The sequence below is a fragment of the Pedobacter suwonensis genome (genome assembly GCF_007833675.1).
In the GTDB taxonomy this organism is placed as follows: domain Bacteria; phylum Bacteroidota; class Bacteroidia; order Sphingobacteriales; family Sphingobacteriaceae; genus Pedobacter; species Pedobacter suwonensis.
Genome location: NZ_CP031708.1, coordinates 2,306,625 through 2,537,310 on the forward strand (window position 1 = coordinate 2,306,625; position 230,686 = coordinate 2,537,310).

Annotated in this window: 201 protein-coding genes and 2 tRNA genes (2 of these 203 only partly in view); 80 read left to right on the top strand and 123 right to left on the bottom strand. The window is 39.1% G+C overall.

Annotation, left to right across the window (positions count from 1 at the left end; translation table 11 throughout):
- The 29 genes from rpmJ to DV942_RS09390 form a co-directional block, all read right to left on the bottom strand.
- Positions 1 to 53, bottom strand: partial view of a 50S ribosomal protein L36 gene (rpmJ, locus tag DV942_RS09250; RefSeq protein ID WP_010599887.1) — the 5' portion only. 64 nt of this gene lie to the left of the window's left edge; the window shows 53 of its 117 coding nt (coding positions 1-53); its start codon is at positions 51 to 53; the stop codon falls past the left edge of the window.
- A gap of 1 nt (position 54) precedes the next feature.
- Positions 55 to 273: a translation initiation factor IF-1 gene (gene infA, locus DV942_RS09255; RefSeq protein WP_010599888.1), complete on the bottom strand. Its 219-nt coding sequence runs from the start codon at positions 271 to 273 to the stop codon at positions 55 to 57.
- Between the two features lie 71 nt (positions 274 to 344).
- Positions 345 to 1,130, bottom strand: a complete 786-nt coding sequence (map, locus tag DV942_RS09260; RefSeq protein ID WP_145857021.1) for a type I methionyl aminopeptidase — start codon at positions 1,128 to 1,130, stop codon at positions 345 to 347.
- An 8-nt stretch (positions 1,131 to 1,138) separates the two neighbouring features.
- Positions 1,139 to 2,479, bottom strand: a complete 1,341-nt coding sequence (gene secY, locus DV942_RS09265; protein WP_090501111.1) for a preprotein translocase subunit SecY — start codon at positions 2,477 to 2,479, stop codon at positions 1,139 to 1,141.
- A gap of 7 nt (positions 2,480 to 2,486) precedes the next feature.
- Complete coding sequence (gene rplO / locus DV942_RS09270) at positions 2,487 to 2,933, bottom strand: 50S ribosomal protein L15 (protein WP_025145210.1); 447 nt, start codon at positions 2,931 to 2,933, stop codon at positions 2,487 to 2,489.
- Between the two features lie 104 nt (positions 2,934 to 3,037).
- Positions 3,038 to 3,217, bottom strand: a complete 180-nt coding sequence (gene rpmD, locus DV942_RS09275) for a 50S ribosomal protein L30 (RefSeq protein ID WP_090984037.1) — start codon at positions 3,215 to 3,217, stop codon at positions 3,038 to 3,040.
- A gap of 4 nt (positions 3,218 to 3,221) precedes the next feature.
- On the bottom strand, positions 3,222 to 3,740 hold the full coding sequence (gene rpsE / locus DV942_RS09280; RefSeq protein ID WP_010599893.1) for a 30S ribosomal protein S5: 519 nt from the start codon (positions 3,738 to 3,740) through the stop codon (positions 3,222 to 3,224).
- A 17-nt stretch (positions 3,741 to 3,757) separates the two neighbouring features.
- Positions 3,758 to 4,111, bottom strand: coding sequence for a 50S ribosomal protein L18 (gene rplR / locus DV942_RS09285; protein ID WP_090501109.1), 354 nt, complete (start codon positions 4,109 to 4,111; stop codon positions 3,758 to 3,760).
- Positions 4,112 to 4,116: 5 nt separating this feature from the next.
- Complete coding sequence (rplF, locus tag DV942_RS09290) at positions 4,117 to 4,674, bottom strand: 50S ribosomal protein L6 (RefSeq protein ID WP_145857023.1); 558 nt, start codon at positions 4,672 to 4,674, stop codon at positions 4,117 to 4,119.
- Positions 4,675 to 4,693: 19 nt separating this feature from the next.
- Positions 4,694 to 5,092, bottom strand: a complete 399-nt coding sequence (gene rpsH, locus DV942_RS09295; protein ID WP_039475190.1) for a 30S ribosomal protein S8 — start codon at positions 5,090 to 5,092, stop codon at positions 4,694 to 4,696.
- A gap of 156 nt (positions 5,093 to 5,248) precedes the next feature.
- Positions 5,249 to 5,518: a 30S ribosomal protein S14 gene (gene rpsN, locus DV942_RS09300; protein ID WP_039475193.1), complete on the bottom strand. Its 270-nt coding sequence runs from the start codon at positions 5,516 to 5,518 to the stop codon at positions 5,249 to 5,251.
- Positions 5,518 to 6,084, bottom strand: a complete 567-nt coding sequence (rplE, locus tag DV942_RS09305; RefSeq protein WP_090984040.1) for a 50S ribosomal protein L5 — start codon at positions 6,082 to 6,084, stop codon at positions 5,518 to 5,520. The genes rpsN and rplE overlap by 1 nt, the downstream gene beginning before the upstream one ends.
- Complete coding sequence (gene rplX, locus DV942_RS09310) at positions 6,081 to 6,419, bottom strand: 50S ribosomal protein L24 (RefSeq protein WP_090984042.1); 339 nt, start codon at positions 6,417 to 6,419, stop codon at positions 6,081 to 6,083. The genes rplE and rplX overlap by 4 nt, the downstream gene beginning before the upstream one ends.
- A gap of 1 nt (position 6,420) precedes the next feature.
- The gene (rplN, locus tag DV942_RS09315) at positions 6,421 to 6,789 is read right to left on the bottom strand and encodes a 50S ribosomal protein L14 (protein WP_090886529.1); all 369 of its coding nucleotides are present in this window, start codon (positions 6,787 to 6,789) and stop codon (positions 6,421 to 6,423) included.
- 1 nt (position 6,790) lies between these two features.
- Positions 6,791 to 7,045, bottom strand: coding sequence for a 30S ribosomal protein S17 (gene rpsQ, locus DV942_RS09320; RefSeq protein ID WP_010599901.1), 255 nt, complete (start codon positions 7,043 to 7,045; stop codon positions 6,791 to 6,793).
- A 13-nt stretch (positions 7,046 to 7,058) separates the two neighbouring features.
- Positions 7,059 to 7,271, bottom strand: coding sequence for a 50S ribosomal protein L29 (gene rpmC, locus DV942_RS09325; RefSeq protein WP_090984044.1), 213 nt, complete (start codon positions 7,269 to 7,271; stop codon positions 7,059 to 7,061).
- Positions 7,272 to 7,344: 73 nt separating this feature from the next.
- Entirely contained in the window at positions 7,345 to 7,767 is a 423-nt protein-coding gene (rplP, locus tag DV942_RS09330) for a 50S ribosomal protein L16 (protein WP_010599903.1), read from the bottom strand.
- Between the two features lie 40 nt (positions 7,768 to 7,807).
- Positions 7,808 to 8,653, bottom strand: coding sequence for a 30S ribosomal protein S3 (rpsC, locus tag DV942_RS09335; RefSeq protein ID WP_090501104.1), 846 nt, complete (start codon positions 8,651 to 8,653; stop codon positions 7,808 to 7,810).
- A 7-nt stretch (positions 8,654 to 8,660) separates the two neighbouring features.
- Entirely contained in the window at positions 8,661 to 9,023 is a 363-nt protein-coding gene (rplV, locus tag DV942_RS09340; RefSeq protein WP_090984046.1) for a 50S ribosomal protein L22, read from the bottom strand.
- 7 nt (positions 9,024 to 9,030) lie between these two features.
- Positions 9,031 to 9,297: a 30S ribosomal protein S19 gene (gene rpsS, locus DV942_RS09345; protein WP_010599906.1), complete on the bottom strand. Its 267-nt coding sequence runs from the start codon at positions 9,295 to 9,297 to the stop codon at positions 9,031 to 9,033.
- Positions 9,297 to 10,121 (bottom strand): 50S ribosomal protein L2, encoded by an 825-nt coding sequence (gene rplB, locus DV942_RS09350; protein WP_090984048.1) that lies wholly within the window; start codon positions 10,119 to 10,121, stop codon positions 9,297 to 9,299. Before rplB ends, rpsS begins: the two co-directional genes overlap by 1 nt.
- Positions 10,122 to 10,141: 20 nt before the next feature.
- Positions 10,142 to 10,432: a 50S ribosomal protein L23 gene (rplW, locus tag DV942_RS09355; protein ID WP_090501098.1), complete on the bottom strand. Its 291-nt coding sequence runs from the start codon at positions 10,430 to 10,432 to the stop codon at positions 10,142 to 10,144.
- 1 nt (position 10,433) lies between these two features.
- The gene (gene rplD, locus DV942_RS09360; RefSeq protein ID WP_090501096.1) at positions 10,434 to 11,063 is read right to left on the bottom strand and encodes a 50S ribosomal protein L4; all 630 of its coding nucleotides are present in this window, start codon (positions 11,061 to 11,063) and stop codon (positions 10,434 to 10,436) included.
- Positions 11,064 to 11,067: 4 nt separating this feature from the next.
- Positions 11,068 to 11,685 (bottom strand): 50S ribosomal protein L3, encoded by a 618-nt coding sequence (gene rplC / locus DV942_RS09365; RefSeq protein ID WP_090984227.1) that lies wholly within the window; start codon positions 11,683 to 11,685, stop codon positions 11,068 to 11,070.
- A 279-nt stretch (positions 11,686 to 11,964) separates the two neighbouring features.
- Positions 11,965 to 13,227 (bottom strand): tetratricopeptide repeat protein, encoded by a 1,263-nt coding sequence (locus DV942_RS09370; RefSeq protein ID WP_145857025.1) that lies wholly within the window; start codon positions 13,225 to 13,227, stop codon positions 11,965 to 11,967.
- A gap of 65 nt (positions 13,228 to 13,292) precedes the next feature.
- Positions 13,293 to 13,688, bottom strand: coding sequence for a DUF1634 domain-containing protein (locus DV942_RS09375; RefSeq protein WP_145857027.1), 396 nt, complete (start codon positions 13,686 to 13,688; stop codon positions 13,293 to 13,295).
- Complete coding sequence (locus DV942_RS09380) at positions 13,688 to 14,521, bottom strand: sulfite exporter TauE/SafE family protein (RefSeq protein ID WP_145857029.1); 834 nt, start codon at positions 14,519 to 14,521, stop codon at positions 13,688 to 13,690. The genes DV942_RS09375 and DV942_RS09380 overlap by 1 nt, the downstream gene beginning before the upstream one ends.
- A gap of 111 nt (positions 14,522 to 14,632) precedes the next feature.
- Positions 14,633 to 14,980, bottom strand: coding sequence for a hypothetical protein (locus tag DV942_RS09385; protein WP_145857034.1), 348 nt, complete (start codon positions 14,978 to 14,980; stop codon positions 14,633 to 14,635).
- A gap of 54 nt (positions 14,981 to 15,034) precedes the next feature.
- Positions 15,035 to 16,291: a prephenate dehydrogenase gene (locus tag DV942_RS09390; protein WP_090984055.1), complete on the bottom strand. Its 1,257-nt coding sequence runs from the start codon at positions 16,289 to 16,291 to the stop codon at positions 15,035 to 15,037.
- Positions 16,292 to 16,460: 169 nt separating this feature from the next.
- On the opposite strand from DV942_RS09390, the gene DV942_RS09395 reads away from it, so the two are divergent.
- Entirely contained in the window at positions 16,461 to 17,072 is a 612-nt protein-coding gene (locus DV942_RS09395; RefSeq protein ID WP_145857037.1) for a hypothetical protein, read from the top strand.
- Between the two features lie 140 nt (positions 17,073 to 17,212).
- On the opposite strand, the gene DV942_RS09400 is transcribed toward DV942_RS09395, so the two are convergent.
- The gene (locus DV942_RS09400; RefSeq protein ID WP_145857039.1) at positions 17,213 to 18,556 is read right to left on the bottom strand and encodes a deoxyguanosinetriphosphate triphosphohydrolase; all 1,344 of its coding nucleotides are present in this window, start codon (positions 18,554 to 18,556) and stop codon (positions 17,213 to 17,215) included.
- A 159-nt stretch (positions 18,557 to 18,715) separates the two neighbouring features.
- On the opposite strand from DV942_RS09400, the gene DV942_RS09405 reads away from it, so the two are divergent.
- Complete coding sequence (locus DV942_RS09405) at positions 18,716 to 19,078, top strand: hypothetical protein (protein ID WP_145857042.1); 363 nt, start codon at positions 18,716 to 18,718, stop codon at positions 19,076 to 19,078.
- A gap of 368 nt (positions 19,079 to 19,446) precedes the next feature.
- Here DV942_RS09405 and DV942_RS09410 read toward each other — a convergent pair whose 3' ends face one another.
- The 6 genes from DV942_RS09410 to rpsL all read right to left on the bottom strand — a co-directional run bounded on the left by DV942_RS09410 (position 19,447) and on the right by rpsL (position 23,772).
- Positions 19,447 to 19,719, bottom strand: a complete 273-nt coding sequence (locus DV942_RS09410) for a hypothetical protein (RefSeq protein ID WP_145857043.1) — start codon at positions 19,717 to 19,719, stop codon at positions 19,447 to 19,449.
- Between the two features lie 119 nt (positions 19,720 to 19,838).
- The gene (locus DV942_RS09415) at positions 19,839 to 20,084 is read right to left on the bottom strand and encodes a hypothetical protein (RefSeq protein WP_134204181.1); all 246 of its coding nucleotides are present in this window, start codon (positions 20,082 to 20,084) and stop codon (positions 19,839 to 19,841) included.
- A 100-nt stretch (positions 20,085 to 20,184) separates the two neighbouring features.
- The gene (gene rpsJ, locus DV942_RS09420; protein ID WP_008244591.1) at positions 20,185 to 20,490 is read right to left on the bottom strand and encodes a 30S ribosomal protein S10; all 306 of its coding nucleotides are present in this window, start codon (positions 20,488 to 20,490) and stop codon (positions 20,185 to 20,187) included.
- 140 nt (positions 20,491 to 20,630) lie between these two features.
- On the bottom strand, positions 20,631 to 22,745 hold the full coding sequence (gene fusA / locus DV942_RS09425) for an elongation factor G (RefSeq protein ID WP_145857045.1): 2,115 nt from the start codon (positions 22,743 to 22,745) through the stop codon (positions 20,631 to 20,633).
- A gap of 128 nt (positions 22,746 to 22,873) precedes the next feature.
- The gene (gene rpsG, locus DV942_RS09430; RefSeq protein ID WP_025145241.1) at positions 22,874 to 23,341 is read right to left on the bottom strand and encodes a 30S ribosomal protein S7; all 468 of its coding nucleotides are present in this window, start codon (positions 23,339 to 23,341) and stop codon (positions 22,874 to 22,876) included.
- 17 nt (positions 23,342 to 23,358) lie between these two features.
- Positions 23,359 to 23,772, bottom strand: a complete 414-nt coding sequence (gene rpsL, locus DV942_RS09435; protein WP_010599925.1) for a 30S ribosomal protein S12 — start codon at positions 23,770 to 23,772, stop codon at positions 23,359 to 23,361.
- A gap of 297 nt (positions 23,773 to 24,069) precedes the next feature.
- Between rpsL and DV942_RS09440 the strand changes: the two genes are divergently transcribed.
- Positions 24,070 to 24,618: a rhodanese-like domain-containing protein gene (locus DV942_RS09440; RefSeq protein ID WP_145857047.1), complete on the top strand. Its 549-nt coding sequence runs from the start codon at positions 24,070 to 24,072 to the stop codon at positions 24,616 to 24,618.
- 107 nt (positions 24,619 to 24,725) lie between these two features.
- Here DV942_RS09440 and DV942_RS23460 read toward each other — a convergent pair whose 3' ends face one another.
- The 8 genes from DV942_RS23460 to DV942_RS09475 form a co-directional block, all read right to left on the bottom strand.
- Complete coding sequence (locus tag DV942_RS23460; RefSeq protein ID WP_186462458.1) at positions 24,726 to 24,896, bottom strand: hypothetical protein; 171 nt, start codon at positions 24,894 to 24,896, stop codon at positions 24,726 to 24,728.
- A gap of 79 nt (positions 24,897 to 24,975) precedes the next feature.
- A complete protein-coding gene (locus DV942_RS09445) occupies positions 24,976 to 25,374 on the bottom strand; it encodes a hypothetical protein (RefSeq protein ID WP_145857049.1) in 399 nt (132 codons plus the stop codon).
- A 118-nt stretch (positions 25,375 to 25,492) separates the two neighbouring features.
- Positions 25,493 to 25,714: a VF530 family protein gene (locus tag DV942_RS09450; RefSeq protein WP_145857051.1), complete on the bottom strand. Its 222-nt coding sequence runs from the start codon at positions 25,712 to 25,714 to the stop codon at positions 25,493 to 25,495.
- A gap of 20 nt (positions 25,715 to 25,734) precedes the next feature.
- A complete protein-coding gene (locus DV942_RS09455) occupies positions 25,735 to 26,346 on the bottom strand; it encodes a class I SAM-dependent methyltransferase (RefSeq protein WP_145857053.1) in 612 nt (203 codons plus the stop codon).
- A gap of 1,016 nt (positions 26,347 to 27,362) precedes the next feature.
- Positions 27,363 to 27,770 (bottom strand): RidA family protein, encoded by a 408-nt coding sequence (locus tag DV942_RS09460; RefSeq protein ID WP_145857055.1) that lies wholly within the window; start codon positions 27,768 to 27,770, stop codon positions 27,363 to 27,365.
- A gap of 266 nt (positions 27,771 to 28,036) precedes the next feature.
- A complete protein-coding gene (locus tag DV942_RS09465) occupies positions 28,037 to 30,022 on the bottom strand; it encodes a M1 family metallopeptidase (protein ID WP_145857057.1) in 1,986 nt (661 codons plus the stop codon).
- Between the two features lie 92 nt (positions 30,023 to 30,114).
- Positions 30,115 to 30,855, bottom strand: coding sequence for a carboxypeptidase-like regulatory domain-containing protein (locus DV942_RS09470; protein WP_090984079.1), 741 nt, complete (start codon positions 30,853 to 30,855; stop codon positions 30,115 to 30,117).
- A gap of 68 nt (positions 30,856 to 30,923) precedes the next feature.
- On the bottom strand, positions 30,924 to 31,271 hold the full coding sequence (locus tag DV942_RS09475; RefSeq protein ID WP_145857060.1) for a Spx/MgsR family RNA polymerase-binding regulatory protein: 348 nt from the start codon (positions 31,269 to 31,271) through the stop codon (positions 30,924 to 30,926).
- A gap of 280 nt (positions 31,272 to 31,551) precedes the next feature.
- On the opposite strand from DV942_RS09475, the gene DV942_RS09480 reads away from it, so the two are divergent.
- Positions 31,552 to 33,090: a sensor histidine kinase gene (locus tag DV942_RS09480; protein ID WP_222431180.1), complete on the top strand. Its 1,539-nt coding sequence runs from the start codon at positions 31,552 to 31,554 to the stop codon at positions 33,088 to 33,090.
- 155 nt (positions 33,091 to 33,245) lie between these two features.
- Here the strand turns inward: DV942_RS09480 and DV942_RS09485 are convergent, their stop codons facing one another.
- Positions 33,246 to 34,550 carry an IS110 family RNA-guided transposase gene (locus DV942_RS09485; protein ID WP_145854574.1) on the bottom strand — a complete coding sequence of 435 codons (1,305 nt, stop codon included), beginning with the start codon at positions 34,548 to 34,550 and terminating at the stop codon, positions 33,246 to 33,248.
- Positions 34,551 to 35,010: 460 nt separating this feature from the next.
- On the opposite strand from DV942_RS09485, the gene DV942_RS09490 reads away from it, so the two are divergent.
- Positions 35,011 to 35,370, top strand: a complete 360-nt coding sequence (locus DV942_RS09490) for a GIY-YIG nuclease family protein (protein ID WP_145857064.1) — start codon at positions 35,011 to 35,013, stop codon at positions 35,368 to 35,370.
- Positions 35,367 to 36,041, top strand: a complete 675-nt coding sequence (locus DV942_RS09495) for a LytR/AlgR family response regulator transcription factor (RefSeq protein ID WP_145857066.1) — start codon at positions 35,367 to 35,369, stop codon at positions 36,039 to 36,041. The genes DV942_RS09490 and DV942_RS09495 overlap by 4 nt, the downstream gene beginning before the upstream one ends.
- Before the next feature lie 310 nt (positions 36,042 to 36,351).
- On the opposite strand, the gene DV942_RS09500 is transcribed toward DV942_RS09495, so the two are convergent.
- The gene (locus tag DV942_RS09500; RefSeq protein WP_145857068.1) at positions 36,352 to 42,744 is read right to left on the bottom strand and encodes an alpha-2-macroglobulin family protein; all 6,393 of its coding nucleotides are present in this window, start codon (positions 42,742 to 42,744) and stop codon (positions 36,352 to 36,354) included.
- A 165-nt stretch (positions 42,745 to 42,909) separates the two neighbouring features.
- Between DV942_RS09500 and ribH the strand changes: the two genes are divergently transcribed.
- The 3 genes from ribH to ytxJ all read left to right on the top strand — a co-directional run bounded on the left by ribH (position 42,910) and on the right by ytxJ (position 44,058).
- The gene (ribH, locus tag DV942_RS09505; protein WP_145857071.1) at positions 42,910 to 43,401 is read left to right on the top strand and encodes a 6,7-dimethyl-8-ribityllumazine synthase; all 492 of its coding nucleotides are present in this window, start codon (positions 42,910 to 42,912) and stop codon (positions 43,399 to 43,401) included.
- A gap of 113 nt (positions 43,402 to 43,514) precedes the next feature.
- The gene (locus DV942_RS24010; protein WP_262503181.1) at positions 43,515 to 43,637 is read left to right on the top strand and encodes a hypothetical protein; all 123 of its coding nucleotides are present in this window, start codon (positions 43,515 to 43,517) and stop codon (positions 43,635 to 43,637) included.
- 88 nt (positions 43,638 to 43,725) lie between these two features.
- Positions 43,726 to 44,058 carry a bacillithiol system redox-active protein YtxJ gene (ytxJ, locus tag DV942_RS09510; protein WP_090984233.1) on the top strand — a complete coding sequence of 111 codons (333 nt, stop codon included), beginning with the start codon at positions 43,726 to 43,728 and terminating at the stop codon, positions 44,056 to 44,058.
- A gap of 414 nt (positions 44,059 to 44,472) precedes the next feature.
- On the opposite strand, the gene DV942_RS09515 is transcribed toward ytxJ, so the two are convergent.
- The 3 genes from DV942_RS09515 to msrA all read right to left on the bottom strand — a co-directional run bounded on the left by DV942_RS09515 (position 44,473) and on the right by msrA (position 47,288).
- On the bottom strand, positions 44,473 to 45,990 hold the full coding sequence (locus DV942_RS09515) for a malate:quinone oxidoreductase (protein ID WP_145857073.1): 1,518 nt from the start codon (positions 45,988 to 45,990) through the stop codon (positions 44,473 to 44,475).
- Between the two features lie 221 nt (positions 45,991 to 46,211).
- Positions 46,212 to 46,568: a VOC family protein gene (locus tag DV942_RS09520; RefSeq protein WP_222431181.1), complete on the bottom strand. Its 357-nt coding sequence runs from the start codon at positions 46,566 to 46,568 to the stop codon at positions 46,212 to 46,214.
- A gap of 120 nt (positions 46,569 to 46,688) precedes the next feature.
- The gene (gene msrA / locus DV942_RS09525) at positions 46,689 to 47,288 is read right to left on the bottom strand and encodes a peptide-methionine (S)-S-oxide reductase MsrA (RefSeq protein WP_145857076.1); all 600 of its coding nucleotides are present in this window, start codon (positions 47,286 to 47,288) and stop codon (positions 46,689 to 46,691) included.
- A gap of 223 nt (positions 47,289 to 47,511) precedes the next feature.
- Between msrA and DV942_RS09530 the strand changes: the two genes are divergently transcribed.
- The 3 genes from DV942_RS09530 to DV942_RS09540 all read left to right on the top strand — a co-directional run bounded on the left by DV942_RS09530 (position 47,512) and on the right by DV942_RS09540 (position 50,034).
- Positions 47,512 to 48,474: an isopenicillin N synthase family dioxygenase gene (locus DV942_RS09530; protein ID WP_145857078.1), complete on the top strand. Its 963-nt coding sequence runs from the start codon at positions 47,512 to 47,514 to the stop codon at positions 48,472 to 48,474.
- A gap of 179 nt (positions 48,475 to 48,653) precedes the next feature.
- Complete coding sequence (locus DV942_RS09535) at positions 48,654 to 49,241, top strand: Crp/Fnr family transcriptional regulator (protein WP_145857080.1); 588 nt, start codon at positions 48,654 to 48,656, stop codon at positions 49,239 to 49,241.
- A 73-nt stretch (positions 49,242 to 49,314) separates the two neighbouring features.
- Positions 49,315 to 50,034, top strand: a complete 720-nt coding sequence (locus tag DV942_RS09540; RefSeq protein WP_145857082.1) for a sterol desaturase family protein — start codon at positions 49,315 to 49,317, stop codon at positions 50,032 to 50,034.
- A 235-nt stretch (positions 50,035 to 50,269) separates the two neighbouring features.
- On the opposite strand, the gene DV942_RS09545 is transcribed toward DV942_RS09540, so the two are convergent.
- Both DV942_RS09545 and DV942_RS09550 read right to left on the bottom strand, forming a co-directional pair.
- The gene (locus DV942_RS09545) at positions 50,270 to 52,063 is read right to left on the bottom strand and encodes a serine hydrolase domain-containing protein (RefSeq protein ID WP_244950868.1); all 1,794 of its coding nucleotides are present in this window, start codon (positions 52,061 to 52,063) and stop codon (positions 50,270 to 50,272) included.
- A 10-nt stretch (positions 52,064 to 52,073) separates the two neighbouring features.
- A complete protein-coding gene (locus tag DV942_RS09550) occupies positions 52,074 to 53,708 on the bottom strand; it encodes an amidohydrolase (protein ID WP_145857086.1) in 1,635 nt (544 codons plus the stop codon).
- An 897-nt stretch (positions 53,709 to 54,605) separates the two neighbouring features.
- Here DV942_RS09550 and mutL point away from each other — a divergent pair.
- From mutL to DV942_RS09580, 7 genes are all read left to right on the top strand, one after another.
- Positions 54,606 to 56,444, top strand: coding sequence for a DNA mismatch repair endonuclease MutL (gene mutL, locus DV942_RS09555; RefSeq protein WP_145857088.1), 1,839 nt, complete (start codon positions 54,606 to 54,608; stop codon positions 56,442 to 56,444).
- Positions 56,445 to 56,572: 128 nt separating this feature from the next.
- On the top strand, positions 56,573 to 56,725 hold the full coding sequence (locus DV942_RS23465) for a hypothetical protein (protein WP_186462459.1): 153 nt from the start codon (positions 56,573 to 56,575) through the stop codon (positions 56,723 to 56,725).
- A 39-nt stretch (positions 56,726 to 56,764) separates the two neighbouring features.
- Positions 56,765 to 57,496, top strand: coding sequence for a rhomboid family intramembrane serine protease (locus DV942_RS09560; protein WP_090984114.1), 732 nt, complete (start codon positions 56,765 to 56,767; stop codon positions 57,494 to 57,496).
- Entirely contained in the window at positions 57,489 to 58,343 is an 855-nt protein-coding gene (locus DV942_RS09565) for a rhomboid family protein (protein WP_145857090.1), read from the top strand. Before DV942_RS09560 ends, DV942_RS09565 begins: the two co-directional genes overlap by 8 nt.
- Positions 58,343 to 59,455 (top strand): endonuclease/exonuclease/phosphatase family protein, encoded by a 1,113-nt coding sequence (locus DV942_RS09570; RefSeq protein WP_145857092.1) that lies wholly within the window; start codon positions 58,343 to 58,345, stop codon positions 59,453 to 59,455. The genes DV942_RS09565 and DV942_RS09570 overlap by 1 nt, the downstream gene beginning before the upstream one ends.
- Positions 59,456 to 60,329: 874 nt before the next feature.
- Positions 60,330 to 60,962, top strand: a complete 633-nt coding sequence (locus DV942_RS09575) for an NAD(P)H-dependent oxidoreductase (protein ID WP_145857094.1) — start codon at positions 60,330 to 60,332, stop codon at positions 60,960 to 60,962.
- 456 nt (positions 60,963 to 61,418) lie between these two features.
- Entirely contained in the window at positions 61,419 to 64,145 is a 2,727-nt protein-coding gene (locus DV942_RS09580; RefSeq protein WP_244950869.1) for an alpha-2-macroglobulin family protein, read from the top strand.
- 159 nt (positions 64,146 to 64,304) lie between these two features.
- Here the strand turns inward: DV942_RS09580 and DV942_RS09585 are convergent, their stop codons facing one another.
- The 11 genes from DV942_RS09585 to DV942_RS09635 all read right to left on the bottom strand — a co-directional run bounded on the left by DV942_RS09585 (position 64,305) and on the right by DV942_RS09635 (position 85,094).
- A complete protein-coding gene (locus DV942_RS09585) occupies positions 64,305 to 65,264 on the bottom strand; it encodes a 2-hydroxyacid dehydrogenase (RefSeq protein WP_145857096.1) in 960 nt (319 codons plus the stop codon).
- Positions 65,265 to 65,306: 42 nt separating this feature from the next.
- A complete protein-coding gene (locus DV942_RS09590; protein ID WP_145857098.1) occupies positions 65,307 to 66,113 on the bottom strand; it encodes a DUF4249 domain-containing protein in 807 nt (268 codons plus the stop codon).
- A gap of 4 nt (positions 66,114 to 66,117) precedes the next feature.
- A complete protein-coding gene (locus DV942_RS09595; RefSeq protein ID WP_145857100.1) occupies positions 66,118 to 68,442 on the bottom strand; it encodes a TonB-dependent receptor in 2,325 nt (774 codons plus the stop codon).
- A gap of 108 nt (positions 68,443 to 68,550) precedes the next feature.
- Positions 68,551 to 69,738, bottom strand: coding sequence for a multiheme c-type cytochrome (locus DV942_RS09600; protein ID WP_145857101.1), 1,188 nt, complete (start codon positions 69,736 to 69,738; stop codon positions 68,551 to 68,553).
- 15 nt (positions 69,739 to 69,753) lie between these two features.
- Positions 69,754 to 71,505: a cellulase family glycosylhydrolase gene (locus tag DV942_RS09605; RefSeq protein ID WP_090984131.1), complete on the bottom strand. Its 1,752-nt coding sequence runs from the start codon at positions 71,503 to 71,505 to the stop codon at positions 69,754 to 69,756.
- Positions 71,506 to 71,522: 17 nt separating this feature from the next.
- Positions 71,523 to 72,920, bottom strand: a complete 1,398-nt coding sequence (locus DV942_RS09610) for a glycoside hydrolase family 30 protein (RefSeq protein WP_145857103.1) — start codon at positions 72,918 to 72,920, stop codon at positions 71,523 to 71,525.
- Between the two features lie 87 nt (positions 72,921 to 73,007).
- The gene (locus DV942_RS09615) at positions 73,008 to 74,537 is read right to left on the bottom strand and encodes a RagB/SusD family nutrient uptake outer membrane protein (protein ID WP_145857105.1); all 1,530 of its coding nucleotides are present in this window, start codon (positions 74,535 to 74,537) and stop codon (positions 73,008 to 73,010) included.
- Between the two features lie 10 nt (positions 74,538 to 74,547).
- Positions 74,548 to 77,667 carry a SusC/RagA family TonB-linked outer membrane protein gene (locus DV942_RS09620; RefSeq protein ID WP_145857107.1) on the bottom strand — a complete coding sequence of 1,040 codons (3,120 nt, stop codon included), beginning with the start codon at positions 77,665 to 77,667 and terminating at the stop codon, positions 74,548 to 74,550.
- A gap of 260 nt (positions 77,668 to 77,927) precedes the next feature.
- Positions 77,928 to 80,846, bottom strand: a complete 2,919-nt coding sequence (locus DV942_RS09625) for a triple tyrosine motif-containing protein (protein WP_145857109.1) — start codon at positions 80,844 to 80,846, stop codon at positions 77,928 to 77,930.
- 504 nt (positions 80,847 to 81,350) lie between these two features.
- Positions 81,351 to 82,010 (bottom strand): GDSL-type esterase/lipase family protein, encoded by a 660-nt coding sequence (locus DV942_RS09630; RefSeq protein WP_145857111.1) that lies wholly within the window; start codon positions 82,008 to 82,010, stop codon positions 81,351 to 81,353.
- Positions 82,011 to 82,970: 960 nt separating this feature from the next.
- Positions 82,971 to 85,094 carry an FUSC family protein gene (locus tag DV942_RS09635; protein WP_186462460.1) on the bottom strand — a complete coding sequence of 708 codons (2,124 nt, stop codon included), beginning with the start codon at positions 85,092 to 85,094 and terminating at the stop codon, positions 82,971 to 82,973.
- 351 nt (positions 85,095 to 85,445) lie between these two features.
- Here DV942_RS09635 and DV942_RS09640 point away from each other — a divergent pair, with 351 nt between their 5' ends.
- Positions 85,446 to 87,422 carry an ATP-dependent nuclease gene (locus DV942_RS09640; RefSeq protein WP_145857116.1) on the top strand — a complete coding sequence of 659 codons (1,977 nt, stop codon included), beginning with the start codon at positions 85,446 to 85,448 and terminating at the stop codon, positions 87,420 to 87,422.
- Between the two features lie 232 nt (positions 87,423 to 87,654).
- On the opposite strand, the gene DV942_RS09645 is transcribed toward DV942_RS09640, so the two are convergent.
- Positions 87,655 to 88,101, bottom strand: coding sequence for a hypothetical protein (locus DV942_RS09645; protein ID WP_145857127.1), 447 nt, complete (start codon positions 88,099 to 88,101; stop codon positions 87,655 to 87,657).
- 1,780 nt (positions 88,102 to 89,881) lie between these two features.
- On the opposite strand from DV942_RS09645, the gene DV942_RS09650 reads away from it, so the two are divergent.
- The 4 genes from DV942_RS09650 to DV942_RS09665 all read left to right on the top strand — a co-directional run bounded on the left by DV942_RS09650 (position 89,882) and on the right by DV942_RS09665 (position 92,736).
- Positions 89,882 to 90,616: a DUF6261 family protein gene (locus DV942_RS09650; protein ID WP_145857129.1), complete on the top strand. Its 735-nt coding sequence runs from the start codon at positions 89,882 to 89,884 to the stop codon at positions 90,614 to 90,616.
- 490 nt (positions 90,617 to 91,106) lie between these two features.
- The gene (locus tag DV942_RS09655; RefSeq protein WP_145857131.1) at positions 91,107 to 91,607 is read left to right on the top strand and encodes a hypothetical protein; all 501 of its coding nucleotides are present in this window, start codon (positions 91,107 to 91,109) and stop codon (positions 91,605 to 91,607) included.
- Between the two features lie 120 nt (positions 91,608 to 91,727).
- On the top strand, positions 91,728 to 92,105 hold the full coding sequence (locus tag DV942_RS09660; RefSeq protein WP_090984158.1) for a nuclear transport factor 2 family protein: 378 nt from the start codon (positions 91,728 to 91,730) through the stop codon (positions 92,103 to 92,105).
- A gap of 439 nt (positions 92,106 to 92,544) precedes the next feature.
- Positions 92,545 to 92,736: a hypothetical protein gene (locus DV942_RS09665; protein WP_145857132.1), complete on the top strand. Its 192-nt coding sequence runs from the start codon at positions 92,545 to 92,547 to the stop codon at positions 92,734 to 92,736.
- 340 nt (positions 92,737 to 93,076) lie between these two features.
- Here the strand turns inward: DV942_RS09665 and DV942_RS09670 are convergent, their stop codons facing one another.
- The 6 genes from DV942_RS09670 to DV942_RS09695 all read right to left on the bottom strand — a co-directional run bounded on the left by DV942_RS09670 (position 93,077) and on the right by DV942_RS09695 (position 101,592).
- Positions 93,077 to 93,688 carry a hypothetical protein gene (locus tag DV942_RS09670; protein WP_145857134.1) on the bottom strand — a complete coding sequence of 204 codons (612 nt, stop codon included), beginning with the start codon at positions 93,686 to 93,688 and terminating at the stop codon, positions 93,077 to 93,079.
- Between the two features lie 4 nt (positions 93,689 to 93,692).
- A complete protein-coding gene (locus DV942_RS09675; RefSeq protein WP_145857136.1) occupies positions 93,693 to 95,525 on the bottom strand; it encodes a hypothetical protein in 1,833 nt (610 codons plus the stop codon).
- Positions 95,526 to 96,429: 904 nt separating this feature from the next.
- Positions 96,430 to 96,792, bottom strand: a complete 363-nt coding sequence (locus tag DV942_RS09680) for a hypothetical protein (RefSeq protein WP_145857138.1) — start codon at positions 96,790 to 96,792, stop codon at positions 96,430 to 96,432.
- 117 nt (positions 96,793 to 96,909) lie between these two features.
- The gene (locus DV942_RS09685) at positions 96,910 to 99,357 is read right to left on the bottom strand and encodes an outer membrane beta-barrel family protein (RefSeq protein ID WP_145857140.1); all 2,448 of its coding nucleotides are present in this window, start codon (positions 99,355 to 99,357) and stop codon (positions 96,910 to 96,912) included.
- 142 nt (positions 99,358 to 99,499) lie between these two features.
- The gene (locus DV942_RS09690; protein ID WP_145857141.1) at positions 99,500 to 101,242 is read right to left on the bottom strand and encodes a PspC domain-containing protein; all 1,743 of its coding nucleotides are present in this window, start codon (positions 101,240 to 101,242) and stop codon (positions 99,500 to 99,502) included.
- Between the two features lie 14 nt (positions 101,243 to 101,256).
- Positions 101,257 to 101,592, bottom strand: a complete 336-nt coding sequence (locus DV942_RS09695) for a PadR family transcriptional regulator (protein WP_025145298.1) — start codon at positions 101,590 to 101,592, stop codon at positions 101,257 to 101,259.
- 893 nt (positions 101,593 to 102,485) lie between these two features.
- Here DV942_RS09695 and DV942_RS09700 point away from each other — a divergent pair.
- Both DV942_RS09700 and DV942_RS23470 read left to right on the top strand, forming a co-directional pair.
- The gene (locus tag DV942_RS09700) at positions 102,486 to 103,940 is read left to right on the top strand and encodes an amino acid permease (protein WP_145857143.1); all 1,455 of its coding nucleotides are present in this window, start codon (positions 102,486 to 102,488) and stop codon (positions 103,938 to 103,940) included.
- A 207-nt stretch (positions 103,941 to 104,147) separates the two neighbouring features.
- Positions 104,148 to 104,312, top strand: a complete 165-nt coding sequence (locus DV942_RS23470) for a hypothetical protein (protein ID WP_186462461.1) — start codon at positions 104,148 to 104,150, stop codon at positions 104,310 to 104,312.
- Between the two features lie 14 nt (positions 104,313 to 104,326).
- On the opposite strand, the gene DV942_RS09705 is transcribed toward DV942_RS23470, so the two are convergent.
- The 3 genes from DV942_RS09705 to DV942_RS09715 form a co-directional block, all read right to left on the bottom strand.
- Positions 104,327 to 105,223, bottom strand: coding sequence for an NAD(P)/FAD-dependent oxidoreductase (locus DV942_RS09705; RefSeq protein WP_145857145.1), 897 nt, complete (start codon positions 105,221 to 105,223; stop codon positions 104,327 to 104,329).
- Between the two features lie 73 nt (positions 105,224 to 105,296).
- Positions 105,297 to 105,923 carry a class I SAM-dependent methyltransferase gene (locus DV942_RS09710; protein ID WP_145857148.1) on the bottom strand — a complete coding sequence of 209 codons (627 nt, stop codon included), beginning with the start codon at positions 105,921 to 105,923 and terminating at the stop codon, positions 105,297 to 105,299.
- A 135-nt stretch (positions 105,924 to 106,058) separates the two neighbouring features.
- Complete coding sequence (locus DV942_RS09715; protein WP_145857150.1) at positions 106,059 to 106,970, bottom strand: UbiA prenyltransferase family protein; 912 nt, start codon at positions 106,968 to 106,970, stop codon at positions 106,059 to 106,061.
- Between the two features lie 115 nt (positions 106,971 to 107,085).
- Between DV942_RS09715 and DV942_RS09720 the strand changes: the two genes are divergently transcribed.
- On the top strand, positions 107,086 to 107,502 hold the full coding sequence (locus tag DV942_RS09720; protein WP_145857152.1) for a VOC family protein: 417 nt from the start codon (positions 107,086 to 107,088) through the stop codon (positions 107,500 to 107,502).
- Positions 107,503 to 107,793: 291 nt separating this feature from the next.
- On the opposite strand, the gene DV942_RS09725 is transcribed toward DV942_RS09720, so the two are convergent.
- The 3 genes from DV942_RS09725 to recO form a co-directional block, all read right to left on the bottom strand.
- Positions 107,794 to 107,871 (bottom strand) — tRNA-Val (locus DV942_RS09725).
- A gap of 53 nt (positions 107,872 to 107,924) precedes the next feature.
- Positions 107,925 to 108,002, bottom strand: a tRNA-Val gene (locus DV942_RS09730).
- Positions 108,003 to 108,096: 94 nt separating this feature from the next.
- Positions 108,097 to 108,822, bottom strand: a complete 726-nt coding sequence (gene recO, locus DV942_RS09735; protein WP_145857154.1) for a DNA repair protein RecO — start codon at positions 108,820 to 108,822, stop codon at positions 108,097 to 108,099.
- Between the two features lie 120 nt (positions 108,823 to 108,942).
- Between recO and DV942_RS09740 the strand changes: the two genes are divergently transcribed.
- Together DV942_RS09740 and DV942_RS09745 are read left to right on the top strand one after the other, a co-directional pair.
- Entirely contained in the window at positions 108,943 to 111,294 is a 2,352-nt protein-coding gene (locus DV942_RS09740) for an efflux RND transporter permease subunit (RefSeq protein WP_244950870.1), read from the top strand.
- 67 nt (positions 111,295 to 111,361) lie between these two features.
- Entirely contained in the window at positions 111,362 to 111,955 is a 594-nt protein-coding gene (locus tag DV942_RS09745; RefSeq protein WP_145857156.1) for a hypothetical protein, read from the top strand.
- 33 nt (positions 111,956 to 111,988) lie between these two features.
- Here DV942_RS09745 and DV942_RS09750 read toward each other — a convergent pair whose 3' ends face one another.
- Both DV942_RS09750 and DV942_RS09755 read right to left on the bottom strand, forming a co-directional pair.
- Complete coding sequence (locus DV942_RS09750) at positions 111,989 to 112,261, bottom strand: isoleucyl-tRNA synthetase (protein ID WP_186462462.1); 273 nt, start codon at positions 112,259 to 112,261, stop codon at positions 111,989 to 111,991.
- Complete coding sequence (locus tag DV942_RS09755; RefSeq protein ID WP_090984193.1) at positions 112,258 to 112,446, bottom strand: hypothetical protein; 189 nt, start codon at positions 112,444 to 112,446, stop codon at positions 112,258 to 112,260. Before DV942_RS09755 ends, DV942_RS09750 begins: the two co-directional genes overlap by 4 nt.
- An 84-nt stretch (positions 112,447 to 112,530) precedes the next feature.
- On the opposite strand from DV942_RS09755, the gene ileS reads away from it, so the two are divergent.
- The 4 genes from ileS (at position 112,531) to DV942_RS09775 (ending at position 117,780) form a co-directional block, all read left to right on the top strand.
- Positions 112,531 to 115,932, top strand: a complete 3,402-nt coding sequence (gene ileS / locus DV942_RS09760) for an isoleucine--tRNA ligase (protein ID WP_145857158.1) — start codon at positions 112,531 to 112,533, stop codon at positions 115,930 to 115,932.
- Positions 115,933 to 115,961: 29 nt separating this feature from the next.
- Positions 115,962 to 116,345 carry a TraR/DksA family transcriptional regulator gene (locus DV942_RS09765; protein ID WP_090984197.1) on the top strand — a complete coding sequence of 128 codons (384 nt, stop codon included), beginning with the start codon at positions 115,962 to 115,964 and terminating at the stop codon, positions 116,343 to 116,345.
- On the top strand, positions 116,345 to 116,947 hold the full coding sequence (locus DV942_RS09770) for a lipoprotein signal peptidase (protein WP_090984198.1): 603 nt from the start codon (positions 116,345 to 116,347) through the stop codon (positions 116,945 to 116,947). The genes DV942_RS09765 and DV942_RS09770 overlap by 1 nt, the downstream gene beginning before the upstream one ends.
- Positions 116,948 to 117,240: 293 nt before the next feature.
- Positions 117,241 to 117,780 carry a DUF4269 domain-containing protein gene (locus tag DV942_RS09775; RefSeq protein ID WP_145857160.1) on the top strand — a complete coding sequence of 180 codons (540 nt, stop codon included), beginning with the start codon at positions 117,241 to 117,243 and terminating at the stop codon, positions 117,778 to 117,780.
- Positions 117,781 to 117,907: 127 nt separating this feature from the next.
- Here DV942_RS09775 and DV942_RS09780 read toward each other — a convergent pair whose 3' ends face one another.
- The 6 genes from DV942_RS09780 to DV942_RS09805 form a co-directional block, all read right to left on the bottom strand.
- Entirely contained in the window at positions 117,908 to 119,320 is a 1,413-nt protein-coding gene (locus tag DV942_RS09780) for an MBL fold metallo-hydrolase (RefSeq protein WP_145857162.1), read from the bottom strand.
- A gap of 638 nt (positions 119,321 to 119,958) precedes the next feature.
- On the bottom strand, positions 119,959 to 120,978 hold the full coding sequence (locus DV942_RS09785; RefSeq protein ID WP_145857164.1) for an asparaginase: 1,020 nt from the start codon (positions 120,976 to 120,978) through the stop codon (positions 119,959 to 119,961).
- A 501-nt stretch (positions 120,979 to 121,479) separates the two neighbouring features.
- Entirely contained in the window at positions 121,480 to 122,247 is a 768-nt protein-coding gene (locus DV942_RS09790; RefSeq protein WP_145857166.1) for a TatD family hydrolase, read from the bottom strand.
- A 76-nt stretch (positions 122,248 to 122,323) separates the two neighbouring features.
- Entirely contained in the window at positions 122,324 to 125,239 is a 2,916-nt protein-coding gene (gene uvrA, locus DV942_RS09795; RefSeq protein WP_145857168.1) for an excinuclease ABC subunit UvrA, read from the bottom strand.
- A 379-nt stretch (positions 125,240 to 125,618) separates the two neighbouring features.
- Complete coding sequence (locus DV942_RS09800) at positions 125,619 to 126,719, bottom strand: ferredoxin--NADP reductase (protein ID WP_342354908.1); 1,101 nt, start codon at positions 126,717 to 126,719, stop codon at positions 125,619 to 125,621.
- Between the two features lie 418 nt (positions 126,720 to 127,137).
- A complete protein-coding gene (locus DV942_RS09805) occupies positions 127,138 to 127,920 on the bottom strand; it encodes a lytic transglycosylase domain-containing protein (RefSeq protein WP_145857170.1) in 783 nt (260 codons plus the stop codon).
- Between the two features lie 262 nt (positions 127,921 to 128,182).
- On the opposite strand from DV942_RS09805, the gene DV942_RS09810 reads away from it, so the two are divergent.
- The 4 genes from DV942_RS09810 (at position 128,183) to DV942_RS24140 (ending at position 132,001) form a co-directional block, all read left to right on the top strand.
- Positions 128,183 to 129,634, top strand: coding sequence for a pseudouridine synthase (locus tag DV942_RS09810; RefSeq protein WP_090984210.1), 1,452 nt, complete (start codon positions 128,183 to 128,185; stop codon positions 129,632 to 129,634).
- A 423-nt stretch (positions 129,635 to 130,057) separates the two neighbouring features.
- The gene (locus DV942_RS09815) at positions 130,058 to 131,167 is read left to right on the top strand and encodes a lactonase family protein (protein ID WP_145857172.1); all 1,110 of its coding nucleotides are present in this window, start codon (positions 130,058 to 130,060) and stop codon (positions 131,165 to 131,167) included.
- A 118-nt stretch (positions 131,168 to 131,285) separates the two neighbouring features.
- A complete protein-coding gene (locus DV942_RS23690) occupies positions 131,286 to 131,609 on the top strand; it encodes a hypothetical protein (protein ID WP_222431182.1) in 324 nt (107 codons plus the stop codon).
- Positions 131,582 to 132,001 (top strand): phytanoyl-CoA dioxygenase family protein, encoded by a 420-nt coding sequence (locus DV942_RS24140; protein WP_222431183.1) that lies wholly within the window; start codon positions 131,582 to 131,584, stop codon positions 131,999 to 132,001. The genes DV942_RS23690 and DV942_RS24140 overlap by 28 nt, the downstream gene beginning before the upstream one ends.
- Positions 132,002 to 132,384: 383 nt before the next feature.
- On the opposite strand, the gene DV942_RS09825 is transcribed toward DV942_RS24140, so the two are convergent.
- From DV942_RS09825 to tilS, 4 genes are all read right to left on the bottom strand, one after another.
- Positions 132,385 to 132,831 carry a KTSC domain-containing protein gene (locus DV942_RS09825; protein ID WP_090988377.1) on the bottom strand — a complete coding sequence of 149 codons (447 nt, stop codon included), beginning with the start codon at positions 132,829 to 132,831 and terminating at the stop codon, positions 132,385 to 132,387.
- A gap of 266 nt (positions 132,832 to 133,097) precedes the next feature.
- A complete protein-coding gene (bshA, locus tag DV942_RS09830) occupies positions 133,098 to 134,240 on the bottom strand; it encodes an N-acetyl-alpha-D-glucosaminyl L-malate synthase BshA (RefSeq protein ID WP_145857173.1) in 1,143 nt (380 codons plus the stop codon).
- Between the two features lie 489 nt (positions 134,241 to 134,729).
- Entirely contained in the window at positions 134,730 to 135,218 is a 489-nt protein-coding gene (locus tag DV942_RS09835; RefSeq protein WP_090988355.1) for a hypothetical protein, read from the bottom strand.
- The gene (gene tilS / locus DV942_RS09840) at positions 135,219 to 136,550 is read right to left on the bottom strand and encodes a tRNA lysidine(34) synthetase TilS (RefSeq protein WP_145857175.1); all 1,332 of its coding nucleotides are present in this window, start codon (positions 136,548 to 136,550) and stop codon (positions 135,219 to 135,221) included.
- 65 nt (positions 136,551 to 136,615) lie between these two features.
- Here tilS and DV942_RS09845 point away from each other — a divergent pair, with 65 nt between their 5' ends.
- Positions 136,616 to 138,961, top strand: coding sequence for an OstA-like protein (locus tag DV942_RS09845; RefSeq protein ID WP_145857177.1), 2,346 nt, complete (start codon positions 136,616 to 136,618; stop codon positions 138,959 to 138,961).
- 86 nt (positions 138,962 to 139,047) lie between these two features.
- On the opposite strand, the gene DV942_RS09850 is transcribed toward DV942_RS09845, so the two are convergent.
- Together DV942_RS09850 and DV942_RS09855 are read right to left on the bottom strand one after the other, a co-directional pair.
- Entirely contained in the window at positions 139,048 to 139,623 is a 576-nt protein-coding gene (locus DV942_RS09850; RefSeq protein WP_145857179.1) for a non-canonical purine NTP diphosphatase, read from the bottom strand.
- Positions 139,624 to 139,747: 124 nt separating this feature from the next.
- Positions 139,748 to 140,401 carry a hypothetical protein gene (locus tag DV942_RS09855; protein ID WP_145857181.1) on the bottom strand — a complete coding sequence of 218 codons (654 nt, stop codon included), beginning with the start codon at positions 140,399 to 140,401 and terminating at the stop codon, positions 139,748 to 139,750.
- 140 nt (positions 140,402 to 140,541) lie between these two features.
- Between DV942_RS09855 and DV942_RS09860 the strand changes: the two genes are divergently transcribed.
- The 5 genes from DV942_RS09860 to DV942_RS09880 all read left to right on the top strand — a co-directional run bounded on the left by DV942_RS09860 (position 140,542) and on the right by DV942_RS09880 (position 144,696).
- Positions 140,542 to 141,093, top strand: a complete 552-nt coding sequence (locus DV942_RS09860) for a hypothetical protein (RefSeq protein ID WP_244278904.1) — start codon at positions 140,542 to 140,544, stop codon at positions 141,091 to 141,093.
- A gap of 54 nt (positions 141,094 to 141,147) precedes the next feature.
- Entirely contained in the window at positions 141,148 to 142,509 is a 1,362-nt protein-coding gene (locus DV942_RS09865; protein ID WP_145857183.1) for a peptidylprolyl isomerase, read from the top strand.
- 5 nt (positions 142,510 to 142,514) lie between these two features.
- Positions 142,515 to 143,477, top strand: coding sequence for an AAA family ATPase (locus DV942_RS09870; RefSeq protein ID WP_145857185.1), 963 nt, complete (start codon positions 142,515 to 142,517; stop codon positions 143,475 to 143,477).
- Between the two features lie 368 nt (positions 143,478 to 143,845).
- On the top strand, positions 143,846 to 144,367 hold the full coding sequence (locus DV942_RS09875; protein WP_145857188.1) for a hypothetical protein: 522 nt from the start codon (positions 143,846 to 143,848) through the stop codon (positions 144,365 to 144,367).
- 137 nt (positions 144,368 to 144,504) lie between these two features.
- Positions 144,505 to 144,696 (top strand): hypothetical protein, encoded by a 192-nt coding sequence (locus tag DV942_RS09880; protein ID WP_090988373.1) that lies wholly within the window; start codon positions 144,505 to 144,507, stop codon positions 144,694 to 144,696.
- A 305-nt stretch (positions 144,697 to 145,001) separates the two neighbouring features.
- Here DV942_RS09880 and DV942_RS09885 read toward each other — a convergent pair whose 3' ends face one another.
- The 3 genes from DV942_RS09885 to cysS form a co-directional block, all read right to left on the bottom strand.
- Positions 145,002 to 145,889, bottom strand: a complete 888-nt coding sequence (locus tag DV942_RS09885) for a glycerophosphodiester phosphodiesterase family protein (protein ID WP_145857190.1) — start codon at positions 145,887 to 145,889, stop codon at positions 145,002 to 145,004.
- Between the two features lie 247 nt (positions 145,890 to 146,136).
- Positions 146,137 to 146,994, bottom strand: a complete 858-nt coding sequence (locus tag DV942_RS09890; protein ID WP_145857192.1) for a nuclear transport factor 2 family protein — start codon at positions 146,992 to 146,994, stop codon at positions 146,137 to 146,139.
- A 187-nt stretch (positions 146,995 to 147,181) separates the two neighbouring features.
- Positions 147,182 to 148,642, bottom strand: a complete 1,461-nt coding sequence (gene cysS / locus DV942_RS09895; RefSeq protein WP_145857194.1) for a cysteine--tRNA ligase — start codon at positions 148,640 to 148,642, stop codon at positions 147,182 to 147,184.
- Positions 148,643 to 149,029: 387 nt separating this feature from the next.
- On the opposite strand from cysS, the gene lipA reads away from it, so the two are divergent.
- The 3 genes from lipA (at position 149,030) to DV942_RS09910 (ending at position 151,446) form a co-directional block, all read left to right on the top strand.
- The gene (gene lipA / locus DV942_RS09900) at positions 149,030 to 149,923 is read left to right on the top strand and encodes a lipoyl synthase (RefSeq protein ID WP_090988144.1); all 894 of its coding nucleotides are present in this window, start codon (positions 149,030 to 149,032) and stop codon (positions 149,921 to 149,923) included.
- A 111-nt stretch (positions 149,924 to 150,034) separates the two neighbouring features.
- Positions 150,035 to 150,586 (top strand): RNA polymerase sigma factor, encoded by a 552-nt coding sequence (locus DV942_RS09905; RefSeq protein ID WP_134204195.1) that lies wholly within the window; start codon positions 150,035 to 150,037, stop codon positions 150,584 to 150,586.
- A gap of 2 nt (positions 150,587 to 150,588) precedes the next feature.
- Entirely contained in the window at positions 150,589 to 151,446 is an 858-nt protein-coding gene (locus tag DV942_RS09910; RefSeq protein WP_145857196.1) for an anti-sigma factor, read from the top strand.
- Positions 151,447 to 151,632: 186 nt separating this feature from the next.
- On the opposite strand, the gene DV942_RS09915 is transcribed toward DV942_RS09910, so the two are convergent.
- The gene (locus DV942_RS09915) at positions 151,633 to 152,334 is read right to left on the bottom strand and encodes an AIM24 family protein (protein WP_134204197.1); all 702 of its coding nucleotides are present in this window, start codon (positions 152,332 to 152,334) and stop codon (positions 151,633 to 151,635) included.
- Between the two features lie 150 nt (positions 152,335 to 152,484).
- Between DV942_RS09915 and DV942_RS09920 the strand changes: the two genes are divergently transcribed.
- On the top strand, positions 152,485 to 153,819 hold the full coding sequence (locus tag DV942_RS09920) for an IS5 family transposase (protein WP_222431112.1): 1,335 nt from the start codon (positions 152,485 to 152,487) through the stop codon (positions 153,817 to 153,819).
- 104 nt (positions 153,820 to 153,923) lie between these two features.
- On the opposite strand, the gene DV942_RS09925 is transcribed toward DV942_RS09920, so the two are convergent.
- Complete coding sequence (locus DV942_RS09925) at positions 153,924 to 155,420, bottom strand: NAD(P)H-hydrate dehydratase (protein WP_244950872.1); 1,497 nt, start codon at positions 155,418 to 155,420, stop codon at positions 153,924 to 153,926.
- Positions 155,421 to 155,585: 165 nt separating this feature from the next.
- On the opposite strand from DV942_RS09925, the gene yiaA reads away from it, so the two are divergent.
- Entirely contained in the window at positions 155,586 to 155,996 is a 411-nt protein-coding gene (gene yiaA, locus DV942_RS09930; RefSeq protein ID WP_090988150.1) for an inner membrane protein YiaA, read from the top strand.
- 76 nt (positions 155,997 to 156,072) lie between these two features.
- Here the strand turns inward: yiaA and DV942_RS09935 are convergent, their stop codons facing one another.
- Positions 156,073 to 158,169 (bottom strand): M48 family metalloprotease, encoded by a 2,097-nt coding sequence (locus tag DV942_RS09935; protein ID WP_145857197.1) that lies wholly within the window; start codon positions 158,167 to 158,169, stop codon positions 156,073 to 156,075.
- A 210-nt stretch (positions 158,170 to 158,379) separates the two neighbouring features.
- Here DV942_RS09935 and DV942_RS09940 point away from each other — a divergent pair, with 210 nt between their 5' ends.
- From DV942_RS09940 to DV942_RS09950, 3 genes are all read left to right on the top strand, one after another.
- On the top strand, positions 158,380 to 159,099 hold the full coding sequence (locus DV942_RS09940) for a gamma-glutamyl-gamma-aminobutyrate hydrolase family protein (protein WP_145857199.1): 720 nt from the start codon (positions 158,380 to 158,382) through the stop codon (positions 159,097 to 159,099).
- A 355-nt stretch (positions 159,100 to 159,454) separates the two neighbouring features.
- Positions 159,455 to 161,404 carry a beta-N-acetylhexosaminidase gene (locus DV942_RS09945; protein WP_145857201.1) on the top strand — a complete coding sequence of 650 codons (1,950 nt, stop codon included), beginning with the start codon at positions 159,455 to 159,457 and terminating at the stop codon, positions 161,402 to 161,404.
- Position 161,405: 1 nt separating this feature from the next.
- Positions 161,406 to 161,876 (top strand): CYTH domain-containing protein, encoded by a 471-nt coding sequence (locus DV942_RS09950; RefSeq protein ID WP_145857203.1) that lies wholly within the window; start codon positions 161,406 to 161,408, stop codon positions 161,874 to 161,876.
- A gap of 47 nt (positions 161,877 to 161,923) precedes the next feature.
- Here the strand turns inward: DV942_RS09950 and DV942_RS09955 are convergent, their stop codons facing one another.
- The 3 genes from DV942_RS09955 to DV942_RS09965 form a co-directional block, all read right to left on the bottom strand.
- Positions 161,924 to 162,892: an FKBP-type peptidyl-prolyl cis-trans isomerase gene (locus DV942_RS09955; protein ID WP_090988162.1), complete on the bottom strand. Its 969-nt coding sequence runs from the start codon at positions 162,890 to 162,892 to the stop codon at positions 161,924 to 161,926.
- A gap of 195 nt (positions 162,893 to 163,087) precedes the next feature.
- Positions 163,088 to 164,083: an FKBP-type peptidyl-prolyl cis-trans isomerase gene (locus DV942_RS09960; RefSeq protein ID WP_145857205.1), complete on the bottom strand. Its 996-nt coding sequence runs from the start codon at positions 164,081 to 164,083 to the stop codon at positions 163,088 to 163,090.
- Positions 164,084 to 164,131: 48 nt separating this feature from the next.
- Complete coding sequence (locus DV942_RS09965; protein WP_145857207.1) at positions 164,132 to 165,142, bottom strand: DHH family phosphoesterase; 1,011 nt, start codon at positions 165,140 to 165,142, stop codon at positions 164,132 to 164,134.
- A 240-nt stretch (positions 165,143 to 165,382) separates the two neighbouring features.
- Between DV942_RS09965 and DV942_RS09970 the strand changes: the two genes are divergently transcribed.
- The 3 genes from DV942_RS09970 to DV942_RS09980 all read left to right on the top strand — a co-directional run bounded on the left by DV942_RS09970 (position 165,383) and on the right by DV942_RS09980 (position 167,319).
- Positions 165,383 to 165,802 carry a nucleoside-diphosphate kinase gene (locus tag DV942_RS09970; RefSeq protein ID WP_090988166.1) on the top strand — a complete coding sequence of 140 codons (420 nt, stop codon included), beginning with the start codon at positions 165,383 to 165,385 and terminating at the stop codon, positions 165,800 to 165,802.
- Between the two features lie 134 nt (positions 165,803 to 165,936).
- Positions 165,937 to 166,710 (top strand): FKBP-type peptidyl-prolyl cis-trans isomerase, encoded by a 774-nt coding sequence (locus DV942_RS09975; protein WP_145857209.1) that lies wholly within the window; start codon positions 165,937 to 165,939, stop codon positions 166,708 to 166,710.
- A 432-nt stretch (positions 166,711 to 167,142) separates the two neighbouring features.
- Complete coding sequence (locus DV942_RS09980; RefSeq protein WP_244278902.1) at positions 167,143 to 167,319, top strand: hypothetical protein; 177 nt, start codon at positions 167,143 to 167,145, stop codon at positions 167,317 to 167,319.
- Positions 167,320 to 167,418: 99 nt separating this feature from the next.
- Here DV942_RS09980 and DV942_RS09985 read toward each other — a convergent pair whose 3' ends face one another.
- Together DV942_RS09985 and recF are read right to left on the bottom strand one after the other, a co-directional pair.
- Positions 167,419 to 167,709: a DUF721 domain-containing protein gene (locus tag DV942_RS09985; RefSeq protein ID WP_090988170.1), complete on the bottom strand. Its 291-nt coding sequence runs from the start codon at positions 167,707 to 167,709 to the stop codon at positions 167,419 to 167,421.
- The gene (gene recF / locus DV942_RS09990) at positions 167,702 to 168,805 is read right to left on the bottom strand and encodes a DNA replication/repair protein RecF (RefSeq protein WP_145857211.1); all 1,104 of its coding nucleotides are present in this window, start codon (positions 168,803 to 168,805) and stop codon (positions 167,702 to 167,704) included. Before recF ends, DV942_RS09985 begins: the two co-directional genes overlap by 8 nt.
- A 105-nt stretch (positions 168,806 to 168,910) precedes the next feature.
- Here recF and DV942_RS09995 point away from each other — a divergent pair, with 105 nt between their 5' ends.
- The gene (locus DV942_RS09995; RefSeq protein WP_145857213.1) at positions 168,911 to 169,318 is read left to right on the top strand and encodes a hypothetical protein; all 408 of its coding nucleotides are present in this window, start codon (positions 168,911 to 168,913) and stop codon (positions 169,316 to 169,318) included.
- A 123-nt stretch (positions 169,319 to 169,441) separates the two neighbouring features.
- Positions 169,442 to 170,107: a tetratricopeptide repeat protein gene (locus DV942_RS10000; protein ID WP_090988260.1), complete on the top strand. Its 666-nt coding sequence runs from the start codon at positions 169,442 to 169,444 to the stop codon at positions 170,105 to 170,107.
- Positions 170,108 to 171,131: 1,024 nt separating this feature from the next.
- On the opposite strand, the gene pth is transcribed toward DV942_RS10000, so the two are convergent.
- The 3 genes from pth to DV942_RS10015 all read right to left on the bottom strand — a co-directional run bounded on the left by pth (position 171,132) and on the right by DV942_RS10015 (position 173,505).
- Complete coding sequence (gene pth, locus DV942_RS10005; protein WP_090986512.1) at positions 171,132 to 171,692, bottom strand: aminoacyl-tRNA hydrolase; 561 nt, start codon at positions 171,690 to 171,692, stop codon at positions 171,132 to 171,134.
- Positions 171,693 to 171,892: 200 nt separating this feature from the next.
- The gene (locus DV942_RS10010; protein ID WP_090986510.1) at positions 171,893 to 172,477 is read right to left on the bottom strand and encodes a 50S ribosomal protein L25/general stress protein Ctc; all 585 of its coding nucleotides are present in this window, start codon (positions 172,475 to 172,477) and stop codon (positions 171,893 to 171,895) included.
- Positions 172,478 to 172,563: 86 nt separating this feature from the next.
- Entirely contained in the window at positions 172,564 to 173,505 is a 942-nt protein-coding gene (locus DV942_RS10015) for a ribose-phosphate pyrophosphokinase (protein ID WP_145857215.1), read from the bottom strand.
- A 368-nt stretch (positions 173,506 to 173,873) separates the two neighbouring features.
- Between DV942_RS10015 and DV942_RS10025 the strand changes: the two genes are divergently transcribed.
- The 3 genes from DV942_RS10025 (at position 173,874) to DV942_RS10035 (ending at position 180,937) form a co-directional block, all read left to right on the top strand.
- Complete coding sequence (locus DV942_RS10025; RefSeq protein ID WP_145857217.1) at positions 173,874 to 176,900, top strand: glycosyltransferase family 117 protein; 3,027 nt, start codon at positions 173,874 to 173,876, stop codon at positions 176,898 to 176,900.
- 214 nt (positions 176,901 to 177,114) lie between these two features.
- Positions 177,115 to 180,156: a glycosyltransferase family 117 protein gene (locus DV942_RS10030; RefSeq protein WP_145857219.1), complete on the top strand. Its 3,042-nt coding sequence runs from the start codon at positions 177,115 to 177,117 to the stop codon at positions 180,154 to 180,156.
- A 226-nt stretch (positions 180,157 to 180,382) separates the two neighbouring features.
- Complete coding sequence (locus tag DV942_RS10035; RefSeq protein WP_145857221.1) at positions 180,383 to 180,937, top strand: REP-associated tyrosine transposase; 555 nt, start codon at positions 180,383 to 180,385, stop codon at positions 180,935 to 180,937.
- Positions 180,938 to 181,135: 198 nt separating this feature from the next.
- On the opposite strand, the gene DV942_RS10040 is transcribed toward DV942_RS10035, so the two are convergent.
- The 15 genes from DV942_RS10040 to DV942_RS10100 form a co-directional block, all read right to left on the bottom strand.
- Complete coding sequence (locus DV942_RS10040; RefSeq protein ID WP_090986499.1) at positions 181,136 to 182,098, bottom strand: acetyl-CoA carboxylase carboxyltransferase subunit alpha; 963 nt, start codon at positions 182,096 to 182,098, stop codon at positions 181,136 to 181,138.
- A gap of 454 nt (positions 182,099 to 182,552) precedes the next feature.
- Entirely contained in the window at positions 182,553 to 184,112 is a 1,560-nt protein-coding gene (locus tag DV942_RS10045) for a S10 family peptidase (RefSeq protein ID WP_145857223.1), read from the bottom strand.
- 337 nt (positions 184,113 to 184,449) lie between these two features.
- Positions 184,450 to 186,330 carry an alpha-amylase family glycosyl hydrolase gene (locus DV942_RS10050; RefSeq protein WP_145857225.1) on the bottom strand — a complete coding sequence of 627 codons (1,881 nt, stop codon included), beginning with the start codon at positions 186,328 to 186,330 and terminating at the stop codon, positions 184,450 to 184,452.
- Between the two features lie 37 nt (positions 186,331 to 186,367).
- Positions 186,368 to 187,708: an MFS transporter gene (locus DV942_RS10055; protein ID WP_145857226.1), complete on the bottom strand. Its 1,341-nt coding sequence runs from the start codon at positions 187,706 to 187,708 to the stop codon at positions 186,368 to 186,370.
- 10 nt (positions 187,709 to 187,718) lie between these two features.
- The gene (locus tag DV942_RS23795) at positions 187,719 to 188,867 is read right to left on the bottom strand and encodes an alpha-amylase family glycosyl hydrolase (protein ID WP_244950873.1); all 1,149 of its coding nucleotides are present in this window, start codon (positions 188,865 to 188,867) and stop codon (positions 187,719 to 187,721) included.
- Between the two features lie 80 nt (positions 188,868 to 188,947).
- Complete coding sequence (locus DV942_RS23800; protein ID WP_244950874.1) at positions 188,948 to 189,397, bottom strand: alpha-amylase family glycosyl hydrolase; 450 nt, start codon at positions 189,395 to 189,397, stop codon at positions 188,948 to 188,950.
- Positions 189,398 to 189,579: 182 nt separating this feature from the next.
- Positions 189,580 to 191,898 carry a glycoside hydrolase family 65 protein gene (locus tag DV942_RS10065; protein ID WP_145857228.1) on the bottom strand — a complete coding sequence of 773 codons (2,319 nt, stop codon included), beginning with the start codon at positions 191,896 to 191,898 and terminating at the stop codon, positions 189,580 to 189,582.
- Positions 191,899 to 191,969: 71 nt separating this feature from the next.
- Positions 191,970 to 192,656, bottom strand: a complete 687-nt coding sequence (gene pgmB / locus DV942_RS10070) for a beta-phosphoglucomutase (protein WP_145857230.1) — start codon at positions 192,654 to 192,656, stop codon at positions 191,970 to 191,972.
- A gap of 100 nt (positions 192,657 to 192,756) precedes the next feature.
- A complete protein-coding gene (locus tag DV942_RS10075; protein WP_244950875.1) occupies positions 192,757 to 194,214 on the bottom strand; it encodes an alpha-amylase family glycosyl hydrolase in 1,458 nt (485 codons plus the stop codon).
- A 26-nt stretch (positions 194,215 to 194,240) separates the two neighbouring features.
- Positions 194,241 to 194,669 carry a cyclomaltodextrinase N-terminal domain-containing protein gene (locus tag DV942_RS23805; protein WP_244950876.1) on the bottom strand — a complete coding sequence of 143 codons (429 nt, stop codon included), beginning with the start codon at positions 194,667 to 194,669 and terminating at the stop codon, positions 194,241 to 194,243.
- A gap of 58 nt (positions 194,670 to 194,727) precedes the next feature.
- Complete coding sequence (locus DV942_RS10080) at positions 194,728 to 195,744, bottom strand: SusE domain-containing protein (RefSeq protein WP_145857232.1); 1,017 nt, start codon at positions 195,742 to 195,744, stop codon at positions 194,728 to 194,730.
- Between the two features lie 18 nt (positions 195,745 to 195,762).
- Positions 195,763 to 197,352, bottom strand: a complete 1,590-nt coding sequence (locus DV942_RS10085) for a RagB/SusD family nutrient uptake outer membrane protein (RefSeq protein ID WP_145857234.1) — start codon at positions 197,350 to 197,352, stop codon at positions 195,763 to 195,765.
- 22 nt (positions 197,353 to 197,374) lie between these two features.
- Positions 197,375 to 200,341, bottom strand: a complete 2,967-nt coding sequence (locus DV942_RS10090; protein WP_145857236.1) for a SusC/RagA family TonB-linked outer membrane protein — start codon at positions 200,339 to 200,341, stop codon at positions 197,375 to 197,377.
- A gap of 436 nt (positions 200,342 to 200,777) precedes the next feature.
- Entirely contained in the window at positions 200,778 to 201,788 is a 1,011-nt protein-coding gene (locus DV942_RS10095; RefSeq protein ID WP_145857238.1) for a LacI family DNA-binding transcriptional regulator, read from the bottom strand.
- A gap of 198 nt (positions 201,789 to 201,986) precedes the next feature.
- Positions 201,987 to 204,032 carry a sensor histidine kinase gene (locus DV942_RS10100; protein ID WP_145857240.1) on the bottom strand — a complete coding sequence of 682 codons (2,046 nt, stop codon included), beginning with the start codon at positions 204,030 to 204,032 and terminating at the stop codon, positions 201,987 to 201,989.
- Between the two features lie 147 nt (positions 204,033 to 204,179).
- Here DV942_RS10100 and DV942_RS10105 point away from each other — a divergent pair, with 147 nt between their 5' ends.
- Complete coding sequence (locus DV942_RS10105; protein WP_186462463.1) at positions 204,180 to 204,593, top strand: LytR/AlgR family response regulator transcription factor; 414 nt, start codon at positions 204,180 to 204,182, stop codon at positions 204,591 to 204,593.
- A 355-nt stretch (positions 204,594 to 204,948) separates the two neighbouring features.
- Entirely contained in the window at positions 204,949 to 205,308 is a 360-nt protein-coding gene (locus tag DV942_RS10110; protein ID WP_090986470.1) for a response regulator, read from the top strand.
- An 88-nt stretch (positions 205,309 to 205,396) separates the two neighbouring features.
- Here DV942_RS10110 and DV942_RS10115 read toward each other — a convergent pair whose 3' ends face one another.
- Positions 205,397 to 205,750: a DUF6717 family protein gene (locus tag DV942_RS10115; protein WP_145857244.1), complete on the bottom strand. Its 354-nt coding sequence runs from the start codon at positions 205,748 to 205,750 to the stop codon at positions 205,397 to 205,399.
- A gap of 113 nt (positions 205,751 to 205,863) precedes the next feature.
- Here DV942_RS10115 and dinB point away from each other — a divergent pair, with 113 nt between their 5' ends.
- The gene (gene dinB, locus DV942_RS10120) at positions 205,864 to 206,916 is read left to right on the top strand and encodes a DNA polymerase IV (RefSeq protein ID WP_244950877.1); all 1,053 of its coding nucleotides are present in this window, start codon (positions 205,864 to 205,866) and stop codon (positions 206,914 to 206,916) included.
- A gap of 256 nt (positions 206,917 to 207,172) precedes the next feature.
- Here dinB and rsmA read toward each other — a convergent pair whose 3' ends face one another.
- Positions 207,173 to 207,958: a 16S rRNA (adenine(1518)-N(6)/adenine(1519)-N(6))-dimethyltransferase RsmA gene (gene rsmA / locus DV942_RS10125; RefSeq protein WP_145857247.1), complete on the bottom strand. Its 786-nt coding sequence runs from the start codon at positions 207,956 to 207,958 to the stop codon at positions 207,173 to 207,175.
- 155 nt (positions 207,959 to 208,113) lie between these two features.
- Here rsmA and pdxA point away from each other — a divergent pair, with 155 nt between their 5' ends.
- The 17 genes from pdxA to ade all read left to right on the top strand — a co-directional run bounded on the left by pdxA (position 208,114) and on the right by ade (position 225,860).
- The gene (gene pdxA / locus DV942_RS10130; RefSeq protein WP_145857249.1) at positions 208,114 to 209,193 is read left to right on the top strand and encodes a 4-hydroxythreonine-4-phosphate dehydrogenase PdxA; all 1,080 of its coding nucleotides are present in this window, start codon (positions 208,114 to 208,116) and stop codon (positions 209,191 to 209,193) included.
- A gap of 206 nt (positions 209,194 to 209,399) precedes the next feature.
- Positions 209,400 to 210,239, top strand: coding sequence for a sulfurtransferase (locus DV942_RS10135; RefSeq protein WP_145857251.1), 840 nt, complete (start codon positions 209,400 to 209,402; stop codon positions 210,237 to 210,239).
- 129 nt (positions 210,240 to 210,368) lie between these two features.
- The gene (locus DV942_RS10140) at positions 210,369 to 210,899 is read left to right on the top strand and encodes a YceD family protein (protein ID WP_145857253.1); all 531 of its coding nucleotides are present in this window, start codon (positions 210,369 to 210,371) and stop codon (positions 210,897 to 210,899) included.
- Positions 210,900 to 210,914: 15 nt separating this feature from the next.
- Positions 210,915 to 211,106, top strand: coding sequence for a 50S ribosomal protein L32 (gene rpmF, locus DV942_RS10145; protein ID WP_025143959.1), 192 nt, complete (start codon positions 210,915 to 210,917; stop codon positions 211,104 to 211,106).
- Positions 211,107 to 211,207: 101 nt separating this feature from the next.
- A complete protein-coding gene (gene plsX, locus DV942_RS10150) occupies positions 211,208 to 212,146 on the top strand; it encodes a phosphate acyltransferase PlsX (RefSeq protein WP_145857256.1) in 939 nt (312 codons plus the stop codon).
- Between the two features lie 18 nt (positions 212,147 to 212,164).
- Positions 212,165 to 213,163, top strand: coding sequence for a beta-ketoacyl-ACP synthase III (locus DV942_RS10155; protein ID WP_090986451.1), 999 nt, complete (start codon positions 212,165 to 212,167; stop codon positions 213,161 to 213,163).
- Positions 213,164 to 213,282: 119 nt separating this feature from the next.
- Positions 213,283 to 213,762: an acetyl-CoA carboxylase biotin carboxyl carrier protein gene (gene accB / locus DV942_RS10160; protein ID WP_090986449.1), complete on the top strand. Its 480-nt coding sequence runs from the start codon at positions 213,283 to 213,285 to the stop codon at positions 213,760 to 213,762.
- A gap of 116 nt (positions 213,763 to 213,878) precedes the next feature.
- Positions 213,879 to 215,219, top strand: coding sequence for an acetyl-CoA carboxylase biotin carboxylase subunit (gene accC, locus DV942_RS10165; RefSeq protein WP_090986447.1), 1,341 nt, complete (start codon positions 213,879 to 213,881; stop codon positions 215,217 to 215,219).
- A 95-nt stretch (positions 215,220 to 215,314) separates the two neighbouring features.
- Positions 215,315 to 215,512 carry a DUF2683 family protein gene (locus DV942_RS10170; protein WP_145857258.1) on the top strand — a complete coding sequence of 66 codons (198 nt, stop codon included), beginning with the start codon at positions 215,315 to 215,317 and terminating at the stop codon, positions 215,510 to 215,512.
- 133 nt (positions 215,513 to 215,645) lie between these two features.
- Entirely contained in the window at positions 215,646 to 215,768 is a 123-nt protein-coding gene (locus tag DV942_RS23810; protein ID WP_244278866.1) for a type II toxin-antitoxin system YoeB family toxin, read from the top strand.
- A 470-nt stretch (positions 215,769 to 216,238) separates the two neighbouring features.
- Entirely contained in the window at positions 216,239 to 217,435 is a 1,197-nt protein-coding gene (locus DV942_RS10180) for an LVIVD repeat-containing protein (RefSeq protein WP_145857260.1), read from the top strand.
- A 121-nt stretch (positions 217,436 to 217,556) separates the two neighbouring features.
- Entirely contained in the window at positions 217,557 to 218,438 is an 882-nt protein-coding gene (gene tatC / locus DV942_RS10185; protein WP_090986442.1) for a twin-arginine translocase subunit TatC, read from the top strand.
- A 45-nt stretch (positions 218,439 to 218,483) separates the two neighbouring features.
- Positions 218,484 to 218,921, top strand: coding sequence for a ribose 5-phosphate isomerase B (gene rpiB, locus DV942_RS10190; RefSeq protein WP_145857262.1), 438 nt, complete (start codon positions 218,484 to 218,486; stop codon positions 218,919 to 218,921).
- 25 nt (positions 218,922 to 218,946) lie between these two features.
- A complete protein-coding gene (locus DV942_RS10195) occupies positions 218,947 to 220,581 on the top strand; it encodes a M28 family peptidase (protein WP_145857264.1) in 1,635 nt (544 codons plus the stop codon).
- Between the two features lie 148 nt (positions 220,582 to 220,729).
- Positions 220,730 to 222,118, top strand: coding sequence for a LutB/LldF family L-lactate oxidation iron-sulfur protein (locus tag DV942_RS10200; protein ID WP_186462464.1), 1,389 nt, complete (start codon positions 220,730 to 220,732; stop codon positions 222,116 to 222,118).
- A gap of 30 nt (positions 222,119 to 222,148) precedes the next feature.
- The gene (locus tag DV942_RS10205; protein WP_145857268.1) at positions 222,149 to 224,125 is read left to right on the top strand and encodes an alpha-ketoacid dehydrogenase subunit alpha/beta; all 1,977 of its coding nucleotides are present in this window, start codon (positions 222,149 to 222,151) and stop codon (positions 224,123 to 224,125) included.
- Between the two features lie 97 nt (positions 224,126 to 224,222).
- Positions 224,223 to 225,860 carry an adenine deaminase gene (ade, locus tag DV942_RS10210; protein ID WP_145857270.1) on the top strand — a complete coding sequence of 546 codons (1,638 nt, stop codon included), beginning with the start codon at positions 224,223 to 224,225 and terminating at the stop codon, positions 225,858 to 225,860.
- 88 nt (positions 225,861 to 225,948) lie between these two features.
- Here the strand turns inward: ade and DV942_RS10215 are convergent, their stop codons facing one another.
- The 3 genes from DV942_RS10215 to DV942_RS10225 form a co-directional block, all read right to left on the bottom strand.
- The gene (locus DV942_RS10215) at positions 225,949 to 226,557 is read right to left on the bottom strand and encodes a SprT-like domain-containing protein (RefSeq protein WP_090986426.1); all 609 of its coding nucleotides are present in this window, start codon (positions 226,555 to 226,557) and stop codon (positions 225,949 to 225,951) included.
- Positions 226,558 to 226,602: 45 nt separating this feature from the next.
- A complete protein-coding gene (locus DV942_RS10220) occupies positions 226,603 to 226,980 on the bottom strand; it encodes a GxxExxY protein (protein ID WP_145857272.1) in 378 nt (125 codons plus the stop codon).
- Positions 226,981 to 227,045: 65 nt separating this feature from the next.
- Entirely contained in the window at positions 227,046 to 229,316 is a 2,271-nt protein-coding gene (locus tag DV942_RS10225; protein WP_145857274.1) for a helix-turn-helix domain-containing protein, read from the bottom strand.
- Positions 229,317 to 229,764: 448 nt separating this feature from the next.
- Here DV942_RS10225 and DV942_RS10230 point away from each other — a divergent pair, with 448 nt between their 5' ends.
- Positions 229,765 to 230,686, top strand: the 5' portion of a protein-coding gene (locus DV942_RS10230) for a peptide chain release factor 3 (RefSeq protein WP_090986418.1). Its footprint extends 662 nt past the window's final position; only the first 922 of its 1,584 coding nucleotides appear in the window; it begins with the start codon at positions 229,765 to 229,767; its stop codon lies off the right edge, out of view.

Sequence of the window (230,686 nt, forward strand, 5' to 3'; positions counted from 1 at the left end):
CGAATAATCTTGCAATCAGCGCTACGTTTTTTAATTGATGATCTAACTTTCATTTTATTTGTATCTATAAGTAATGCGTCCTTTTGTTAAATCATAAGGAGACATTTCCAATTTAACTTTATCCCCAGGAAGAATTTTGATGTAGTGCATCCGCATCTTTCCTGAAATGTGCGCAATAATCTCATGCCCGTTCTCGAGTTCTACCCGGAACATTGCATTAGATAATGCTTCTCTTATTACTCCGTCTTGTTCAATTGAGGCTTGTTTAGCCATATTTTATTGATTGTTACTTAATTAGCTGCTTCTAAACAGGGTTGCAAAATTAAATAAAAAATTTTAATAATTTATTTTTTTTGTTGTAAAACTTCTTCTATAATAGAAAACGTCGATAAAACATCTGCTTTGCCCTTTTTGATGGCTACTGTGTGTTCAAAATGTGCCGATGGTTTATTGTCTTTACTGGTTACCGTCCATCCATCGTTATGGAATTTAACACCGGCTACGCCTGCATTGATCATGGGTTCTATTGCAATAACCATCCCTTCTTCCAGTTTTGGTCCTGCACCACGTTTCCCATAATTCGGAACCTCTGGTTTCTCATGAAGTTTTACACCAACACCATGCCCTACAAGTTCTCTTACTACACCAAATCCATTGGCTTCTGCGTATTGCTGAACAGCAAAACCGATATCACCGGTACGCATTCCAACAACAGCTTTTTCTATACCCAGTTCAAGGCAGCGTTGAGTAACGGTAAGCAACTTCTGTTTTTCGGCGTCTATCTCCCCTATCGGAAAAGTATAAGCCGAATCACCAAAATAATTGTTTTTAATCACTCCACAATCAACCGAAATAAGATCACCTTCTTGAATTACATATTCGCCCGGGAAACCATGAACAACTTGTTCATTTGGCGAAATACACAATGAGTAAGGAAAACCATTATAGTTTAAAAATGCAGGAATCGCTCCGTGGTCACTAATAAACTCATAGGCTAACTTATCTAACTGGATAGTAGTCATGCCTGCTTTTATTACCTTGGCCACCTCGGCCAGCGTTTTAGAAACAAGCATGGAACTTTCTCTTATTAACTCGATCTCCTCAAGAGACTTGTAATAAATTTTAGACATCCTTTACACTACAGTGCTGCGTTGCTACTTGCAGCAGGAACACCTGTTCTGCCGGTAACTCTACCTGTTTTCATCAGACCATCATAATGGCGCATCAATAAATAACTTTCGATCTGTTGCAATGTATCCAATACAACACCAACTAAAATCAATAAAGAAGTACCACCAAAGAAGTGTGCAAATTCTTGTTTAATACCAAACTTAACCGCAATTGAAGGCAGGATAGCAATAATCGCTAAAAATACCGCACCTGGGAAAGTGATTTTTGATATCACATCATCAATAAAAGTTGATGTTGCAAAGCCAGGTTTAATACCTGGAATAAAACCACCATTTTTCTTCATATCATCGCTCATTTGGGTTGGATTAACCGTAATGGCAGTATAGAAGAAAGTAAATGCGATAATTAAAAATGCGAATGTTAAGCTATAAGCCAACGAAGTGGTATTGCTGAACTGGATTAACCATGAACCTTGTAACGAAGGAACAAACTGCATTAAAGCACCTGGAATAAACATTAACGCCTGGGCAAAAATGATTGGCATAACACCAGCAGCATTAACCTTTAAAGGAATGTACTGACGAACACCACCGAACTGGCGGTTACCAACAATTTTTTTAGCGTATTGTACAGGTACTTTACGTACACCTTGAACAATTAAAATGGTAAACATCACCACTGCAAATAAGGCAACGATCTCTAAAACCAATGCAACTGGACCTCCACCTTCACTGGCCGAACCCACACGTGCACTAAACTCTTGAGAAATTGCTACCGGTAAACGGGCTATAATACCAACCATAATGATTAGTGATGTACCGTTACCAATACCTTTATCTGTAATTTTTTCACCTAACCACATTACGAATAACGTACCTGCCGTTAATACAAACGTAGATAACACTAAAAATAAAGTATTTGGTAATAAAATAGCTTCTGCAGGAACTTGCGTTTTAACGTAACCAACAGACTGAACGATTGTGATCGCTACCGTTAGGTAACGGGTAATCTGGTTCATTTTCTTTCTACCACTTTCGCCCTCTTTCTGCATTTTTTGGAAAGAAGGAACAGCAATACCCAATAGCTGCACCACAATCGATGCAGAAATGTAAGGCATTACCCCCAACGCCAAAATAGACACACGAGAGAAAGAACCGCCGGCAAACATATCCAGTAAGCCTAAAATTCCAGATTTTTCGTTGTTGCCTAAAGCAGTTGGATCTACACCTGGTAAAACCACGTGAGATACGAAACGGTATACCAAAAGAATTAAGAGCGTAAACAATATACGCTCTTTTAATTCCTGAATTTTCCAGATATTACTTAAAGTAGTAAATAGCTTCTTCATTTAATAATTACAATTTTACAATAGAACCACCTGCAGCTTCAATAGCTTTTTGTGCGGTTGCAGAGAACGCATGTGCTGTAATTTCTAGCTTTGCTTTAACTTCACCACGACCTAAAATTTTAACCAAGTCGTTTTTTGAAGCTAAACCATGTGCTTGTAAAGCAGCAAAATCGATAGTTGTTAAACTATGTTTTTCAGCTAATGCTTGTAAAACGTCTAAGTTTACGCCAACATACTCAGTACGGTTGATTGGTTTGAAACCAACTTTAGGCACACGACGTTGTAAAGGCATTTGACCACCTTCGAAACCGATTTTGGTTTTGTGACCTGAACGGGAACCCGCACCTTTGTGACCACGGGTTGAAGTACCGCCACGACCAGAACCTGTACCACGACCAATTCTCTTACTGTTTTTTGTAGAACCTACTGCAGGTTTTAAATTACTTAAATTCATTTTTTTGAATTTGTGTTGCCCTTCGCTTTCACTAAACAGGTACAACGATTAAACATATATAAAGGTAGTACCGGATTTTTCCAATACTACCTTTAAAACTTTTACTAGATTGCTTCGATTGCTACCAAATGGTTCACTTTACGAACCATACCGATAATCTGTGGAGTAGCTTCAACCTCTACACTTTGGTTCAATTTAGATAAACCCAAAGCCTGAACGGTTCTTTTTTGGCGCTCGCTTCTGTCGATAACGCTTTTTACTTGTGTTATTTTGATCTTAGCCATGATATTATCCGTTAAATACTTTGTTTAAATCAATACCACGGGTTTGAGCTACTGTATAAGCATCACGCATTTTAGTTAATGCATCAACAGTTGCTTTTACCACGTTGTGTGGGTTAGATGAACCTTTAGATTTTGCCAATACGTTATGTACACCGGCACTCTCTAATACAGCACGCATCGCACCACCGGCAATTACTCCTGTACCTACCGCAGCTGGTTTGATTAAAACAAAACCACCTGAGAATTTACCAATTTGCTCATGAGGAACAGTACCGTTTAAAATCGGAACTTTTACCAGATTCTTTTTGGCATCATCCACACCTTTAGCAATTGCTTCAGTTACCTCTTTCGCTTTACCTAAACCGAAACCAACAACACCGTTCTCATCGCCTACAACAACAATTGCTGAGAAGCTGAAAGTACGGCCACCTTTGGTTACTTTGGCAACACGTTGTATACTAACCAAACGATCCTTTAATTCGATATCGGTGGTTTTTACTCTTTTTATATTAATAGTTGACATCTTACTTTTTCTTCAGATTAAAATACTAAACCAGCTTCGCGGGCACCCTCTGCCAACGATTTTACGCGACCGTGGTATAAATAGCCATTTCTATCGAAAACAACTTCTTTAACACCTGCAGCAATTGCTTTTTCGGCTACTAACTTGCCTACTGCAACTGACTGATCGCTTTTGTTTCCAGTACCAGTAAAATCTTTCGATAATGATGATGCTGACGCTATTGTTGTACCGGTTACATCGTTAATTACCTGCGCATAAATCCCTTTATTGCTTCTATATACAGATAACCTTGGACGTTCTTCCGAACCGGTAAGTCTTTTTCTGATCCCTTTTTTAATACGATCTCTTCTTGATAATTTTTTACCTGCCATGATTACTATTTTTTAGATGCTGATTTACCTGCTTTTCTTCTTAACACTTCACCTACAAACTTGATACCTTTACCTTTATATGGTTCCGGTGCACGTAACGAACGGATTTTCGCTGCTACCTGGCCAATCAATTGTTTGTCAATACTCTCTAAAATAATTTTAGGAGTCTGACCTTTTTCTGATTGTGTAGTTACTTTAATCTCTGCTGGCAACTGGAATACATAGTGGTGAGAATAACCCAAAACAAGGTCTAATGTGTTGCCTTGATTTGTAGCACGGTAACCAACACCTACCAACTCTTGAGTTAATGTATAACCTTCTGTAACACCAACAACCATGTTGTTAAGCAAAGAGCGGTATAAACCGTGTAATGCTTTGTGTTTCTTTTGATCTGATGGACGTTGAACTGTTAAAATTCCATCTTCCTGACTTACAGTGATATCTTTATCAACTGTTTGTGATAATTCACCTTTAGGGCCTTTTACAGTTACCACGTTATCGTTAGATACGGTAATGGTTACACCTGAAGGGATTGTAATTGGGGCTTTTCCTATTCTTGACATTGTGTAGTTCTCCTAAATATTAATAAACGTGACACAATACCTCACCACCAATGTTTAATTTGGCTGCTTCTTTATCGGTCATTACACCTTTAGAAGTAGATAAGATTGCGATACCTAAACCGTTTAATACTCTTGGCATATTTTCAACGCCTGCATACTGTCTCAAACCTGGTTTACTTACTCGCACTAATGTACGAATAGCAGGAACTTTAGTAATCGGATTGTATTTCAAAGCAATTTTAATAGTGCCTTGAACTGTAGTATCTTCAAACTTATAGTTCGCGATGTAACCTTTATCAAAAAGTACTTTAGTGATTTCCTTTTTAAGGTTTGATGCAGGAATTTCTACAACTCTGTGGTTGGCCTTAATGGCATTCCTTACTCTTGTTAAATAATCTGCTATTGGATCTGTATTCATTATTTATTGTTTTTGATAGTGGTTTCCTTTCCCGATTTCACATCGGAGTGGGACCTGCTATCGGTTAAAATTCTTTTTCTGGTAAATAGACATAAGTATCAAGTATCAAGAAACCAAATGATCTCGATACTTGACACTCAGTACTAGCTACTTATATTACCAAGATGCTTTTTTAACACCTGGTATTTTACCGTCTAGTGCCATTTCGCGGAATGTTACCCTTGAAATGCCAAAGGTACGCATATATCCACGAGGACGACCAGTTAATTTACAACGGTTGTGTAAACGTACCGGAGATGAGTTTTTAGGTAATTTATCTAAACCCTCGAAATCTCCCGCAGCTTTTAATGCTGCACGTTTTTCAGCGTATCTAGCTACCAATTTTTGGCGCTTAACTTCGCGTGCTTTTACACCTTCTTTTGCCATTATTCTGCTGTTTTTTGATTTTTAAATGGTAATCCGAATTGTTTCAATAACTCAAGTGCTTCAACGTCAGATTTTGCCGAAGTTACGAAAGTTATATCCATCCCTAAAATTTTATTGATTTTATCTATATTAATCTCTGGGAAGATGATTTGCTCAGTAACACCTAATGTGTAGTTACCTTTTCCATCAAAACCTTTATCGTTAATACCTTTGAAATCACGGATACGTGGTAAAGCTACTGAAATCAAACGATCCAAGAACTCATACATGTTGTTATCACGTAATGTTACACGCACACCTACCGGCATACCTTTACGTAATTTAAAGTTAGAGATATCTTTTTTAGATTGTGCTGCAACCGCCTGCTGACCAGTAATGGTAGTCAATTCTACGATTGTAGTATCCATAATCTTTTTATCAGTAACAGAAAAACGACCTACACCCTGATTGATGCAGATTTTTTCCAATTTAGGAACCTGCATTACAGTTTTATACTGAAATTTTTCTTTTAATGCATTTACAACTTCTTCTTTGTATTTGCTTTTTAATCTAGGTGTAGCCATTATTTAATTTCCTCCCCTGAAATTTTAGCAACTCTAACGATTTTACCATCTGCGTTTACTTTACGGCCAACGCGGGTAGCTTTACCAGATTTTGGATCAACCAACATCAGGTTAGAAACGTGAAGAGCAGCTTCTTTTTTAATAATACCACCGTTCGGATTTGCAGCATTTGGCTTAGTATGTTTAGATACTAAATTGATGCCTTCTACAATGGCTCTGTTTTTATCTTTTTGTACTGAAAGTACTTTTCCTTGTTGACCTTTTGAATCGCCAGCAATTACTTTAACTAAATCTCCTGTACGGATTTTAAGTTTTGGTGTATTTACTTTGTTTCCCATTTTATAATACCTCCGGTGCTAATGATACGATTTTCATGAATTGTTTTTCACGTAGTTCTCTCGCAACCGGGCCAAAGATACGTGTACCTCTTGGCTCATCCTGTGCGTTCAATAATACAGCAGCATTATCGTCAAAACGGATATAAGAACCATCTTTACGACGGATTTCTTTTTTAGTTCTTACAACAACTGCTTTTGAAACTGTACCTTTTTTAACATTACCTGATGGTAATGCGCTTTTAACGGTAACAACTACCTTATCACCAATTGAAGCATATCGTTTGCCGGTTCCACCTAACACACGAATTACCAATACTTCTTTTGCGCCGCTGTTATCAGCAACGTTTAATCTCGATTCCTGTTGTACCATCTTATTTAGCTCTTTCTAAAATTTGTACCAATCTCCAGTTCTTGTTTTTACTCAAAGGACGAGTTTCCATAATTAATACAGTATCACCGATACCGCACTCATTTTTCTCGTCGTGAGCCATAAATTTGGTAGTTTTCTTTACGAACTTACCATAAATCGGGTGTTTTACTTTACGCTCCACGCTCACTACAACAGATTTATCCATCTTGTTGCTTACCACTAACCCGGTTCTTGTTTTTCTTAATTGTCTTTCCATGTCGACTCTCAAATTATTTAGTTTCAGTAGCTGACTCCGTGTTTTTCACTTTAGTCAACTGAGTGTTTAAACGGGCTATGTCTTTCCTTACTTTTGCAATACGCGAAGGATTTTCGATAGCTGAAATAGTGTGAGCGAACTTTAATTTTGATAAGTTCTCTTTTTCTTCCGCAATCTTAGCTACTAATTCTTCTTTTGAAAGCCCTGTGATTTCTGAATTTTTCATTTTTCTTTTTCTTTTACGTTGAGTGTAGCGGTTATAATAAACAAGTATTTACAACATTCATCTCAACACTTTACTATGCTTCTACGTAATCTCTACGTACTACGAATTTGGTTTGGATCGGTAATTTCTGAGCGGCTAAACGCAATGCTTCTTTAGCAACTTCCAAAGGCACACCTTCAGCTTCGAAAATTACACGTCCAGGTCTTACAACTGCTACCCAATACTCAGGAGCACCTTTACCTTTACCCATACGTACCTCAGCAGGTTTTTTAGTTACCGGTTTGTCCGGGAAAATTCTGATCCATACTTGGCCTTCACGTTTCATGAAACGGGTTACGGCGATACGGGCAGCCTCTATCTGGCGACTTGTGATCCAAGTAGCTTCTAAAGATTTGATACCGAAAGATCCGAATGCTAATTCAGCTCCACGTGAAGCTAAACCTTTCATTCTGCCTTTTTGCATCTTCCTGAACTTCGTTCTTTTTGGCTGTAACATTTTATTTTGTTCTAATCGTTAAACGATGTTAATAAATCAATTATTTACGAGGACCTCTGTTAGCGCCTGCGCCACCACCTCTGTTTGCACCACCCTGGCCTGGACCACGACCACCGCCTTGGTTTCCACCACGTCTGTCGTTACCACCGCCACGGTTATCTCTTCCACCACCACGGTTATCTCTTCCACCGAAAGCTGGTTTATCCGAAGCGCCTTTTGGACCGTTGTTTGTTGCACCAATGTTTGGAGACAAATCACGTTTTCCATAAACCTCACCTTTACAGATCCAAACTTTAACACCTATTTTACCATAAGTAGTTAAGGCTTCAGCTAAAGCGTAGTCGATATCAGCACGGAATGTATGCAAAGGCACTCTTCCTTCTTTGTACTGCTCAGTACGTGCCATCTCAGCACCACCTAAACGACCAGAAGTCATTATTTTGATACCTTCAGCACCCATACGCATGGTTGATGCGATAGAAGATTTCATTGCTCTACGGAATGAGATCCTTGCTTCTAATTGTTTTGCAACACCTTCTGCAACTAATTGTGCATCAAGTTCCGGTCGTTTAATTTCAAAGATGTTAATTTGAATTTCCTTTTTAGTCAATTTCTTTAACTCTTCTTTGATTTTATCAACCTCAGCACCTGCTTTACCGATTACGATACCTGGACGAGCTGTGTGGATAGTTACCGTGATACGTTTTAACGTACGCTCGATTACTACTTTTGCAACACCGCCTTTAGCGATACGGGCAGAAAGATATTTTCTTATTTTCTCATCTTCAACTAATTTATCGGAGTAGTTGTTGCCACCGAACCAGTTAGAATCCCATCCTTTGATAATTCCTAACCTGGCACCTATTGGATTTGCTTTTTGTCCCATTTCCTAATTAGTTTTGAGTTGTTTCTGTGTTTTTACTATCTACAATCAGCGTTACGTGGTTAGAACGTTTACGAATTCTATATCCACGGCCTTGAGGAGCTGGACGTAAGCGTTTTAACTGACGGCCACCATCAACCATTACTGTTTTAACAAAAAGTTGGTTTTCTTCAGGGCGGGCACCTTCATTTTTAGTTTCCCAGTTTTTGATAGCAGATAATAATAATTTCTCAACTTTTATTGCTGCTTCTTTATTGGTAAACTTTAAAATGCTTAATGCTTTTTCTACACGTTCACCTCTGATAAGATCTACAACCAAACGCATCTTACGCGGTGAGGTTGGACAATTGTTTAATTTTGCTACTGCTTCCATTGTCTAATTATTTTTTCTTTTCAGCGTGTCCTCTGAATGTTCTGGTTGGAGCAAATTCTCCCAACTTGTGACCAACCATGTTTTCTGTAACGTACACAGGGATGAATTTATTTCCATTGTGTACAGCAAATGTATGATTCACGAAGTCTGGTGATATCATTGATCTGCGAGACCAAGTTTTGATTACAGACTTTTTGCCTGAATCATTCATAGAGTTTACTTTTTTCTCTACGTTATGGTCAATATAAGGTCCTTTTTTTATCGAACGAGCCATTATTTCTTCCTTCTCTCTATGATGTAACGATTAGAATATTTTTTAAGTTCTCTGGTTTTGTAGCCTTTAGCTAAAACACCTTTTCTTGAACGTGGGTGACCACCTGATGATCTACCTTCACCACCACCCATTGGGTGATCTACCGGGTTCATCGCTACCGGTCTGGTTCTCGGACGACGGCCCAACCAACGTTTACGACCTGCTTTACCCAATACTTCGTTTGCGTGATCTGAGTTAGATACTGCACCGATAGTAGCCAGACAAGTAGTCAAAATTAAACGGGTTTCGCCTGAAGGCATTTTTAAAGTAGCATATTTACCATCGCGGGCAGCTAATTGCGCATAAGCACCTGCACTACGAGCCAATTGTGCTCCTTTTCCAGGGTGGATCTCCACGTTGTGGATGATAGAACCTAATGGAATGTTCGATAATTTTAAAGTGTTACCTACTTCTGGTGCTGCTTTATCGCCCGATAATAATACCGAACCAACTTGCAATCCTTCAGGAGCAATGATATAACGCTTCTCGCCATCTGCATAATGTAATAATGCGATGCGGGCAGTACGGTTTGGATCGTATTCAACAGTAGCTACCGTTGCAGGAATATCGAATTTATCGCGTTTGAAGTCGATTAAACGATACGATTTTTTATGACCACCACCCATGTAGCGCATAGTCATTTTACCTGTATTGTTACGTCCACCAGACTTTTTTGATGATACAACCAATGATTTTTCGGGCTTGGTTGCTGTAATCTCCGTAAAACTAGCACCAACTCTGAAGCGGGTACCTGGAGTAACTGGTTTAAATTTTCTTAAGCCCATAGTTATAATGAATGATTAAATTAAAGGGTTGCGTAATAATCTATTGTTTCGCCGTCTTTTAACGTTACGATTGCTTTTTTGTATTTCGGGCTACGGCCTGATACAAAACCTGCTTTAGTGTAACGAGATTTAGCTTTTCCATCAACAACCATTGTGTTAACTGCAACGATGGTTACACCGTACAATTTCTCAATAGCAGCTTTGATTTGGATTTTGTTAGCCTTGTGGTTAACACTGAACGTGAAACGGTTAGATTTCTCAGATAAAGCTGAAGCTTTTTCGGTTAATATTGGTTTTTTTAAAATTTCCATATTACTTGGCAAACGCCTCCTCCAAAGTTTTAACAGAATCAGCAGTTAACACAAGTACACCAGCGTTCAACACATCATAAGTGTTTAAATCTGCTGCAGAGATTACTTTTGTTTTCTGAACGTTTCTGCTTGATAAATAGATATTATTATTTTGTGCAGGTAAAACCAACAAAGTTTTTTGATCATCCACTTTTAAAGCAGCTAATAAACTTGTGTAGTTTTTAGTTTTAATCGTATCGAAGTTGAAATCTTCTAAAACTACCACGTTGTTGTCTTTTGCTTTATAAGCTAAAGCCGATTTACGTGCTAATGATTTTAATTTCTTGTTCAATTTAAAACTGTAATCACGCGGCTGAGGACCGAAAACACGACCACCACCGTTAAATAACGGAGATTTAATGCTACCGGCACGGGCACCACCTGTACCTTTTTGTTTGTATAGTTTACGGGTTGAACCAGCAATCTCGTTACGTTGTTTAGATTTGTGAGTACCTTGACGTTGGTTAGCCAAATACTGCTTAACATCTAAATAAATCGCGTGGTCGTTAGGCTCGATACCAAATACCGATTCAGGAAGTTGCACCTTGGCACCTGTTTCTTTACCTGAAATGTTTAATACTTTAACTTCCATCTGATTATTTGTCTAAGATTACGTAAGAACCTTTAGCTCCTGGAATGGAACCACTAACTACTAATAAGTTTTGCTCAGCATAAACTTTCAAAACCTGTAAGTTTTGAATTTTCACCCTGTCTCCACCTGTTCTTCCTGCCATGCGCATTCCTTTGAATACACGTGAAGGAAATGATGATGCTCCCAATGAACCCGGGGCACGTAAACGGTTATGCTGACCGTGAGTCTGCATACCAACACCGGCAAATCCGTGGCGTTTTACAACACCCTGAAAACCTTTACCTTTTGAGGTACCTACAACATCAACAAAATCGCCTTCTGCAAATGCATCTACAGTTACCACATCACCTAAATTAAGTTCAGTTGTAAATGAGTTGAATTCTACCAGCTTGCGTTTTGGAGTTGTGTTTGCTTTCGCGAAATGGCCTTTTAACGGCTGAGATGTGTTTTTCTCTTTTTTCTCATCGTACCCTAGCTGAACAGCAGAATACCCGTCTTTTTCTTCGGTCTTTACTTGTGTAACTACACAAGGCCCAGCTTCGATTACAGTACAAGGAATGTTTCTTCCTTCTGCATCGAAAATACTGGTCATTCCTACTTTTTTTCCAATAATTCCTGACATTTTATCTTTTCTTTTTAACACCCATCGAAGCAGTAGGGCTTCGTTCAAGGTGGTTGTACATCCCCCGAAAGGGACGGCAAAGATAGGCAAGAATTATTAATTTTCAAATAGTTAGCTAAATATTTTTTCAAATAAATTGCTGATATGATGGGATTTAGCCTTAAAAGGCTTAGTAAAGTCATATAAAGACTTAAAATACCTATCTACTTACTTGATATTTAACCTATTAATTTCTTAATACACTAAGAAACAGCATTTAATAATTGAAAAGAGTCGTCTTTAATTACGCCCTTCTATTCTATTTTTAACAGCCTCCATTACGCTAAGTACCGCATTTTCATTACATTCGTACTTATATATGTTATTTACTAATACTGCACTACAAACAATTGCATCTTCAAGATTATCTTTTCCTAAAAAGTACTGACATAATGCAGCGTAAAAAAACATAAACTCTCCCTCCGAAAAAGAGGTGCGTTGTGGGAAAGCCTGATTTAGATAATACTGGCTATTTAATAGCTCAAATCCTTTTTCTAGCTCCTGATCGATGATAGCTGCATGCGCAACAAAAATTCTGAGGTATAAAAAATCGGGGAAAAGGGTTAATCCTTTTTGAGCTATTTCATTGGCCTTATAGTTGAGATTAGCCAGCTTATATTGCAGAAACAATTCAATATAAAAATAAGGATTATCTGGGTTCTTAACCAAAAGCTTTTGTATCTGGCTTAAACTCTCATTACTTTGTTCTTCAAATATATGTTGATTTAAATCTATACATTCTACTATTTCATTATCCAAATCCTCATTAGCGCTGTAAAAAGTGGTGTCAACCATATTATTAAGAACTTCAACAATCAGGTCATTGTCTAAATTAGTTGCGTTATTAAACCTTACATCGTTGTAATAGTCATTTATCAAATCAAAATATATCTGCTTAAAATCAGATATATCCTCATTGCCAAATCCATTTAATTCTCCCTCTTCAAACTCATCATTTTCATAAAATAGGTAATTACCCGCTCCAACATTTTTATCCAGAGTAGCCAAGATCTGCTTTATTTTAGCAGGATTATCATTTGGTCCAATGTAATATGCAGGCACACCCGCTTCTCCAAATTCGATATCAATTAACGGGATGTGATCATCATCTTCTTCCAATATATATTGGGCAACCGACCAATCTTTATGCGGTTTAAAGCCACAATCATTAGCAAAAGCTTCTGCACCGTAAATGATGTTATGCGCATGATCGTATTCAATTTCTTCCCCGTTAATATAATCTACCAGGTCGAACATTTCATCTTCAGACACACTAAACTTAAAAAAGGCATCCTTAATCCCCAAGCATTTCAAATCCACAAGGTAAAAACCGAGGGTAACATTCCCATTAGTATGCTTCCGACTCACCAATATATTAGCCATACCCGCCCCAATCCAATCGCGACTAATGAAGCAACTACCTAGTTGCAATCCCCTAGCCCGGGTTTTAATAAAATTTTCTGGTTTTTGGAATAATTGAACAGTTTTACCTGATTTAGCCATTGGATTGTGGTCTTTATAAGACTTTAAAAAACAATTTTAGTTGTTTACTTTTAATATCTGAAAAATTAATGTGCTATCCCGCCGTTTAGGCTAATGGTTATAATAGCCAAAATAATAAATCCTATCAGCACATATAAGTAATCTCGCTCAATCAAAAAGCTAAAAATTGCGAATACGATTCGTGCAATTGGCGTAAAAATAAGCATCAGTATGCCAAACTGTACAATAGCATCGCCCTGGCAACTGGCTACTCCCCTAAATATGCCTGTAATGGAAGAAAACTTGCTGAGTTCTGGCGTAAAAACTTTATAATTGGTAATGGCTCCTTTGTTGTGGATGAGGAAAATAGCACCGCCGATTAATACAATTGACATCGAAATGATTACGCCTGCACGTAAAAGTGTTCCAAGAATTAACTGAATATCCTTATCGTTCAGATTTTCTTTTTTTCCTGTATCCATTATAACCCACTTATTCCTTTATAAATCATCTGCAATGCCAAAAAAGCAACTACAATGGCAAACACAATTTTAAGTTTATCGGTTTTGGCCTTTACCAATACTTTCGAACCCACGGTTGCCCCTGTTAAAACACCAATGCAAACGGGCATGGCAATACCAGGATCAATCTGGCCACGGTGCAGATAAACTACAGCACTGGCTGCTGCTGTAACACCCATCATAAAATTACTGGTTGTTGTTGATACCTTAAAGGGCAAACGCATAATATTATCCATTGCAATTACCTTTAAGGCTCCGCTCCCAATACCCAGCAAACCAGATAAGGTTCCGGCAAAAAGCATCATTAAAAAACCTCCCGGTACATTTTTCACTGCGTATGGCTGGTTTATACCTTTATCAGGGTATGAGCCGTTGAGTTTAAAAAACCTGGCCCATTTATCTGTATTTTCCGAAATAGTATGATCTACTTTTTTCTTTAAAGTCATAATTGCCGAAAAGATTAAAATACAACCAAATAGGATAGCAATATAATTTGCATTGAGGTAAACGGCTACAATTGCACCGCAAATGGCACCTATGGTGGTGGCAATTTCTAAAAACATCCCGATACGGATATTCGTGATGCCCTCTTTTACATAAGCAGCAGCCGAACCTGAAGAAGTAGCGATAACTGAAACAATGGATGCACCAATAGCATAATGGATATCAACACCTAAAGCCAGTGTAAGCAACGGAATAATAATTACTCCTCCACCTAAACCAGTTAACGAGCCCAATAATCCAGCTAAAAAAGCGCCTAATAAAACGATAATGGTAAACAGCAATACCGACATGCAGGCAAATATAAAACACTTGTTTTGGCGAAACGAAGGTTTTAGGGAATAAAATAAAGTCTATATGTTATATGGAATAGGTAAAATGGATGAGGGAAAAATGGATATACATCACAGCTCATCATATGCACTTTCGAGTTCTGTTAAAATAAATTGAGGTTTAGTAACAGCATATTTGATTTTTATGTAATCGCCTACCTGTAAACCCTTCGGATTTATATCCCAGCTTCCATCAAATGAATAATCAACATGATTTACCTGATATTTTACTTTAATGGAATGCCCTTTATAATGTTTAATCCTTACAATCAATCCCTTTCCATAATCATATCCGCCCTTAACAAAATTAATACGCTCTTGATGATCTTTCTTTGAAGATCTGTTTATCATCAATAAACCTAAAAGTACCAGGATTGCTATAACAGCGAGCGTTGTGGCTGCTTTAAGCTTATCACTCATCTGTTTTGCTCATAAACTTTAAACCATCATCCATTTTACATTACACATCTTACATCATTTCCCAAGCCTTTTAATCATTTCCGCACTTAAATCCCTGCCATCATTCAGCCGGTTGGCAAAAAATGATTTGGCTGCTTCAAAATGTTCTTTATACCCCTTTAAATCTCCATAACCGATAATGGATGCCCATTCATGCACCGCAGTATGGAATTCCAGATCATCCCCACGGATTGATTTATCATATAATGCCGTGTTGATCGACTCTTCCAACATGACTTCGTTTTTAAAAAGGTATTCGGCAATACCCAGCCTCAATTTAAAGGGAGGTGTTTGGCAGATCAGGTTATCGTAAGGATTTACCCCCATTTTATACCAGGCGTATACCATACTCAATAAACTAAGGTGCGAATTGGGTTTCTGTTTATGGTCCGCATCAGATAGGCTAAACTCTTTCATGATGTTATCATCCAGCAATAAAAGTGAGCGGCTCTCATGAAAAACGAAATCGCGGGCCGCGTAAATTTTCTCCCTGAATTCCGTTTCATTTTCACAGATCATCAGCTTAAACAGTTCAGACTCTGCCTGGGCATAATATTTAACCTGTTTTTGCGCATAGGGATTTAGGATAGCCAGACCTGCGTAGATGTGTGATTTATAACTAAAAATCCTTAGCGTGGTCAAAATCTTTACATTATCGATTCCACCTGCATAAGCAGGATTATCCCAGGGGAAAAAACCGGCATTTTTCCAGGCAGAACCCATGCTCTCAAAACCCATGTGCGTAACCGCTTGCGTATCGGCCACAATGCGGTCGTGCTCGCGGTAATCGTCCATTTCGATAATGTTCGATTTTAAAGATTGGTAAACTTCCAATGCCTGTGCATAAACCTCGTCGGTAGCCCGGTGACGAACCACTACAAGCGTTTGCCCTTCAGGACTAAAAGCCGGACCATGCAAAGAATGGCAGGTTACAATCTGGGTATCTATCGGAAGGTGTTTTTCAAAAGCAGCAATTTCAGGATGTTTTACCGAGGTTTGGCCTGAAACAATTGCTCCATATTTGGTTGAGCGTGCAAACGTAGCCACCACTTCATCAATTTTCTCGGCTTCAACGCAGTAAATAATAAAATCAGATTTACGCGCCACTTCATGGCCATCAGTTAAAACCTCTACTCCTTTAGATTCAAGCTCATTTTTTAACTCCGTAAAACGTAAAGGCATATCTGCCCCACATACCTTATAACCTGCATTTACAAACGACAAAGCGTACAATTTGCCCATATCGCCCATCCCAATAATTCCTATTTGCATGAAACAAATTTAACCTATCGTAAACAATTTTATAATAAAACTTAAATAAAATTGTTATTTAGAATGTTAAACCAAAATAATTTTATCGATTTGCCAAAACCCGAAACAATTTTATTAAACACAAATTAGATAAAATGCAGTTTTACGCACTAATACCTATATTTAAACTATGCAGAAAATTAAACTAACTTTATTATTTTTAAGCGCGATGCTATTTTTAAACGTTGCATTTGCCCAAACCGCTCCTGATACCACTAAAAACACTGATCCATCTTTAAACGGTCAGTATCAGTTTATGCTGAAAAAATCTAAAAGTTTGTATGGTGCCAGACTGATCAATCCAAGCCGATTATCCGCTTTATGGAAAAGCGTTAACGACACATTAAAAAAGGAACGCAAACAATTGCAGGAAGCCAGGCAGGAAATTAAGTCACAAGCCGACAATATTTCGAGTTTAAAAGGAGAGGTTACCGGAAAAGAAAGTTCGCTTGCTACTGCCAATGCATCTGTTAACGAAATTAAATTTTTAGGAATTTCCTTTAATAAGGGCACTTATAATACCATCGTTTGGACGATTATTATTGTGCTGGGCATTGGTTTGGCTTTTGTTATTTTCCAATCTGGCAAATTAAGGCATGAGGCTAAATACAGGACTGAACTTTACCGGGAAGTGGCCGATGAATTTCAGGCACATAAGGTAAAGGCAAAAGATAAAGAAATGAAACTTGCGCGCGAATTGCAGGATGAGCGTAATAAATGGGATGAAGGCAGGGGAAGATAAACGCTAGCCACAAATCAATCCGGATTTTTTTATTTTCGGAACCATACTAAGAAGATTTAAATTAGTGTCAGATGGTAACATCTGACACCACAGATATTTCAACCGGCAAATTTTAAACGGTTTATTTTTACCTAAAAGCTTTAGGTTTCTGAAGGAAAAGATATACCCTTGATATTCCTGTATAAATCTACCGCATACAAGTCTGTCATGCCAGAAACAAAGTCCAGCACACTCTGTATTATAGAATAAATATCGGTCAGATCGGTGTGATACTGCTTTGGAATGAGTTTAACCAGTTTTTTATAATAATGTGTATTGTTATGAATAAGCGCAGGAACAAACTCTTCTAATAAACCAGCCATAATTTTATAACCTGCCACCTCTTTCTGTATAACAGATGAGAAATTGTATATACGCTCCACAGAAATCTTTTCAACAGCTTTCCAGGCAGAGATATACGGCTCAGGAAGTAAATCGGTTAAGCTATGGTTAAGCTCACCCTTTAATAGTTTTTCCTGCTCTCTAAAAAATATGGCCGCGCATTGGTTTGTTAAAGTATTAATGGCTTTAGCGCGAAGCAGACCAATTTTCGCATCATCATCTTCATAATCGTTTTTTAAGCGTTCTTCAATTGTTGTTGAATTGGCAAAAGGCAGTAGGTAAGCCTTCACCTCTTCGTAAGAAAGTATCTTAAGGCGGTGCGCATCTTCCAGATCGATAATGCTGTAACAGATATCATCTGCAGCTTCTACCAGGTAAACCAAAGGATGGCGTTTGTAGATAAGGTACTCATTATCTTCTTGTGCCAGGTGAAGTTCGGCAGCAATCTTTCTAAAACTTTCCTCTTCTGATTGGAAGAAACCGTATTTTTTGCGGTGCAGCAAGCCTTTCTGTTTACCTGCAATGGAAGCACACGGATATTTGGCTATAGAAGCCAAAGTAGAATAGGTGAGCGCATAAGCATCATTTCCCTTTCCCTTTAGTGGATGGGTGAGTATACGAATGGCATTGGCATTTCCTTCGAAATTAATTAAATCGTGCCATTGCGATTCGCTCATTTCTTTCTGGTAAACTTTACCATCGCCATCGGTAAAATAACGCGAAATAGCTGCTTCGCCCGAATGTCCAAATGCCGGGTTGCCCAAATCATGTGCCAACGCGGCGGCGGCAACAATATTGCCAACCTCATTAATTAAAGGAACTTCTTTAATAAGTTGTGACTGGTGTTCTTCTACACTTTTTAAGAATATATTGGCCATGGAACGGGCTACACTTGCCACTTCTAAACTATGTGTTAAACGATTGTGCACAAAAACACTTCCCGGCAATGGAAAAACCTGAGTTTTATTCTGAAGCCTTCTAAATGGAGACGAAAAAATCAACCGGTCGTAGTCACGCTGAAAATCTGAACGTGCCCGATCTGTGCTGGCACCATATTGCTCTTGTCCGTATCTTTTATTCGAAAGTAAATATTTCCACTCCATTTATCCCGTTGGCCTTTAAATTTGGCGCAAGTTAAACAAAACGAGAAAATGGTAAAGCATAAAGCTTGAGGTAAAATTTATCAACAAACTTACTGTTCTTGATTTATCCTGATTCAAACTATTTGAATTCCTACCTGTTTATTGATAAAACGATACAACATGAAAACAAGCATATATAACAAAAAAGAACATATTGAGGGCTATGTAGGATCAGGTGATGAGGGATCAGAAAAATCAGATGTGCAAAAAGCTTTTGAAGATGGTAATAATACTGATGTAGTAACCAGTTATGGAAAGGAACCCGACGAGTTGATTAAAGGAAATCCTTTAGCAAAAGACGGCAGAGATAACTCTGGCACACAGGGTAAAGATTCACTTAGTGACGATACATTCAACAGCACGGATAAAAATCCTACGTTAAAAAGTGCAGAAAGTCATACCGGAAGTTCTTCTGAAGATTTTAAATCGAATGCTGATATTAATGAAAAAGATGAAAACCGTGCATTAAATACGGGTATCTAAGGAAATATTAGGTTTGCCAATCTCCACAAAATGCGCCTTTATGATATAAATAACAATTATAGGCCAAACCTGTAACGGCACACGATCATATCAACGAATACGTTATTCAAAGCACAACTGAGCAAAAAATTGACATATATCAATGTATTAAAACCATAATTTTTGTGAATTGATTTTTAGTTTTCGAGATTTGCATTGTTGTAGGATTCGCGACAAAAATTAAACAAAATCATTGACTAAATATTTAAGGGCATTCGCTGCTTAATTAGCGTATTACAGTTGTCGAATCCTAAATAATTTGCATCTACCGGAAAATGCATAAGCATTATAAAGGGATTATTCTGTGGGGATAATCTCTTTATAATAAATCATAAGTCCTCACCTCTCAACCCCTTATCATCATTCTTATTCCTGCTTCCTATATCTTCACCCTGGCTTAAATTTGAATTATTCAAACTTTCATTAATATTTTGGGAATTATCATTTACAGTTGATGGCAAACGGGAAGCCTCCGGTTCATCCTTACGTTTAAAATCAGCTCTCTTATGTCCGTACGTAGCTTCTCCGTTATCCCAATCTATCTGATCATCACGATTAATGTCTTCGTTAGAATCGCTATTTTTATTATCATTATTTTCCATGGTGATTTATTTTGGTAGATACTCCCTATAAGAACAACAGATTAAAGAAAAAAGTTTAACCTCGAAGTAATTATGTATGATCAGACGTTTCGCCAGATGCTATCTTGTTAACTGACCAATTAATTTACGCCTTTACTTTGGTCTATCTTTGTGCTACTATCCACGTCATCTTTAGTTGAACCATTCTCATCACGATGTTGTGGTGGATTTTCCATCCTGCTTTCTTCCAGGTCAGAGAAATCACTGCCTTGTTGATTAGCTACTTCGCCATGTGAGGAAGGTTTATCTTTCCCTTCTTCTTTAGGATCAGCAAAATCCTGCCCTTCAACAGATGCTGCCTTTTGTTCTTTATCATTACTTATCATATCAATATAACCAGTCGGCTCAGGTTTTGTTTTTGAAACTGAGCTATACAAAAAAAGGCCCCGATTTGCATCGGGACCTTTTTTGTTCTTTTAAAATCAGTTAAACTTTGATTTCAACTTCAACACCACTAGGCAATTCAAGTTTCATTAAAGCATCAACTGTTTTAGAGTTAGAGCTATAAATATCCAACAAACGTTTGTAAGCGCATAACTGGAATTGCTCTCTAGCTTTTTTGTTTACGTGTGGAGAACGCAAAACAGTAAAGATTTTTTTCTCTGTAGGAAGTGGAATCGGACCACTTACCACTGCACCCGTAGGTTTAACAGTTTTTACGATTTTCTCAGCAGATTTATCTACCAAGTTGTAATCGTAAGATTTTAATTTAATTCTGATTCTTTGGCTCATCTTATTTTAATTATGGCTTCCTGTTAGAGCTATTAACAACAGAAACCGGATTTATCTTTTTAGTATCAAGATCGGAGTATTAAGTATCAAGATGGATAATCCAATCTTGATACTCGATACTAAATACTTGCTACTGATTATTAGTCTTCAGATTTAATTCTTCCTTTAGATTTAGCTACTACTTCATCCTGAACGTTTTTAGGCGCTGGCTCATAGTGGTCAAATTCCATTGTAGAAGTAGCACGGCCTGAAGTGATGGTACGTAACTGTGTTACATAACCGAACATTTCTGAAAGTGGTACCAATGCTTTAATTACCTGAGATCCGTTACGGGTATCCATACCTTGTAACTGACCACGACGACGGTTCATATCACCGATCACATCACCCATGTTTTCTTCAGGGGTTAAGATTTCGATTTTCATGATTGGTTCCATCAAAGCAGGTTTACATTTAGGTAAAGCCTCACGGTATGCCATACGGGCAGCAAGCTCGAATGATAAAGCATCTGAATCGACTGCGTGGAATGAACCATCAATCAAACGTACTTTCATATCAGGAAGCGGGTAACCAGCTAATACACCATTTGACATTGCAGATGCAAATCCTTTCTCAACTGAAGGGATAAATTCACGAGGAATTGAACCACCTACAATTTCGTTTACGAATTGCAAACCACCTTTTTCAAAATCGGCATCTATTGGAGAGATCACCACTTTAATATCGGCGAATTTACCACGACCACCTGATTGTTTTTTGTAAACCTCACGGTGTTCAGTTGTACCGAAAATAGCCTCTTTATAAGCTACTTGCGGCGCACCCTGGTTAACCTCTACTTTAAATTCACGTTTTAAACGGTCAATTAAGATATCTAAGTGTAACTCACCCATACCAGAAATTACAGTCTGACCAGTTTCCTGATCTGTCTGAACTCTGAACGTAGGATCTTCTTCAGCTAATTTAGATAAACCCATACCTAATCTGTCAACGTCAGCTTGAGTTTTAGGCTCAATAGCTAAACCGATAACCGGCTCAGGGAATACCATTGATTCCAGAATGATCGGGTGTTTCTCATCACAAAGCGTATCACCGGTTTTAATATCTTTAAATCCAACAACCGCAGCAATATCACCGGCCCCTACGTTAGGGATTGGATTTTGCTTGTTAGCATGCATTTGGAAGATACGCGAAATACGCTCTTTATTATTTGAACGGGTATTATATACATATGAACCCGCTTCTAAGTTACCTGAATAAACGCGGATAAAGCATAAACGGCCTACAAAAGGATCGGTTGCAATTTTAAAAGCTAATGCTGCAAACGGCTCTTGTTCAGATGGTTTTAATAAAACTTCCTGATCTGTATTTGGGTTAGTACCTACAACACCTTCAGAATCTAAAGGTGAAGGCAATAATTCCATCACATAATCCAACATGGTCTGTACACCTTTGTTTTTGAAAGATGAACCACAAACCATAGGAACAATTTTAGCATCTAATACAGCTGCACGTAAAGCGTCTAAAATTTCGCGTTCAGTGATTGAGTTTGGATCTTCGAAGAATTTCTCCATCAAAGTCTCATCATAATCAGCAACTGATTCTAACAATTTTTCTCTCCACTCTGCAACTTCATCTAACATATCGTCAGGGATTGGCACTTCAGTAAAGGTCATACCTTTATCGTGCTCATTCCAAACAATACCACGGTTGTTGATCAAATCAACCACACCTTTGAAAGCATCTTCAGAACCGATAGGTAATTGCAAAGGAACTGCATTGCTACCTAACATATCTTTCACTTGCTTAACAACTTTTAAGAAGTCAGCACCAGAACGGTCCATTTTGTTAACGAAACCGATACGGGCAACATTGTAATTGTTAGCTAAGCGCCAGTTAGTTTCTGATTGTGGCTCAACACCATCAACTGCAGAAAACAAGAATACCAAACCATCTAATACACGTAATGAACGATTTACCTCTACGGTAAAATCCACGTGTCCCGGTGTATCGATAATGTTGATGTGGTATTTGCTACCACGGTAGTTCCAGTTTACTGTTGTAGCAGCAGAGGTAATGGTAATACCACGCTCTTGCTCTTGTGCCATCCAGTCCATTGTTGCAGCACCTTCGTGCACTTCACCAATTTTATGACTAACACCAGCATAATAAAGGATACGCTCGGTAGTGGTAGTTTTACCAGCATCAATGTGAGCTGCAATTCCAATATTTCTTGTAAATTTTAAATCTCTTGCCATGTTATGTTTTTGATTTATCTGATTTTAAATGATTGCACCGATTATGTGAAACAAATCGGTGCAAATTATCTAATCAGTATAATCTTCTAATTAAATCTGTGTAATCTTACTGACCTGTTAATCCTAAATTAGAATCTGAAGTGAGAGAACGCTTTGTTAGCCTCAGCCATTTTGTGCGTATCTTCTTTCTTTTTAACAGCAGCACCTTCGCCTTTAGCAGCAGCTACGATTTCACCAGCTAATTTCTCTTTCATCGTTTTTTCACCACGACGACGAGCATATAAAATTAACCATTTCATACCTAAAGCTGTTTTACGCTCTGGTCTAACCTCAGTTGGAACCTGGAAGTTAGCACCACCAACACGACGAGATTTAACCTCTACAGCCGGCATAATATTAGTTAATGCACGTTTGAACACCTCTAAGCCGTTTTCACCTGCTTTTTTCTCAGCAATTTCAACAGCATCGTAAAAAATTGAGTAAGCGATAGATTTTTTTCCATCGTACATCATGTTGTTTACAAAACGGGTTACCTGAACATCATTGAATTTTGGATCAGGAAGAATAATTCTCTTTTTTGGTTTTGACTTTCTCATTTCTTATTTCCTCCCGATTATTTTTTCTTTCCTTTTGCAGGTGCAGCAGCTGCCTGACCTGGTTTAGGACGTTTAGTACCATATTTAGAACGACGTTGGTTACGACCAGCAACGCCTGATGTATCTAGCGCACCACGGATGATGTGGTAACGTACACCTGGTAAATCTTTAACACGACCACCACGGATCAATACGATGGAGTGCTCCTGTAAGTTGTGACCTTCTCCAGGGATGTAAGCATTCACCTCTTTACCGTTCGTTAAACGAACACGGGCTACTTTACGCATTGCTGAGTTTGGTTTTTTAGGGGTAGTGGTGTACACACGTGTACATACACCTCTTCGCTGTGGACAGCTGTCCAACGCTGGAGACTTACTCTTGAACTCCAGTGCTACTCTACCTTTTCTAACTAATTGTTGAATGGTTGGCATTGTGCTTTTTTATGTTTTTTATTTAAAAAATTTACCGCTCCCCCGGCATCTTTGCAGATAGCCCATAAAACGGACTGCAAAAGTAGAACAATTCTTTTTAAAAATCAAGGGGTTAGCGCAAAAAGTTTTCAGTTGGCAATTGTTGGTTTTCAGTTGAGGGTTAAGGTTTTGCCGTCAAGTCTGCGGTTAAGACTTTTTATTCAACAGCTCACGCTTCAAGTCCTCTATGACAAATACTTAATTGTTTTATATGCCGTTATGTAAAACTCATTATCTTTATTAAAACCAATCTAAAAAATGAAACTAAGCGTCATCACAATCATGCTTTGCAACCTTGCAATTCCATGTAATGCACAAACCACACCTCCTAAAAGAAAGGCTAACGTAGATTTTGAGGCTTATGAAAAACTTATACCAAAGGTTAAAGCACACCGTAAAAATAAGTTAGTTGATCTACCAACATTTCTAAAAATGGCGGAAGAGAAAGGCACAGTTATTTTAGATACCCGTTCAGATAGCCTTTTTAAAAGAAAGCATATAAAAGGGGCGATACATTTAAATTTTGCTGATTTCACACAGCAAAACCTGTTAAAGGTTATTCCCCATGCAGATGCCAGAATACTAATCTACTGCAATAATAATTTTATTGATGATCAGGTAAATTTCGCCAGCAAAGAAGTTGTGCCTGATTTGATAAAGAAAAAAATAGCACCCATTTCATTGGCATTAAATATCCCTACATATATTAATCTATATGGTTATGGCTATAGAAATGTATACGAGCTTTCTGAATCGGTAAGCACAAATGATAAAAGAGTAACCTTTGAAGGAACGAATAGCCGATAGTGGTCAATACTTGTTAAAAGAGACTGAAACACATAACCTAGGTCAATTGATTATTGTCCAGACGATATAAAAAAAGTCTTCCAGTTTTACCTGAAAGACTTTCCTTATTAAACTTTGGCTACTTTGTGTGTGTGTTTATGATGATGATGTTTTTGATGATTTTTTTTAGTCTGTGATTTTTCTGTCGTTGGTTTTACAGGTGCTACAGTTTTTGCATTAACGGTTGCGAAGGCAAACATGGCTAACAAAGCGATGCTTAAAACTTTAATTGCTTTCATTTTCAAGTGATTTAATAATGAATAAACCTTGTTATTTTGTTGATTTAAATCTCGAAAATCAAAATGAAGATTTTATGAACTAGGGTAAGTCGAATTCAACCGTATAATTGAGCCTTTTTCCTCTCAAAACATATTCAGAAACAACTTTCCCATCCACCAGGATTTTATATTCGCCTTTAGCTTCTTTTTTGGCAATAGCCAGTGTTTTAAGCTGAACATGAGTACCCGACTTTAATGTCACGGTCTTATCCCATGCCCCATTTACTTCTTTTAATTCTGTCGGTTTGCCACGTTCATTAGTGTAAGCTACATCAGCTGTTAAATGCTCATCAAAACCTGCCCGGTAAACTACAGTGTAAGTTTCTTTCTGAGGGATATCCAGTTTACCCTTCGACATGGAATAATTTGTTGTGATAACGCCGAGCGCACAGCTGCTTAACGCAACTATTAGTAAAAAACAGCAGACAATATTTTTCATTTGATAAGGTTTAGATCAAGATGACGACGGCTTTAATGAAAAGGTTGCAAAGGAGTGAGAAATGCTTGAATGAGAGAATGACAGAAGAACCTGAATCATTCTAAACTCACTGATCCCATCATTTATTAAAAGTATCAAGATATAAATCTTCTACCTTTTTTCTTGCCCAGGGCATTCTTCTTAAAAACTTCAGGCTCGATTTGATCGACTGGTTATTATTAAAACAATCGATCCTGATCAATGAACCCAGTTTTTCCCAGCCATAATGTGCGTGAAGATTAGTTACTATCTTTTCTAAGGTGATACCGTGTAAGGGATTGTTTTTTTGCTGTTCGGCCATGAAGCAAAGTTAAGTCAAAATTATCGGGGTTTGTACTGCGCCATCCAAACATTTGCGCCGCCGCAGTCAGGATCATTTGTTTTATGCCTGAGTACCTTAAATTCATTTTTCAGAAGTAGTGTTTGATATTCCGCAGTAGCTAAAGAAGCGTGAAAAAGATTTTCGCCCCCGTTCATGCTCCATACCTCTCCCCGCTCTGTTCCTGATGTGAATAACAAAATACCATCGGGTTTTAAGTGACGCTTAAAAATGGCAAACATGTCAGGCTGGTCACCAGCCGGAAGATGAAAAAAGCTATGCCAGGCAATAATTGCATCAAATTCCTCCTCCAGATCCAGCTCCCGCATATCCTTTAACAAAAACCCTGTAGTTGGGAAGTTGGCCTTAGCCAATTCGATCATTTGCGTACTGGCATCAACGCCTAAAACATTTATGCCATGCTTAATGAAATATTCTAATATCGGTTTCCCGTCACCGCAACCCAGGTCTAAAACCTTTGCACCTGGCGGAAGGTGTTCGAGGATATCATTTAAGTAAGCCTTTTCTACCAAATCGGCAGCACGATTTTCGGCAAACCAACTCCCTATTTTATTGTAAACCTTATAAACGTTTTTGCGCTCTCCTTTTTCCACCCTTAAATTTCTATTGTTATTAATGTTATTTTAGAGATTTAAAATATCTGGTAAATCTAATGACGATTTAGCAAGCCAAATTAATCATATTTTCCTTTTTTGGAAACCAGAAAACCGTTAAAAGAAGGGGACTGCTCATTTCCTTACCCTAAGTATAAATGTTTTTAATTTGGAAACGGACGTGCAGTAATTCATGGCATTTGCAGCCCTGCCATCCGCTTTATTTCGTTGCACTTCATGCCCGCTACTGTCACGTTTATGATGGATGGCCTGCTCCCCATATGTAGCCAAAAGAACTTAACCACTGTACATAAACCCGATCAGAGCGGGATGCGACCGATTTTTCATCGGGTGCAGAAACGCGAGCGGGACTGAAGACCGCCAAAAGAGTCGGACTGCTCATTTCCTTGCCCTAAGCGTTAATGTTTTTAATTTGGAAACGGACGTGCAGTAATTCATGGCATTTGCAGCCCTACCATCCGCTTTACGCCCTTGCACTACGTGTTCGCTACTGTCAGGTTTATGATGAATGGCCTGCTCCCCACATATAGCCAAAAGAACTTAACCACTGTACATAAACCCGATCAGAGCGGGATGCGACCGGTTTTTCATCGGGTGCAGAAGCGGGAGCGGGACTGAAGACCGCCAAAAGAGCCGGACTGCTCATTTCCTTACCCTAAATACAAATGTTTTTAATTTGGAAATGAACGCGCGATAATTCATGGCAGTTGCAGCCCTTCCACCGCTTTACGCCCTTGCACTACGTGTTCGCTACTGTCAGGTTTATAATGAATGACCTGCTCCCGGCATGTAGCCAAAAGAACCTAACCACTGTACATAAACCCGATCAGAGCGAGATGCGACCGATTTTTCATCGGGTGCAGAAGCGGGAGCGGGACTGAAGACCGCCAAAAGCATCTGACCATTCATTTCCTAAGCCTAAACATTATTTTTGAAAACAAACAGCTGCTGGTGCTTGGCTATTATAGCCCACATCCGCTTTACTAATTTAGAAGTTAACCAATAGCCGTAGCATCAATTTCGATCAGCATGCCATCCAGGGCCAATCTCGGTACAGGAATAAGCGTATTTACCGGGAATTTTTGGTCAGGCCAGATCTTATTCGATTCTTCAATCAAGATCTGATGTTTATCCTCATCGTAATCGACCACTAAAGTGGTTAATTTGGCAATATTTTCCATTTTTAACCCTTTGCTGGCTAAAGCAATGGCAATGTTTTCAAATACGATGGCTACCTGGGTTCTAAAATCGCTACTTAAAACACCATCGGTTTTGCTCCCTCCCTGACCGGCAACAAACACCAGCTGACTCCAGGCCGGAACGGCAGCAACATGCGAATAGCCGTGCATGCGGGGATCGTAAATTCCTTCAGGATTGCTTATTTCTATTAAAGAAGTGCTCATATTGTATAATTTTATCGCTAAACTAATTGATATCCGAAATTAAATCGTCGGTGCTTTGCAATAAAAAACCTCCTGATCTTTAAAATCAGGAGGTCCAAAATTATTTAAGGCAAGTTTAGTTACCTAATGCCGTTAATTAAAGGATAAATCTCAAAAGATGTCACCCTGAGCGTAGTCGAAGGGCATTTATTTGCGATTATCAATCTAAAGAAGTCTTCGACTACGCTCAGACTGACAACCGCAGCGCTTAACTTGATAACATAAGCTTAGTTGCCCGCAGCAGTCCACGTGTCATTATCCGGGTTTGAATCTGGCAATACTTTATCCGGATCTAAAGTAACTGATTCAATTTCTTCAGTTGATGGGAAACGAACCAACCAACTGGTATTTTTCATCCAAACGTCAACCGGAACTTTTAAGGTCTCCGTTTTTCCGCTTTTGGTTTTGATCTGAAGGATGATCGGCATTGGCATTTTCTCCAGGTTTACAATTCTGATGTTGTATCCTGCCAGTTTATCGCCCTGTTTAACAGCTTCAACACCAGCAATACCCTGATCCATTTTCCAGCTATTTAACCACCAGCTTCTCCAGAACCAGGCTAAATCTTCTCCTGCCCCATTCTCCATCGAACGGAAAAAATCAAATGGTGTTGGATGTTTGAATGCCCAGTTTTTGATGTATTGGCGGAAAGCATAATCAAAACGGTCTTCACCTAAAATCTGGTTTCTTAAAATATCAAGGCCCCACCCCGGTTTGCTGTATAGGTTAACGCCGATGTTTCTTTCAGCCATACCATCAGGCATCTGCATAATATTTTCGTAAATCGGATTACCGATCACACTTTTACCGATCTTGTGAAAATCAGCAGGAGGACCCGCATATTCGCCATTATTAAAGTTTTTCTTAGAAATGCCATTAATAAAAGTGTTAAAACCTTCGTCCATCCAACCATATTTACGCTCATTAGAACCTACAATCATCGGAAACCAGGTGTGACCAAATTCATGATCGATTACCCCCCAGGCACTGGCTTTTTTTGCTTTCCAACCACAGAAAACAATACCTGGATATTCCATACCACCAATATTTGTAGCTACGTTAACCGCCATTGGATATGGATATTCGAACCATTTTGATGAATAATGCTCAATGGTCGATTTTACATATTCTACACCACGTCCATAAGAATCAACACCGTTGCTTTCTACCGGTTGTGCAGAAACGGCCAACCCCGTTTTACCGCTTGGCAGTTTATACCTTGCAGCATCCAATACGAATGCTTTTGACGAAGCCCAGGCCGCATCGCGCGCATTAACAATTTTAAACTTCCAGGTTAATTTATCTTTGGCCGGGCGCGATTTTGGATCAGTCACTTCCGCCTCGCTACGAATGTGTACAGTAGCATCGCTCAGTTTAGCTGCGTTCCATCTTTTTAATTGCTCCGGTGTAAAAACTTCTGCAGGGTTTAATAACTCGCCTGAGCCCATTACAATATGGCTGGCCGGCGCAGTAATGGCAAAGTTAATATCACCGTATTCGCAATAAAACTCCCCACCGCCCCAATAAGGTAAAGTATTCCAGCCAATTACATCATCATACACACACATGCGTGGAAACCACTGGGCAATGGCAAAAATCTCACCGTTTTTGGTCGTTAAATGTCCGGTTCTATCCGATCCTTCTTTAGGCACGATATAAGAATAATCCATTTTGATGGTTATTAAATCTCCGTTTGGAGCCAGAGGCTGATCTAAACGGATCTGCATCCGGGTATCTTCAACTATAGAAGTGAATTTTACGGCACCTGCTTTTTGAGCTACAGTGATGTTTTGGATTTTATATCCCCCATCAAACTTTTCACCCTGTGCACCATAACGGCTACGCGACGGCGTGATGGCATAACCGCGAGAAGTCTCTTTAAATGTATTTTGATCTAATTGTAACCATAGATAGGGCAATTTATCCGGACTGTTATTTTTATAGGTAATGGTAACTGTTCCGTTAACCATGTTTTTGTTTTCATCCAGATTGGCAGTAATGTTATAATCCACACGATTTTGCCAGTACTTAGGCCCCGGGGCACCGTTGGCAGAACGGAACTCATTCCCGTTTTGTGTATAAAAAAGTGGTCCAAAGGCTTCAGCAGGATTATAGTTCGTTGCTGGCGCAGGGGTTGTGGCCTGTTGAGCAGATGCTGAAAAAGCAAAAACACAACAAACCAAACCAAAGTTAATCAGTTTAGTCAATTTCATGATCATAATAAGGTTGTAATATGCGGTAAATATAAAAAATAACCACATATCGATTGATATGTGGTTATAATGTTACTAATAGTAGTTTTATATTAATTCGCTTTTAACTTTGGCAGATCCTGCAATTTTCTTTCCTGCGGTGTTAATTTGTTCCACGCTGCAAAGGCACGTGAGATGTAAAAAGCATAACGGAATGGTCGTTCGCCCTTAACGGCCTCAATTGAAGGCCGATAAATGATCATAAAGTTTTTAAGCTCTTCGCCTTCCAGCTTTGTCAGTTCAGTAATGGCCCTCGGGGTAAAATTTTCATCAATTTCATCCTGATACATTTCCTTTTCTTCTAAATCTGCCTCCTTGCGCTGTTGTCTTTTATATTTACCATAGCCCAGATTCAAGCTCAAACCGCCAACTTTATCGGTCATGCGTTTACGGTTAAGGTTTCCACCCGTACTTAATAGTGTATACTTTTCGGCCAATGGATCTTTAGCGTCTGTAATCTGACTATTCATCCTCACCGCTTTAATATCTACATCTTTTAAACTATTTGTTTTAACGGGTAGGTATATGGTTCTGTTCAAAAGATTGGTTAAGTACAACGTATCGGTATGATACCCCACAGCAGAAAACTCTAAAAGGTCGCCAATATTGGCACTAATGGTATACTTTCCATCTTTATTGGTACTGGTTGATTTTTTACTGTTCAGGTTTCTGATGCTAACACCAGGAAGGGATAGGTTTTTTTTCGAAAAATCGAAAACTGTACCCGTAGTTACGGTTTGGGCAAAAACACCTATTGGCAAAGCCAGTAATAGCAAAATGATCAGTTTGTACATACTCAAAAGTAACTTAGTTGAACCATTAAAAGCTGCATTTAACAATCTTTAACATTAGAACAACTGAACTAGCCTAGTGTTTTTAAATAATTATCCTCATCAAATCCAATTAATACAGCCTTGCTATTTTGCTCAATAACCGGACGTTTTATTGCACTGGTGTTTTCTTTTAGATAAGCAACTGCTAAATCCTGGTTATCAATTTTGGCCTGTTCTTCTTTAGTTAGTTTTTTCCAGGTTAAACCCTTACGGTTCAATACCGTTTCCCAGCCGAAAATGTTACACCACTCGTTCAGTTTTTCAGCGGTAATGCCTTTTTTCTTAAAATCATGAAATTCATACTCAACCTGATGTGCTTTTAACCAATCGAGTGCCTTTTTAACTGTATTGCAATTTGGAATTCCGTAAACGATCATATTGGATAATGTAAGTATGGAAAATGTTATATGGATGATGGAGATACGAATCCAGCTATCCGTTTCAAAGATAACAAATTTGTTTATCCGGAGTGTTGGATTTTGCTATCCGGTGCAAAGAGGAGATTCGAGAGTTGTCAACTTTCTAACTCGCCCGCTGGAAAGTTGACAACTCTATTCCGAAATCGTATTCATTCGTCACATTTTTAGTGCCTTCCATCACATTTTACTTATCGGTATAAATTCTCTTTGTAAAATTGTACCATAAATTTAAAATTCAATGGAAATTATTTCGGGTCGTCCAGCTGCTATCAAATCCAAAAACATCAACCAACTAGAGTTTTGGATTTCTACAACTTTATATATCCTCTCCCTGATCAGTATTTGTACAAAAATCAATTACGGACCCGGCCGCTCATACTATTACCCAGATAATGGTGTAAGTTATAATGTTCTTCAAAATTATTTCATTCCTGAGCTATTTAAAGTCAGCATGCTCTACTTCAGTTTTCTGCTGTTCAATTTTGTGTCAATGCCTCAACTGGCAAGGAAGCAAAATATCATCATGAACCTGATTATAACGGTTGCGGTTACTGCTTTTTCTATTGTTGCCTGGATGGTTGCCAATACATATACCCAGGCATACAGATTGATAGAATATGACGATATAGACCAGGCTTACGGTATATTTTTTGGCGAAGCATTCAGTTATATATTTTTCCTTTACCTGCTCATCAATGCTTACTCATATTTTAATGAACGTGGATTAACTCTAATCAAAAGAATTCCATTTTTGAACCATTATAATAACAACATCATTCCGGAAATTTTCACTGTTACTAAAATCTGGTTGATTTTACTCATGGTGTTTGCTGCTGTACTTTCGTTCAGGATCGATTACGAATTATTGATTATCTGGCTACTGGTACCACCTGTAAATATCTTCTTTGCCTTTCTTGCTATCTATTACATCATTCCGAATCTTCGAAAAAATTTTAAAGGTTTTGGCCGTTATTTCTGGGGGAATGCAGGTTTAACTATACTCATCTCGATCCTCCTGCTTATTATCCTTATTCCTTTTATGCGCAATGGCGAAATTATACCGATTACCTTAATTTTAAATGCGATATGTTTAATATGTGTTACCACGCCATCTGCCTGGTACATTTACAAACATAAATTTGAAAAACTCAGCGAAATACAGATGCTAAAAACTGAGTTGGGCAAATCGGATGCAAACCTGAATTTTTTAAAATCGCAGATCAATCCACACTTTTTATTCAATGCGTTAAATACCCTATATGGAACGGCCTTACAGGAAAATGCAGAAAGAACCGGCGAAGGGATCCAGAAGTTGGGCGATATGATGCGCTTTATGCTGCATGAGAATACCCAGGATAAAATTTCGCTTACCCGCGAGGTAGAATACCTGAATAATTATATCGATTTACAAAAACTCCGCATCTCACGTGCTGCAGATATCAAAATTGATGCGCGGATTGAAGAACAGTTGAACAACCTTCAGATTACACCAATGTTATTGATCCCATTTATCGAAAACGCATTTAAACATGGAATTAGTTTACAACAACCTTCGTACATAAAAATTACCCTTCAAACTAAAGAAAGTACCTTATATTTTGATGTAAGCAACAGCATATATGTTAAAGCTGATAATGATCCTGAAAAGCTAAAAAGCGGCATTGGGCTTGAAAATGTTAAACAACGTTTATCGTTACTTTATTATGGAAAACATGAACTGATTATCCGCGAGACAGCCAATGAGTTTTTTGTGCATTTGACTTTGCAGCTGGATTAGTCTTTCGAATACACTCAGATAACGATCACTGCATAAATTTGGGGCAAGGTTGATAGGTGTCACGCTGAGCGGAGTATAAGCGCCAAACAGATAGATTATAGTATTAATCCAAATATCCTTCGACTCCGCTACCATTGACGTATTTGTATAATGGTTTAATTTTCAACAACTTGCAAATTAAGTTCACCTGCTTTTTTTTGGAGGAAAATTATCTGTTGTTCTTTTAACTTTTCTTGATATCTCTTTACTCCCTGTTCAACATAATTCATCCCTTTATCAAATATTCTATAATAAAGTTCTGCTAATTTTCTTGCCGTAGCTTTTATAGCTATGCCAGAACCTTTTTTTGCTTTAAGTCTTCTGGCAAATGCTCCCAGCCCTGGCTGTTTGCTTAACAATATAGATTGGGCTGCCTGTTTAAATATTTGTCCCGCTCTGGTTGCAGGTTTTTTCTTACTTCTTTTATTCATCTTTCCTGACTGATGCTTACCTGGAGCCAGTCCCAACCAGGAAACAAAGTTTTTTATTGAAGGCCACTGTTTAATATTGTTACCAAGTTCAGCCGTAAGCCTCATTAAACTGTAATCTGTTAAACCTGGTAAGGTGGTCGGGTTTGCTCCATGAATTCCTAATAATAATTGGTGTAGCTGATCAATATTTGGCTTGTTATGGCGGATTGGTTTGACTGGATGCCTGTCTTTGTAATCTTTATTGGAAGAATTATTATAATCCTGAAGAACTTTTCCTGTTTCTATATCACATTTGGAAACCTGATCAATATAAAACATATATCCATCGAAGGCCTGCTGAAGTTCGAAAAGGTATTCTTCTTTGTAGTTGCCTTCAAGAGCGAGCAAAATATCTGTTCCCTTGTTCTTGATTAAGGATGGGGTACAGCATGCCAAAAGTTTTTCAGGTTTCCGTTCTCCTGCAAGGATAGCCTGTATCATTGCCATTCCACTGGCACCATGGGTTTGTGAAAGCACTTCTGGCAACCTTATATTCATCAGGGTTAGGGCTTTCTGCATATGCTGAACGTGGGAAGAGGCCATCTGTAGCTTATCTTCCCGCATCCGGGTATAAACCCTCAGTTTTCTTACAATGTCTTCAGGAACAAAGCTTTTGCGCAGTAGCCCGTAGCTAAAGAGCTGTTGAATCCACTGACAGTCTTGAACATCGGTCTTTCTGCCCGGAAGGTTCTTGCTGTCAGCAGGGTTTACCAGCGTAACCTCAAAACCATCAGACTCTAAAACATCATAAAGGGTAATCCAATAAACTCCCGTAGCTTCCATAGCAACATGGGTTATTGAACATTCTTTTAGATAGGCACTCAATTCCCTATAACAAGAAGTAAAAGTGCGGAAATTCCTTACTGTCTGGTTTTCTACAGAAACATAAACCTTTTCACTCCCAATATCAATGCCTGCACTATTGGGATAAATTTTGTTTAAAACACTCATTTCAAATAACAGAGCTTTTTAAATAAGAAGATAAGCTTAACGTATTTCAGATAAGGATATTACTACCATGCGGGATATCAAATGACTCACCAATATTGATTACTATTATACGCTAAAACAAAGCTCAGGAACAGGCTAATGCACTATTAAGGCGACTGTTATGCTGCTTATCTCCCTTAAACTCTACATAAAGTTAACGTCATTTATATTGATTTTTATATCATAAATTATCCCTCAGGATGACATTACTACTTAGTAAGCTAAGGACGACCAATTTCTACTTAGTCTGGACAAATCTCAAAAGATATGTCACGCTGAGCGGAGTCGAAGCGCAATTGACAAATTTATTACAATTTGATATTTTAATGATCTTTATATATTTATTAGATTTAAATATCCTTCTACTTCGATCAGAATGAATTACACACTATAAATAGTGGCTTCAAAGAGGAATAATTAAATGGAAACATACACCGTCTATATTTTAAAATGTGCAGATAATTCCTATTACACTGGGGTTACCAACGATATAGATAGAAGATTTTATGAACACCAAAATGCTGTAAACCCAACTTGTTATACCGCCAGAAAAAGACCTTTAATCTTACTATTTTGCGAACACTTTGAAGACATTAACGAAGCAATAAGTTTTGAAAAACAAATTAAAGGCTGGACAAGAAAAAAGAAAGAGGCCATTATAAATGATAACTGGAACAAACTTAAAGAATTAGCCGTTTGTAAAAACACTACTAGCCATACGAATTTTACAAAAAAACTGACTTCGCTCAGCCTAACATCCCAAAAAACAAACCAAAAATGACTGCCATTGCTATAGATGATGAACCGATTGCATTAGACATTATAAAATCGCATGCCTCAAAAGTTCCGTTTATTACTTTGCAGGAAACCTTTACAGATGCCTTTGCGGCCATCACCTATCTTCAACACAACAAAGTTGACCTGATTTTTCTCGACATTAAAATGCCCGATATCAGCGGAATTGATTTTTTAAAGAGCCTGAGCAAACCGCCCATGGTTATTTTTACCACGGCCTATACCGAACATGCAGTACAAAGTTTTGAACTTGATGCGATTGATTACCTGCTCAAACCCTTTTCGCTTTCGCGATTTTTAAAAGCCTGTAATAAAGCACTCGAACTGCTCAACCTGCGAAGCGGAAAACAAGCGATAAAAGCCAGTCACATCTTTTTAAAAGATGGCTATGAGCAGGTAAAGGTGGCCCTTGATGAAATTCTTTACATCGAGGCTTCGGGTAATTACACCCAGATACAGCTTAAAAGCAAGCTACTCAGCTCACGCATTACCATTAACGACCTGGCTGATTTATTACCAAAAACAGACTTTATCCGCTGCCACCGGGCTTTTATCGTAGCCAAAAATAAAATATCCAAATTCGACCGCAGCCAAATTTGGATTGGAGAAAAAATTGTTCCTATTGGGGCTACTTATGGCGGAATACAACTCACCTGATACAATTTAAACTTCGCAGGTTCTCGAAACTGATAAGTATTGACCTGCGATATAAAATACAGAACTCCTGTTAAATAAACCTGATAGCAGCGGAAAACCCGCAGGTGAGGCACGAACCAAGGCTTTGGAGCGGATAGCAGGACTTGTATCACCTAAGTGCGCCGAACCCTGCTTTTCCAAAACATCTGCCATTTAAACCATTGATACATCTAATGAGTATATTAGGTTAAACTTCCCATTTTCAAAAACCTGTCGGACTTGTACTTCATAAGTTAGACCCTGAAATAAATTCAGGGTGACGGTCAAAATGTTAAGGTTTTACACTTACCCTGATCCCGGCCGAATGGGTAGTAAACTCTGGCGAATACATGCTTTGTAAACTGGTAACCCCATTCGAAAAATTGCCGGCGTGGGTAACCCTCAACGGATATTCGAACACGTAGGTCCCTTTTGGCATGTAACTGATAAAGAAATTGGTTGATGCATCTTTTGTACTTTCATAATAACCCAGACCGTCCTGATATTTATATCTGGAAATTACATTAACAGGTTCAAAGCCCGAAGAACGCATATCTTTCAGATGGATGTATTCCATATCGCGATCACAATAAATTTCTATGCGCACCTTTAATAAATCGCCAGGCATTAAAACATTTGTGGTAGCTAAGGGTGTCAGGATATCGCCTTTGGCACTGGCTTTTTGAATGAACAATTGTTTTTTGATTTTAACGCCTGTGCTGGCAGATGTGATTTTATCCAGTTGCTCAAAATATTGCCAGTATAATGCACCCCAGGCAATGGTCTGGTTATTGTTTTTAACTGTAACACGGCCCATTTCCGGTTGAACATCCGCACCTGCAATGCTTATTTTCTGATAACCGGTCCCGGCCTCCTTTGTGGCATTGGCTTGTTGCAGCGATGCTAATTTCCGGCCACCAATGGTAATTTCTGGTTCATTATTTTCAGCCAATAAATCGGCACCTCTCATTAACAGCGCATAACAGGCTGCAGCAGTGGCTTTAGTCGTTTTCCAATCGTTGGTTTGTTTGTTTTTGAGCAGCCAAATCTTCATTTCCGCTACAGCCTTTGTATCGTTGGCAACTTCATCGAAAGCTTCAATCAATAAAGCCTGCGTTTCAACCGGACTTTGGTACCACCACCAACCTGCTTTATTGGTAGCCCAGTACATCCCCATTTCATCATTTTGTTGTGCGGTTTGCCTTAACAGCGTAATTATTTTTTTTGCTTCTATACTATGGCCGTTTCTGTTGAGCACCAATGCTGCTTGCGCCAATTGATAGGTATCGAAAGTTTTCCAGTTGGATGCCAGTTTTTTGAGGTAAAAATCTTTGGCCTTTAAAAAATCGGCACCGGTATTTTTCCGACCGGTATAACTTCTGGCAAACAGGTAGTGCAGCGGCAGGTAGGCAAATTGTTTTCCCTTCAGTTCCTCTTTATAATCCTTAACAAGTGCCGCATCCAAATAAATAATGGCTTTGTTGAGCATGGCATTAAATTTTGGATAAGCCTTTTCATCAACCATTTTCAGTTTTTTTAACTGCCCCATGCCCAAAACAATATGCTGTGTAATATAACGATCTTCTCGCATACCACTAAACCATGGGAAAGCCCCATTGCTGAACTGCATTTTTTCCAGCTTCTCAAAATTGGTTTTTAACTCTTGAGTCATTCTATTTAAATCGAAAAGCACTGCTAAACGCTTCTTACGTTCCGTTTCGTTATCAGCATTGCGCACCCAAGGCGTTTCTTCCAATAAAATTGATTTCAATTCCTGGTTTTTCTCCAGGCTGGACAACAATGCTTCACCATTATTGGTACTTTTCCATTGCTCAAAAACCGTTTTAATTTTTGGCGACGAATTGATGATGCCCGTTGCGAAACTATTGGCATAAAAGCGGCTAAAAGTTTGCTCGGCACATTCGTAAGGATATTCCATCAGGTAAGGCAGGGCCTGCACCGCATACCAAACCGGGTTTGAAGTAAACTCAAAAGTTAGGCCTTGGTTACGCATGGTTTTCGAACTGTCCGATTTTTCGAGTTTTTCAAAATCAAATGTTCTGGTGGTATTACCACGTACATTTATGGGCATACTTTCAGTAACCAGCATGGCATTTGCCAAAACCGGAATGGTATTTTCTTCACCATCACTGAACTTGCCACTTTGGGCCAAAACTTTATAGGTAATGGCATTAATGCCCGATGGGATAATTAAGGTCCACTTTACAACGGTATTGCCCTCGTTATCTACTTCAAAAGTTTTATCAGATTGTTCATTTGCTTCAAAAATTTGGATCTGTTTTCCTGTCAAAGCATCTGTAAGTGCTAAACTGGCATTGCCCGCAAGTTTTTTACCGGCTAAGTTATTCAGTTTGGCACTTAATATAATGGTATCACCTTCCCTAAAAAAGCGTGGTGCGTTTACAGTTATGGCCAATTGTTTTTGTGTAACCAGTTCATTGGTAATGGAGGCTGTTTTTAAATCTTTGGTGTGTGCAAAACCCATCATTTTATAGCGGGTTAAACTTTGCGGTATGGTAAATTCAATCTTGATTTCACCTTTGGCATCAGTCAACAACTGAGGATAAAAAAATGCAAGTTCGTTGAAGTTGGTTCGGGCGGCAATATTTGTTTTTTTGATAACAGGCTTGCCATCTACGATTTCTAAACCTGTTTTAGGGTCGTAATGGTTAATACTTGCGAAATCGTATGTACCAGTATCATCTACTGCAACTGCTTTCCCCTTTAATTTTTCAACGGTTGGTGGTTCAACACTTAGTCCAGCTAACTTCCCCTGTAAGGTCGACACTCCCCGAATCTGAACGGCTGCTGCCGTCATACTCTCCTTTCTTTGCGCCGCATAACCCACAACCACTACCTCATTCAAAGCCTGTCCATCCTGCTTCAAATTTACATCAATCCGTTTTTTATTGCCTATTTTTATAACGTAACGCTTAAAGCCGATAAAAGAGAAGTTCAGTGTCTCTCCAGCTTTGGCATCGATCGTATAAATACCAAAAACATTGGTTGTGGTTACTTTTTTACCTATACTAACCTGCACGCCCGGCAGTATTTCACCCTGGCTATCGAACACCACCCCATAAATTAATTTACCGTTTTCTAATTCCGCCAGCTTTTTTACCGCTTCGGGAGACAAGCCTTTTCGTTTAGTGCTTTGTAAATTACTGATGTAGTTTCGGTAGCCATAATTGTATCCGCCATAATAGTTATACCCAAACAAGTTAAGATTTTCATAGCCCCGGGTAATTAAGCTATATTTTTTTTCCTGCCTTAAAAACCATAGGTAGCTTGGGTTAGCCACATTGTTTACATTGAAATTCCAGCTATAAAAACCATAATTAAAGCCGGTTTGCAGATTCGTGTTCCAGTCCATTTGCTTAAGGTCGTCTAAACTTGCATCGTAAAGTGTGGCTACCATTTCGGCCATTTGTTTTTCTCCCTTGTTATTACTGATCTGCAGTTTCCAGCTTTCCTTTTCGCCTGGCTGTAATTTATTTCGAAAGGTCAAAAAACGGACGTTCAGTTCTTTCTTTGGATCAACAATTTGAACCAGCTGCATGGAGTTATAAAGGGTCCCATGATGTACCATCGTAAACTGTACGGCAAAACCATCTTCAGCATTAACTTTTGGTTGTATTTTAACAATGGTCTGTTTTGGCGATAAATTAATCCACACTTTTTCGGCTATGCTATCGCGATAATAAACTTCGTAATAAGCCTTGCTGTTTTCTGTTAAACCGGCCAAACGGAAAATGGCACTTTCATTGGGTTTGATCACCGTAACCTCCGGTGTAACCCATTCGATGTTTGATTGTATTACAGCTGGCATATCATGATAAACGACAAGATATCTATCAAGTTTAACCGTATCATTTTGTCCGTTTACTGCCGTTAAACTTATTTTATAATAACCTGGCTTCAGGTCTTTCTGGCTGAAACTCAAATTTCCGGTTCCATTTTTGGCACTCAGGTATTGTGTAAATTCTACTGATTTTACCGGCCATTTGGTTACTTCAAGTTCATTATTATAATCATCATCAGGGAAGTTTTTAATAAAATTTTCCTTGCTCATGGCATAGTTTTCGGCATAAAACGGACTTTTGTTCATCAACCTGGATGGTGCCTGAAGTAAGCTCCATTCTGCTTTCACATCAGCTTTAATGGCCTGATGATTTAAATTGGTAACCGAGAAAGAGAGGCTATTTGCTTTGTTGCTCAAATACACCACTTGTGCTGTACTGATGTTAAGCATAATGTCTTTCTTCCCTACAGTTAGGTTGATCGTCTTTGAACGGGTTTCCCCATTTAAATCGGTTATATCAGCTACGATTTCGTAGACATAATTTTTACTGGTATCCGTAGCATTTGCAAAAAAGGCAATCTCAAATTTACCGTCCGCTTTCGTATTTGTTTTACCAATGGCTACCTGTTTTCTTGCAACATTTATCCCCGAACCATAAACTGTACTCGGTTGCCCATAGCTAAGTCTGTAATCATACATCAGGTTTCTAAAAACTTTATAAGCCACCTTCGCGTTGCTTACCGAATAGCCCGAAAATGAACTGGCTTTACCCTCAACTCTGATGCTATCGTTCAATTTATAATGTTTGTTGGGTTTATCAAATACTACTTCAAAAGTAGGACGCTTATACTCTTCAACCTGTACAGCGATGCGGCCATAATCGGTTTCAATTTCCATACTCCCGTTTAATATGCCCATTGGGATGGTAAAAGAGCCCTGGAATGTGCCATAATTATTACTCATCAGTTTCGTCGTGGTTATCTCTTTTCCATTGGCATCATTAAAAGAAACATCAACATCTTTATTTATTTGGATTTTATTTTCTCCGTTCAGGATTTTTAAACACAATCCTTTATAATAAACGGTTTGCCCGGGGCGGTAAATAGGCCTATCGGTGAAAAGAATCACCCGTTCATCATCTTCATCATCCCGGTAGCCGTTATGGTTGTTGATGTATAATTTCAATTCATCTTTTCCGAGCGTAACTACCGCGTAAGCCATATTTCTGTCGGTTTCATATGTACTGGCATAACCTTTATCATTGGTTGTAATTAAGGCGCCATCAATAAACTTCCGGGTATTATAATCATATCTCCGTTGCTGAATCTTTACGTTTTTTAACGGTGTACCATTGTTCAGCTGACTGACAAAAAATTCGTGTTTTTCGATATTACGCCTATTAATCACTGCCATAGCCGTAACCTTGAAATTGATGTTGCTATAAACGGTATCGTTCTGGTTGCGGTTAATGGTTTGTGCAATTAAAGTATAACTGCCAAAAGGCAATCCCTCCATTTTATCTACTAAACTGTGGGTTTGATAATCGTTGGTCCTGGGAACAGCTATTATCCAATGCCTCAAAGCTTTATTATTTTTCAAAAAAGCTAAGAAACCGGCTTTATTGTTAAACTGTTCATATTCATTTTTAAATTCGGGCGAATGGTATAGCCTCAGTTGTACACTATCTGTGTTTTTATATGATAAATATAATTGGCTTGGCCGATCGGGCTGTATAAATTCTTTTACCTGAACCGATAAACTACTGCTTTTAATATCTTCAATTAAATTTCTGGCGTTCTCAGCCCCAATGCTCTTTGGAAAGGTATTTACCGCTTTTTCGGCCAAAGCAACCGCCGTAATCAGGTTCTGCTTATTGGTATCAATAGGTAACTGTGCATTTTTATGTAAAACGGCCTTTTCAAACAAAATATCAGCAAAAACCTCGCTTTTAATACTTTGCTCAGCCAACCGGCTTAAGGCATTATTATATAATTCCTGACCGTCGCCAACAAAATGCTGGTATACAAATTTTAACCGTTTCAAATCCACATCTGCCAGTGCTGAAAAATTATTACTTTTCTGATGAAATGCGATCAGATTTTTAAACAGCTGCAAAGCCTGCGTTTTAAAAGAGGTACTATCGATAGGTATTTCAGTAGTTAAGAATACCTGTCTGCTTCCCAGCCAATAAACATTACTCATGTCAATTGGTTCATCATCATGTTGGGTGAGGCCTATTTGAGTGTTACTGAAAACATCAATGGCACGGTGGGCCAGCAGATCGTATACTGTAGGCCTGAAGCTTCTGTATGTTTTATCGCCAGCCAAAACGGCATCTAAAGTATCTACTTTTGTCTGTTGTAAAATCTGGCTGTCTTTTAAAGATAAAAGGTAATATTTTACGGTTTCATCATTCAGTTTTTTGATGTCCCAGGTTTTAATATCCTCTCCAATATTACCCTGTACCCGCGTACGCTCATTAATCTGCCAACGGTTTTGTTTAAGATAGTTCCAATAGGTTTCTGCTAAAAGTGATTGTAAAATGCTTTTAGCAGGCTGTTTGGCATTGCCAATATCTTTACGCAAATCCATCAAAATTTTATCAAAGGCGTTTTCTTCCAGGTAACTTTGAAACATCATCCGATAAATAACTGATTTAATAAGCAAAGGCATATTGTCCGTTTGGCTGGCCTGCTTATATATCTTGTCAATCAATGCAAGCGCATCTTTAGGTTTCGCCTGGTTCGCAATGGAATCTACCCTGTAAAAATCAATCAGAGTAAATTTATGCTGTGCAGAAACATTAAAGGAAAACAAAAGGATAAAAAGAAATAATGTGGAGACACGTAATAATATTTTCATAAGTATGGATTGCGTTTTTAATATTGATGGAATGAAGGCTTAAATTCCATAAGCAATTTAGATTTTATCTGATTTTTATAAGAATCTAAGTGTTGATGAACCAAATGTTACAAGCCACAAACATTAAGGTTTTTAACATTCAATGCATAACATTATCTTTGCTTGATGTCAACACAATTAAAAAATCTATCTGATTTCTCTCACACTACGGTTCCTAGTGGTGAAAATTATAAATTCGGAATTATTGTAGCCGAGTGGAATGCCGAAATTACGGGTGCATTATACAACGGCGCATTGAAAACCCTGCTGGCAAATGGCGTTGCTGAAGAAAATATAATTTCTTTACCCGTACCGGGCAGTTTTGAATTAACGGGCGGCGCAGAAATTTTATTGAGCAAAAGAAGCGATATAGATGCCGTAATCTGCCTGGGTTGCGTCATCCAGGGAGACACGAAACATTTCGATTTTATTTGCGATGCGGTAGCACAAGGAATAACCAACGTTGGCATTAAATATAGTAAACCGGTTATTTTTGGCGTTTTAACGACTAACAACCTGGAGCAGGCTCAAGACCGTGCAGGCGGCAAATATGGTAACAAAGGCGATGAAGCTGCAATTACCGCTATTAAAATGGCTGATTTTTCTGCGCAAATTTAAACTTGTCTTTTAATAATTATTTGTAACTTAGGCGTTTAAAATTTATCAGATCAGATGATGCCATCAGGACCAGTTCTTGATCGCTTCATTACCATTGAAACAAAATTAAACAGATGAAAAAAGTAGCCATCTTATTATTGGCGGTGTTCTGCACCATTACCATTTTAGAATCTTGTTCTTCTAAACTTTGCCCGGCCTATGGATCTTATCCTGAAGGAAGACGCAGAAGAAACTAACCCAACTATTTCTAATCTTCATATTCAGGTCATTTGCAGAACTTTATTAAGCTGCAATTGTTATTCTGTAAATCATATCATAAATATCATGACTTGGGTTAACTTAACTTCAATGGAGCAGCTTGACGAGATCAAGAATGCAAGCGGTTTTAGTCTTATTTTTAAACACAGCACACGTTGTTCAATTAGTTTAATGGCTAAAAAGAATTTCGAATTTGACTGGGATGTTATTCCGTCGGAAACAAAACTTTATTTTTTAGATTTAATCAGCTATCGCGATATTTCTAACCAGATTGCAGAAGTATTTCAGGTAGCACATCAATCACCGCAGATTTTATTGATTAAAAATGGTGATTGTGTATTAGAAGCATCGCATAGCGATATTTCTGCTGATGAAGTTGCAGAAGTGATTGCGGCATAACGATAGAAAAATTCAGACAAAGGGTATTCAAGCAATTGGATACCTTTTTTTTGCGGTTGTTTTTTAAAAAAGCAACGTTCAGCGTCTGACAGGTTATCGAAGACTTATTATCCTTTCACCAAACGTTCCTACGGAACGAAAAAGCTACTTCTTTTTAGGTTACCCATAACACGTCAGTACGGGACGCACGTAACTCTCCCAGGTCTCCGGAATGTTCTGAAACGATATGGATGAATAACGAAAGAGAATCTCAGCTGCGCCTATTATTGAGTTTGAAACTCAATCTTATCACTAAATCCGTAGAGACGCTACGCTTAACTCTACGAACAGATATGTGCTCGCAGACCAGGGTACTTTCAAAAAAAGGTCCCGATTTTTATACCGAGACCTAAATAATATTTGATTTATTATAGCTTAAGCTACTACCGTGTTTTCTATTTTCAACACCCTTGATGTTCTTGTTCTGGTTTCTCTGCACAATTCAGGATCCTGAGCAAGTGGTTTTCCATAAGTAGGAATCATCTCTTTGATTTTTGCCTGCCATTCATCAGTGGCCAAATCATCGGCAAAACAACGATTTAACAAGTCGAGCATAATAGAAACCGCTGTTGATGCTCCCGGAGACGCACCCAACAAGGCCGCGATAGAACCATCGGCAGCACTAACCACCTCTGTACCAAACTCTAAAATCCCACCTTTTTTCTCATCCTTTTTAATCACCTGAACGCGCTGACCAGCATATTCCAATTCCCAATCTTTCAGCTCAGCCGTTGGTAGATACTCTTTTAATGCTTCCAATCTATCTTCTGGCGACTGCCTAACCTGTTCGATTAAATATTTTGTTAAATCGAGGTTATGTAAACCGGCCGAAATCATTGGTCGGATATTGTTAAATTTTATTGATTTTGGTAAGTCTAAAAACGATCCGTTTTTGAGAAATTTAGTCGAGAAACCTGCATATGGCCCAAACAACAATGCCTGCTTGCCATTAATCATGCGCGTATCCAGGTGAGGTACCGACATGGGCGGAGCTCCAACCGCAGCCTTACCGTAAACTTTAGCGTGATGTTTTTTGATAATTTCTTCGTTGGTGCATTTTAACCATTGTCCGCTAACAGGGAAACCGCCAAATCCTTTTCCTTCCGGGATATCAGATTTTTCCAACAATGGCAATGACCCGCCACCGGCACCGATAAATACAAATTTGGCTACTCTTTTGCGTTTGTCGCCACTTTCCAGATCTTTAACCTTTACAATCCAGTTCCCATCCTTATTCTTCTTTAAATCGCGGATTTCGTGATTGAAATACAGGTTAACGTTGCTTTCTTCCTTTAAGTGGTTAAACATATCGCGGGTTAATGTACCGAAGTTGACATCAGTACCCAAATCCATTTTGGTAGCCGCAATTTTCTCACCTTTTTTACGACCATCCATAATCAATGGTGCCCAGCTTTTTACAAGCTCAGCATCTTCTGTATATTGCATGTCGCTAAACAGATCGCATTGAGTTAAGGCATCATAGCGCTTTTTAAGATATTCGACATTCTTTTTACCCCAAACAAAACTCATGTGTGGAATATTGCGGATAAAATTGCAAGGATCAGATACCAGTCTCTTGCTCACCAGATATGACCAAAATTGCTTGGAAACCTCAAAATGCTCTGCAATTTGAACCGCTTTTTTTGTTTCGATAGAACCATCCTTCTTTTCGGGGGTGTAGTTTAATTCGCAAAAAGCCGAATGTCCTGTACCAGCATTATTCCAGGCATCAGAACTTTCTGCTGCCGCAATATCTAAACGTTCGTAAATTTCTATGCTTAAATTCGGCTCTAATTGTTTTAATAAAACACCAAGGGTTGCACTCATGATGCCAGCCCCTATCAAAATTACATCAGCGTCAGTTTTGCCAACTGTCTTTTTCTTTTTTGTCATCTTAGCTTAAAGGAGTTACAAATTTAGAATGATTTTAAACATACCACGAATTTTGGAGAGATTAAATCTTAAAAAATTGCTCAAAAATTAGAAATATTTCTATTTTTTTAACAATTAATAATCAAATTTTAATCCAAAAACAGTTTGATCAATTAAAAACAAAAAAAGCAAGTTGAAGTTTATTAAAAGCTGGCTACTAAAACTGCTAATCGCATTGATAATTAAACGGTAACATGGCTTAGAATATTAACCAACTTACCAAATGGATCTCTGGTGTAAAACCGCCTTACACCCCATGGTTCGTTAACCGGTCCGTATTCTACAGGAAGCTCGGCAGCTTTCACCTTTTCAAATACATCATCAACATTGTCTACCTCAATGGATAAATCTGGCGTTGGTGTACCTGATCCGCCTTCAGAAGCGAAACTGATCTGTACATCCATCTTTTCACCTATCGCACCGTAAGTTGCAATCCAGCCATGGTCCATGATTAGATCAAGTCCCAAAATGTTTTTATAGAAACTGGCCGCAGCTAAAATTTCCGGCGTATCAATATTAAGTACAATTCTTTTTACCATAAGGAAAAAGGTTAAATGGTATTTCATCATGAGCCTGTCGCATTACTACCTAAATAGGGTAATCGTTTCGACAGGCTCAAAGAGACATAAATTCAATATTGAGGGGAACTGTATTTCCAATTAGTTTTTAAGCTTCGCTTTAAATACTTTTTCCAGTTTCTGTATTTTTGGAAGGATGACTAACCTGCAATACGGCTCACTCCCGTTTTTGTTAAAATAATTCTGGTGATAATTTTCAGCGACATAAAAAGGCTTTGCGGCCTCTATTGCCGTCACTACTTTCTTGCCATAAGCATTGGTTTTGTTTAATTCGGCCTTGTACTTTTCTGCCAATGCTTTTTGCTCTGCTGAATGATAAAAAATTACCGAACGGTATTGTGTACCGCTATCTGCGCCCTGGCGATTTAGTGTAGTTGGATCGTGGCTTTTCCAAAAAACTTCCAATAGCTCATCGTAAGAAATCACCATTGGGTTATAGGTAATCTCCAAAACCTCGGCATGCCCGGTAGCCCCTGTACAAACCTCTTCGTAAGTTGGGTTGCTCAACGTACCGCCTTCATAACCTGATTTTACAGAGATTACACCTTTTAATCTTTGAAATATCGCTTCGGTACACCAAAAACAGCCCATACCAAAAGTCGCCTTTTCCGTCTTTTTCCCTTGTGCATTTGCCTGGTTTAACGACAGTATGGCAAGTAGGATCAAAAATATTTTTCTCATGTGTGTTTTTATTTATATCTAATAATACGCAAAATAAAAGGGTGTAGTTTGTATTAAATCAATAATGGATTTGGTATGACAATCGCAACAAATTGTTGATTCTGCTGTTAATGTTAACAACTTAATACATTAAATAACAAATATTTAAGGCGATATTTTATCAACCAAACACACTTATTAACAATTCTTTTTTAAATTCGTATAACATTATAAATATAAGATTATGTCTACACCGTATATTCCCTGTTTAGATTTAGGTTCCTACATCAACGGTTCTGAAGAAGATCGTAAAAAGTTTTCTGATGAATTGGGCAGGGCTTTTAACGATTCTGGTTTCGTTACCATTACCAACCATGGTTTAAGTCAGGAATTGATTGATAAACTTTACGAAAACATCAAAGCGGCATTTTCGTTGCCCGTTGAAATCAAAAGGAAATATGAAAAACCAGAATTGGCAGGCCAGCGCGGCTATACCAGCGCGGGTAAAGAGACGGCTAAGGGTGCAAAGACACCTGATTTAAAAGAATTCTGGCAGATTGGACAAGAAGTAACCGATGGCGATCCGGTTAAAAATGAATATCCTGATAATGAAATTTTAGAGGAATTACCTGACTTTAATAAGGTAACGGGAGAAATCTATAAAAAACTGGAAGAAAACGGAACGCATTTATTGCGTGCCATTGCCACTTATTTAGAGTTGCCGATCAATTATTTCGATAAACACGTACATAATGGAAATTCTATTTTGAGAGGTATCCATTACTTCCCGATCGAAAACCCTGAAACCATTCCGGATGATGCGGTACGTGCAGGCGCACATGAAGATATCAACCTGATCACCTTGTTAATTGGTGCCAGTGCCGATGGTCTTGAGGTGTTAACAAGAAGCAACGAATGGCTGCCAATTAAAGCACACCATACTGATATTGTGGTAAATGTGGGCGATATGCTACAACGTTTAACCAATAATAAATTAAAATCGACAACGCACAGGGTAGTAAACCCGCCACGTGAGTTGATGAAAACTTCCCGTTACTCTGTTCCATTCTTTTTACACCCGCGCAGCGATATGGATTTAACCAGTTTACCATCAACCATTGATGCGGAACACCCTAAAGCCTATAGCGATATGACGGCAGGCGAATACCTGGATGAAAGGTTAAGGGAAATTGGATTGAAGAAGTAGTCTGGAGTCGCGAGTCCTCAGTCTTGAGTCTCCAGCGAATTTTATAAAAAAGATTAAAAGCACCAGTTTCAGCCGGTGCTTTTTTTTGGTTCCCTTTAACCATTAGCTAAAAGAGTCACTCACCTTTACATATTGACATATAAATCTTAGATTTATGATAGTGTTTCGTTAAAAAAATTATGTTACAAGAGAATTATTTAGAAAACTATCAAAACTTATTTTCGATTTTTAAGGCCATCCACCCCCTTAGTAACGAACTCAAATCTGCTATTGTTAAAAATAGCCATATTGCTCAAGTCAAAAAGAAGACCATACTATTAAGCGCTGGAGAAAGCAGCAATGCCATCTATTTTATTGTTTCAGGAGCCGCAAGAGTATATTATCTTGATAAAGATGGCAAGCAGACCAATACCTGGTTTTTATTCGAAAACGAATTATTGATTTCTGTTTATGGTTTCTTTACCGGGCAGCCGAGTTTCGAATATATTGAAACAATAGAGGATACAACCTTAGTTGTTATAAAAAAAGAAAAACTGGACGAAATATATCGCAAATTTATGGAGTTCAATTTTATTGGCCGGAAACTGACAGAACATTACTACATCCGTAATGAGCTACAAGCTAATGAATTGCGGATATTAAGTGCAAAAGAGCGTTATGAAAACCTCCTCAAGCGAAATCCACAACTTTTCCAGCGCGTCTCGTTAGGCCATATTGCCTCTTATCTAGGTATCTCGCAAGAAACATTAAGCAGGATTAGAAAGTAAATTTGTTTTTTGACTTTTATCAAAAGTCAGCAACTTATACATCCATAGATTTGAATCAATAAATCTTAAATCTATGTTAATTATAATCTTTATCGTATTCGGATGCTGCTTTCTTATTGAAAAAATTAAACCGGGCTGGAAGTTGCCAAAGGTCTCAACCTGGACCGTTAGGGTTTTAGGCGTTAATTTCATCCAGTTGAGCATTGTTCTTTTAGCTGGCTTTACCTGGGAGAAATGGCTATCTTCTATTTCGCTATTCCACCTTTCAAACTACATACCCAATTGGCTGGGTGGAATCATAGCCTATTTTATTGCGACGTTTATTTTTTATTGGTGGCACCGTTGGAGACATACAATAGATTTTTTATGGCTGGGTTTTCATCAGATTCATCATAGCCCGCAACGCCTGGAGGTGATTACTTCCTTTTATAAACACCCGTTGGAAATGACTGTAAATTCGATTATTGGAAGCCTTTTAGTTTACACCTTGCTGGGACTAAATCCCGAAGCAGGGGCTATTTACACCCTATGTACCGCCTTAGGCGAGTTTTTCTACCATACCAATGTGAAAACGCCACAATGGATTGGCTATATTTTCCAACGGCCAGAGATGCACCGTATTCATCACGAATATGAAAAACACAGTCACAATTACGGAGATATTGTTTGGTGGGATATGTTATTCGGCACCTATAAAAATCCAAAAGAATTTAAAAGTTCATGTGGGTTCGACAATGAAAAAGAACAAAAGTTATTGGATATGATAATGTTTAAAGATGTGCACAAGCAGTAGATCGCCCTTATATTTAACACCTGTAAATCAGAAAATTATATAAAAAATTTACTTAAAGACGTTATTATTTCCATGAAATATTACTTACATCAAATACCAATAGACTTTTAAGCGGATACGACATAATCTATAGGGTAAAAGGATGATGTCATTTGCAATTAGCGCTCAGGGTTGTCAACTTTAATAGCCGGTTTGCTATAAAGTTGACAACTCTTAGTCCACCATAAACCCAGATTTATTTCTTCGATTCATCAATGGCCTTGTTGATTACATCCTGAATTCTACCCCTGATTTTTAAATTGGAAAGTTTATCAGTAACAGTTGGATTTACACGGTTAGATAAAAACACATAAACCAAACCCCTTGATGGATCTACCCAAACGCAGGTTCCGGTGTATCCGGTATGGCCATATGTTTGTGGTGAGGCCAGATCAGAAGGATAATGTTTGGTGCTATCCGGGTCCCAACGATCGAAACCCAAACCCCTGCGGCTCACATTTGATTGTTTGGAGGTAAAAAGATCTACCGTTGTATTTTTGAAATAAGTTTCTCCTCCATAGGTACCACGGTTTAACAACATCTGGTAAATAATGGCCAGATCGTTGGCACTGGCAAATAAACCGGCATGACCTGAAACTCCACCTGCTAAGGCCGCGCCCTGATCGTGCACATAACCTACAAGTAAGGTTTTTCTAAAATACTTATCATCTTCGGTTGGAATGATCTGCTCTGGTTTAAAACGGTTGCGCGGTAGAAAACCTGCCGTTTGCATCCCTAGTGGCTTATAAAAGTTTTCGTAAGTATATTGATTTAAAGGCTCCTCGCTAATATGCTCTACAATATCTTTCATTACATACATGCTGATATCGCTGTAAACATATTTACCCCGCGTTTTGATGGGCGAATTAAGCATCTTAGGCCACATAAAATCTTTAAAAAAGCCTTTTTTGATATAATAATTATCGGCTACTTTGGTTGGATAGGCTGCGGATGAATCTCTGCTATAATCGCCGGTTTTAACGTAATCATGAAAAGGAATGTAAGGGATAAAACCTGCCTGGTGCAACATCACTTCGCGTACCTGAATATTATTCATAGGCGTAGTGCGTGCTTTAGGAATGTACGCCCCAATATTGGTATCCAGTTTCAGTTTTCCTTCTTCAAACAAGCGCATTACCGCTGGTGTAGTTGCCGTTATTTTCGTTACGGATGCAAGATCAAAAATATCGGTTACCTTATCTGGCACATTGCTATCATAGGTATGATTACCATAAGCCTTATTAAAAATTACTTTACCATCCTTCGCCACCAAAACCACTAACCCTGGAGTAGCTTTTTGTGCGATAGCTTCAGCAGCAATAGCATCAATTTCTTTTAAGTTGTTAGCATTTAAACCAGCATCTTCCGGAACGGTATATTTTAATCGCGTAGCTGTTGTCGTAAAACCAGAACCCATCGTATAACGGGCAGAATAAGCAGTGGTTAACTTATTTGAAGCAGCCATACCTCCAAAAATATACTGCGGTACAATAGCCGCAGCATCAGCATTGTTTTGACTGGTCCATATAATCGGCGATTTTAACAGATCGAATGATTTTAAACCGGGTCCATTGCCAAAAAATGAAACAATTACCTGTTTATTTTTACTAATACTGTTAATGAAGTTAATGTATCGGGCCTTAGTTACCTGCTGATCATCAATCGCAACTAAAATGGTATTGAAATATTTAAGGTCATCTTCCAGATCATTCAAATTCAGGCTATCTTTATAAGAATTAGTAGAAAACGAGGTAACCTTATCATATTTATTAGCCAGACTATCAAAAACCTTGCTATAGGCAAAGCCAAGGCTAACCGAAGCGATATTTTTTTTTGCTAATGATTTTAAAGGAATAATTCCATCCTGATTGTTTAACAAAACTGTTGTGTTAGCAATTGCATTCGCAATAGCCAATTTTTTTTCATTCGCTGTATGATCCTGTGCGCAGGCCATTAAACATAAAATATTGCAACAAAATGCTACAGCCATAATACACAATCTATTTCGCTTCATATACTTTTTCTCCGTTCAGATAGGTTTTTAAAATTTTGGTTTTTAATATATTTTGTGGCGTTGATTTTAAAATATCGTGATCGAGCATAACAAAATCGGCTAATTTGCCTTTCTCAAGGCTACCTTTTTCATGTTCTTCAAAATTGGCTTTTGCTGCCCATATCGTCATTCCGCGTAGGGCCTCTTCAGGTGTCAGGGCATTTTCTGCCTGGAAACCTCCCTTCGGAAAACCTTTTACATCTGCTCTCACCGTTGCTGCATAAAACGTTAATAATGGATTAATGTTTTCTACAGGAAAATCTGTACCTAATGGAATCCAACCGTTTTGTTTTAGCAATTGTTTGTAGGCATATGCATTTTTTAACCTTTCGCCACCTAAACGCTGTTTAGCCCAATACATATCGGAAGTGGCATGCGTAGGTTGCACGGAAGGAATAACACTGGCGTTTCCGAACAGGTCAAAATCTTTAGCATTAACTACCTGAGCATGTTCAATCCGCCAGCGCTGATCGTTTTTACCCTTTAAAATTTTATTGTAAATATTGAGGATTACGCGATTGGCCGAATCTCCAATGGCATGGGTACACATCTGGAAATGATTGGCAGCTATTTTTGCGGCCACTTCTTCAAAATGTTTCTGATCGCTTAATAAAAAACCGGTTTTATCTGGCATATCGCTGTAAGGATGCAGCAAACAGGCTCCACGCGAACCTAAAGCGCCATCAGCATACACCTTAAAAGCACGAACATTTAACCGATCGGTTTTGATCGGGCCACGGTTAAAAAGATAGGTATAATTATCAGGCTCATCTGAAAGCATGACGTATAGCCTCATTTTCAGTTTTTTCGATTGCTGCAGTTTTTCGATAAACTCAACCGTCAGATAACTTAATCCACAATCATCAATGGTGGTTAAACCAGCAGCGAAACAGTTCTGCTGCGCATCCATAAATATCTTTTCGGCCAGTTTAGCATCTGGAGATGGGATTTTACGCTCTACTAACGCTACTGCATTATCAATCAACACGCCAGTGAGTTTGCCGTTTTGGGTAAGCATATCGCCACCTGCCAATTTTTGCTCACTTTTAATCCCGGCTTCATCCAGGGCTTTTTGGTTTGCAATGGCGGCGTGTCCATCAATCCGGTTTAAAAATACCGGTCGATCTGGGAAAAGAGCGGTCAACTTTTCATTTGTAGGGAAAGCTTTATTGCCCCAATCGTTTTGGTCCCAGCCATTGCCGATTAACCAGCCATCGGGATGCGTTCTGGCAAAATCAGTTAAACGGGTAAGCACTTCATCCCAGGATTTGGTTTCCCGCAGATCAGCGGTTTGCAAACTTTGTCCATAGCCATAAAAATGAGCATGTGCATCTATAAAACCGGGATAAATGGCTTTGCCTTTCGCATTGATTTCTTCTTTTGCTGCATATTGATCTTTTATCTCATCACTTCTACCCAGTGCCAGGATTTTTCCATTTTTTACTGCAAACGCTTCAACCGTATCAAACTTACTGTTAACGGTATAAACCCTTGCATTGTAAACAATGACATCAACTGCTTCCTTTTTGGCGCAGGAAGTAAACAACAATGCCAGAAAAAGACTGTATAAGATGGCTTTCATTCCGCTAAAGATAGAAAAATGAAAGCATTTGGATTTGTAAATTCGGTTTTACAGAAACGGCGACTCAATCGTGCATCAATCCTGGTCTTAGCGTCTCGCTAAGACCTTATAACTATACCACAATTTTTTGCCACGGAAACACTGAAGGCACCAGTTCAGAACGGGAGGCCCATATAAAATAAACAACCCTGGTCTTAGCGTCCCGCTATGACCTTATACTATACCACAATTTTTTGCCACGGAAACACAGAAAGCACGGAAATATAGCTTGAGTTGATTAAACACCGGTAAACCAGCAAAAATTCTTCACCAGTTCAGAACGGCAGTCCCATGTAAAATAAACCTGATGGAAACGGCACCTTTTCTGGCTGTCACCCTGAGCGGAGTCGAAGGGCAGCCAAAAAGTATAGTGTACAGCAGGACTACCGGAACCGATTGGTGCAGAACCCTGCTTTTCAAAAAAACTCAACCCTGGTCTTAGCGTCCCGCTATGACCTTATACCATACCACAATTTTTTGCCACGGAAACACAGAAAGCACGGAAAATATAGCTTGGTTTGGTTAAACACCCGTAAACCAGCAGAAATTCTTCACCAGTTCAAAACGGCAGGCCCCTGTAAAATAAACCTGATGGGAACGGCATCCCGATTTTTTCTATCGGGATACAGTGTACAGCAGGACTACCGGAACCGATTGATGCAGAACCCTGCTTTTCAAAAAAACAAAACCGAGGCAAGAATAACAAATTGTTCCTTACAAAGATCCTTCACTGCGTTCAGACTGACGGGCAGCAATTCAATCCTATTTACCCACAGTCATTTATATGTTGAGTTTTAAACAAATCAGGTTCTTTAAGCTTATTTTGCATAATTTAGCAAATTCACTTTGCCTTAATACATGACTGATATTATTCACTTATTGCCTGATGCTGTTGCCAATCAGATTGCTGCCGGAGAAGTGGTTCAACGACCTGCTTCTGCGGTAAAAGAATTGCTCGAAAATTCGATAGATGCTGGTGCAGATAAGATTCAACTGGTAATAAAAGATGCAGGCAAGGCATTGATTCAGATTATTGATAATGGCTGTGGAATGAGCGTTACCGATGCCAGGATGTGTTTCGAACGCCACGCTACATCGAAAGTAAAAAAAGCAGAAGATTTATTCGCCATCCGCACCATGGGTTTTCGTGGTGAGGCCATGGCTTCTATTGCAGCCATTGCACAGGTAGAAATGAAAACCCGCAGGCACGAAGATGAAATAGGCACCTGCATTTCTATCGAAGGCGCTCAGGTAACCAATCAGGAACCGGTAGCTACGTCTCCCGGAACGCAGATTTCCATTAAAAACCTGTTTTTTAATACGCCAGCCAGAAGGAACTTCCTGAAAAGCAACCCGGTAGAAATGCGTCACATCATAGATGAATTTCAACGCGTAGCATTGGCACATCCAGGTGTTTTTTTCAGCCTGCACCATGATGGGGTTGAAATTTTCAACCTTCCAAAGGGCAACTTAAAACAGCGCATCGTCCATCTTTTTGGCAACAACTATAACGAACGTTTGGTCCCTGTTGAGGAAGAAACCACGATTATTAACTTAAAAGGATACATCGGCAAGCCTGCTTTTGCAAAAAAAACCAGGGGTGAACAGTTCTTTTTTGTAAATAACCGCTTTATTAAAGATCCTTACTTAAACCATGCAGTAAGCTCTGCTTTTGAAGAGTTACTGCCTGATGATAGTTACCCGTTATATGTATTGTTTATCGAGATTGACCCGTCGAAAATCGATGTAAACGTACACCCTACCAAAACAGAAATTAAATATCTGGATGAAAAGTCGATTTACGCCATCATGAGATCGGCTGTAAAACGTTCTATTGGCCGGTATAATATTGCCCCGACGCTGGATTTTGATCAGGAAACTGGTTTCAGCAATATGATTACGCATAAGGCAGTTGAAGATATTGTACCACCGAGTATTAATTTTAATCCTGATTTCAATCCTTTTGCGAATGACAGCAGTTCTACCTCCGGTTATGCCTCTTCGCCAAGAAATTACGATGCAAAACCGAGCGCCAAAAACTGGGGTTCGCTTTACGATATAACCGAACAGCCTGTTGTAGAGCAAACCTCTATTTATGAGGATGAAACTGTTTTGGAAACGAAGCAGAAACAATATATGCAATTGCATAACCGCTATATTGTTTCGCAGATCAAGTCGGGGTTGATGGTGATCGACCAACAAATGGCACACGAGCGGATCCTTTACGAGCGTTTTCTCGTACATCTGGATGACCGCAAAGGCGCGTCGCAGCAGAGTTTATTTCCGCAAACCATTACGCTAAATGCGAATGATTTCGAACTGGCCAAAAGTTTACTGGATGATATAAAAAGCCTGGGCTTTGATGTACGGGAATTCGGGAAAAATACGTTGGTAGTAGAAGGTGTTCCGGTTGATCTGGGCAGCAGCAATATTAACGAAACGCAATTATTTGAGCAATTGATTGAGGGCTTTAAAAACTCACAGCAGGAGTTAAAACTTAGTAAACGCGATAGCCTGGCAAGAAGCCTGGCAAAAAACAGTGCCATAAAAGCGGGGACAAGTCTTTGTCAGGAAGAAATGAATACACTGATTGATGAGCTTTTTGCCTGTAAAACGCCTAACTTTAGCGTGAGTGGCAAACCGATTATCCAAACCATTACACTGGCAGAGCTGGATAAGAAGTTTGAGAAGGGATAGTGGTTTTTGAGTTTGGAGTTGGGGGTTTGGAGTCGGGAAGTCGAGGGTCGGAAGTCCAAAGATATGGAGCAGACAGACTAAGCAGTAGATCGAAAGCACTAAAGCTTTGATGCCCTTAAATGTCTTATATGGTAAAAACAGACCGAAGTTGGGAAGTAGAGGTCAGAAGATATGGAGCAGACAGAACCAGAAGGCTTAAAGCCTGGCGATCCTTAAAATATAAAAATCTGGCAATAAATCTGTCTCCCTTTAAAGGAGGCGATTACATGAAAAACAGTTAACCGATTTAAAAATTAACCAGTTAACCCATTTTAAATTAAATGAACAATATATATATTCCACCGGTAGTAAAAAACCTACTGATTATTAACGTCTTATTTTTCGTAGCCACTTATTTATTAACTAGCCTTCATCTGGATGATATTTTAGCTGTTTATTATTTTGATTCGCCTAAATTTGAGATATGGCAACCCATTAGCTACATGTTTATGCATGGTGGCATAGCGCATATTTTCTTTAATATGTTTGCGTTGTACTCCTTTGGAAGCATCCTTGAATCGAGATGGGGCGGCAAAAAGTTTATCATTTTTTATTTTATTACTGGTTTGGGAGCATTGGCCCTACAGTGGGCCGTACAAGCTTATGAGGTACACCAAATTATAGGTAGCGCCACAAATAATGGAAAAATAAACCTTGCCGCATTATTTCAGGGCGAATTTAATACTTCACAGCTTTCAATGGCACAAGCCGTTACACTTAGAAGCATCTACTTTGGTGGCATGGTTGGCGCTTCGGGTGCTATTTTTGGTCTGTTGGTTGCTTTTGGCATGCTTTATCCAAATGCCGAACTACTGATTATGTTTATCCCGGTTCCTGTAAAAGCTAAATATATTATACCCATTTATATTTTAGTAGAGTTATCTTTGGGTGTTGCCCAGTTTGAAGGCGATTCCATCGCCCATTATGCACACCTGGGAGGTGCCTTAATTGGCTTTATACTGGTTAAAATATGGAAAGATAAAAACGATACATTTTATACACTCTATGAATAATACTTTCAAAGATTTAAAATACAAGGTTTTTCAATCGGGCAACCCATTGTTCTTTTACATCGGGATTAATGTTATCCTTTTTTTAGTTACTGCCATTATTGGCGTAGTTGTTTTTTTAGGCCGTATTCCTGTCGATACCAATTTATGGATCAGGGAATATGTAGGCTTGCCGGCTAGTCTTCCGAAATTACCGGAACGTTTTTATACCCTGTTTACGTATATGTTTTTTCACGACGGGATTCTCCACGTCTTGTTTAACATGCTCGGCTTATTTTGGTTCGGCAACATATTTATGAATTTCCTGAAAAGCAGGCAGTTTCATTTTGTATACCTTGCAGGCGGCTTGTTTGGCGGTTTATTTGCTCTTGCTGTATTAAATATATTCCCTGTTTATGCTGATGGATTAGCTGGCGTAACGATTATCGGAGCATCGGCCGCCGTAATGGCCATTATTTTCGCGGCAGCCACGCTGGTACCCAATTACAGCATTATGCTGCTTTTCTTTGGCGAGGTTAAAATTAAGTGGATCGCCATTGTATATTTTATCCTGGATTTTATTGCTATCGGCTCTGTAAATGCCGGTGGAAGTTTAGCGCATATTGGTGGTGCACTTTTAGGTTTCACCTTCATTAAAAGTTTGCAGAACGGACGGGATTGGAGCAAGATATTTGAGCGTAAGCCAAAATTAAAGGTAGTACGGAATGAAAAACCAGTTAAAAAACCTGAATTTAAAGGCGGAGTGACACAACAGGAAATAGATGCCATTTTAGATAAAATATCAACTTCAGGCTACGATAAATTAACAACTGTAGAAAAGGAAAAACTATTTAAGGCAAGTAAAGATTAATGGCTACGAAAGCGAAGAAATACAGTTTCATAGATAAGCTCCTCTTGCCTATCGCGATTCTATTGGCAATTGCTTTGCTTTTAGGGGTGCTGGCCGGAAATATGGATCCGAGAAAACACGCCATTATTGCTTTTTTCGGGCTTGCTTACCCGTTTGTCTTATTTGCCAATATAATTTTCCTGGTTTGGTGGCTTTTAAGCAAGAAATGGATTTTTGCAATCGCTACCATTCTGGTAATCGCAATGGGTGCTAAAACCTTAAAAGCAACCTTTGCCATTGGTGGTGATGAAGGCAGTGCTGAAAAGGTTGATCATAGCATCAGAATGATGACATACAATGTACACAGTTTTAAATTGTATGGCGAAGACAATACCGAATCGGTAAAGGAAAAGATGCTTCAGGTAGTAAAAGACCAAAATCCGGATATTATCTGCTTTCAGGAGTTTTACACCCGGTACAAAGGTGCCTTTGATACGGTTGATAGCCTAAAAGCGTTGCTAAACACGAAATATTATTACTTTGTACCCATCGATAAAAATGATTATGAAGCCGTTGGCTTAGCTATATTTTCTAAATATCCGATCGAAAATTCTGGTAAAATCCCTTTTGTTGAAGGCTTCTCCAATAACATGAGTATTTATGCCGATTTAAATATTAAGGGAAAAACCCTGAGAATCTATAACGTACATTTTCAGTCTATTTCTTTTGAAAAGCAGGATTACGAATATTTGGATAAGGTTAAAGAAATGAATACCGAACTGCAGCCCTCTAAACGTATTTTAAGAATGCTTAAGAATGCCTTTCTCAAACGCAGCAGTCAGGTGGATATTATGAAAAAGGAGATGGCCGCCTGTAAAACACCTTACCTTATAGCAGGCGATTTTAACGATACGCCGGCATCTTACGTGGTTACCCAAATTACCGACGGTTTAAATAATAGTTTTATTAAAAAAGGCAACGGTTTCGGTAAAACCTATAACGGCAAATTTCCCAATTTTCAGATCGATTATATTGCTACTTCCAAAGAACTCGAGGTGTTGAATTACAAAATCATTCAGGCTAAGTTATCTGATCATTTCCCGGTTAGAAGTGATTTAAGGCTTGTACCTTAAGCTTTCCCTGGCTTGTGTCTCTACACACCAGCCATGATTATTCCCTTTTTTCGTTCTGTGAGGACACAAACCGAGGATAGTTTTTTTATAAGAAGCGCAAGGTCTGTACAGAATAATAAGTTTCTTCCCGTTTTCCGCTTTTACGCTTCGCCTCCTCGTACCTCGTTGCTGCAGGGTAACGCTACAACCGGGGCTAGGTGGGCCAAAAACAGCATTCCATTTTTACGGTTGCAGGTCGCAGAACCCTTGTTCATAAACCTGATTGAGCGGAATAGCCCGCAGCGTAGCGAGGACTATAAGCGAAAGCGGGGCTGTAAGCCGCTAAGAACCACAGACCGTTCATTTTCTAATTCTATTTCGGCTTTCCCATGGTCTGTGCCTCCACAGACTATCCCTGATTATTTCCTTTTTCATTCAGTGAGGACACAGACCGAGGATAAAGATCAATTATATTGCCCTTCCAAAGAGCTTGAAGTGTTGAATTATAAAATTACCCAGGCCAAATTATCTGATCATTTTCCAATTAGGAGTGATTTTGAAATTTGTGCCATAAGCTTTCCCAGGTCTGTGTCCCCACAGACCGCTCCTGATCATCCCTTTTCGGTCTGTGAGGACACAGACCGAGGATAAGGGTGCAGACCCCTTGTTCATAAACCTCCTGATTGAGTGGAATAGCCCGCAGCGTAGCGAGGACTATAAGCGAAAGCGGGGCTGAAAACCGCCAAGCCCTACAACCTGTTCATTTCCTAATTCTATTTCGGTCGGTAAGACAGCAACCAATAGCAAAATTATATTTTCTTACCATACATCAACAATAGGTCTATTCCTTATTTCCATATTTGCTTTATAAAATTTAAAAAAAATCTTCAAAAATATGAGCTTAATAGATGCCCTGAACTGGCGTTATGCCGTTAAAAAAATGAATGGTCAGCCTGTTGAACAAGAAAAGGTTGATAAAATTATTGCTGCAGCACATTTAGCACCAACATCATCAGGTTTACAGCCTTTTAAAATCATTGTGGTAACCAACCAGGAGTTGAAAGAAAAAATTGCACCGATTGCTTTTAACCAATCGCAAGTAATTGATTCTTCTCACTTATTGATTTTTGCTGCAAACGAAAATTATACAGAAGAGGGTATAGACGAAGTTTTCAACAGAATGAATACAGAACGTGGTTTACCATTGGATACTACAGATGCTTACAAAACACAACTTAAAGGTATGCTTCTAAACAGAACAGCAGAAGAAAACTTTAACCATGCAGCCCGTCAGGCTTATATTGCTTTCGGTATTGCCATTGCAGAAGCTGCTGTGTTAAAAGTAGATGCTACACCAATGGAAGGTTTTAACGGACCTGCTTTAGACGAACTTTTAGGCTTAGACAAAAAAGGCTTAAAAAGTGTTACTTTATTACCTTTAGGGTACAGAGACGAAGCGGGCGATTGGTTAGTGAACCTTAAAAAAGTACGTACACCAAAAGAAGAGTTCTTGATTGAATTGAAATAACAGGCAAACACCATTATAATTAAAACGGGCCGCTTATTTAGCGGCCTTTTTTGTTTTACATTTTTTTCGTACCAGATATTATATGACAAAAATCCGTCATTGCGAACTGAAGCGCCGCCAGTGGAATGGCGTGAAGCAATCTTTACAAATAAATTTAACTCGAAAGATTGTTTCGTCGGCTGAAAAAGCCTTCTCGCAATGACGGTGGCGATTAGTTTGAAAACTACTACCTATTAACCGATTTAAACAATTCACCTGAAAAGCCTCCATAGATGAGATCCTGAAACAAATCTATAGCTATCGAATCAGGGGAATACGGCATGCAAGGGATGAACCAATGACCAGTGAACCACTGACAAATCAACTTAAATCTTTTGTAAAAAAATGTTAAACCACCATACAATTTAGGACAGCTATTTATAATTGGATATATTTACGAGCTTTAATATCCAATCCATGAAGATTTTTAGATTATCGTTTATAATACTGTCGCTTTTATCCACCCTAAGTTTTTCTTCTTCGGCTCAAACCGATACCATTAGTATCAACAGCATCATTGCCAAAACCAGTAAGGTATTAAGTGATTACCCTGCTGAAAAGATTTACCTTCATTTTGACAAACCTTATTATGCAGTTGCCGATACAGTTTGGTTTAAAGCTTATGTTACCGAAAACCAGAATTTTTTATCAGGCATCAGTAAAATCATCTATGTAGATGTGATCAACCAGAAAGATTCGCTGATCCAGACTATAAAGTTACCCATAACCGGTGGTTTTGCTTATGGCAGCTTTCCTTTAGATCAGATTAACTATAAACAAGGTAATTACCATATCAGGGCTTATACATTATGGATGCTTAACAGCGATGACCCGGCTTATTTCAACAAAACCTTCTACGTAGGCGAAGCCATTGATAAAGAGGTAAAAACCCACATTACTTACAAAAATACTTCTACAGATAAGTTGGAAAAAATTGATGCGCGTGTACAATTTAAAGATGCTAACAATAAACCCTACGCCAATAAAAATGTGAGCTGGCAGGTGGTTACCAGCTATACGGTTATTGCCAAAGGCAGAGGTACAACAGATGCCAATGGCTATTTAACCATTGCGATGAGCAATGCACAAAAGGCGGAATATCAATTACAAAAAGGCGAACTGATTACCAGCATTAATACCACCGATAAGGATGTGGCAAGCAGTAGCTTCCCGCTTAAAAACGCTATCTTAAGCAAAGATTTTCAATTTTTTCCGGAAGGCGGAAGTTTAATTGCCGGCCTTAACAATAAAGTGGCATTTAAAGCCATTAAAAGTGATGGTTTAGGTATTAACTCAAAAGGTACCGTAACCGATAACGATGGCAAAACGGTTGCCACTTTTGCAGCGCAGCATTTAGGGATGGGCAGTTTTGAATTATTGGCAGAAGCTGGAAAAACTTACAAAGCTGCTGTTACCTATGCTGATGGCACTACTCAAACTTATAATTTACCTGTAGTTGCTGCAAATGGCGTTGCTGTGAAAATAGACAATAGCAATCCGGATAATATTGCCATAAAAATCCTGGCTAATGATGCCTTTTTTGAACAGAACAAAGGAAAAAAGCTTTATCTGATTGCGCAGAGTAAGGGCGTTATCTGCTATGGCGCGCAAACAGCATTATCAAATATAGAATATAATACTACGGTGCTTAAATCTAAATTCCCAAATGGAATTGCACAATTTACGCTGTTTAACGAATTTGGCAAACCGCTGAGTGAACGACTGGTTTTCGTTCAACACAAAAATACCATGGCAGTAACGCTTTCCAGTGCAGCAACTACGTATGGAATTAAGAAAAAGATGAAGATAAATGTGGCCGCCAAAAAAGATGGTGCTCCTGTAGAAGGTAGTTTTTCTGTAGCGGTTGTAGATGAAACCAAAGTTCCATCAAGCGAAGACGCCACCAGCACGATATTAACAGGCCTGTTATTAAGCAGCGATGTTAAAGGTTATATTGAAAAAGCCAATTATTACTTTAATGCACCCGACGCCAGGAAAAATGCAGATTTAGATGTATTGCTTCTCACCCAGGGCTATCGCAGTTTTAAATATACCGACATCATTGCCAATAAACTGCCAAAAATTGATTTCTTACCAGAACAGGGTATTGAAATTTCAGGCATTTTACGTCAGAACAATGGTATTCCGGTTAGAAAAGGTGCCCTGCTTTTAAGCATCCCTGATAAACGTTTTAACCAGGAAGGCACTACAGATCCGGTAGGAAACTTTAAATTCTCGAACCTGGTATTTAACGATTCATCGAAAGTAACCATTACTGCCAAGTATAATCCAAACTATAAAAACATGACCTTGAGCTTAAATGGTGCGCCGGTACCTACACTAACCAGAAATTTTAGTGCCGCCGAAGAGGTTTTAAATATTGATAGTACTTTGACCAGTTACCTGGATAATAGTAAAAAACAATACGCTTACCTACATACTTTAAAAGATATAAACATTAAAGCCGCTGCAGTTCCGAAAGTAAGCCATAAGGATTATCCTGCATTGAGCGGGCTTAGCCAGATGGCCGACCATGAAGTGAGTGGCGACCGATTTAAGGGCTGCGGTTTATTGATTAACTGTTTACAGGGTATGCTGGCGGGGGTTACTTTTGCCGATAATAACTTTTACGTAACCCGCGATTACAACCAGGGCAAAAAAATCCCGATGGGTATTTTCATTAACGGCATGAATGTGGATATAAACCAGATTAATACCATAGATGTTAACATGCTCGAGTCGGTTGAAGTATTTTTAAGAGACGATTTAGGCCTGGTAAACCGTGCCAACAATATAAACGGTGTAATTGTATTTAACCAGAAAAAAGCACCAAAGGGCACCAGGATTTCAAAAGCGCAGTTGATGGATATGCTTCCAAAATACTACGAACTTACCTTCTCGCCACAAGGTTATAACAAAGAAAAACAATTCTATTCACCTAAATATGATGTACCTGCCAGCATGAACCGGAACGACTTAAGAACCACTATTTACTGGAACCCTAAAGTAGTTACAGATGCAACAGGTAATACTTCTTTTGAATATTACAATGCGGATGGTAAAGGACAGTACAAAGTAATTATTGAAGGAATAGATGCCAATGGTAATTTAGGAAGATCAGTATTTAAGTACTTGGTTAAGTAAAATGGAAAATGTGAGATGGATGATGGAATTATTTCTGCCCTCATCCATTTCAACTCTCAAAAATTGTTAATAGCCTGAGTGGAAAATGTAAGGTGGATCATGGAATTGAATTCTTTCCCTCATCCATTTCACATCTCACATCTTAAATCTCACATAATTCTACTTCACCTCAAATGGTAACTGCTCCCCTTTCAACCCTGCCACAACATTCTGCACAATAATTTTAGCCATGGCAGCCCTTGTTTCTTCAGTGGCTGAGCCAATGTGTGGTAGAACGGCAACGTTTTCCATCGCTAACAAAGGGTTATCTTTATCCATCGGTTCCGGATTGGTTACATCTAAACCAGCTCCCCATATTATTTTCTCTTCCAGGGCTGTGATTAAATCCTTTTCGTTATGAATACCACCCCTGGCTGTATTGATGAAAATGGAATTGGGTTTCATCTGTTTAAAAATATCAATTGTAAACTTATCCTTGGTTTCGGGGGTTAGCGCTGTATGGATAGAAAGCACATCACTTTGGGCCAAAAGCGTTTCGAAGGATACATATTCTGCGTCGATTTCTTTTTCAGCTTCTTCATTATGCGAGCGGTTATGGTAAATCACTTTCATTTGGTAGGCCGCAGCACATTTTTTGGCCATTTCTAAACCAATTTTACCCAGGCCAAAAATACCGAGCGTTTTGCCTTTTACTTCAATGCCGAGTTCTGGCGAAGGCTCATAGTTTTTCCACTCGCCCTGAATGATTTTCTTATGCGAAAAAAATGCTTTTCGCGATACGGCCAGCATCAGTAAAAAAGCCGTATCGGCAGTTGCCGCACTTAAAACGCCAGGTGTATTACCAATGGGAATATTTAATTTTTTAGCGGCATCCAAATCAACCTGATCGAAACCTACTGAATGCAGCGCAATCACCTTTAAGTGCTTACAGGCATTTAAAAATCCGGCATTCAATTTATTAGGGCCTACGCTGACCAAAGCATCCTGATCCTTACAGGCGTCAATCAGCTCTTCAGCCGTAATCTGCCTGTTTTCTTTCCATTGGGTAATTGTTATATTATTTTCTTCCAGTTGCTTTAAACCAACCGGAGCAATGTTGCCGCTTATAAATACTTTCATATTCATTTAACAGTAAAATCTGAACAGGAGTTTTAATAATGCTTATTTTACCGTAGTGGTAAGTACCTGATAAGTATTTGCACTAAAATAACCCAGGGCATTGTTGGTAATATTTGATGTGGGGTTGGCCGGTGTGGTACCCTGGTTAGGTCCACGGTCTGACTGTTGACTCAATGCATACCAATAATTAAAAATATTACTGTCAATACATTCCATTTCCACCTTAATCTTATCATTGTTGTTCAGCTCATCACTGTCATGATCATTGTTGGGTTTAAAGAAGAGCTGGATCCGTAAATCATTACCATTGGTTAACCTGTCGTTATAAGCATAGTATCGTCTTGATAGCACATCATTTACATATAGGTTAAAATGGTAAAAATTAACCTCGTTAACCGGATCTTTTAAGAAAGCGGCCGCTGTTTTGCGCTCACGCCCAAAAAAAACATTATTAATAATCCCGATCGAATCCAACTTAACCAAATTAGGCATTTTAGAACTGGCCGTATAGTTTTGTCCTTCAACAATTGCATTTAAGTTATAGGTAACACCAGGCTCCCCTTTCATACGGTTAATATAAGTACCAGGCTCAGTTCCTTCTTTGAATATAAACGTATTGCCTTTGCTATCGGTTACGGTAACCGTAGCACCTGAAATTTTTGGAAAAACATTTTCCTCGGTATAACCTATCGTTTTGCTGATTTTAATTTCCTGATCAATCAACTGGTTATTTATAATTCCTTCAATAACAACCTGTGGATCGGCATTTTCCGTATCAATGGAAATAATTTTTTTACATGAAGCGAGACACAGCGTAAATAAGGCAAAATATATCGTTAGTTTTTTCATGGTGTTAAAATTTAAAATCCCAGGTAACAGAAGGAATAAGGCCAAAAAGTGAAGTTTGCTGTGCAGCAGTTTTGTTCGGATTTTCAGGATCGGTGATAAATTCTATAGAGTAAGGATTTTTACGTCCAAGCACATTGTAAATACCAAAATTCCAGCTCGATTGGTATTTGCCCTTTTTCTTGCCTGCTAACGTTGCACTTACATCTAAACGCATGTTGTAAGGCATGCGGCCTGCATTACGCTGGGTATAATAATAAGCAGGTTGTCCGCCGATGGTATATTTTCCTGCAGGAAAGGTAACTGCATTACCTGTACTATAAATAAAGCTCGATGAAAAAGTCCATCTTGAGGTCATGTTGTAAATGCCAACCAATGAAATATCATGCGTGCGGTCTTGCCTGGCCGGAAAATATTTGCCGTTATTCAGTTCAGTAAATTTACGTTCCGTTCGCGATAGGGTATAACCCACCCAGCCGTTCAGCTTACCAAATTTCTTTTTAAAAAACAATTCCATTCCATAAGCACGGCCTATACCGTAAATCAGCTCTGATTCTACATTCGAATTGGCAAGTAATTGGGCGGCATTCTTGTAATCGATCTGGTTTTGAAGCCATTTATAATAAATTTCGGCAGACAATTCATAGGTGTTCTCCTTTAGGTTTTTAAAATAACCTAAGGCCACCTGATCGGCAATTTCGGGCTTAATGTTATTGCTGCTCAGCACATACTGGTCGGTTGGCGAACTGGATGTAGCATTAGTTAAAATGTGAACATTCTGCGTATTACGATTGTAGGATGCTTTAATTGAGTTTTGTTCATTAAGCAGGTAACTCACCGAAAAACGAGGCTCCAGATTGAGATAGTTTTTATAGAATTTGCCTTTAGCTATATTTTCTGTGGAGGTAATTTCGCCAGCCGCATTGTAGGTATTAAAATTACCAGGTCCCATTAAAGAGAAAGCAGCCAGCCTTACCCCATATAAAAAGTTGAGGTGTTCATTTACACTCCATTCATCAGCAATATAAGCAGCAGATTCTATTCCATACCTGCGCTCTTGCGAAAGCGAATTCACCTGCGACGAAGCATCGCTATCAATATCAATCGGCGAAATGCGGTGCTGGGTGGCATTTAGCCCAAACCTCAGAATATGTTTGTTGCTGAAATACTGAAAATCTTCTTTAAAATTAAAATCGCGCACCAGCGAAGTGGCCTTAAAATTAGTCGCATCGTTGAGCAAACGAACAGTATAATTATAATTGTTGTAAATGAACGATGTGTTGGAGAATAAACGATCGCTAAAAATGTGGTTTAAACGGATAGTGGTAGTTACGTTACCCCAGTTGTTTTCAAACAAATCCTTCACACCAATATTATCCTTGCCAAAATAGCCCGAAATATAAATGGTATTTTTATCGTTGATTTTATAATTTGCCTTTGCATTGATATCATAAAAATTTAGGGTACTGCCATTAACAGACGAATCTGGCGAAGCCCTTAAAAACAGATCGATATAGGTTCTACGGAAACTCACCATAAATGAACCTCTATCTTTCACAATAGGGCCTTCTGCTTTTAAACGGGACGCAATTAAACCGATCCCGCCCTGAAATTTATATTCTTTATTGTTTCCATCATCCATTTTAACATCTAAAACGGATGATAAACGGCCGCCATACTGCGCTGGCATGCCACCTTTGTATAAACTTACATCCTTAATCGCATCGGCATTGAAGGTGGAGAAAAAGCCTAAAAGATGCGAAGAATTGTACACCACAGCCTCATCTAAAATGATTAAATTCTGATCGGCAGCACCACCGCGCACATAGAAACCTGTGTTCCCCTCGCCACCCGATTTTACACCTGGCAAGAGCTGGATCGTTTTTAATATATCCTTTTCTCCGAGTAATACCGGAATAGAATTAAGCGTTTTCATATCAATCCTTTCCAGCCCCATCTGTGCACTTTTAACATTTTCATTTTTACGGTTATTGGCGCTAACCGTTACATCGGCCAGCTCGTTTGCACTTCGTAATTCTTCATTTAACTTGGTATCTTTTGTTAAATTGATGGTTTTAACCACAGCGGTATAACCTGTATAACTTACTGCCACAGTGTAGGTTCCTTCGGGCTGTGTTAAAGCGAAATATCCATAATTATTGGTTAAAGTAGCTGCGTTAGAAGCTCCTGAAATCCTTACCGTAGCACCAATTAAGGTTTCGCCGGTACCTGCATCACGGATCGTGCCGCTAAGGGTAAATTTCTTTTGAGCAAAAATAGAGGTGGATAGAAAAAGGAGGCAAAATAAGGCTAAGTAGTATTTTATAGACATATTGGCTACTATCGAATTTTTATGTTAGAAACCAAATGTACGAAATCAAACTCCTATTATTGGATAATGGAGGATTTCTTAATAAATTTTGGGATTTTATAGATTAATCTAGGGATGAATAGCAATACGGTGTGAACGCAACAGGTAAGGACTTAAATCATCTTTACCTGCCTGCTGAAAGGTAATTAATTTAGAAGCTTCTTTAGGCATATGGCAATCGATGCAGTTTGCATTAAGCGATCCTTTTGCCAAAGTGACCTCACTGTGCTTTGTACTTTGGTGACAGCTGATACAACGTTGTGAGTAAACTTTTAAATTGCCCTTACTATTTTCATGGGTATTATGGCACGATTGACAAGTCATGTCTTTGCTTTTCCGATAGCAATTGCTGCCCATTAACATGCTGGTCTGGTTGCCATGTACATCCGGATCGCCACCACCAAAACCCACAAAATCCTGTGCGTAGTAATCATCTAAATTATCGCCAGGGGTAAAACCAAAAACCGATTTTTGGGCAACCAAAGAATTGCCGGAGTGGCATACCCCGCAGGCATCCATCTTTTGTTTACGGCTTAGCGTTTTATAAATGGTGATGAATTTTGCGGTTTTCTCTGCTGGATTTTCGAGGTGAAAAACGGCATGTTTACGGCCAGGTCCGTGGCAACGTTCACAATCTATACCGTAAATCAGTGTACCACGCTCCAACTCCTCATCAGTAGAAACACCTGAAGTTTGGATTACTTTTTTATCTACGTACGAAGCATGGCATTCTAAACATCGGCTACCAATGGGCCTGTCGTAATAAAAGGTTTGTTTGGAGAAACCCGGACTAATGGCCCAGTTATGGATCCCGGAGAAATAGGAAAGTGGCAGCTCGTACAGCTTTTTAGCTTTCCAATAGGCATAGGTATAAGCCTTTTCGCCCGAACCAAATATCATATCAAATTTTTCGGCACGAACTTCTTTTCCATCTGCATAAGCGACCTGAAAAATGCCACCAGCTCTTTTTTCAATAACCACTTTTTGGTGTACATCAAAGTTGAATACATTAGCATCGAGGGCAAAAACCTTTAACAGTTCCTGATCGTACACAGGTCTGGAGGTTAAACCATGTGCATCATGCGCAAAAGACTGCTTAATCTCCTGATGGCATTTCACACAAGTGGCAGCACCGGTGTAAGCTTCACCCCTAATGTCTTTTGGCAAATCATCGTCCGTATTCATGCATCTTGAAAGGATCATGACTACTCCTGCCATCACGCCCAAAATAATGAGGATGCGTTTTATACCTTTCAAAATATTTTTTTCTCTTTATTTTATAAACTGAATATAACTAAAATTATAACCACCATTAGCGGCGAATACCTTAATTTTTTGGCACCCAGCCTTTAAAGGCACATTTTTGATTTCGAAAGTGGCAAACTTTTTCATATTGCGGGTATTTGGAACCACTACATCACTGGCAACGGTTTTACCATCAATTAAAACGGTAATGCGTCCGTTGGCCTGATCTGCTGCTGCATTGATTTTTAACGTATAGTTACCTTTTTGTGCCACCTTAACCGTGTATTGCAACCACTCTCCTTTTTCGATATGGTTTACATAATATTTTTCGTACTGAAGAGAATCTTTGGCAATATCTACACCATCATTGCGGTAAATGCCGCCGCGGTTTCCAGCCGTCCGCTTATTGGTAACCGTGTGGTAATCGGCCGTATCGTGATCGAAATAGGCAAATCCGTTTTTTCCCAAATCATAATCAACGGCGTAAATAATGCTTTTATCCTGAATTAAATTGGCCTTAAAAGGTTTGGTTTCATTGCTGAAAGGCTGGCGGATCATCGCATCAATTACATCACGGTGAATAATGGTATTTTCTAACTTCGAATAAATGGCCACTTCCATCAGGCCACTATATACGTTGCTATCTTTAGGTTTATTACCGCCATGGTTCAGGTATTTAACCAGTGCATCGTAATTGGGGTTCGATTTAATTTCCATCGGGTTATTAACGCCCATTTTCTTTAAAGGCCACCACGACCAGCCAATGTTGTTTTTTTCTAACAGATGGATGGCATCGGTAAACCAAACGTTTGAATTTTCGCCTGTTTCGCCCAGCCAAACGGGTACATTTTGCTCATCGCGGGCCTTAATGATGTGCGCTATGGAAGCCTGGTCGTTATAGTTCCAATATTTATGAAAGCTCAAGGCCATGTTTTTGTCCCATAGTGGAAAAATACCGTTGTAGTTATTGCCCCAACCATTACCTTCAATAATAATGAGGTGCTGCTGATCTACCTCGCGGATGGCTTTGGTAATCGCAACCATCAGTTTTTTTAAAGGGGCATTCACTTTCTCCTGGGTCCCGTTTTTATCTTCCTCAGGATTACTGAAACCATAATTGGGTTCGTTTATAATATCATAGGCACCGATGTAGGGCTCATTTTTATAACGTTCGGCCAGTTTCCGCCACAGGGCTATGGTTTTCTCCTGGTTGGCCTCACTATCCCACAGGTAGGGTTTCGACGGATCACGGTCGGCAATGTTTAAATCGTTACCCTGTCCGCCAGGTGCAGCATGTAAATCCAAAATGAGGTACATTTTATTGGCTTTGCACCAGTTGAGCAAACTATCGGTTAAGGCAAAACCTTTTTCGAGCCAGGTATTTTTACCAGCCACAGGCTCCTGATCAACCGGCAGGGTATAAAGATTATAGTGCATGGGTAAGCGGATCGAGTTAAAACCCCAGCGTTTCATCGAATCAACATCAATTTTACGCGTATGGTTAGCCAGCCAGGCATCGTAAAATTCCTGCGTTTGCTTTGGCCCCATCAGGTCGGTAATCCTTTCGCGGATGCGGTACTGCTGCGACTCTTTATTTATTTTCAGCATGTAGCCTTCCTGCAACATCCAGCCACCCAGACCAATGCCGCGCAACAATACGTTCTGGCCCTGCCCATCAATAATTTTTGTGCCTGATGCTTTTAAAAAACCCTGACCAAAACCGGTAAACGAAATGCTGCTGAACAGAAAAACAGATAATATAGATCTTTTAAAAAACATAGTTGATTGATTAAAAATTACCAGATATAAGTAGCTACTGCACCCTTATCGAGCGCCGCAGCATAGCTTTTGCCCTTTAGGCTAATGTTAAATGCTGCAGTTGCTTTGCCCGTATTGGCCACAATAAGTACATGTTTACCTTCGGGTGTTTTAAATGCAACATTAGCCAAACCTTCAGGCTCGTTAGATGCAACCCTTACGGAGCCCGGCCTTACAAACTTAGCGGCATGGGCAATGGAAAAGTAGGCCAGGTTGCGGCTATAATGGTCGCCGTTAATGGTAACTGCACCCTGGCACATCGAGCAACCTCCCCTATCAGTATAGGGTTTATTTTCAGGATCGGCAGCGAGGTTCCACTCCAATACATTTTTGGCCCAGTTACGTGTGGCGTCAATAATTAAACGCGCTACCGGATTTACGATATCAATAGTCGTAGCATCAGGCTGTTCTACCACCATTTGCTCAGAAAAATAAATATTTTTATCAGGATGGGCATCATGCACATCGCTGAGCGCTTCTATTTTCCCGCCGTAAAGATGGAAAGCAGATCCATCGATATATTTTTTAGCTTCCGGATCATCCAAAATACTGATCGGATAATCGGGCCGATCGGCATTATGATCGTAAACAATAATTTTGGTTTTAATGCTGGCTTTTGCAAAAGCGGGGCCTAGAAACTTCTTTACAAATAGCGCCTGATCCGGTGCTGCCATAAACAAACTCGGGTTATTGCCCGGATGTAAAGGTTCGTTTTGCACCGTGATGGCATCAATAGAAATCCCCTCCTTTTTCATTCCCTGTACATAACGCACAAAATATTTAGCATAAGCAGCATAATACTCCGGCTTAAGCATCCCTCCGCGGGCATCGTATGTTGTTTTCATCCATAAGGGAGGAGACCATGGCGAACCCATTATTTTAATTTTAGGATTAATGGCCATGATTTCCCTCATTACCGGAATAACATCTGCATGATCAGGGCCTAAATCAAATTTAGCCTGCTCCACATCGGTTTGCCCTTCAGGAATGTCGTTATAAGAAAATACTTTTTCGTTTAAATCAGATGCACCAATGCTTAACCTGATGTAGCTTACACCGATATTGTTTCCATCAGTAGCGAACAACTCTTTCAATAAGGCCGCTCTTGCCGGCGCCGACATTTTAACAATATGCTGCGCACTACCCCCGGTTAATGCATAGCCAAAACCATCTATACTTTGGAAAGTTTTTTTATCGTTTATTGCAATTACAGGTTGTTTGTTTTTGGCTGCAGACAGTCTTAAACCTGCAGTCTGGCGGGTAAACAGGGCTGTACGATCGGCTTTGGTTAGCCATACCTGTGGCTGGCTTTGCGCCATAACCGAAAAAGTAAAAGCACAACCTATTAAGAGTCCAATGGACTTGGTAACTGGCATATAAGAAAAATAATCTGATAAAAAACAGGAAGAAAGACTTGGCTTTCTCCCTGTAACAATTAAACTTTAAGGATATAATATTCGAGCTTATTTAGTGCCGCCCCACTCTTTACTTTGTACAATTTTGGTATTGGCAAGTTCCCTTTCCGGAATTGGAAATATCTCGTTTCTGCCTGCTTTAAAAGCTTTACCAGCTAATACTGTTGGTGCCAGGCCCCAGCGTACCAGATCAAACCAGCGGTGTCCTTCTGCAGCAAGCTCTAAACGGCGCTCACGCATAATATTATCCATGGTTACCGGTAATGGATTCAGGCCCACCCTTGCCCTTACGGCGTTAAACATTGTATAAGCTTTAGTTCCGGCACCAACACCCGCACCACTTTTTAACAGTGCTTCTGCTTCTAACAAATAAGTATCGGCTAAACGGATTTCGTACATGTCCTGACCAAAATTAAGTTCCAGCTGGCCAGTGGTCGCTTTTGTAGAATTACGGCCGGCATATTTTTCGATAAAGTATCCCGTATTAGCATATGCATGCTTATAAGTTACAATACCCGCTTTTTCCAAACTGTCCAAATTTGCTACAGTTGCTTTATTCCTGGGGTCGAAATGAATCTGATCAAAGAAATCTTTGGTAAAAGGCAAAAAGCTCCAGCCCGAGATATAATCAGGTGCCAGCGCGGCATTTACGGGCACATAGTTACGCGGACCTACCAAAATACTCATGACGTTTCCTTCGCGACTGCCAACGGTACCCCATCCCATATCAGAGGTAGTATTGTACACGATTTCGAGAACCGACTCTGAATTGAACTTATTTTTAACATTCCATAAATCGGCGAAGTTGGGCAATAATTTATAACCATAGGTGCTGGCACCCGGAGCAGGTCCGTTTACCAAAGCAAATTCTGCCGCAGCTTCAGCCCATTTTTGTTGCCACATGTATACTTTACCCAAAACGGCGTGTGCAGCTCCCTGGGTAAGCCGTCCACCTTGAGACGCGACAGGAACCGTAGTAGGCAGGTTGGGTATAGCTTCTGATAGATCTTTAACGATCAAAGCATAAACCTGATCTGCAGGAACCTGTAATACATCAAACATGGCACTTGGCTCAACCACATCGGTTAATAACGGAATGTTCTTGAACAACCTCACCAGATCGAAATAATAGATGGCCCTTAAAGTTTTTACCTCGGCGATATACCGCGTTTTAGTGGCTTCATCTAAACCTGCACCATTTACTTTTTGTAAAAATACATTTGCCCGGTAAACGCCGGTAAAGCCTTTGCCCCATAAGTGGCTGGCCGCCCCTGAGGTAGAAGTCAGGGTATAGTTATTAATCGTTTGTAAATCGCCAATATCGGATGGCGAGTCACCTCCGGCAAAATGATCATCAGAACCCGCGGATAAAATATTCACTTTGGTAAGGTATCCTGAAGACTGATTTCCCAGAACATCATACACCGAGATTAGTGATGTTAATGCTTCAGCAGGGGTTTTATAATAACCTGTTTCCAAAATGCGGTCTCTAGGGTTTACATCCAGCTGTTTTTTGCAAGAGACAAACAATTGCGATGAAGCGACAATAGCCGCGATATAAAAAATATTCTTTTTCATTATTCAACTATTAAAATCCAACATTTAAACCAATCATAAATGAACGTGCCTGAGGGTAAACACCACGGTCTACACCCAATACCGTTCCACCGATTTCCGGATCATATCCCGTGTATTGGGTAATGGTCCATAAATTCTCGCTCATCAGGTAAGCCCTAACTTTTTGTGCACCAATTTTTTTCGAAACATTTTGAGGAAGGGTATAACCTACCTGTAAGGTTTTTAACCTGAAATAGTCACCTTTTTCAAGGTACAGTTTAGAGAATTTAATATAGTTTCCATTTGGATCAGATTCTACAATACGCGGCAGTGAAGTAGATGGGTTGGCTGGTGTCCAACGATCTAATATCTTGGTCTGCCAGTTGGCGTAGGTAACATCTAAACGACGTAAACCCTGAAAAATCTGGTTTCCGCCAACACCATTACCAAAAGCAACCAGATCCCAGTTTTTATAAGCCAGGTTAATGGTGATGCCGTAAGTATATTTCGGAATTGGGCTGCCTAAAAATGTCCTGTCTGATGAGTTGATTTCATTATCTCCATTTAAGTTCGCGAACTTAATATCACCCGGTTTGGCATTTGGCTGTAATTTAGTCCCTGCCGGACCAACGTAGCTGTCAATTTCTGCCTGAGTTTGGAAAATGCCGAGCATATCATAACCATAATATTCGTTGAAAGATCTGCCCAGGCCAGTTCTGGTAAAGTTACCCATGGTTTGAAAGCTTTGCGCATTATCTTCGATGAAGGTTTTACCTGGTAATAACCTGGTCACTTTGTTTTTAAGGAATGATATGTTTCCATTTACACCCAGGTTAAATTCACCGATTTTTTTTCGGTATCCCAGTTCAAACTCAAAACCGGTATTTTGCATATCACCTACGTTTTGCGTTGGCCCACCGGCTGCACCCACATACAGTGGAATATCAGGCGTTTGCAATACTCCTACAGTTTTCTTCTTGAAATACTCTGCAGACAAGGTGAAATCAGTAAATAAGGTCGCATCAAAACCGATATTGGTTTGGCGGGTTTCTTCCCACTTCAAATCCGGATTCGATAATGCAGCAGGACTCCAGCCGATTACGCTCTGATCGGTCGTACCAAAAGTATAGTTACGGCCACTGCTTACCAAAGAAACATATCTGAAATCGCCCAAAGCATCGTTACCGGTAACCCCATAACCTCCGCGTATTTTTAAGAAATTTACGATATCATTTTCTTTCCAGAAAGCCTCTTTTGAAGGCACCCAACCCAATGAGAATGAAGGAAAATATCCGAAGCGGTTGTTGGTACCGAAGCGCGAAGAACCGTCACGTCTCATAATACCGGTAAACAGGTATTTCTCATCATAATCGTAAGTAACGCGGGTAAATAAAGAGTTTACCACATGTAATGTTCCATCGCCACCGCCTACAAGTTTATTCGCGGTTCCCGGGTCATAATTTAAATTTGCTTCGTAGAAGCTATTGGCAATAATATTCTGATACGTGGTATTTAAACTTCTGCTGTTATTATCCATGTAATAGCCCTGCCCCAAAATGATGAAAGCGTGGTGCTTACCAAAATTGCGCGCGTAACTTAAAGTATTTTCCCAGTTATAGTTTAATACCGTGTTAATTTCGCGGTAGAACGATTTTTTATCATTTTTAGAAGAAGAGTTCAGGTAAAAAAGCGGTGTATAAGAATCGCCGCCGTAAAACGCAACTTTAGTACCTAAACTTGATCTGAATTTCAGATTGGCAATCGGTTCAATCTCCGCAAAAGCGTTACCAACAATATTATGATCCCAGCTATAATTACCCAGGCGGGTTTGTATATAAGCTAAAGGGTTACTCATTTCCTGACCAACAATAGGCGAAATACCATAAGGGAAGCCATCCGGATTTCTGAGCGTATTGGCAATGGTGTAAGGCGATTTGGCAATTAAAGCCGGATCAGTTTCTATTACAGGTGTAATCGGATCGAGGTTAATGGCCGAGCTTAACGGTCCTCCGAATTCGCTATTCGTATTACCTACACTGCTGTTTACAGAGTGGCTATAGCCCAGGTTCTCGCCAAAAGTAATCCATTTTGCAGGTTTATATGTTGAATTGATCCTTACGTTTGCCCTGTTCCATTTAGAAATCGGGCTGGCCACAATACCATCCTGTTTAATGTAGCCCATCGAACTGTAGATGGTAAATTTATCATTTCCTCCACTAACGCTAAACTCATGCGTTTGGCGGCGGGCATCATCATTAAATACCTGATCCTGCCAATCGGTACCTGCACCAAAAGCAGCAGGATTTGCATAAGGTTGGGATAATCCGGAGTTTGCTGCCGATTCGTTTCTGATGGTAGCATATTGCGTAGCATTTAATAAATCGAGTTTTTTAGCCGGTGCGGAAGTACCGTAAAAACCGTTATAATTTACGCTGATTAAACCAGCTTTACCTTTTTTGGTTGTAACAATAATTACTCCGTTAGCTGCTCTGGCGCCATAAATAGCCTGCGAGGCCGCATCCTTTAAAACCTCGATAGATTCGATATCTGCCTGGTTAAGGTAACCAATGCCACCATTATCTACAATTACCCCATCTACAACCCAAAGCGGATCGTTGTTACCTCCTGAAGCGAAAGAAGTATATCCCCTCACCCTTACAGTAGAAGAAGTACCCGGTTGTCCGTTACCACTGGCAATGGTTAAACCCGAGGTTCTGCCTTGTAAGGCCTGCTCCACCCTATTGATGGGCATACTTTCCAGATCTTTTGCCTTAACGCTCGAAATAGATCCGGTTACCACACTTTTCTTCTGCGTACCGTAACCTACAACTACTACCTCGGTCAGATCTTTCGAACCGGCCATTAGGGCTACATTAATACGGCCTCCTGCCGGAACTGTTACCGTTTGTGTGGTCATACCAATTAAACTGATGTTTAATTTTCCACCAACAGGCGCCTGGATGCTGAAAACACCATTGGCATCAGTAGATGCAGCCTTAGTTGTGCCTTCCAGCCGAACCGTTACACCTGGCAACGGACTACCATTTTGTTCTGTTACTTTTCCTGTAACCGGAATGTCTTGAGCCAATAAGGCCAACGGTAATGCCAGGATACAGTAAACGAAGAATACGAATGTAAATCTTCCTCTCATAGAAATTACTTTTAAGTGAATTAATTTGGTTAGTTCATGATACAGTCTTACTGGTTGCTGTTCATGGATCAAATCTATACACGTGTATAGCAACAGCAGAATTTAACCCTACTACACCAACCATACAACAGCCTTAAAAGTGGATAAAGAATAGAAAAAATGGACCTACATAAGCCCTACAGGCAAGTCATAAAAATCTGTATAACAGCCACTTGAATATTTCAATCAAAAAGAGCAGCGTTTGTAACAAAAAACGGCGTTTATGGCATTTTCTGTCGTGCTATTTCAATCAAAAACTCATACAGATTGGTTTCAGGCTTCAGCTGAAGTTTTTTCCGAAGGCGATAACGGCCTACTTCAATCGCTTTAATCGTTACGTTCATCAGTTGGGCCATTTCTTTTGAAGAAAGGTTCATAGACAGATAGGCACAGAACTTCAGATCATTCTGGCTCAGGTCTGGATAAAGATCTTTTAGTCGGGTAAAGAATTCGGTATTTACATGATTGAAGTGTACACTCATGTGATCCAGTTCCTGGTCTTTTTTCTCTACATCCTTAATCAGCCTGATCAGGTGCCTGAAACTTGGCGAACTCTCATTAAGGTCGTGGTTTTTAATTACCGCAGATATCACTTCCTTAATTTTGGCCAACACCTTACCGCGTTGCACCAGGTGCATGGTCATGGTAGAAAGCTCTTTGTTTTTATAATTTACATCGGCTTCGAGCTTTTCATTCTGCAGCCGCACAATTTCTTTTTCATTTCGATCAAGCTCCAGCTGGTGCAGGTAGCTCATGCGTTCCTGCTCTTTAATGTGTTTCGTTTTTTGCCACCTGATCATTAACCTTATGGCCATTACAACTAAAATCAGGTAAACAATCCGCATCCAAATGGTATTGTACCAGGCCGGCAGCACCACGAAAGTATAACTTACCACCTCCGATTCGTTACTGATACCCGTACTCGCCTTCACATTAAACGTATATTTTCCGGCCGGTAAATTGGTATAATCTTTTTCACTTTTCGTACTCCAGGCAGACCATTCGCCATCAAAGCCCGTAAGCTGATAACTGAATTTAATGTTTTTATCATGCTCAAAAAGTGTAGAGGCATATTCGAAATGGATAGAATTTAAGCTGTTTACGTACTCAGGGATGTCATGCAAATCCTGCTTGGCGACAATGCTTCCTTTATCTACAAAATAGCCGCCAAAAACCACACTATCTTTATTGCCCATTAATTTTACGGTGCCCAACACCACGTTTGGCCGGGTGATATTCTGAATGTATTTTTTATAATTGATATGATAAGCGCCTTTGTTGGCCCCGATAAATATATTCTGACTATCGGGTGCGTATATCGATTCGAAACCACCAACCACTTTGCCATTCAGCTCGGGCAGGTATAAAATACTGAAGGGAGTTTTCCCGTTTGGCCTATGGAAATCGATAACGCCAACCTTCTTATTTGTTACAAACCAGATATTACCATCATTATCTTCTTTCAGATATTGAATAGGAATACCATTAAGGGCTGAGCCGAACAATTTAAAACGGATAAACTTTTTGCTTGCAGCATTGTATTCGAAAATTCCGCTTGTGGTGGCAATAACTACCCTGTTTTTAATATGAAATACATAATTGTAAAGCTTGGTTGGTAAGCCATCCCGATCGGAGAATAAGGTGGTATGCAAAATACTTTTATGATCGGGCTTGAGTTCTATTTTATATACACCATGGTAAGGATGCGAAGCCCAGATCTGATCGGGATTATTATTATCGGCAACTATAAAACGCAGTGTTTCGTTAATACCTGCAATTTTACCACCATTTATAAAGCGGCTTCCATCATAGGTGAGTTCCTGTAATCCGGCATAAGTACCGGCTATGACCTCTTTGCTTGGATAAACATTATCTATGGTTTGGTACATCCAGGTACCAATTAAGCTATAAAGCGGGGTGGCAATATTATCTTTCACCAGCAGGGTTCCATCTTCATGAGCCATTAACAGCTGGTTATTAATTTCATCCAATCCCCATACCTGGCCTTTGCTGTTCTTTACCTCTTCGAAATTAGCCGGCGAATAGCTTAAATCGGGCATTGCCGTATTAATTTTGGCCTGATACAAACCGTTAGAGGTACCGATATAAATTGATTGTCCGTATTTGCGAAAGGCGTAACTGGTAATCTGTTTATTCCGATCGGGAGAAATGCTTTTTACGGCACTATTAATGGCCACGTAAGCAATCCCATCATCCAACGCCAGCCACATGTTTTTATCCTTATCCAGCAGTATACCCCGTACATTATTATTCTGTAAGCCCTCTTTATAGTTATACTTCTGCACCAGATTGCCCTTTTTATTCATAATATATACCCCACCAGAAGTGGTGGCTACTCCATATAAATCTACACCGATCTGCGTTGCAAAATAAATCCGTTCGTTTAAAAAAACCTGGTTTAAGCTACTGATCAAAGGTTTTAGCTGATGGTTAATAAGCAAAAACAATCCTTTTTTTAACATCGAAACCAGTAAAGTATCGCCACTATAGGGCAATACAGCTGTTATACCTGATCGGTTTAAAATACTGTCCTTACAAAATGGTTTCCATAGGCCATGATCGTAAATCATCAGGCCCGAATCAGACGACTGCGAAAAGATTTTACCTTTTGCAGTCCCCATAAACATCCAGTTGGTATTGGTTTTATAACTTTTAATTACCCCATCTTTATAATGTAGAATAGCATGTATCGACCTAAAAAACACCTCATCCCGAACCACTGAAACACCCCAGATATCGGCCAGTTTCCGCATATTCTCTGGCAATAGGTTTAACAGCGAAGTATATTTTAAAATACCCTGTGCATTCGGATAGAAATAACCAAACTCATCCTGTCCGCCTACATAAATGCGGTTTTTGGAATCGATCCCCACCGAACGAACCGAAGTGAAGTTGGGTAATTTGAACAGGTTCCAATAACGGCCGTTAAAAGTTAGCAGTCCCTCGTTATTACCAAAATAAAGGATACCATTTTTATCCTGCTCTACATCCCAGTTCTGAATGCCGCCATTATATTGCTCGTTATTGTAGTTTACCACTTGCGGTATGCCTAACAGCACCTGTGCATGGGTATAATAAGCAGTTAAGAAGAATAATATAGCCGGTAAAAGTCGCTTCATTTTGGTTAGGGAGGAGTTAAAACGCAATAATAAATATATAATTTTAATTCTGGTTAGCGGCGCTTACAATTTCAGTGGCTTGCGCGCGTTTCTACCGCGTGCAGAAGTAGTTTAACGATTGTCTCGTTTAATGCGCATCATTTATAAAGACATTTTTGAACATCTTACTTTTTGCTTTGGTCTTCCGTTTAGTCTGCCTATTATTTTGAAGCGCACTACCTGTGGTTGTAGGTCGGGTTCGGTCCCGCTTTCACTGCAAGTCCTCACTCATGCTTCGCTCCGGGCTTTCCGTTCTATCGGGGCTGGTTTATTGGAGGCTGTGGTTTATTTGTGCTGAACAACATCCAGGCTTGCGCGCGTTTCTAACGCGTGCATAAATAGCTTAACGATTGAATCGTTTATATTAACCTTTTTTTAACACCCAAGACATTTAAGAACACCTAAGCTTTAGTCTTTCTGCTCCCAGCCTTCGGACCTCTGACCCCAGACCTCCGACTCAAAAATCTACTTCAACAAATGCGGTTCAACTGCTTTTCTCCAGATGGCATAACCTTTAGCATTCATATGCAGCATATCTTCCACAAAAAGTTCAGGTCTTAATTTTCCATCTTTCGTTAACATTAAAGAATAAACATTAACAAAGGTTGTATTCGCTTCTCCGGCAAGAAACTTTTTAATTAATGCGTTAGATGCTACTGCTTTTTCTTTAAACTTATCCCTGCTCGGGCTTGGTTTAATCGAAATGTACACAATAGGTACAGTTGGCATTTTGGCCCTGATGGCCTGGTATAACTTGATGGTGCGGTTTAAAACTGTATCGGGCGTTACCGTTTCATTTGGCAGGTCGTTCTCACCTACATAAAGTATAATTTGTTTGGGATGGTAAGGAAAAACAACATCATTTAAATAATAGGTAATATCGTTAATAACGGCACCGCCAATCCCCCTGTTTAAGGCATTGTATTTGGCAAAAATCTGTGTACAATTGTCCCATTTGCGGATAGATGAACTCCCCACAAACAGCACAGGATTTACAGGTGGTTTATACATTTGATCGTATTTTTTAATTACCTGTACATCATCCCAGAAATTGGGTTTCTTTTGGGCAAAAGTGGTTACGGCTAAAAAAGAGAGGCAAAGCAGAATAAGGAATGATTTTTTCATATAAAAATGTTTAAAACGGGCACAATATAGCAATATACAACTGGTGGTAGGTAAATCAAACAATTTTATTACGGCTTGTTTACGATTTGATTGCTAAGGAAGCACAGAACATGGAGGAGATGGTTAAATCTGTTTGGTTGCATCGTCATTTCGAGCGAAACGCAGTGAAGTCGAGAAATCTTTGAACTATGCCAAAAGATTTCTATCTCGATTTAACGTCATACCGTGTGGACACAATTAATTACGATATTTTCTTCCGCTCTATGCCGCGGTGGCATGGTACTTTGGAGCGCCAAAGTACCCAAAGCGCTTCGTCAATCCAGCAATGAGCCTTTTGCACAATTCCATGCGCATCAAAAAAACAGCGGCACTTCGTTTTGTGTTCAATCTCTTTTAAAAAAAAATTAAATCCATCCTCATGAACACAAAACCACTGCATTTCAGGTTTGGTAGTGCGAGTTTATCTGGACTGCTACTGTTTTTTTGATTTCCCCGGCTCTTGGGATTGACAGCGTCCTTAGCTAAAATCCGTGCTTTATTAAAGTTGGTTAGCAAAATGCCCATACCATTCTTAAAAAAGATGTGTCCACAAGATAGCCCTGCGTGGGAATGACGATCATTCTATTGGAGCATGTCATCCTGAGCGTAGTCGAAGGATCTTTTACGTACAAATACGTTTTGAAAATTAACATTTAATACGGTCTTCGACTCCGCTCAGACTAACAAAAAAATTAAATTTATCTTCGAAAACCAGCACTGGATGTTGTAAATAAACCTGATCCGATAACCATCGGATGAAATGGAAAGCCCGGAATCCCGATTCTTCATCGGGTGAGGACTTGGAATGGAAAGCAGGACTACAATCCGCCAAGATAAACTGCCCTTTCATTTCCAAAGAAACAACTAAATTGATCTATTGACGAAGTCTTCAACTTCACTCAGACTGACAAGCAATCAAATTCACCCGATAAAACCAGCACTAAACCGCTTAAATTCGAACGATAAAGCGGCAATGTGCGCCAACTTCTGACCGGTAGAATGATCGTCATGATTTAAATCCATAACATCAACACACGGTACTGCATCGCTTTTTAATTCAGTTTCATTACTCAGGTTACTTACAATTTGTTTCACCAACAACGTATTGGCTTGCCCCGGTTGATGACGACCCGAAAGGTATATAGAAGTGATGATGGCATTAATCTGGTAAATAATAGCCTGTACATCATAAAGTCCATTAAAATCGATGTGTTTTCGCATCGGTTCCTGACTGGCCGACTCAATTGCTTCGCTTAAGCCCGACAAACTTAAATTGGCATTTTTTCGTGCCATACGCGATTGATTCTCATCCCTTTCGGCCTGGTTTTGAATGGCCACCTCCAGGTAACGGATACTGGCTTTAACCGCATCCGTAATTTTTGCCCTTAGTTGGTGGCTATCCCAAATCGGGAACAAATAGGTGGCAAAAATGGCAATAACACAGCCCAGTACGGTGAAGATAATCCGATCGTGCACCAGGTGATCGAAATGCCCCTGATAACTGCCCAGTGTTAAAATAACCGCCGGTGTAATACACAGTACACTAATGGTATAATTTAAGCGGTTAAAGGCATAAAAACCAAGCAAGAAAACCACCGAAAATGACAGCAGCACCGCCGGACTTTTTACAAAATAGATGATGATCAGTCCGATTACCACCCCGCCCATACTGCCTTTTAAACGCTGTAAATTCCTTTTCCAGGTAATCGAAAATTTAGGTCGCGCCACAATCACCAGGGTGAGAAAAAGCCAATAGCTGTATTTGCTCGGATCCAACTGCCAGATGAGCAGGAAACCAAACAAGAAACAGATAGCCAACCGCAGCGAAAACCTGAAAATGGGCGATTTTAGCGTCAGGTGCTCTTTAATAGAAAAACGATCGCCGGTAATAAACAATGGGTAAGAAATCTTTCCGCTCAGTTCCTGCAAGTGTTTTTCGGTGGCGCGCTCATTCCCCCTGATCATCTCGATAATCCGTACAATATCGTTCATGTTCGAAACTACCTTCAACACAATTTTACGCTGGCTTTCGTTTAAACGTTCCATTTCCTGCAATAACAGGATGCGTTGCTGCTGATATTCGATATTGGTGGCTACCTCACCTTTATAAGCCTTTGCCGAACGTACGTGCCTGCCCAACTGCTCCAACTCTTTAGCCAGTAACCTAATCAAACTGGCAATCAGTTGCAGATTCGGGCCGGTAGCCAAAGTTTTTCGCACCAAAGCATAATCGTAATGTACGGCATTCAACTGCTCATATAAATCAATCAGTAACCTGGCCCGCTCCAGCAACAACCGGCCTTTGGGGTTGTCGGGATTCATGGCGTACTTATCGGTAAGCAACAAATTGCGGATCAGTTCGTGTTTCTGGTTTACCTTAATGTGCAGTTTAATGGCTTCTTTCTGTTGTGGATCGAGCGGCACATCTACATCATAATTTTTAGCCTTTGCATTTAAAAATGCGGCACTGCTCATCAGGCATTCGAAAATAGCGTGGTGCAGCGAACGGTATGGCCGTATTAAAATCTGGATCAGGCTGATGACATAATACCACACACCACCCACCAAAATATAACTACTGAAGTACAGCGGCCTGGCCGGATGAAGCCCCATTACAAAGGTGCATACAATCAGCGCCATGGTGCCAATCAACGAGAGTTTTTGCCCATATACCGCAAACATAGAACAGCCAAAAGCCGCCATAACCACCACTGTCGCGGTAAGATATGGATTATACAATACCGATGAAACCACCCATGTGGCCAGGAAAAACACGATGATACTGGATAAGGCTGTTTTCAGTTTATTCAGCCGGTTATCGGGCAGATCGGTTAAACTGATTAGCAAAGCCCCAACCCCTATTCCTTTTGCCGCTTCGTGATTGCCCAGGTAAAAAAATAAAATAATGGGTAATACCACGGTAATGGTAGTGCGCAGGGCATCAGAAAAGTACTCACCTAAAAAGAAGTACGAAATGGTAGAGCCGATGCTGTTTTTGCCCATGAAATAAGTTAATGAATGCGGATAAACGGTTAAAAGCTGCAAAGATAACAGATTTATAATGCATGCATAGTAAATGTTTATAGAAAACCAGATACCGATTTGTTCTTTGGGTTTTAGGAAACCTTCCTGGCGTAGGTCTAAGCGCTTTAGCGCGGTGCGAAGAACTGGCTTGTGCATAAAATAATCTCAGAAAACACAAGTCTCCCAATCGCTATCTCGCCCGCTAAGACTCGAACTAGAACAGGATATTAACTTATATTTTATGGAAATATTAAACAATTCTTCCAGTTATCGAATTAGTTAAAAATTTAAGATTGAATATATTAATGTTAAATTGCACTATCTAAATAACATAAACCATTTTACCTGCAACTTTAGTTGTAGAAATCACAAATGAAGTATATTGAACAAATAACAATCTCAAAGTTTCGATCTATTGGAACAGAAGAATCTTTCGAGACTTTGGATCTAAACATTTTCTCAGGGAGTAACGACAGTGGCAAATCGAATTATCTAAAGGCTCTCAATCTCTTTTTCACAGGCCATTCCGAATTGAATATACGCTATTCCAGCGAAAGTGATTTTAACAAATGGTACAGAGATAATAATATTCGTGGAGAAAGAAATATTGAAATTGAGGTTAAAATAGCTAAGGGGAACTATGGAGACAAGGATGGGATTAATCAAGGTTTTATCGCAAAAAAGATTTTTAGAGTAGATGGCGGGCAAGAATTTAAATTTGCGGACATCAATGGAATGGAGATATTACCAGGTAGTAAATCTCATAATAAAGCTAATGGGGTAATAACGGAAAAGTTCAGATATGTTTATATACCTGCAATTAGAGACGCAAAGTTCAGAGAGAATCTACAACAACTGATTCAGGAAATTGCAAAATCAACTGACAAGCGATTCAAATCCCAGGATTTAAAGGAGGCTTTCGAAAAAATGGAATTAGGAATAGATAGTCAACTGAAAGAGTTAACTAGTTATGTGAAAAGCCTAATGAACATCGATATAGAGACAAATGTTAATTTTAGCACTCTACTTGAATCATTATCTTTTGAAACAAGTGAAAAAATAATTATAAAAAAGCGAGGAAAAAATTTGGAAAAACAGCGAATCAATCTAAGGAATAGAGGAGATGGTATCCAAATGCAATTCTTCTCATTTCTTCTCTGGTTTATTTCGAAAAACGATAAAAAGCACTTTTACATTTGGGGATATGAAGAACCAGAAATAGCTTTTGAATTTAAGCGTCAGTTTGAACTTGCAGAAATTTTCAAAGACACATTTTGCAAGGTTGCCCAAATATTCATAACAACCCACTCTCCTGCATTTGCTTTTTCTGATTCAGACCGAATGACAAAAGTATTTCGTGTAAGCTATGAAAAGGAAAAAAATTTTAAAAATGAAAGGTATTTATCAAAGGTTGTACCAATGGATCTATACTATGAGGGTCTTTTTAAAGAGTTAACAACCGCAAGTGTTGAAAACAAAAAGTTGTTGGAAAGGGATATTTGGGGGATTAATGCTCAAAAAATATCAAAAATGATTGGAGAATCATTAAACGAAGTAATTGGATTAAGACAGATATCGAATAATCAGCTTGATGAGCTCAAGGACTTAATAAAGCTTCAACAAGTGGAAAATACCAGTCTAAAGGTAGATATCTCAAAAATTGAAGATGAGCTAATAAACCTATTCCCTGAAAAGGTATTTATCTGTGAGGATGAAAAAGCAATTAACCTTTGGGAAAAAATGCTTCATGAAAAAGCAAATATTGCCAACGATAAATTTAAAGTAATTGCGTCGAAAGGATGTACAAATAATCAGGTAGAAACTGCGTTATGCCACCTTATGAGCCAGAATACCAACTATCGTCCGAAAGTTTTTAGGCAATTAGATAGAGATGGGTACACCTCGAGACAAATAGAATTTTTAGAAAACGCAAAAGCTAAACACTCAGAATTTCAAAAATTTCAAAAATATAAAGTTATTTTCCTGCCTGTTAACGAGATTGAAAACTTTGCAGTTCAAATAGATAGTGATTTTACAGAAGAGAAATTAAAAGATTTCAATACTTTTAGCATAATAAATGATGCTTTCGTGCAAACAGTAAATAGCAATTTGCTGGCATGTTTAAAGCTATGTAAAATTGATTCCGACCGGGCATTATTTAATGGTAAACTACCAGAAATGACAAAAGAAGCCAGATTAAATATGCTTAAATATTTTCCTGGTAAGGAAATTAAAAAAACCAAGGCAAATTTTAATTGTGATAAAACATTATTGGACAAGGAATTCTCAGATTTACCATCAGAACTGAGAGCTTTTTTGCTAGAAATTAAGAGCTTTTTTGAAAATTGATTTAAATATTCCTCGATAAATATTTCCCAGTCTAGCGCAAGTCTTAACGCCCGAGGCCGGTGTAAAGGCCTGACTTGTGCTTTATATCCAAAATTTAGATGTTAAATTTTTTAAAAGATTGCTTCACTCCACCCCAAGCTCATACGCTTCGGTTCGCAATGACGATTGGCCGACTAATAACGATAAAACAAACATATATGAACTGGACTGTCTCTCAACAGCCCAGTAGCATTTAATCCCTATACCCATCCCTAAAACTATAATGCGTTTGCGCATTACAGATTACGTAATCGATAATTTCGATGTTTAGCTTTGCGCAGGTATTAAAACAGGTGCTTACAAAAAGTTCGTCGAGGGGGTTAACCTTAATGCTTTTCACATCGCAATAGTTTAACACCAGTACACCATAGGCATTACAAGCAACAGCCAAGCCTGCCAGTTGCTGTATGCAGTTAATCGGTTTGGCCTGTTGCTTTAGTTTGTGCCAGCAAAAAACCTCGTGGTTTTGATTTACAAACAGCACATACCAATCGCATTCTTTACCAGATGATGGTTTGCCGCGGAGCTGTTTTAAAAATTGAATTGAATTTTGGACCAGGTTTACGTTTACTGGTCTTTTGAGTGTGCGATAACTGAACTCCAGTTTAGCTAAAGCAATTTGATTTTTTGTTAGGTGCATCTTAAAAAAATTAAATAAATGCCTAACTGTGTTCGCGACATAAATATAGCAAAAATTTATAATTAAGCTGCTAAAAAAAATGAATAAAATATCATCATAGAAGAGATGCTGAAATAAATTGCCTTCGGTGAACTCGCATAAGGCTCGGTTTACTGCATAGCTTTCCGCTGCGCTACAGGTCGGCATAACGATCGCCTTCCATATTCTGCTTCTGCGCATGCTTAAGCATATGTTTGCCACGGAAGCACGAAGAACACGGAAAAACTTTAATTTCCTCGGTGATTTCTGTGTTTCCGTGGTTAATTAATTTTTGCACATGTTATAAAAGCGGACTTCCCTGCCACCTCAACTGCCCTTCAGTTGGCAATGATATGCCTGGAAATTTCTCCATCCGATTATCCGTCATTTCGAGCGAAGCACAGCGAAGTCGAGAACCCGAAGGCTCAGCGAAGCTAAATCTTTTAAAGTTGCATGTAAAACCCAGTTCAAAGATTTCTCCACTACGGTCGAAATGACGAAACGCCTAGAGATTTGCGATGGAAATTTCTCCATCCGATCATCCGTCATTTCGAGCGGAGCGCAGCGAAGTCGAGAACCCGAAGGCTCAGCGAAGCTAAATCTTTTAAAGTTGCATGTAAAACCCAGTTCAAAGATTTCTCCACTGCGGTCGAAATGACGATACGCCTAGAGATTTGCTATAGAAATTTCTCCATCCGATCATCCGTCATTTCGAGCGGAGCGCAGCGAAGTCGAGAACCCGAAGGCTCAGCGAAGCTAAATCTTTTAAAGTTGCATGTAAAACCCAGTTCAAAGATTTCTCCACTGCGGTCGAAATGACGATACGCCTAGAGATTTGCTATAGAAATTTCTCCATCCGATCATCCGTCATTTCGAGCGGAGCGCAGCGAAGTCGAGAAATCTTTTAACATAGTCCAAAGATCTCACCCCGCCTGTACGGACAGGCCCGTCCGCACAGGCGGGCATTCCGCTACGCTACAGTCGAGATGACGACCAATTTTTGATACATAAATATCTGCTAAAAGATTGCTTCACGCCACTACAACAGCCGTTCGCTTCAGTTCGCAATGACGACACCAAACCTCGGTCCTCGGTCTTTCCAACTTCTGACTATAACTTGTGTCTTTTGCGCCTTTTTCTCTGTGCCCTTTGTGGTTAAAAAATTCGCAATGACGAAGCAGAGCATTTAATTATCAATAACCAAACTTCAATGAACAAACAGCGACTGTATATTAAACGATCGCGGTAAAGCACCAAACCTCGGTCCTCCGACTCCGGACTACCGACTCTAGACTAAAACTTTCTCAAAATCTCCTTGCCAGTAACTAACCTTTTCGTTATCTTAGTCATATCCCTTTAAACCGGGCGGCAGTTTTTCTACTTCTACGGTTATCAAAAAAATCATCCCTATATTTTATTAACGGGTTTACACCCATAAAATTAATGCGTTATGAAAATAACTGGAATGATCAGGGAACCTCCGCGTTCTGCAACATGCTGTAACCGCAGCACAAAAACATTTAAAAAACATCTCTTTTACTTAAAAGGGGCAAATTACTTTGAAACCTTCCTGCAGTGTGCAGCGGCAAATCAAAGTTTCTTTGAAACGCTCCTGCAGTGTGCAGCAAACAATCGAAGTTACTTTGAAACCTTCCTGCAATGTGCAGTAGCCAATTAAAGTTACTTTGAAGCCCTCCTGCAGTATGCAGCAGTAAATCAAAGTAAAAAACACGAAATAACATCAACCATTAAATTAGACCTTATGATTAACTCCATCGTATTACAACCGCTCAGAAACAGCGAGTATATTCAGTTTTTAACCGATACCTTAAACATTGTATTGAAAAATGATCCGAAAGCGCTTAATGTTAGTGCACAGTATGATGCATTGCGCACGGCAACCGACAATGTGGAGAAGCTGTTTAAAATTAGTCAGGCCAGTTTGGTAACGGCCGAGATAGAAGCTTTTGATAAACGGCGCGATGATGCCATAAACGGTATCAGCCTGCAGGTACAAAGTTTAGTTTACAGTGCAGACCCGGTAATAAACCAGCACGGCAAAACGTTAAACGCACATTTGGCGCTATTTGGCAGCAGCATAGCCAGAGAGAATTACCAGAGCGAAACCACCATATTGCGCAACATTGTTAACGATTGGAAAAACAAACCCGAACTGCAAGAGGCGGTAAAGGCTTTAAACCTGGGCAACTGGCTAAACGAATTAGAATCGGCCAATAACGATTTTAACCAGGCCTATATTAAACGGAATGAAGAACTGGCTGCCGCACCTACCGAAAAGCTGCGCGAGTTACGCAATACTACCAATAACTTATATTATAAACTGCGTACACGGATTAACTCTAACTTCGATATTAACGATGGTGCAGAACCCTGGGCCAGTACCGTAAACCTGATTAACCAGCACATTGGCAACTATGCCCTACTGCAAAACCGCCGTGCCACTACAACAGGAGTAGAACCACCAGTGGTAAGCTAAGTGTTTTCAACTTTAAAATGCACACGGGTAATCAGCTATCTGTGTGCATTTTTGATGTGTTATCGGTGCTATGAGGGATAATTTATTTTATAAAAATCAATTTGAATGACAGATAAATCAGCAAATTGAAAGGCCAAGAGGCATCGTCATTGCGAGAAGGCTTTTTCAGCCGACGAAGCAATCTTACAACGATCGCTACTAGCGTGCGCATTAAGATTGCTTCGTTCCTCGCAATGACGATTTTTCTATTGGAGTCTGTTAATGGTAGTACAGCCTTCTCTAGCGCAAGTCTTAGCACTGAGGCCAATGCGATGGCCTGACTTGTGCTTTATAAATAATTTAAGGTAAAATTATCTATCAAGATTTCATACAAATGTGGACATACAAGATTGCAAATCACTATGAAATGTGATATATTCGCTACACTAAAAGGACCTATATGCGCTCATCCAAATTTATTCTTACCACGATTTTTACTTTAACAACAATAATGGCTTTCAGCCAATCGCCTAAACGAGCGATTAAGAAACTTGGCGCAGAGCCAGTTTACTTTATGGATAGCGTTAATGTTGACAAAGGTGAATTGATGAAATATGATCCGAACAGTATAGCGATTGTTACAGTTTTGAAAGGTGAAGAGGCCATGAAGATATTTGGTGAGAATGGCAAGGATGGAGCTGTATATATCGAAACAATTTCATTCGCTAAATCAAGATATTGGAAATACTTTAGCAGCAAATCGCCCGAATATGCAGCTTTAGTACCCGTTGCTAATCAAGACACTACCATTCAGTATATCCTAAACGATAAGGTATTGGATAAGAATTTTGAGGGTAATTTAGCCTTAATTAATGATAAGGTTTTTAAAGAGATCAAAGTATTAAACAAAGAGGAGCTTCAGAAACAGTATGGTATACAGAACAAAGAAGCAGGAGTTATCATCAAATCTGAGACACCAGAAGATCTACACAATGGGAAAAAGAAGTTTTAACCTAAGTTTGTACAAACCTTTTAACACTTTCCAGGATAACAGAATACTTATATCTTTAATTTAACATCCAATTTGATACAAAGCATACATTAGCATTTTACAGAGTGATACCCCAATACTATGCCTTTAAAAGAAGAAATCGTTAGAAACTATGTTGAAGCCTATAACAACTTCGATGTAGACAATATGGTGATAAACTTTGATGAAAACGTAGTTTTTGAAAATGTTCAGAACAATGAAACCAATATGTCGCTAAAGGGTATAGCCGCTTTTAAAGAGCAGGCAGAACAGGCAAAAGCATATTTTAAAACAAGGGAACAACGCATTAAATCAATCAAACATGCTGCACAGCAGGTAGAAATAGAAATTGATTATTATGCTATATTGGCTATAGACCTTCCCAATGGTCTTAAAGCAGGCGAGGCAATAAATCTTTCGGGTAGGTCTGTTTTCTTATTTGAAAGCGATAAGGTTATTAAGTTAACGGATATAAGTTAGGTATTAAATTGATGATAATTTAAAAACATGGAGGCTATTTTAACTATCTTATTCGAACTCGTTATCAATCAATTATTATTGAAGTGGACATTAAAAAGAGAGCAACGCAAAAGACTATAGCTATGGTGACTCCCATTATGGGGCAAGTTAGCTTTATTTAATTAACGTGTAAATACTTACCTAAAAAGATTGCTTCACGCCTCTACAACACAGCCCTTCGCATCAGTTCGCAATGACGGTACCAAACCTCGGTCCTCGGTCTTTCCGACTTCTGACTATAACTTTGTGTCCTCTGCGCTTCTTTTCTTTGCGACCTTTGCGGTTAAAGGAAAATTTACCCGAACTTCCGGCCCCGGTCACCTAACTCCCACTAATTTAACCATTATCAAAACAATTGCCTTTTAAAACGGATTATATAAGTACACCAATAACATTTGATATGAAAACGAAATTAATAATTTTAGTAACTGCCCTTGGTTTAGCGTTGTCAGCATGTAGTGGTAAAAAAGCCGATCAGGAAAATGCCGACAGCATGTACAAATACACCGATACCAATAAGGTAGTTGATAGTACAAGTACCGATTCGGTAGCAGATTCGACCACCAATGCCCCTGCTGATGTAAAACAATAAAGACAATAAACAAGCAACTAGCGCTCATGCCGAAAAGTATGGGCGTTTTTGTTTTATTAAAGTTAGTGACCTCGCTCGGATTTGCACCTAGTGCAAACATCAGTAATTCAACAGTATGAGGTTGGTTTTGAAATTCGACTCCCCGAATAACGCACCTTTTATTTAGTACATAACAGCTGCCAATGTTATGATTTAAATTATTGCCTGAAGAAGGAGTTAAGAGCCTTGCGTTAATAGATTGAAAGCGTTATTTAAATAAAAAGGATGCAATAGCGAGTGTTGCATCCTTTTTTTACAAGGTTTCAAGCTGGCAATTAATGCCCAATGAATACCTAAAAGACTACTGCCTAAAAAAACTTTTCAAACTTGTGTTATCTGGCCCCAAATAATCTATTAACCAAACGTCCTTATGTTTTGTTAAAGTGAATATCAGATTCACCTCCTCGTAGAAATTAACGCTGATTAGTGCCTTATCATAAACTACTAGAGATTTGGTTACAACAGCCTTATCCAAATTATCAAGAATAATTTCTGGTTCGAAAGTTTGAAGCTGTATATCGCGATCCAGCCCATCAATTTTTATCATATCATTCTTTTTGATTGGTGCCCGTTTTATCAGATTATTGTTAATTCCATTAAAATACGACCTTAAGCCATTTAAATATTCCTCGGATAGAAATCCACTTTTCCTATAAAAGTCAAGATATTTTTCGACACCTGCTTTATCGATTACCTGTCGCTTATAATTTTTATTTATTGGAATATCCTTAACTATAGAATACTTTGGCCTAGCCTGCTTTGGGGGTTGATTACCAGTTGCGCCTATTGATTTATACCATTTTAAAAAACCCATGACTGACTTGGATATTTTTTCATCTTCCTTAATGTTTTGCTGCCCAAAGGATGAGCAAAATGTTAAGGACAGCGATAATAATAAAATTAACTTCTTCATAAAATTATTTTTTTATACTCTTACGTACCTGTGTAACAATGTAGTCATGCATTCCTGATATATTTCTATAATCAGCAATCGCCGTCTTTCCTGTTATTTTACCAGTACTACTATTGTAATAAAGCCTGTTGCTAAAACTCGCACCGTAAGCGGGGATTTTTGTAGCACTATCCATAAACTGAAAATATTTGCCTTTACTATCAGTTCCCATGGCTACAATTACCACGAAATGATCAGTAGTGCCATCCGCATTTCTCAGTGATGGTGTTCCAGCCCGATTGTCAACCCCAATCAAAACAGGTATTTTTTGGCTCAATGCACTGATGATGTAGCTTATTGCTTTTTTTGTTTCCGCTAAATCTACACCTGTTGACTCTTTATATGTCTGAAATGTCTGAACTCCAGGTAAGTAACCAGAACAGGTATAACCTGCTTTTCCGAGTTGTTCCTTAGCTAAAACTAAACAATTAACACTGTATTCACTACCATCAGGCTTTTTGATCCACCTTATTGGAACGAACTTCTCAAATGGAATAACTCTATCGACCGTGGCCCATGGCTGATTGTCCTGGTACTGTTGATAAATGGTTTGATCAGGATCTATCAAAGATACATCATCATTGTCAGTCCAATTATCTTCGTTTGGGTCAGCAACATGTTCGGCGCCCGTAGTTAAAAATTCTTTAACAATTGGATCGATCGCGTTGTTGGGATCTGGATTATTATTTGAATACTCCACAGCCCAGGTTGCGAGCGCAAGATTATCCTGATTCCAACCATGAAAGTCTAGATAGTCCCTAATCATCTTTGTTAGTGGAATTGCAGGGTAGGTCAGGATGTATTCCTGTGCATCCGGTGTTAAAACCATGTATTCCATAATATAGATACCGTCTTCGTTTGGGGGGGTCGGGGGATTACTCGGGCCACCCTTGTATATCGTATACTGATTATATATCAATGGTGCGATGTCAGAGTTTGGCCCTCCGCTTACAGTCCCCAGATCACTACCTAAATAGCTTGCATAAACCGGCCCGCCTGCACTTAGATAAGTGCCACCACCACTTCCACCGCCAGTGTAGCTTTCTGCACCATCAAACCAACTACTGATGCTTCTTGTAATCTCGCCCCAATCTATCCTTAGGCCATCAGCATAGGTATTTCTTGTGGGTAATCCTAAAAAGTCACCAATAGCCCCCAAGACACGACCGAGAAAGCTCCAGAAACCTCCATCTCCACTGCTTCCGCTCTCCGCTAAAGCCATTTTATGAACCTTTAAGACAGTACTCAACGAATTGTTATTTATCGTGTTTTCTGGAACAATCAATTTGTCTTTTATAATTTTATTGTCGACCACTTCCATTACGTGTAGTGTATCTCCTTTAATATTCCATTCTACTAAATTCCCAGTCCACACGCCATTTTCACCACCTGCATGTTGCAAATCTTTTGGAATAAAATTGATAAGATAACCTGCAATTTGCCCGTTAGTATTTTGAACAAAGAAAAGTTCTGGCGGATGTTTTGAATCATAACCCTTATTGCTGCTGACAGCAGATATAACATTATTTAGCTTATCAACATTAAAGATGGGGATTCTTACAATTTTCTTCCCTTGATAAACTGTTTGTTGTGCCATCGCCCAGTTCGGTGCAAGCACCTGTGATAATGGATTTTGCTTAAGCCAATCGTATATGAGTTCTTCTTTAATAAACTGCTTTTCGTTAGGAAAATTTACGATAAAATCGTGATTGTCTTTTCTGCAGGCTGATCCTATAATAAGGATAGTTAAGAATACGCAAGCTATAGCTTTACGTATGTTGCTTGTTTGAGAGTTCATGTTAACTTAAATTCTTTTAAGAAAGATTTAAAAATAAATGAATTATCGTATAATTTATGTGATAAGAGAGAAATTTTACATGAAAACTAATTACTACATCGTCATCGGCAATTTCAAAGAAACTAAGTCAAGTTTTATTACACGTTATGAAAATGCGCCTTTTATATTAGGCAATTTGCTAAGGAGAAAATCAATCTTAGTATTGTAAAGGTTTGCTAACTAAAAATAAATATACAGATGAACACTTCATTGACGGGTACTAACTTAATCTGATAACCAGTCAACAATTTGTTCGCGGAGCCTTTTCTCTTATTGTACTTCATGATTAAAAAAGCAATTAGCAATATATAAGCATTAAGGTTCCCGCATGCGCGAGAATGACGACCGCTTTAATTCTGCGCCCATTACCTTAAATCTGCGGGAAAAATATTAAGCAAGCATTCTCCCGCTGATCACACTGATACACGCAGATTTTTCTTCATAAATCGTCAGTCTGAGCGGAGTCGAAGACTAGCTAATGATATACCAGCTGAGCCTTTTCTCTTGTTTAACTTCATCATTAAAAAAAGCAATAGCAATATACAAGCATTAAGGTTCCCGCATGCGCGAGAATGACGACCGCTTTAATTCTGCGCCCATTACCTTAAATCTGAGGAAAAATATTAAGCAAGCATTCTCCCGCTGATCACACTGATACACGCAGATTTTTCTTCATAAATCGTCAGTCTGAGCGGAGTCGAAGACTAGCTAATGATATACCAGCTGAGCCTTTTCTCTTGTTTAACTTCATCATTAAAAAAAGCAATAGCAATATACAAGCATTAAGGTTCCCGCATGCGCGGGAATGACGACCGCTTTAGTTCTGCGCCCATCATCTTAAATCTGCGGGAAATATAAGAATGGGTTACTCCATCAACTTATTTTTAATCCCTTCCGTCAATTTTTTCACTTTCGTATAACCTGCAGCTGTACTATTCCTTTTATCGAAATTGATTTCCAACCAGCCCTCTTTGGCTTTCAGGTTAAACTTATCGCTGCCATTTAAGTTCACTAAAAGATCGATATGCTGATCCAGTGGTAGTTCATTGTTTAAAGCACTGTCCAGGTATTTTTCTAGTTTATCCGTTTTATTTTCGGCGTAATTTGCTTCAAATTTAAAGTCAGATTGGTTGTCTATCGTGCTTACCGATAAATGTCCTTCGCCATTGTGGCAACCAAAACTTAAGGCGACAACTAAAATCGCGATGCTGTAAAAGATATTTTTCATATTGAAATGGTTAACTGGTTAATTGTTTAAATTGGTTAACTGGGGTAAAATCGACTCTGGACTTCGGACTCAAGACTAAGGACTCCAAACTCCCAACTCAAAACTTCCAACTCAAAACTACCCTCCCGCTCTGTTCTTAATATCATCTGTAGCTGTATTTCTAAACCGGGCCGATTTTACATTCTGGTTACCAAAGTTATAGCTGATGCTGAAGTTTGCCCTTCGGCTGGTGTAATGGTTCACCACGTTCATGTTGATGTTCTGATAAACCAGTTTCCCTTCCCAGTGGTTGGTGAGTAAGATATCATCCATATTTAAACGTAGTTTTAGCTTTTTATCAATCAAAGTTTTCTGGATTCCGGCATTTAAAGCGCCCTGATAAATGGTGGTTTGCTCTACGCCCGAAACCCGTGGGGAATTTAGCCATGCACTAATTTCGACACTAAAGTTTTGAGGCAGGGTAAAGGAATGGGAAGTAAAAATATTTACCGCAGCTTTGCCCGCGCTATATGCAGCACCTTCAATATTTCCATCGTTAAATTTGCTGTAGTAAACACTTACGTTATTTTGAATATTCCACCATTTGGTCACCTTGACAGGAACATATAAATCGGCAGAATAATTCTGGAAGCGGCCTAAATTCTGTCGGATTACACTGATTACCCGGGTAGCATCATCCTGTTTACTAATTTGCGTAATCATATCACGGGTATTCGAATAGCTCAGCGAGAAAGATGCCTGTTTGTAACTGTAGCTGATCTGGTAATTATCGGTAAACTGAGGTTTCAGGTAAGGATTTCCCTGATCGACCGCCAAAGGATCCATGTAAAACACAAAAGGATTTAATTGCTGGTAATTCGGACGATCTACTCTTCTGCCATAAGAATAACGGATGTTGTGGTTTTCGCTGATCTTCTGATTAACAAAAACCGTCGGAAAAACAGATAAATAATTCCGGTCTACTTCTTTCTGGTCGGTTACAGAAGTACCATTAGAATGTGTGTGCTCTGCCCTTAAGCCCAGCTGAATCTGCCATACCTTCCATTCTTTAGCGAAACTGCCATAAATGGCGTTGATATTTTCTTTATAGACGAAATTGTTTGATTTACCTATATCATTTTGCCAAACACCAGCGATCAGCTGTTCCGAAATAAAATCATTATTGGTTACAACATAACTGCTTTTTAAACCAGCCTCAACCTTCATCGTTTTAGAAATAGGTAAAGTAAGATCTGTTTTAGCCGCATATATATTAATTTCGGCATCAGTATTATTCCTTAAACTGGTTTGGTTGGTTGGGTTGCCATTTGCATTTAAATAATTGGCTAAAAAGTTTTCATCCTTTTTATTACTGAAACCCGAATAATCTATGTCGAATGTAAGGCTTTTGCCTTTTTTATCGAAATCGTGTTTAATATTAAAATTGGCTGTTAAATTACCCACAGGCGAGCTCGAATTGGCATCCTGTAAAATATAACTCAGATTAGAAGCACCATTTTGTACCGCATTAATATTGGTATTACTAAAGTTGGTCAGCTTGGTATTTACCGTATTGGCATCCAACATTACCCCGAAAACCGTTTTCTCTGAAGCATAATAATCTGCACCTAGTTTCCCCTGGAAACCAATACCTTTATTTTTGCGGTCGAAATTTTGCGTAAGCGAACTGGCCAATCCTTCTGATAAGGTGCTGCGGGTTAAAAACGTATTGTTAAACTGGGCTTTTCGTGCAATGGCTCCATTTCCAAAAATGTTCCATTTGCCCTGCCTGTGGTTTAAGTTCAGGTTTACCCCGGCACGTAATAAATCGCTGGGCGAATCGGGCATAATGCCCTGCCCCGTATTAATAGAAACCGTACCATTGGTACCATAAGCTTTATTGCGTTTAAGTTTGATGTTGATAATTCCGGCATTTCCTGCAGCATCATATTTAGCAGATGGATTGGTGATCAGCTCGATCGTCGCAATCTGATCGCTGCTCATGTTGCTCAACAAAGTAGTAATGTCAGCACCAGAAAGGAAGTTCGATTTTCCGTCGATCATCACCGTTACACCGCTTTTATTGTTCAGTTTAATCTGGTCATTCTGGCGATCGATCTGTACGCCAGGGGCTTTTTCCAAAACCTCTAAAGCGGTACCGCCGGCTGCTGTGATGCTATTCTCTACATTCAGCACCGTTTTATCAATCTGGTGTTCAATAAAAGGTTTCCGGCCCTGAACGCTCACCTCTTTTAATTGTTTGGTTAAGCTCTCCATACTGATTGTTGGCAGATTTAAATCCCCACTAAGTGAAAAATGCCCTGTCTTTTTGCTTTTAAAGCCCACAACCGAAACCGACAAAACATATTCACCGCTTTTTAACTGGTCGATGCTAAACTCACCATCGATATTGGTCGATACACTTTTTATCGAAGTAGTATCCGGATAATTTAATACCCGAACAACAGCAAACGACACGGGAACCGTCTTTTCATCCACAATTTTCCCGGTAAGTTTATTTAATTTTTGGGCAAAAGAAGCCCCGCACACCATCAGGCATGCCATTAGCGTAAATAATGTTTTCATGGTTTCTTTTTTTAGGCGTTATATTTAACGTAGATAAAATCAGTGTTATCAGGTTTTTCACAGCAACTTAATCGTCTTTCCCGCGCAGGCGGGCATCTTAATGCCAATGGTATGGGAACGATCAGGTTTAGCTGGGCCAGGATTATTGTTCAGGCTCAATCCCCAACTCTTCTTTAACCTCTTTAATCCGGTTCGAAACAGAATCCTGGTAAATCGTATCCGTAGGATTGTTCTTTTTCAACAGTTCCAGATCAAATAGTTCCCCTTTTAACTTTTGTTTCTTCAGGGCTTCCTCCTTTAATTTGGCAACGCATTTCAAACCATCATCCGTCATAATCCATATACTCGAATCGTTATGGTCGTTCTCGTTGTCGTTACATTCCCAGGTCCAGTAATTATTAATGTAACGGTATGCATCCTGCTTTAAAATCACTCTGGTTCCTACCGGAATTTCCAGGTTTAACCTTACTTCCTGGTTTCTCCAAATGGTGCCTTTCCTCAATTGAAACCGTGGACTAAAAATCAGTTCCGAATCTTTCATCACATAACTGTAGCTGATATTCTGTGCATTCTGCAGGGCACTTTGGAAGGTTTTGCCCTGCGATTCATACTTCTGTGTTAACCGGGCAGCATTGGTTTCGCTTTTGTTGATATCAATACGGATATGGTTTGGCGACACAAAAGGTCCGTCTTCAAAATCATCAACCACAATCTGGTGGCGGTTATTTGCATCAATGTGATAGGCCACACTATCTTCTTTGCTGAAATATTTACTTTTATCAATATTGATGGTATAAACCGGATAAGCTTTCAGATCAGTAGTTTGTGTTAATTCTGCATGTTGCTTAAACTCGGATGATATTTTAGCTGCCTGATAACCCGTTACCGCTACACCAGCCAACCAGATAATCAACAGCGCGAAAGAAAGTGTTTTATTAATGGCCTGTTTGTTAAAAGCTACTCTGATGGAGAATAACACCAAAGCCAAAACCGGTACAAAGCAAACAATAAATGCACCAAATAAAATAATGCCTCTATTGCTTTCATTAACAATGGAGAATGGGAAATATTCATAAATGCTTGCATCCCAAAAACCCTGGAATGCAGCTGTACCAATAATTAGCGCTAGTAAAAACAATATCCCAAACACCACAATAAACCCGGCAATTACTTTAAAAATTACCTTTCCGGTACCTGAGATAAAACGGCCAAGCCATTCGAAAAACTCACCTATGAAAATTCCAAAACGCGCAAATAAAGGCTGTGCATGTTTATTTACTTCAGTTAAACGCTCTTTAACCGCCTGCAGTTCTTCATCCAGGTTTTTCTGAAATCCCTGAAGATTGGCAGGTTCGCCTTTCATTTCCATTTTTTCTACCCGTGATTTTGCTTTTGGCATAATGATCCAAAGCAGGGCATATACCAGTATGCCAAATCCACCAACAAAACTGATCAGCAAAGTAGCCAGCCTGATCCATTTCGGATCAGCGTTTACAAAATGTGCAATACCTGCACAAACACCTGCAACTACACGGTCGTCCATATCGCGGTAAAGTTTTTTCTCTACATACTGGTGTTGGTAGGTATTGTTAATCACAGGTTCTTCCTCACCTTCTTCTACCGTATCAAAATCCTGTACCCTGCCCATTTGTGCAATCACCGAATTTACATTGGCCGAGTCTACCACTTGTTTTTTCTGTTCTTCCAATTGCTCGGTTAACAGTTCGGCAATCCGGTTTTCGATGTCCGTTACAATTTCGAGGTCATCGGCATGGTTGGCAAAATATTGTTTTACTTCGTTCAGGTAGGCTTTTAAGAGCTCGTAAGCACTTTCTTCAATATGAATAATCGTGTTTCCTATATTAATGATGATGGTCTTTTCCATTTCTTTTTAACTAATTATGAATTGGCTCCTTTTTGTGAAATACCTACAGCATAAGCCAGCTCCTGCCAGGTTTGATCTAATTGTGATAAAATGCCCCGACCATCTTCGGTTAAGGTATAATATTTACGCGGTGGGCCTGAGGTAGACTCTACCCAGTTGTAGCTTAACAAACCGTTGTTTTTAAGCCTGGTTAATAATGGATATAATGTGCCCTCAACCACCAGCAGCTTTGCCGACCTTAACTCGGCAATAATATCCGAAGCATAAATTTCGCCCCGTGAGATGATTGATAAAACACAGTATTCCAGAATTCCCTTCCGCATTTGCGTTTGCGTATTTTCTGCTATCATATAACAAAGATATATGTTTTATATACTACCATGCAATACATAGTACTAAAATAAATCAAAATAAATACATAAAACATTGATTATCAGTTAAATATTTTTAAATAAAATTTTGTGCTTTAGGAATAATTCATTATTAGCTGCTAATTTTTTGATGTTTTTTAGAAAAGCAAGACCTTGTAATGCTTCGGTTTTTGTAGTCCTGCTATCACCTATAGTCCCGATTTAGATAGTTCTTAAATACAAACATTTACTTAAATCGGGAGCTATTTGGTTCTATCAGGTTTAGGCAATAAGGGGCCGCCATTTAGAAGAAAAATTAACCAATTAAAGAAAGGGAATATCTTAATTGATTATGCTTTTCCATCCAGCTAGGCCAAAGTATTGCCTCACCGTTCTACACCGATCCGGCCTAACAAATTTTTCGGTTAGCACTGAAAAAGCCTTATCACATACTTTAAAAGAAAAATTTTCAGCCGGCAGTTTTTGTTTTTTCATGTTTCTTTATGTTTTTAATGGCATTCAAGCTAGCTTCGCTGGTCTTTTTGCTGCCAAAAAGAAAGAAGCCCGTCCGGCTAGGACAAGATGAAGTTTTAGTACAGAGTTTTTTTTGAAAAGCAATGCCTTGTAATACTTAGGATCCTGCAGTCCTGCTATTGCCCATAGCCCCGATTAAATAGATCTTAAATACAAAACACTTGCCTAAATCGGGGGCTATCTGGCGCTATCAGGTTTAGGCACAAAGGTAGCCGCTACAAGCCATTGCCCTAAACTTATGAAGCTCTTCCTGCCCACTACTCCTTGTAAATTCATAAGTTAATACGAAGTACAAATACCACATAAATACTATAGAGTTAATATATTTTAATAATTTTGCAAAGTCTTAACTTATTTTCATGAAGAAATCTATTGCCAGCATTGTTGCCGAGGCAAACGAAAGTGGCGAAGGAACGCTTAAAAGAACCTTAGGCCCAATAAACCTGATTTTAATTGGTGTTGGATTAACACTTGGCGCTGGTTTATTTTCCATTACGGGTTTGGCAGCGGCCAATCATTCTGGTCCGGCGGTAACCCTATCTTTTGTCATTGCAGCTTTAGGTTGCGGTTTTGCGGCACTTTGTTACGCAGAATTTGCCTCTATGATTCCAGTTGCCGGGAGTGCATATACCTATTCTTACGCGACCATGGGCGAGCTTTTCGCCTGGATTATCGGCTGGGATCTCGTATTGGAATACTCTGTAGGTTGTGCTACTGTAGCCATCAGCTGGTCGCAGTATTTAACCAGGTTTTTAGCCAGCTTACACATTTACCTTCCGCCCCAGTTAACCCTATCTCCTTTCGAAACCGCTAAACTGGCAGATGGTTCTGCTGTTCACGGCATCATTAACATCCCCGCAGCGCTGGTAGTGGTATTAATGACGGCCATACTGATCCGAGGCACCAAAGGCTCGGCCATTGTGAATGGTATTATTGTGTTTCTTAAAGTAGGTGTGGTATTGGTTTTTATCGCTTTAGGCTGGCAATATATCGATCCCGCAAATTATCATCCATACATCCCCGAAAATACCGGAACATTCGGTCAGTTTGGATGGAGCGGTGTATTACGCGGTGCAGGTTTAGTATTTTTTGTATTCATCGGTTTTGATGCCGTTGCCGCCTCTGCACAGGAAACCAAAAATCCGGCAAGGGATCTACCGATCGGTATTATTGGCTCTTTGGTGGTTTGTACGGTTTTGTTTGGATTGTTCGGTCATGTCATGACAGGATTGGCCAATTACAAAGAATTTACGAATAGTGGCGCACCGGTAGCCATAGCCATCGAAAAAACACCTTATGCCTGGTTAAGTCAGGCCATTATTTTAGCCATCCTGATTGGCTACACCTCCGTAATCCTGATTGATTTAATGGCACAGTCGCGGATGTTTTACTCCATCAGTAAAGATGGATTGTTACCAAAAATGTTTTCTGATGTGCATTCAAAATTTAAAACGCCATATAAGTCGAACATTATCCTTTGTTTATTTATTGGTCTTTTTGCGGCATTTATTCCCATGAATGTGGTGGGCGAAATGACCAGTATCGGTACCTTGCTGGCCTTTTTAATGGTATGTGTAGGTATCCTGATTTTAAGAAAAACAAACCCTGAAGCTAAACGACCGTTTAAGGTTCCTTTAGTGCCGTTGATCCCAATCTTGGGTATTTTAACCTGCATTGCCATGATGGCATTTTTACCCTGGGAAACCTGGTTAAGGCTTGCCGTTTGGCTGGTAATGGGCTTAGCCATTTACTTCGGCTATGGTAAAAAGAACAGTAAATTAAACACAGCAGAAAAACAAGCGGAAGCCCAGTAATCAACATTTACTATACAGATAGGCTAATCGGGTTGTATGGAATATCCAACAGCACGATTGCCCTTTTTCAATCACACGTTCGTAATTACAACCGTATAAATATCAATTCATTATCAAAAAATATTAGTTATCCACAATTTAACATTTTTCTTAAATATTGGCCTGGGATTTGTCCTAATAAAATCGACCCTATTAAAACATCATCCCATGATTATTAAATTAGACACATCGATTTTCAGGCTTTCGAGGCATAAAGCTGAAACCATAAAAAAAGTTGCCGCACCACTTACCAGAGATCAATGGATCACTGCTGATAGGATCGTAATGGCAGCAATGTTTATCATCACGATTATTGGTGCCATCTTATTTTAATTTCAGATGATTGATCAAAAATCTTCAGAAATCAATTCTTTATTAATCATCACTGCAGCTATTGTTCCGGCAGCTGTAATGAAAGACAACGACCTGAATAAGGTTGTACAATCTCCTGCGGCATAAACGCCTTCGGCAGTGGTTTGCTGCTGCTCATTCACTTTTATTGTTTTCAGCTCCGTTAACTCAAACCCCAATTGCTCGTTAAAATTTACATGCTGCTCTATTTCAGGTTTAACATATATTGCCTTAAAGTTTAATCTTTCCCCATTTTTAAAAACAACATTTTCTAGCTGACCGTTTTGGTGTTCCAGTTCAACAAGCTCGTCTTCTAAAATGGTAATCGATTTAGATTTCAGCTTTTCGGTCTGTTCTACATTTAATTCTGATTTTCCATTGGTTAAAATAGCTAGATCCTTATTCCAGAGGTGAAGGTTTTTGGCCATTTCGAAGGCATGCTCACCATTCATTAACAAGCCTATTTTTTCATTTTTCACCTCGTAACCATGGCAATAAGGACAATGTATTGCAGAAATGGCCCAACATGCTGCCATTCCTTTAATATCTGGCAGTACATCTTTTAAACCTGTGGCCAGTAATATTTTCCGGGCCGTAAAACTTCCGGTATTTTCTACTTTAATGCTAAAACCTTTATCTATCCGCTCAGCTGAAATAGCTTTTCCTTCCAAAAACCTCACAGTTGGATATTTTAACACCTCTTCTTTTGCTGCTCTGGCAATATCCGCAGGCCGATCACCATCGTGTGTTAAAAAATTATGCGAATGCGGAGTCTGCCTATTGCAAGGTTTACCGGCATCGATCACCAGAACATTACGGGTTGAACGGCCCAGGGTTAATGCTGCAGACAAACCTGCATAGCTGCCGCCAATTATAATTACATCAAAATCCATATCCTTATCTTTTAAAACAAAGATCCGAATTCAAATTACAAATGCAACACAGATGCATTAAATCAATGTCATTTTATTTTTTGTAAATCATTGCCTTTATAAATCCCCTGTAGTAAAAGCGTTGTTCTACAATTTGGTAACCCATATTAAAAAAATACCGGTGCATGTTAATTAGTTGATTAGCCTCTACAATTCCAAGTGATTTAAAAAAGCTGTACATTGATCTAAGCAGTAACCATTTCCACCAGTTTCCATTGCTTTTATCAAGCGAAAAATCGACCAGAAACCATTGTCCGCCGCCCTTCAAATAAGAATTCAATTGCCCAAATACCTTTGCTGCTTTTTCTTCAGCAAAATTATCGAAAAGGAATGGCGTTAAAATTACATCAAATAATACATCATTCTTAAAATCTTCAATGCCAATATTCACAAATTCGACCTGATTGTTTTTACAATCTCGCTTTTGCGAAAGTGCCAGCATTTTTCCTGAGATTTCTACATAAACCAGCTTCAGACCACTTGGATATATTTTGGCAATTTCTTCCAAAATCCACCCTGTTCCGCCACCTACAATTAAAATTGAACTATTTTTTGGGATATATTGAAGTTGATTAACCTGAGCATTAACCTGCGATTTAAAAAACACCAAACGGCTTAAGGTATCGTAATGATTGGCTATTTTATCGTAGTTGTTGTTCATTTTTTATAGTAGTATCAAGTATGGAGAATCAAGTATCAAGATAAATTTCTCGGTTGTAAATACGTTTTAGTCTTTCTGCTTTAGTCTTTAAGCTTTAGCCTTTCCGCTTTAGTCTTTCTGCTTTAGTCTTTCTGCTTAATAAACAAACTGCATTCCGATTATCCCACATATCGCTTTAAATAAAATCAGCCCATCAATCACCATCAGGTAGTAGAGGATGTTTTTCCTTTTGTGCATGGAATAAGCGATATAAATCGTCAAAACAAATGGCAGAACATTGAACAGAACCTGCGGTACCCCAAAACCTTTGTAACTGGCAAATATGCCCAGCGAAATTAAGCCGATAATTAACAGCGGAATCAAAATATTAAAAATGGTCCTTCGCAAACCATAACGTACCACAAACGTGCGCAGGTGTTTGTTCGCATCGGTAGGATAATCTTTGATATCGAAAATAATGGCATTTACGGTGCAGAACATCCAGTTTTTTACAAATAACCAGGTCCACAATACCGAATCGTGATAGCCCACCCCTGTTTCAATTTTAAGCATAATTAAAGGCAGCACATTGGCACAACAGGCCCAAACAAAACCGATAACGAAAGCTTTAAACCAGCCAGTATTACGCAAATTGAACTTAATAAAGGATTTGGGGAGTAAGCCGTAATATAAAACACCTGCGATGATAATAACGACTATGGCTATCCAATAACTAATCGGGAGCGCCAGAATATGCTGAAAGTTTTGGTACAGCAGATTAATGGCCAATAGCATGCAACTGATAAAAAGCACAGCTTGACTCCAGTTAATAAAAGTTTTATGTTTAAAATACCACTGATTACGCGGATTGGTAGTAGAGGGTGCCGTAGAAACTTTATTATAAGCGTAGGTATAATAAATAGTCGGTGCCAAAAATAGCAACAGGTAATAATTGAGGGAGTTAAATGGAAGTTTTAACTGCAAGGTGGCTTCCAGCGTAAGGGCTACTGCCAAAATCCCAACAAAGTAGTTTCCAAAGAAAATAAACCTGATGATTTTACCGAGCATTTAAATATGTTTTTCGTCAGCAATTTCGGATATATTATTGAATATGGTAAATAATAAAGTTGATTTTCTGCTATCTTAGGGTTAGAAAGAAATTAACAATAAAATCAACAATAAGATGGAGGATACAAAAAACTCAAAATCAGCTAATGATGCCACACCAAAGGTGACGGGAATTGGCGGTATTTTCTTTTTTTCAGACAATCCGAAGGAAACTAAAGATTGGTATGCCAAAAATTTAGGAGTCGAAATCAACGCCTGGGGTGCTGTGAGTTTTGATTCGCGAAATATCGATAACCCCGACGAAGTGGAGTCACTTCAATGGAGCCCATTTAAAAAAGGTGATGAATATTTTGCTCCTTCGAAAAAGGAATTCATGATTAATTACCGTGTACAAAATCTAGAGGCACTATTGGAAAAACTCAAAGAAAATGGTGTAACCATACTGGATGAACTTGCCACTTATGACTATGGAAAATTTATCCATATTATGGATGCAGAAGGTAATAAGATTGAGTTATGGGAACCTAGTTAAATCTCGAGTTGGCGTCATTTCGAGCGGAGTGCAACGCAGTCGAGAAATCTAACTAAATAGATCTCTCCATTTCGCTGCGCTACAGTCGAGATGACGGCCGAACTAGTGGATCCTGTCAATAGTAGCACAGCGAAAGATCTTTATGAAATAAACTATCATCGTTTAAAATATTTGATGTTAATCGAATCCTTTTAGATATACGTTAAGAATAACAATTTACTTCAAATGAAAGATTCTTCACTGCGTTCAGAATGACAGCATAAAAAAAGCCTTCCAGTTCCCTGAAAGGCTTGGTGGGAAATGAGGGGTTCGAACCCCCGACCCCCTCGGTGTAAACGAGGTGCTCTGAACCAGCTGAGCTAATTTCCCTTTTGTATATATGTCAAATCTGATAAAAAAACTCTCCGTTATCTTGAAAGTTTTGGTGGGAAATGAGGGGTTCGAACCCCCGACCCCCTCGGTGTAAACGAGGTGCTCTGAACCAGCTGAGCTAATTTCCCTTATTTTTTTTGTCAAACTTAATGTCCCACTCTCCGTTTGGGAATGCAAATATAGCGCTATAAAACTGTTCTGCAAATCTTTTTTTCTTTTTTTTCAACTCAACAAAGTTTCGAGGATTTTATGCGACTGCACCACCCCGAAAGAGGCTGTATGTAAGGTATAGAAAACCAATATCTTATCTAATAAAAACCGGCGCTGGGTATTGCTTAACTTTATTTCAGAAATTTTTTCCAGTGGCGAATTAAACAGTGAAATGAAACCAATAGCATCATCCAGTTGCAGATAATTGGAATGAATAGGCAGGCGTGAAGTAAACGCTCCTTCCTGCAGATCAAAATAAATCTGATCACTCCTTCTTTTCTCATTGGGAGAAAAACCTAAAAACCGGGTAAGTTTCAATAAAAAGGACAGATGAAAGTTTGGGTTAATCTCTCCAATTTCATCAAACCAGGCGATCGAATTAAAAATATAATCGAATAAACTCTCATCAGCCGATTGCTGCCTAATGCTTTTATACAGTACCTCATTTAAAAATATAACGATGCTGGTTTTTATCATGTCATATGGAATACTTCTGAAAACCGGCGTCTGCCTGATTTCAGCAACCCTTTGCATATTGGTATTTGCTTTATGATAAACTACCATATCCAACAAATGGAGCGATTGCAGCATATTCATTTTAATCTTTGCATTTGGCTTTTTAACACCATTGATGAGATAAGACTGCATACCAAATTTATCGGTCAGCACCTGCACCACTACACTGCTTTCACTGTAGTTTGTAGTCTTTAAAACAATGCCCCTAACCTTGTGCAACATCCGCTTAAAACAATTTTTTCAAAAGTATGTTATTTGTGCAAATTTAATTGTGCGAAAACTAATTCCATTTTATAAATAAGATTAGTTTTGCCTTTAATATTATTAAAAACTAAGCTGCACATGTGGGTTAAGCTATCGAGATTTATTCTTCAGAATCGTATCGCAATCATCGTATTTTTTGTATTAGGAACAATTTTCATGGCTTACCAGGCCAAAAATGTAAAACTCTCTTACACCGGGAGTAAAATCCTACCTGTTACCGATAGCGCTTTCATCAAATATAATGCCTTTAAAAAAACTTTCGGAGAAGACGGAAGTGTAATGGTAGTCGGCATACAATCACCTGATATTTTTAAAAAAGAAGTTTACAACCAATGGGTCCAGCTTTCTAATGATATACAAAAATTAAAAGGCATTAAACAGGTTTTATCTTCAGGAAGAATTTTCCAACTGGAAAAAGATACTGTGAACCAAAAATTTGTATTGAAACCATTACCCGGTGGCCTGGTGAAAACGGATGCAGAGATGGATTCCATCAAAAATGCCATTTACGGTAATCCTTTTTTTGAAGGACTGGTTTATAACCGTCAGAATGCCACATTAATGGCTATCACTTTTGATACTAAAATCTTAAATACAGCAGAACGTAACCCCATTTTAAAAGAGATTGAGGCTAAAGCCAAAGCTTTTCAAACAGCAACAAAAATCAAGGTTCATATATCGGGCTTACCTTATATCCGCACGGCAGTAAGTAAACTCGTGAGCAACGAATTTGTATTGTTCCTGGGCTTATCCATCCTGGTTTCAGCCTTAATTTTATTGTTTTTCTTTAAAAAATTCTACGCGGTATTCTTCCCTATTTTAGTGGTAGTGATGGGTGTAATCTGGAGTATCGGCACATTGGTTTTATTTGGTTTTGAATTAACCATTTTAACCGGATTGATTCCGCCTCTGATCGTAATTATCGGCATTCCAAACAGTATTTTATTGCTAAACAAATACCAGAATGAACTGCGCAAACATGGCGATAAGCAAAAAGCTTTAAGCATTACCATAGAGCGGATTGCCATTACTACACTGATTGCCAACATTACCGCAGCTATCGGATTTGGTGTTTTGTATTTTACCGGAAGTGAGCTACTGATGCAATTTGGCAGTGTAGCCTCTATCAATGTGATGGTTACCTGGTTAATGTGCCTGTGTTTAATCCCGATTATCTTTAGCTATTTACCTGCACCAAAACTTAAAGCACAAAACCATGTTGAAGAAGGTTTTTTACATAAACTACTGGTTAAAACTGACACACTTGTTCAAAATAAAAGCGGATTAATCTATATCGGAACGATTATCATATCAATTATTGCTTTTATCGGAGTGATTAAAATCAACGTTAACGGATATGTGGTTGATGACCTGCCTAAAAACTCTGAAATTTTAACAGACTTAAAGTTCTTCGAGAAGAATTTTGAGGGCATTTTACCATTGGAAGTAAGTGTAGATACCAAGAAAAAGAATGGCGTTTTCAATTTAACCAACCTTAAAAGAATGGAAAAACTGGAAAAAATGATTTCCGCTTATCCGGAGTTTTCGCGCTCTATTTCGGTAAACATGGGCTTGAAATATGCGACCCAGGCTTTTTACAATAACGATTCAACTTTTTTCCGTTTACCGGATAATTTAGAAAAGAATTTTATTTTAGCATACATCGCCAACGGCGGTAAAGGAAACGCAAGTCTGTTAACCAACTTTATCAGTAAAGGAAATCAGAGCACCAGAATCAGTTTTCAAATGGCTGATGTAGGTTCGAAACGTTTAGACGCCATTATGGCCGAATTAAAACCACGTATCGACAGCATTTTACCTCCATCTAAATTTGATGTCGAATTGACCGGATCAAGTATTATCTTTTCGAAAGGCACGGATTATATGTTAAGGCATTTGGTCGAGAGTATTGCACTTGCCATTGTGCTAATATCGCTTTTAAGGCTGGCGCAGTTTAAGAGCCTGGGCATTATGTTTATTTCTCTGCTTCCGAACATTGTTCCTTTAATTATTACCGCAGGGATTATGGGTTATTTCGGCATTTCGTTAAAACCATCAACCATTTTAATTTTTACCATAGCTTTTGGTCTGGCGTCCGATCAGACGATTTATTTCCTTACACGTTATCAGCAGGAATTAAACCTGACCAACTTTAGCGTACCACAAGTGATTACGGATACCATTACTGAAACAGGCGTAAGTATGACACATATTGCCCTGATCTTATTCTTCGGCTTCGGAATTTTTACGGCTTCTACCTTCGGAGGTACGGTGGTGCTGGGTTTACTCTTATCGATAACTTTATTGGTAGCCTTAATTTTCAACCTAACTTTATTGCCAGCACTGGTATTGTGGCTAGATAAAAAGAAAGTAAGAAAAGTGATATCAGATGAGGAGTCGGCAAGAAATGCCGGTGAGTTTGATCATTAGGCATCGTTTTAATCCTATAAGGTTTTGAAAACCTTATAGGATTGTTATATTTATAAAAAAAATTGCCATGAAATATTTCGATAAATTTCATCCCGACAATTTTTACCATATTTATAACCATGCTGTAGGAGAAGAGAATCTGTTTAGGAAACACGATAACTTTATTTTCTTCCTGAACAGATATGATAAATATATATCCCCTATTGCTAAAACATTTAGCTATTGTTTAATGCCTAATCATTTTCATTTACTGATTCAAATAAGAAATGAAAAAGTAATTAGACTGTTGGCAAAAAATGATAATGATGAATTCGATTTCCATAAATTTATTATGCAGCAACTCAGCAATTTTTTAAATAGCTATGCAAAGGCATTTAATAAACAATGCAATAGAAGAGGAGCTTTATTTTTAGATTTTACTAGGAGAAAAGAAGTTAGCAATGAATCTTATTTCTGCAAATTAATAAATTATATTCATCAAAATCCTGTTCATCATGGTTTTTGCAAAACACCATCAGAATGGGACTATTCTTCTTATAATTCAATAATCACTATCAATAAAAGCTCCAAGCTGGAACGAAATGCTGTTTTTGACTGGTTCGGAGGCATTGAAGAGTTTATGGAATTTCATCGAAATGAAAAATCTATCCTAGACCTATAAGGTTTTAAAAACCTTATAGGTCTGTTGTGTTGATTATTCTGTTGCAGGTTTTTCCTCCTCTTCATCAACCGGAACCTCAACAGTCGGATCGGTAATGATTTCGGCATTGCCATCTTTATCTTTTTTGGCGAATAAAATCGGGTAAAGCAGCCAAAGTGCACCAATCATAACGAGTACACCCGCCAGCATTTGAAAATAGATGCTTCCTTTTACCTCGTTTGCATCTAAAATTTTATAAGCGATAAAAGAAAGCAGCCCTGCAGCAATTACAAAAACGGCCTTCTGCAATTTTAATAGCTTAATCATCGGGTCTTTCTTTTTAGTGTTACCATATGAACTAAAACAAAAATAAGTCCAATAAGTTCGAGCAGGCCGCAGAAATAAAAAGCATAAAGTACAAAATCCCGGTCAGAAGGGCTTACTACCACAATAATTGGCAAAACAATTACGGCAACAATCATTAAGGTAAGCCCGATATTAAATAATTTCACGTTAAAAGTATTTACATCAAAACTACCAAAATTCAGCCAATTCTGTTAACTTTGCAACCTTTAATTTTTTGAGGTATTTGATTGATGTATAGCGAATTTAAACAACTGGAACTTGCCAAAATAGGGCAGGAAATATTAGATTTTTGGAAAAAAGAAAACATCTTTGAAAAAAGCATTTCTTCGCGTCCTAAATCTAATCCGTTTACTTTTTACGAAGGCCCACCCTCTGCCAATGGCATGCCAGGGATTCACCATGTAATGGCGCGCGCAATTAAGGATATTTTTTGCCGCTATAAAACTTTAAAAGGTTATCAGGTTAAGCGTAAAGGTGGTTGGGACACACATGGTCTTCCGATTGAACTGGCTGTGGAGAAAAAACTGGGCATTACCAAAGAAGATATCGGTAAAAAAATCAGTGTAGATGAATATAACGAAGCCTGCCGTACGGAGGTAATGCGTTACACGGATGTTTGGAACGACCTGACCGAGAAAATGGGCTACTGGGTTGACCTTGAAAATCCATACATCACTTACGAAAATGAATACATCGAAACCCTTTGGTGGATCTTAAAACAGCTTTACGACAAAGGATTTTTATATAAAGGTTATACCGTTCAACCTTATTCGCCTGCGGCGGGTACAGGCTTAAGTTCGCACGAACTGAACCAGCCAGGTACTTATAAGGATGTAAGCGATACCACTATTGTGGCGCAGTTTAAAACTATCGAGTCTACCTTACCCGAGGCATTAAAAGGTTTTGGTACGGTTCACTTTTTAGCCTGGACAACCACCCCGTGGACATTGCCAAGTAACACGGCATTAACCGTAGGACCGAAGATCGATTATGTACTGGTTAAAACATTTAATCAGTATACTTTTGAACCGATCCAGGTGGTACTGGCGAAAGCCCTGGTAGGCAAACAATTTTCGGGCAAATATTTCTTAGCTGAAGGCGACGACGCTTTTGTAAACTATAAAGCTGAAGATAAAAAAATACCATATACGGTTTTAGCAGAATTTGTAGGTGCAGATTTAGTAGGGATTAAATACGAACAGTTATTACCTTATGCACTGCCTTACCAAAATCCTGAAAATGCTTTCAGGGTAATTTCCGGCGACTTCGTAACTACCGAAGATGGTACCGGTATCGTACACACTGCACCTACATTTGGTGCGGATGATGCCCGGGTAGCTAAACTGGCTACACCTGAAGTACCGCCAATGCTCGTTTTGGATGAAAAAGGCAATGCCGTTCCACTGGTTGATCTGCAAGGTAAATTTATTGCATCATTAGGCGGAAACTATGGTGGCAAATACGTTAAAAACGAATATTATAAAGATGGTGAAGCGCCTGAAAAATCAGTTGACGTAGAAATCGCCATCCAGTTAAAAGAAGAGAATAAAGCCTTTAAGGTTGAGAAATACGTGCACACCTATCCACATTGCTGGAGAACCGATAAACCGGTTTTATACTATCCATTAGACAGCTGGTTTATCAAAACCACTGCCGTTAAGGATAAAATGGTGGAATTAAACAAAGGAATCAACTGGAAACCGGAATCGACCGGAACAGGCCGTTTCGGTAACTGGCTGGAAAACCTCGTCGACTGGAACTTATCGCGTTCGCGTTATTGGGGAACACCATTGCCGATCTGGCGCACAGCTGATGGCACAGAGGAGAAATGTATCGGTTCTATCGCTGATTTAAACGCCGAGATTGCAAAATCGATAGAAGCTGGCTTTATGCCGGCAGGTTTCGAACTGAAGGATATGCACCGTCCTTATGTTGATGATGTGATTTTAACTTCATCAAAAGGCGAAAAAATGACCCGCGAAACTGACCTGATCGACGTTTGGTTTGATAGCGGCGCCATGCCTTATGCACAATGGCACTTCCCTTTTGAAAACAAGGAAGAGTTTGAAAATGCTTATGCGGCTGATTTTATCGCAGAAGGTGTAGACCAAACGAGAGGCTGGTTCTTTACCTTACATGCCATTGCGGTAATGTTAAGCGAAGCCAGCGATGACATTAAAGCGGTAAATGCAAAAGTGGGTAACCCCGGGGTAGCCTTTAAAAATGTTGTCTCAAACGGTTTGGTATTGGATAAAAACGGTAACAAAATGTCTAAACGCCTGGGCAATGCCGTTGATCCGTTCAGCACCATCGAAACTTACAGTGCCGATGCTACCCGCTGGTACATGATCAGCAATGCATCTCCATGGGATAACCTTAAATTTAGTTTGGAAGGTTTAGATGAAGTGCGCCGTAAATTCTTTGGAACACTTTACAATACCTACGCTTTCTTTGCCCTGTATGCCAATATCGATAAATTCGAAATCGACAAAAACACCTTAAGCAAAGTTGAAGACAGGACTGAATTAGACCGCTGGATCTTGTCGTTATTACAAAACCTGATCAGCGAAGTTGATGAGAGCTACAATACTTATGAGCCAACCAAAGCTACCCGCGCCATCCAGACTTTTGTTGATGAACATTTAAGTAACTGGTACATCAGGTTAAGCCGCCGCCGTTTCTGGAAGGGCGAAATGACTGATGATAAACGCGCTGCTTACGAAACACTTTACACCTGTTTAGAAACCCTGGCCCAGTTAATGAGTCCTGTAGCACCTTTCTTTGCCGATTGGTTATACAGAAACTTAACCGTTACCGATGCCCATGCAGAAGAATCGGTTCACTTAACCTTATGGAAAGAAGCTGATCCAGGTTTAACAGATAATGCGCTGAATGAAAGAATGGTTTATGCACAGGATATCTCTTCGATGGTTTTATCGTTGCGTAAAAAATCAGGTATTAATGTTCGCCAGCCGTTGGAGAAAATTCTGATCCCTTCTCTAAATGGTGATTTTGAAAAAAAGATTTCTAGAGTTGCCGATTATATCCTTTCGGAAACCAATGTGAAACATATTGAATTCATCACCGATACACATGGCATCGTAAAGAAAAAGCTGAAACCAAACTTTAAATCGCTGGGTAAAAAAGTGGGTAAGGATATGAGCATCGTAAAGGAAGCTTTAGAGAACATGACGCAGGATGATATCCAACGTTTGGAAGTTGATGGCTACATCAACGTTTTCGGCACCAACAACATTCAACATGCCATTGACCTGAATGATGATGTTGAGGTTTTTGCTGAAGATATTCCGGGATGGCAGGTAACCAATATAGGCAGTTTAACCGTTGCTTTGGATGTAACCATTTCTGAAGCGCTTAAACAGGAAGGTATTTCGCGCGAATTGGTTAACAGAATCCAGAACTTACGAAAAGAATTAAACTTTGAAGTAACTGACAGGATTAAAGTTTCATTACAAAATGATAATCTGGTAGCCAGCGCAGTTGCTAAAAACAAGGATTACATTTGTGCCGAAATATTAGCCAATGAATTTGAATTGACAGATGCTGTAAATAATGCAAACAAAATCGTGATTGATGATGTTGAGTTAAGCATTTCAGTAACTAAAATATAAATCCATATATTAGAAAATTAGAAAAGAACATGGAAAACAGCAACAAAACACGCTACTCAGACAGTGAATTACAGGAGTTTAAAGAATTAATTCAAGATAAATTACGCATGGCAAAAGAGGAACTTAATGCTTTAACGGCATCTTTAAGTAATCCTAACGCCAATGGAACAGAAGATACTTCAGGCGCTTACAAAACGTTAGAAGACGGTTCTGCAACAATGGAGAAAGAGCAGATCAATCAATTGGCTGCCCGTCAGAAAAAATTTATCGATAATCTGGAGAACGCGTTGGTACGTATCGAGAACAAAACTTATGGTATTTGCCGCGAAACGGGTAAATTAATCCAAAAAGAACGTTTACGTGCTGTTCCTCATGCTACTTTAAGCATGGAAGCTAAATTAAAGCAGAGTTAATGAAAGGCTATACAAAACCTTTAATTGTAATCTTTTTGGTTTTACTGGCCGATCAACTGGTTAAAACCTGGGTTAAAACGCATATGTACCTTGGACAGGAGTTCCATATTATTGGTAAATGGTTTATTATTCATTTTACCGAAAATAATGGAATGGCCTTTGGAATGGAGTTCGGTGGCGAATTTGGTAAACTAGCCTTATCGCTTTTCCGTATTGCTGCTGTAGCAGGAATTGGTTATGGCCTGCACTATCTGATCAAGCATAAATATCACCGCGGTTTAATTCTAAACGTCGCTTTGATTTTTTCCGGCGCCTTAGGAAACATTATCGATTCAGTTTTTTATGGCAAGATTTATGGATATGAAACCTGGTTTCATGGCCGTGTGGTTGATATGTTCTACTTCCCGATTGCCGAAGGTCATTTCCCTACCTGGTTTCCAATTTGGGGAGGCGAAGAATTTGTTTTTTTCAGACCCGTTTTTAATCTTGCAGACGCTGCAATTTCAGTTGGGGTAATCTTAATCCTTATCTTTCAGAAAAGCTACTTTAAAGAAGATGTAAAGGATGATGTAAGCTTAAACAGTGAAATTGTTGAAGATTAATATTCCAACGGACAAAATTTAGATAAATCGAAGCCTGTCTCAACCATGAGACAGGCTTTTTTTTATGAAGTTCCATCATCTCGAGAGGAACGGGTTCCCATCTATACATAGCGTTCAGAAGGGGCCTACTGATTAAATCATGGTAAAGAGTGTCCGGCTCACTTTTTGCTGAGTTAACAACTCAAATCCATTCAATAATCCGTAGAGACAATGCGCTTAACTGTAAGGATAGCGTTAACCATTCTAAGATTCCTTAAATTTATGTTTATTAACTTGACAATAATTCGATTCAAATGATCAACTTTCTTAACATTTCCTATCTACAATTCGGAAATAAGAAGCAAAAGACAGCCTATCAAATTTTAGCCGCTAATAAAATTTTAGAAAAACTTGCACTATATCAACCTATTTTAGTCGGCACCATACCCATTAATATAGACATTGAAAGCAGCGATCTTGACATCATCTGTTGTATCCAGGATAAAACCGCTTTTATCAAAATGTTGACCAATCATTTCCAAAACGAAAAAGGCTTTAAAATCACTGAAAACCCGACCTTGCAATCCATCAATGTCAGTTTCTTTTTGGGTGGCTTTGAAGTTGAAATTTTTGGTCAGCCTATACCAACAATAAAGCAAAATGCCTATCGCCATATGTTAATTGAATATCGATTACTTCTGGAAAAAGGAGAGGAATTCAGGCAGGAGATTATAGCCCTAAAAAAACAAGGTTATAAAACCGAACCAGCCTTTGCCAAATTATTGGGAATTGAGAAAAATGCTTATGAGGAATTGCTGAAATTAGATTTTAAAGGAATAAAACATGATATATAGTGGTAATTGATATTACAAAAACATCAATATAAAATCATCCCGATTGGATAATTATCAAAAGAATACCATTTGGGCATAAGTATTATAGAATAAGTACGTTACGCTCAAAATAACAATCTTGTCGCTATTACACCTTCATTGCTTTACTCGGACAGCTGAAATCTGTTCTTTTTAAACCGGTATTTTTTATTGCACCATAACCACCGGCCACATCTATCACATTTTCTACTCCACGCGACTTTAAAATGGAAGCAGCAATCATCGAGCGGTAACCACCTGCACAGTGAACGTAATAGGTAGCTTTAGGATCGATCTCGCCAGTCCAGTCGTTAATAAAATCCAACGGACGGCTCAGGGTAAATTCCAGGTGTTCGGCTTCATACTCACCTGGCTTACGTACATCGAGTGCAGTGATTTCATCATTTGAGGCGGCTGCTTCAAAAGCATCAGCAGAAATTGTTTCAATCGTATCTATTTCTTTTCCCGCATCTATCCATCTTTCGAAACTTCCATCCAGATATCCAATCGTATTGTCATAACCAACCCGGGTTAAACGCGTAATCGTTTCCTGCTCTTTCCCCTGGTCGGTAATCAATAAAATCGGCTGTTGTAAATCGCTAATCAACGCCCCAACCCAAGGCGCAAACTGTCCGTTTAAACCGATATTGATCGAATTTGGAATAAAGCCTTTTGCAAAAACCTGCGGATCACGTGTATCCAGCATAACGGCACCCGTTTGATTCGCCAGATCCTCAAATTGTTGGGGAGTTAGTGCATTCAATCCCTTTTCGTAAATATCATCAATACTTTCTACTCCGCCTTTATTAATGGCAGCATTTTTAGCAAAATATTGTGGTGGAGGCAAAATACCCTCCGTTACTTCGGCAATAAACTGTTCTTTCGTTTCCGCCTTTAAGGCGTAATTTACTTGTTTCTGGTGACCTAAAGTATCAAAAGTTTCTTTACTCATGCTCTTGCCACAGGCCGAGCCGGCACCATGGGCAGGATAAACAATTACATCATCAGCTAGTGGCTTTATCTTTTCATTTAACGAATCATAAAGCATCCCGGCTAAATCATTCATTGTTAAATTACCTTTCTGTGCTAAATCCGGACGGCCGACATCACCAATAAACAGGGTATCGCCACTAAAAATGCAATGGTCTTTACCGTTTTCATCAGTTAAAAGATAAGTGGTCGATTCTAAGGTATGCCCTGGTGTGTGTAACGCAGTAATGGTTAGGTTTCCGACTTTAAATTGCTCACCATCTTTGGCAATATGCGCTTTAAATTCGGTTTTTGCAGTTGGCCCGTAAATAATTTCAGCACCCGATTTTTCGGCCAAATCTACATGACCCGAAACAAAATCTGCATGAAAATGCGTTTCGAAAATATATTTAATGGTAGCGCCCGCTCTTTCTGCTTTCTTTAGATATGTTCCAACTTCTCTTAAAGGATCTACTATTGCAGCTTCGCCTTCACTCTCAATGTAATAAGCAGCTTCTGCCAGGCAACCTGTATATATTTGTTCTATTTTCATGTTTCTTCGTGACGTCACCCTGAATTTATTTCAGGGTCTTACCAGAAAGATGCTGAAACAAGTTCAACACGACGATCTATTATAGCAAAAATAGGGCTAAATAGTGATAACCGAAATGATGTTGCTCATAATTGCAGAAGTTTTACTTATTTTGGTGCGTGATACAGCTTATCTGGATATTAAATTTAGTAATGCTAAATCTTAATCGTTTTATTTGAAAACGAACGTTTTGTTGTTTATGGCCAGTAAAGCCCTGCCATTCGCTTAGTCCCGATAAAAAAATCAGGAGCTGCCGCTGCTGTCAGGTTTATAACCGAAAGGCCTGTTCCTTACATCACGTTAAATACTGCACTTTGGTAAATTTAGTCAATTGCACTTATCCTTTGTCTCTAAACCCGATCGAATCGAGATGCCAATTCTTCATCGGCAGAAGCGTGAGCGGGACTGAAAACCTCCAAAAGAGCGCAAACTGCTCATTTCCTTAAAAAAATGTTATAAACGCTGGAGACGTTAATCCTTCGTCAGCTATTTCCGCAACGATTCACTTCGTTGGTTGAGATTTGCAATCCCGACCTTACTAGTTTTAAAGATTTAAAATCGTTAGTTCAAGAGACGGGATTACAAATCCCGACTAGCATTTAATCCTTTGTCAGCTCCCCTCTTAATGATTCATCCATCAGTTTACGGCTTTCTTCTACCGTTAAGCCCAGGCCCATTACGAACATCAGTTTGGTAACCGTAGCCTCAAAAGTTAAATCGTAACCACTTACAATGCCCATTTTCAACAATTCCCTGCTGGTTTCGTAGCGACCTAACTGCACAGAGCCTTTTTTACATTGGGAAATATCAATAATAATTTTCCCGTTTAAAATGGCCTGTCGCAAACTATCTAAAAACCATCGCGCAGTAGAGGTATTGCCTGAACCAAAAGTTTCTAAAATAATGGCATCTACTTTAGAATCGGTAATAGCCTGAACCGCTTGTGGTGTAATTCCAGGGTATAATTTCAGCACGCCAATGTTAGCATTAAAATTGGCATGAAGTTTTAACTTGCCGCCGGTAGCTTTTAAAATATAATTTCTGTGAAACTGCAAATGTACCCCAGCCTCTGCCAGTACAGGATAATTGGGTGATCGGAAAGCCTCAAATTTTTCGCTATTGTATTTTATAGAACGGTTGCCCCTGAATAATTGTGCATCAAAATAAATACAAACTTCAGGAAAAAGTGCTTTGCCATCTTCTTTAGTTGCGGCAATCTCTAAAGCAGTAATCAGGTTCTCTTTCGCATCGGTCCTGATTTCGCCAATTGGCAGCTGAGACCCGGTCAAAACAACAGGTTTATCCAGATTCTCGAGCATAAAACTTAGTGCAGAAGCAGTAAAGGCCATGGTATCTGATCCGTGCAGGATCACAAAGCCATCATACTGATCATATTTGTTATAAACCAGTTCTGCAAGGGTTTTCCATATTTCAGGATCCATATTTGATGAATCCAAAACCGGATTAAAGGAATGTACATCTAAATGATAATCCAAACGGCTCAGTTCTGGAACGTTTTCTTTGATCTGCTCGAAATCAAACGGAACCAACATTCCGTTTGTAGGGTCGTTAACCATACCAATGGTGCCACCGGTATAGATAATAAGTATTTTGGTCATTTGGTTTAGTGAAGGTTGCTCATCACAAAGAAACTAAAAATTTAGAAATGATCCCGCTATATTTTTAAATTAGCAATAAATAACAATATTAAGGATATTAAATTATCAATTTTACAATTTTAACATCAGTAATTACATAATTTATTATTCAAGAACGACATCATCTTGAGAACAGATCTCTTTCATTACGCTGCACTTCAATCGAAATGATAGCCAGTTTAGCCTTGATTAGGACTCTCAACTAAACCTAAACTCCAAAAATCTCTTTCGAATTTTGACTTGTTACCACTGCAATCTCTTCACAATCCTGTCCGTCGGGTAAGCGCAGCGTCTCTACGCCCTGGTAATGAAATTGATCGAAAACGCAATAATCACAACGAGTCAGAGCTTCTGTTCCATTTTGTATCCACAGCGTTCCGACCGCTGTGGACAGATGAGGATTAAACCTGCTAAATAGATTGCTTCGTCGGCTGAAAAAGCCTTCTCGCAATGACGAATTAATTAAACTCCAAAAATCTCTTTCGAATTTTGAGTCGTTACCGCTGCAATCTGTTCAATGGAAACGCCATAGATATCGGCTAGTTTTTGGGCGATATAAATCAGGTAACTGCTTTCATTGGGTTTACCACGGAAAGGAACTGGTGCCAGATAAGGAGAATCGGTCTCTAAAACGAGATAAACCAAAGGAATATCAGCAATCACGGCATCCAAACCTGCTTTTTTATAGGTAACCACACCACCAATGCCTAAATAAAAGTTTAAATCAATAGCTTGTTTTGCCTGCGCCAAATTTCCGGTGAAACAATGGAATATGCCACGCAATTTCTCATCTCTTTCACTTTCCAACACTTCAAAAACCTCTTCAAACGCTTCTCTGCAATGAATCACGATCGGCAACCCTAAGCTTTTTGCCCAGCCTATCTGTTTACGGAATGCATCCTGCTGAATGGCCAGGGTAGATTTGTCCCAATATAAATCAATCCCGATTTCGCCTATGGCATAAATTTTTCGCCCTGCAATACTGTTATATATTTCATCCAACAACGCCAGGTAATCTTCTTTTACATCACAGGGATGCAGGCCGGCCATCGCAAAGCAGTTATTGGGATATTTTGCTACCAGGTCATCAATCATCGCAATTGATTTTGCATCAACATTTGGCAAAAACAAACGGTTCACATTGTTTTCAAAACAACGCTCCATTAACAGGGCTTGTTTCCCGGCATCCTGCTCGTAATATAAATGGGTATGGGTATCAGTGAAGATCATGTTTTATTATAGTATCAAGTAATAAGTATCAGGTATCAAGATGGATTTGCTGATTCTTGATACCTGTACAAGAATTCTATTTCTTTCCGGCCTTACTTTTTCTTGGTGCTTTGGCTGTAGACTCCGGACTTCCGACTGGGGACTGGGGATTATACTCCATTTCCTTTTTCAAAAATTTACCTGTCAAACTGATTGGATTCTGGATTAAACCCTCCGGTGTACCTTCAAACAAAATCCTTCCGCCGCCAGCACCACCTTCTTCACCCAAATCAATTACCCAGTCGGCAACTTTAACTACATCTAAATTATGTTCGATAACCAAAACCGTATTTCCCTTATCAACCAGCTCCTGCAAAACGCCCAGAAGCACATTAATATCTTCAAAGTGTAGTCCGGTTGTAGGTTCATCTAAAATGTAGAACGTTTTTCCGGTATCCTTTTTAGAGAGTTCTGTTGCCAGTTTAACTCGCTGTGCCTCTCCTCCTGATAAAGTAACCGACGATTGCCCCAAAGTGATATAACCCAAACCTACATCCTTTAAGGTTTTGATTTTTCTATAAATGATTGGAATATTTTCAAAGAACGTACAGGCATCTTCGATACTCATATCCAACACATCACTGATTGATTTTCCACGGAAACGCACCTCCAGAGTTTCCCTGTTGTATCTTCTTCCACCACACTCTTCGCATGGTACCTGTACATCCGGTAAAAAGTTCATTTCGATTACCTTTAAACCTGCTCCCTGACAGGTTTCGCAACGACCACCCTTTACGTTGAAAGAAAAACGGCCTGGTTTATAGCCACGGATTTTGGCTTCTGGCAACTGCACAAACAAATTCCTGATGTCAGAGAAAACACCTGTGTAGGTTGATGGATTTGAGCGTGGGGTTCTGCCAATCGGTGCCTGATCAATTTCAATTACCTTATCAATTTCTTTTAAGCCATTGATCTTTTCGTAAGGCAAAGGTGTTTTTTTGGCCCTAAAGAAATGATGATTTAAAATCGGATATAATGTCTCTGTAATTAAACTCGATTTCCCACTGCCCGAAACACCGGTTACAGCAATAAATTTACCCAAAGGAAAATCGACAGAAACCTCCTTTAAATTATGTCCGGTAGCTTTAATGAGCGATAATTTATGCCCGTTGCCTTTTCTGCGGACTTTTGGTACTTCAATGCTCCTTTTACCGTTCAAATAATCAGCGGTTAAAGTGTTGGATTTAAGGATTTTTGCGGCGGTTCCCTCCGCAACCACGGTTCCACCATGAATACCTGCACCAGGACCAACGTCAATTACCCAATCAGCTTCCAGGATCATATCCTTATCGTGTTCTACAACCAAAACAGTATTTCCTAAATCCCGGAGGTTCTTCAATGCATTGATCAAACGTTCATTATCACGCTGGTGCAAACCAATACTTGGTTCGTCGAGAATGTACATCACATTCATTAACTGCGAACCAATCTGGGTAGCTAAGCGGATACGTTGTGCCTCACCACCGGATAGTGTACGCGCTGTACGATCTAAAGTTAAATAGGTTAGCCCTACGTCAGTTAAAAAACCAATTCTGGCTTTAATTTCCTTTAAAATTTCTTTGGCAATAATATTCTGGCGGTCAGACAAGCGCTCATCAACTTTTTCGAACCATTGGTGGAGGTTGTTGATATCCATTGAAGAGAGCTCGAAAATGTTTTTGCCGTCAACCTTAAAATGCAGACTTTCCTTTTTCAAGCGGGCACCATGACACTCCGGACAGGTTTTCAGTTTCCTGAATTCGTCCATATCGTCGGATGCAGATTCGCTTCTTTTTTCGTTCTGCTCCTCAAGCATTTTAATTATCCCATCAAACGTGATGTTATAATTCTGAACGTTCCACTTGTTGTATTCTACCTCAACTTTGACCAGATCGGGTGAACCGTTTAAAATAATATTGATGACTTCGTCGCTTAATTTTTCAATTGGCGTAGAAAGCGAGAAACTGTATTTTTTAGCCAACGCTTTTAATACCTGAAACATCCAGATATCGCGGTATTCGCCCAAGGGTGCTAAACCCCCATTTAAAATGCTCAATTTAGGATTAGGGATAACCGATTCTTTATCAACCACGAAAATATATCCTAAACCATCGCAACGCTCACAGGCGCCATAAGGCGAATTGAACGAAAAACTATTTGGTTGAGGTTCATCATAAGAAATACCTGTGGTTGGACACATTAAAAATTTACTAAAATGCGCTACATTATTATCCTTATCGCTTATTTTAATCACTCCTTTACCCATTTTCATTGCGGTTTGCAAGGAATCGAGCAGACGTTTTTTATCTTTTACATCAACAATTAAACGGTCAATCACCACTTCAATATCGTGGATTTTATAACGGTCTACCTGCATTTTAGCGGTAATATCCTTAATCTCCCCATCTACACGCACTTTAACATAACCCTGTTTACGGATCTGCTCAAAAAGTTCACGGTAGTGTCCTTTCCTACCTTTAACTACAGGCGCCAGTATATTTACCGCTAAACCATCAAATTTATTAAAGATATTCTGTAGGATCTGGTCTTCACTCATCCGCTCCATTTTCTCACCCGTATTGTACGAATAGGCATCAGCCACGCGCGCATAAAGCAAACGCATAAAATCGTAAATTTCGGTAATGGTACCTACGGTAGAGCGGGGGTTCTTACTGGTGGTTTTCTGCTCAATGGCAATAACCGGACTTAAACCCGAAACTTTGTCTACATCCGGACGCTCCATACCGCCCATGAACTGACGGCTGTAGGCACTGAATGTTTCCATGTACCGGCGCTGGCCTTCAGCGTAAATGGTATCAAAAGCAAGGGAAGATTTACCGCTGCCACTTAAGCCTGTAATCACCACAAGTTCGTTTCGCGGAAAGCTAACGTCTATATTCTTTAAATTATGTACCCTCGCACCGTATACTTCTACATCCTTTTGCTCACCGAGGTCGACAGATTTATTGCTCATATTTTATTTAAAGTTGGGGTCAAAACCCGGGCTTAAAAACGACCAGATTTCAATCTGCAAAAATGCTAAAAATTTTATCAAAAAGAAAGTTATAACCAAGCTGTATTAAGGATTAATTGTCATAATATCAGCATTAATTTCTGCAGAAATCACATGCTAAAACATGATTAATAACAAATATGTTTTGTGTTTATCGTATCGTCACCCTGACCTGTATCGAAGCGGAAAGCTACGGAGTAAATTTATTTCAGGGTCTATATCAATAAAAGATGCTGAAATAAATTCAGCATGACGATTACATTTTACAGGATTACAAACGATGATTTAATCTAAATGATACTAAAGGCAAAAAAAGACAAATGGATCATAGCCCGACAATTTACCAAACTATCGTAGTCCCATTCTCTGTAGGGTGCCCAGTACAAACCAACACCCTTCCCCTTTCCAATTCATCATCGGTCAGTACTTCATTATAATCCATCCTTACCCCGCCCCTGGTACAATTGGCTACACAGGTACTACATACACCCCCACGGCAGCTGTAGGGTAATTTGATCTTATTTTCAAGCGCAACATCCAGAATTCTTTTTGGCCAGGGCACATCGAGATGATAGGTTTCGCCTTCAAAGTTTAAAACAACGGAATAGGTATTTTTATCGACTATTTTTTCAGAGCTGTCATCTTCATCAACTTCATCCTCCGGCAAAACAAAAGTTTCTCTTTTAATCTGTTTAATATCGAATCCCAAACCTAATAAAGTGATACGGCATAAATCCATATAAATTACGGGCCCGCAAGTGTAAAACAGCACCTGGTCCCGATCGAAATGTAAATGCTCTTTAATTAGTTTTTCGATATAAAATTTATTTAGCCTGGCCGTCATTAAGTTTTTGCCATTACTGAAAATCCAGATAATCTTTAATCTTTCGGGATATTTCTGTTGCCATTCGACCAATTCTTCATAAAATAAAGCTTCCTCTTTCGATCGATTACTGTAAATCAGTGTAACCAACGATTTTTGCTCCCGCACCAATGCCGTTTTCAAAATGGAAAATAATGGGGTAATTCCAACACCTGCAGCAAAAAGAAAAAGATCGCGTTCCAGATTTTCATCTGCAATATAACTGAACAGGCCTTGCGGTTCTTGTGCCAAAAGAATATCACTTACAGCAGTTTTATGATGTAAAAACCTGGAGATTTCCCCATTTTCTACCCTCTTCACCGTGATAGCCAAAGGCTCATCAACATCAGGCGAACTGTTAAAAGAATATGATCTTCTTAACTCACGGTGTTTTACCTGAAAAACCAATGATAAAAATTGTCCCGGTAAATATGCAGGATATTCATCCAGCTCTTCAAATTGAAAAGTAATATTATCGCCGGGTTGATTGATTATTTTATTGATCCGCAGTTTGAACATATGCAAAGAAAAGGTTTTGAGCGTAAAGCGAAAAGCGGTTGGCGTAAATTCAATGATCATTTGTTGGTTAATTGATTAGTCGATCGAACACCATTTATACTGATGGCCACACGCGATCGTTATCCTGAACCCATCTCGGGATTTATCCATTAGGCATCTTTCCATCTGAAATATCGATTTCTCCCCATTAAAGATCCTGAAATAAATTCAGGATGACGTAACGAAAGATCTTCTGCGTTATCCGTATATCTACGGCACAAAGGTTTATCGGTTCAATAGTCATTCATTTTAGGGGTTAGCAATGCCCGAAATTTATACACGCTAAACTGAAAATCGATAACCGAAAACTATTGATTGGTTAGCATGATGCAAACGAATCGGTGTAATCCCATAATCTGTGTAATCACCTTACAAAAAAAAGCGTCCCGATTTTGAAACCGGGACGCCTTACCAAATGCTTGTCTTTATCTTAATTATATTATTCGCCGTTATAGGCTAATAATACCCTCGGTTTTTTGTAACCGTAACGTTTTGGGTGTTCCATAATCTGCTTCATTGAAATTACTTTGTAAACGTAGCCCCCTGTTTCTCGGTTCAGCTTCATTTTGTAGTAATTATCCTGATTTTGATTATTGATCTGCTTACGCAAACGCCCGTCGCCAACATTGTAAGCCGCAGCCACCAATGTCCAGCTTTCTAAACCTTTATACATTTCTTTAATGTATTTACAGGCTGCAATAGTAGATTTGCGCAAATTATAGCGCTCATCAACATTCCCGTTTACCTTTAATCCATAATTACGGGCGGTACCCGGCATAAACTGCCAGATCCCTGCTGCACCTTTTGTTGAAGTTCCTTCAGTCATTCCAGATTCGACCAGGGCCAAATACTTAAAATCATTCGGGATACCGTAAGCGGCAAGTATTGGCTCGATAACCGGAAACCATTTTGCTGCTTTCTGGTGCAAAAGATTAGTGTGTGTGTTCTTGTAACTGTGTGCGGCCAAAATCTTTTTCATTTTTCTTTCCACCCTTTTATCGCCCAAAGGCAGGGTTTCATCCGCGAAATTTAACTGGGCCATTAGAGAAAGAGGTTTCACAACGTCTTCAACTTTTATGCTATCAGTTTTTGTTATTGTAGAGCTTAATTTTTCTTCCTTAAAAAGACTTTTTTTTGTTAAGGGCATTTGGTAAGTGAACACTTTTGCCAAGATAAATAGTGTTGCCACTACTGAAAATGGTACGATGTGTTTCTTTAACATTCTCCTCCTTTTTTTGGTGAAACTTAATAAAAACGTCGGCAAAGCTAAAAAATAATAATCACACTATCAAATAGTTACGAAATTAAGTGAAAAGATCGGCCTTTAAACCCCTTTAAACGCGGATTTTAAATTTGGATTTCTAAGCGATTTTACCTATTTTAGAGGCTATTTTTTTATCTGCTTTTTCCGCCCGGATAATTGTTATGTTCACCATTTTTTCATAAATTTGCAGCCCGCATTTTTAATGCGTTAAAAGCGTATCATGATAAATAAAAACAACAGGAACAGTCGGGATGACAAGTCCAAATCAGGCAGTCGGAAAACAGAAGGCAGAAGCAGTTCGGCCGGATCTGACAGAAGAAGGTCAGACGACAAAGACAGCAAATTCAAAAAATCATCCGATTCAAAAGATGGCTTCAGACCCAGAAGCTCGGATGGTAAAGATTTCAAATCGAAATCTTTCGGAGACAAAAAAGATTTCAAACCAAGATCAGGCGGACGTGACTTTAAATCAAAAGATGCAGAACCGCAGAGTTTCAAATTTGGAGATCGTGAATTTAAATCTAAAGATTCAAGCTCAGAAGATCGTGGTGCTAAATCAAGAGATTACAAGCCCAGAACTAGCGACCGTGACTTCAAATCGAGAGATGGCGGGTCGAGAGGCTACAAACCAAGAACAGGAGAAAGGGATTTTAAAACAAGAGATGGTGGTGCAAGAGATTATAAGCCAAGAACAGGAGAACGCGATTTCAGAGCTAAGGATGGAGATTCGCGCGATTTTAAACCGAGAGAGGGCGGCTACAAAGATTACAAGTCAAGAGGCAAATCTGACTTCAAACCAAGTGCAGGAAGTTCAAGAGATGTAAAACCCAGAGAGCCAAGGGAAGGCGATACACGTCCGTTTAGAAAACGTGAGGAAGCAAAGCCAAGAGATACAGAATTTAACCGCCCGGAGCGCACTGTTATCACCCAAGGCCGTAAAACGAATGAAGACAAAGGCTTGATTCGCCTAAACAGATATATTTCAAATGCAGGCATCTGCTCACGTCGTAAAGCCGACGAACTGATCACTGCCGGCATTATTACCGTGAACGGCGAAGCCATTACCGAACTGGGACACAAAGTAGATCCGGCAAAAGATTTGGTTCGTTATAACGGGGAATTACTAAAACGCGAGAAAAAAGTTTACGTTCTACTGAATAAACCAAAAGATTACATTACCACTACGGATGATCCTCAGGAACGCCGTACGGTAATGCAATTAGTTGATAAAGCAAGTCGTGAACGTATTTATCCGGTTGGTCGCTTAGACCGCAATACCACTGGTTTGTTGTTAATGACAAATGATGGTGATTTAGCCGATAAATTGTCGCATCCTAAAAACGGTATCACTAAAATCTACAATGTAGAATTGGACAAAGCTTTATCACAAGGCGATTTAAATAAAATTGCGTTTGGTTTAGAGCTTGAAGATGGCTTAATTAAACCGGACAACATTTCTTACGTTGCAGGTGGCACCAAAAAAGAAATCGGCATTCAGATCCACAGTGGTAAAAACAGGATTGTTCGCCGTATTTTTGAACACTTAGGTTATAACGTAGAAAAATTAGACCGTGTGGTTTATGGCAATTTAACCAAGAAAGACCTGCCACGTGGCAGATGGCGCTATCTTGAAGAGCATGAATTGATCCAGATTAAACATCTAATTAAATAGCATAAGAGGCTGTCTCAAAAATAAAAACAAGACAGCCTTCTCGGAATTTAATTTGGCAGAATACCAAAAATGGCCAAACTCGAATGTAAAAAGGGCAATTTTCAATTTGGAGAATTGCCCTTTTTTATCCTATTAAAGATTTGAGGCAAATTTTATTTTGCACAATTTTTGAAAAAGGGACTTGTGAGACAGCCTCTTTTAGTTTACTGTTTTTTAAATCCACCATCGTCTCCGTTTTTAACGAGGATGCAGGAGAAAGACGATTATATCGTCCAGCAATGAACATGCATTAAAAATGCACCTCTCTACTCATCCGCGTTAAACGAGGACGATAACGACGATCAATCACGAAACATCTTGCGTATTTTCAGTACCTCCGTAACATACTTTCTTTATATTTGTTAAAATCAACATCATTGTTTCATGAAAAAATTCAGTTCATTGCTTACACTCACGATACTATCTACCTTAACATTTGCCCAAAAAAGCAATTACAACCTGATTGTTGGCACTTATACCGCACCTGGAAAAAGTGAAGGGATTTATATTTATGATTTCAATTCTGCAACAGCTGCCACATCCATAAAAAGCGTTACAAAAAATACGGCAAACCCAAGCTATCTGGCCTCTTCACCAGATCATCAATTTATTTATGCGGTTAACGAAACCGGAGCTACCAGTACGGTTAGCGCGTTCAAGTATGATGCGGCAAGCGGAAAACTAACTTTACTAAACAAGGTTGATAGTGATGGTGCAGATCCATGTTACATTACCGTAGATAACAAAAACGTCATTGTGGCTAATTATAGCGGCGGAAGTTTAGCCGTATTTTCACGAAAAGCAGATGGCTCTTTAACAGAAGCTTTACAGATCATTAAACATACCGGAAAAAGCATTGACCCTAAGGGCAGACAGGAAAGCGCTCATGTACATATGGTTAAATTTACACCAGATCATCGATATTTAATTGTTAATGACCTGGGTGAAGATCAAACTTATATTTACAACTATAACCCAACTGCAAAAGAAGAAATATTAACCATAAAATCGGTCCTTAAAACGAATGCCGGTAGCGGACCACGACACATTACTTTTAGTCCAAATGGGAAATTTGCCTATCTGGCGCACGAATTTAATGGTAGCATAACTGCTTTTGCTTATGCGAACGGAACACTAACCAAAATCCAGGAAATTGGTACTACCCCAAAAGATTTCACAGGAAAAATTGATGGTGCAGATATCCACGTTTCTGCAGATGGAAAATTTCTTTATGAAACTAACCGGGGAGATGCCAACAGCATTTCTGCCTTCTCAATACTGCCAAATGGTAAATTAAAATTCATTGAAACCCTAAGTACGTTAGGTAAAGGACCGAGGAACTTCACCATTGACCCGACTGGAAAATTTCTTTTGATCGGACACCAGTACACCAATAACATCGTTATTTTTAACAGGAATAAAAACACCGGCAAATTAACCGATAGCGGCAAAAGAATTGATGTTGGCGCTCCGGTATGCCTGCTTTTTGATTAACGTCAACTTTGTTCATGGAAGATTTCGATTGGAAGATCCGCAATTAAAATCCTCATTAAAGCTAATTCAGAAATATATAAAAATGCATGGGCACAAAATTGTTTTAAATAATTAATCAGTGGATTTAGCTGCTATTAAAATGGAAATCCAGGAATTAGGATTTTCCGTGATTGATCATGTATTTACAGAACAGGAAGTTGAAGCGATCCTTTCGGCTATTAAAATGGCAGATTCTACAAAAGAAACCTTTAGAAAATCTGAAGATCTCTTTGCGATACGTCGATTTTTAAAAGAAGTTCCTGACACAGTTGATCTCATATTCAATCAGAAAGTAAAAGCCATCGTAAAAGAGCTTTTCGGCAAAGATTACTTTCTGGTTAAATCAATTTACTTTGACAAACCCGAAACATCGAATTGGTTTGTCCCTATCATCAGGACTTAACCATTTCGGTTGACCATAACGCGAAAATTCCTGGATATGGACCTTATACCAGAAAACATGATCAGTTCGCCGTTCAGCCACCTCTTCATATCCTTGAAGGGAATTTTACCATTCGCATCCATCTTGATGATACCAATGAGCGGAATGGTGCGCTCAAAGTAATCACCAATTCTCACCGTAAAGGTATTTACCGTCCCGAAACGATCGACTGGAGCATTGAAAACGAAGTAAGCTGCAACGTAAACAGGGGCAGCCTCATGATTATGAAACCGTTGCTGCTTCATAGTTCAAGTAGAACAAGCAATCATAAAAAAAGAAGGTTAATTCATCTTGAGTTTAGCAACCAGCATTTACCAAAGGAACTACACTGGTCAGAGTATTTTAATTTTTAGTTGCTAAATGTTTAAATTTCACATCTATCCATAGCGTTCCGAAGGCTCTACGGATTACCGAAAGGATATGAGTCTGTGAACCGTTAAGATTGCTGAGTTATAAACTCAGCGCTATTCATAAATCCGTAGAGCTGCTGCGCTTAACTCTACGGATAGAAGAGTCTGAATACCTAGATTTTGAATAACCAATAAGCGAATTTAATTCAGGATCTTTATAGAATAATAGATACTGAAACAAGTTCAGTATGACGGATTTCCACAAGCAATCGTCCCTGAACTTGTTTCAGGCATTTAAAGCATGATAAATACTGAACAATTGCCATAAACGACATAAAAAAGGCCCCGGTTTTCATCGGAGCCTTTGAGATAAATATTATCATGTATTATGCCGGTTCTGCAACCCTCGACACATTACGATAGGGAAATTCATTAAAAATATGCCTGCGGGCGAAGCGACCAGGAGAATCAGCATTCACCAGTTTCACATAGATTGCTTTTGGCACGTCAAAATATTCATAAACACTTCCATCAAAAAACTGGATATTTAAAACCTGTTGTTTGTATTCAAAATCCTGAATATTCGACAAAGTAGTTGTTTGTGTGTAAGTTTCAATGTTTTGTTCACGCGTTTCCGGCGCAATACTCACCAGGAAATGATAAGCTTCGATAATCTGTTTACTTCTCGCTTCTGCATCCAACTTCTCTTCTTCCTGCTGAAATTTATCAGGGTGACAATCTTTCATCAATGTACGGTACACAGATTTGAGCTCCTTTAATTCAGCATTTTTATCTACGTTTAAAAGCTTTCTGTAATCAACTATTTTCTTCATTTGGGATAACCTCTTTTTAATTTTCTCGAAATGATTTGGGAATTTCCAAATACCAAACCGTTTCAAGCTGCAAAGATACGATTTATAATCATTTGATTTTGAGAAAGTTTAATTTGTTAATATTACCGATACGAATAATCGGCCAAGGTATCCCTTTGCAATAATTAAGTATTTTAAACAGACATGTATAAATTAATATGGATTATAATCCATAAACATCTCTTTGGCCGTAATTAAAGCATAAAATACAAGAAAAATTTAGTCAGTTAATGTTTAGGCTGCAAAGAATTCTCCATTACTTCTTGATAATAGCTAACATAAACCGGTAGAATCTTTTTCAGATCAAAATCCTGCGCCCTTTTAAACGCATTTTCTTTAAATTGGTTTAGCGTTTCGTCGTCTTTTAAAATTTCAATGGCATGGGCAGCCATTGCCTCAACATCACCAACATTGCTCATATAACCACAAAACCCATCAACATTAAGTTCAGGCAAACCACCGGCATTCGTGGTAATTGCCGGCACTTTACAAGCCATTGCTTCTAATGCAGCCAAACCAAAGCTTTCAGATTCTGAAGGCATTAAAAAAAGATCGGAAACGGATAAGATTTCTTCTACCGCATCTTGTTTCCCCAAAAACCTCACATTTTCACAAATATTCAGAGAGCGGCAAAGTTGTTCATCGTAAGCGCGTTCAGGCCCATCGCCTACCATTAATAGTTTCGATGGAATAACGGACTGTACTTTTTCAAAAATCCTGATTACATCAGCCGTACGTTTCACTTTTCTGAAATTACTGGTGTGGATTAAAATGCGCTCGTTATTTGGTGCAATTGCTTTTTTAAAGTGTCCTTTTGCCTGCAAACTAAAGCGTGAGAAATCTATAAAATTGGGTATTACCTTAATTTCTTTTGTAATTTCAAAATGGTTATAGGTATCCTCTTTCAAATCTTCTGAAACGGTAGTTACACCATCGCTTTGGTTAATAGAAAAAGTAACCACGGGTTTGTAGGTTGGATCTTTACCCACTAACGTAATATCGGTACCATGCAAAGTAGTAACCACGGGGATATGAAGGCCATAACTTGCCAGAATCTGCTTCGCCATAAAAGCAGCCGAAGCGTGTGGAATGGCATAATGAACATGTAATACATCCAGTTGCTCAAAACGAACAACATCTACTAGTTTACTGGCCAGTGCCGATTCATACGGGGCATAATCGAAAAGCGGGTAGTCTCTTACCGATACCTCGTGATAAAAAAGATTGGAAGAAAAGAAATCGAGCCTGGCAGGCTGACTATAAGTAATAAAGTGAACCTGGTGCCCTTCGTTAGCCAGCGCTTTACCTAGTTCTGTTGCAACTACTCCACTACCACCAAAAGTGGGATAGCAAACAATTCCTATCTTCATTGTAAATGTATTGTTGTTACCGCAAATGTAGCCGATTTTAATCTATAATGCGTGTCGGTTTATTGCAATAAAAATGGCGACCTTTCTTTGTTTATGTTTTTCGGGAGTGGTAATAGCGACGTTAATGTAAATTGCAGGATGATTATCTATCGTTTGTAATGTCTCATGTCTTTATTTTGGAGCGCAGGGCTTTTCGGACCTATCAAAGCTAGTTCCTGCTTTACGCTATAGCCCTCGTACCTCGGGGCTGTCGCTACAATCAGGGCTAAAAACTTAAGGCGGTAGCAGAGAAAACAGACATAGTAGCATAAACCCGACAAACCTAAACCCGATAGAACGAATGCTCGCCGTTCTTTCTAACGGCAGCAGCAGAGATAGCGGGACAGGATTGCCCCATAATCTACTGCAACTGCTTTCTAAAACATTTGCAGCTTCCAGATTGCCTTTACAACTCACATTTTTTCGATCTCAGATCCAGCTTATCAGAAACTATTTCAGATTTCTCATTTCCTCTTTAATTACAAGGAAAAGTTCATTTGGACGTTGCGTACCAATAAAATACTCTAAACCATCCCGATCGGTTAGCACCACAGCATCCTTACCAGATGAATAAAAACGGATCGTTCCTTTGGTGTGCAGGTTGTAAACCGGATTATTGAAAAAATAACGACTATAGGTAGCCTTACGTACATCAACAATACTATTAAGGTCAATCTTAACGCGTTTGGTTGTCCACAGGCCATCTAAGATAATGCTTCCATTGTCTACCACGATTTTGTACTGGATCAGGAAAAGTAAAAGCATAGAAACACCTATGATGCCGAAGCCTACAACCAGGAAAAGATCCTGCGTATTGTCGCGATCACGTTCATAAACATAAGCAGCAAAACAGAACGCAGCCATAATCAACCTGATGAAAATACGGACATAATCACGGCCAATGTATTGTTTTTCGATATAGGCGTATTTGCTTTCCACTTATTTAATTTTGAGTTCGAATATAGCAACTTTTTTTGTTGCTGTAGTTAATTTGTATCGGTTATCCTGCCGCATGCCGGCAATCCAAATAATTTCACCGTTTCCGTTAACCAAAATCGGTGTAACCTTCTTCAAATGTAAAGGCACTTTCTCATCAATAAAGTAATCACTTACCTTTTTAGGGTTGCGCATACCCAATGGTATAAATTTATCTCCATTTTGCCAGTTCCGCAATACCAAGGGAAAAATCAATTTATCTGCATTAATAAAAGCTTTGTTCAGATTCACTTCAAATTTCACTTCCCTGGTAAACACCAATGAAATTTCTACATTGCCAAATGCAATATTTTCTGTTGTGGGATGGATAAATTGATTAGCCGTAACCGATACACTCTTTTCAACAATAACCAGATCGTTTCTGTTGATAATGGCCTGGTGTGTAGTGCTAAAAAAATGCGTACCGCTTAATGCCTTTAAACCAGCTATAATTTCATGCACCACGTTTTCACTAAAATTGAATGGCTTAAGTAATTCATAAAGCAGTAGTTTTTGTGGATTTAATCTGAAAATTTCAGCTAAGGAAATATAAATACCATCATTCCTTTTATCCAGGATCTCATGAGCAAGTTTCTGTACCTGAATCGTTAAAAAAGTCTCCAGCTCAGCGAAACGCTCGATATTTTCAACAAATGTTTTTTCGAGATTAGGGTTGATCGCCTGCAGATGCGGCACCACCTCTAGTCTGATTTTATTCCTGGTGTATTTTGTACTCGCGTTTGAACTATCTTCTACAAAATCTATATTATTAACCCTTACTATTTCATCAATCTGCTGGCGGTTTAAAAAAAGTAAAGGCCTGATCAGCAAATCTCGTTTAGGTAAAATACCATGCAGTCCGCTTATACCCGTGCCACGGGTAAGGTTAATGAGCAGGGTTTCTACTGCATCATTCTGATGTTGTGCCAGTGCCATGTAATCATACCCAGCTGTACGCCTGATTTCTTCAAACCAATTGTAGCGTAATTCACGCGCCGCCATCTGGGTAGAAATTTTATTTTCGGCTGCATATTTTTTGGTATCAAAATGCGTTACATAGAATGGTAACTCAAAATTTTTGGCCAATAATGCAACAAAACTTTCATCGCGTTGCGCTTCATCGGCACGCAAATTAAAGTTACAATGTGCCACACCAATATCAACGCCTATTGCCTTAAATAAATGCAACATTAAAACGGAGTCCTTCCCCCCGCTTACCGCCAAAAGAATGCGATTACCCTGAACAAATAATTTTTGCTGTTCAATAAAATCCTGAAATTGACTGAGGGGTAACATCCACCAAAAATATTTAATTTTAACTGGTATTCCGAACGTTCGGAACAAAAAACTAACTTTGTAGTGTGCAAAAACTATTTGTCTTTTTATTCCTTTTAATCAGTCCGGCATTTTTATTCGGCCAGCAACCTGCTTCGAAAATTAAAATTGTTTCTTATCAACATATCTCTGGCGATATAAAAAAGAAAGCAACTTATCTTAATTTCCCTGTTTTCCAACAGGATAATGCTACCCTGGCCTGTGATAGTGCGGTATTTTACAGTGAACGCAATTATTTCGAGGCATATAAGAATGTACACATTAACCAGCTTACTACCGATATCTATTCCGATCAGCTTGAATATGATGGAAATAAAAAACAGGCACATTTAACTGGAAACGTAAAAATGGTTGATCCCACTTCGGTTTTAACCACTAATATACTCGATTACAATACCCTCACTAAAATCGGAACCTATACCAGCGGTGGCAAAATTGTAAATAAGGATGTAACCCTTACCAGTAAAAACGGTTATTATTTTAGCCAGAGAAATGTTGCCTATTTCAAGTATGATGTGGTAGTGGTTACGCCACAATCAACCATCAAATCCGATACAATGAGTTACAATACCCAGGATAAGTGGACCTATTTTTACGGACCGACCAATATCAAGGGCAAAGATGATAACCTGTATACTGAAAATGGCCAATACAATACTTTAACAGAAGATGCTTTTTTTGGAAAGAAAAATCTCTACACACAGGGTACACGATCTTTAAAAGGCGATAGTTTATATTATTATGGTAAACAGGGAATTGGTAAAGCAGTTAAAAACATTGTTTTTTCTGATACGAAAGATAAAATGAAAATGTTTGGTGATTTAGGTTACTATTATAAGCTGGATCAGCGGACCTTGGTTACCCGAAATGCTTACCTGGGTATAGGCACCGAAGATTCGGTAATGGTGAAGAATAAAAAAAGACCTGACAGTCTATGGATGGGTGCAGATACACTTGAGACACAAATGGTATTGCAAAAAACCTTAAAACTAGTTCCAAAAATCTCCATAAAAGCAGATAACCAGGTTGGGGAAGACGATGAAGATGGTGGAAAGAAAGAAAAAGGAGAGCCAAAATACAAACCTGAAGCCGAATTAAGCCAAAAAGAAGATAGGAATAAGCGCAATACCAAGAATAGCAAAACCGAAAAGAAGAAGCAGAATAAAGGCGACACCGAAACTGAAGACCAACTTAATCTGAAAGATAAAAATATTGATAGCCTAAAATCTAAAACAGACTCAATTGGTAAAGGACTGCCAAAAGTTAATTTGGACAGTTTGCAAAAAAACAATATTTCAAAAGAAAAAGCTGATTCAATTAGTAAAAACCTGCCTAAGTTAAAAAGTGATAGTCTTAAAAAACTTGCTGGCAAAACTAACCCGGCTATAAAGAATCTATCGATAAGCAAAATCGATAGTTTACAAAAAAAGATTATAAAACCCGGCGTTAAAGATAGCTTAACGAAAGCCCTCGGAAATTTAAAAGCCGGAACATTAAAAGCCGATACGGCAAAATTTAATCCAGCTGACACCGTTCAAACGCGTATTATTAAGGCTTATCATGGGGTAAAGATCTTTAAAACAAATATCCAGGCCAAAACCGACAGCCTGTTTTACACCAGTGCCGATTCTACTTTACGTTGCTACAACAATCCGATCATCTGGTCGGAAGGTTCGCAACAGGTTGGCGACACTATATTTGTTCAGTTCAAGAATAAAAAGTTAAATAATTTACAGGCTTTTAGGAATGCATTTCTGGTGAATACGCCAAAAGATTCGTTGAGGTTTAACCAGATCAAAGGAAGATTGATGACGGGGTTCTTTACCAACGGAAAATTCAAGACCTTATATGTGGATGGCAATGCCGAAAGTATTTATTATACCCAGGATGACAGCACAAAGGTGTATAAAGAAATGAACCAAACCCTGAGCAGCAGGATAAAGTTCATCTTTAAGGATAAGGAAAATGCCATTGAGGAAATTGTTTATATCAAAGGAATAGAGGGGGCCTTGAATCCCGAAAATACCATTGCAAAAGACCATGTTTTAAAAGGCTTTTCGTGGAAACCTACCGAACGTCCGAAGTCAAAAAAAGATGCGATTGGCTCAGCCGGGAAACCTAAGACCAAAGCGAAGGCTAAAACAGTCGTGGGTAAAACTGTAAAAGGTGCAAAACCATTAGCAACCTCTGCAAGCAAACCATCAACAAAGGTACCTGCTGTTAACTCCAAAACTAAGCTGGTGAAAGACAGCCTAAAGGTTGATCATAACTTGCCTCAAAGTAAACCAGCAGATACGGCCAACTTTGGCATTAAACCGATATTACCGAAAAAAGACTCGGTTCAGGTGAAAAAGTCAGTTGGTAAAATGTAGTTTTATTCTTGTAGTCGTCACCCTGAATTTATTTCAGGGTCTACGTGGTCTGTAAGATGCTGAAATAAATTCAGCATGACGATAATTCAAATTCCCTTCAAAAAATCCAACATCTTTTTTAGCGCAATAGCCCTGTGACTAATTTTATTCTTTTGTGCCATATCCATTTCAGCAAAAGTAATCTCATAACCGTCAGGCTGAAAAATCGGATCATAACCAAAACCCTTTGAACCTGATAAAGCCGTTCTGATTGTCCCATTTATTACCCCTTCAAAAATATGGTTTTTACCATCCTGCATTAAGGAAATTACGGTTTTGAACCTGGCTTTTCTGTTGGGATTTCCCTCAAGTTTTTCCAAAACCATATTAATATTATCCAGGCTATCCCTGCTACCGGAATATCGGGCGGAATAAACACCTGGTTCGTTATTTAAGGCTTTAACTTCTAAACCGCTATCATCAGCAAAACAGTCCAGATTAAAATGTTCAACAACATAACTGCTTTTCAAAGTTGCATTGCCCTCAAAAGTATCGGCAGTCTCAGGGATATCAACCAAACAACCAATGTCTTCCAGATTTAACACGTCATATTTACCTTCAAGCGCTGCACGTATTTCTTCGGTTTTATGTTGGTTATTGGTAGCAAAAACAAGTTTTTTCATTGGTAAAAGTTGGATGGTAAAAAATTGGAATATGGAAAGTTTAAGGTTTCTATATAAAGGTAAGATTTCACATCTTGATACTTTATACTAATTACTTGTTACTAATTACTTGATACTATATAAGCTATTTAATTTTCTGGAGGTGTCCCCAAAGCGTTTTTTTAGCATTTAAATCCCTATCAAGATGATGGAGATGTGGCGCATAGATGATTCTGGTGGTTTCATGAACAATGATTTCATTCTGCCAGGTAAGGTTCAACCTCAGGTCGGCAAACTCCACTCCGAAAGATAACATAGTGGCAGGTTTGAAAAACCGGTGCAATTCTACAAAATCCGTTCCTTTATAATTTGAGTAATTTAGGAGTGCAAAATCTGATGTACCCAAATCTACAGCTTTAACAATTTTACGCAACAGTTCCCTGCCCTGCTCAGTACTTACCTCATTTTCACTATCATTCACTAAAATGAGGACTGATTTTTTATTCCCGCCTAAAAATTTAAATGTTTTTTCAGGTGCAGATTCTGCTACCTGATGAGGAATTTCAGGAGTTTGCGGGTAAACTTTAGGGGAATTTGTAGGATTAATCTCCGGAATCTGTGTTATTTCTGACTTTAAAACAGGCAGTTCCGCGGGTTTAACGAAAACATTTTCAATAGCAGAAACCGGCTCAGCATTACTTAAGGGCGGAATTTGTACGCTTTCATCTTTTACCAAAAAAACCTCTTCAGTAAAAAATAAACGTAAAGCATTCGCATTGTTGGTAACCTGGTTTTCCATTCGTATTTTTGTCGGATAATAATTTCTGTTAAAATTAGTTAAATATCTTATAATAGCGCCGCTAATTGTTACTTTTATCCCTTAAAATTTATAGAGTGCTCTGTGTGAAGAAAGCTTACTCCTTATTTTTTTTCTGCTTGATGTATAGCACTTCGTTTGCGCAAAACGTTGCTGTGGTAAACGGAAAATCCATAAGTGCTAAAGAATTTATGTGGGCATACAGAAAAAGCCATAACGGAATTGTTAGTGCGCCGTATGATACCTTACAAGCCTATTTAAACTTGTACATAAATTTTAAGCTGAAGGTTTTAGATGCACGTGAGATGGGATTAGACAAAAGCGCAGATTACCAGGAAGAAATTAAAACCTATGAGGATGCTCTGGCTACACACAAAAAGGCTGGAGTTAGCAACAAAGATCATGATTTCTTGCTGAATGAATACCGTGAAGGTGTTTTGATGTTCAATGTTTCGGAACAAAAAATCTGGAACAAGGTACAGGAAGATGTGCAGGGAGTAAATGAATTTTATGCTAAAAACCAAAAAAATTATAATAAACCTTTAGGCGAAGTGAGGGGCGAAGTAATTGCCGATTATCAACAAAGTCTGGAAGAAAAATGGCTAAAAGGCCTGAAACAAAAATATCAGATCAAGATTAATGAAAATGAGTTGAAGAAACTTGCCAAGTTATAAACCCTCTGATTTTTTTTGACGATAAGTATTAAATTTGAAAATATAATAAATAGAATGAAGAAAGTTTTTTTAGTAGCAACCGCTTTAATATGCCTGTTTTTAAACAGTTTTGCTCAAAAACACACGGTAGATAAGGTTGCTGCTGTTGTAGGGAACAATATTATCCTGCTATCTGACTTAAACCAGCAATACACCCAATATCTTTATCAGGGAAACCAACCAAACAATGATATTAAATGCAAAATATTGCAGCAAACGCTTACTCAAAAATTACTGAAGCAACAGGCTGAAATCGATTCGGTAATGGTTGAAGACGGTGCTGTAGATGAAGAAGTAAACAAGCGTATGCGTTATAGCATGCAACGTGCCGGTGGGCAGGAGCGTTTAGAGCAGTTCTTAAACAAATCGGTGTTACAGTATAAAGATGAAATCAGACCATCAATAAAGGATGAATTGATTGCGCATAAAATGCAACAAAAAATCACCGAAAACATTAACGTTACGCCAATGGAAGTGGAAAAATACTTCAAATCATTGGGTGATAGTGTTCCAGAATTCAATACAGAAGTTGAAGTTGGTGAAATCATTTTAAATCCGAAGTTAACCAGGTCAGAGAAACAAAAATTCCGCGATAAGATTGAAGCACTCCGTTTAAGGGTTAAAAGTGGTGAGGATATGGGTGTTTTAGCCAAAACCTACTCTGAAGATCCGGGCTCAGCTTCTGATGGTGGTGATTATGGATTTATCGATAGAAACACGATGGTTAAAGAGTTTACGGCCTGGGCATTTAAACTAAAAGCCGGAGAAATTTCGCCAGTGTTCGAAACTGAATATGGCTTCCACTTTTTACAGGTTTTGGAGCGCAGGGGTGAGCAGGTGCATGTTAGACATATTTTAATTATGCCCAAAACTACACCTGAAAGTTTAACACGTTTAAAATTACATGCAGACAGTATTTATAATAACCTTATGGGCAAAAAATTAAGTTTTGCAGCTGCAGCAAACCTTTATTCGGATAATAAGGAAACTAAATACAATGGCGGTATGATGATGAATGCTGAAGATGTACAGGCAAGAAGCACCTTTATTCCGGTTGACAAATTGGATCCTTCGGTGTTTCTGGTAATCGACACGATGAAGGTAGGCGGTATTTCTAAACCCGACTTATTTACTGCCGCTGACGGGAAACAAGGCTACCGTATTCTTTATCTGAAATCTAAAATTCCACCTCACAAGGCCAACTTAGCGCAAGATTTCCCAAAAATCAGAGATGCTGCACAAAGTGATAAAATTAATCGTACTTTAAGCGAATGGTTTCAGAAACGTCGTGAAAGTACATACATTAAAATCGACGACGAATTTAATACCTGTGATGAATTAAAAATCTGGACTAAAACCGCCACAGCCGCAAAATAACGCCAATGCAGTATAAAAACGAAGTAGAAGCTGTTGATGCACTTCATCAATCTTTCAACAACATTAAAGCTGAAATAAGCAAAGTCGTAGTTGGACAGGATGACATCATAAAATCTGTTTTGATCGCCATTTTTAGCAACGGACATTGTCTGTTGGTTGGCGTACCCGGATTGGCTAAAACTTTACTTGTACAAACCGTAGCGTCCGTTCTCGATCTGGATTTCAACAGGATCCAGTTTACACCAGATTTGATGCCAAGCGACATTATCGGTGCAGAAATTTTAGGGGAAGACAGGCACTTTAAATTTATAAAAGGGCCTGTTTTTTCCAATATTATTCTTGCTGACGAAATTAACCGTACCCCTCCGAAAACACAGGCAGCACTTTTAGAGGCCATGCAAGAGAAATCGGTAACTGCAGCGGGACAAACGCATGCCCTGCCTAAGCAATTTTTTGTGCTGGCTACGCAAAACCCGATTGAACAGGAAGGAACATATCCCCTCCCTGAAGCACAATTAGACCGTTTCATGTTCAATATTCAGTTAAACTATCCTGCTTTTGCAGACGAATTGAATATCGTAAAAAACACCACCAGTAATAAAACCACCCAGCTGCAGAAAATCATTCATGCAGATGACATTCAATATTTCCAGAAACTGATCCGTGAGATTCCTGTAACTGATAATGTATTGGAATACGCCGTTAAACTTGTAGCGAAAACCCGTCCGAATACAGAATTTGCTACTGATGCAGTAAATAAATACATTAGCTGGGGTGCAGGTCCGCGTGCTTCGCAGTTTTTAGTGCTTGGAGCCAAATGCCACGCAGCAGTAACCGGAAAATACTCACCCGATATTGAGGATGTAAAAGCGGTTGCCGAACCTATATTACGTCACCGCATTGTGCGTAATTACCGCGCCGAAGCCGAAGGCTTATCAATTGAAAAAATCATTAAAGATTTACTATAGCATTAGCTAACTTAGCCCGAAGTTGTAATCCCGGTTCAGATACCTGTTACAGCTAATTTAATTTCAGCTAGTATGACGTGGTTCCACACAAGAAATGGGATTTTCCGTGCAGTTCATGAAAAATAATTTGCAGTTCACTGAAAATAAATATCTTTGCAACAAATTCCCCAAAATGCTACGTCAAATACATATCCAAAAAATGAACCTTAGCCCGTCTTGTGGCCTAAAGGATTTGGGTATGGACTTAAGTTTCCTTCTCAATCCTTAGCTCGGTTTTACTGTTTAATACAATAAAATCCAAATCTAAAAATCATTTATTATCCATTTGCTAAGCAAAATACTGCTTATCAAAAGCAATTATATCCATTATGGACATTTATACCACTGTAGAAGAAAAATATCTACAGGCTATTGAAGAATTGAACTGGGGTGAATTACCTAAGGCGCTCCAATATTTTAACGAAATCATTGTTTTCGATCCTGATTATGCCAGGGCTTATTTTCAGTTGGGCAACATTTTCCAGATTCATTTTAAAGATTACAAAACCGCGGGCTATTATTACAAACGTTGTATCGAACTTGATCCTGATTTCCAGGAGGTGTACAAACCCTATCTGAAACTTGTGATTACACTCAAAATGCACAAATTGGTAAAACAAGTTGCAGAAAAAGCTTTACTGGTCCCTGGTGTTTGCGAATCGCACATTTACGAATGTTTAGGCCTATATGCTGAGCAACAACAAAATTTTGCTGAAGCCGCAAATTACTTTAAAAAAGCAGAACTGCTTAATGCTGTTCAGGCGGAGCAAAGTGTTTTACAGGAACACCAAACCCGTATTAGAAGCAAATTAAATAGCACGAAGCGGATGATTTACGACTTACAGGAATAAAGGCGACGTCTCTTATCCTTTTTTATGAAGAGGCTAATCTTGAAATACTATTCGCCAAATTACCCTTGTTATTTTAATTTTGTTACTATCTTTACCACACAATTACAAAGCATAATTTTAAATCAAAAATATTCGATATGTCAGCTCACGATTCACACGCACCGGTTCAGCAAACAAAAGGCATTTGGGCATTGCCACTAACTGTTTGGATTCTTGTTTTAATCCTGCTTGTGGCTTTCACAAGACCGATTTTTCACCACGGTGAAGAAACTTCTTCACACGAAAAAACGGAAGCACACCATACAGAAGCTCCTGAATCGCATCACTAGGCATTAGTAAAGGAATAAAAAAAGCGCTGAAAATCAGCGCTTTTTTTTGTTTTTATCTATTGTTTGGTACCACACCAACCCGCCGAATGGTATTTAAGATACTAACACTTGTTTCCAAACAATTTAAAATACTTAATAGCGCAATAGAAATCGCTTCCTATTGATATACCCCTTAAAGCGAGCGTAAACTGTGTTTCACAAATTATAGAGTAAACAAGACTTTCTGATCCGTTTTTCAATTAAATTCGAAACTCCATCTTATTCTTAATATGTAGAAACGTTATGCCTAACTTTACCGACAGAAGCTATTTATCTAATTGCCCCATAATGTTTGGAAAATCGGTAATAATGCCATCAACGCCTAAACTTTTGAAGTATGTTACCTCCTTTACTGTATTTACGGTCCAGGGGATAATTTTAATGCCCATTTCATGGCAGCGATCTACCAAACCCTTACCAACCAAAACTGAATAAGGGCTATAGATAGTTGGTTTAAAACCCAATTTTTCGATATAATCTTCAAAAGGCTCTTTTTCATCAATCAATAAAGAGGTTTGTATTTTTGGATATTTCTCATGCAAATACTGTAGTGTACGCATATCAAAGGATTCTATAATCACCCTTTTAGCAATTTTTTTCGAATGAATGACTTCCATAATCAGTTCTACAAATTCTGCAGGTTCTGGGTGAAATTCGTTGTCGCCATTTTTAATCGTTTTTGTTTCAATGCTGTAAACAGGTTTGGCAAGTTTATGTTCTTTAACATAAGCCTCAACCGCATCTATAGTTTCAGAGAGTAAAGGCTTATAAGCTTTAAACTTCATCTGTCCGGGAAAACGGCTGTGAACTTTGCTGCCTACATCAAACTTTTTGATCTCCTCATAATTCATTTTATAGATGTTATAATTCTTTTGATCTTTTAAAGTAATCGGTTTACCATTGGGCTGCAAAGAAATTTCGTTATTAAAGTAGGGTTCTTGCGAAAGCAACACTTGTTTATCTTTTGAAATTACGGCATCCATTTCCAGGGTGGTAACGCCTAAATCTATGGCTTTTAACATTCCTTCAACGGTATTCTCCGGCATAATACCGCGCGCACCGGCTTTGCCCTGTACATCGAATTTCTTCTTTTGAGCAGAAACGTTAAAACAAAATAAAAGTAGAAAAGAGAAGATAAGTAAATTTTTATACATAATTTTTAAACGTAAAACAGATAATTTTATTGGCGATATTTTTCTTTCTTAGCGCAGATGCAGTACTGTTTTTAACGTTTTTTCCTGCTTTCCGCTATATCTTTCCGCTGCGTTACAAGGATGCCGCTTCATACGAGTTATCGGATCTGGGCTAAGCCCGAACGTTTCAGCAAACCATAGTAAATCCCTAAATAAAAAAAGGGCCTCTTTTTATCGATAGCCCCTCTTTAATTCACATTTTTGTTGTTTATCTTTCTGCTGGCACGAAAGCCTGAACAATTAAATTCCAGCTCGCATCTGCTGCCTTTTCATAAACGAAAACGTAGTTAAAACTTTCCCGTAAATCGGCCTTGTAATCGATAGTGGCAACACCATAGGTATAAGCCAGATCACTTCCTATTGCTTTATCTACTCCAGTTGTTTTCAGGTTAATTTTGCTGATCATACTGTTATAAAAAGCAATAATTTTTCCCTTTCCGTCAATAGCCTCGTTCCCAGGAAAAAGCAAACGTGCATCGTTGGTTAAAAAGCCACCAAAAGCAGCAATACCATGTGTTTTTAATAAGGTATTTAATGTTTTTTCAGTGGTTAAGATAATTTCTCTCCCCGCCTTAATTTCTCTTTCATTCAAAAACTTTGGTGCAACGTGGTCTTTGGGTTCTATAAATGATGGCGTAACTTTCGCCAAAGGTTTATTGCTTTCCGTTCCTAAATCAATGGCTAATTTCCATCTGCCGTTTTCCGACTTCCAGATGGATAAGTATTGGCCATATTTTTTTTCTGAAGTACCAACTTCATATGCTCCGGTGGTAAAACCCAAGTCGCCACTGCGCGATACTTTTGCCAGATTTGGTGTCCATGTTACATCATTCTCTGCATTTGCCTTTGCTGCATAAAAAGTTTTGGCATTAACCGGATTTGGCCTAAACACCAACGTACCGGTGGTTGAGTAGTCTATAAAAGCTTCTTTATCTCCATTTTTGGCAATTGACTTAGCAAAATCCTTTTCAGCATTTATTAAAGATTTGGTTGTTCCGTCGCTTTTTTGAGCAAAAGCACCTAAAGCTAAAAGCGAAGCGATTGCAGTTGAAAATAAGTTTTTCATTTATCAGTTAGTATAATATGTTTGGCGAATATAAAATTTTCTTTAATGCAAGGCCTTAAAAGTAATTAACAATTACACATAAAGGCCTGTTTTAGGCTGTAATTCATCCTCACCACGTTTTACTTCAAAGCCAAACCGCCTGGCTGTAGAAATCAGCTCCGATTCTCCTGCTCAATACCCAAACTGCCTAAGCTTTACTCCAGGTAGTTCCCTCTTTGCCATCTTTAAGCTGAATGCCCAATTCCTGTAAACCAATACGGATCCGGTCAGAAGTGGCGTAATCTTTATTCGCTTTAGCCTCAGTTCTGAGGTTGATAACCATATCTAAAACGCCATTTAAGTCGTTGCTTCCGGCGTCCTCATCTTTTAAGCCTAAAATATCAAATACGAAATCATTGATAAGCTGCTTTAACTTTTCCAGTTCTTCTGCCGAGATTTTTCCCTTACCATCATAAACGGTATTGATAATCCTGACCGCCTCAAATAATTCAGCAACCAAAATCGGACTGTTAAAATCATCATTCATCGCATTAATGCATTTTTCTTTCAATGCATCGATATCAAAATCGTTTTGTTCGGAAACCGATAATTTATCCAACAAACCAATTGCCGACATTAAACGACGGAAACCTTTTTCTGAAGCATCCAATGCATCATTAGAGAAATCCAAAGTGCTGCGGTAATGCGCCTGCAACATAAAAAACTTTACCGTCATCGGGCTGTACCCTTTTTTTAGCAAAGGGTGATCTCCCGTAAACAACTCCAAAGGGAGAAAACCGTTACCAGCCGATTTGGACATGCGCGTACCATTTACCGTAAGCATATTGGTGTGCATCCAGTAGCGTGCAGGTTGTTTATGGCTGCAAGCTTCAGATTGTGCAATTTCATTGGTATGGTGAGTTGCTGCCAAATCCATTCCGCCACCATGAATATCAAACTCAGCCCCTAAATATTTGGCACTCATAGCCGAACATTCAATATGCCAGCCCGGAAAACCCATGCCCCACGGCGATTGCCACTGCATTAAGGTTTCAGGCTTTGCTTTGATCCACAAGGCAAAGTCTAACCTTCCGCGTTTCTCATCCTGTCCTCCCAGTTCGCGGGTATTGTTCAGCATATCTTCAAGGTTGCGGTTGGTTAAAATGGTATAATTATATTCCTTGCTATATTTTTCTACATCAAAATATACATTCCCATCCACCTCATAACCATAACCGTTGGCCATAATCACTTTAATCATTTCGATCTGCTCAATAATGTGTCCGGTAGCAGTGGGTTCAATACTTGGTGGCTGCGTATTGAACATGCGTAATACATCATGGAAACCCAAAGTATATTTCTGTACAATTTCCATCGGCTCAAGCTGTTCCAGTTTCGCACGTTTTGCAAACTTATCATCACCTTCATCCCTATCGCCCTCCAAATGGCCTGCATCGGTAATATTACGTACGTAACGCACCTTATAGCCAGAATACTTCAGGTACCTGAAAATTAAATCAAAAGAGATAAATGTACGACAATTCCCCAGGTGCACATCGCTGTAAACAGTAGGACCGCAAACATACATCCCAACATTGGGTGCATTTAAGGGTTGAAAAAGTTCCTTTTTGCGCGAAAGCGTATTGTAAAGCTGTAAGCCAGTATTCATATTGCAAATGTAAGATTTAGTTAGAAAGTTAAAACCTTTAAAATTGTATTGTTGAGCATATGATTTTCAGTTAACCTCCGGGGGCATATCATCCCTTATTTTTTTGGGACGGATTTTAAAACGGTTTTATTTTTGGAAAAGGTGCTGTACTGCTCATCGGCAGCAGTAGTCCCTCTTTCCGCTATAGTCCCGATGGAAAAATCGGGAGCTGCCGCTTCAATAGGGTTTAGCTGGCAGGTTTTAGCACTTTAGGCAGCTAAACTAATTTACTTATATCTGGATACCATTTAATGATGAACCACAATTGGCCATATACCCCAACTATTATTACAACCCTCAAACATTTCGGCGTTGCAACAATTCAATCCTATTCATTAACTTTGTACCATGATTGATTTACCAGTAGTACCTGCTGTGACTGAAGTAAAGCGTAAACCAGATTGGTTACGTGTAAAATTACCTGTTGGTAAAGAATATGCGCAAGTTCGCAGTTTAGTAGACACACATAAGCTCCATACCATCTGCGAAAGTGGCAATTGCCCGAATATGGGCGAATGCTGGGGTGCAGGTACGGCAACATTCATGATTTTAGGGAACATTTGTACCCGCAGCTGTTCTTTTTGTGCGGTAGCTACCGGCCGCCCTTTGGCTGTTGACGTTGACGAGCCCAACCGCATTGCCGATTCGGTAAAATTAATGGGAGTTAAACACTGTGTAATTACTTCAGTAGATCGTGATGACTTAAAAGATGGGGGCTCAATCATCTGGGCTGAAACCTTACAAGCCATCCGCAGGGAAAGCCCGGTGACCACTTTAGAAACTTTGATACCCGATTTTAAGGGACAATGGGATAATTTATATCGTGTTTTAGAAGAACGTCCGGAAGTGGTTTCACACAATATGGAAACGGTTAAGCGTTTAACCAGACAAGTGCGTATACAGGCAAAATATGATAGAAGCTTAGAAGCACTCAAAAGAATTTCGGAATTTGGTTTAAGAACAAAAACAGGTATTATGCTTGGTTTAGGCGAAACTGAAGAAGATATTTTCGAAGCGATGGACGATTTAGTGGCCAATGGCGTGCACATCCTCACCTTGGGCCAATATTTACAACCAACCCGCAATCACCATCCGGTGGTTGACTGGATCCATCCGGATACCTTTGCTATGTATAAAGAAGCTGGCTTGGCGAAAGGCTTAAAATATGTAGAAAGTGGTCCGCTGGTTCGTTCATCTTACCATGCAGAAAAACACCTTTTCCCGATTGAAGGGATAGTATAGTTCACTTACTCAGGTAAATGCAAAAAGTTTTATAATCGTATTCCTTGCAGGAATGTGTTTATAAAACTTTTTTTTGCTTTTGGTGTTGTGTATTGTATCTTAGTAACCATAGTGACTGCATTTAAAAAACTAACCCTAACTGAGCCAGAACTTGTGCTAGCACTGCAATCGAAAGATCCAGCGGTACTAAAAACATTATACAGTATGTATTCGTCAGCACTTTATGGCGTTATTTCACGCATTATTACCCATACCGAGCTTGCTGAAGATGTGCTACAGGAAACCTTTGTAAAAATCTGGCAATCTGCCGCACACTATGATCATACCAAAGGGCGTTTATTTACGTGGATGATGAATATTGCGCGCAATTTATCTATCGATAAATTACGTTCTAAAGATTTTAAGAATTCACTCAAAAACCAAGACATAGAAAATAACGTAAGTTTCGTTGATGAGCAAAACAAGGTTACTTTTAATCCCGATGTTCTTGGTGTTAAGCAACTTGTAAATAACCTTAAACCGGATTTGCAAGCAGTTCTTGATTTAGTTTATTACAAGGGTTTCACTCATGTGGAAGCCGCAGAAAAGTTAGATCTGCCATTAGGTACGGTGAAAACCCGGATCAGATTGGCTATTATTGAATTGAGAAGGAGTTTTAATTGAGCGTGGAAAATTTAAAAGCATATATCGAATCTGGAGTACTTGAACTGTATGTTTTGGGTGATTTATCACCTGAAGAAACATTGCGGGTGGAGGAAATGGCATCCCAATACCCTGGGGTAAGGGATGAAATAGCCGCTATTGAGCTAGCTATGGAAAAGTATGCTATGCAAAACGCCGTACAACCTTCTGCAGATATACAAACCAGATTATTTGAACAATTGGGATTGAATGAGGCTGAAGCAAACGTAAATATTCAACCTGAACCAACTTATACAGACGAAGCAAAAATTATACGTTTGGATGGAAGTGATGGTAAAGTGAAAGTTTTGCGTTATGCATTAGTAGCTTGTATCGCTCTATTGGTGGTGAGTACAGCGGCATTATTTATTACATACAACAAATTAGCTGCCGCACATGACCAGATTGCCAGCTTAAACCTCGATAAACAGAAATTTGCAGGAATAGTAAGCAAGCTTGAGTTTGAAAACCAGGGCTTGGGCAATATGGCTGCAATGGCCGATAGCAAAGAATGGGCAACCATCCGTATGGCAGGACAGGCTTTTAGTCCAACTTCTAAAATGAAGCTGTACTGGAATAAAAAAGATAAAAGTGTATTGATTAATTATGTAGCAATGGATCTGCCAAAAACTGATGCCCAACACGAATATCAGCTATGGGCCCTGGTAAATGGCAAACCGGTAAGTTTAGGCCTCTTCGGAAAAACAGATTCTACGCATAATGAAGCGCTGGTAAAAATGCAGGCTATCCAGGAAGCACAGGCTTTTGCCGTAACCTTAGAGCCTATGGGCGGAAGCGTTAATCCAACAATGGACAAGCTAACCGTTATGGGTGGTGTTTAATTAGAAATTATTTAGCTATAATATTAAACCCCAGCATTTTATCAATGCTGGGGTTTTTTGTTTAACGATCGTCACCCTGAATTTATTTCAGGGTCTTAATTGCAATAAAGATGCTGAAATAAATTCAGCATGACGACCTACACATTTTACTGACTACTGGTTAGCATGCCCACTAACCAAACAATGCTATGACTTTGCTGCGTACTTCACTTCTTCGTAAGGCTGTACCAATACCCATCCTTCACCAAAAAATTCCAACTGAAAAGATTCGCCACTTCCCCGGCCTATAAAAGAGCCAAAAGTTAAATTGGTTTTAATGTTAGGCGTTAAGTTTTCTGACCAGGCTACTGTAGCATTTGGGTCAGTATACACAGGCTGATTACCGGTGACCCTTAATAAAATCGGTTCGCCGTGTGTAGTAATGGCAATATAACCACTTCCTGATAATTTGACCTGAAATAAACCGCCGCTCATCATCCCTGCAATGCTTTTTAACATTTTTATTTCATTTTTTATATTCTCTTCCAATGCTAAAACATCATTACCATTTACAAAAACAGCTTCGTTTTGAAGTTTGATGATTTTAACCTTTTTACCTTCATCCGCCAGATATAATTTGCCTGTTCCCGTTGCATGCATGAGTGAAGTACCTTCGCCAGAGATCGCTTTTTTTAATAAGCCGCCCAATCCTTTACTCAATAGCCCTTCTCTTTTAAAATCGATATTTCCAATGTAAGCGACCATAGAACCGGCTTTTGCAAGGATTTTTTGATTTTTCAGGTTTACCTCCAACATGGCTGGTTTCTCTAACTCAAAAAAATCGTTTTCATTTGGGTTCTCTGCCGATTCCTGAATGAGTTCATTCAAAGTGTATTCTCTTTGTGCCATAAAAATTTGTTTTCCGTTTTTAAGATATCTGTTAATTAGTCGCCCCTTAAAAACAATTTAAATATTTGATTGTCAATAATTTGTTGATAAATTTCAGTATTATAAATTGCGGGTTTTGGTTATATTTATATCAAAAGCTTGCAGATATTTATGCTTAAACAACCAAAAAACACAACACAACTAAGTTTTTTACAGCCGGGTTTAAAGGAACAATTGTCGAACAAACATCCCTTGTACATTTTAGCGGAGTATGTTAACTGGCAATTGTTCGAGGACAGTTTTAAGAAGCATTACAAGGAGAATTTTGGCCGCCCGGCCAAGCCGATCCGCCTGATGGTAGCGCTGTTGATGCTCAAGCACATCCGCAACCTGAGCGACGAAAGTGTTGTAGAACAGTGGGCAGAGAATGCTTATTACCAATATTTCAGCGGAGAGCGGGTATTTGCGGCAAAAGCCCCTTGTGAGGCATCAGAGCTTGTTCACTTTCGTAACCGTATCGGTGCCGAAGGTGTGGAACTGATCTTCAGGGAAAGTATCCGTATCAATGGAAAAGGTGGCAAGGAAGATAAGGCCAGCATAGACACTACTGTACAGGAGAAGAACATTACTTATCCTACCGATAGCAAACTGCACCGGAAGATCATCAAAAAATGTATCGGGATAGCTGACAAAGCAGGACTCGTGCTTCGTCAGCGTTATACCCGCACTTTAAAGAAGCTGAGTGTTGAACAGCGTTTCCGCAACCATCCTAAGAACGGAGCCAAAGCGCGGAAAGCAGACAAAAAAGTAAAAACAATAGCGGGCAGACTGGTACGGGAACTACAAAGGGAATTACCGGCAGAAAACTACAAAACCGACCTGGAGCTGTTTGAGCGTGTACTCCTCCAAAAACGGCAGGACAAAAACAAGGTGTATAGCCTGCATGAGCCGGATGTAGTATGCATCAGCAAAGGCAAAGAGCATAAAAAATACGAGTTTGGCAGTAAAGTATCCATCACAGTCACCCAGAACAGCGGTGTGATCATCGGTGCAATCAATATCCAGGGGAATGACTACGACGGACATACACTGGATGCAGCTCTGGAACAACAGCAAAGGTTAACCGGTCATACGCTTAAAGAGGTCTTTGTAGACCGGGGTTACCGAGGGAGAAAAGAGGTGCTCGGAACTACTATCCATACCCCAAAAACTTTCAGCAGTAAACTAACGAACTACCGAAAGACCAAACTAAAGGCAGGCTTTACCAAAAGAGCGGCCATCGAACCTAAGATCGGGCATCTGAAAACAGACCATCGCTTAAGCCGCAATTTTTACAAAGGAATAAAAGGCGATAACATCAATGTAATGTTAGCTGCCGCCGCGATGAACTTCAAAAGGATGATGAATATCTGGAAAGATCATCTTTGGGCGCTTTTTTTAAGCTTTGTTCAGCTCGTAAAAACATTCATGAAACAACCAAAATATGATACAATCTTTGTTCAATGACTTTTTAAGGAACGACTAATTAAAATATTCGTGTAAAATCTAAATTGTGAACTGTAAGTATAGGGGGCTAATAAAGCTTTCTTTTTTAAAAAACTGTATCGAAGCTATTTGGAGATGAGGGTTTTAATCTCTTTTGATATTTTAGCAGCGAGCTGCGACGCGGCAACGACAAACTGCTCCTCTGCTAAATTGTCGCCTGCCCGACCATGAATATAGCAGGCCAGAATAGCAGCCTCTGGTGCCGAATATCCCTGCGTTTTAAAACCTGTAATCATTCCGGTAAGTACATCCCCCATTCCACCCTGTGCCATTGCCGGATTACCTGTAGGAATGATGAGTACCTTACCTGTTGGCAAACAGATAAAAGTATACTGGTTTTTAAGCACGATAACAATTCCTTGTTTTTTAGATCGTAATTGGGCCGTTTGCACCCTGTCCCACCAGTTATCGTGTTCGCCAAATAGCCGATCAAACTCTTTCACATGCGGGGTGATCACAGTATTCGCAACAAGTTTATCCATTAAATCGGGCCTTTTACCTAAAATATTCAGTGCATCTGCATCAATAATCAGCGGAAGGTTCGTGATAAGCAAACTTTCCAATAGTTTTTCATGATCAGCATCGGTACCTAAGCCTGGTCCAATCGCAATTGCCTGATATTTTTTGGGGTCTTCTATCCTCGTGTATTCATCTCTTGGTAGGGCCATTACCTCTGGCAAAGTAGTATTTAAGGCGGTTAATCCCCCTTGCGGAATGCAAGCAGTGGTTAATCCTGCCCCTGTATTTAAACAGGCCATAGCAGAAAGCAATGCCGCGCCCATGGTATGGCTATTACCCGCTATAATCAAAGCGTGGCCGTAGGTGCCTTTATGACTGAACAATTTCCGGGGCTGCAGGATCTTCTCTATATCAGAGACTTCCAATAAATAGAAATCTGCATCCTGCTTTTGGATAAAAGCTTCATTCAGATCAATATCAGCTACCTCATACTTTTCCGTCGCCATGGCCGATTCAGGAAAGAAAAAATTAATCTTGGGTCTTTGAAAGCAAATGGTTTTATAGGCTTTTATTCCATTATAATCTTTTGGCAGTTTACCCTCAGCAAAAAAACCCGTAGGTACATCAACCGCATATACTTTTCTGTTCAGCTTATTTATGGTCCTCGCCAGCGCTTCAAATTCTCCGCTTAAGGGTTTATTTAAGCCGGAACCTAAAATGGCATCAATAATGATATCGGCCTTCAGGTTTTTTAGATCTGCAGCCTGACTGATAATTGTTTTTTTACAGCGTGTTTCCTCCATCCGTTGCAGGTTGATCGCAAAATCCCCGCTTTGTTTTTCGCTGAAATCAACAATGTAAACTTTTAAATTCTCATATCCGTTAGCAAGAAGTAAATGTGCGATAGCCAGTCCGTCTCCCCCATTATTTCCCTTACCACAAAATATCGCTACGCTTTTACTGGCATCGAACTCCTCTCTCAAAAAGCACTGCACAAAAGCCCTTGCAGCTTTTTCCATCAAATCAATTGATGCAATGGGCTTGTTGGCTATGGTAAACTGATCAGCACTGCGCATTTGAGCAGAAGTAAGCAATGTTCGCATATGACTAAAATAAGAGTATACAGCTATAATGCAAAAGATGCGATTTTGTTTGGTTTTTTATATCTAAATACATCTGATTTAAAAACATTTTATATCAATTGCTTTTAATTTTATACCTTTTACCCATCTTTAGCTTTGTCTATCGAATTAAATTAAATCTCAAATATGAATCAAAAACCATCAAATGCATTTGTGGCGGCCTCCTGGATTGCCCTTGGCACCGGAATGATCGGCTTTATCGTGGGCCTGTGGCGTTCTGATATGCTTCTTAATGAAAAAGGATACTATTTTACCGTATTGATGTTTGGCCTTTTTGCGGTTATCTCTTTGCAAAAAGCTGTTCGCGATAAATTGGAAGGAATCCCTGTAACTGAGATCTATTATGGCATCAGTTGGTTTTCAACATTATTGACCATTACCCTACTGGTAATCGGTTTGTGGAATGCCACTTTGTTACCCAGTGAAAAAGGATTTTATGCTTTTGCATTTCTGCTTTCTCTTTTTGGTGCTATTGCCGTGCAGAAAAACACGAGGGACAACCAGATTGTGAATAAAAACAAAGATCAGGAAAGCTAAATCGCTACAGTGACCAAAAACTAAAGCAGGCTTTATGAAATTGCTTCATAAAGCCTGCTTTTTTGTTTAAAAAAGATTAATCAGCAATTAAACTAATGCTTTTACTTCGATGTACGTTTACCAATTCTACTTGAAAATCCAGTAATTTCTTTTTGGACTTAAAATTTGTAACATTAATAATCTTTACAAATAACTGGATCGATTCAAAAAGTTCGTCTACCTGGAGATTAAAATAGCTACCGCCTGCAAAATACTTATAATCTGATGATGTAAATTTTTCGATCAGTTTTTTATCTTCTTCGTTTATCTGCTCACTGTACAAGGGGTTTGCGAGTAATTTTAAAAGTTCTTCTTTAAATTTACTTTCTTCATTCTTGACCAAATGCATCTGTTGTTCAATCGTTTCAATAGCTGTACGCGTATGCATGAAAGAAGTCGCCTGCGCAATTTTATGATGACAATTATTCTGGTCTTCTAAAAGTGAGTGGATGGCTTGATAGGTGCCATAAAAATTTACAAATTCTTCCTTTCGGCCTTGCTCAGCGGAAAGAGATAGAAAATATTCAAAGATCTGTATATCTAATTTCTTCAGTTGATCTTCCAAATCCCTGGATTCATTTTCTAAGCGACTAATTAAATCCCGACAACCATCCTGTGTGAATCTTTTTCCATCGTAATCAAAGGTTTTAACGTCAAAAGTCTTATCCTCAATCTGCTTAAGCAGATTTAAATCTTCATTAATACCGTCATGGAGATATATCAAACTTAAATTTTCATCGCTAAAAAAATCCTCAACATCTAACGCAATGGTAAATGTTGTTTTTTCAAATGCATCAGCGCCGAGATCGTGAGGTGGATTTCTGAAATCAAAATAGCCATTATATAACTGATGAAATGCATTTTGTCGCTGATTTTCAAAAAAACCTTCTTCAAACTTACTTAAATCTGAAATTAGAGGAGTATCTCCATAATCTATTGCATCAAAAAGCTTTTTTGTAATCTCTTCAAGTACTTCATCTTTATTGACCAACAAATCTATTGCTATACCGGAACCATAACTTTTCAGCGGAAAATTCAGTTGCTTAAGATGTGTTACCCTATCTGCAGTACTTGGATGCGAAGACCATTGATCTTTCAGAACGAGTTTACTTTTATTGAATTTATTATAATGTTCTTCTGACACTATTGGAAGATTATGCACTGTCTTGATCTGCTGAAGACTGGCATAAAAATCCATCACAAATTTTTGCTGTGGAAAAATGTTATTGGTTTTTTCCTTATCCTTTATTTTATCGTTGTAATAGCTAAATACATTGTTAAGTGAATAGTCAGCAAGCTGTAAGCGGTGAAGAGCGGTAATCAAAGCATCGGAGCCGGCAATACTTGCCGCAACGGTGTCAGCATGAAATTCCATTTCCCTAGAAAGTGCCAAATGGTTCAAGTTAACAACATCATAGATTTTTTTTAATATAAACTGTATTCCACCGGTTATTTTACCGGCTAACACAACAAAAAATGCGAAGTAATTGCTCACATTTGCGATCTGTTGGGCAAAATGACTGTAGCCTTCGTTATCGTAAAGTGTATTGTAGATCACCTGGTTAACATTATATACATAACTACCGGTACGCATACTCTTTTGTGAAAAATGCCCAAATTCATGTGCAAGAATTGCCTTTAGCTCATCGATTGATATCGTATTCATAAGCCCCAGGCCAATGTGCAGATTTTTTCTTACCGGAAGAAACATGCTCCAAAAACTGGAATCGTAAAATACTGAGGCATTAACCTCTGACGAAAAGTAAACCTTTTTAGGAAAATCAGTACCTACGGCGATCACAATTTCGTCAATCATTTTGAAAAGTGCCGGTTGTTCTGCTTTGGTAACCTGTGTTAAGTGAGAGCGGTCAATTTTGTTAACCTTGAATATAAACTTCACCAAAAAAATTAAGATCAACACGCCAAAACAGATCAATCCACCGCCAAGCATAATCGTAATTACCATCGGCTTGGCTACGATGAGCATAAGTCCAGCGTACGCTGAAAGGATAGTTAAAACCACCGCGGCAGAAACCAATAGCAGGTAGGTTACTACAAATAATAAAATAGCCAGAATAGATTTACGAGCCATTTTCTTAAAATTTGCAGAGGGTTGGAGCGCATTTTTGTACATAAAGATATTGTTTGGTAATGCAAGATAAGAAAACTGGTAAATGCTCAAAAGCACTTTAAAAAAATTAACAAATATTGCTATAAGGTTAGTGAGGATAAGTGCTTCGAAATAATTGCCATCTTAAAACTAGTGTCAAAAGCCTTTTATTTATCACTTTAAGGGTAATTTTTGTAATCTTGTAATTCGTGAAATAGAACGAATATAATTGATATGGCTGATCAAATAATCATTGGCGTTACCGATTGCAGCAAATTCGACATCTATCGGGATTGGGTTTTATCCTATAGTGAAGATATAATAGTGATCCGGCTTGGATATAAACTCGATAATTTCGAAGAGATTAAAAAATGTAATGGCATTGTCTTAACTGGTGGTGAAGATGTGCATCCAAGATTTTACGATCAGCCTGAATATTATGCTTACTGTTATGATGATGATGTAGACGAAAAACGGGATGAATTCGAATTTAAGGTATTAACGTATACCGAAGCCAATTCTGTTCCGGTTTTAGGTATTTGCAGGGGCATGCAGGTCGGAAATGTATTTTTTGGCGGCACCCTGATTCCCGACATCCCAACTTGGGGCAAATTTGATCATTCGAAAATGCACGATAAATCAGACCGCTATCATGAGATTATTGTAAATCCCACTTCATGGCTAAGCCAGATGGTGAATACCGATAAGGGATTGGTAAACAGCAACCACCACCAAAGTACCGATAAAACAGGAAAAGGACTCGTGGTGAGTGCGCTATCTCCTGATGGGGTTACCGAAGCCATGGAAAGGATTGAACCTCACGGAAAATCTTTTTTGTTATTCGTACAATGGCACCCCGAGCGGTTGAAAGATCAGCAAAGCCCGTTTTGCAAAAACATACATGAGGCTTTTGTTCACGCCATTAAGACCAGGCTCCAAAATGAAAGCAAATAGATATGCCGATAAATAGCACTCTTGATATATGGGCGTTCTACCAAACATGAGGCGATATTCAGGAAAGAAATAACATGGAAAGCGACGGCATCAAGATAAAGAGAAAGCGCTGGAATGGCTGAGACGTTTTTTGTAAATAAAACAGCTTCATTTCCCGTAACGTCATAACAGTTTTCGGTTAAGTCTTCGACTCCGGACTGACAAATATCCGGCTTATTAACCTACTAATCTGCGTGCTTTGTGCCTCTCTCTGTAAACTCAGTGGTTAAATTGAGAAAACAAAAACCTCCAATTAAAATCTTTTTTAATAAATTGCAGATTATACTTATCCGGTCAATCCGCTTTAATTATTTTCATGAAAAAATTATTCCTGATTATCTCCTGCTGCTTTTTCGCAGCTAACATCTCCGCTCAGAATATTGTTACCGAAACTGAAATCGGCGCTGCAGAAAGTGAAGTGGTGCCAACACCAATTGCCATTATACCTGAGCCTGTATCGTTGGTAAAAAAGGCAGGTACATTTACTTTGCCTGAAAATATAATTGTACAGGCGGCTAAAAGTACAGAATTAAAGCAATCCATTAATTATCTGTCTGACAGGATCACAGCTGCCACGGGAAAATTTGTGAGTTCGGTAAGCAATTCGTCCCACCCTACCATCAAACTGATTTTAAATACGCAGGAAGACGTACAACTGGGTAAAGAGGGCTATAAATTAAATGTTAACCCCACGCAGGTAGTCATCACAGCTAACCAGCCGGCCGGTATTTTTTACGGTGTTCAATCATTACTGCAGCTTTTCCCAGCCGAAATAGAAAGTAAAGAGCTGGTAAATGGCATCAAATGGAAAGCACCCTGTGTTGATGTAATAGACTATCCGAAATTAGGCTGGCGAGGTTTGATGTTCGATGTTGCCCGTCATTTTTTTACCAAGCAAGAAGTAAAACAGTTTATTGATGGTATGGTACGCTATAAATTCAACCTTTTACATTTACACCTTGCCGATGATGAAGGCTGGAGGATTGAAATTAAAGGCTTGCCGAAATTAACCGAAATCGGTGCCTGGAGTGTTAAAAAAACGGGAACTTTCGGTGATTTTGCTCCACCTGCACCTGATGAGCCCCGCACTTATGGCGGATTTTATACCCAGGAGGACATTAAAGAACTTGTTCAGTATGCACAGGAACGTTTTGTAAACATATTGCCGGAAATTGATGTTCCGGGACATAGTTTAGCTATCATTGCCTCCTATCCAGAGCTATCATGCACACCAGAGGCCGTTAATTATAAAGTTCGTTCAGGAGAGAAAATAATGGACTGGAGCCGTGGTGCGCCACCAACAGCCTTGGTTGATAATACACTTTGCCCGGCAAATGAAAAGGTTTACGTATTTTTAGATTCGGTACTTACCCAGGTAGCTAACCTGTTCCCTTTCGAATACATCCACATGGGTGGCGATGAAGCGCCGCATAATTTTTGGGAAAAGAACGATCAGGTTAAAGCTTTAATGGTTCGTGAAGGCTTGAAAACCATGCCGGAGGTTCAGGCATATTTCGAAAAACGTGTAGAACAGATCGTGATTTCGAAAGGTAAGAAATTTATGGGTTGGGACGAGATTCTTGAAGGAGGAGTATCGCCAACAGCTGCAGTAATGAGTTGGAGGGGAATGAAATACGGGATCCAGGCCGCCAATGATAAACACAATGTGGTGATGAGCCCTACCGATTTCGCCTATCTGGACTATATGCAGGCTGACGCTATTACGGAGCCAAAAGTATATGCTTCGCTTAGGTTAAATAAAGCTTACCAATTTAATCCTGTTCCTGCAGGTGTAAATGCAAAGTACATTATTGGGGCACAGGCTAACCTTTGGACAGAGCAGATTTTCAATTTCCGCCAGGTTGAATACATGCTTTACCCACGTGCATTTGCTATTGCTGAATCCGTTTGGAGCCCGATTGACAAGAAAAACTGGACAAATTTTGTCGATCGTACGCAACAGCATTTCAAACGATTGGATTTAGCAGAGATTAAATATTCACCTGCTATCTATGATCCGATTTTTACCGTAAAACGCAGCGCAGACAAACAGCTGATGGTGGAACTGACAACAGAAATAGATGGCTTAGACATTTACTACAGTTTTGACAACTCTACGCCCGACCGTTTTTACCCTAAGTATACGGCTGCATTACAGGTACCTAAAGATGCCAGTATGTTGCGCGTAATTACCTATCGTGGTAAACAGCCTATCGGAAGATTGATCAGTATGCCTGTTGCAGATTTACAGAAAAGGGCAAGGTAAAATGGGAAAAGAAATAGAGCGCAAATTTTTAATCCATCAGCCGGAGTGGGATAACTTAACCAAGCCAAAGGGGAAACTTTTAAGACAGGGTTATCTGTTAACTGATCAAACTAAAACGATACGGGTAAGGGCAACAGAAACTAAAGGTTTTTTAACCATCAAAGGGCAAACCATTGGTGCGTCGAGGTTGGAATATGAATATGAAATTCCGGTTGGCGAAGCCACAGAATTGCTGGATAACTTCTCGGTTTCCGAGCTTTCGAAAACCCGGTACGAAATTGAGTTTAATGGCAAACTTTGGGAAGTTGATGTATTTACCGGCGACAATGAAGGATTAATTGTTGCAGAAATAGAACTGGAAAGTGAAGATGAGCGTTTTGATTTACCAGATTGGGTAAGCACTGAAGTTACTGAAGAAGCAAAATATTACAATTCTAACCTCACAATTAAGCCTTTTAAAGATTGGATTTAGATTGAAGACCTCGCAGGTTTTGAAAACCTGCGAGGTCTAAATAAATTTTATTTAGCTAATGGCAAAGCTGCATTTGGCTTAATAATACCTTTTAATTCGACATCGAAAACCAATGGTGTAAACGGATTGATGGGTCCGCCGCCACTTTCCCCAAAACCCAATTTAGAGGGCAAAATCATTTTGATCTTGCCACCAACTCCAATCATTTGAATACCCTGGATCACTCCTTGTGGCAATTGGCCCAATGGTAAGCCTCGTGGTACATATTGTACATTTTCGGAGAAAATACCAGCCTCTTTTGCAATTTTAGCATTTGAAGTATCAAAGACGTTTAATCCCCCATTTGATTTTTTATTGGTAAACTGGCCGGTGTAATCAATTAAAACTGTATCTGTTAAAGTCGCTCTTTCAGAGTTTCCAGGAGCATAAATCACATACTGCAAGCCAGACGGTGCAGTAGTCATCTTCAGGTTGTTTTCTTCAATATACTTAGCTATTTTGGCAGGCTCTACCGTTTTGTTTTTATCATTTAAAGCTTTGTATTCAGCTTCAAAAAAAAGTCTCTTCTTTGCTTCAAAAATAGAATCGGGATCTTTTCCTTTATGTAAAACCTTCTCAATTTTAATGGTAAATGACGCAATATTCGACTTTAACCCTTTTGGTTTCGGCTGACCTGAATATTTCTCCATCGAATCCAGGTTCAATTTAAAGACCGCACTATCCCCTTCACCCAGCAGTTTTAGTCCAGAGGCCAAATCGCCTTTAAACATCGATTTACTAATGGCAAAGAATGCAGGACGCTCATTGTCGTATGTATTGACCATTACCGAATCGGGATTGTTGTTGGTTTCTACGGTTTGAACGCCATTTAGCTTTACATAATCACCTTCCTGAATTTTTGGCTTACCTTCACTTTGATAGATCTTGTAAGTCATATCTCCTTCACCCTTTTCGAACTTGTTACAAGCAGTTAGACCTGATGCTGCTGCCAAGAGAATAATTATTCCTTTTTTCATTTAATATTTTAATTAAAAATTAGCCTATCACCCATTTACGGATAACAGGCTACTTTATCTGATCATACAAAGATAGGCTATAATAAGTTTTTAAAAATCTTTGGAAGGTTTTATTTCTATGTTCAGCGTCAAAAAAAACAGGCAAAAAAAATCCTGCTTATCATGAATAAGCAGGATTTAAAACCTAATTAGATATTATTTTTTAACCGGAGCGGCCGTTACCGGAGCTGAAGTAGCTGCAGCTGGCTTTCCTTTGATGATATCTTTAATTTCAAGATCGAAGGCAATCGGGCTGAAAGGCATAATACCAACCTGTGGTGCTCCTTGTTCGCCATAACCTAAGTTAGATGGGATAATCACCTTTATTTTACCACCTTTACCAATTAATTGTAAAGCTTCAGTAAATCCTGGGATTGTACCGCCAACCGGCATTTTTTGAGGACCATAAGGTTTACCTGGTTTAAATTCGTTTTCTGCTTTTGCCAGTTTCTCATCACTTGTATCGAAGATTTTGTATTTACCATCTTTATCTTTTTTAGTTACCCTACCGGTATATTCAATCAATACGGTATCGCCTAAAGCTGGTTTTTCTGCACTTCCAGGTTTTTCGATGATGTAGTGTAAACCACTTGCAGTTGTTTTGGTGGCCAGTTTAGTGTCTTCTAAATAAGCTTTTAATTTAGCAGGCTCAGCGGCTTTCTTTTTTTCAGAAGTTGCTTTATAATCGGCCTGGAAAAATTCTTGAGCCCGTTTGTTAAAGGTAGAATCAGCTTCGCCAGCTTTTTTCTTAATTACTTTTTCAACTTTTACCGTGAAAGTAATGTATTTATCATTTTTGAACTGCTCTGGTTTAGGTTGTTTACTATGAAATGCCATAGTATCCAGGTTTACCTTAAAAGTAGCACTATCGCCTTCTCCAAACAATGTTAACACATCGTTCATATCGCCAGCATACATCTTTTTCTGTGCAGGAAAAACTGCAGGTGTTTCACTTTCGAAGGTGTTTGCCAAAACCGAATCTTTATCATTTTTTTGAATAAAATTCATTTTCACGATATCACCCTCTTTGATTTTTTCGTTACCTGCAGAGTGGTGAATGGTATATAGTAAGCCACCAGCTCCCTTTTTCTCTTGTTTACATGCTGCTAAACCTAAAGTGGCTGCTGCTAGAATAATAATTCCCTTTTTCATTTATTAATTTGACTTTTTAAAATTTTTATTGTTTTAATTTCTTGTTTTCTAAGCTATCAATTGTTCTTTATATTCTGCTAGTATTGATTTAAATTCGTTTACAACATCAGCTAACGGTTTTTCTGATGCACCACCCGCCGCATTTCTGTGCCCACCGCCATTGAAATATTTCTTGCAGATTTCATTAGCCGGAAAATCGCCGGTAGACCTCACCGATAATTTTACTTTATCAGTACGCTCTATAATCAGCGCAGCCAAACGGATGCCATTAATGGAAAGTGCATAGTTTACCACACCTTCCGTATCGCCGGTAATGCTATGGTATTGTGCCAATTCTTCTTTAGTAACCGAAATAAGGGCGGTGTTGTAATCTCTTAAAACCTCCAGTTTATTAGACAGGCAATAGCCTAAAAAACGCAGTCGGTTTTCGCTTGAGTTATCGTATACCAATTCGTGTATTTTCGATTGGTCAGCCCCCAGATCAATCAGATTTGCAGCAATGCGATATACTTCAGCTGTTGCTGATGAGAAGCGGAACGACCCTGAATCGGTCATGATTCCTGTATACAGGCAAGACGCTACATCTTTGTTGATCAGCTCACCATCCTGCAACTGGTTCACAATAAAACCATAAACCAATTGTGCTGCAGCACAGGCATTTATATCCCAATGGCGATAGTCGTCAAAATCTTCTGGTTCAAGATGATGATCGATCATAATCTTTTTGGCACCAGCGGTCCTAACTAATTCGCCTAATTCATTAATACGGCTTAAGGTATTAAAGTCAAGGCAAAATATGAGTGAGGCTTCATCCACCAGTTGTGCAGCCTTTTCCTGTGCTTCTGTAAAAATAATTACATCGCTGTTATTTGGCATCCAATGCAAAAAAGTAGGATAATCCGTTGGTGTAATTACCTTAACATGGTGGCCTTTCTGAATTAAATATCCATACAAACCCAGGGATGATCCCATCGCATCACCATCAGGCTTGTGATGCGTAGTGATCACAATACGTTGTGGCGTAGCCAATAATGTTTTTAATTCAGTTAGTGTAAGCATATATTTTTGCGCTGCAAAGCTAAGTAAATTTTGATTAGGATTTAAAGATTTTAGGATTAGCAGGATTATAGTTTTAAAAGAGATCATGTATATCTATAGTACTATTAGCCGGATCATCTATAAAATGAGCCTATAAGCTATTTTAAACTATTTTACCTTCTAATCTCTGCTGAAAAAATATGCTTATTGGTTATTCGTCAATTAAAACGTATTTTTGCAGAAAATTGATATCAAAACACAATGAGTACTAACAGAACTTTCACCATGATTAAGCCTGATGCTGTAGCAAACGGCCATATTGGATCAATCATTAACGACATTACTAATGCTGGTTTCAAAATCATTGCATTAAAATATACCAAACTTACACCAGAAACTGCTGGTCAGTTTTATGCTGTTCACGCTGAGCGCCCGTTTTATAAAGATTTAGTAAGCTTTATGTCTTCAGGGCCAATTGTTGCCGCTATTTTAGAAAAAGATAATGCAATTGAAGATTTCAGAAAATTGATCGGTGCTACTAACCCAGCTGAAGCTGCTGAAGGTACAATCCGTCAAAAATATGCAAAATCGATTGATGCAAATGCGGTTCACGGATCAGATTCTGATGAAAATGCAGAAATTGAAGGTAACTTCTTTTTCAAAGCAGACGAACGTTTCTAACTGCCAACACAAAAAATTTACAATAAAACCCCGAATATTCGGGGTTTTATTGTTTTATCTATTTTGTATCTTTCGACCTTAAATATGATCCATCAGTTATAACTGCTGGAATTAATTACAACATAAAACAAACAATGAAACGAATTTTATTAGCGGTATGTTTATCTGGTATCGCTGGTGCATCTTATGCGCAAACCAAAACAACAGCAAAAAAACCAGCTGTAAAAAAAACGACCGCAGTAACCAAAACATCAACTTTAAAAATGGGTGGCTTAAAATCGGCCTTAGACTCTACCAGTTACGCTTTTGGCACATCAATCGGAGCCAGTTTAAAAACAACCGGCCTTTCTACCTTAAATTACGATGTATTATTAAAAGGCCTGAAAGATTCATTTACCGGCGATAAGGTTTTGTTAACGCAACAGCAGGCCCAACAATGTATAAGTGAAGCGATAACAAAGGCATCATCAATAAAAAACAAGGCTGAAGAAGCCGCAAACAAAATTAAATATGCACCAATGATGAAAGAAGGACAAGATTTCTTAGAACAGAACAAAAAACGTGCGGGTGTACAAACCACTGCAAGCGGCTTACAATATGAGGTTTTAACTGCCGGTACCGGCGTTAAACCACAGGCAACCGATTCGGTACTGGTACATTATAAAGGCACTTTATTAAATGGAAAACAATTTGACAGCTCTTACGATAGAGGTGAGCCGATTTCTTTCCCGCTGAACCGGGTAATTCCGGGATGGACAGAAGGTGTCCAACTAATGCCCGCAGGTTCAAAATACAAATTCTTTATCCCGTACAACCTGGCTTATGGTGAACGCGGTGCAGGAGCAGACATTCCTCCTTACAGCACTTTGATTTTTGAAGTAGAACTGTTAAAGGTTAACGGGAAATAAATTGAAATGTGAGATGGTATATGAAATGGAAAATGTGAGGTAGACCATCTAATGAAATTACCAGAAATCGTCATCTCAGGCAAACATAGGCAGTTTGAGATGACGATTTTTTTTGAAGAACTATGCAGTCTGTTACCGGCTGACTGTTTGTTTAAACAAGCGTGATTTTCAAAATGGACTTTTCCATTGTGTCAGATGGAGACATCCGACATCACATTTAAGGCCATACTGTGCAGTCAGCTGTTACCAGCTAACTGTTTGTTTAAACAAGAATGATTTTCAAAATGACTTTTCCATTGTGCCAGATGGAAACATCCGACACCACATTTAACCCTATCTAAAGATGCTGAGACAAGTTCAGCAAGACAGAATCCAGGAATTTTTAAAACTTTCTTCGCTATTCAATGTTAGCTATTACAAATTAACATGAATATGAAAAAAGCATTCCCTTTAGTACTGATTGCATTTTTATGCACCACCTTAAGCAGTTGTGAACTGGTAGAAGGTATATTTAAAGCCGGCGTTTGGGTAGGCGTAATTGTAGTGGTAGTAGTAGTGGCGCTGGTCATCTGGATTTTGGCCAAAATATTTGGCGGAGGCAGGAGTTAGTTTAGTCCTGAGTCCAAAGTCTATAGTCGTTAGTCGGGATGATCAGTCCTATTAAAATATAAAGGGCAGAAACTTTAAGCTTTTGCCCTTTTGTACCCCTTATAAAAATACCATTTCGGTAATCACCTCGCTACCGGCATGCTCATTCAGTTTCTGGATAATCCCCTGTCTTACCATAATCAGTTCGTTTTTGATCACGGAAGATTCTATCCTCAAAAAAAGTCGTTTATCATGAATGTAAATCTGCTTGGTTCTGTTGGCAATTGCAGTACCCATAATCTCAGGCCAGACGGATAAGATTGAGGTTTCATCGAACTTACGTCGTAAACGGTATACGTCAAGCATTTTGCCGATCGCATCTTTTAAGGTAACATCGTTGGGTTTACGCATTTTGTATGGTTCCGTTATCTACTTCGAACAAAGTTACATCAACTTCTATTTTTTCAAAAATGGATTTCACTCTTTCTTTCCCGGTATCTGTAATAAATATCTGTCCGAAATCATGGTGTGAAACCATTTGCATGAGTTTTTGAACGCGGTTATCATCGAGCTTATCAAAAATATCATCCAAGAGAAGTAGAGGCTTAAACCCCTTGTTTTTAGAAAGATAAGCATATTGTGCTATTTTTAAAGCTATTAAGAAAGACTTTTGCTGCCCTTGCGAACCAAACTTTTTTAAAGGCATTCCGCTGATCACAAAAGCCAATTCATCTTTGTGGATACCAGTTGTGGTCCGCTCCAATATACGATCTTTCTCTACCGACTTTTTTAACAATTCTTCAAAAGATGCATCATTTAATTGCGATTGATAGTTCAACTCTACAATTTCCTTGTTTTCAGTAAGATAGATATAGTATTGATTAAACAGTGGAATAAACTCATCCATAAAAGCTTTACGGACAGCAAATATTTTGTTGCCGGCTATAACTAGCTGTTCATCTAAAATTTCGAGCAGCGTAGGATCATATTTTCTGGTAATGGCGATCTGTTTTAGCAAAGCATTCCGGTTCAACAGGATGCGGTTGTAGGTAATCAGTTGATCCAGGTAATGCGCATCGGTTTGCGAAATCACATTATCGATAAACTTTCTCCGCTCCTCGCTGCCTTCCATAATCAGGTTTACATCATAGGGAGAAACCATTACCACCGGAAAAAGGCCAATATGATCGGCCAACTTCTCATATTCTTTCTTATTTCGTTTAAATTGCTTTTTCTGGTTTCGCTTTACGCCACAAGAAATTTTTTCATTTTTTTCATTGCGGTCAAAATCGCCCTGGATCATAAAAACCTCTTCATTGGTTTTGATCTGCTGGCTATCGATGGGATTAAAGTAACTTTTACACAAACAGAGGTAGTGAATCGCATCAAGCATATTCGTTTTGCCAGCGCCGTTATTACCCGTAAATACGTTTACAGTTTCCGAGAAATGGAGATCTGCATCTGTATAATTCTTAAAATTTAAAAGGGTAATGTTTTTTAACCACATAAATATGTCACAAATTTACCCTTTTTTAACTTCTTAAAACCCATTGTTTAAAATAAACGTTAATAAGATTTAAAAAAATTGTACTTTCATCGCAAGGAGGAATCAATGGTTGCACAAAAAATGCTGGAAGGAAATGTTCTATGGTCTTATGATCATGAACTGAACAGCAATAAAAATTCGAACTGGGTAAAAAAAATAGCTGAGTTATTTTCATTTTTAAAACCTGTCCATAATCACGAGGGCGACATTTTACTAGCCTCCAATGGTATTTTCATTACCGGGGACGAACAATTGGAACTACCATTATCACACATTGAAGAGGTTTATATGGGATTTGACGATTTATTCCCAGCTTCATCAGCCAAAAACTTTGGTGCATTCTGGCAGCCGATCAGAATCAGGTCGATGTTGAGCAATTCTGAAAGCCAAACCGTGTACCTGGTCATTAACCATACCGGAATTTTTAGCGATAACCAAACCTGGTTTAATACACTGATTAGCTTGTTACGCTAATGACCCTGATGATTTTACGATCTGAACGCCTAATTAACTAATGTTTAATTAAATACTTCAAAATAAAGGTTGATACTTTGATTGAAAAATGTATTTTTGCAATCTTAAATTTTTTAAACAAACATGTCTACAACAGATAACCAGACAATTCAACCAACTAAAAAAGGTTCATTTTTACAAGAGAATAATAAGAGCTTACTGTTTATCGCAGGTGCTGTAGTTTTATTAGTTTTAATATATCTTTGGTATCAAGGCGTGTATTTAAAAGGCCGTGCTGAGGAAGCCGCCAGCAAAATGTATAAAGCAGAGCAGTTTGTTGGTGTAGATTCATTATCCAACAGAGCAGTTAAAGGCGAAGGTGGCTACCCGGGTTTTGAGCAGATTGCTAAAGAATATGATAACACCAAATCGGCAAACTTAGCTAACCTTTATTTAGGTGGTATTTACTTACGTAAAGGCGAATATAAACAAGCAATAGAGGCATTAAGCAAATACAGCGCTACCGGCAGCCCGGTTGCAGATCCATTGGCTTTAGGTTTATTGGGTGATGCCTACAGCGAATTGAAAGACTACAAACAAGCGACCACCTATTATAAAAAAGCGGCTGATAAAGCCAGTAAATTTACCTCACCTATGTTTTTAAAGAAGCTAGGATTGGTTAATGAAAGCCAAAATGATTTTAAAGGTGCGGTTGAAGCTTATACCAAAATAAAAACGCAATATCCGGAGAGCGCAGAAGCACAATTAATTGATGCTTACATTGCAAGAGCTCAGGAAAAAGTTAAATAAACAAAACTAAACATACTTAGCGGAAAGACCATCGAAAGATGGTCTTTTTTTGTTTAGCAGCTTTTAAAATAATTCCGTCATTTCGACTGAAGTGCAACGAAATGGAGAAATCTATAACAGGAGCTAATACATCGTTCAGTTGTATTAAAAATGACAAACCCATTCCATGTTTTGTGCCTCACCAAACTGCATAAAAAATTTCTTCTTTCTTTTTCTGGAAATCAGGTACAGATGCGTTTAGGTTGCTGCAGTCCCGCTCTCCGTTAATCCGATGCGTGATTAATCTGATATGGTAAATTTTAGAAAAGCATCAGAACCACTGCAATCCCTTAGCTTTAGGGGGCAAATACAGTAAGACGAATTGGGTTTTGAAACATTCTGACAAATAACGGCATATTAGCGGACTATGCTATTCAACCCTTTAATAACAGCATAGACACTGCCATTTTAGACCTGATTGAAATGGAAAGCCCACAGCGCAGCGATGACTTGAAATAAAAAGCAGGACGAACCTTAAAAGAAGTTCTGCAATTGCTCTTCAAAAAAGCTACCCTCATTCCATGTTTAGTGGCTCACCAAACAGCGTAAGAACTCACTTCTTTTTTTGGAAATCAGGTACAGATGCGTTTGGTTTCCAGCAGTCCCGCTCTCCGTTAATCCGATGCGTGATTAATCTGATATGGTAATTTATCAAAAGCATCGGAACTACTGCAATCGGGCTTAGATGGCAAATACAGTAAGACGATTTGGGTTTTGAAAGATTCTGATAAATAACGGTGTATTAGCAGACTATGCTATTCAACCCTTTAACAACAGCATAGACACTGACATTTTAGACCTGATTGAAATGGAAAGCCCACAGCGCAGCGAGGACTTGAAATGGAAAGCAGGACGAACCTTAAAAGAGCTACTGTAATTGCTCTTCAAATGACCTTTTTTGGACTACACTCCTTTGAGATTTAAATTACAAAAGATCCTTCGTTGCGCTTAAGATGACAGTATGGACAGTTAGCCCATTAACTATCTATTTATTAAAAGCTGTCATGGTATGGGCAGGTCCAATGGTAACGAAGCTTTTAATCAACTCTACACTTTTATCAATTAATGCAGGAAGTTCTAACTGTTCATTTTTATCAAACAAACCCAAAACGAAATCTATTTGCCTGCCTTTCGGATAATCGTTTCCGATGCCGAAGCGTAGACGCGCATAATTTTGTCCACCGCAAACTTCTTCTATGCTTTTTAATCCATTATGACCGGCGCTGGAACCCTGTAGTTTCAACCGGAGCTTTCCAAGCGGTAACGCAAGATCATCGACAACAACCAGCACATTTTCCGGTGCTATTTTTAATTCCTTCATCCAGTAGTTCACGGCTTTACCGCTCAGGTTCATAAAGGTGGTCGGTTTAATTACATGCAGTTTTTTACCTTTAAAACCAACCTCAGCATAATAGGCCAAACGGATATTGTCGAAACTACCACCTAAGCCTTTAACCAATTCATCGGCGATATCAAAGCCAATATTATGCCTGGTGTGCGCATACTCCGGTCCGATATTTCCTAAGCCAACTATAAGATATTTCATGGAAGCAAAGATAAAAAAAAGTCCGAAGTCAGGAGCCTGAAGTCGGAAGGCTAAACCACTAATTTCCAAACAACCTCTTGATGAAGAGCAGGGCAGTTAGCAATAAAGATATGGCAGAACTAACCTCATATCAATAAAAAAAGCGTTCCGACCTAAATCGAAACGCTAATCTTGAAATCAGGAAATCCTAAGAATACTGATTATTTTTTACCTTTTGCAGCTTCAGTTTCTGCTTGTTTTAATGCTCTAGACATTGCAACAGAAACGATTGTATCTTCAGGAGTGTTAGTGATTACATATTTGTCACCTTGAAGGTCACGAACACGGAATAAACTACCTACTTCTAATTTCTCTAAGCTTACTTCTACGTTTTGCGGCATGTTAGCTGGTAAAGCTTTAACACGTAGTTTACGTAATTTCTGGATTAACTTACCCCCCATTTTAACACCTGGAGAAGTTCCTGTTAATTTAACCGGGATCTCCATAACGATTTCTTTATCGTCAAATAACTGAAGAAAATCGATGTGCAATAATACATCGGTAAGTGGGTGGAACTGAGTATCTTTTACGATAGCTTTGGTTTTGGCACCGTTAACATCGATTTCAACAAAGTTTACTTCCGGGGTATAAATAACATCTCTTAAATCAGCAATAACCACAGCTAAGTGTTGTTGCTCTTTTCCACCATACAATACCGCCGGAACTTTACCTTCGTAACGAAGTTCCTTGGCATCGCGTTTCCCTACGTTCTCTCTTGGAGAACCGCTAATTGCGATTGTTTTCATTTTTATATTTATTTATTTATTAGTAGTAAGTATTAAGTATCAAGTATCCAGACCTTAAGCCTTCAACCTTTTACCTTCAACCTTAATTAAACTCTAAACAGGTCACTAATTGAACCATGTTCGTTTACATTAGCAATTGCCCTTGCAAATAAACTGGCTGTGCTTAGCACCCTGATTTTCGAACTTTCCCTTTTCAGCGGGATCGTATCTGTAACGATCAGTTCGGTTAATACCGAATTCTCTACCGTTTCAACGGCTTTGCCAGATAATACAGCATGTGTACAAACTGCCCTCACACTTGCTGCGCCGTTTTCCATAATCAAAGCAGCAGCTTTCGATAAAGTTCCGGCAGTATCGCAAATATCATCGATCAGTACCACGTCCTGTCCGGTTACATCCCCAATAATCGACATCGATTCGATTTCATTGGCACGTTTACGGCGCTTATCGCAAATAATTACCTCAGCATTAAAAAACTTGGCAAAAGTACGTGCCCTGTATGAACCGCCCATATCCGGCGATGCAATGGTTAAGTTTTTTAAACCTAAACTTTTGATATAAGGTACAAAGATTACCGATCCATCGAGGTGATCAACCGGAATATCAAAGAAACCCTGTATCTGTGCAGCATGTAAATCCATCGTCATGATGCGGTGAATACCTGCTGATTTCAATAAGTTGGCCACCAATTTGGCACCGATTGCTACACGTGGCTTGTCTTTTCTATCCTGACGGGCTAAACCATAATAAGGAACAACTGCTGTAATATAATGTGCAGATGCCCTTTTAGCAGCATCAACCATAAGCAAAAGTTCCATTAAATTATCGCTGGGCTGATAAGTTGACTGGATTAGAAAAACATCACTACCCCGGATTGACTCATCAAAAGAAGGCTGAAATTCTCCATCACTGAATTTGTGAATGGTTACGCTACCAAGTGGCTTGCCGTAATGCTCGGCAATTTTAAGTGATAATCCTTTAGAACCTGTTCCGGAAAAAAGCTTTACCGGGTTAAACTGCAATGGCATGGGTTCGTGTAGTTACGGTTAAAAAAAATCGGATCATGCCTATTTAAAACATGATCCGTTATTAAATTTTAGTTGTCCGACCTGGATTCGAACCAAGACAAACGGTACCAAAAACCGTTGTACTACCCTTATACTATCGGACAAGCTTTATCAAAGATATCCTCTTTGAAAGGGAATGCAAATGTAGGAACCTTATTTTAAATATGCAAGAGTGATTTTAAAATATTTTTAATTTCTTTCCCGCTGTTCCTGTTTGCGATGCAAAGATAAAAAAATCATCATATAGCATGCAACATTTTCTTTTTTTATGTGACTTTTTTTAATACGAACCACTTAAATCATTTATTATCAAAGACTAAAATTAAACTATGAATTACTCAAGGATCAACACCATTGGAGGCTGGCTCTGTTTTGTTATTGCCGCTTTCACGTACATTTTAACCTTAGATCAATCTGTAAGTTTCTGGGACTGTGGCGAATTCATTTCTTCTGCCTTCCGGATGGAAGTAGTTCACCAGCCAGGCGCTCCAATAGTCTCCATGATCCAAAAGTTATTTTCGATATTCGCTTTTGGCGATAAAACCAAGGTTGCCTATTTCATTAATATATCTTCTGCGCTTGCAAGTGCTGGCACTATTCTATTTCTGTTCTGGACCATTACTGCACTGGCCAGGAAAACAGTCATTAAAAAAGGCGAAGAAATCAGCAGTCAAAAAATAATCGGCATAATGGGGGCCGGTTTTGTTGGCGCTTTGGCCTATGCTTTTTCTGACAGTTTCTGGTTTTCAGCTGTAGAGGCTGAAGTTTACGCTATGTCATCGCTCTGTAGCGCCATTGTATTCTGGGGTATATTAAAATGGGAATCACAGGCTGATGAACCAAAATCAGACCGTTGGTTACTTTTTGTAGCTTACATAATGGGGATATCAATCGGGGTACACATTTTAAACCTGCTAACCATTCCCGCATTAATATTTGTTTATTATTTCAAAAAGAATCAATCACCCAACTGGAAAGGTATTTTAAAGGTATTTCTTGTTTCAATAGCTGTATTGGCGGCGGTACAATTTGGAATCATCCAATATGTAATATCTTTTGCCGCAAGCTTCGATTACTTTTTTGTAAACACCCTGGGTTTAGGCTTTGGAACAGGGATATTGTTTTTTGCAGTGTTCCTAATCGGAGGACTGGTTTACGGTATCCGCTATTCCATCCTTAAAAATAAAAGGGTCTTGAACCTGGTGATGTTGTTTACCGTCTTGCTACTTTTTGGGTATAGCTCTTTTGCGCTTCTCATCATCAGGGCACAGGCTAAACCAAATTTAAACAACTATAATGTAGATAACGTATTCTCGTTTTCAAGATATGTGAGTCGCGACCAATACGGCGACAGACCCTTGCTTTATGGCGAAAACTACAATTCAGAAAAAATCGGAATTAAAGAAACAGGCAAGATTATCCGTAAAGGCGATAAAAAATACGAACCAGCAGGCACAAAATCGGAATATGTTTTTGCCGATAAAACTTTACTGCCACGCATGTATAGCGACAAACCTGAACATGTTAATTTTTACAAAAGCTACATGGGTTTTGACGACGAACATAAACCTACCCTATTGGATAATTTGAAATATATGTTTTCTTTCCAGACCGGACAAATGTACATGCGCTATTTCATGTGGAATTTTGTAGGCAGACAGGATAATGAAGATGGACAACTCGGCGGGAAAGACGGTAATTGGCTCAGTGGTGTAAAACCTTTGGATGCGATCAGGCTGGGCAATCAAAAAAACCTTCCACCATCCATTGTAGAGAACAAAGCATATAATAGATTTTTCTTTCTGCCCTTAATTATCGGCTTAATTGGCGCCGTTTGGCATTTTAAGCGCAACCAAAAAGATGCAGGTGTTATCGGTTTACTTTTTGTATTTACCGGGGTGGCCATAGTGGTTTACTTAAATTCTGTTCCTGTTGAACCCCGCGAAAGGGATTATGCTTATGTAGGTTCGTTTTATGCTTTTACCATCTGGATCGGTTTAGGGGTACTGGGATTAAAGGATTGGTTTTCACAAAAACTAACGCCCTTGCGTGCCAGTATTTTTGCTACGGTTATAGCTTTATTTGGCGCCCCGATCATTATGGCCAACCAGGGCTGGGACGACCACGATCGTTCTGACAGTCACATGGCTAGAGACATGTCTGTCAACTACCTAAAATCCTGCGCACCTAATGCCATCTTGTTTACCTATGGCGATAATGACACCTATCCGGTTTGGTATGCACAGGAAGTAGAAAATATCCGTCCGGATGTGCGGGTGGTGAATTTAAGCTTATTTACTGCCGACTGGTATATTGACGGTATGCGAAAAAAACAAAATGAATCTGCCCCTTTACCGATCACCCTCAAACATGAGCAATACGTTGAAGGCACGAGGGATATCATGTATTACCAGAATTATAAGATTGCACAGCACATTGAGTTACAGGAAATTTTAGATGTGTTGCTGTCCGATCATGACGAGGATAAGGTAACCATGACAGATGGCTCTAAATACAATGTATTACCTACAAAGAACCTAAAACTGGCAGTAAGCCCACAACAGGTACTGGATACCGGAACCGTTCCAAAGGAAGATGCCGGAAAAATAGCAAGCAGTATGGAATGGACTTATAATTCGAATTTTGTAACCAAAGGTACTTTAGCTCTGTTTGATATTTTAACGCACAATAACTGGGAACGGCCGATTTATTTTAGCGGCGCCATGCCAGACGAGCAATATTTAGGGCTTAACAAGTACCTTTATTCCGAAGGTTTAAACAAAAGATTACTTCCGTTAAAACCTGATACGGCCATTACACAGGATTTTGATCGTGTAAACCTGAAACCGATGTACAACAACCTGATGAATGTGTATGGCTTCGGCAACATTAAATATGCCAATCATTTAGACAGACAATCTGCCGATGATGTAGCCATGATATCTAACATGTTTAATGGTTTATTAACCGGACTAATTAATGAGGGTAAAATTGTCGAAAGCAAAAAAGCGGTAAATAAATACTTTGAAGTAATTCCGGCTAAATTTTACAGCAGGCGCCAGGTAATGAGCACGTATTATTTTACCGAAAACCTGTATCGGTTAAATGATTTAAACCGTGCGAATGCTATGATCAAAAAAACGGCCGATTATGTCGGAAAAGAACTCACCCATCTTGCTGATGTTTCGGAAAGCAAAAACCAGTTATCATCAGAACAGGATGTGCGTTTATACCTTGGTTATTTAGGCCAGATGGTCAAACTGACCAATGCATTTAAACAGGCAAGCCTGAGTAAAAACCTCGAAAAACAATATAATGATCTGATTGTAAGATTTACTCCTTTTGCTGCAGGATAGGCAAAAAACATGCTAAATGTAACCCATAAGCAGATTTCACCTTTCTGCTTATGGGTTTTTACTTTCCAATAAATTAAAATCCTTTATGTTAAAGCCCTTAAGCCGTTAAAAATTGTTAAATCAATGCAAAAATTTACCTGTTTTATCGACTAGAATAGTTAATTTCGGCAGCATTTTTATGTGAAAACATTTTTTAATATCATTAAACAAACCAATGAATTATTCAAAAGTTAATAATATAGTAGGCTGGATCTGCTTTCTAATTGCTACACTAACTTACGTTTTAACCTTAGAGCCTTCTGCCAGTTTTTGGGACTGTGGTGAATTTATCGCATCGGCATTTAGAATGCAGGTTGTTCACCAGCCTGGTGCGCCTTTATTCTTAATGATCCAACGTTTCTTTTCTATTTTTGCAGCGGGTGATTTAACCAAAATTGCTTACTGGATGAACGTGGGTTCGGCTGTTTCGAGTGGGGCAACTATCTTATTTTTATTTTGGACAATCACCGCATTGGCTAAAAAAACCATATTAAAAGCTGGTGAAGAATTAACTACAGGCAAGTTAATCAGTATTATGGGTGCAGGTGCCGTTGGTGCTTTAGCTTATACTTTCTCTGATAGTTTCTGGTTTTCGGCGGTAGAATCTGAGGTGTATGCACAGTCATCATTGTTTACCGCCATTGTATTCTGGGCTATACTAAAATGGGAGGCGCATGCCGATGAGCCAAGAGCCGACCGCTGGTTACTGTTTATTGCCTATATTATGGGTTTATCAATCGGTATCCACTTACTAAACCTGTTAACCATCCCAGCACTTGCTTTCGTTTACTATTTTAAAAGAACCGATAAAGCAACCACATCCGGAATCATCAAAACACTACTGGTAGGTATCCTGATCTTGGCAGTAATTCAGTATGGTATTATCCAATATCTTGTATCATTCGGTGCTTATTTCGATCTGTTTTTTGTGAACACATTGGGTATGGGCTTCGGAACAGGTGTATTGTTCTTCGCTATATTATTGATCGGCGCCCTGGTTTGGGGAATCCGTTATTCGATCAAGCATCAAAAGAAATTATTAAATTTAGGTTTAATCTCTACAGTTTTAATCATTTTCGGTTATGCCTCTTTCGCAATGATCATCATCAGGGCAAAGGCTGATCCAAACTTAAATAACAGTGCGCCGAAAGATGCTTTCTCTTTCTTAAGTTACCTAAACCGTGAGCAATATGGCGATAGACCATTGGCCTATGGACCAAACTACAATTCTGAAAGAACAGGTGTAACTGAAGGTAAAACCATCTGGAGAAAAGGTAAGGATAAATATGAAGTAGCAGGTAAAAAAACCGACTACGAATACAACAACAACACCTTATTGCCACGCATGTACAGTGACGACCCCAGACATGCCAGTTTTTATAAAGAATGGATGCATTTAGATGACAGCAAACATCCGAATGTAGTTGACAATGTTGGCTTTTTGGCCAGCTACCAGATCGGTTATATGTATATGCGTTACTTCTTCTGGAATTTCGTTGGTCGCCAGAACGATGAGCAAGGCCAGGGCAGCGGATTTGAAGGTGAATGGATTAGTGGTATTAAACCATTTGATAGCTGGTTACGTGGTGATCAAAGTCATTTGCCACCATCAACTGTTGATAATAAAGCTTACAACCGTTTCTTCTTTTTACCGTTGATTATGGGCATAATCGGTGCATTATGGCATTTTAAACGCAACCAGAAAGATGCTGGCGTAGTGGCTTTGTTGTTCTTTTTTACAGGTATTGCGATTGTATTATACTTAAATCAAAAGCCTTTAGAGCCTCGTGAACGGGATTACGCTTATGTGGGTTCTTTCTATGCCTTTGCCATATGGATTGGGTTAGGAGCCCTTGGAATTAAAGAATGGCTGTTTAAAAAATTAACCCCAACCTCCGGAGCTATTGGTGCCACAGTAATTGGTTTACTGGCCGCACCGGTTATCATGGCCGAGCAGGGATGGGATGACCACGACCGTTCTACCAAACTGGTTCCACATGATATTGCTTATGATTACCTGCAATCATGTGCGCCAAATGCCATCTTATTTACTTATGGTGATAATGATACCTACCCGCTTTGGTATATCCAGGAAGTAGAAAATGTTCGCCCTGACGTACGTATTGTAAACTTAAGTTTATTTGATACAGATTGGTACATCAACGGTTTAAGGCAAAAACAAAACGAATCTGCCCCATTGCCAATTACCATGAAGCCTGAGCAATATGTACAGGGAGAGAGAGACGTGATGCCATATGATGATTATAAAATTGCGGGTAGCGTGGAGCTTAAAAACGTAGTTGATTTATTGTTATCAAACGATGAGAGCGATAAAGTACCGATGCAGGATGGAACAAAATCTAATTTCCTGCCTACTAAAAACCTTAAAATTACGGTAGATCCACAGCAAGTAATCAGTACCGGAACGGTGCCTGCAGCAGATGCTTCAAAAATTACCACCACAATGGATTGGAAATTTAATAAAGGTTACGTGACCAAAGGAACTTTGGCCATGTTCGACATCCTGGCACATAACAACTGGAAACGCCCGATTTATTTCGCTTCCACTGTTCCTTCTGAGCAATATAACGGTTTGGATAAGTATTTATACAGCGAAGGTTTAGCTTTGCGTTTATTGCCGCTCAAAGCTGATACAACCGCATCTGAGGATAGACCGGAGCAATTGAACACGCCTGTTTTATATAATAATGTGATGAATAAGTTTAAGTGGGGAAATATGAAAACAGCTAAATATTTAGATCCACAATCATCAGATGATACCTTTATTTTCACCAATATCTTCAGCAGCTTAACCAACAGCTTAATTAAAGAAGGTAAAATGGATGAAGCCAAAAAAGTGGTGGATAAATATTATGCGGTAATGCCAGATAAATTCTTCGGCATCCGTACAGTTGTCGTAAAATTCTATATGGCTGAAAACCTGTATAAATTAGGTGAAACTGCCAGAGCCAATGATATTTTAGACAAATCAGGCGATTACATCAATAAGGAATTGAATTACCTGGCCGATATTTCACAATCAAAAGGTTTAACCGGCTCACAGAATATCCAAACCGGCTTATACTATCTGGACCGCATGATTAAAACGAGCAAAGCTGCTGGACAGGATAAGTTGAGCGATAAGTTGCAAAAGATTTTCAATAACCTGGAAGGCCGTTTATCCATGTTTTTCCCACAACAAGGTCCGCAACAATAAAGGGATCTGAAAATAGTTTACCAAGCAGCTGCATTCATTTGTAGCTGCTTTTTTGTTTGCTTGCGCTCGTTTCTAACGAGTGCAGCAATAGCCTTACGATTTCATCGTAAAGATGATATAAATTTAAATTAGGATGTAAGTCGTAAATATGATTAACTATCTAAATGCTCTTTAGAACAAGCGCTAGCAATTATGATTTTTCTGAATAAATAAATATTTTTATTAAATGTCAGATCAATATCAAGCAAGAGATCCAGAAGGCATCTACTTTTTAACTTTTACAATTGTAGATTGGGTCGATATTTTTACACGTATTTCTTATAAAGAAATCATAATCAACTCGCTAAAATATTGCCAATCTAACAAAGGACTAAAACTTTACGCCTATTGCTTAATGACGAATCATATACACCTCATCGCCTCAGCAAGTAGTGGTATAAAGCTTTTTGAAATTATAAGAGATTTTAAAAAGTTTACGAATAAGGCAATCATCACAGAAATTAACTCTGGAAATGAAAGCAGGAAAAAGTGGCTGTTGAATAAATTTGAATTCGCAGGAAGATATTTTACAAGAATTGAGAATTATAAAGTATGGCAAGATGGTTATCATGCTGTTGAATTAATCAGTCCGGAGTTTACATTTCAAAAGTTAAATTACATCCATCAAAATCCGGTTACTGCAGGGATTGTATCAGAGCCGGAGAATTATATTTATAGTTCCGCGACTAATTATCATGGGCTTAGAGGACTAATAGAAATTGAATTACTAGACATTGATTAATATTTATTGAATGCTTGCGCTCGTCTATAATGAGTGCAGCAATAGCCTTAAGATAATATTGTATAGCAAGCTAAAGGTATTGATAATTAACACCGTAAAATACGGTACCCTATTTACACGCTCGTTAGAAACGAGCGTGAGCACAAAAAATCCCGTTCAGCATAGCCAAACAGGATTCAAATTTATTTTAGTTAATGATTATTCGTTTACTACACCCATTTCACAGAATTTCTCAATCCTTTGCTCAATCATCTTATCTGTTTTCAATTTGCCCAAAGCGGCCAAATCCTTTACGATATATTCTTTTAATGTTTTACCCATTAACTCCGGATCCTGATGCGCACCACCAAGCGGCTCAGGAATAATGCCATCGATTAGTTTGTTGCCAAACATATCATCAGAGGTTAGCTTTAAGCACTCAGCAGCTTTTTCTTTAAAATCCCAGCTTCTCCATAAAATAGAAGAACATGATTCAGGAGAAATTACTGAATACCAGGTGTGTTCTAACATATATACCTTATCGCCTATTCCTATACCCAAAGCACCTCCGGAAGCACCTTCACCTACTACAATGCAAATAATCGGCACACGCAGAACCGACATTTCCAATAAATTTCTGGCAATAGCTTCACCTTGTCCACGCTCTTCGGCCTCTAAACCAGGGTAAGCACCCATTGTATCGATAAAAGAGATCACCGGCTTGTTAAATTTTTCAGCAAGACGCATTAAACGCAACGCTTTGCGGTAACCTTCCGGATTGGCCATACCAAAATTGCGGAACTGGCGCTCTTTGGTATTTTTACCTTTCTGATGACCAATAATCATTACCGTTTGACCATTTATAGAAGCAAAACCGCCAACAATAGCTTTATCATCTTTAACCGTTCTGTCGCCATGCATTTCAATAAAATCATCACAGATCATATTGATATAATCAAGGGTTTGCGGGCGATCTGGATGACGGCTCATCTGAACCTTGTTCCAACCGGTTAAATTTTTATATAAATTATTGGTAGTTTCATCTAATTTACCATCAAGTTCGTCCAAAGTGGCAGACATATCTACCTTGGTTTTTTCGGCAACTTGCTTAACCTTTTCTATCTGCTGAACTAAATCGGCAATAGGTTTCTCAAAATCGAATGATGTTTTTATTTGCTGCATAATTGAACCACAAAAATAAGTAATTATTTTTGGTTTGCAGCCAACAGTTTTTTGTTTAAGTGTTTAGGTAGAAAAATCGTGTCAGCCTAAAGAAAAATAGCTTTTTACTATTTTTTAATCATCATGGTTTGGAAAGCAATTGCAGTAGTGCTTTGGTTTGGTTCCGTCCCGCCCCCGTTTCTGCCGATTGAAAAAATCGGCATCTCACTCCGATCGGGTTTAGATTACTCCTGTTCTCGCAACTATGCCGGGTTTCCGTGCCACCGCCCTAACCTACCTAGCCCTGATTGAAGTGAAGATCCTTTTTTGTCACCCTGAGCGAAGTCGAAGGGCAAAAAAGATCGGAGCGCAAAGCAGGACGAACATCAATTATTACACTACACCTGCGCTCCTATAACCCAAAAATGCTGACAAATTAATAGCCATGTGTATAGGAATTATCAACGCTAAATTTTTAGAACTTAGCGGCCTCGCCTGCTTTTGGTAATGCTTTTTTAATAAATTCACGGATGTGGTTATTCGCCATTTTCAGATCATCTTTACGCAGGTACATCATGTGTCCACTGCGATAACCTTCCCAGCTCATGCGGTCTTGCAGTTTACCTGCAGCATCTAACTGCCACATGCTGTATTTCGCATTAAAATAATCGCAGGCGCCGTCATAATAACCCGATTGCACCAATAGATGTAAATATGGGTTTTGTGCCATGGCCTGGCGGAGGTTATCGCCGGTCTGGTCTCCGGATTTGTCCCATGGGTAAACGGAACCAAACATATTGTATTTCAAATCGGTTTTATAATTCAGCTCGTTGCGGATATACATATTAATGGCTGGCGTAAAAGAATGCAACCAGGAGGTAAGTTCAGCATTATAATCTGGTGCTTCGCCAGCGCTCATTTTATCAATCCCCCGATAGCGAGAATCTAAGCGACCAACAGTAAAACCTTTATCCCTTAATAACTCTTTCCAAAAGAAATCCGTTGGTACGTTAAGGTTATAATCTAAAATTACTTTTTCGGAAAGGCCGGAGTAACGCGCCATTTTTAGGGCAATGGCTTTCTTTTTATCTGCACTTAACATTCCTCCCTGCGAAATGGCCGGGATGAGTTCATTAATGGTAAAAGTTTCCACTTCAGGAAGCATGGCTGTTAAATCTTTGCCTTGTAAATCGGCTGCCAAAGCTTTATGGTACCAAGCGGTAGCTGCAAAATATGGTAAACGCAAAGCAGCGTCAACCGGGCCGCTACGTTCAATACCCAATTCAGTTGGCGAAACCAAGACCACACCGTTCAAATACATCCATTGACTGTTCTGCAGTTCTAAAGCCAATCCTGAAACGCGGGTAGTGCCATAACTTTCGCCAATTAAAAATTTTGGTGAGGCCCATCGGTTATTGCGGGTTACGAAAGTATTGATCCACTCGGCCAGGTATTTAATGTCGGCACGTACACCGAAGAATTTATTAGTTGGAATATCTTTGCTCACCGCTCTCGAATAGCCTGTGTTAACGGGATCGATGTATACGATATCTGCCACATCTAAAATAGAATATGGATTTTCCTTATAACCATAAGGTTGGACAGGATAACCTTCATCATCAATATTCAAAACCACCGGACCGGTATAAGCAATGTGCATCCATACAGAAGCAGAGCCTGGACCACCATTAAAAGAGATCACCAAAGGACGTTTATCCCGGCTTTGTACATCACTCCGTTCGTAATAGGCATAGAATAAACCGGCAATCGGTTTTCCATCTTCATCCCAAACCGGTAAGGTACCGGTAGTAGCCTTATACGGAACGGACTTTCCATCAATGTTCACCGAGTGATTGGTAACCACTGTACTCTCCACTTTAATGTTCCTTTCATTCGCTGAAGATTTAGGTTCATCTTTAATGGTTACCGGCGTAGTGTTTACGGTTTCTTTAGATTGGTTTTTTCGGGGACTTTGTTGTGCGTATGCGCAAATACCGATACTTAACAAGGCAGCAAGTATAAATCTGAGTTTCATGAAGTTTGGTTTGGTCCCTAAAGATCAAACTATTATCGTATTAATCAAAAAAGCACATTAGAATTGTTACCATAAAAAAGCATTGATGAGAAAAGATAATGGATTGAAGTTTTATAAATGATAGCAGAGGCTAGCTTATAATTGTAATTCACTTCAAACTTGACACGTTGAGCTTCCAACAGAGGCTCATCATCTCGAACGCAGCAACACAAAGTGGAGCGATCTACCAAAAGATTTCTCCACTGCGTTACTCCGCCCGAAAGAAGGATCACATAAGCGAATTACTCTTCAAGAGGATAATTTTATATTTATGATTCAGCCTTTTGGATAAAAAAAATTACTTTAATGCTGTTTTACTAAAAATATGGTATTCTCCAGGCGCTAAAGTTTGGGTGTAGCTGCTGGTGCTTAAATTAACACTACCACCAACTGCATCGATCCAGGTTCCAGCAGACCCGAAATCAATATTGGCTGCCTGGCTCACTACATCAAAATTACCAACCACCACAACAGTGTTAGCTCCTTCAGTTAACTTGATATATTTGACGCCGCCGGCAAGGTTATATGTCGAATTGCTTGAATTAAAAATACTGTTATTTTTTTTCAACCTGATAAATCTGGCATAAGCATCGTATAATGCCTTACGGTTCGGATCGCTGTAATAATCCCATTTAATAGGTTTTTCACCTGTCCGTCCGTTAAAATCGATACTGATATCGTAACCCAATTCACCAAACTGCCATACCATTTTAGGTCCTGGGATGCTGAACAAAAAGGCTGCTATGAGTTCTTCTCTTTTTAACGAAGTAGCCAGGTTTCCTTTAATTACATAACTTCCGGAAGCATTGCCGTAGGTAATATTCTTAAAATTTAGGCGCTCCTCGTCATGACTTTCGCCATAGCCAACTAAGTTTTCCGATTTAGCGAAGCCATGGTTGGCATAAAAACCCCATTGAAAATTAGAATTGTCCAACCAGCCCATCGTAGCCTCATTCATGTTATAATTCATATTGTTCCAGAGCATCATGCCCTCATCAGCCAGTACCTTCTCTTCAGATTCTTCTGCAAAATGTTCCAAAATCACATAAAAATTAGGGTCTAAACCTTTGATATAGCCATTGTAATCTTTCCAAATGGCAACACGGCCAGCATCGTACAACCTGAACTGTGCATCATCCGTTGATTGTTTCTGTGTAAATCCCTTTGAAAGATCGAAACGGAAACCATCAATTTTATATTGTTGCATCCAAAACTTCATCACATCTTTCGAGAATTTTTTGGTCGCCGCACTTTCATGGTTAAAATCATAACCAACATTAAACGGATGTTTCGCATCCACATTAAACCATGGACTATTTGCTGTAGGTTTCGAGCCGTCAAAATACAACTGCACCATCGGCGACTGACCAAAAGAGTGGTTTAACACCATATCCAAAATTACAGCAATGCCACGTCCATGGCACTCATCAATAAAATTCTGTAATGCGGTTTTGGTGCCATAATATTTATCGGGTGCAAAATAAAATGATGGATTGTAGCCCCAGCTTAAATTTCCTTCAAATTCGTTTACCGGCATTAATTCGATTGCATTAATACCTAAACCGGTTAAATAATCGAGTTTTGCCAAAGTTGAGGCATAGTTATGATCAGCAGTAAAATCGCGTATCAATAATTCGTAAATCACCAGGTTATTTTTTTCAGGACGGGTAAAACCGGTATTTTTCCAGGTATAAACGGGTTGGTTAGCCTGCATTATACTTACAATTCCTGTTGTTTTACCTGTTGGATAGGCTTTTAAATTAGGATAGGTGGCTGCTGAAATGTATTTATCATTATCAGGATCGAGTATTTTCTCGCAATAAGGGTCGGCAACTTTTAAGTTTCCGTCTACATAAAACTGATAGGCATACTCTGTAGATGGATTTAAATTATCTACCTGAGTCCACCAATAATTTCCATCTGGTGTATTTTTCATGGGTAAGCTGGTGGCAGACCAATCGTTAAATTCACCAATCAACGATACGGATTTTTTACCTGGTGCATAAAGTGTTACAATGGCCGATGTTCCATTGTTGGTAAACACCACACCATCTCTGGCTCCTGCAGGCAGATCAGCTTTCTGATCAGTTGGTGTAGATTCTAAACCGCCATCCGGCGCTTTTTTACAGGCGGTATGCATTGCTGTTATTAACAGCAAGAGATAAAACACTTTTTTCATATAAATTTTTATTGCAGGCTTAAAAAATTAGCCCAGGTTAAGATTCCTTTTTTGTTTGGATATACATGACAGAAATAGCCCCTAATACCATAAATATCCCAGCCAAAACGATTGCATATATGGCCTGATCATGATAGAGGTGTTTTACAATTAAACCACCAAAAAAACCGTTTACTATTTGGGGCATTGTAATAAAGAAATTAAAAATCCCCATGTAAACACCCATTTTTTTTGCAGGAATGGAACCCGATAGAATGGCATATGGCATTGCCAAAATACTTCCCCAGGCCAGGCCTATCCCAATCATCGAATAGATTAAATAATGCGGATCGGAAATAAAATAGATGGAAAGTAGTCCAATACCTCCTGCAGTTAAAGAGATGGCGTGTGCAACTTTTTTACTGGTTGCTTTTGCAATAGCAGGAAGGATTAAAGCGTAAATAGCAGAAACCCCATTATAAATACCAAACAAAACTCCTACCCAGTTTCCTGCATCGGCAAATTTGATTGATGAGGTATCTCCCGGTGCTACCTTATAAATATGTTGAGCAATGGCTGGAGTAGTAAAAACCCACATCGAGAATAGTGCAAACCAGGAGAAAAATTGCACTAAACCCAATTGCCTCATGGTTGGTGGCATTTTAGAAAAATCTTTAAGGATATCTTTTAAGCCATTACTTTCCTCCACTTCCTGGGTATGTTCATAGTAATCGGCCATTTCTTCCGGGCTGTATTCCTTCGTGGTGAAAATGGTATACAGAATTGTTCCCAAAAGAATAGCTGCGCCAAAATAAAATGAATAAATCACGTTAGCAGGTACCTGCCCGGCTGGCGCCACTTTCCCTAGACCGAAATATTCAGATAAAATATAGGGGAGCCAGGAACCAGCAATAGCGCCAGCCCCAATCAGAAATGTTTGTACAGAAAAGCCGAAACTACGTTGCTCGTCGGGTAATTTATCAGCCACCAAAGCCCTGAAAGGTTCCATAGCAACATTAATTGAAGCATCCATAATCATCAGCATACCCGCACCAATTATAATAGGAGGAAGTAAACTTGCCATTAAAGCTGAATTCGGCATTAAAATTAAAGCCAGTGCGGTGAGAATTGCGCCAACTAAAAAATAGGGCCGCCGCCTTCCTAATCGATTCCAGGTCTTATCGCTGTAATGCCCGATAATCGGTTGCACAATCATTCCGGTTATCGGTGCAGCTAACCAAAAGAGGGATAGGTGCTCAACATCAGCACCAAAGGTTTGGAGAATACGGCTTGCATTACCATTTTGCAAAGCAAAACCGAACTGTATTCCAAAAAAACCAACACTCATGTTAATGATCTGAAGGTTTGATAACCTCGGTTTTAATTTTACTTGTCCCATTAAGTCAATCTTAAAATTCAATTATCTGTGCCGAAACCGGCCCAAGCTTTATTGGTATAGCTGTTCCTGCCGGAATATTTAATTTTTTATCTGTTAGCAGTTCTGTCACCGGAACGGAAGACTTCGCCTTTAAAACCTGATCAGGGATTTCTATATTGGCGGTTAATGTTTGGTTTCGATCAAAATTGGCTACTACCAATAAACGCTGCTTGCCTGAGTAACGGATAAAAGCATACATCCGGTTATTCATATTGTCGGTAACAGGAACTTCATAAATTTTTCCATTCAATACGGCATCGCTTGTTGACGTTACTTTTAATAATTGCCTGTAGAAAGCCCTCAAATTTTGCTGTGCAGCATTTAGTTTGTGGCCGTCAAATAAGCCCCCGTTCATCCATTTCTGGTGGTTCGGAACGCCCCAATAATCAAAAATGGTGGTCCGGTTATCATCCCCGCCAAAACCTTCCTGCCCTTTTCCCGGTTCGCCAACTTCCTGACCAAAATAAAGCATTACGGGGCCTCCGCCTAAAGTTGCGGAAACGACCATTGCGGGTAACGCGAGCTCTGCCTTGCCCGCAAATGCAGCTGAAGCAATACGTTCTTCATCATGGTTTTCTAAAAAGCGAAGCATGTGATGGCCAAAACCGGCACTTTCTTGCTGCCAAATGAAACGGATATCTTTTACATCTGCATTTGGTTCATTTCTGATCAACCTTTTTAAACCATCATATAAACCAACTTTATCATATAGGTAATCGAATTTCCCTTCATCCAGATATTGTTTGTAAACTTTTGGATTATACGCTTCTCCGATAAAAATTAAATCCGGATTTACTTTTTTAACCTGCGGAATTACCCAGTTCCAAAATGCAATGGGCACCATTTCGGCCATATCACATCTGAAACCATCTACTCCTTTATGGGCCCAAAAGATCAAAATATCGCGCATTTTCAACCAAACGGGTGGAATGGGATCAAAGTATTGTTTCTCGCTGTTCTGATAATCAACACCGTAATTCAACTTAATGGTTTCGTACCAATCGTCATATTTTGGTTGTGCTGAAAATACGTTATTACCGGTTGCTTTTGCCGGATTTTCATCAAATTTCCCGTCCTGAAGTACCGAAAGTGGTGTTTTTTGCCCATTTGTTGGAACCACTAAGGGCTGACCTGGGATATAATAAAAATCATTCTTAGGACTAAAAGCTACAGTTACATCATCATTTGCACCAAAGTCGATTACATTTTTGGCTTTGCATCAGAATGGTAACTTCTGGCCACATGATTGGGTATAAAATCGATCAGCACTTTTAAGTTTTTAGCATGCGTTCTTTTTACCAGTGCTTCAAACTCTTTCATCCTGTTCTTCACGTCAACAGCCAGATCGGGATCTACGTCGTAATAATCGCGGATGGCATAAGGCGAACCTGCCCTGCCTTTCACCACATCGGCATCATCAGGTTTAATTCCATAGGCACTATAATCGGTTAAACTGGCATGGGCCAATACCCCTGTATACCAGACATAGTTCACGTGAAGTTCTTTTATCCCATCTAATGCTTTATCGGTAATATCGTTAAACTTACCGGAACCATTTTGTTGGATGGTTCCGTATGGGATATTGGTGGTATTTTTGTTTCCGAACAAACGGGGCAGTAACTGATAAATAACGATCTGTTTATCATTCATTTTTGTGCGCTTTTTTTGTGCAAAGGATGATATGGGGATGATGATGAAATAAAAAAAAAGTATCAATAGCCAGCTTATATTACTTTCGAATGCGAATAAGCTTTGAGCAAAATAACATCTTCTATCAGATAAAGTTTTAGATTTTAACCCTCTACCATCCGCCTTTATACCCTTTACCTTTCTCATACCAGCGCAGCATTATTTACTCCGATCTCCGTATTGCCTGCCAGTTGATAAAACTGATTTCTGATGCCGATTTCTACATCAACACCTGTATTGTTTTTGATATTGATGCTGTTTGCGTCAATATTCACCTTTAAGGTAGCTCCCCTGAAGCCGATAGTAAAAGAAAAAGATTTCCATTTACCCGGCAAGAAAGGACTAAAATGCAATTTACCATCGCGTACACGCATACCGGCAAAACCTTCCACCACACTCATCCAGGTTCCTGCCATAGAGGTGATGTGCAGACCGTCTTCTGTATCGTTGTTATAATCATCCAGGTCTAAACGTGCAGTACGTAGGTAAAATTCATAGGCCCGTGCCTCGTCGTTTAATTTCGCGGCTAAAATACTGTGTACGCAAGGCGATAACGAACTTTCGTGTACGGTACGTGGCTCATAAAAATCAAAATTTCTTCTGATGGTTTCCAAATCATAATCTTCTTCAAAGAAATACAATCCCTGCAAAACATCGGCCTGTTTAATAAAGCATGAACGTAAAATCCTGTCCCAGCTCCATTTTTGGTTAATCGGGCGTTCACTTGCCGGAAGATCTTTCACTAAAATCTGCTCTTTATCTAAATATCCATCCTGTTGTAAGAAAATCCCTGATTTTTCATCTTGTGGATAATACATTTTCTCAATGATATCGGCCCAATCAGCAAATTCTTTTTGATCGAAATCCAAGGCTTTCAACAGCCTGTCATATTTTTCAGGTTGTTGCGCTTTTACAACTTCGGCAGCTTCTGTTGCATATCTCATACACCATGTAGCCAAAATATTGGTGTACCAATTGTTGTTTACGTTATTTTCGTACTCATTTGGTCCGGTTACACCAAGCATTACATATTGTTGTTTATCGTTGCTCCAGTTTACACGTTGCTTCCAGAAACGGGCAATACCGATCAATACTTCTAAACCATAATCAGAAAGATAACTTTCATCTCCTGTATAACGGATATAATTAAAAATAGCAAAAGCGATGGCTCCGTTACGGTGGATTTCCTCGAAGGTAATTTCCCACTCATTATGGCATTCTTCACCATTCATGGTAACCATCGGATACAAGGCAGCCCCGTCTTTAAAACCCAATTTAGCCGCATTTTCTATAGCTTTACGCAATTGTTTATAGCGATAAACCAAGAGGTTTCTGCTTACTTCCTGCGGAGCAGTTGCCAGGTAAAAAGGCACGCAATAGGCCTCTGTATCCCAATAAGTAGAGCCACCATATTTTTCGCCTGTAAAGCCTTTCGGACCGATATTTAAGCGGTCATCTTTACCAGTATATGTTTGAAAAAGCTGAAAAATATTAAAACGGATTGCCTGTTGTGCAGAAACATCACCTTCAATAATAATATCACTTTCTTTCCACTTCGCTGCCCAGGCTTCGCTTTGTTCTTTTAGTAAAGTATCAAAGCCCTTGGCAGATGCTCCGGCTATTACAGATTTGGTTTCTTTCAGAAGTGACTCTTTCGGATAATTTTCTGAAGATAAATTCGCGGCAATTTTTACCAGCGTAACCTCTTCGTTTGCTTTAACATCTACAGAAAAAGTTTGCCCGACGAATTTCTCCTTACGTACAGCATCTGGACTGATCGCCAACCGCTCTGCATTCTTATACAGTTCGACGTTACTGCCAGTACAAACTTCAAATTCAGTTTTCTTTGTTTTTAGTTTGATATAAGCTTCTGTTCCGGAGATTTCATCAACAACTTTATCCCAGAACTTTTCATCGTAGTTACTGTCCTGATTTTTGACATCCCCATCAATAAAAGGTGTTAATGTTAATCTGCCGTCAAAATTTAATGGTGTAATGCTATAACGGATGGCACCAACTTCATCATCAGCAATGCTGCAAAAACGGGTTGATTTAACTTTTAGTGTTTTACCACTTTTCAGTTTTGCCGTGAAAGTACGTTCCAGGTAACCGGCATGCATATTCAGCACCCTTTTAAAATCGCTTACCTCGGCTGTTGCCAGATCAAGAATTTCATCATCTACTTTCACCTCTATTCCTACCCAGTTTGCGGCGTTTAAAACTTTGGCGAAATATTCAGGGTATCCGTTTTTCCACCATCCCACACGGGTTTTATCCGGATAATAAACACCAGCAACATAATTTCCCAATAAGGTTTCTCCTGTATAAGTCTCCTCAAAATTGGCGCGCTGGCCCATCCGTCCATTCCCCAAGCTGAAAATACTCTCGGAAATTTTATTTAAATGTGGATCAAAGCCTTCTTCGATAATATTCCACTCATCTGCTTTAATGTAGTTTTTCATAACTAGTATTGAGAAGTGAGATTTGAGATATGAGACATATTGCCTTAAACCTTAAATCCTACACCGTAAACCTATAAATTTTCTAAATCTTTAACTGTTAATTTGTCTAATCCGCTTACTACCAGATCAGCCTGGCTAAGCACATTTTTTTCTCCGATACCGATGGCTTTCATTCCACCTCTTTTTGCCGCTTCTACACCAGCAACAGCATCTTCAAAAACCACACATTCTTCGGGTGTAAAGCCTAAAAGTTCGCCCCCCTTTAAAAATACCTCAGGATCGGGTTTTGATTTGGTCACCATATTTCCATCGACGATTTCATCGAAAAAATGGGCAAGGCCTGTTCTTTCTAAAATAATTCCAGAGTTTTTGCTTGCCGAACCCAAGGCCAGTTTGTAACCAGCTTTGTGAATCGCCGTTAGAAAATCTACTGTTCCAGGCAAAACTTCTGCTGGCGTCATTTTGGTGATCATATCTACGTACCAGCCGTTTTTCAAGCTAGCAAGCTCTTCTTTCTCCGCGTCGTTTTTTTGTACACCACCCCAGGCCAAAATCTTATTCAGACTTTCTACCCTGCTTACACCTTTCAATTGCTCATTCTGCTCTTCTGTAAAATCGAAGCCCATGGTATTGGCCAACCGTTTCCAGGCTTTGTAATGGTAAACTGCTGTATCTACCAGTACGCCATCTAAATCGAATAAACAAGCTTTGATTTGAGATTTAAGATCTGAGATTTTAGATTGGAGATTTTCTTGCATCTTTGTTATATTTTTTTGTATCAGGTATTGAGTAGCAAGTAATGAGTATCAAGTATCAAGATGTAAGTCCGACACCTTAAACCCTCTACCTTTTACCTTTCTACCTTAATTCAAGCACCAAAGTGGTCTTTGCAGGTACTTTAATATTTTTAAATCCGATAGTTTCGCCAGTGATCACATTTTTTGCGCTTGTAATTCCAGCTGTTCTTTCGGCAAAACGATCTGTACTTAATGCTTTTTCGTTTTCTGTATTGTTTACAATAACCATTACCGTGCCTTTTGATTCTGCATTGTATCGGAAGTACACATACACATCATCCTGAGGAACAAACTGCATTAATTTGCCAGTTTGTAAAGCCGGACTACTTTTACGGAAATTGGCCAGCTTTTTAACAAAATCGAAAGCTTCGTTTTCTTTTTTGGTACGTCCATCAGCCACAAATTTATCTTTTTTATCGCCCTCCCAGCCGCCAGGAAAATCAGAACGGATCAGCCCATCCGGATTGGAAAAGTTTTTCATTAAAATTTCAGTTCCATAATACATCTGCGGAATGCCACGCATAGTTAACAGGATACTCATTCCCATTTTGTATTTATCAAAATCTTCGCCAACCATCGAATAAAAGCGGCTCATATCGTGGTTATCCAAAAAGATGCAGTTGGTATTTGGGTTTTTATACAGAAAATCGTGAGCTAAGGTGGCATACAAACGGTTAATACCGTCTACCCAACCATTTTTACCGTTTATTCCTTCATAAATGGCATCCTTTAACGTTGCATCTGTAATACCCTGCAAATGGGTATCAAAACCGCGGTTAACTGTATTGCCCCCTGTAAAAAAGGCCTGGTTTGCTACTGCAGTTACCAATGTTTCACCGAAAACCGAAAGATGCGGAAATTCAGCCTGAACTTTTAAAGCCCAATCGGCCATATAAACCGGATCGTTGTATCCATAGGTATCCAAACGTAAACCATCTATACCGGCATATTCGATCCACCAGATATGGTTTTGGGTTAGGTAATTCTGTACATATGGATTACGCTGATTTAAATCGGGCATTGTAGGTACAAACCAGCCATCCAGCATCTGTTTACGATCTGCAGCAGAAGCATGAATATCCATTACGGTTTGATCGCGGTAACTGGTTTGTGTATATTTTGGCCATTGGTTTAGCCAGCTTTTCATTGGTAAATCTTTGTAAAACCAGTGTTGCGTACCAATGTGGTTGTGTACAACGTCTTTAATTACTTTTAATCCTTTGGCATGTGCAATCTCTACGTATTTTTTGTAAAGTGCATTGGTACCAAAACGCGGATCTATTTTATAATGATCGGTTACCGCGTAGCCATGATAAGAAGCCTGTGGCATATCATTTTCTACCTCTGGAGTCATCCAAACTGTGGTTACGCCTAAATCTTTCAGGTAATCAAGGTGATTAATTACGCCCTGGATATCGCCACCATGGCGGTAGTACATACTATCGCGGTTTAATGTCGTTTCAGTTAAACCCTGAACCACATCGTTGCTTTTATCGCCGTTCGAAAAACGATCGGGCATCAGCAGATAAATAAAATCTTTGTTGGTTACCCCTGAATCCTGCCTGCGCTTTTATCGCGTTTTTTTAATTCATAGGTGTAACTGAATATCTTTTTGCCCTTTACTGTAAAGTTGATCGGAAATTTTCCGGCCTTAGCAGCTGGTGCAATGGTTAAATCAAGAAATAAATAATTTGGGTTTTCTACTTTGTTTACTTTTAGCAGTTTTACCCCAGGATAAGTTAAAGAAACTGAACTAGAAGCAATATTTTCGCCGTGAACCAGCAATTGCAGTTTAGGGTTGTGCATGCCGGCAAACCAAAACATCGGTTCGATACGCTCAAGTTTTTGGGCAAAAAGACTATTGAAAGATAAGATAAGTAAAAGCACAACGGCGCTGCTTACTTTATTTAAAAAAGTGTTAGTATGAGCATTAAATAGCAAAGTAAATTTTTTAAGGGGATTGATTATGATCATGCTAAAACTTAAAAATGCCCCGCAGCAAGAAATGCTGCAGGGCGGTATGTATAACAAATTAGTTTTTAACCATTGTGGCTTTTTTAGCAGCCACATCTAAAGTGATGGTATAGGTTCCAGCGGTGGTAACCGCAATATTATCACCACCGTTTGTAAGGGTGCCTAAACTACCACCAAGGTTGGTTCCCCAATCGTGGGCAAACCTGAATTTAAATGCCCCGGTAGTTAAAGTTGTTTTAATGGTATAAATGTTTGCTTTGCCATCATTTGTCACCTTCATATCGGTATCATTGCCCCAGCCACCTGCGGTTGCGTCGCCAATAATCGACCATTCTTTCGGAACGCCGATGGTGTAAGTACCCGCGTTCAGGTCAACAGTTACCTGTTTCACTACTGCATCAGGTGATTTAAGGTTATCGCCTGCACTGCTGCTGATTTTACCACTTCCTGCGTCACCATAAGCTACATCCCATTTTTTTGCCGGGGTAACTTTAAACTCAAGGTTGCCTGGTGTGAATGCGATCATTCCTGTATAAATGCCATTGCTTGAAACAGAGATCAAGCTATCGGCAGTTGAAGGATTCCAGCCCTGATACGCTCCTGGAACGTACACCCATGCAGAGGCAAGATAAGGCGTAGCGGTTAAAGTAATCACGTTTGAATAAGTTAAATCGTTTGCTGCCGCACCCGATTTTAGTCTAACCTCAATCTGTGCTGCAGTTCCTACCTTTCCGCCAAGGGCCAAAATCATATTATTTACCTCGGTAACGGTTGGTGCATAAGTCTTAGTAGTTACGGCCACCTCTCTAACCGGAGAAAAATTAGTGCCTTTTAAGCCAAACTGTAAGCTGGTATTTACCGGCACCACGTATCCGGTTGAAGTAGCAAGCGGGTAGCTTAAGGTAAATGCTACCTGTGAGGCATTAGATTGTACCAGGTTAAGCGTAGTTGCTGATGTGGTTAATGTTCCTGCAGGGCTAATATTTGAAACGGTCTGCGTTTCGTCTTTCTTACACGACCACAGCGAAACCGCGATAAGGCCAACTGCCAGGGTTTTGAAAAATATCGATTTCATCTCTCTTAAGATTAAATATTAATAACCAGTATTTTGAACCAAATTCGGGTTTGCAATCAGATCTGCTAAAGGAAGCGGATACAAATTACGGTACGCAGGTAATGATGCCCCGGCCTGTACACCACCTTTGAATGGCCACAAATAAGTTGAACCTGTAAATTTACCATAGCGAACCAAATCGGTACGGCGATGACCTTCCCAATAAAGTTCTCTGGCACGTTCATCCAGGTAAAAGTCTGTAGTTAACGCCGCCTCAGAAACATCTCCGGAGGTATTGCCATAAGCCCTTCCGCGCAACAAGTTTACATATGTTTTGGCTTGCGATACACTACCGCCTGAACCTCCACGGGCAACAGCTTCACCATAAATCAGGTATTGCTCTGCCAAACGGAATAATGCGAAGTCAAGCGAGCTGAAAGTTCCGTTCAATGAGCGACCCATTGCACCTGTAGAAGTCACATTTTTGAATTTGGTTACGCGTAAACCATCAGTAAATTCGCCTACAGCATCAACATTTCTTTTTGTACCAAAAAATACACCACGTTTATCCTGGCTTCCATTAGCATCAGGAAAAAGTGCCGGCAGGTTTTGCCTGGTCCTGTTGCCTCCCCAACCACCATTTGGCACGCCGTAAGTCGTTGGGTTCATATCACCATTGATGGCCGCATTAATTAAAAACGTTGTACCGCCATAGTTGGTACCGTTAATGCCGTCATAGTTGATGGTTAGTATATTCTCGGTATTGTTCACTTCATTATCTGCTTTGAACAAGTTCATATAGTTTGCTTTAAGGCTGTAACCTGCATTGATTACCTTGCTAGAGTAGGTAATAGCCTCGGTATACTTAGCTGTTCCGGTATACACCTGAGCATTAAGATATAATCTTGCCAGTAAAGCCCAATCGGCGCCTTTATCTGCACGACCATACTCGTTGGAACGGGCATCTGCCAGATCGCTTTCAATGGCTTTTAATTCTGATTCTATATAGGTAAACAAGGCAGCCCTTTGGATCTGTTTAGGGTTGACTTTACCAATGGCATCATCCTCGGTAATAAACGGCGGGTTTCCGAAAGCATCCATCAATACCCAGTACTGATAGGCGCGTAAGAAACGTGCCTCGGCACGGTAACGGTTAATTGCACTAACATCGGCTCCTGTAATGTTTCTGCTCGCCAATTTTTCAGGTGTGCTTTCGCGAAGAAACTCATTGCAGAAAGTGATCTGCAGAATACTCCTTGAATATAAACCGCGCAAAAACTGGTTATCCGGACTTGGTGTACCATAATCCAGTTCGGGAATCCCCACATCGCCCCAGGCACAGATGGCCTCATCGGTTACCAGTTCCTGTGAGGTCCAGAATAACCTTAAAAAATCAGCAAAACCTGCATTTAAACCGCCAACATCGCTGTTATCTGATCCTGATGGACTGGTAAGTGCATAGGTTGCGTATAGCTTTACCAAGCTGTTTTTGTAACCTGCCGGCGTTGCATAAACGTTCTCGGCGGTAACGTCATTGGTAGGCCTCAGGTTTAAATCTTCTTTTTTACAAGCATTTAAACTGATTGCCAGGAAACCCAATGCCAATATTGTTTTAAATGAATTTTTCATTTTTCTATTTCTTTTTTCAGTATTAGAAACCAACATTTAAGCCCAAAGTATAGGTACGTGGACGAGGATAAAGGTTATAATCGATACCCGAAACCAGTTCCGGATCTATACCCTTGTATTTGGAAACCACAAACACATTCTGGCAGTTTGCAGAGATGCGCATGTTTGCATTTCCGGTTTTAGACAGTTTACCAACATTATAGGATAAACCAAGGTTATCCATCTTCAGGAAAGAAGCATTTTTGATAAAATAGTCGCTCAGGTACTGTACACCAGAACTTCCAGAGAAATTGGTTACATATAAATCTGAAGTAGAGTTGTTTAGAATTCCCTGGGTACTCAATACATTGTTCCTGATACCAAAGTTTGACGAAATATTGTCGTAAACGTAGTTACCGATATTGGCCCTTAATACCGTGCTTGCGGTCCATTTTTTATAGGTAAATGAGGTATTAAACCCTAAGATTACTTTAGGATCAGGTGATTTATAGAAATACTGGTCGGCTGCAGAAATGCTACCATCACCATTCAGGTCCTGATAAACACCTTCTAATGGTTTACCATCGGCATTGTATACCTGTTTATACACAAAGAATGAACCTGGTAACTGGTTAACCGCATTATATTTAAGGTGGATACCTGTACCTCCCGTAATATCGCCTGCATCAATTTTGAAACCAGAGTTCGGATTTAAGGTTAAGTTGGTAACCTGTCTTTTATTATATGCGGCATTGATGCCCAGTTCCCAACTGGTATTCTGTGTTTTAATGGCCACAAAATTTAAACTTGCTTCAGCACCTCTTACATCCATATTACCCACGTTAGTAGTTAATACATTGGTAAAGTTTGTTCCCACCGGAATAGTTACGGTACTTAACAGGTCCTTGGTTTTTTTATAGTAAACATCAATACTTCCATATAACCTTCCTTTTAGGAAACCGTAATCCAAACCAGCATTGTAAGTAGTTGTGGTTTCCCATTTCAAGTCAGGATCGTAACCTGCCGGACTATAATAGTTGTAAAAATTATTACCTACCTGGTACTGACCATTGTTTGTGCTGGCATAGTATTTAGAAAGGTAATCGTAGTTACCAATACCATCTTTGTTACCCGTTTCACCATAGCTTAAGCGTAATTTCAAGTCAGATAAGGTTTCGCTGTTTTTCAAGAAATTCTCTCCGATAATTCTCCAGGTAAAACCTACTGACGGGAAATAACCCCAACGGTTATTCTGAGCAAATTTAGAGGAAGCATCAGCCCTCATTGTACCTGATAAGATATATTTATCGTTCAAGGTATAGTTGAAACGTCCGTAATAAGAAAGCAGTTTATTCTGCTCAACGGAAAAAGGGAAAACAGGTGTGGTTAACAGTTCGCCTGTACCTTTGTAGGTAGCGAAGTTGTAATTGGTAACCGCATCATCGTAATAACCGTAACCGGCAGTTACATCAAACCTGCTTTTAATGCTTTCGATAGTTTTAGCATAACTTAAGTATGCTTCAGAAAATTTATTCATCTCAGTATTTAACCGGTTTGAATAAGATCCGCTGGTTGATGCACTTTGTGCTGCATAGATCGGCACGATGGTGCGTCCATAACCCTTTGAGTAATCATAACCCAGGTTTACAACTGCATGTAATTCAGGCAAAAAGTGAAAAGAATAATCCAATTTAAGGTTACCAAAGCTTCTTGCGGCGTTTCCACGGTTATCTTGTTGCCTGATCAGCGCTACCGGATTGCGCGGTGCATTCGGGTTAGGCACACCATTAGTACTTAACCATTCGAAATAACCACCATAGTTATTATTGGCATAAACAGGTTGTGTAGGATCGAACTGAATTGCCGCGCCTATGGCACCGTCATTTGGATATTGTGATTGGCTTAAAGATCCTTTCAAGTTCAGTTCGGCTTTCAGGTGATCAGTGAAAAATTTAGGTGCAACAGATATGGCACCTGTAGCCCTTTTCAGTTTACTGGTGATTACCACACCATCCTGATCTAGATAGCCTGCCGATACGCGGTAAGGCACTCCTTTTAAAGACCCTGCAATACTTAAATTATTATCGGTAGAGAATGCGTTCTGATAGATTTCATTCTGCCAATCGGTATTCGCTGTACCCAATAATGCTTTTTGCGCAGCGGTACCGTTTGCGTTTACAAAAGCCCGAACCTGATCGGCAGTAAGCACATTTACTTTTTTGGCAACGCTGGCAATGGAGTTATTTGTACTGAAATTGATTACAGGTTCTCCTGATGCCCCTTTTTTAGTGGTGATTAGAATTACCCCGTTAGATGCCCTTGAACCATAAATAGCTGTTGCGTTGGCATCTTTCAAAACCGTAAAAGTTTCGATATCGTTAGGGTTGATCAATGACAGCGGACTTGGTGCGTTACCAATGCTGTTACCGCTGAAAGGCACCCCGTCAACCACGATCAAAGGATCATTACTGGCATTGAGCGAGGCACCGCCACGGATACGGATGGTACTACCGCCCCCTGGTGCGCCACCGCCAGAAACGATGTTTACACCGGCTACTTTACCCTGAATCAATTGCTCAGGCGTGGTAATGGTGCCTTTTTGGAAATCTTTGGAGTTGACCGTAGTGATTGAACCAGTCAGGTTTTTCTTTTCAGCGGTACCATAACCGATTACCACCACTTCATTCAGTTTCTGCGCATCGGGTACCAATTGAAAATTAACCGTCGCATTTGCCGAAACGCTTACCGCTTTATCAAGTGTTTGATAACCGATAAAACTTGCAGATAACGTTATCTGACCATTAGATAAACCGGCAAGTTTAAAATTACCATCAACATCGGTTGATGTACTTCTGGTTGTACCTTTAACAATTACAGAGGCACCGGGCAATGGCAGGCCACTTTCATCAAGCACCTTTCCGGATACCGATCCGGTTTGTGCTTTTACCATTAATGCTGAAAAAACCAACAGCACCAAAAGCCCCTGTTTTAACAGGTAAAATACTCTCATATTTGAAGCTCGTTTAAGTATAAAAATTTGGTTAAATATTATAGTGATTTACACATAGGCCTAATTTACAGCTGTTATTGAGATTTCAAAATTTATTTAAAAAATATATTTCGGGTTAAAATATCAATTAAAAAACCCGCTGAAAAATCCACTTTTAAAAGCAAGTCGAAACTCATATTAAATAATTATTAAAATCACAAATAATTGATATTTAAATATTTACAAAATAAATTTTTCAATTTAAAGTGTAAAAAATACACTAAGTTGTTTTTACCCCTTTTTTCGGGAACGTTCCCGAAAAAAATAGATCAAAATTCCGTCATCTTTCGGGAACGTTCCCGAAAATCAATCAGAATTCTGCGTATTTTACACTAAGTGAAGAAATTTTTTGAAAATTTCAGACCAAAAAAGGCCTTGTTTTCAGACGTACTTTTACCTACTTATTGGTCGAATTCCGCTTGATTATTTTGGAGGTTAAAACCACCTCATTTAGCCGGTTTTTATTGGCATGATTATCCAATACCGTAAACAATAATTTTGCTGCTTCCTCTCCGATTTCTGTAGCGGGCTGGGTAATGGTGGTCAGTGAAGGATTTAACAAAGGGGCAATTTCCAAACTGGAGAAACTGATTACTTTTAAATCACCGGGAATATTAATACGAAGATCGTAACAGGCATAATACGTGGCAAAAGCCAAACGCTCAACCGAGGTAAAAATACCATCGGGTTTTAATTGTGTTAAAGCTTCTTTAATGATCATGCTATTTTCCTCATAGCTGTTACTGCAGTCTACAATCAGGTTTTCATCAAATGGAACCTGATGTTTGGCCAGGGCATCAATATAACCCTGCATACGGGTCTTACCTATTGATAAACTTTTATTCACCACCAGATAAGCAATTCTCCTGCAACCCTGCTCTACTAAATGTTCGGTGGCCAAAAAACTGCTGTCATAATCATTGGTAATTACCCTGGGCGTATTAATGTCTTCGTAAACCCTGTCAAAAAACACCAGAGGCAATCTTTTACTGCCAAATTTATTAAGGTAATTATGGTCGTTAGCCTCTCCTGAAACCGACATGATAATCCCATCAGCCCTACCGTTGTGCAAATGCTGGATGAAAGTTACTTCTTTTTGGTAATCATCATCAGTTACATAAATGAGGATGTGGTAACCATTTTCCCTTGCTATGCGTTCAATGCCGTGGATGGCCTGTGAGAAATAATTATTGGCCAGTTCTGGCACAATAACCGCTATGGTTTTGCTTTTTTGCTCTCTTAAATTACTGGCGTAATGATTGGGCTGGTAGTTTAATTCCTTTGCCTTTGCCAATATACGTTCCTTGGTAGCACTATTGATGTCACTATTATCCCTAAAAGCCCTCGAAATTGTAGAAGTAGATAAATTTAATGCTTCTGCTAACTTCTTAATATTAATGCTGTCCATTTTTGGCCGTTAAACCTTCTCGTTTGAATAAACGCTGTAAATATAATGTCTCGCATTTAAAATAACCTTCTTTTTTGAATATTATCCTATAAATAGTTTATACCACCCTGTGTATGTCCTGGTATTATCGCATCTTTTGTAGTCCATTGATAAAAAAAAATGCAAGTCATTTTTCTCCCGGATAATGTTTAAACCCCTTTAAGCTGTAGCAGAATCATTGACCTGATTTTTCAACACCGCCGGATTTGTCGGAATGATAAGTCTGGTGCGGATGATATCCCCTTCTTTGCTTGCATTTAACTGATAATTATCCAGATCGGACAGAATTTTGCACAATAACAATCCGATACCATGCCCTTTGGTTTCGTCTGAAACGCTCTGGCGATTCGCATAAAAATCATTTACTGTGGCAACCTTAGCTAACTTGTTATAATTTTCAACTTCAAATATGGCAGCTATATCTGTTTTGATCAGCCTGATGTGAACAGGTTGATCTGCATCTGAATACTTTACCGCATTGCTTAACAGGTTTCGCAGAATAAAGGTTATATGATGTTCGTTCCCTAATATTTCAACATCGGCGGCTATATCTGTCGTTAAAGTAATGTTTCTGGCAGTGGCAATGCCTCTGGTAGAATTAATGGTACTGCTTAATGCAATTGCAGGATAAAAAGGTGCGATAAGATGATCATAATGCATATCTAAGGCACCCCATAACAACAGTTTATCTAATATTTCATTTGCAGATTGCTGCACATTAGATAGCTGTTCAATGAGTTCTTCCTGTCTTGGCGTACCCATATGCCGCTTAAGGAGAAAGGCTAAGGCATGCAGATCTGCCAACGCGCCTTTAAGGTCGTGTCCCATTATCGAAAGAATTCTATCTTTATGCGTATTAAGCGCACTCAGCTGGTTTTTGCGTAGGTTTAAAGCTTTATTTAGTTTTCTGTTACGCAGGATAAAAAGAAACGTGATCAACAATATCGCGCCTGTTGCTGCAAATAAAAGCCGATAAAAATTACTGCGCTGGTTCGCTTTGTAGCGCTCAAATCCCACGTGTTTAAGTTTCTGGGTCGAATCCTGTAGCTTATGATTGGATATCAGGTTATCAATTGCCACACTATTTTCCTGCGTAACGATACTGTCGCGGATGGCTCTTGATTCTTTATAAGCCTCAAAAGCGAATTTATAGCGACCAAACTTCTTCGCTGAATTAGCCCGATGCTCTAGAACCTTATACAACAAATCTTTGTCCTGTGCCTTTTTGGCAAGTTCAACCGCCTCTATATAATATTGATTTGCCTGAGTAAAATGATCCGCAAAGCTTCCGAGGTGATCAAGCGCGTTCGACTGTTCACGATATAAATGGGCTTCCTTTGCCAAACTAAATGCGCGATAGGCCATTTTCCTGGCTTTGGCAACATTTCCTTTGGCGTAATAGATTTTGGAAGCATTGGTCATCAGGATCAGATAGGCATTATAATTTGGAGTGGCAAAAGGTTTGGATAGTCCCAGTTCATAATACTTCAACGCCATGTCAAGCTTATCCGATTGCTCAAAATAATTACCAATGTTAACACAAAGGTCGATGTAATTGGTATGCAACTTATCCCAATCTTCTTTTGAAAAGGATGATTCTGGTTTGTTTAGCAGCGATCGGATCAGGTTAAAGGATTTAAAATAATACCGATAACTTTCAGCAGTATTACCTGTGGCTACATTAATGGAAGCAAGTATCGAATAGCATATTGGTAATTCAACGTACACTTTGTTTCGTTCGTAAAATCTAATGGCTCTTAAAATACTAGCTGTGGCGTGTTCGTAATCTGCATTTTTATAATAAAGTACACCTCTTATTCTATTTACATTGGCTAATACAAGCAACTGCCCATTTTTATCGGCCAGTTGCTCTGCTTCGTTAAGCGATGCTAAACTTTCATTTTTTAGTCCTTTGTTCATTAATGCAATCCCTTTTCTAAACAATAGCTTAGATAGCCCTTTATCAAATGTTATAGATTTTGCATGTTGTATCCCTAAGTCGGCATACTTTATTACCAAATCGGGCTGGTACCGATATTTTGAAATACTATCTAATAAACTGTTTACCCTGTTTGTATCAACTGGCGCATCTGTCAAAAGTTTTGCAGTTACTTTCCTATTGGAATTAAGGAAAAACACAATCAAAATGAACAAATATGGAAGCTTTTTGTAGCTTCTATCGGAGAAAGTAATATTAGTGTGCATCGAGCGAGATTGATAGTTATGACGACGGACTAATCTAGTAAAAAATATAATTTACCAAAAGTGGCCATTACCTTATCGGTTCTGAAAGATATTTTTTTAAGGATTTCAATTCAACAAATCCCTAACTTTATCGAAAATATGGGGCGTATGACAACAGAGACAAAAATTAACGAGAAAAGAAAACACCGCTGCGTGATTGTTGACGACGATCCATTGCTCGTTGAACTCCTAGAGGCCTATATTAACGATACGCCTGAACTAATCTTTGCCGGTAGTTTTACCAATGCCTCAGAAGCCATACAAATGTTAAGCGACGAACAGCTAATTGATTTTTTATTTCTAGATATCAAGATGGATGGGATTTCAGGCATTGAAGCTGCAGTAAAGTTGAGAGATACTGTGAAATACCTGATATTTATTACAGCCTACAGTCAGTATGCCATGGATGCCCATCAGGTAAATGCAGACCAATACCTGCTTAAACCGGTTAGCTATAGCAAATTTATCTCCTGCCTTAATGGGCTTTTAGAAAAGAATAACAGACAACAGCGGTTATACTGATAATTACCCGGTTTTTCATGGCCATCTCTGACAGATAGTTTTTCTTCACTTAAAATAGGAACGCGTTAAAGAATATATCCTAAATTCTTCATGATCTGACAAAATCCAGGCCTGATCAAGGAAGTTGCCATGAGGTTTAAGTAATTTGAGCGGAAAAGTTTCTAAATTATTCGCCTGGATTTGGTAAGGAATCCAGCAGCTAAAAAAGCTGATCAGCTTTCCATTAAAATTCTTTACACAAATATTCTTTTTTTTTAAAACAAAAAGCATATTTGCTGCATTAATAACCTATACGCAATCAATCATCTTCTCAATTACCAGTTGAAAAACAAAAGATATGAAATAACATTACAAAATGGCGAACAAAAAAATACTGATTGCCGATGACGACGAAGGAATTGTGGATGCAATCACAATGATTTTGGAAGTGATGGGCTATGATGTTGAATTTACTTATGATGGTGGGGCAGTTATTGATGCTGTAAAAAACAAACCAGATTTAATTATGCTGGATATATGGATGAGCGGTTATGATGGCAGAGATATCTGCAAACAGCTTAAAAATAATCCTCAATTCAAGGAAATTCCTATTTTAATGATTTCAGCCAGCAGAGATATCAGACAATCTGCACTGGATGCCGGCGCAAATGATTTTATGGAAAAACCATTTGAGATGGACTCTTTATTGAATAGAGTTGAAATTTTATTGAATTAGATGGATAGATTATGTATTATAAAGCTCGCCTGGTGATCTTCATCCGGAGGAAAACCAGGTGAAGTGGAAACTTCGATCTAGCGGGTAGTTACTGGAGTTCTTTAAAATAAATCCTTTCAGGCAGGTGTTTAAAAACAAATTCTGTTACACCACAAAGCCAAATTTTATGGTTTTTAAATTCTCCGCGAAACTGTTCTAACAGGTAGTCCCCACCACCGCCCAAATTCTCTTCACGCGCATAAACAAGTGCTAAAATTTCGGCATTTTGTATGAACTGGTCAGCCATTAATAACTTACATTCATTTTCAGAAGCGGCTATCCAGTTTAACAACTCATCAGCACCTTCTACCATTTGCAAATCTTCAATAGCCCCACCCCAATCGGGAATGTCAGCATACCATTCATGTCTTGCATTTTTATAAAAACGAATAGTTCTCTCCATATTTTGTAAAGAAAAAAAATCCAGTCCAATAATCCTGATAAAAAACACGAGATTTAGGTCATTGCATGTCTGATTTGAATCCGCCGGTTTTACGAAAAATAATTCATATCGATATGGATGCTTTTTATGCATCTGTAGAGCAACGCGATTTTCCTGAATATCGTGGAAAACCTCTGGTGGTTGGCGGTAAACCGGATAGCCGTGGAGTGGTTTCTACAGCCAGTTATGAAGCCCGGCAGTATGGTATCCGCTCGGCAATGCCATCAAGTAAAGCTTATCAGCTCTGCCCTACAGCCATTTTCGTATACCCGCGTTTTGACGCCTATACTGCAGTTTCAAAATCGCTCAGGGAAATTTTTAGCCGCTACACCGACCTTATTGAACCGCTTTCGCTGGATGAAGCCTACCTTGATGTAACGGAAGACAAGCTCGGCATCGGATCAGCCCTTGATATTGCACAATCGATTAAGGACGCAATTAAAAATGAACTGAATTTAACGGCCTCGGCAGGCGTATCGATCAATAAATTTGTGGCAAAAGTAGCTTCAGACATGAATAAACCCGATGGCTTAACTTTTATTGGCCCTTCCAAAATTGAAGCTTTTATGGAAAAACTCCCTGTTGAAAAATTTTTTGGAGTAGGCAAAGTTACGAGTACCAAAATGAAGGCTATGCAGATTAATACCGGTGCAGATTTAAAAAAGCTGACAGAAGCCCAGCTTATTGCCCAATTCGGAAAATCGGGAAGATTTTATTACCAAATTGTTCGTGGAATAGACGATCGGCCCGTTCGTGCAAATCGTGAAGCAAAATCAGTAGGTGCAGAAGATACCTTATCAGAAGACACCAATGAAGATGCAGTAATGCACGATCTGCTGAAACAGATCAGCGAAACCGTAGCCAAACGTTTAGAGAAACATCAGCTGAGTGGAAAAACAGTTACCCTTAAAATCAAATTTGCAGATTTTAAACTCATTACGCGCAGCCGCTCCTTCGCTACGCCGATTAGCAAGGCCGCTGTCATTTATGCCGAAGCCATTAAACTTTTGGAAGAGGCGGCAATTGGCACAACGCAGGTGAGGTTGTTGGGCATTACCTTATCGCGGTTTTATGATGATGTGGAGATAGAAAAACCAGAGAGCAACCAGCTGGAGTTTGAGTTTTAATTCGGCTTGCTGACTTTTGCTTCGTTGCTGCATGGCAATGTTGCAACCGGGACTAAACCAGCAAAACAACCTTTGAGCTGCCGGGGCTGGTAAGGTGCACAAACCTTTGCACCTAAACCTGATCCGACGACTATCAGATGAAATGTAAACCCGTAACAGGTATGTGGGCTTGGGATGGACAGCTGTGCTACAGAAACCGATGAAAAAGCTGCGCTCCATATCTATAGTAATTGCTTACAACAGGGAATAAATATGGCTAAGCTTGCATTAATTCACTCACATGACGTGTTAAGGCTACAAAATCGGCCACAGTTAACTGCTCGGCACGTTTTTCGAAATAGATATGATCGTCCATTTTATCTTTAGGCATTACTGCAGAAACGGCATTGCGCAAGGTTTTTCTCCGCTGGTTAAAACCTGCTTTAACTACCCGCCAGAATAATTTTTCATCGCAATCAAGCGCTTCTACTTCATTTCTGGTTAAACGGATTACTGCTGAATGCACTTTCGGTGGTGGATTAAATGTACCTGGCTTAACCGTAAACAGGTATTCAATTTTATAATAAGCCTGCAGAAACACACTTAAAATACCATATTCTTTACTTCCCGCCGGTGCTGCGCAACGTTGGGCCACCTCTTTTTGAAACATCCCCACCATTTCTATCACCTTGTGGCGGTTATCTAAAATCTTAAATAAAATCTGCGATGAAATGTTGTAAGGAAAATTACCAATAATGGCAAATTTTTCGGGAAACATCACATCAAAATCAAGTTTTAAAAAATCGCCGTTAATCAACCGATCGCCAAGCTGCGGATATTTTTCGTTCAAAAAATGGAAAGATTCTGTATCAATATCAATTAGATAGGTACTTAAATCTTTACGTTGCAGCAAAAAATCAGATAAGATTCCCATCCCCGGCCCAACTTCTAACACCTGATGATATTTGTCGGTATTCGCCAAAGCCTCAACAATGCGGTTAGCAATGCCCTTGTCGGTTAAAAAATGTTGTCCTAAATGTTTTTTTGCTTTGACTAAACTCATACCCCACGGCCCTGAACGGGATTTTAAAATTAAAATTGTTAGCAAAGATAGGCTTAATATTTCTATGCAGATCAATCTGCAGGCGCTGCGGTTTCATTTTTTTTTAAAGGGTTTAAGCGAAAATCAGTAATTTGCGCTAAAAATTTCCAGTAATTATGAGCAATAAACTTAAAATTGGCATCAGTATAGGCGACGTAAACGGCATAGGTTTAGAAGTAATCATCAAAACTTTATCTAATCCGGCAATTTTAAATTACTGCACTCCAGTTGTTTATGGACATACCAAGATTTCCTCTTTTCATAGAAAAGCGAATAACCTGGGCGATTTCAGTTTTAATGTAGTTAGCCAGGCTAGCCAGGCCATACCAAAAAAGGCTAACATGATCAATTGCTGGGAAGAAGATGTAAAAATTGAACTGGGTCAGGTTACGGCAACAGGCGGAAAATATGCACTTTTATCTTTAGAACGTGCAACAGCCGACCTGATAAACGGTGATATCGATGCTTTGGTTACCGCCCCGATTAATAAGCACAATATTCAATCCGAAACTTTTGCATTTCCAGGCCATACCGAATATCTGCAGGAAAAAAGTGGCAGCAAAGATGTGCTGATGTTTTTGATCAGCGAAAATTTACGTGTTGGTGTGGTAACAGGCCACATTCCGGTAAAAGACGTGCCGGCGGCCATTACAAAAGATAAAATTGTAAATAAGTTAAAACTGATTAACGAAAGTTTAAAAAAAGACTTCTGGATCGAAAAACCCAAAATTGCTGTGCTGGGATTAAATCCACACGCCAGCGATAATGGTTTATTGGGCTCCGAAGAAGCTGAGGTCATTTCGCCAGCCATTCAGGAAGCCTACGATAAAGGCATTATTTGTTTTGGTCCATACCCTGCTGACGGTTTTTTTGGTAATAGTAGTTACAAACAGTTTGACGCCGTTTTGGCTATGTACCACGATCAGGGTTTAATTCCTTTTAAAACGCTGGCATTTCATAATGGTGTAAACTATACTGCTGGCCTAAACTTTGTCCGCACCTCTCCAGACCATGGAACAGGTTACGATATTGCGGGTAAAAACTTAGCTGATTCGACTTCCTTTACCGAAGCTTTGTTTTCAGCCATTCACATTGTAAAAAACCGTCGCGAGCAGGAGGAGATGTTGAGTAACCAATTGCGCACCGGCGGAAAAGTAGTTGAAACACAGTTTGATATTAAAGATGATGCGTCTTAAGCTAGAAGGCGGAGGGTTAGACAGGCCAAAGTCGGGGGACCGAAAGTCCGAGGTCAGCGGCATAGGGTACAAAGATCAAGTCTTGAGAAAATATCGACATCTAGACCGCAGCGGAAAATCTCTTTAGAAGTATAAAGAAAGGCTTTAAGATCAAACCTGAAATGAAATTGCGATTACGATGACTGGAGGAGTATTAATATAATCAAATGAAAACGCTATTACCCATTATTAAACCAGAAGAGCTAACCTGGCTAAACCAGGACGATGAAATCGTCATTATTGATGCCAGTGCAGGATCAAAAGCCAGATATGATGAACAACATTTGGCTGGAGCACTTTTTGCCGACGTAAATGAAGATTTAGCCAATATTGGCGATTTTGCCATTGGCGGACGTCATCCTTTACCAACACCGGAACAGTTTTCATCTGTATTACAAAAACTCGGGGTTACAGCACACAGCCATGTCATTGTTTATGATGATAAAAATGGAGGTAACGCAGCAGCGAGGCTATGGTGGATGTTAAAAGCTATCGGTCACGAAAAGGTGCAGGTAATTGACGGAGGTTTTCAGGCGGCCGTAAAAGCAGGTTTCCCAACTACTGATAAAGTTGAAATCCCAAAATCTGTTGCTCCTTACGCAGTAAAAACATGGAGTTTACCGCTATCTGATATCAATGAAGTGGAAAAAGTAGCTAAAACAGATGATTATATGGTGATTGATGTACGAGACGCCAATCGTTTTGCTGGTCTCGCCGAGCCTATCGATTTAATTGCCGGCCATATTCCGGGCGCAGCCAATATCCCGTATACTGAGAATCTGGACGCATCTGGCGCTTTCCTGTCACCTGAAATATTAAAAGAAAAATACGAAGAAGCTTTAGCGCATGTAAAACCCGAAAATGTGATTGTACATTGTGGCTCGGGCATTACCGCTTGCCATACCCTTTTAGCTATGGATTATGCAGGTTTACGGATCCCTAAACTTTACGTAGGTTCGTGGAGTGAATGGAGCAGAAACAATAAAGAAATGGTTTTAGCCGGTTAGTGCCGTTATACCTTATCGCTTAAAAATGGATAAGGCCTAAAAATCAAGAGATAACATCAACAATTTTTAAAAAACATTTTTAATCTAATAATTTATCCCTACATTTGCAGGCTAAAATTTTACAGTACTTTGAACCCACTAAAACAATTTTCATTACCGTTTACCGGCTTAAAATTGGGATCTCATCAGTTTGAATATGAGCTTGATGACCGCTTTTTTAACGCATTTGAGTATTCGTTAATTAAAAGTGGAAATTTAAGAGTAGACCTGGAACTTGAGAAACAAGAGACCATGCTGCTACTAAAATTTAAAGTTATCGGTACAGTTAATTTAGATTGCGATAAATGTTTATCTGAATTTCCGTTACCGATAAATCTTTATGAAAGGCAGATTGTAAAGTTTGCTGAAGATGAACTGGAGAGTGATGATGAGGAAATTATTTCGCTAAGCCGTAAAGAAACCGAAATTGACATTTCCGGTCCTTTATACGAAATGATTAATGTTGCAGTACCTTATATCAAAAACTGCGAACAGGCTGGTAAAGATTGTGATCAGGAGATGATTGATCGTTTAAATCAATTATCGATTGAAAACCAGGCTGAAGAAAATGAACAAACAAGCGACCCACGTTGGGAAGCCCTTAATAAGTTAAAAAAATAATTAGATTATACACCAATGGCACATCCAAAACGGAAAATCTCGAAACAGAGAAAAAATAAAAGAAGAACACACTATAAAGCTGTTACCCCTTCTTTAGCAACATGCTCGGCAACAGGTGCTATCCACGTACCTCACCGTGCTTACAACGTTGATGGTAACTTATACTACAACGGCAAACTGGTTATCGAAAATACTCAGATAGGGTAATTTTCTTAAAAAATTGTTTGTGTTTTCAGCGGCTTTAGTCATACCTTAGTCAACTGAAAAATTCAGGATTACACCTGACTTAACACAAACAGATTTTTTCTATGAAAATAGGCCTCGACATAATGGGCGGAGACTATGCTCCCAAAGCAATTGTTTTGGGAGCAATAGCTGCTCATCAATCGCTTAACGCTGGAGAGCATTTAGTTCTTATTGGCGATACCGAACAGATTAAACCCATTCTTGCAGAGGAGGGTTTTAATCCGGATCATTTTGAATACGTTCATACTGATGAAGTAATCGGTATGGGCGAACACCCCACCAAAGCAATTGTTCAGAAACCTAATTCTAGCATAGCGGTTGGTTTTAATCTTTTAAAGGAAGGTAAAATCGACTCTTTCGCAAGTGCCGGTAATTCTGGAGCTATGTTGGTTGGCGCTGTTTTTAGCGTAAAAACCATTCCGGGCATTATCCGCCCTTGTTTATGTACAATTCTTCCGAAAATTAAAGGCGGCACAGGCCTGCTGTTAGATGTAGGTGCAAATGCCGACTGTAAACCTGATATTTTATTACAATTTGGCGTTTTGGGCAGCTTATATGCAGAAAACCTTTTGCAGATTAATGACCCTAAAGTGGCCTTGATGAATATTGGTGAAGAAGATGAAAAAGGAAATATGCTAAGCATGGCTACTTTTCCGTTAATGAAAGAAACCAGCCTCTTCAACTTCGTTGGAAATGTAGAAGGCAGAGATTTATTTAACGAAAAAGCCGATGTAATTGTGTGCGATGGTTTTACCGGAAATGTGATGCTAAAATTAGCCGAATCGTTTTACGTGCTTACCATTAAAAAGGGATTAAAAGATGAGTTTTTCGATCGTTTTAATTATGAACAATACGGCGGAAGCCCGGTTCTAGGTGTTAATGCTCCCGTTGTTATCGGACATGGAATTTCCAGTCCGCTGGCTGTTAAAAATATGGTTCTGCAATCCAGAGAAATGATTACCACCGGATTGGTAGAAAAAATTAGAATGGCATTTAAATAATTTATTAAAATTCTTAAAATGAGTAAAATTCACGCTGCTATTACAGCAGTAAATGGTTATGTCCCCGACTATGTGCTTACAAACGCAGAGTTAGAAACAATTGTTGACACTTCCGATGAATGGATTACCAGTAGAACGGGAATTAAAGAACGTAGAATTTTAAAAGGTGAGGGTTTAGGTACTTCCGACATGGCCGTTCATGCGGTAAACGGTTTACTTAAAAAGAGAGGAATTGATGCAAAAGAGATTGAACTGATCATCTTTTGCACCACTACTCCAGATTTTACTTTCCCTGCAACAGCAAACGTTTTAGCAGATAAAGTTGGCGCCACCAATGCCTGGGGTTATGATTTACAGGCCGCTTGTTCCGGCTTTTTATTTGGTCTTTCTACAGGTGCATCATTTGTTGAATCAGGTAGACATAAAAAAGTTTTGGTAGTTGGAGGCGACAAGATGTCGTCGATTATCAATTATGAAGACCGCACCACCTGTATCATTTTTGGCGATGGCTGTGGCTGCGCTTTACTGGAGCCAAATGAAGAAGGCTTGGGCATTCAGGATTCTATTTTAAGAACAGATGGTTCCGGAAGAGATTTCCTGGGGATGAAAGCCGGTGGTTCTGTTAAACCGGCCTCTCACGAGACCATTGATGCCAAAGAGCATTTTGCGCATCAGGAAGGGCCAACAGTATTCAAATTTGCCGTAACCAATATGGCCGATGTTGCTGCAGAAATTATGGAACGTAACAGTTTAACTGCTGATGATGTGGCCTGGTTAGTACCGCACCAAGCCAACAAACGCATCATTGATGCTACCGCTAACCGCATGGGCGTTACTACTGATAAAGTGATGATCAACATCGAACGTTATGGCAATACAACCAATGGAACAATTCCTTTATGCTTATGGGAATGGGAAAGTAAGTTGAAAAAAGGCGATAATATCGTTTTAGCTGCTTTCGGTGGTGGCTTTACCTGGGGTTCGGTATATCTTAAATGGGCTTACGATACAAAATAGTCGGAAGTCTTTAGTCCGGAGTCCGAAGTAAAGGTACTGCCCGGATAAAAAAATAAAACAAAAAAAGTATAACTTAGTTAATTCAATAAACACTATTTTTTACATAACTAGCCTAAAAAATGGATATTAAACAAATACAGGAACTGATTAAATTTGTTTCTCGTTCTGGAGTAAATGAAGTTGCTATTGAGCAGGAAAACTTCAAAATCACGATCAAAACAAACCAGGCACCAACAGTTGTGCATGCTACCGTACCACAAGCTCCGCTTGTACAGGCTGCTGCTCCTGTTGCCACAGCTCCTACTGCTCCTACGGCAGCAACACCAGCTGTACCACCTGTTGCAGAAGACACTTCAAAATACATTACGATCAAATCACCAATGATCGGCACTTTTTACCGTTCGGCTAGCCCTGAAAAACCAATGTTTGTGAATGTTGGCGACGAAATTAGCGCGGGTAAAGTAGTTTGTATCATAGAGGCTATGAAACTTTTCAACGAGATTGAAAGTGAAGTTTCAGGCCGTATCGTTAAAATATTGGTTGATAATGCATCGCCTGTAGAATACGACCAACCGTTATTTTTAGTAGAACCTATTTAGTTATTGATTACACAGATTAATTAGATAACACCGATTACAATTGATCAGAGTGGTGGTTATTTACCGAATAAATCGGGGTAATCATTAACATCGGTGTAATCAGAAAAGGTAAAATTATGTTTAAAAAAATACTAATTGCCAACAGGGGTGAAATCGCTTTGCGTATTATCCGTACCTGTAAGGAAATGGGCATCAAAACGGTTGCTGTTTATTCTACCGCTGATCGCGAAAGTTTACACGTACGTTTTGCTGATGAGGCTGTTTGTATTGGCCCTCCACCTAGTAAAGATTCTTATTTAAATATTCCGAATATCATTTCTGCTGCAGAACTAACCAATGCCGATGCCATACATCCAGGTTACGGTTTCTTGTCAGAAAACGCAAAGTTCTCTAACATCTGCCGCGAGTATAATATCAAATTTATTGGTGCCACGCCAGAGCAGATTAACGATATGGGCGACAAAGCTTCGGCTAAAGCAACCATGAAAAATGCCGGTGTTCCAACCATTCCAGGTTCAGAAGGTTTGCTTACCAGCGTTAAAGAGGGTATTGCAATTGCCAACGAAATGGGTTATCCGGTTATCCTTAAAGCAACTGCCGGTGGTGGTGGCCGGGGTATGCGTGTGGTTTGGAAAGATGAAGATTTCGAAAATGCCTGGGATAGCGCCCGCCAAGAATCTGGCGCAGCCTTCGGTAATGATGGTTTATATTTAGAAAAATACATCGAAGATCCACGCCACATTGAAATTCAGGTTATTGGCGACCAGTTTGGCAAAGCCTGTCACTTATCAGAACGCGATTGTTCGATTCAACGCCGTCACCAAAAACTGGTAGAAGAATCCCCTTCGCCGTTTATGACAGAAGAACTGCGTTTAAGAATGGGTGAAGCAGCTATTAAAGGTGCCATGGCCGTAAATTACGAAGGTGCAGGTACTATTGAGTTCTTGGTTGATAAACATCGTAACTTCTATTTCATGGAAATGAATACCCGTATCCAGGTAGAGCATCCGGTTACCGAGGAAGTAATCAACTTCGATTTAATTAAAGAACAGATAAAAGTTGCTGCTGGCATTCCGATCTCAGGTAAAAACTATACGCCGGAAATGCACGCAATTGAGTGCCGTATCAATGCCGAAGACCCGGCAAATAATTTCCGTCCATCACCAGGGAAAATTACGAATTTTCATTCACCAGGTGGTCATGGTGTTCGTGTAGATACACACGTTTATGCCGGATATTCTATCCCTGCGAATTACGATTCGATGATTGCAAAATTAATCTGCGTGGCTCAAACCCGCGAAGAAGCCATTTGTACCATGGAACGCGCTTTAAGCGAGTTTGTAATTGAAGGCATCAAAACCACCATTCCTTTCCATTTACAATTGATGAAAGACCCTAATTTCAGAGCAGGAAATTTCACTACCAAGTTTATGGAAACCTTTGAGTTTTCGGAATAACATGAAGTGTCATAGAAATTTAAATCCCATTTTGGTAAAACAAAATGGGATTTTTCTTTGTCAAAGAATTAAATTTATTTCAGTAAATTTGAATTATGGAAACATTAATTGTACATCCGGAAAATAAAGCGCAGCTAAATGCTATAAAGCAGGTTTTAAAAGCAATGAAGATTTCTTTTGAAAAAGAAGAGAAGCCTTATAACCCAGAATTTGTTGAAAAAATTTTGAAAGGCGATCAAGACTTCAGCGAAGGGAAATTCACAAAAGTTGATCTCGATAACTTATGGAAATAGTTTTTCTTCCAAAAGCCAATGAAGATTTAGATTTTTGGAAGAAATCTGGAAATACAATTATCCAAAAGAAAATTCATAGCCTTTTAGTTGCGATAACAATTCTCCATTTGAAGGTATTGGAAAACCAGAGGCGCTGAAATATAATCTTACAGGCAAGTGGTCTAGAAGAATAAACTCAGAACATAGAATTATTTATTCAGTTTCAGAAACTGAACAGATTATTAAAATCTATTCGCTAAGAGGCCACTATAATTAACTTAAAAACTCGAATTTATCTAAATATCATCCTGCTCTCAATACAATGAATAGGACAGTAAATTGCAACAAGAAATTTATGGAAACCTTCTAATTTTCTGAAGGATAATAATGATTTTCACAGTTTTACTTACAAACCTAAGTTCGATTATTTTCTTGATATAAATGTTAATTTTTAAGTGTTTATAATGACGAGATCGTCATGCTGAATTTATTCCAGCACCTTTTCTACAAAATAGACCCTGAAATAAATTCAGGGTGACAACCAGAAAATAAAAACGTTCATAAAATATCTTCAGAACAAATTATTAATAGAGTTCGGTTTATAAAGGTCTGTTCAGAATGTTTGAAACGGCCTTAATCTATTTTGCAAGATTTTCTTTCAACAGATAAATAGCTAATATCTAATAGTTAGCGATAACGCTGTAGCGTTTAATTAATATGTTACGTTTAATCACAAACATTCAAAACATGAAAAAAAATCTAACTAACGCATTCCTTATCCTACTTGCTTTTGCAGTATTTACTTCGTGCAAAAAAGATGAATATGAAACCATCCAGATTGTCAAAATGATTTCCGCTAAGGAAATGAGGGCCATGCCTACAGGACTTACTAGGGCTACTCCCGCAAAAAAGACTGGAAAAATATACATTTACAAAGATTATCTTTTCATAAATGAGCCCAATGAAGGCATTCACATCTACAATAATATCAATCCGAACGCTCCTGTGAATATGGCTTTTCTGAAAATCCCGGGCAATGTAGATTTAGCAATCCACAATAATATTCTTTATGCCGATAATTTTATCGATTTGCTGGCTTTCGATCTATCGAATATAAATAATATTACATTGGTTAAAAGGGTAACTGATGTTTTTAGTCAGTTCAATAATCCAGGCATTGAAAAATATATTTACACTTATAAAGATACAGTAGTAAAAAAACAAACATATAAGCGTGAAATGCAATATGTTGCTTTCAGTACTTCTTCGTCGCAAGCTGGTTCGGGCCAAGGCGGTTCGATGGCCAGGTTCACCCTGATGAACGATTATTTATATACCGTTGGTACAAGTAATTTAAATCTGTTTAATGTTAAAACCGCATCAGACCCAACATTTTTAAAGACAATCAGTTTGGGTTGGGGAGTAGAAACCATCTTCCCTTATGATAACAAGTTATTCATAGGTACCAACAGAGGCATGCACATCTTTGGTGCCAGCGATCCGGCCAATCCTGTCCAACTATCTACCTACAGCCATATTTTCGCTTGCGACCCGGTGGTTGTACAAGGCAAGTATGCTTATGTTACTTTACGCACCGGCAATTTATGCAGGCAGGCCAGTAATCAGTTGGAAGTTGTGGATATTGAAGATCCGACCAAGCCAAAACAGATAGCGGTTTACCCAATGCAAAACCCACATGGCTTAAGCACCTCTGGTGATTATCTCTTTCTCTGCGAAGGTAGCTATGGAATAAAGAGTTTTAATATCAGAGATAACACGAAAATCAGCGACAACATGTTGCAGCATCTAAACAATATTAAAAGTTTTGATGTCATTGCCGGCCCCAAATCTTTGATCGTTACAGGAGAAGATGGTATATATCAATTTAATTATAGTAACGCCGCAAATTTAAGGCAGTTGAGTTTAATTAAAAACCAATTCTAAAACTACTATGAGAGCATAGTTTGTTATTTTTACAGCCATTTCTCATAATAATCTAAACTATTTCTATATTTAACACGTAAATACCATTCTATTCAAATAGAATGGTATTTTTGTTTTCAACATGAGCGACATTAAAAAAACTTTACTTACAAAAGCTATCGGTCAAAAGAGCACCAATTTAGAGGCAGAAATGTCTTTTTTCGATCATCTGGATGTTCTCCGTAAACATTTAATCAGAGCCGTAATTGCTATTGCCGTTTTTACGGGTATCGCTTTTTACTTCAACGAGGAGATTCTGGATAAAATAATTTTTGGACCCAAAAAGCCTGATTTTTGGACTTATCGGATGATGTGTAAACTGGTAGAGCATTTCCCATCCTTAGGTAAGGATATGTGTATCACCAAAATTAATGGGGAAATCATCAATACCGAGATGGCCGGCCAATTTAACCTTCAGTTAAATGTTTGTGTGATGTGCGGTATCGTTGTGGGCTTCCCTTACCTCTTGTGGGAGATCTGGCGTTTCGTTAAACCAGCGTTGCACGATAATGAGCGCAAATCGGCCAGTGGTTTTGTTTTTTTCGCCTCCTTATTGTTCGTTGTTGGTATCTTTTTTGGCTATTTTATAGTTTGTCCCTTATCGGTTAATTTTTTAACTGGTTATACAGTTAGTACTGAAATTAAAAATACTTTTACAGTTGATTCTTACCTGTCATCGGTTGCAACCCTTACTTTGGGTACCGGGATTATTTTCGAGCTCCCGGTTATCATTTTTATTCTATCCAAACTTGGTTTAATGACGCCAAAACTGATGCGTGCCAGCAGAAGGTATGCCACTGTAATTATTTTAATTATCGCTGCCATTGTAACCCCTACACCAGATATCATGACGATGTTGATAGTAGCTACTCCTTTATTCTTATTGTATGAGCTGAGTATTTTTGTTTCGGCCTATATTGAAAGAAAGAAGAAAAAAGCTGAAGCTGCATTCTATGCAAACTAACAAAAACATTACGAACAGAATTCATAATTCTCTATACATTTGACAATGTCTGATACAAAAATAAAAATTGCTATTGGCGCGGATCATGCCGGATTCGATTATAAAGAAATATTAAAAGATTTTTTAAAAGATTACGAAGTAAAGGATTTTGGACCTTTCTCAGCAGATTCAGTTGACTATCCTGATTTTGCACATCCTGTGGCCAGTGCAGTTGAAAACGGAGAATTTACCTACGGTATTTTACTATGCGGCTCGGCTAACGGCGTGGCCATAACAGCTAACAAACACCAGGGCATAAGAGCAGGCTTGTGCTGGGAAAACGAAGTGGCTTCGTTGGTACGCCTCCATAATAATGCCAATGTACTTTGTATACCGGCTCGCTTTGTATCTGTAGATGAAGCCAAACAAATTACCGAAACCTTTTTAACTACGCCGTTTGAAGGTGGCCGCCACCAAAATCGGGTTGAAAAGATTTCTTGCTAACCCAACCTCAACTAAAATTATCATCATGAACAAAAAGTTTTTAACCCTTGGTTTGGCTACACTTGTTACAGCAAGTTGTTTTAGCCAGATTAAACCATTACCTGCCAATAAAGACGCTATTAAATTTAGCAGGGCCATTAATCCTGATAATGCCTATAAACACCTTTCCATTTTAGCATCCGACGAATATGAAGGACGCGAGACAGGAACAAAAGGCGCCTGGATGGCTGCAGACTATATCCGCGATTATTTTAAATCAATTGGCTTAAAAGGCCCGGCTGATGGAGGTTATTTCCAGAAAATCAACCTCGTAAATGTTACCTTGAAAGAAAGCCAGGTAACTGTTAACGGTCAGCCGAAAGAGTATCAGAAAGATTATGTGGTTGCTCCGAGCCTAATCAGCGATAAGGGTTTTACCTTCTCTACCGATCAGATTGTATTTGTCGGCTACGGAATAAAAAAAGACAGCTATAACGATTTTGCAGGAACAGATATTAAAGGCAAAGTGGTGATGATGTTTAACGGTGGCGACCCAACCATTAAACCTGGTACCCGCGTTGATAGGGCTGCTTACCGCGCCATGTTAGAAAACCGGGCAAAATATTTTGCTGAAAATAATGTAAAAGCTATTATCCTCATCGATCCAAGTGTGGATAGAATTACAGAAAACACCAAACAGGCTCAAAACAACGGCCGTGTAATGGTCAAAACAAATGCGGCTATTGAGGCCCAGAAACAGAATGAGATACCACGCATCTCTATCTCTGTGGCCTTAGCCAACGATCTTTTAAAATCAGCAAATACTACAGCAGCCGACTTACAAAAGAAAATTACAGAAAGTCTTACACCTGCTTCACAGGTAATAAATGTTCCTTTTTCAGCAAGTGCTGCCAAAAACGAAGCATCGGTTAGGTGCGAAAACGTTTTGGGTTACTTGGAAGGATCAGATCCCGTACTTAAAAAAGAAGTATTAATCTTAACGGGTCACTACGATCATATTGGTTTAGAAACTGATCCTAACGCGAAAGATAAAGTAAACAACGGTGCCGACGACGATGGATCGGGTACTACCGGTGTTTTACTAATGGCAAAAGCTTTTACTGATGCCAAAAAAGCAGGTAAAGGTCCTAAACGCAGTATCTTATTTATGACTGTTGTTGGAGAAGAAAAAGGACTGTGGGGATCTGAGTGGTATTCTGAGCATCCTGTTTTCCCGGTTGCCAATACCATTGCTGATTTAAATACCGATATGATTGGCCGTATAGGTGAAGAGTATTTGGGCAAACCTGATTCGGCAAACTACATTTATTCAGTAGGTTCGAGGATGTTAAGTAGCGACCTCGCCAATTTAAGTGAGCAGGTAAACGCTACCTATACTAAAATGAAACTGGATTATAAATATGATGATCCTAAAGATCCCGAGCAAATTTATTATCGCTCAGACCACTACAACTTTGCTAAATTAGGCATTCCGATTATTTTTTATTATGATGGAATGTTACAGCAGGATTACCATAAACCCGGTGATGAAGTGAGCAAAATCAACTTTCCTTTATTATCAAAAAGAGCGAAACTCACCTACTTTACCGCATGGGAGCTTGCCAACAGAGCCAAGCGTCCGGTTGTAGACATGGACGGAAAAGGAAATCCAAAGAAATAATGTTCAAAATACTCAGCCTCAACGAAATGTTGGGGCTTTTTTCTACACATTACTTTTGGCACCTGCATAAATTCCTATCTTTGGTTTTTAACGAAGTAACACCAAACTAAAAGCGGTTATTCTTCGTTACCCCTATAATAAATTGCTATTGATGAAAACTGCCGAGGAATTTTTAGAGAAGTCAGATGAGAAAGCTTTCGATTTGCCGCACCGTAAAACCATAAATTATAATATTGGTAAATACAATGCGGCGGTTGAACGGGGCTTATCGAAATTCGAAAACCTCGAGGCTTCTAAGAAAAAAGCCCATGTAATTAAATGGCGTGTAATGGAAAATCTCGACAAGTTCTTACCAGAATTCGAGTCAAATTTTCAGCGTCGCGGCGGTAAGGTGATCTGGGCAAATGATGCTGCAGAAGCCCAGGCAGAAATCCTCAATATCATTAAAAGAAACAATGGAAAAACGGTCATCAAATCTAAATCGATGACGACCGAAGAAATTCACCTGAACGATTTCCTGGAGCAGAATAATATTGAATCGCTGGAAAGCGATCTGGGAGAATATATCGTACAGTTATTGGGCCAGGCGCCCTACCATATTGTTACCCCTGCCATGCACTTAAGTGCTACTGATATTGCGCAGTTATTCCACGATAAATTTGGAACTCCCATTGATGCTACACCACCGCAGCTGGTGCAAAAAGCCAGGGAACTACTCCGAGACAAATATTTGAATGCCGATATTGGTATAAGCGGAGGGAATTTCCTGATCGCCGATACCGGCAGTATTGCCATTACCGAAAATGAAGGCAATGCCAGGTTAAGCACTACTTTCCCCAAAATACATATTGCCATTGTTGGTATTGAAAAGATCATCCCTTCTATGGCCGACCTGGACCTGTTCTGGCCTTTGTTGGCTTCGCACGGTACCGGACAAAACCTAACGGTTTACAATAGTATCCTGAGCGGACCGCGTCAACCAAATGAAACGGATGGACCCGAAGAAATGTATGTGATCCTGCTGGATAATGGCCGCACCAATTTACTGGCTCAAAAGGATCAGCGACAAGGTTTGTACTGCATTCGTTGTGGTGCCTGTTTAAATGCCTGCCCGGTATATAAAAATATCGGTGGACACACTTATAATACCACCTATAGCGGTCCAATTGGCTCGGTAATTACGCCACATTTAAAAGGTATGGAAGAGTTTAAGCATTTGAGCTATGCTTCCAGTCTCTGCGGAAAATGCTCAGAAGTATGTCCGGTAAAAATCGATATCCATAAAATGCTGCTGCTTAACCGAAGAGATGCTGCAGCTGGTCATGAGAACGGCAAACAGGAAGAAATCGGCTGGAGCATGTTCAGCAAGATGATGCAAAAACGCAAATGGATGGATTTCTTCGGCGGAAAATTTAAAAACTTTATGCTCAAAACCTTCTTTAAAAAGAGCTGGGGCAAATACCGTGAAATGCCAAAGGTTGCCGATAAATCATTCGCCAAACAGTTTGAGGAATTAAAGAAGAGCCGGGAGTCCTGAGTCCAGAATCATTAGTCAAACCAACCAGATATGCATTTCAACCGAAGAGATAAAGACGATGAATTCTTATTGGATTTATATAAAAAACTGCTTTATCCCAGAATGGTAGAGGATAAAATGCTTAAATTATTGCGGCAGGGACGTATAGGGAAATGGTTTTCGGGTATCGGACAGGAAGCCATTGCTGTGGGCAGTACCATGGCCATGCAGAAAGGTGAGTACATTTTACCCATGCATCGCAATTTAGGTGTTTTTACCTCACGTAATATTCCGCTAAAGAAATTAATGGCCCAATGGCAGGGCAAGTTAACCGGCTTTACCAAAGGCCGCGACCGCTCCTTCCATTTTGGGACCCAAGATTATAAAATTGTGGGTATGATCTCCCATTTAGGGCCACAAATGGCTCTAGCCAATGGCATCGCCCTGGCCGATCTTCTGGCTAATAAACAACAGGCTACACTGGTTTATACCGGCGAAGGCGCCACCAGTGAAGGCGATTTCCACGAAGCCGTAAACGTGGCAGCAGTTTGGGGCCTTCCTGTTATCTTTCTGATCGAAAACAACGGCTATGGCCTGTCAACCCCAACAGCAGAACAATACAGATGCAAAAACCTGGTTGATAAAGCCATTGGTTATGGCATAGAGGGTGTTCAGATCGACGGAAATAATATTTTAGAAGTTTATGATACCATTAACCAGCTGGCCATGGAAATCCGAAAAGATCCCAGACCTGTTTTGGTTGAGTGCATGACTTTCAGGATGCGTGGCCATGAAGAAGCATCAGGTACGAAATATGTTCCGCAGGAACTTTTTGACCAGTGGGAAAAGAAAGATCCTTTAAACAATTATGAGGCCTATTTAATTGAGCAAGGTATTTTAACAACAGATACCATTACGGATATTAAGATTCAGTTTAAGCAAGATATTGAATTAGCAGTAGAAGAAGCTTTTGAGGAGCCGGAACCCATTGCAGATCACGCGAAAGAAGAAAGGGACATGTACTTCCCTTACCAGTCCGAAATTGTTCAACCAGGCGAATCTGCTACTGAAAAAAGGTATCTGGATGCAATTAGTGATGCACTCGATCTCGCGATGGAAAAATATCCTAACCTGGTTTTAATGGGGCAGGATATTGCAGATTATGGTGGCGCCTTTAAAATTACGGATGGCTTTATGGGTAAATTCGGCAAAAACCGGGTGCGCAATACACCTATTTGCGAATCGGCCATTGTGGGCGCAGGTTTAGGGCTTTCTATAAACGGTTGCAAAGCTGTTGTAGAAATGCAATTTGCAGATTTTGTTACTGTAGGCTTTAACCAGATTGTAAACAATTTGGCCAAAACGCATTATCGCTGGGGCGAAAAGGCAGATGTAGTTGTACGTATGCCTACCGGCGCTGGAACAGGAGCCGGCCCTTTCCATTCGCAAAGTAATGAGGCCTGGTTTACTAAAACACCAGGCTTAAAAATTGTTTACCCCGCATTCCCTGAAGATGCCAAGGGTTTGCTTTTATCTGCCATAGCCGATCCCAATCCCGTAATCTACTTTGAACATAAATACCTTTATAGAAGCCTAACCGGGCCGGTACCCGATGGCTATTATACTACCGAAATAGGAAAAGCCATTACTTTAAAAACGGGAGACCAGTTTACGATCATTACCTATGGTTTAGGTGTACATTGGGCTTTAGAACATTTGAGCAGCCATCCTGAACAAGCAGCCACCCTGGTTGATCTGCGTACGTTACAGCCATGGGATCACGCAACGGTAAAGGAAGCTGTAAAAGCAACCGGAAGGGTATTGGTTTTACACGAAGATACCTTAACCAATGGTTTCGGGGCCGAGATTTCTGCTTGGATTGGCGAGCATCTTTTCCAATACCTGGATGCACCTGTAATGCGTTGTGCAAGTTTAGATACTGCCATTCCGATGAGCAAGGTGCTGGAAGATGATTTTCTGGCTAAAGCCAGATTAGCAGAACTAATTGATAAATTATTAAAATATTAAACAGAGGTTAATTGTATAACCTGTTTAAAATTGGTTAACTGTGTGTGCTAAACAATTAACCGGTTTAAACGATTAACCAGTTAAACATTCAAGCAACATGGGCACTTTCAAAGTCAGCGGAAATATAGTTAATATCGTAGAAAGTCATATTTTCTTTGGCGAAATAACGGTTGACGCCGGAAAAATAAAATCGATTACCCAAATTTCGGAAGAACGCCCGGGAAGCCCCTTCATTACGCCGGGCTTTATTGATAGCCATGTACATATCGAAAGCAGTATGCTCATTCCGAGCGAATTTGCGCGTCTGGCTGTGGTGCACGGTACAGTGGCGACCATTAGCGATCCGCACGAAATTGCGAACGTATGCGGTATGGAAGGGGTTGAATTTATGATTGAAAATGGCAACACCGTACCCTTTAAATTCAATTTCGGTGCACCAAGCTGCGTACCGGCTACTACCTTCGAAACTGCAGGCGCTGAGTTAAATCATGATGATGTTAAGGCACTTTTAGAACGCTCTGAGATTAAATACCTCAGCGAAATGATGAATTTTCCGGGAGTGTTGTATAAAGATGAAGAAGTTTTAAAAAAGATTGCTGCAGCCCACCAGCTCGGCAAACCTGTTGACGGACACGCGCCGGGCCTACGTGGAGATACCGTCCAAAAATACATAGATGCAGGTATTTCTACCGACCATGAATGTTTTACTGCCGAAGAAGCACTGGATAAGCTAAAGCGTGGCATGAAGATCCTGATCCGGGAAGGCAGCGCAGCCAAAAATTTTGAGGCATTAATCCATTTACTCCAGGATTGGCCCGAAATGATGATGTTCTGTAGTGATGACAAACACCCTGATAGTCTAGTTGAAAACCACATTAACGAAATTTGTGCCAGGGCAGTGGCCAAAGGAATCGATGTTTTTAAAGTGCTTCGCGCGGCTTGCATTAACCCCATCCTACATTATAAGCTTGAAGTTGGTGCGTTACAGGTAAACGATGATGCTGATTTTATTGTGATTGAAAACCTGATTAATTTTAAGGTAAAACAAACCTATATTAATGGGCTTTTACTAGCAGAAAACGGTAAAATGGTAGGCAACTGGATCAATCATTCAGCTAGTAAAGAATCAATTAACCATTTTGATTGCAGCTTGAAAAACGAAGAAGATTTTATCTTACCCTATCAAAACGAACAGGAGATTCCGGTTATTGAAGCCCTGGATGGTCAGTTGATCACCAATAAACTACATATAAAACCAAAAGTTGAAAACGGAAACATGGTGAGCGATGTAGAAAATGATATGCTAAAAATGGTGGTGGTTAACCGCTATCACGATGCGCCCATTGCCATTTCCTTTGTTAAGAACTTTGGTCTAAAAAAGGGCGCAATTGCCTCCAGTGTAGCGCATGATAGTCATAATATTATTGCCGTGGGTGTTGATGACAAAAGCATTTGTGCGGCGGTAAATATGGTGATTCAGGAAACTGGTGGAGTTGTCACTTTAGGAAACGGAAAGGAAGAGGTTCTACCGCTACCTGTTGCCGGTTTAATGAGTAACCATAATGGTTACGAGGTTGCTGCACGTTATACTGCTATCGATCAGTTTGCAAAAGACCTGGGGTCAACCCTGCTTGCTCCTTTTATGACACTTTCTTTTATGGCACTTTTGGTTATTCCGCATTTGAAACTGAGTGATAAAGGTTTATTTGATGGTGATGAGTTTAGGTTGATGTAATAATTTATACGTCACCCTGAATTTATTTCAGGGTCTTAGCAGCTAACTAAAGATGCTGAAACGAGTTCAGCAGGACGTTAGTGATACATTAATCCAACAAAAACACTTCAGCAAGCGGATTAAACAGGTAAATCCGCTTATCATCTAAACAAATACAGCGATATCGCTTTCTAATCTGTTCGCCTTTGGTAAAGCGACGGCCATCTTTGATTTTAAAGTTGGTATTAATTGGCAGTTGCTCTACATGTAAAGTTTCGCTTTTATTGCTGTCGTATTTTTTTAAGGCCCGCGATAAATGTAAATCAGAACAGCTTGAGGCCGCAGGATTCGACATATAATTGTCTATCGCCTGATGGATATCCTGCGGAAAAATATTCATATCAAAGAAAGGAACCATCATCCGCTGAAAGTTTTTCTTCCATTCGGTTCCGTGTGGCTTTACTTTATTTTTAAAATCATTCCAGGTTAGCAAATGGGCGAATTCGTGCACTGTGGTCACTAGAAACGCATAATGGTTGAGGTTAAAATTAACTGAAATACGATGGCCTTTACCACGGAATGGATGGCGGTAATCGCCTAATTTGGTAGAACGTGTTTTAGCGATCTTGAATTCGCATTGAAAATAATCAATCCACCTGGCAATTAGCGGGGCGGCCTCTGCAGGCATGTATTGCGCTAAAACTTTAACTTTCTCCATTTAACCGCAAAGTTCGCAAAGTTTTTCGCAAAGAAATAAAGAAAGTTATAAGCCATTAACAATTCTCTTTAATCCATCTTTTAAGCGGGAAACATTGAAATTCATTAATAAGCCTAACTTATAATTTCCCAATTTCATATAGGTCAAAGTTTGGGCAAGATGAACATCATTTAGCATCTCGACACTTTTCAACTCCAATACTAACTTATTTTCTACCAGTATATCTATTCTATAACCACACTCTAATCTAACATCCTCAAAAACCAAAGGCATTATCTTTTCTTTCTCAACCTGAAAACCTGCATGATCAATCTTATAGAACAAGCATTCTTTATAAGCACTTTCTAATAATCCTGGTCCCAAAGCGTTATGTACATCTATTGCCAATCCGATTACAATTCTTGATAATTCATTCTCATTCATAATCTTCAAATTAACTTTGCAAACTTCGCGTTTCTTTTCTTCGCGTTCTTTGCGGTTAAAAAAGATTATTCTTCTGTTGGAAACAGCGACGCCAGTACCATTTTTATCTCGCCGAAAGAATAATCTTTGCCTAAAAACTCCCTGATGGTAGCCATCGATTTTGTTTTCTGGCTTTCAACGGCATCTGTAATATTGCGGATTTTATTGGCCTTAACCAACTTCGTTACATCCAGTTGCTGTGTAGAAACATAATATGCCAAATGGCCCTCAATAGTACCAACCGATAAGCCCCGCTCCTTTGCAATTTCATCTAATGTTTTGCCCGCATTGTATAATTCAAAACTAATCAGCTTGGTATCGGGCTTCGGCTCTTTCTTTTTTTTCTCTGTAGCAGTTCTTACTTTTAGCGCCATGCCTTTAAGCGTAATTGCCTTTTTTAATTGAGCCTCTCTTTCTACTGCATTTAAAAGTGCATCGGTATCGGCCTTACTAAACTCTTTGCCATCAATAATGGCTTCCAGCAATGCTTTGCTTTTATGAATTTTCTTCAGCTGTTCATAAATCACAATTTCCAGTTCAAGCAGTTCAGTCAGGTAAGTTTTAACCTGTTTTTCTTCTTTTATGGCTTCAATTTGGGCTAAGAATTTATCTGACACCTCCTTAATCAGCGGACTGAAATATTTTACCGCGGCCTGTACCCGCTTGGACACATTGAACAATGTATGCTCGGTTTGTTGGGCAAACAAGTTTTTAAGCTGGTTTACAAAAGTATCAGCCGTCGCAGTAATTTTCTGGAAATCTTTATACAGATCCATTGTCCAATCATCATAGCGCTGTTTGGTCGATTTAGCCTCACTCTTATCAAAAGTTTGCATGTGTTCCTTAAAATAATAGCGTGCCATATTCAGATCGAAGGCCGATAACAGATAAGTCCTGATGAAATCATAGCTCTCGGCACTGATCTGCTGGTCGAGTACTTCTGTAGGCTGTTTGGTTTTAGAAAAATAATGGATGTTCTGGTCTTGCTGCAAACCGCTTTCGCGCAGGTGCGACGTTAACACCAACCCCTTGAGAGAGCGAAGGCGTGAAAGCGCCACATAAGCCTGCCCCGGGGCAAAAGCGTCACCAATATCAATAATGGCTTTATCAAAGGTTAAACCCTGACTTTTATGCACCGTAATGGCCCAGGCCAGTTTAATTGGATATTGCACAAAGGAACCTGCTACATTTTCTTCAATTTCATTCGTGGCCTCGTTCAGTTTATATTTTACGTTTTCCCAGGTATAAGGTGAAATCTGGATTACCGTTTTATCTTCTGGCAATTCAATTTCTACCAGATCTTTTTCAATGTGGTGCACCACTCCTATTTTCCCATTGTAATAGCGTTTTTCGGCGGTCATATCGTTTTTGATAAACATAATCTGCGCACCAACTTTCAGTTCCAGGCTCCTATCATTAGGATAAGCATGTTCATTAAATTCACCTGTTATCCTGGCTTCAAAAAAATACGATTTCGTTTTCAGTTGAGTTAACCTTTCGCGGTTAATGCCATCAGCCTTATGATTATGCGTCGTTAAGGTGATGTAATTGTCATCTGCTGCCGGCTTAAAATCACGGATAAAATGCTGTTGCAATAATGCCGTGTCCTGCGGGGTAATCTGGTTATTCCGCAAGTTATTCAACAGGTCAATAAAAACAGCATCATCCTGGCGGTAAATTTTATCCAGCTCGATATATACCGGTGGATTATCTTGCAATGCCAGCGCATCAAAAAAATAAATACTCTTATAAAATCCGGCCATTACCCGCCATTCGTCATTTTTAACCACAGGCGGCAACTGGTGTAAATCACCAATAAATAAAAGCTGTACGCCCCCAAACGGTACATTTTTACTCCTCCTGATGTAGCGCAGGGCAAAATCAATGGCATCAAGCATATCCGCCCTCAGCATACTTACCTCATCAATTACCAACAGTTCCAGTTCCTGAATCAGGCGCCTTTTATTGCCCTGCATATTTAAATGCCTGGCCAGGGTACGTGGTGTATTAAAGTTGAAGCTAATCTGCTGATTGATAATATTTCCGGCTGCATCAGGGAAAAAAGCACCAAAAGGCAGCTGAAAAAGAGAATGGATCGTAACCCCGGCAGCATTAATCGCCGCTATACCTGTTGGCGCACAAATAATCGCTTTTTTATGCGTAAGCTGAATCAGTTTCCGCAAAAAGGTCGTTTTACCTGTTCCCGCTTTTCCGGTTAAAAAAACGTGTTTAGAGGTATAATTCACAAATTTAGCCGCGATCTCAGCGGGCATAGAAGTTTCTTCTAATGTAGGCATCTGCAATAAAATTTTAGTTTGCTAAACAGGGAGGATAAATAAAGCTAAACATTTTAGCACAAAACTAAAGAATCATTGGTGAGAAATTTTAATTTTAAGTTGATATTTTTGGTCTAAACCTTTAATTAAGCAATAATTCCTGAATTGGCGAACCCAAAAACCTTGATAGAACTGCCCCAGAAGCAATATAAACCTGGACAGGAATGGCAGCCTCCGATTTCTACAAGCGGAGCTATAGTGTATGACAGGGCTGTAATAACAAAAGAACAACTGCCGCAGCTTTTCAATCTTAAAAATTGCAATCAGTTTTCAATTAAACAATTAACCACTTAAAACAGTTAACCAAATTCCCTATCTTTGCAACCTGATGAAACAACACTATTCAAATCTTATCGCTGTTAAATTCCTTTAACAAGGTTTCATCATCTCTTATACCCAAAATTTTATTATGCTTAACCCTGAAATAGAAAAACGTAAAACCTTTGCCATTATTAGTCACCCCGATGCCGGTAAAACCACACTGACAGAAAAATTTCTGCTTTTTGGTGGTGCCATCAACACCGCTGGTGCAGTAAAAAGAAATAAGGCCAACCAGAGCAATACCTCCGATTTTATGGAGATTGAAAAGCAAAGGGGTATCTCTGTTGCTACCTCGGTAATGGGTTTCGAATACAGCGGTAAGCGTATTAATATTCTGGACACTCCGGGTCACAAAGATTTCGCCGAAGATACCTACCGTACTTTATCTGCTGTGGATAGCGTGATTTTAGTGGTTGATTGTGTTAAGGGTGTGGAGGAACAGACAGAAAAGCTCATGTCGGTTTGCCGTATGCGGAATACGCCTGTAATTATCTTCATCAATAAAATGGACCGTGAAGGTAAAGAAGCTTATGATTTACTGGATGAAATTGAAGAAAAACTAAACATCAGCCTTTGCCCGCTTTCCTGGCCTATTGGGCAGGGACATACTTTCAAAGGTGTTTACAGCATTTACAACAAACATTTAAATTTATTTAACTCCGATAAAACCAAGGTAACCGATTCGGTTATTGCCGTTAATGACCTGAACGATACCTCGCTCCTGGATTACCTCAAAGAAAATGAAATCAACACGCTGAAAGATGATGTTGAATTGGTTGATGGTATTTACGGCAAAATTGATAAAGATTTATATACCGATGGTTTAGTTGCGCCTGTATTTTTTGGCAGTGCAATTAATAATTTTGGGATTAAAGAGCTTTTAGATACCTTTATTGATATCGCTCCTAGTCCTCGTCACCGTGAAGCTGAAGAACGTGATGTACTGGTAGAAGAAAAAAACTTTAGTGGTTTTGTATTTAAAATACACGCAAACTTAGACCCTAAACACC

Coding starts and splice junctions, on each gene's coding strand:
- infA (WP_010599888.1), bottom strand. CDS start 273: ATGGCTAAACAAGCCTCAATTGAACAAGACGGAGTAATAAGAGAAGCA.
- map (WP_145857021.1), bottom strand. CDS start 1,130: ATGTCTAAAATTTATTACAAGTCTCTTGAGGAGATCGAGTTAATAAGA.
- secY (WP_090501111.1), bottom strand. CDS start 2,479: ATGAAGAAGCTATTTACTACTTTAAGTAATATCTGGAAAATTCAGGAA.
- rplO (WP_025145210.1), bottom strand. CDS start 2,933: ATGAATTTAAGTAATTTAAAACCTGCAGTAGGTTCTACAAAAAACAGT.
- rpmD (WP_090984037.1), bottom strand. CDS start 3,217: ATGGCTAAGATCAAAATAACACAAGTAAAAAGCGTTATCGACAGAAGC.
- rpsE (WP_010599893.1), bottom strand. CDS start 3,740: ATGTCAACTATTAATATAAAAAGAGTAAAAACCACCGATATCGAATTA.
- rplR (WP_090501109.1), bottom strand. CDS start 4,111: ATGGCAGGTAAAAAATTATCAAGAAGAGATCGTATTAAAAAAGGGATC.
- rplF (WP_145857023.1), bottom strand. CDS start 4,674: ATGTCAAGAATAGGAAAAGCCCCAATTACAATCCCTTCAGGTGTAACC.
- rpsH (WP_039475190.1), bottom strand. CDS start 5,092: ATGAATACAGATCCAATAGCAGATTATTTAACAAGAGTAAGGAATGCC.
- rpsN (WP_039475193.1), bottom strand. CDS start 5,518: ATGGCAAAAGAAGGTGTAAAAGCACGCGAAGTTAAGCGCCAAAAATTG.
- rplX (WP_090984042.1), bottom strand. CDS start 6,419: ATGGGAAACAAAGTAAATACACCAAAACTTAAAATCCGTACAGGAGAT.
- rplN (WP_090886529.1), bottom strand. CDS start 6,789: ATGGTACAACAGGAATCGAGATTAAACGTTGCTGATAACAGCGGCGCA.
- rpsQ (WP_010599901.1), bottom strand. CDS start 7,045: ATGGAAAGACAATTAAGAAAAACAAGAACCGGGTTAGTGGTAAGCAAC.
- rpmC (WP_090984044.1), bottom strand. CDS start 7,271: ATGAAAAATTCAGAAATCACAGGGCTTTCAAAAGAAGAATTAGTAGCT.
- rplP (WP_010599903.1), bottom strand. CDS start 7,767: ATGTTACAGCCAAAAAGAACGAAGTTCAGGAAGATGCAAAAAGGCAGA.
- rpsC (WP_090501104.1), bottom strand. CDS start 8,653: ATGGGACAAAAAGCAAATCCAATAGGTGCCAGGTTAGGAATTATCAAA.
- rplV (WP_090984046.1), bottom strand. CDS start 9,023: ATGGAAGCAGTAGCAAAATTAAACAATTGTCCAACCTCACCGCGTAAG.
- rpsS (WP_010599906.1), bottom strand. CDS start 9,297: ATGGCTCGTTCGATAAAAAAAGGACCTTATATTGACCATAACGTAGAG.
- rplB (WP_090984048.1), bottom strand. CDS start 10,121: ATGGGCTTAAGAAAATTTAAACCAGTTACTCCAGGTACCCGCTTCAGA.
- rplW (WP_090501098.1), bottom strand. CDS start 10,432: ATGGAAATTTTAAAAAAACCAATATTAACCGAAAAAGCTTCAGCTTTA.
- rplD (WP_090501096.1), bottom strand. CDS start 11,063: ATGGAAGTTAAAGTATTAAACATTTCAGGTAAAGAAACAGGTGCCAAG.
- rplC (WP_090984227.1), bottom strand. CDS start 11,685: ATGTCAGGAATTATTGGAAAAAAAGTAGGAATGACCAGTATTTTCGAT.
- DV942_RS09370 (WP_145857025.1), bottom strand. CDS start 13,227: ATGGCTAAATCAGGTAAAACTGTTCAATTATTCCAAAAACCAGAAAAT.
- DV942_RS09375 (WP_145857027.1), bottom strand. CDS start 13,688: ATGGATACAGGAAAAAAAGAAAATCTGAACGATAAGGATATTCAGTTA.
- DV942_RS09380 (WP_145857029.1), bottom strand. CDS start 14,521: ATGTCGGTATTGCTGTTTACCATTATCGTTTTATTAGGCGCTTTTTTA.
- DV942_RS09385 (WP_145857034.1), bottom strand. CDS start 14,980: ATGAGTGATAAGCTTAAAGCAGCCACAACGCTCGCTGTTATAGCAATC.
- DV942_RS09390 (WP_090984055.1), bottom strand. CDS start 16,291: ATGCAAATAGGAATTATTGGGATGGGCGATATGGGCAAATTGTACGCT.
- DV942_RS09395 (WP_145857037.1), top strand. CDS start 16,461: ATGCAGAAAATTAAACTAACTTTATTATTTTTAAGCGCGATGCTATTT.
- DV942_RS09400 (WP_145857039.1), bottom strand. CDS start 18,556: ATGGAGTGGAAATATTTACTTTCGAATAAAAGATACGGACAAGAGCAA.
- DV942_RS09405 (WP_145857042.1), top strand. CDS start 18,716: ATGAAAACAAGCATATATAACAAAAAAGAACATATTGAGGGCTATGTA.
- DV942_RS09410 (WP_145857043.1), bottom strand. CDS start 19,719: ATGGAAAATAATGATAATAAAAATAGCGATTCTAACGAAGACATTAAT.
- DV942_RS09415 (WP_134204181.1), bottom strand. CDS start 20,084: ATGATAAGTAATGATAAAGAACAAAAGGCAGCATCTGTTGAAGGGCAG.
- rpsJ (WP_008244591.1), bottom strand. CDS start 20,490: ATGAGCCAAAGAATCAGAATTAAATTAAAATCTTACGATTACAACTTG.
- fusA (WP_145857045.1), bottom strand. CDS start 22,745: ATGGCAAGAGATTTAAAATTTACAAGAAATATTGGAATTGCAGCTCAC.
- rpsG (WP_025145241.1), bottom strand. CDS start 23,341: ATGAGAAAGTCAAAACCAAAAAAGAGAATTATTCTTCCTGATCCAAAA.
- rpsL (WP_010599925.1), bottom strand. CDS start 23,772: ATGCCAACCATTCAACAATTAGTTAGAAAAGGTAGAGTAGCACTGGAG.
- DV942_RS09440 (WP_145857047.1), top strand. CDS start 24,070: ATGAAACTAAGCGTCATCACAATCATGCTTTGCAACCTTGCAATTCCA.
- DV942_RS23460 (WP_186462458.1), bottom strand. CDS start 24,896: ATGAAAGCAATTAAAGTTTTAAGCATCGCTTTGTTAGCCATGTTTGCC.
- DV942_RS09445 (WP_145857049.1), bottom strand. CDS start 25,374: ATGAAAAATATTGTCTGCTGTTTTTTACTAATAGTTGCGTTAAGCAGC.
- DV942_RS09450 (WP_145857051.1), bottom strand. CDS start 25,714: ATGGCCGAACAGCAAAAAAACAATCCCTTACACGGTATCACCTTAGAA.
- DV942_RS09460 (WP_145857055.1), bottom strand. CDS start 27,770: ATGAGCACTTCTTTAATAGAAATAAGCAATCCTGAAGGAATTTACGAT.
- DV942_RS09465 (WP_145857057.1), bottom strand. CDS start 30,022: ATGAAATTGACTAAACTGATTAACTTTGGTTTGGTTTGTTGTGTTTTT.
- DV942_RS09470 (WP_090984079.1), bottom strand. CDS start 30,855: ATGTACAAACTGATCATTTTGCTATTACTGGCTTTGCCAATAGGTGTT.
- DV942_RS09475 (WP_145857060.1), bottom strand. CDS start 31,271: ATGATCGTTTACGGAATTCCAAATTGCAATACAGTTAAAAAGGCACTC.
- DV942_RS09480 (WP_222431180.1), top strand. CDS start 31,552: ATGGAAATTATTTCGGGTCGTCCAGCTGCTATCAAATCCAAAAACATC.
- DV942_RS09485 (WP_145854574.1), bottom strand. CDS start 34,550: ATGAGTGTTTTAAACAAAATTTATCCCAATAGTGCAGGCATTGATATT.
- DV942_RS09490 (WP_145857064.1), top strand. CDS start 35,011: ATGGAAACATACACCGTCTATATTTTAAAATGTGCAGATAATTCCTAT.
- DV942_RS09495 (WP_145857066.1), top strand. CDS start 35,367: ATGACTGCCATTGCTATAGATGATGAACCGATTGCATTAGACATTATA.
- DV942_RS09500 (WP_145857068.1), bottom strand. CDS start 42,744: ATGAAAATATTATTACGTGTCTCCACATTATTTCTTTTTATCCTTTTG.
- ribH (WP_145857071.1), top strand. CDS start 42,910: ATGTCAACACAATTAAAAAATCTATCTGATTTCTCTCACACTACGGTT.
- DV942_RS24010 (WP_262503181.1), top strand. CDS start 43,515: ATGAAAAAAGTAGCCATCTTATTATTGGCGGTGTTCTGCACCATTACC.
- ytxJ (WP_090984233.1), top strand. CDS start 43,726: ATGACTTGGGTTAACTTAACTTCAATGGAGCAGCTTGACGAGATCAAG.
- DV942_RS09515 (WP_145857073.1), bottom strand. CDS start 45,990: ATGACAAAAAAGAAAAAGACAGTTGGCAAAACTGACGCTGATGTAATT.
- DV942_RS09520 (WP_222431181.1), bottom strand. CDS start 46,568: ATGGTAAAAAGAATTGTACTTAATATTGATACGCCGGAAATTTTAGCT.
- msrA (WP_145857076.1), bottom strand. CDS start 47,288: ATGAGAAAAATATTTTTGATCCTACTTGCCATACTGTCGTTAAACCAG.
- DV942_RS09530 (WP_145857078.1), top strand. CDS start 47,512: ATGTCTACACCGTATATTCCCTGTTTAGATTTAGGTTCCTACATCAAC.
- DV942_RS09535 (WP_145857080.1), top strand. CDS start 48,654: ATGTTACAAGAGAATTATTTAGAAAACTATCAAAACTTATTTTCGATT.
- DV942_RS09540 (WP_145857082.1), top strand. CDS start 49,315: ATGTTAATTATAATCTTTATCGTATTCGGATGCTGCTTTCTTATTGAA.
- DV942_RS09545 (WP_244950868.1), bottom strand. CDS start 52,063: ATGGCTGTAGCATTTTGTTGCAATATTTTATGTTTAATGGCCTGCGCA.
- DV942_RS09550 (WP_145857086.1), bottom strand. CDS start 53,708: ATGAAAGCCATCTTATACAGTCTTTTTCTGGCATTGTTGTTTACTTCC.
- mutL (WP_145857088.1), top strand. CDS start 54,606: ATGACTGATATTATTCACTTATTGCCTGATGCTGTTGCCAATCAGATT.
- DV942_RS23465 (WP_186462459.1), top strand. CDS start 56,573: ATGGTAAAAACAGACCGAAGTTGGGAAGTAGAGGTCAGAAGATATGGA.
- DV942_RS09560 (WP_090984114.1), top strand. CDS start 56,765: ATGAACAATATATATATTCCACCGGTAGTAAAAAACCTACTGATTATT.
- DV942_RS09565 (WP_145857090.1), top strand. CDS start 57,489: ATGAATAATACTTTCAAAGATTTAAAATACAAGGTTTTTCAATCGGGC.
- DV942_RS09570 (WP_145857092.1), top strand. CDS start 58,343: ATGGCTACGAAAGCGAAGAAATACAGTTTCATAGATAAGCTCCTCTTG.
- DV942_RS09575 (WP_145857094.1), top strand. CDS start 60,330: ATGAGCTTAATAGATGCCCTGAACTGGCGTTATGCCGTTAAAAAAATG.
- DV942_RS09580 (WP_244950869.1), top strand. CDS start 61,419: ATGAAGATTTTTAGATTATCGTTTATAATACTGTCGCTTTTATCCACC.
- DV942_RS09585 (WP_145857096.1), bottom strand. CDS start 65,264: ATGAAAGTATTTATAAGCGGCAACATTGCTCCGGTTGGTTTAAAGCAA.
- DV942_RS09590 (WP_145857098.1), bottom strand. CDS start 66,113: ATGAAAAAACTAACGATATATTTTGCCTTATTTACGCTGTGTCTCGCT.
- DV942_RS09595 (WP_145857100.1), bottom strand. CDS start 68,442: ATGTCTATAAAATACTACTTAGCCTTATTTTGCCTCCTTTTTCTATCC.
- DV942_RS09605 (WP_090984131.1), bottom strand. CDS start 71,505: ATGTTTTTTAAAAGATCTATATTATCTGTTTTTCTGTTCAGCAGCATT.
- DV942_RS09610 (WP_145857103.1), bottom strand. CDS start 72,920: ATGCCAGTTACCAAGTCCATTGGACTCTTAATAGGTTGTGCTTTTACT.
- DV942_RS09615 (WP_145857105.1), bottom strand. CDS start 74,537: ATGAAAAAGAATATTTTTTATATCGCGGCTATTGTCGCTTCATCGCAA.
- DV942_RS09620 (WP_145857107.1), bottom strand. CDS start 77,667: ATGAGAGGAAGATTTACATTCGTATTCTTCGTTTACTGTATCCTGGCA.
- DV942_RS09625 (WP_145857109.1), bottom strand. CDS start 80,846: ATGAAGCGACTTTTACCGGCTATATTATTCTTCTTAACTGCTTATTAT.
- DV942_RS09630 (WP_145857111.1), bottom strand. CDS start 82,010: ATGAAAAAATCATTCCTTATTCTGCTTTGCCTCTCTTTTTTAGCCGTA.
- DV942_RS09640 (WP_145857116.1), top strand. CDS start 85,446: ATGAAGTATATTGAACAAATAACAATCTCAAAGTTTCGATCTATTGGA.
- DV942_RS09645 (WP_145857127.1), bottom strand. CDS start 88,101: ATGCACCTAACAAAAAATCAAATTGCTTTAGCTAAACTGGAGTTCAGT.
- DV942_RS09650 (WP_145857129.1), top strand. CDS start 89,882: ATGATTAACTCCATCGTATTACAACCGCTCAGAAACAGCGAGTATATT.
- DV942_RS09655 (WP_145857131.1), top strand. CDS start 91,107: ATGGCTTTCAGCCAATCGCCTAAACGAGCGATTAAGAAACTTGGCGCA.
- DV942_RS09660 (WP_090984158.1), top strand. CDS start 91,728: ATGCCTTTAAAAGAAGAAATCGTTAGAAACTATGTTGAAGCCTATAAC.
- DV942_RS09665 (WP_145857132.1), top strand. CDS start 92,545: ATGAAAACGAAATTAATAATTTTAGTAACTGCCCTTGGTTTAGCGTTG.
- DV942_RS09670 (WP_145857134.1), bottom strand. CDS start 93,688: ATGAAGAAGTTAATTTTATTATTATCGCTGTCCTTAACATTTTGCTCA.
- DV942_RS09675 (WP_145857136.1), bottom strand. CDS start 95,525: ATGAACTCTCAAACAAGCAACATACGTAAAGCTATAGCTTGCGTATTC.
- DV942_RS09680 (WP_145857138.1), bottom strand. CDS start 96,792: ATGAAAAATATCTTTTACAGCATCGCGATTTTAGTTGTCGCCTTAAGT.
- DV942_RS09685 (WP_145857140.1), bottom strand. CDS start 99,357: ATGAAAACATTATTTACGCTAATGGCATGCCTGATGGTGTGCGGGGCT.
- DV942_RS09690 (WP_145857141.1), bottom strand. CDS start 101,242: ATGGAAAAGACCATCATCATTAATATAGGAAACACGATTATTCATATT.
- DV942_RS09695 (WP_025145298.1), bottom strand. CDS start 101,592: ATGATAGCAGAAAATACGCAAACGCAAATGCGGAAGGGAATTCTGGAA.
- DV942_RS09700 (WP_145857143.1), top strand. CDS start 102,486: ATGAAGAAATCTATTGCCAGCATTGTTGCCGAGGCAAACGAAAGTGGC.
- DV942_RS23470 (WP_186462461.1), top strand. CDS start 104,148: ATGATTATTAAATTAGACACATCGATTTTCAGGCTTTCGAGGCATAAA.
- DV942_RS09705 (WP_145857145.1), bottom strand. CDS start 105,223: ATGGATTTTGATGTAATTATAATTGGCGGCAGCTATGCAGGTTTGTCT.
- DV942_RS09710 (WP_145857148.1), bottom strand. CDS start 105,923: ATGAACAACAACTACGATAAAATAGCCAATCATTACGATACCTTAAGC.
- DV942_RS09715 (WP_145857150.1), bottom strand. CDS start 106,970: ATGCTCGGTAAAATCATCAGGTTTATTTTCTTTGGAAACTACTTTGTT.
- DV942_RS09720 (WP_145857152.1), top strand. CDS start 107,086: ATGGAGGATACAAAAAACTCAAAATCAGCTAATGATGCCACACCAAAG.
- recO (WP_145857154.1), bottom strand. CDS start 108,822: ATGTTGCACAAGGTTAGGGGCATTGTTTTAAAGACTACAAACTACAGT.
- DV942_RS09740 (WP_244950870.1), top strand. CDS start 108,943: ATGTGGGTTAAGCTATCGAGATTTATTCTTCAGAATCGTATCGCAATC.
- DV942_RS09745 (WP_145857156.1), top strand. CDS start 111,362: ATGAAATATTTCGATAAATTTCATCCCGACAATTTTTACCATATTTAT.
- DV942_RS09750 (WP_186462462.1), bottom strand. CDS start 112,261: ATGATTAAGCTATTAAAATTGCAGAAGGCCGTTTTTGTAATTGCTGCA.
- ileS (WP_145857158.1), top strand. CDS start 112,531: ATGTATAGCGAATTTAAACAACTGGAACTTGCCAAAATAGGGCAGGAA.
- DV942_RS09765 (WP_090984197.1), top strand. CDS start 115,962: ATGGAAAACAGCAACAAAACACGCTACTCAGACAGTGAATTACAGGAG.
- DV942_RS09770 (WP_090984198.1), top strand. CDS start 116,345: ATGAAAGGCTATACAAAACCTTTAATTGTAATCTTTTTGGTTTTACTG.
- DV942_RS09775 (WP_145857160.1), top strand. CDS start 117,241: ATGATCAACTTTCTTAACATTTCCTATCTACAATTCGGAAATAAGAAG.
- DV942_RS09780 (WP_145857162.1), bottom strand. CDS start 119,320: ATGAAAATAGAACAAATATATACAGGTTGCCTGGCAGAAGCTGCTTAT.
- DV942_RS09785 (WP_145857164.1), bottom strand. CDS start 120,978: ATGACCAAAATACTTATTATCTATACCGGTGGCACCATTGGTATGGTT.
- DV942_RS09790 (WP_145857166.1), bottom strand. CDS start 122,247: ATGATCTTCACTGATACCCATACCCATTTATATTACGAGCAGGATGCC.
- uvrA (WP_145857168.1), bottom strand. CDS start 125,239: ATGAGCAATAAATCTGTCGACCTCGGTGAGCAAAAGGATGTAGAAGTA.
- DV942_RS09800 (WP_342354908.1), bottom strand. CDS start 126,719: ATGATCATTGAATTTACGCCAACCGCTTTTCGCTTTACGCTCAAAACC.
- DV942_RS09805 (WP_145857170.1), bottom strand. CDS start 127,920: ATGTTAAAGAAACACATCGTACCATTTTCAGTAGTGGCAACACTATTT.
- DV942_RS09810 (WP_090984210.1), top strand. CDS start 128,183: ATGATAAATAAAAACAACAGGAACAGTCGGGATGACAAGTCCAAATCA.
- DV942_RS09815 (WP_145857172.1), top strand. CDS start 130,058: ATGAAAAAATTCAGTTCATTGCTTACACTCACGATACTATCTACCTTA.
- DV942_RS09825 (WP_090988377.1), bottom strand. CDS start 132,831: ATGAAGAAAATAGTTGATTACAGAAAGCTTTTAAACGTAGATAAAAAT.
- bshA (WP_145857173.1), bottom strand. CDS start 134,240: ATGAAGATAGGAATTGTTTGCTATCCCACTTTTGGTGGTAGTGGAGTA.
- tilS (WP_145857175.1), bottom strand. CDS start 136,550: ATGTTACCCCTCAGTCAATTTCAGGATTTTATTGAACAGCAAAAATTA.
- DV942_RS09850 (WP_145857179.1), bottom strand. CDS start 139,623: ATGAAAAAACTTGTTTTTGCTACCAATAACCAACATAAAACCGAAGAA.
- DV942_RS09855 (WP_145857181.1), bottom strand. CDS start 140,401: ATGGAAAACCAGGTTACCAACAATGCGAATGCTTTACGTTTATTTTTT.
- DV942_RS09860 (WP_244278904.1), top strand. CDS start 140,542: ATGTATAGCACTTCGTTTGCGCAAAACGTTGCTGTGGTAAACGGAAAA.
- DV942_RS09865 (WP_145857183.1), top strand. CDS start 141,148: ATGAAGAAAGTTTTTTTAGTAGCAACCGCTTTAATATGCCTGTTTTTA.
- DV942_RS09870 (WP_145857185.1), top strand. CDS start 142,515: ATGCAGTATAAAAACGAAGTAGAAGCTGTTGATGCACTTCATCAATCT.
- DV942_RS09875 (WP_145857188.1), top strand. CDS start 143,846: ATGGACATTTATACCACTGTAGAAGAAAAATATCTACAGGCTATTGAA.
- DV942_RS09880 (WP_090988373.1), top strand. CDS start 144,505: ATGTCAGCTCACGATTCACACGCACCGGTTCAGCAAACAAAAGGCATT.
- DV942_RS09885 (WP_145857190.1), bottom strand. CDS start 145,889: ATGTATAAAAATTTACTTATCTTCTCTTTTCTACTTTTATTTTGTTTT.
- DV942_RS09890 (WP_145857192.1), bottom strand. CDS start 146,994: ATGAAAAACTTATTTTCAACTGCAATCGCTTCGCTTTTAGCTTTAGGT.
- cysS (WP_145857194.1), bottom strand. CDS start 148,642: ATGAATACTGGCTTACAGCTTTACAATACGCTTTCGCGCAAAAAGGAA.
- lipA (WP_090988144.1), top strand. CDS start 149,030: ATGATTGATTTACCAGTAGTACCTGCTGTGACTGAAGTAAAGCGTAAA.
- DV942_RS09915 (WP_134204197.1), bottom strand. CDS start 152,334: ATGGCACAAAGAGAATACACTTTGAATGAACTCATTCAGGAATCGGCA.
- DV942_RS09920 (WP_222431112.1), top strand. CDS start 152,485: ATGCTTAAACAACCAAAAAACACAACACAACTAAGTTTTTTACAGCCG.
- DV942_RS09925 (WP_244950872.1), bottom strand. CDS start 155,420: ATGCGAACATTGCTTACTTCTGCTCAAATGCGCAGTGCTGATCAGTTT.
- yiaA (WP_090988150.1), top strand. CDS start 155,586: ATGAATCAAAAACCATCAAATGCATTTGTGGCGGCCTCCTGGATTGCC.
- DV942_RS09935 (WP_145857197.1), bottom strand. CDS start 158,169: ATGTACAAAAATGCGCTCCAACCCTCTGCAAATTTTAAGAAAATGGCT.
- DV942_RS09940 (WP_145857199.1), top strand. CDS start 158,380: ATGGCTGATCAAATAATCATTGGCGTTACCGATTGCAGCAAATTCGAC.
- DV942_RS09945 (WP_145857201.1), top strand. CDS start 159,455: ATGAAAAAATTATTCCTGATTATCTCCTGCTGCTTTTTCGCAGCTAAC.
- DV942_RS09950 (WP_145857203.1), top strand. CDS start 161,406: ATGGGAAAAGAAATAGAGCGCAAATTTTTAATCCATCAGCCGGAGTGG.
- DV942_RS09955 (WP_090988162.1), bottom strand. CDS start 162,892: ATGAAAAAAGGAATAATTATTCTCTTGGCAGCAGCATCAGGTCTAACT.
- DV942_RS09960 (WP_145857205.1), bottom strand. CDS start 164,083: ATGAAAAAGGGAATTATTATTCTAGCAGCAGCCACTTTAGGTTTAGCA.
- DV942_RS09965 (WP_145857207.1), bottom strand. CDS start 165,142: ATGCTTACACTAACTGAATTAAAAACATTATTGGCTACGCCACAACGT.
- DV942_RS09970 (WP_090988166.1), top strand. CDS start 165,383: ATGAGTACTAACAGAACTTTCACCATGATTAAGCCTGATGCTGTAGCA.
- DV942_RS09975 (WP_145857209.1), top strand. CDS start 165,937: ATGAAACGAATTTTATTAGCGGTATGTTTATCTGGTATCGCTGGTGCA.
- DV942_RS09980 (WP_244278902.1), top strand. CDS start 167,143: ATGAAAAAAGCATTCCCTTTAGTACTGATTGCATTTTTATGCACCACC.
- DV942_RS09985 (WP_090988170.1), bottom strand. CDS start 167,709: ATGCGTAAACCCAACGATGTTACCTTAAAAGATGCGATCGGCAAAATG.
- recF (WP_145857211.1), bottom strand. CDS start 168,805: ATGTGGTTAAAAAACATTACCCTTTTAAATTTTAAGAATTATACAGAT.
- DV942_RS09995 (WP_145857213.1), top strand. CDS start 168,911: ATGGTTGCACAAAAAATGCTGGAAGGAAATGTTCTATGGTCTTATGAT.
- DV942_RS10000 (WP_090988260.1), top strand. CDS start 169,442: ATGTCTACAACAGATAACCAGACAATTCAACCAACTAAAAAAGGTTCA.
- pth (WP_090986512.1), bottom strand. CDS start 171,692: ATGAAATATCTTATAGTTGGCTTAGGAAATATCGGACCGGAGTATGCG.
- DV942_RS10010 (WP_090986510.1), bottom strand. CDS start 172,477: ATGAAAACAATCGCAATTAGCGGTTCTCCAAGAGAGAACGTAGGGAAA.
- DV942_RS10015 (WP_145857215.1), bottom strand. CDS start 173,505: ATGCCATTGCAGTTTAACCCGGTAAAGCTTTTTTCCGGAACAGGTTCT.
- DV942_RS10025 (WP_145857217.1), top strand. CDS start 173,874: ATGAATTACTCAAGGATCAACACCATTGGAGGCTGGCTCTGTTTTGTT.
- DV942_RS10030 (WP_145857219.1), top strand. CDS start 177,115: ATGAATTATTCAAAAGTTAATAATATAGTAGGCTGGATCTGCTTTCTA.
- DV942_RS10035 (WP_145857221.1), top strand. CDS start 180,383: ATGTCAGATCAATATCAAGCAAGAGATCCAGAAGGCATCTACTTTTTA.
- DV942_RS10040 (WP_090986499.1), bottom strand. CDS start 182,098: ATGCAGCAAATAAAAACATCATTCGATTTTGAGAAACCTATTGCCGAT.
- DV942_RS10045 (WP_145857223.1), bottom strand. CDS start 184,112: ATGAAACTCAGATTTATACTTGCTGCCTTGTTAAGTATCGGTATTTGC.
- DV942_RS10050 (WP_145857225.1), bottom strand. CDS start 186,330: ATGAAAAAAGTGTTTTATCTCTTGCTGTTAATAACAGCAATGCATACC.
- DV942_RS10055 (WP_145857226.1), bottom strand. CDS start 187,708: ATGGGACAAGTAAAATTAAAACCGAGGTTATCAAACCTTCAGATCATT.
- DV942_RS23800 (WP_244950874.1), bottom strand. CDS start 189,397: ATGAATGATAAACAGATCGTTATTTATCAGTTACTGCCCCGTTTGTTC.
- DV942_RS10065 (WP_145857228.1), bottom strand. CDS start 191,898: ATGAAAAACTACATTAAAGCAGATGAGTGGAATATTATCGAAGAAGGC.
- pgmB (WP_145857230.1), bottom strand. CDS start 192,656: ATGCAAGAAAATCTCCAATCTAAAATCTCAGATCTTAAATCTCAAATC.
- DV942_RS10075 (WP_244950875.1), bottom strand. CDS start 194,214: ATGCCCGATCGTTTTTCGAACGGCGATAAAAGCAACGATGTGGTTCAG.
- DV942_RS23805 (WP_244950876.1), bottom strand. CDS start 194,669: ATGATCATAATCAATCCCCTTAAAAAATTTACTTTGCTATTTAATGCT.
- DV942_RS10080 (WP_145857232.1), bottom strand. CDS start 195,744: ATGAAATCGATATTTTTCAAAACCCTGGCAGTTGGCCTTATCGCGGTT.
- DV942_RS10085 (WP_145857234.1), bottom strand. CDS start 197,352: ATGAAAAATTCATTTAAAACAATATTGGCATTGGGTTTCCTGGCAATC.
- DV942_RS10090 (WP_145857236.1), bottom strand. CDS start 200,341: ATGAGAGTATTTTACCTGTTAAAACAGGGGCTTTTGGTGCTGTTGGTT.
- DV942_RS10095 (WP_145857238.1), bottom strand. CDS start 201,788: ATGGACAGCATTAATATTAAGAAGTTAGCAGAAGCATTAAATTTATCT.
- DV942_RS10100 (WP_145857240.1), bottom strand. CDS start 204,032: ATGCACACTAATATTACTTTCTCCGATAGAAGCTACAAAAAGCTTCCA.
- DV942_RS10105 (WP_186462463.1), top strand. CDS start 204,180: ATGACAACAGAGACAAAAATTAACGAGAAAAGAAAACACCGCTGCGTG.
- DV942_RS10110 (WP_090986470.1), top strand. CDS start 204,949: ATGGCGAACAAAAAAATACTGATTGCCGATGACGACGAAGGAATTGTG.
- DV942_RS10115 (WP_145857244.1), bottom strand. CDS start 205,750: ATGGAGAGAACTATTCGTTTTTATAAAAATGCAAGACATGAATGGTAT.
- dinB (WP_244950877.1), top strand. CDS start 205,864: ATGGATGCTTTTTATGCATCTGTAGAGCAACGCGATTTTCCTGAATAT.
- rsmA (WP_145857247.1), bottom strand. CDS start 207,958: ATGAGTTTAGTCAAAGCAAAAAAACATTTAGGACAACATTTTTTAACC.
- pdxA (WP_145857249.1), top strand. CDS start 208,114: ATGAGCAATAAACTTAAAATTGGCATCAGTATAGGCGACGTAAACGGC.
- DV942_RS10135 (WP_145857251.1), top strand. CDS start 209,400: ATGAAAACGCTATTACCCATTATTAAACCAGAAGAGCTAACCTGGCTA.
- rpmF (WP_025143959.1), top strand. CDS start 210,915: ATGGCACATCCAAAACGGAAAATCTCGAAACAGAGAAAAAATAAAAGA.
- plsX (WP_145857256.1), top strand. CDS start 211,208: ATGAAAATAGGCCTCGACATAATGGGCGGAGACTATGCTCCCAAAGCA.
- DV942_RS10155 (WP_090986451.1), top strand. CDS start 212,165: ATGAGTAAAATTCACGCTGCTATTACAGCAGTAAATGGTTATGTCCCC.
- accB (WP_090986449.1), top strand. CDS start 213,283: ATGGATATTAAACAAATACAGGAACTGATTAAATTTGTTTCTCGTTCT.
- accC (WP_090986447.1), top strand. CDS start 213,879: ATGTTTAAAAAAATACTAATTGCCAACAGGGGTGAAATCGCTTTGCGT.
- DV942_RS10170 (WP_145857258.1), top strand. CDS start 215,315: ATGGAAACATTAATTGTACATCCGGAAAATAAAGCGCAGCTAAATGCT.
- DV942_RS10180 (WP_145857260.1), top strand. CDS start 216,239: ATGAAAAAAAATCTAACTAACGCATTCCTTATCCTACTTGCTTTTGCA.
- tatC (WP_090986442.1), top strand. CDS start 217,557: ATGAGCGACATTAAAAAAACTTTACTTACAAAAGCTATCGGTCAAAAG.
- rpiB (WP_145857262.1), top strand. CDS start 218,484: ATGTCTGATACAAAAATAAAAATTGCTATTGGCGCGGATCATGCCGGA.
- DV942_RS10195 (WP_145857264.1), top strand. CDS start 218,947: ATGAACAAAAAGTTTTTAACCCTTGGTTTGGCTACACTTGTTACAGCA.
- DV942_RS10205 (WP_145857268.1), top strand. CDS start 222,149: ATGCATTTCAACCGAAGAGATAAAGACGATGAATTCTTATTGGATTTA.
- ade (WP_145857270.1), top strand. CDS start 224,223: ATGGGCACTTTCAAAGTCAGCGGAAATATAGTTAATATCGTAGAAAGT.
- DV942_RS10215 (WP_090986426.1), bottom strand. CDS start 226,557: ATGGAGAAAGTTAAAGTTTTAGCGCAATACATGCCTGCAGAGGCCGCC.
- DV942_RS10220 (WP_145857272.1), bottom strand. CDS start 226,980: ATGAATGAGAATGAATTATCAAGAATTGTAATCGGATTGGCAATAGAT.
- DV942_RS10225 (WP_145857274.1), bottom strand. CDS start 229,316: ATGCCTACATTAGAAGAAACTTCTATGCCCGCTGAGATCGCGGCTAAA.